This window comes from Undibacterium umbellatum (assembly GCF_014284125.1).
In the GTDB taxonomy this organism is placed as follows: domain Bacteria; phylum Pseudomonadota; class Gammaproteobacteria; order Burkholderiales; family Burkholderiaceae_D; genus Undibacterium; species Undibacterium umbellatum.
Genome location: NZ_JACOFX010000001.1, coordinates 57672 through 288357, shown reverse-complemented (window position 1 = coordinate 288357; position 230686 = coordinate 57672). Strand labels below are relative to the sequence as shown.

Here is a 230686-nt window from a genome sequence, read left to right as displayed (position 1 = left end):
TACCTCATTCAAGCTGAGCTGGTACGCGACAGCTTGCCAGAGCTGCATTTGCTGCATGAACGTCACTACCTCGAAACCGAGCTGCACCGCGCAAGCATTCCGCTGAACCCAGACTATGACGCCGTTCTTGACCGTGAACATCAGGGCGGCTTACTGCAATTTACTGCCAGGGTTGAAGCGACAGGGGAACTTGTCGGCAACATGCGGGTATATCTCTCACAAAGCATTCACACTCAGACACTTGTCTGCACCGAGGACACCTTTTACCTGGTTCCAGAGCATCGGGGCGGTTTCCTGGCCGTCCGCTTGTGGCAGTACGTTGAACGCTGGTGCATCGCCATAGGTGTGCGTGAAATTTATTTCGACTCAAAGACCATCAACAGCGCCGATTCGATGGCGCGGTATCTTGGCTATAAGCCAGTTGCCATTAAATTTGCAAAGGTATTTTAATTATGTGTTCATCTGACGCACCAGACATGAGCGGGGCCAATGCGGCCGCATTGCAGCAGGCGAATCTGAGTAAAGAGCAGCTTGACTGGATGAAGCAGATCTATGCCGAGACTGCTCCAGACCGTAAAGCGGCTACTGATCGGGCGAATTATGTCTCAGACAAGCAGCTTGAGGCCATGGATCTGCAGTCCAAGTTGACCAAGGACTACTCGGATTATCAGTCCAAGGTATTCCGCCCGTTAGAAACCGGCATTGTCAAAGAAGCAGAAAACTACGACACCAAGGAGAGGCGTGACGCTGAAGCTGCTAAGGCGGTATCGGACGTCAATCAGGCTTTTGGCGCTACGCGGGATTCGACTTCGCGCAATATGCAGCGCATGGGAGTCAATCCAGCATCAGGCGCATTTGCCGCAGGCCAGCAACAACTGGATGCGCAAAAAGCTCTGGCGACCGTCCAAGGCATCACTGGAGCTCGGGATAAGGTTCAAACACTCGGTTATGCTCGCAAGATGGATGCTGCCAATTTGGGCCGCAATCTTGCCAGCAACCAGGCTACCTCAGCTGGTGTGGCGCTGAACCAGGGTAACTCTGCAGTAGCGAATGGCCAGGTCGGGTTGTCAGTTGCCAACCAGGGCGCGCAAATGATGAACTCTGGCTATGCTGGTGCGCAGCAAGGTCTTGCCGGCGCTGCCAATACCTATAGCAATATTGCTGGCATACAGCAAAAGGCTGGCGATAATTCGGGAGTCATGGGGGCAGTTGGTAATTTTGCAGGGCAGGCATTTGCTGCGGGCAAGCTATTCGGCGTTTCTGACAAAAACCAGAAAGAAGATGTTGAACGAGTTAATCCAGAAAAAGCTTTGGAAGCGGTAGAGAAAACGCCAGTATCTGAGTGGCAGTACAAGGGCAGCAGTTTTGCAGCAGACCATGGCATTCGTCATATTGGGCCTATGGCGCAGGATGTCCAAAAGAATATGGGCGAAAAAGCGGCTCCTGGCGGTACTCAGATTGATTTGGTCAGTCTGAACGGCACGGCAATGGCTGCTATCCAAGCATTGAGCAAAAAGGTTGAGTCTTTAGCGACGTCGCAAGGTATAAGAAAAAGAAATTAAGATTCCGAAGTTTTCTTTGGAGGCGATGGATCTGGCCAACTTTCTGGAGCCTGTATTGTAAATTGATCAGAGCTTATGCCAAAAACGTGTGCTTCGGCATCGGCTGTCTGTGGATTTAAATGTTCAAGCTTTTCAGGATTGAGCAGCAAGTCAAGAATTTGTTCGACTTCGCCCGAGTCAGTCGGTAAGTCCAAATTTTTGGCAACCGAAAGTCGGATTTTTTCATTTTCCTGGTTGAGATCTATTTCGATTGCCAGATGCCTTATGATCTCAATTAGTCTTGTGTCCGCATCGTTCTGTCTCTTTGATAGTTGATCGAGATATTCAAGTAGTTTTTGAGAACTGTTGCTCATACGGACTCCTTCTGGACTAGGTTCTTTGCGACTAGTACTTCTTTTTGGCACTCAACTGCAATTTTTTGATCCTTGGGAATTTTTAGTTTTGGCTCTTTCATTTCAAGTTCCAAGAATATTTTCCTCAATTTTTCATACTCTGAATTTATTGACTTATTCCCAGGCGATGCTAAGTGAGTGTCCCACAAATCAGCATAACGAATCCGCAAATCCGCCCATAGGCCAGCATGATTTGCTGAGACTTCTACCTTTTTACCATAGGCCAAAAGTGGAGATGCAATAGATACGATTGCAGTGCATGATGAAAGAAATTTCCATATGACAGGGTATGCCTCCCATACCGACCAACCTGCCACAGTGCCAGATGCAAAAATGGCGAGAAAGAGTTTGACGTAGTAGTCTCTCGTTTCATATTTTTCAGTCACTTTCGTCCAGTAACGACTGTTCAAGTCTGAATCTAACATCGCACGCCATAGCTGTTTTTCCATGTGGTGCATGCCCCAGTCGTCAAAAGTGGATTGTCATGATGAAAACAAAATTCAGAATGTCAGTCTGCCATAAGTGAGTCAGTGGATTGTCGACTATCTAAAAATAAACACGCTTGCGTATTATTTTTGCAACTCGCTTTGTAAGGACGCTCAATTCTTTGTACTGATATCAGAAATTTGACCCTACTTCAAATGACTCGCAAAAACCAGCACCATAAACCCTATTTGTAGCGTTTGAACTAGCGCGTTTGCTGGTACGCTGCGCAAGGATTGCAAATGAGCAAAGGTGCATTGGCTTTTTTGGCTGGGCTGGGTTCAGGGTATTTGAGTGAAGGTAGGCGTCAGGAAGATAAAGCCCGGCAGGAAAAGTTTGATCAGATCCGTTTTGACGAGGCGGACAGAGCAAAGTCTGAATGGGATCTGAACGAGAAAAAACGCAAGGATATCGCGGAAGCTGCCAAAGATGGCGGCGAAGTGGTTGAGGATGCACAGGTTGTTTCCGGCTTGGCTGCTAAACCTGCGACCTATCAAGATAAAGACCTGGCGGCCTCTGATACACGAGAAGGTAACCGCATGTTGCGCCAGGCTCCGGGTGGATTTGCCGCAATTCAAGGTATTTCACAACCTGCCGCAGATCCTTCTACAGCCACCGGCTCGAATGTCGTTCCCATGGCCGTGTCAGAAGGAGTCGTTCCGCGCGAATCAGCCACCCCAACAGGTAGCCAAGCCCAGCCAATAGCCACGCAGCAAGGCGTGACCATGACACCTTTGGGCAGGCCTATGTTTCAAGGCAAAGAGTATGCCGATAGCGGAACGTCCAAGAATGCTGCTGAATCTTTTAACTCACCAGATGCACGGAATGCCCGCATTGCTCAGGCCATGCGCGCCAATGGCGATCATGAAGGTGCAATGCGTATTGAGGCGAACGCCAAGCAGGCCGCATTGCAAGACTTCCAGATGAAGGTCGCCAACCATAACTGGAGCCAACAAATTAGGAGTGAGGGTGTGAGCGACGCATTTAAAGCGCTCAAACTCGGGGATTCCGCTGGAATGGTTGAGTCGTTCAACAAGTCAGGTAAGTACAAAATCGTCGGTGATGCTCAGATAACACCATCTCAAATCAGACTGCCTGACGGTTCAACTAGATCCAATAATATTGCCGTTTTCAACATCGCAAAACAAGATGGTACTGTGGTGCCAATGAAAATAAGCACGGATGAGCTGGAAAAAACGCTGATAAAGGCTGAAGACTTCGCCAAGATCAACATTCAGGCTGAAGCTGATGCATTGAAGCGCAAATTTGATGCTGATCAAACAGATAAACAACTGAAACATTCAGAAAAGATGCAACAAGCTTCTTTGGGTGCCCAGTATGCCCGATTGGCACAGGATGAGCGGCACTATCAGGATGGACTTCCAGCAGGGAAGATCAAGAATATCGAAGCCGCGCTCAAAGACTACACAATGCCAACTGAAAAGCGTAAGGAATTGCTCGGGATTGACAATCTGGATCAGAAAACTCGCCTTTTAGTAAATAGTAATCTGAAAGAAAGTGATCAACTGCAGGCTGCGATGAATACTGCGATGGCTAAGGGTGAGTGGTTGCCAGATAGCACCGGAGCAAAAGCGCTGCAAACGCGCCAGGTAGTTTTGTCTGAATCATTGCGCAATCTGTTGGGCGGCACAACAACTAAGAAAAGTGCAGACCCTTTGGGACTTTATGGGGCCGATACAGGTAATGCTGAGAAACCGCCTAGCCAAGCGGCCAGCGCAGTGGCCCCCAATAAACCCCCTGTAAAACCAGTCCGTGTTCCCCGTGCATCCGAATACAAGGGAGAAGCTGACAGTCAACAATTGTGGAGCAACTTGAAATCCATCGCCGCAACAGTCGGTAGTGGCATTAAAACGGTTGGTGATAATTACGACAAAATTGAAAAAACTGACGAGTTGCGAAAAGTACGCAGCCGAATTGAAAGCAACCTCATGCTGACCGAAGCGCAAAAGAAATTCGCAATTGATAACGGTCTTTTGACGAAGGATTAAAACATGCCAAATATCGCTGAAATTAGAAAACAAATACCTTCCCTGAGCGGACTTGACGATCAATCAGCATTGGATGTGATACACCAAGTCTACTATCCAGACAGAGATAAAACAGAGTTGGGGAAACTGATTGGTGTGGAGTCCAAGAAGATTGAGACTGCTGGTGCGGGCATTGGCCGCACAATTGGCGACATGGGTATCAAGCTTGGCCAGGGTATTGTTGACGTAGGTGCGGGCGTCGTTGGCTTGGGCAGCCTGGCGACTGGCGGCGAATTTGGCAAGGCCATGCGTGCAACAGGCTTTGATCCCGTACGCACAAACCAAATGCTAGGCGAATACCTGAGTTATGATCAGAAAGCTGCCGAAGCTAACGTGGCTTCGGTTGATGGTTTCGTCGATTCAGCAGTCGAACTGATCAAGAACCCGCGCGCGCTGTCCGGCAGCATCACCCAATCTCTTCCGGCGATGGCTACCAGCATGGGCATTACCAGTGCCCTTGCCAGCAAAATGGCATTGCGTGCGGCCATGGGAACAGCGGAAGGGGCTGCCGCTCATGCCGCAGCAATCAACGCAGGCAGGACTGGGGCAGAGGCAGCGAAGGCTGCACTGAGCACACAGGCTGGCTCTACTGCTGCTCAGTCTGCTGTAGAGGCGGCCAGTGGACGCTTGATTGCAACTGGCGCAGCATCAGAAGGCGCGCAAGGTGGTGGGCACATTGCTGACAATGCCCAGGCAGCAGGGCGTAGTTACAGCGATTACGCGTTACCTGCCTTGGCTGCTGGTGCCGGAACAGGACTGCTGGCCTTTGGTGCTGGCAAACTGATGGGCGATGCCGCAACTCAACTGGCAACTGGTTCCAGGGCAGCTGGTATGACAGGTTCAATTCCCAGTCGTATTGGTAAAGCCGCTTTTTCCGAAGGCGTGCTCGAAGAAATGCCGCAATCTGCCCAGGAACAGTATTTCACGAATATTGCGATGGGTGAGCAGGATCGCATGAAGGGCGTCGCTGCTGCTGGCGGGTCTGGTCTGGTCACTGGTGCAGCGATGGGCGGCATCATGGGCGGGTTTCAGCGCCACGGCACGCCACGTCAAGCAGAGAATGGGCAACCTGGCAGTGCTGATGCCGCAACTGATGCGCCATTGCTGCCAGAATCAGGTGCGCTGACACGGGCGGCAAATGCAGGTTTGCGTAACCAACCATACACGGGCATGGATGCGGTGATTCAGGCTGCCAGGGGTGAAAACCCTTCATTGGTAAGGGAGTTGACACAACCCAGGGATGCGTTTCATGTAGAGCCTGCAGACGATGCGCCACAGAGCATTGCAGACTTGTTGGCAAGGCCAGCACCTGCGGCGCAGGCAAGTGCAATTCCTGAGTCAGTGTCGAATCAAACTGTGGCAGCGCCCGCAGAAGAACTCTTGGTAAATGGCAACGGCCTGCCATTCATGACAAGATTTGCTGCTGAACTGAAAAACAAGCAGCTTGGTGATATCTATGACGTGGTGCCCATGGATGACGGCTTTGCTCTGCAATTGCGTCAACAGCAGGAAGATCCATCCGAATTGCTGGCTGCGCGCCAAAGCATGTCAGCCCCGACAGGGTTTGGCGAACATGCTCAAATGGAGCAACTACTTGCCGAGGAGCGCGCAAAAAGCCAGGTCTCGGTGCCGGAAGCTCAAGAACCAAGCTTTGAAGAGCAGTTGCGCCAGGTGGACGAGCGCACGCAAGCAAGTGATGCGCAGCGTGCCGCTGAAGCCCGGCAAGCGATTATTGACAGTGTTGTCAATGACACTTCTGTCCCCATGGAAGGAAAAAAGGCCGCATTTGCAGAGGCATTGCAGAGGGAAGGGTATAGAGATACTACGGTTACAGAAGCGGATCACGCAGCAATTGACTCCGCAATCAATGCCGCTACACCCATAGGCACCCCCAACGAAATGGAAGTGGAAACCCTGGTGCCTGAGAAATCCGCACCAGTGACACCTGTTGGTAAGAACAATTTCACCAAGGTCAATCAGGCCATCAAAGACGGCTATAAGCTGGCTGGCAAGGCACTGGTTAGCCCAACTGGCAAGCGATTCAATCTCAATTCTGCCGAATTGAAGCATGCCACCAAGATGCTGGCAAAGAACGAAACGCCAGCTCCCAGTGCGACACCTGGTGTTTTGCCAGGCGATATTCAGCACCCGAAAGGTTTCCCGTTCAAAACCAAAATTGCCGCAAAAGATGAGCAAAAAAAACAGGGCGGTACCGTGGTATCTGTTCCCGGTGGCTATGTAGTTAGACCTGATGCAAGAACAGTTGAGCCGACCCCAGTAGTGCCAGAGGAAGCAAAAACCGCTACGCCAGTTCAGGCAGAAACAAAAAGCAAAGAATGGCATGCATTCGGCGAGGACTCCGGCACCCTGAATATTCCACGTTCAGAAATGCCGCAGATCAAGGCAGAGCATCGTGGCGCCATGGTGAATTTCTTCAAGGGCAGGGATATAGAGAGCAAGCAGGAAACTGTGAAGGCCGACAGCCTGAAGCCGACACAAATGGAGTATTCCCCGGCGAAAGTAGAGGCTGCCAAGAATTATGAAGGCGGGAACCGCTCCATTCTGGTGTCATCGGATGGGCATGTCTTGGATGGGCACCATCAATGGCTGGCCCAGAAAGAGCAGGGCGAAGATGTCAATGTTATCCGACTCGATGCACCTATCAAGGATTTGCTGGAAGCTGTCAAACAGTTTCCAAGCGCCCGGGCTGCGGAAGGATCAACTGAGGCCAAGGGCAGCCAGGAGGACAAGACCAGCACGGCGGAATCCGACGATGATGGAAAATCGAAATCACGAATAGAGGACTTCGGTGAAAAAATTGTCGGCGCAAAAAAAGAACTCTGGGCCAGCTATCAGCATCGAATTACAGATGAATTGCCAGGTGACTTGAGCGAAATCACCCTTTCCAAGCATTTTCCTGAACCGGATTATGAAAAGATGATTGCTGGCGGCTCTGATATCAGGGTGTTGGCAGCGATAAAGGCTATGCGGGACGAGCTCCCGACTAAGCCGAAAATGCCTTATAAGTTGAAGAATTGGGCTGAACAGGTCAAAGTTCTTCGGCAATTTGCGAGCGAGTTGGTGGACGGCAAGATCGAAATTGGCCAATTGCTTTCGAAGATGCAAACTTCAAAACTGACTAAATTTGCTGAAAAAATAAAGCTGTACGTTGATCTAGGTTATCCAAATTTCAAATTGGCCAAGGGATATTCTATTGAGGAAGGGCACTACACCGTGTTCAACGGTGTTTCTTACCCAGGCGGGATTGATCGTACCGAGATTCTGAAAGACAACCGACATGTTGCCTTTTTCTTAGATTATCAGCAGGCACTGGCGGCGTTGAGCGCTAACCTGGCTGTAGCGCCTGAGCGCACCGGTAAGACGGTAAAACTTGACCTGTACGCCAGGAATTCAAGCCGCGAGGTCATTATTGGCAAGAAGGTGGCCAGCAATAAGTACATTGATTTGAAATCTGGATTTACATCCGCTGCGGAGGCACGGAAGTATCTTGCCGAACACGAGAGCGAATTGCTCGAGCTCCTGGCCAAGAAAAAGCAGGTGCTACCCGAGCGACGTGATGCGAACGCCCCGCGAGTTGGCATGGACAGGCTAAGCGGCGAGAACGTATCACCAGAGAAGTTTGCCGGCGAGTTTGGCTTCCGTGGTGTGCAATTCGGCAATTATGTCGAGCAGTCAAAACGAGCCAACGACCTCAATAATGCCTACGATGCCTTGCTGGATCTGGCAGATCTGATCAATATCCCAAGCAGGGCGGTTTCACTTAATGGGACGTTAGGGCTGGCTTTTGGCGCGCGCGGTAGTGGTGGTAAGAATGCTGCGTCGGCGCACTATGAGTCAAATAATGTCGTCATTAATCTCACCAAGTCTAATGGTGCCGGTAGCCTTGCTCATGAATGGTGGCATGCACTGGATAACTACTTTGGCAGAATGCGCGGCAGTACCCAAGATAACCTGACCGATTCGCCGAAGGTTAAGAAAGTCTATGGCCCGAACAATAAAATAGTCGACGATACCAGTATCAGGCCTGAGACCATTGCTGCCTTTAATGGAGTGGTTAAAGCAATTGAGGCCTCGGGTATGCCTTTCCGCTCCATAGAGCTTGATAACAAACAATCAAAAAATTACTGGTCCACAATTGCCGAGATGTCCGCGCGGGCATTTGAGAGCTATATCATCGATAAGGCCTCAGCATTAGATAAGTCGAACGACTATCTGGCCAATATTCTTGGCGAAGATCTGCACCGGGTACGTAATGAAATGCTTGGTGAAAATGAGCCATATCCTTACCCTACAAAGGATGAAGCACAGAAAATCAATAGTGCGTTCGATGCTCTGTTTAACACCCTAAAGACCAAGGAAACTGAGAAAGGGATTGCACTTTTTAGGCGCGGGGGATTCTTTGGCATGTTCGATCAGGGAATCGATAAAGTTGATCTCAGTAATGATATTGCCAAAATTGTCAAAAATTGGGGTAATGCTCCAAAGATTAATTCGGTTCAATCTGTAGAAGACCTACCATTTGAAGCCCCCGACGATGCCCGTGGCGCTTTCCATAACGGCCAGGCCTGGCTGGTTGCCGATAACCTGCAAAACACACAAGAAGCGCAATTTGTACTGTTTCACGAAGTGCTGGGACATGCTGGCCTGCGTGGGGCATTTGGTGAGGATCTGGCACCGGCACTGCGTTCCATCGGGATGAAAAACCGCAAAATTGCCGAGGCAGCAGCCAAGTGGCGCAAGGAAAACGCGGATATCAAGGGTAACCGTAGTGACGACGCATTCTTGACCATATCGATCGAGGAAGTACTTGCCGACATGGCGGGCACTGGCCGTGAAATCAATGGTTTGGAGAAGTTGCTTGCCAAGCTTCAATCGGTCTTGCGCGCCATTGGCCTTGATAAAGTGGCAAACTGGCTGGAAAACGCCACCAATGCCGAGGCATTGCAGATGCTGGCATTAGCACGAGAGCATATTGAACTGGGCGCAAAATCCCATGTGTTTGGGGACGTAGAGGCCCGCGCCCTCTCACGCACAACACCGCCAACATTGGAGGAACTGCTTGCAAGTAATCCCGAAGAGATTACAATTGAAGCACCAATTGTCTCGAAAGCAGAAATTGAAAGAGCCGCGTCCGTATTCCTATCCACTTTCCCTGAGGGAACCGCCAAACACCTTTCCGACTCGGCCACCGTCCGCAAGGCAAAACGTTACTCGGACCGTGCAGCCCAAGACCTTGCAAGAGCAGGAGGAAATCCGGAAGAATCGCAAAGAAGCTCGTCGCAAGCTTTGGGACCTTTCACTGGATACACCACAGAAGGAAGAATAGAGCAAGATTTGTTCGGTCGTGATCACTTGGTCATTGATGTTTTTGGCAAAGAACAGACTGAGGCTGATCTTGATGATATTCCTGCCCTCACCATTGAGGTTGGAACTGATGGTGAGTTTTCAATTTATGCGCTGCCGTCTGATACCAGTACATACGAAGAGTTTGTAAAACGTGGCTGGGCAGAGCCGGCGACTGGCAAAAACAAAGAAATCCAATATTTTGCTGGCGCTGACGGTGCATTCTGGACGCGCCTTACCGGTTCCAAACCATCCGATATACTTCCACTGCTTGGCGATATCCATGCTCGTGTATTGGCGTGGACCGGTCAGCCTTATGTGGGGCTGTCCTGGATACGCTCCACTGGAGCGTCAGGCGGTTTGGATGGACACCGGGCCGCAATTTTGTTTTCTCGCTCTGGGAAAGGCACTTTTGCAGAAGCACATGACATTCTCAGATCAGCAAATACTTTGTCTGAAGCGGCCAGTACAGTTCGCTCCCTTTTTGACAAGAACAGCAAGTTCAATATTTGGGACCGTACGATCGGTACCCAGTTCAACAAAGCCAAGAAAGACGCCGATTTCAAAAAGGTCTTTGATGCCAGCCAGCAGCAAATTGACGACACCGCGCACTTTGCCATAGAGGCAGAGCGCTTGGCCCCAAGTATTTTGCGTCGTCTGGATTCTATTCGAGACAACGCCAAGGCTGTGTTTTCCAGCGACAAAGACCACCAAGCCAACCTCAAAGCTGTATCTGAAGTGCTTTTTGCGAACATTGAGGGCAAGAAGGGCGTGCAGCAAAAAGTCTTTACTGACGCCGAGCTACGGACCAATTTCGATCTGACAGATAGCCAGATTGAAATGTATCGCGAGGCACGACAGGCCGTCGACACTTCCCTGGATCGTCTCGCGCAATCCACCATTGCATCGATGGGCCAGGCAAATGGCATGGATATCTCTAATCTGAAGAATGCAACGGTCGCCGAAACCGTTCAGGCAGTCAAAGATTATTTTGATAACGGGACCATGAGCAAGGGCGTGCCTGGTACCACCATCACCAGAAGTGATGAGCTCTATCAGCGCATTGATGACTTGGTCGCTTTCTCCGAAGAATTGAAGTCAAAAGGGTATATGCCGGCTATGCGCTTTGGTGAACATACCGTGCTGGTGACTGACCCGAGTACAAAAGAAGTGGTGTACTTTGGTATGCACGAAACCCATTTAAAAGCGAACATGGATTACATCAAAGCCCAAAAAGACTTTGCTGGCATGGAGGTGGAAAAGGGCAGGCTCAATAAAGATGCATTTGCCATGTTTAAGGGCGTCTCGCCAGAGACAATTGAGCTGTTTTCCAAGTTCACGGGCACCGATAAAAACGAAGCATTCCAGGAATACATTGCCCTGGCCAAGGCCAGCAGATCCAGTATGAAGCGTATGCTGGAGCGCCAGGGGATTGCCGGGTTCTCAAAGGATCTTGACCGGGTGCTGGCATCCTTCATCACGTCTAATGCCCGTCAAACCTCGGTCAACGCCAATGCGCACCTGGTTACAGAGGCTTTATCAAGTGAGATGCTGACGAAGAAAGGCGACGTACAGCGCGAGGCTCAGAAACTGGTCGAGTACCTGTCTAATCCACAAGAGGAAGCGCAAAAGTTGCGCGGCTACATGTTCCTGCACTTTATTGGTGGATCAATTGCCTCTGCAGCGGTTAACTTGACCCAGCCGGTACTTCAGACCACTCCATTCCTGTCGCAGTATGCTGGCAAGAAAACAGCCAGCATCATGGCGTCGTCGGCAAAAATGGCGGTTACTGGGAAAGTCAGCAATCAAGAACTTGCAGCAGCCCTGGCGCGTGCAAAGGCTGACGGCATTACTGATCCGCATGAGATACACAACCTGATGGCTGATGCGTCGGGTTCTACGCTTGGGACCAGTGTCCGGGCCCGGGCCATCACAAAGCTGTGGGGATCGTTCTTTTCTGCGTCTGAAGCCTATAACCGTCGCTTAACGTTCTTGGCTGCCTACCAGACTGGCCAGGGGATGACCAGCGAGGCATTGAAGGAAACGGGTTTTGAAACAATCTATGATTTTGCGAAGAACGCCATCATTGAAACCCAAGGCCTGTATAGCAAGGCAAACCGCCCTAACTGGGCACGTGGAGCTGTTGGCGCCACCTTGTTCACATTCAAGCAGTTCTCGATCAGCTATGTTGAATTCCTGACCCGGCTGCCGGCTAAACAAAAAATGCTGGCACTTGGGCTGCTGGTGTTGGCCGCTGGCCTGCAGGGCTTGCCGTTCGCCGACGACATTGAGGATCTGATTGATACCGTTGGGGAAAGCTTGGGCTACAACACGAACAGCAAAAAAGCCCTGCGACTGGCCATGAAGAGCTATCTGGGCGAAACACTGGGCGGCATAGTTACAAATGGCCTGTCCACGCAAACCGGTGTGGATTTGCACGGCCGCCTTGGTATGGGCAATCTGATTCCTGGTTCAGCTATTTTCAAACAGTCGGAAACTGACAAGAGCAGGGATGTACTGGAAGCTGCTGGAGCATTTGGTGGCATCCTGCAGGCTTTCATGAAATCTGTGGGCAAGGTACAGGATGGCGATATCTTTGGTCCTCAAGGTGCACTGATGCAAGCAGCTCCTGGGGCAGTCAAGAATGTAGCCCAGAGCGTCAGTATGGCAACCAGCGGTTATTACAAAGATACAAAGGGGCGTAATGTCGAAAAAGTCGATTTGATGGACGCCGCTGCTAAGGCCGTAGGTCTTCAGCCTCAACACATTGCTGAAAGTTCTCGCGCACGACAGGATGAGGTCCAAGACATTGCCATGATCAAAAACATGCAGGCAAACATTGCGGACAAGTGGGCGCATGCCTTGGCAGAAGGCGATCAGGATGGCGTTGCAGATGCCCGTAAAGAAATGTTGAGCTGGAACGAGAAAAACCCAGAGAGCCGGATTAAAATTGACGTCACTGCGATTCGCCGCAGAGTCATTGAAATGCGAAAAACGGCAAATGCACGTTTGTTGAAAACTGCACCAAAATCCACTCGGGCGAGTGTGAGGGAGGCGTTAAATTGAATCTCAATCTTTATTGGATATTGGTCGGCCTGGCATTGCTTGGGGTGATGTTTTCGAGCATTGAGATGTTTTTCGGGATTCCAATTGGCATTGGAGGGCTGGTTGTACTGGCATATTTCTGGGAGAAGATTTTCGGAGGAAAGTGAATCGGAATCTAGTATTCTATGATGACAAATCCATCGACTGCCTGCCGAAACCTTTGGTTAAGCGGTTCCACCACCGCTTCCCTTTTGAAATCGCCCACGAATTGCCAATAAGAACAGTGTAAATAACGCAAGTGATCCAATGCTTTGAATAAATGATAGACAATAGATCCATAAAGATTGCGAAAAAATAAGCGATTTTTCTGATAGCAATCCCAATGGATTTAATGTGTTTTGCAAAGCTAACGTGAAAGCCGGCACTCGGGCTAGCGCTGAACCTGTTTGGGTAAGCGAAGCAGGGACTACGAAAATCTGATAGGCGACATCGATTCCTAAACAAGTTTTGAAGATGCAGTAATTTGCAATCCAAATCTTATGCGCCCACTTTTCAAGAGCCCAAAATAGAACTCCAAATCCAGCATTCCAAATCAGGAAGCTATTTATGGCGCGGGTCGGTGACTGACCATAGTTTGATGTAATGTAATACAACATCGACAGGACCCACAAAAAAGGCTGACCAATCCTGGCGTTCCGATTTAAAGATGTCGAGCGAAAACGCATCGCATACTCAGCTTGTCGTTGCGCTTTAAGCTCTAACGCAAAAAATTTAGCTTCTTGGTGTTGTTCTCGCTGCGCTGCCATCAGCAGCTTCAGCGTTCTAAAGGCCATTTGATCCTGATGATTCCAAGTGGGAGGACGGTAGCCAGCCCCTTGGGGGAATGTTGTCATAAAAAAAGTGCTCCCTTGATGCAGAGTGGATCCATGAAATCTAGGTGGGACGTGGAATACACATTTCTCAAATTTGGAAGGGGAAGCAAATTTAGTATTTTGGAACGTCGCATCTTCGAAAAATACACAATTCTCAAAGTTTGCCTCGCATTCGAATTCAACATTATCAAAATTCGCCCCTTTCATAAACATGGATTTTTGAAATGATGATTCTAGGTCCTTGATTTGAGCCTTGTTAAATTCAACATTAGTGAAAAATCTTACATATAGAAATAGAAAACCTCCGTTGAAAACAGAGCTAACGAAATCAACGGACTGGCAAATTGTAGGAGCTTCAATTAAGCTACCAATCTCTCCGTTGTAGAAAGTAAATCTAGACTCAAAAGTAGTATTGTTTGCTACTAATCTACTACCTATGAAGCAACCTGAGAATAGAACATTCTGTGAGAAACTACTGCTCACTAGAGAAATTTGTCCATTTACATGGACATTTGCGTTTAAATCTTGTAATCGACTTCTTTCAATTTTCAAATCGGATCGCGCACTACCGACAATGTCAAGGTTTTCAAGGAAATTGCAATCACTTATGTGAATGTTTTTAAATTCTGAATAAAAGAAATAGACTGGTTTCGCGAAAGTTGAGTTGACTATATGTACATCTTCTAAAAAGGTAAGTTCCCCAAATATTAAGCAACAATGGCAGTTAAAATCTTGTATTGAAAATTCCCCGGCCACCAAAAAATTTTCACAACGTGCTTGAAGAACACCGGTACATGCCAATAAATTCGGATCCACAGCACACTCGGTTTGTAAATCCGACATGGATGAAATATATTCAACGAGGTCGAATGCATCTATCTTTGAAATTTTGCTGGAGATCAAATCAGATTCGTCTTCCGACTCGGCAAAATTTTGGACTTCTTGCTTGGCTGAATTTAATCGTTCCTCAATTTCTAGCCATTTCGTCTTAATTCTATCGAAATCCGCTTGTCTCGACCTAATGCGCTTGAGATTTGTTCCCGTATTAACGGCAAAGTTGGCGGGTGGCAGGTACCGTTTATCGGGAAAAGTAGGCTCAAACATATCAACTCCCCATTTTCAATTCGATCAATATCTCAGAGTCATTCCGATAAATCTTTGAAAGAGCAAGAAATTAGCTATCAAAAGACATAGTGTCGGCAATCCTATTGAACGTTGGTTCCGAACCTGCTTGCCCAAGAAGAATTATCTGCATGAAACATTGCCGTAATAGTCTTTCGTGCAAATTTTATTCTGCTTATAAAGATTGCTTGGCTGATTGTAGAGGTTGTTGTTTTGATAGGTAGAGTTACCGTAAGAATCGGTGTGCGACCTGGTCGTGTTGCCATTGTTATCTCGATAGGTGCTATTGCCGTAGGCGTCTGTGTAGCCGCGTACAGTGTTGTCATTGTTGTCACGGTAGGTCGAGTTTCCGTAGGCATCTGTGTGCCCGCGAGTTGTATTGCCGTTGTTGTCCCTATAAGTGCTATTCCCGTAGGCATCGGTATAGCCTCGAACAGTATTGCCATTATTATCGCGGTACGTCGAATTTCCATATGCGTCAGTAGTTCCCCTTACTGTATTGCCATATGAATCTCTGCATGTCGTGTTACCGTAAGCGTCTCTTGAGCAGCGAGTGTCCGCCAGAGCATTGCCTGTAGCTGCGAACAGGATAGCGGCGCCAAGCAAAAGAGCGTGAGTGGTTTTAGTTTTCATTTTAGTGCTCCTTTAGTTGGGCCGCGTATCCGGCATCAATAAATTAACATATTGCTAAAAACACCTCAAGCGGATTATCTTTTTTTTAATCAGAAATGTCGTGTAGTGCCAGGCACTTACTCTGCGGTACCGATGTATTGAATGGTGAAGGTAGAGGGTGCTACCTCTTGCCTGGCCGCTTCAATTTCTTCCCATGGGATCGTTCGGCCATTGACTTCCAGGCCATCTTTTCTTGCTTTCGCCTCAACCCTGCCTAGTTTCCATTGTGTTGTAGTGTCTTCCATATTCACATTCCTTAAAAAATACTGCTTACACGTTGCAGTGTAAACATTATACTGATTATTTAATCAGTGATATTTAGTGATGAAAGTTCATATGATCAAAATGCGGAAACGGGGTATCGATCTTCCTAAGAAGATCGTGTTTGACAGATTCAATCGTCCCCAATTAGGCACGCTAACCATAGGCGAATCGAATGATCAAGGCCTGCACAGGATGGCTATGCGAGCCCATTTTCTGCCGGATAGTCTGCCGATTGGTGGCGATGTGTTACTGGATTGCCGAATCCTCTGGCTATTTGAGTCCCGGATGATGCTTACCGGGTTTGAAACTTGTAAGACACATGAAGGGGTTGCGAATTATGCGCAATCCTGGTTGTGTATGCTGGATGAGCCGCCAGCGCCTCCTAAAGGACGTTGATTAGCGCGGCAAAATAACGGAAATTTACATACCTGTTCTCAGATAAATCTTGACTGTGGTGGGCCACTAAGGTTTAGCAGATTTTTGAGCTGTTGCTGTTTGATTTTTGGGGGCTGATGGTTGGCTGATAGTTGAAGGATTCTGTGGATCATAGAATTTCACCCACTCAAATGAAAACATTGCAAAAAACAAAAATGCAACGAAGATAAAAAGGGCAGGTACGCCGTACAGAGCAATTTGAAAATTCTTTTCACCTTTCTTTACTCTGGCCCATTCGCTCTTTAGTATTTGGGTTGAGTATTTGGAACTTTCGTCAAGGGTATCTAATGCAATTTTGACTTTTGTCTTTATCTTTGCCCCTATAGAAATTTCAATAATAGAAAGGTTGGTTGCAGTGCCGTTTTTTGCTTCTTCTACGGATTGAATCTCTTCTAGTGATGGGGCAATTTCGTTGCATTTCCTCAGTGCGTCATCAATAAGCTTTAGCAGTTCCAAATGCTTGTTCTCAAGTACGTTGAGGCGTAGCAATACCTTATAATATGCTTCAGATGTTCCTCGACGTAACTCTAAGATTGACTCTTGGTCGAATCCGACTCCATTGGCCAATAAAAACATTCCGGGGCTCTTTTCCTCCATTGCGCGGCACATAGAGCGAATGGAAGAAAATAGAATGCTAAGATCAACTCGCAAACCATCAATCCACGCTTGTCGAAACTCAGATATCTTTTGTTCTTTTGCAAGGACAAGACCAGCAAATGTTAGTACGCTGGCCAGCAATGCCGCCACGACTGTTGCAAGACCTGGAGCTAATTGAATTGGTAGTTGAATAGCCATTATCAAAATCCTAATTAAAAAATCTACGATTGAATCGCGGCATGTTCCTTAGCCTATTGTTCTTTTGGAATAATAGATTTGTTTTATTTGTTGCACCCGGCCTTGTTGACTTCATTCTTAACCTCAACAACCCGGTATGTAAAGCCCCCGTTAATTGTTTGCGCGCTCTTTCCAAGGTCTTTAAGCTGCTCTTTATACTTGGAACATTCTTTAGTGTCTTTGATTTGCGCACTCACTCTGGCTGCATATTGCTCAGCATCTGTCGCATCCTTCCCAATCTTCGCAAGCACGTTCGGAAATATCGAGAAGCTTGCAATGCCGAAGCCGATAATAGCGACCAAAGAGATAACTAGCGTCACACCGAAGTTAGAATTATTTTTTGCCATATCAATCTTATTGAGTTGCATAAAGTGCATCGACTATATGATGGCATTAATTAAATGTCAATATGTGTTCCGGCAATGTAAATCACGGCAGATTGGTTCCGTGAGCAGCGAAGTCGTTAGGCGGAGTACGTCATTTAGGCAAGGGGCAACCTATCGAGTTCAGTTCACCGCATGCCTAATAATTGGCGCTTTATAGCATGGTGAGATCTCGCGATGCCATTCTTCAACGTGATGGTCAGTGGCATCAAGATATGCAAGTTTGTCGTTGCGAGTGGGTGTATAGTGGATACGTATATTGATGTAAGCAAGTCGTCAACATTCGACAATATAGCTCATATTGCAATTGAAAATAAGGATTTTGGGATGAAACGCGAAGGAGAAAGTTGATTGTATATTATAGAAACCTATAATTTTCCTATAATATACAGTACTGTGTTTACGTTTAGGAAAAAACGTAAGTTATTGATTTCATTGGTCGGGACGGCAAGATTCGAACTTGCGACCCCGTGCACCCCATGCACGTACGCTACCAGGCTGCGCTACGCCCCGACTCTGAGCGAAAGATTATAGTATATCGTGGCGAAATTTGCTATGTTTGGCCAGAAACTTCTTAAATGCTTGCCTCGGTGAAAATATTTGTCCGATTTTATTCATTAATTGACTGAAATATTTTCATAATTCAGAAAAAACTGTGAGAATACCAGTCTAGGTCGCCGTATTTTTACGGTGCTTAAAAAACATATCTGAATGCATACAACATGACAATTAAAATCAGTCAGAACTTCGACGCGGGGGCGATCGAAGTCGTCAAGGCGGAACTGGCGGGGGCCATCGATTTAAATTTGCGCAAGGATTCACATGCCGACATTTGGCAGTGGTTTCACTTTCGCTTACAAGGTGCGCGCGGTCAAGAGACCGTCATGCGTATACTCAATGCAGGTGAGGCTACCTATGCCAAGGGTTGGGAGGGCTATCGCGCAGTAGCAAGCTATGACCGGGCTAACTGGTTCCGTGTGGATACCGAGTTTGACGGAAAGGTCATGACCATACGCCATACACCTGAGCGTGACAGCGTTTATTACGCTTATTTTGAGCCTTACACATGGGAGCGTCACCTGGCCCTGTTGGGCGGAGTAGAGAATTCTTCTGTTGCCCGTGTTGAAGACCTGGGCAATACCGTCGATGGCCGTGATCTGAATCTGATCGTAGTCGGTGACCCAGCGGCTGAAAAGAAAGTCTGGATTATTGCGCGTCAGCATCCTGGTGAAACCATGGCTGAATGGTTGGTTGAAGGCACTCTGAATGCCTTGCTTGACCCATCGAATCCAATTGCACGCAGCATCATGGAAAAAGCGGTTGTGTATATCGTCCCGAACATGAACCCGGATGGTTCTGTACGCGGTAACCTGCGAACCAATGCCGCAGGTGCCAACCTGAACCGTGAATGGATGACGCCGTCGCTGGAAACCAGTCCTGAAGTGTATTACGTCAAGAATAAGATTCATGAAACTGGTTGCGACCTTTTCCTGGACATCCATGGTGATGAGGCCTTGCCCTATATCTTCGTGGCTGGCAGTGAAATGTTGGCTGGTTTCAGCGAAAAACAGATGCAAGAGCAGCAGCATTTTGTGGATAGTTTTTGCCTGGCAAGTCCTGATTTCCAGACCAAATACGGCTATGAAGCATCGAAATACAATGAAGATGTGCTGAAGCTGGCGTCCAAGTATATTGGACACACTTTCAAATGCGTATCACTGACTTTGGAACTGCCATTCAAGGACAATGCCAATTTGCCTGATGCTGAGGTGGGTTGGGACGGTTCACGCAGTATCAAGCTGGGTGAAGCGATGTTGCAACCGATTTTGGCTACATTGAGTGCATAATTCCGATATTTATTGATCGGAGTAATAATGGGCGTAGAAATTGAACGCAAATTTCTTGTTGTAAATCAGGATTTTAAACAGCAAGGGCAGGGCACATTTCTGCGCCAGGGCTATATTTGCTCTGACCCTGGTCGCATCGTACGGGTACGCATAGAAGCAGAGCGTGCAATGCTGACCATCAAGGGTATGTCAACCGGCATTAGCTGTGGCGAATGGGAATACCCCATCCCACTGGCTGATGCGCAAATCTTGCTGGATACAGTCTGCCAGCAACCTCTCATAGAAAAAACACGTTATCGCATTCCTCTTGCTGGCTTGGTCTGGGAAGTAGATGAATTTATCGGCGACAATCTTGGCCTCATCGTCGCCGAGGTCGAGCTTGAATCCGAACAGCAGCAATTTGACCGCCCAGCCTGGCTGGGTGTAGAGGTCAGTCACGACAGGCGTTACGCAAATGCGAATTTGCTTAAATATCCTTATAAGGACTGGGCATAATCATGGCCAGGCTGATTTTCACCCAGCAACTCAGTCGTTTTACTGAAGTTCCTGAAGTGGAAACCACGGCTGACAATTTGCGCGATGCGCTGGAAGCAGCATTCCAGGTCAATCCCACTTTACGTGGCTATATTCTCGACGAACAGAATGATCTGCGTTTTCATGTAGTAGTATTTATCGATGGCAAGCGTGTCATGCAGCGCAGTGGCTTGCGCAATTCTTTGGGTTCAAATAGCCAGGTATATGTCTTGCAGGCTCTTTCAGGAGGCTAATGATGAAAGCAATGGTAGCAACCCGCAAGGGTTTGTTTGAATTGATCCATATTGATGGCAGCTGGAAGTTGGATCAGATCAGTTTTCTGGGCGAACCCGTGAGTATGTGCCTGCATGACAAGCGCGATGGCGCTGTTTATGCAGCATTGAATCTGGGACACTTTGGTGTAAAACTGCATAGGCGCGATGAGGGTCGCGATGACTGGACTGAGATTGCTGTCCCAGCCTACCCTGAACATGCCAAGACAGATGACGATGTCGAATGGAAGCTCAAGGCTGTCTGGTCACTGGAGACCGGTGGCAGTGAAGAGCCAGGCGTGTTGTGGGCTGGGACCTTGCCAGGCGGTCTGTTCCGATCGTCAGACCGTGGCAACAGCTGGGAATTGGTGCGCAGTCTGTGGGACAGGGAGGAGCGCAAGGAATGGATGGGCGGTGGTTATGATACGCCAGGCATACATTCGATATGCGTCAACCCGCGCAATCCCCAGCATATTTTGCTGGGTGTCTCCTGTGGTGGTGCCTGGAAAACTGAAGATGGCGGTAAGAACTGGATATTATCCGCTTCCGGTATGCACGCCGCTTATATGCCTCCTGACCTGGCAGACAAGCAAAATATCCAGGATCCGCATCTTATCACCCGCAGCAAATTTGCCAGTCATGTTTTATGGTGCCAGCACCATAATGGCATATGGCGCAGTGAAGATGATGCAGCAAGCTGGCAGCAGTTGCATTTGCCTGAAGGAATTCCAGACTTTGGTTTTGCTGTAGCCGCCCACCCTCGCAACCCCAACGTTGCCTGGTTTGTGCCTGCCGTGGCTGATCAAAAACGGGTGCCCTTGCATGGTGCGATGACTGTCACGCGCACTAAGGATGGTGGTAACACTTTTGAGTCGTTGAGAAAAGGTTTGCCTCAGCAAGATTGTTATGATCTGGTTTATCGTCATGGTCTTGCTGTTTCAGAACATGGCACGAACCTACTGATGGCTTCGACTACTGGTAATCTGTGGGCCAGCGAAAACGAGGGCGATGATTGGTATCAAATATCAGGCAATTTGCCACCTGTTTACGCTGTCAGGTTTATGTAGTTGCGATTTGATCCGACATGTCAATATCTGAGCTTAGCATCAGATTTTATCGCCAAACCTGATGCCTGTTCGCGAGCCATCCAGAGAGTTCATCATTTTTTTCACTGCACTTAACACGGCAGAGTCGGCATCACCTCATCCAAAGGACGTCACACAGTAGCGCTACGATAGCCAAGAGCTTGCAAATTTTTTTTGTGCAAGGCCCTCCGCATTTTGGCGTGCTCTCACGAATGTGTGGACATGTTTTTAGTTAATTGAATGGATGAGAAACCTTGCATGGCTAGGTTCGCAGGGCATTGTATGGATAGTCAAGTGAGTGACGCTCAGGTTTTTGGCCCGTTCCCTCGGACTCCACCTGCGTGGGCACCACGATATCCGAGGCAGTATCTTGCAGCTCGCGTGTGCTCCTTTCTAAAGCATGACGCAGGTGGGTGGGCACATGTTGAGCAAATCTTCAGTATTTTCTCAGCCATTGCTTAATTTTTATTATTTTCTATAAAAAATGCTAATATGCTTACAGAATGACGTGGGCTTCGCAAATAATTGTAGTCTTTGAGCAATGTCTGAGCACGGTTTGCCGAATTGGTTGCTCATTTGCAGGTGCCAGGAGCGTTCAGCTAATGCCAGGAGTTTAAATGACATTATCCCAAATGCAATCACGCATTTTGATCGTTGATGATGAAACGGCACATTTGCATGCACTATGTGACCTGTTGCGTGATCATAACTATGTGACTATGGGTTTTGCAAATGGCATTGAAGCACTTTCGTGCCTGCGTGACAACAACTTTGACTTGATGCTGACAGATTTAATGATGCCTGGTCTTGATGGCATTGCCATGGTCGAGGCGGCCCGCAATATTGATCCAGACCTGGCATGCATAGTTATGACTGGTGAAGGCAGTATTGCATCCGCAGTCAAGGCGATGAAGGTAGGTGCGCTTGACTACATCATTAAACCTTTTAAGATTTCCTCAATTTTGCCTGTGTTGGCCCGTGCTATGGAGACGCGGCAATTGCGCATGGCAAATGCCAAACTAGAACTCCAGTTACGCGAGCATACGATAGAGCTGGTCGCTCTTAACAAAGACCTTGAGCACGCGAGAACGCAAGCAGACATAGCCAATCGAGCGAAGTCGACTTTCCTTTCCAATATGAGTCATGAATTGCGCACGCCGTTGAATGCCATACTTGGTTTTGCTCAAATCCTGGCATCACCAAGCTTGCAAACCAACCTGGATGAAAAAAAAGAGTTTGCTCAGCATATAGAAGAAGCGGGAAGTCATTTGCTGACGCTGATTAATGAAATTCTTGATCTGGCAAAAGTGGAGTCTGGTGCAATGAACTTGTCTATCGAGTCAATCGCACTTGACGAGATTTTTGTAGAGTGCCGCACAATGATAGAACCTGTGGCACAGAAATGTAGGGTCAGTGTTGCCTTTGAAGATATTACTTGCTTACAAGTGCATGCTGATCGTATTCGCCTTAAGCAGGTCCTGATCAATCTCTTGTCGAATGCAATCAAATACAACCGTGATAACGGTAAAGTCAATGTTGCGGCGCATATGGCTGCTGACAATATTGTTTGCATCCAGGTCATAGATACAGGAATAGGACTGAGTGCAATGCAATTGGAAACCATCTTTCAACCTTTTAATCGCCTTGGAAGGGAAGTTTTCAATGAAGAGGGCACTGGGATAGGCTTATCTCTGGTTAAGCATTTGGTGGAGGCGATGCAAGGCAGCATCGGCATACATAGTCAAGTAGGTGTAGGTAGCACATTTTGGGTTAAATTTCCTGGAGCTGCCACCACCAGCCCTTCAGGCTGGCAGCAGACTTCCAAGGCGCTGGTGTACGAGACGGCAGCTCCAGACAAGGCAAAAACACACAAATCTCTGTTGTATGTTGAAGACAATCCTACCAACTTGAGGTTGGTCGCAGAACTGATGCGTCTGCGTTCTGACGTGGCTTTGCTGACAGCAACAGATGGCTTGCTAGGTATAGAGCAAGCACGTCTGCACTTGCCTGACGTGATTTTAATGGATATTAACTTGCCAGGTATTGATGGCATAGAAACCCGTCGTTTTTTGCATGATGACCCCAGGACTGCACACATCCCTGTCATTGCTGTCACGGCAAATGCGATGCAAGCGGACCTTGAAAGGGGGAACGTCGCTGGTTTTTATTCATATATCACCAAACCGATCGATATCGAGCAGTTTAGTTTTGCGATCAATAGCGCACTGGAGTTCGCAGCGAGTAAAAAATGACTTAAGGTATGTGAATTTGCTAGTACAACCATGTTCGAGAAGGGTTTTATTTTAGGTATTTTTGTCGTCACTTTTTGAAGGGGATAGCCATGGAACAGACCTCTGCACCTAGCCTTGCACACATAGATCGCTGGCAAAAAAACAGGCAAAAGGCGTTTAAAGCAATCGCACCTACCGGTAAAACTGTTAGGTATTTGGGAAAAGAATTTCTGGTTTTTCCCGAAACATTTTGGCCTTTCACTGATAGCCAGCCCCTAGTGCGAAATTTTAAAATCAATAAGGGTGATAGTGTGCTTGACGTAGGTACTGGCTCAGGTGTCATCGCTATTTTTGCCTGCTACGCCGGGGCAAGCAAAGTCACTGCGATCGATATCAATCCAGCAGCAATTAAAAGCGCCAGATATAATGCCAAACTGCACGGTTTTGATAAGTTGATGACGGTTAAAAAATCTAACCTTTTTAAAGCCCTCAAAGACGAGCAGTTTGATGTGATTACTGCCAATCTGCCTTTTCGCAACAAACCAGCGCCAGATGTCGTCGCCAGCTCTCAATGGGATACTGATTTCAAAACGAATACCCAGTTTTTTGCTGAGGTGAATAAACATTTGAAACCTGGGGGGCGTATCTATTTTGCACAATCCAATTTCGGTGCTATTGCTGAGATCAAGGCATTGGCAAAGGCAGCTGGGTTTACTGTCAAAACAATGGCCAGCACTACTGCTGATAAGGCTGAAACCAGAAAGTTTTACGCCTTCTTGATGAGGCGAGTACAGCAATCGGTGTAAAGATGGATATCATCGATACCATCAACGAACTGCGCCAGGTAGCGCACTCCGATTTCGCTGCACAGGTCAAACATGTGGCGGTGATACTGACTGCGCCAAGATCAGGCTCCAGCCTATTGAAGAGTGTTTTATCTACTCATCCTGAAATTGCTTCTTTGGATGGGGAGATGGAACCATTTCTTGCCTTGACCAGAAATGGTTTTGGACGTAATTCGGATAGTGACGCTTTTAGCCATCTGGATAATCGGGATGCATTACTGGATAATATCTTCGATGATATGACCTTACCTGCTGTTGGCTATCCTGAGTACGACTTTCTCCGGAGTAGATGGGAAAAACGCTTGCTATTGCAATTTCCAAGCTTGTTTTCTAACGCAGACGCTTACAGCAAACTCTTGTTGGATCTGGATGCCGTTTTTGATCAAGCTCAGGAGCAACAAATTCAAGGAGAGGCAATGTTGCAGGACCTCATACTCTCCAGGATTTTTAAGAGTGAGACTTGGCGACTTGATTATTACGATGGGAAAAAAAGTCCGGCTGCAAACCATTGTTTCAATGAAGCGATGAAATTGGAAGAGCCACCATTTGTATTGCCGCGTCATTACCGACGGCGATTCAGGGCTGGCGATGCAAGAGAGAAAACCTTGCTCTTTAAGACGCCTCCAGATGTATATAGACTGGGTATTTATGAGCAATTGTTTCCGAATGCGCAAATCAAGTATCTGCATCTGACCAGGGGCTATGCGCAGTCAGTCAATGGCCTGATGGATGGTTGGTTGTCTCCAGTTGCTTTCTTTTCGCGCGATTTAGAACCTGCAGGCGTGAATTTAGCAATCAAGGGTTATTCTAATCACGTTGGCTTCGGCAAGCGTTGGTGGAAATTTGATTTGCCACCCAACTGGAGAGAATACATCAATGCTAGTTTGGAGGATGTTTGTCTTAATCAATGGCTATCTGCCCATCAAACCATACTTGCCAGTCGGGTCGAAACGCTGCCAGTTTCTTTTGAAGAGTTTTTATCGAAACCAGCAGTTGTCATAAAAAAAATAACTTCCTATCTTGGATTGCGCGAAATGCCTGGTTTGCCTGCTTTTCCGGTGACCATGGCAACTGAAGCGCCAAAAATAAGACGATGGCAAAAGCGTGAAGACAGTTTATTGAGATTGGGAGGCAGAAGTGAGGTCAAAAACATGATGGGTGATTTGGCTTATCAAATGAGCCCTGACACTTGGTTATGAACACGCATTTGCTCATTCCATTTTTGACTGGGCAAAGACGGGATGGTCTTGGTCGTGTCAATGATGTTAGTACGCATCCGTGGGAAATTGTTACCATTCCAGAATTTCAAGAGGCATCAATTACCGACGCTAACGAAAAACTGGACAGAATGGGCCATATCTATGCGTCCCTCTCGAACAGGGTGCAGCAAGCCATTAAGATGGGTGAAAAACCAGTCTGCATTGCTGGAGATTGTTTTGCCACTCTGGGAGTGTTGGCTGGTTTGCAGAAAGTAGGGAAGCAACCTGACAGAATCTTGTGGCTGGATGCTCATGGGGATTTTCATACCTGGGCTACGACCCAAACCAAATATCTGGGTGGTATGCCCTTAGCCATGCTAGTAGGGAAATTAGACAGGCGTAAAGACTGTCGCAATTCTGTTGGAGCTTTTATAGAAAAAATCGGTGTTGCACCTTATCCAGAAGAACGGATAATTCTATCTGACGCCCGTGATCTTGATCCTAGAGAAAAGGAAGCGCTGGAAAGTTCAAGAATCCTTACTTGCAAAATCGATGACATCCATAGATATCTGTCGCCAAATGAAAACATCTATCTGCATTTTGATACTGATGTAATCGATGACAGCACAGATCTGCCCGCATTAAAGTATCATGTCGGGCAAGGCCCGTCTGCAAAGGAGATATCTTCGCTTTTTAAGTATCTGCGCCAATTAGAGTTGCTTGCGGTATCCGTTTCAGCTTGGCACGAAGAAGAAGATGCTGACAATAAGACTGCTGTGGCTTGCTTAAATTTGCTAAAAGAACTAGAATAAAAGTCAATACTTCACGTCACTTCTTAGGTGAAAGTGCTATCAGTTACATAGCTCGTGGCAATATAAATCCAGTTTTTTTGTCAGTAGAAATTTATGGCATTGATTGCAGCTCTCGCACAGTTCTGGTATTGAAAGAACGGTACTTGAAAAACTGAAAAGGAGAGTCAGTATGGCCGGAGCGAAGTTCAGGCAATTCAATTTCAGGCACATCCTGGTCTGGTGTGCTTGTCTTTTTGTCGCGACGCTCATGCTTAGTCTGTCTTATTTTTGGACGAAGCGTTCGCCATCAATCCCAGCGTCGCCACTTGAACAAGTTATCATTGCCACCAATACAGAGTATGTAGGAACTTGCTCAATTACTGCCGCCAGGGAAAAAGGCTTCTTTGCCAAAGAGGGAATTGTCGTACTCATCCAATCACATTCCAGTGGCAAAGCGGCCATGGAGGCTGTGTTGCAAGGGCAGGCAAATCTGGGAACAGTAGCAGATATTCCTGTCATGTTTGCAGGCCTCGATCAAAGACCTGTCTCTGTAATCGCAACCATATTCAAGACTGAAAAAGACCACGGTATTATAGGGCGTAGGGACAGGGGGATACTTGAGCCGGCAAATCTCAAAGGTAAGCGTGTAGGCGTTACGCTTAGTACTTCAGGTCATTTCACTTTGAGCGCCTTCCTGAATCGGCAAAAATTGTCGGTAAAGGACGTCACCATGATCAACTATAAACCAGAGGAATTTGCCGATGCCATAGAACGTGGTGAGGTTGATGCTGTAGCATCGTGGGAGCCATTCTTGAATACTATGCTGACACGGCTGGGTAGCAATGGTGTTGCTTTTTACGGCAAGGATGTCTATGAGAGTTTATACAATGTCGTAGGCATGCGCAGTTACATCTCCAGTCAGCCAGAAACGATCAAAAAAGTATTGCGCGCCTTGGATCAAGGTAGCCAGTATTGCAATGACATGCCAGACTCCGCCCGCGCTCTGCACGAGTCCGGAAAGAAGACCGATACCAAGGATCAGAAAGCGGCTTGGGCTACATACCGCTTTGAAGTTGGTCTTGATCAGGGATTGTTGCTTGCTTTGGAAGATCAGGCAAGATGGGCAATCAAGAACAAACTGACTAACAAAACGGAAATTCCAAATTACCTTGATTATGTTTATCTGGATGGTATGGAAAAAATCAAGCCAGCTGCGGTGACTATCATACACTGAGATTCCAAAGTGAAAATTTCAACTCGCCTGAAATTTGCGGAATTAATTTCTTTGGCAATCGTTGCTGTCATCGTGGTGATTTTGCTTTCCACTACCTTGCAGATGAAGCGGGAAATTGCAAAAAATGAAGCTGCAGGCGAGTTGCTGCAGGCCGTTACCTCATTGCGCTACCTGACCCTTGAGTACGCATTACGTCATGATGAACGTACCAGGGCGCAATGGCAGTTGCGTAGTACTTCGTTATCCAAACGACTAGCTGGCACTGAAGAGTTTACTGATTTGGCGGATACGGAAACCATTTCAGAGTTAAGAAACGCGAATGAGAATATAGAGAAACTGTTTACCCTACTGGTCAACAATCACTATGAACTGCTGCGTGAACGTGACAAGGCCGAAATACTGGAAGAGTTGGAATCCCGTCTGTTGGGCCAAATCACCAACAAAACGCAGGCGATGATATCTGCTGCCCTGAATTTGTCCGGACAAAGCCGCATCGGCGCATTGAATGCGCAGCAGCGGGCATTCAATGCCGTAATCCTGTTTGGGGGCATTGTCGTACTGGTCGTCACTGTTACGATCTATATTACCTTGAGAAGTGTCAGTCGCCCACTGGAAAAGTTACGAGAAGGGACGGCCATCGTTGGTGCAGGGAATCTTGATTTTTCCTTGCGCTTTCAAAGTCAGGATGAGATAGGTGATTTGGCTCGGGCTTTCGATGGCATGACAGAGAAGCTTAAGCTGACTACCGTATCGCGCGATTCTCTTGCAGATATCAATGAAGCACTGCAGGCGGAAATTATAGAACGCCAGCAAATAGAGAAAAAAGCCCAGGCTCAGCTTGCGCGTCTGAACTTGCTGCATCAGATTACCCGCTCCATAGGCGAGCGTCAGGATTTACGCAGTATCTTCCAAGTAGTGATACGTAGCCTTGAAGATCATTTGCCAGTCGATTTTAGCTGCGTGTGCTTGTATAACCAAGAGCTAAATCTTCTGGTGGTCACTAGTGTAGGCTTGCATAGTGAATGTCTGGCTCAAGAATTATCGATGACACAAAATACCCAGGTTTCCATTGATGAAAATGGTTTGTCGCGTTGCGTGCGTGGTCAGCTTGTCTATGAAGCTGACATCAGCAAAGTTGATTTCCCATTCCCGCGTAGGTTGGCGGCCGGCGGTCTGAGTGCGTTGGTGATGGCGCCATTACGAGCAGAAAGCACCGTTTTTGGGGTGTTGGTTGTCGCCAAGCGAGAGTCGCACAGCTTTAATAGTGGTGAGTGCGAATTTTTACGACAATTGAGTGAGCATGTCGCGCTGGCTGCAAATCAGGCGCAACTGTACACAGCATTGCAACAAGCTTATGATGATTTGCGCCAGACCCAGCAATCCATCATGCAGCAAGAACGTTTGCGCGCACTTGGGCAGATGGCGAGTGGTATTGCACATGACATCAATAATGCGATTTCTCCCGTCGCTCTGTATGCGGAGTCCTTACTCGAGACAGAAAAAAATCTAAGTGTAAAAGGCAGAAATTATCTTGAAGTCATTTCTCGCGCCATAGATGATGTAGCGGCAACCGTTGCCAGAATGCGGGAATTTTACCGCCAACGAGCGCCTCAATTAACGTTACTGCCAGTCGATGTGAACAGTCTCGTGCAGCAAGTTATAGACCTGACTCGCGCCCGGTGGAGTGATATGCCACAACAACGTGGCATCGTGATTAATGTGCATGCAGAACTTGCCCCGGATTTGCCGGATATCATGGGAGTGCATGGCGAAATCAGAGAGGCTTTGACCAATTTGATTTTCAATGCAGTTGACGCCATGCCAGAAGGAGGCGGACTTACTGTGCGTACCAGTGTCGTGCAAGATTGGTCTGGATCATCAAAAGAAATTATTGTAAAGCAGGTCAATATTGATGTCTGCGATACAGGCGTGGGCATGTCTGATGATACCAAGCGCCGTTGCCTGGAACCTTTTTTCACGACCAAAGGTGAGCGAGGTACGGGTCTGGGCCTTGCTATGGTTTACGGCATGATTGAAAGACATAGTGCACATATAGAAATATTGACCGAGATCGGCAAAGGCACAACCATGCGCATGAGCTTCCTGGTGCCTGCCACAGTGAGCGAGGTGGCTCGGTTGCCCGCACCAGACGCCATTCCTACAAAAAGACGCGTTCTGGTCGTTGATGATGACCCCATGGTGCTAAAGTCGTTGCGGGATATATTGGAAATTGATGGTCACAGCGTTATCTCAGCTGATGGGGGGCAAGCCGGCATAGATTCCTTTAATGCCGCACATGAGCAAGGAGATTCATTCTCTGTTGTCATCACGGATTTAGGCATGCCATATATAGATGGCCGCAAACTTGCCAGTTCGATCAAGCAGTTGTCACCCGATACCCCAATTATTATGCTGACTGGCTGGGGCCAACGATTGGTTGAAGATGGTGACTCACCCTCACATGTCGATTGCGTGTTGAGTAAGCCGCCAAAACTGTCAGAGCTTAGGGACGCACTCAGGAAAATACTGTAGTTAGTAATGCTTTGCGATGACGAAGGTTTGAGGCTTGAATTGCACATGGTCCGTTTAATTCTCCTGGTGGAAGCAAGGCAGATATGCTGTCAGGATCTGTTTTTTACCAGTCAATCTTATGTCCGGCTTCTGTCTCACGATGGCGAGCGTCGTCTGTTGAGTGGAGGTAATTGTTGGTCGTGCTTAGTGATTCGTGACCAAGGTTGTCCCGCACATGCCGCAGATCAATATCATTATTCGCCATATGCGAACCAGCGGTATGACGCAGCCAATGAGCAGAGGCTTGCTCAACCCGGTCGGCAAATGTAGTAAATTGTTCACCGCGCTGCCTTAATCGTTCAGCAGTTTGTTGGAATACTTTTTTGACAATGGCATGCAGGGCGCCGCGCGTCATGGCGTCGGTCCTGCTGCCTATAGGTAATAGCAGAGGGATCGTCTCAGTCTGCAAGGGTAGGGGAGTTAATCCTTTGGATTGGCGGTAGCGACTCAGTTCCATCATCAATTCATTCGTAGCTGGCACAATTCTGAGCTTATCACCTTTGCCTAAAATTTCCAGCCACCAGCGCTCCAGACCATCTTTGTCGCGCCGACAAAAAAAACTGCCCATAGTATTGCTGATGACTTCAGAAATTCTGAGTCCGCACAAATATAGAAGCGAAAAAAGCCAACGCAGCCGGTAATACTGTTCGCGATTACGAGCAGTTTCTCTGGGCATGGACTCTATAGTCTGCTTAACCTCCAGCCACAAATCTTCTTCCAGGTAGCGGGTGATACGTGGCCTGGCTTTTCTGGCACGTTGACGTGACAAGGAGAGTGGATTGCCTGCCAGGTAACCCGCATTCACCAGCCAAGAAAACATCACATTCAAGATAACAGCTGCCTGGCGCTGGCTGCCAAGCGAGAGTGGCCCTGAAAATGGTCGCCATTCAGGATGATTGCGGGGGAATTTGCGCTTGTTTCGCATCACCCAGCGACTAGCTGGTTGTGGATTGGCCAAAAAAATTTGATAGCTGAGCCAGTCTTCATGTGTCAAAGAAGACAGCGGCTTGCCCAATTGCATGGTCGACCATAAAAGCAGGCGTTCAGCCTCCTTTCGATAATTATCAAAAGTCGTCTTTGTATCCCAGAAGCGCGCCAGCCAGGCCTTGATCGCATCAACGTCGTTCGCGGCCTTGATTTGTGGTCGGTTACCCATTGCACGATTGCTGCCATGACTTCCATCCATATCTGTGAGCAGTAATACATTTTCCAGGGTTGTCAAGGCGGGTGAATTGTCGATATCCATTTAATTTAGTGAAAGAGGATCGTGAGTGTTTGAAAATCTGCATTTCTGACTACCAATCAAATTATAGTGACATTATAAAAGTAATGTCACATGTATTTTAATTGACGTTGTATATTTTACGTAATACGTAGTATTATTAACTAAAATAATGAAAGGATGCTATGGATACGCCCGCACAAAATGAACGTATGCTTTTGGCTGATATTGAGACGCTGCGCGAGCAATTCCCGCAAACTCAAGATCTGTATAGGGAAGTATGCATAGCCATGTTCTTTCGCTATGGCGTCACGCCAACGGCTAACAAACTCTATCAATTGGTGCGAAAAGGCAGCATGTCGGCACCGGCGGAGGCTTTGAATCGCTTTTGGGAAGTCTTGCGTGAAAAAAGCCGGGTCAGGATAGAGCACCCGGATTTGCCTGAGGCTTTGAAGCAGGCAACTGCAGAAATGGCTGTTAGCCTTTGGATGACAGCAATGGGGCAGGCACAGGAATCGCTGACGACTTACCGCTCAGAAGTTGCTGAGCAACTTGTTGAAGCTAAGGCCGCAAAAGAAGCCGCAGAAATGTCGGAGCAGGCTGCAAATAAAGCAATGGAAGCTAATTTGCTTAAGTTGAAGTCGACTGAAGCGATCATTCAGGATCTGGAGCATCGCATCACTGCGCTGCAAACAAAGAATGAGGGACTTGCCTCACAGTTAGACGCAGGAAAAGCGGAAATAATCAATTGTCAATCTCAGCTAAAAGAACGCAGTCTCGAATTCACTTTGGAGTTGGAAAAACAGCGGCAGGTATCCCAGATGACGGAGGAAAGATTTAATGCCTCAGAAAAGCGCGCATTAATGGAGATTGACAGAGAGCGACAGCAGTCAGGTAAGCTGCAAAAAGAACTGGATCAGGCGCGAAGCTTGATGGCAGAACTGATTAAAAATCACCAAAAAGAATTGCTCATCAAGCATGATGATATTGGCAGTTTGCGGCAAGAAATAGGCAGCCTGCAAGGCAATTTGTCTGCACTTAACGAGAGCCGGGACTTCATGCTTAAGGAGTTGAGTTCAGAAAGAGGGCGTCTAGAAATATTGCAAAGTCATCTATCTTCTATCAAAACTGAGAGGGAAGAAGTCCAGAAGCAGCTGCATATCGCCGCAGACAAGATTATTTCACTACATGCGGAGCTGGTTGCGGAACGTGCCGCGAGGCAGGCAGAAAAACAATTGGAACTGCAAATCAAACCTACAACTGCAGCTGTGTCTGAGAATGAAAATGCTGACTAGTTTCAGTGTGAAAGTCAAAAATGTCTAGACGAGCTGGCCTCAAAATTCTGCAGATGGCAGAAAATTGCATAAAATACTGAACTTTCCTTTAGATTTTCAGACTAAACTAGCCGCGCTTCAGGCTTGCCTTATAAGCGTGCCGAGGGAAATCACCCATAATTTTCACATCTTTTTATAACAACATGATGAAAAAAACATTTACCACGCTGGCGGTCATGAGCCTTTGCCAGTTAGCTAGCGCAGATGAAGGCATGTGGATGCCACAGCAATTGCCACAAGTTGCCAAGCAACTTAAAGCTGCTGGCCTGAAACTGGACCCTGCAAATTTGACCAAGTTGACTGAATTCCCTATGGGAGCCATCGTTAGTCTGGGCGGTTGTTCAGCTTCTTTTGTCTCGCCACAAGGTTTGGTCGCTACCAATCACCACTGCGTCTACAATAGTGTTGCCCACAATTCAAAGCCAGAACGCAACTTGCTGGCCAATGGGTTTCTGGCGAATAGCCTGGGAGAGGAGTTACCTGCTTCTCCTGGTTCGCGCATTATGGTCACCAAAGACGTGCTTAATGTCAGCGACAAAATTATTGACAAGAATACGGCCAGACTAAATGGTAAGAGCCGCGTAGATGCGATAGAAAAGGCGTCCAAGGCCATCGTTGCCGAGTGCGAAAAAGATGTCGGCCATCGCTGCAATGTTTATCCTTATTATGGTGGCTTGGAGTTTTACCTGATCAAGCAATTGGAAATCAAGGACGTACGTCTGGTCCATGCGCCACCTGAAGGCGTGGGCAAGTTTGGTGGCGACACCGATAACTGGATGTGGCCACGTCACACAGGCGACTATGGCTTTTACCGCGCATATGTCAGCAAAGATGGCAAATCTGCCGAATTTAGCAAAGACAATGTGCCTTATGTGCCTAAGCATCATTTGAAAATGGCCAAGGATAATTTGAAGGATGGCGATTTCATCATGGTGCTGGGATACCCAGGCCGCACCAATCGCCATCGTTTGCCATCAGAAGTTGCATATACTTTTGATTGGAACTATCCGGCTTTTGTGAAAAACTCTGGCGATATGCTGGCTATTATCGCAAAAGAGACCAAGGATAATCCTGATGCTAAACTCAAATATGCGGGCATGGTTGCCGGCATCAACAATTACTATAAAAATCGGCAGGGTATGCTGGATAGTTATGCTGGAAGCGACTTCCTGGCACGCAAAACCAAAGAGCATGATGAACTGAAAGCCTGGATCAACAGCAATCCTGGGCGCAATAAAGAGTTTGCTTCTGATATTGAGCAAGTTGAGAAGTTGATCGCCGAACGCGACGCCCTTGGCAAACGCGACTTCTACCTGGCAAATTCTTCACCACGCTTCCTGGGGACAGCACGTAGCTTATATCGTCTGGCAAATGAATCTACAAAAGCTGATGCAGAGCGCAAGGCTGGTTTCCAGATACGTGACTTGCCACGCTTCAAGGCAGGCATCGACGCGGTAGAGCGCAGCTACGATGAACAAGTCGACAAAGCTCTGGTCTTGTACAGTCTTAGCAAATATGCTGCACAGCCGAAAGCTGAACGCAATGCCAATTTTGATGCTGCTATTGGCATCAAGGATGGCATGCTAGAAGCAGAATTGAAATCTCTGCTCGACACGTTGTATGCTGGCAGCAAACTCGGTGATAAAGCGGTGCGCACTACATGGCTGAATGCTAAGCCGGAAGACTTCAAAGCCAGTAATGACAGTTTTATCAAAGCAGCGGTCGCGATGTATGAGGGTAGCCTGAAGCGTGAAGCGGACGATGAGGAGCTGGCAGGTAAAATCCAGCAAGCTTATGGCAGCTACATGAAGGCAAAAATTGCCTTCATGAAAAGCAAAGGTCAGGCTGTCTATCCAGATGCCAACAGCACATTGCGCGTCACCTTCGGCAAGGTTACTGGTCGTGACCATGGTACGGCCGACGGCTTGGCCTGGAATGCCTTTACAACCATCAACGGCATTCCACCCAAGGCAACTGGCAAAGGCGATTTCAATGCCCCTGCAGCGCAATTGGCGGCAATCAAGGCGAAGGACTTTGGGAAATATGTAGATCCGCAACTCAAGACTGTACCTGTGAACTATCTGGCGACAATGGATATCACGGGCGGCAATTCTGGTTCGGCAGCATTGAATGCCAAGGGTGAATTCATAGGATTGGCTTTTGATGGCACGCTGGATTCCATTATCTCTGATTGGGATTACAACAAGGCCAATACACGCTCCATTCAGGTTGACCTGCGCTATATGCTGTGGCAAATGAAGCATGTTGACAAGGCAGATCGCCTGATCAAGGAAATGGGTGCTGAGTAAGTTTTAGTATTAGTCACTGTACATTGAAATGGGCCGAAATTTGCGGCCCATTTTTTATCGTGATTCTTTGCCGTTTGTTAACATTAGTCTTCGGGAACCGCTATCAAGCCGTTGATCGCTGCTTCAGCCAAGAAAGAGGGCTCTGCTTTTCCCTCGGATCTCAAGTCTGTCGTTCTTGCTGGCATTCCTGCACTTGAAAAGTAGTGAAAATACAAAATTAGAAATTTTGCTTGTCATGCAATTGCAGAAATTATAATGCGACTTGCATCCCATCGTCGCGAATCAGCATTATCTGCATCTGACCGCCGCCGGACGTATCGCAGATCGTATGCTGCGTTTCCACTGCTAGGGAGCACATCATTCCGGTTCGCCCCACACAGCGCCCGGTTCGCCACAATTGTCTTTAGGGGAAGGAGAAAATTTAGTATCTTTGCCAGCATTCGTTATTTGAATCTTTCCCATGAAAAGAAGAAATTTCCTATCTTCGTTAGCGATGGCTGCGGCAACCACTCTGCCGCCGTTGAAGCTGTCATTTGGTTCCAGCCTGTCGGCAAAGTTACCTTACCAGCGGGTGCGGCCCACTGATGTTGCGTGGCCAGACGCTGCAAAATGGGCAAAGTTGAACAACGATGTCGGCGGCAGTTTGATAAAAGTCCAGTCCTTGTTTCACGCATGTCAGACCGAACCAGATGGCGTAGCTTGTCTCGACGCGCTCAAGCATGTCGGGAATCCGTACTGGATAGGCGACCAGCCAGCAGGAACTGAAAATTCAGGATGGCTCGATGCGTGGACACCGAGACCGAGCGAGTATGCCATTCAGGCGCGAGATTCCAGTGACGTAGCCGCCGGCATCACCTTCGCACGGAAGAACAAGCTACGCCTTGCTGTCAAGGGTGGCGGGCACAGCTATTTGGGCACGTCAAACGCGCCCGACTCGTTGCTGATCTGGACGCGCGCGATGAACAAGGTCACGTTGCACGATGCATTCGTCGTCCAAGGGGGCTCCGGCCACGCCGCGCCCGTTCCGGCCGTCAGTGCAGGTGCTGGTGCCATGTGGATGGACCTGTACCAAGCCGTAACGACGGAAGGTGGGCGTTACGTTCAGGGCGGCAGCTGCACGACGGTCGGTGTCGCCGGACTGGTGCAAAGTGGTGGCTTTAACTCATTTTCAAAGGGTTTCGGCACAGCAGCTGCGGGATTGCTTGAAGCCGAAATCGTCACCGCAGATGGCCAGGTGCGCATAGTCAACGAATTCAACGATGCCGATCTGTTTTGGGCGCTCAAAGGTGGAGGCGGCGGCACGTTCGGAGTGATCACCAGAGTCACATTGCGAACCCACGATCTGCCCCTGTTTTTCGGTGGCGCGTGGGGAAAAATCAAAGCGCGATCAGGCGCAGCGTTCACGCGCCTTATCGCTCATTTCATTGCCTTCTATCATGAGACTTTGTTTAATCAGCACTGGGGCGAGCATGTTCACCTCGAATCAGACAACGTCTTGGAACTCGGCATGATTAGTCAGGGGCTGGACCCTAAGCATGTACTCGCGATATGGCAGCCATTCTTCGATTGGGTTACAGCATCGCCTGATGATTTTGCCGTTTTGTCGCCGCTTGGTGCATGGGCCTGGGACGCGCGGGCCTGGTGGGACCTCGACAAAAGTTCTTCAATGGAGCGGGATACCCGTGAAGGCGTCCCCAAACATCATGGTTGGGGGAAAAGTGATCAGGGCGAGGTCGGTATTTTCTTGCACGGTTACGACTCGCTTTGGCTACCCGCATCGTTACTGCAGGCGGACAGGCAGCAGTCTCTTGCAGACGCACTGTTTGCTGCAAGCCGCCACCAGATGGTCCGACTCCATATCGGAAAAGGTTTGGCAGGCGCACCATCTGACGTTCGTGCTGCCGTACTACAGACCACTACAAATCCAGCGGTCGTCGACGCCTTTACGCTCGTGATCATCGCCGAAGGAGAAAGGCCCCCAGCCTATCCGGGATTTCCGCGAACGGCCGTAGATCTGGCTGCCGCACGCAGAGTAGCCCGAGACATCGATTTGGCTGCTGCTGAATTGCGCAAGATTGCCCCAAATTCAGGTTCGTATGTTCCAGAGAGCAACTACTTTAACAGCGCCTGGCAAAAGGAATATTGGGGAGAGAACTATTCGACATTGCGGGCTATCAAATCAAAATACGATCCAGAAGGACTGTTTTGTGTCCACCATGGCGTTGGCAGCGAAGACTGGAGCGCCGATGGCTTTACGCGCTTTGCATAACGAAACATTGACGCACCGCTAGTTGCCTGCAATAGAAACAAGAAGCAATGCAGTACCGGTTCAGACGCGGTCCAAGAACGAGGGCTGCAAGTAACTTTTTTCGCAGAACTGTATGCGATAGATGTACTGGCAGGTGGCCGCTTTTAGTTCAGCCATGGCGCCACAGCGCCTGGAAATAACTGGAACAGGCGCATCTTTGGGCGGATGCGTCCCTCACGAGCGGCGCTTCCTCAGTTCTAGTTTTGTATCCAACCTATGTCACATTAAGAAATTTGTGAAAGATACGCAAATAGACGATTGAAAGATGTGCGAAAGATCTTGCTAACTGTCTTTTTCCGAAAGAGAGGCTGCTGAATTTTAACATCATTTTCAGAAGACATTTAACATAATATAAATTATGCGAAATGTAAGGGGCGTTCTTAAAATGATTGCAAAACGTGCTGAAGTCGGCTGTTCCAGTCGCATGCCTGCGCCATCTCTCGCATCTTCGTAGCGAGCAATTTCCTGGCAGTAGCTAACTTTTCGAATGCCACCTTCCTCATTGTCGACATTTCCTTATAGTAATTGCCCCGAAGAGTGCAAAAGCACAGGTGCGAAAGCAACAGGATAAGGTTAAAGCGGCGATTTATAACCCTAAGGAGTTATGAAAAGAGTGGCGAGCTTTCTTTCCTGATAAAGTTGCGTTGTCATGTGACCTTTTTTCTACAGATTTTTTATGCAATCGTTTAGCAGCACTGCGGTAACAAACCCAGAAATTTTGTATGGCGAGGATAGAATTGAATTTATGAGAGAGGAAGTCCTTGCCGATTTGTTTGAGGCTAGCGCGCTTTCGTTTCCCGATAAAATTGCATTGATTTCTGGCGGCGAGTCGGTCAGTTACTCTCAGTTAAACGTTGACGCGGATCGCGTTGCTTTTGCCTTGATTTCGGCCGGTGTCCTTCCTGGACATATTATTGGCCTGTGGTTACCGCGTGGCATACATTTATTGATCATGCAACTTGCTATCGCCAAAACTGGTGCGGCCTGGTTGCCATTCGATGCGGATACTCCCATAGACCGTATTGCGGTTTGCCTTGAGGATGCAGATGCTTTTGGTATGCTGAGTTGCAAGACTTTCGAGTCTCAGTTGACTGAGTTAAGTTGCACAAAATGGCTGGCAGAAGATGTATTGATTAACGCCGGGCAATTCATGCTAAGACGGGAGTCCGTCAAAGCGAGTGACCCGGCTTATGTGATCTATACCTCTGGCTCTACAGGAAAACCCAAGGGCATACTGGTGAGTCAAGCCAGTATCTGCCACTTTTTGCGGAGCGAAAACCATGTGTTGGGTATACGACATGATGATCGTGTGTATCAGGGATTTTCGTTGGCATTTGATATGTCGTTTGAAGAGATCTGGATTAGTTATCTGGTAGGTGCAACTTTGTGGCTGGCACCGAAAGAAATTACGGCTGATCCAGATGCCCTGCCGCTGGCTTTGAATGAAAACCGCATCAGCGTCTTGCATGCAGTCCCCACCTTGCTCGCTTTGTTCAGCCATGAAGTTGATAGCCTGCGCCTGATTAATCTGGGTGGTGAGATGTGCCCTGAAGTACTGGTCAAGCGTTGGTCGCGTCCCGGACGACTGATGTTCAATACTTATGGGCCGACAGAAGCCAGTGTATCAGCCAGCTTGGCGCAATTACAGGCAGGTCAGGCTGTCAATATAGGCAGGCCATTGCCGAATTATTCTTTGCTTGTTATCGCGTCCGATGTTGAAAACGGTTTGCACCTCTTGCCTGCAGGAGAAACTGGCGAACTTTGCATTTCCGGCCCCGGCGTTGCTTTTGGCTATCTTGGTCGACCTGATCTGACTGCTGAAAAATTCTTGCCTAATCCCTGGGCCAGGAATTCGCATGAGGCCAGGCTGTATCGCACTGGTGATCTGGCTTGTTTTAATCCCGACGGCAGTGTGCAATGCCTGGGACGAGCTGATGATCAGGTAAAAATCCGTGGTTTCCGAGTTGAGCTGGGTGAAATTGAATCTGTTCTAGCCAAACAAAATGGCGTGGGTGCGGTTGCTGTTGTTTTGCGTAAGGATGAGGAGATTGATCAGATTGTGGCTTTCATTGTCAAGGATCAATTGCCTGCAGATTCTGATGCCAGCACTTTTGCACAGCATGCCGCCGTCTTGCGTGTAGAGCTGGGCCGGGTCTTGCCGATTTATATGGTGCCAGCCAGGTTTGAATACTTAGCTGAAATGCCGAGGCTAACTTCAGGCAAAATTGACCGCAATGCGCTCAAAAAAATCGAGTTGGTCAAGCAGGTGGCAAATAATGATTCTGATGTTCCACAAACCGAAACAGAGGTTGTGCTGTTTGAAGCTTTGGCCAGCCTGTTTCCTGGACAGGCAATAAAGCGGACATCAGATTTTTTCACAGACCTGGGTGGCCATTCTTTAATGGCGGCAAAGTTGGTGTCGATTTTACGCAAACACCCTCGCTTTGCCTATTTCAGGATAAGTGACATTTATGCACATCGCATCATCACAAAGATGGTGGATGTTCTTGAATCCACCGGACAAACCCAGGATGCCGCTACGGCAATCAGTAAGTCACAATGGGTAGCTGCTCCAGGTTGGAAGCGCTGGCTGTGCGGTCTGGGGCAGGCAGTGGCCATACCTTGGTTGGTGGCCATGCGCATGGTGCAATGGTTGGCCCCTTTTTTTGCTTACCACTTCTTTACAGGTGACCCTGATGATTCTATTGCAAGAGCAGTGCTCTTGTCTGTTGGTGTTTTCCTATTGTTGACCCTGGCCGAATTTGCGGTCGCCATCATGGCGAAATGGCTGATTGCCGGACGTTTGAAAGCCGGGCGTTATCCCTTATGGGGATGGACATATTATCGATGGTGGCTGGTTGACAGGCTAGTGGAAGCGGCGCCTGCTTATATGCTGAGTGGCTCTTCTTTATACACCTGGTGGTTGCGCGCCCTGGGTGCAAAGATAGGCTCTGATGTGGTGATAGGTTCCATGACTTTGCGTGTGCCGGATTTGTTGTCCATAGGCGATCGTTGCAGTATAGGTAATGCGAGCAATTTTGAAAATGCCAGGGTACAGCATGGCGAGTTAATCTTGGGAGCAATCACGCTGGAAGATGATGCGTATGTTGGCTCGTATGCTGTACTGGAAGGCAATGTCTATTTAGAAGCCGGCGGCCATCTTGATGGGCAATCTGCACTGAGTGAGGGACAACGGATACCAAGATCCCGAATATGGAAAGGATCGCCTGCCAGAGATGTGGGCTTGTTTGATGCCGCGACCTTTCCACCAAGACCTCAGGCTACGCGCTTGCGCCTGCTTGGTGAAACTGTGTTTTTTGTGTTTGGTTCACTCTTGATCAGCGCGCTGTTCTTTATGCCGGTTTTTCCCAGTTTTATGACTATAGACTGGTTTGATAACTCCGAACTTTTCCCAGGACTGCAAAGCAACTCAGTGGCCTTTCAGCTCGTAAAATATTTCTTGCTGGCTTTTCCCGCCACTGCTGTGTTGATTGTGTGCACCGCCCTACTTTCTGCCGGTATACGCTGGAGTATTTTGCCAACCTTAAAGCAAGGGCAATATCCCGTACATGGCAATACTTATTGCGGTAAATGGTTAGTCAATCAAATTCAGGAATCCAGCCTGAACGTCTTGCACGGTGTATATGCAACGGTCTATGCGCCCTTCTGGTATCGTTTGCTGGGCGCAAAAGTTGGTCGTGGGGCTGAGATTTCCACAGCCTTGGGTGTAGTCCCAGATATGTTGACTTTAGGTGATGAAACCTTTATTGCCGATGCGGTATTGCTGGGTGATGAGCAAATTGATTGCGGCTGGATGAGCATGCACCCTACGGTGATTTCGCGTCGCAGCTTTGTTGGCAATGGCGCATATATTCCAGATGGCACGATCTTGCCTGAAAACGTCTTAATTGGTGTCCACTCCAGTGCACCAAGTAACGAGCAGATGCATGAAGGTGACACTTGGTTGGGTTCTCCAGCAATCCATTTGCCTGCCCGCGAAGAAACCAAGGGTTTCCCTGAGAATCTGACCTTCCGGCCTTCAGCAATTCGCCGTCTGGGTCGGGGTTTGATCGAGGCTTTCCGCATCATTGCGCCGCATGCGATGGTGATTGCCGTTGGCTATACCATAGTTCTTGATTTGATGCCTTTGGCAGGCGATGATCGCTGGAGTGAAGTCTTGTATTACCTGGTCGTTGCAGGTTTGTTGTATGGTGTGGGCAGTTTTGCCTTCATCCTGATGTTGAAATGGTTGCTGATTTTCCGCTACAAGAAAAGCAGCGTGCCCATGTGGACGCCCTTTGTTTGGATATCAGAAGGCATTACCAATCTGTATGAAGGAATTGCAGTGCCGAATTTCATGCGCTACCTGCGTGGTACGCCATGGCTGCCTTTGGCATTCAATCTGCTTGGTTGCAAAATCGGACGAGGGGTATATATGGATACTACAGATATTACCGAGTTTGACTGCGTCAGCATTGGTGAATATAGCGAAATCAACGCCCTTGCTTGCCCGCAAACACATTTGTTTGAAGACCGGGTCATGAAAATTGATTACGTCAGTATTGGTAAACGTGTGTACATGGGGCCGCGCAGCTCGGTTTTGTATAGCGCCGTGGTAGCAGATGGTGCCAGTCTTGGTGCATTGACGCTGGTGATGAAGGGGGAATATATTCCCACCAATTCCAGTTGGCATGGTTGCCCCGCTGCAATGACGGGTTCTTGATATACATATATAATTTTCAGTAAGGGGATAGGGATACACATGCGTCATCCCCTTGAATTTATTTAAACTCAGGGCAATTTATCGACTTATACAACCAGATGGTTTCTACAAGATCATTGTGATGCAGTTCATGCTCATTCGTTGGGGCAAAAGCACCTACGCTCATACCCTGAAAGATACCCAGTTTTGTTGACGCTATCTAGCTTGGAGCGCAATACAGGGATGTTAATAAGCATTGGTGACGTATAACAGATAATGCATGCCCTGCCCCTGGCCATTTCTTGTGTGCTTAGGATTTGCAATTGGACATTAAGTGTTCAATTGTATATTCACTAAAAATTGATATCTTACAGAACTGGACTTTCCTGAAGTAAATATATCTGAACAATGTGACGGATATATTTGCTACCAAGAGTTATTTGTTCAATTGTGGAATGTATTTAATAGCCAGCTTAAGCATGACTCATTGCTACCAATTAGCTTTGGATAAAATAATCAGCCATTTACGGAACATCAGTATTTCCAGGTGCCCAGCTTGTATGCCTGTACTGCAATCCAGTACAGGATTGACATAGTAAGAGCGCTGCCTAAAGTCGCGGCAGACAAAAATTTCACGACGCCCCAGACGCATCAGAAATGATGTCGGGGCGAATTGCAAGCTGAAGCGTGTATCAAAGGACTGTTCGAGGTTTGCCATATTCAATCTCCATATCGGTTGGTATGTGATAGAGGAACGGTCATCAAGACATCCATGCGTTCGTCCATGGAGCGAACTTTATCACAAACAACTGTATGTGCAATCAGTAATTTGTAAAGCTGTGGTTTTCTCATCTCTCTGTACTCTTTTGCTCCAGTCACGTAGTACCGACCATAAAATAAACTTTGAAGTCTCCCGATATATTACATATACTGTATATTTAATCAGTATGTGCGATATGACCTACGCTTCCTCACTTTATCCTGAACACATACACCCCGCATTGTGGCGTGCATCGCAACTGGCGCGTGGTCAGGGTGGCTATTTGCCCAGTGGTTATGCTGAACTCAATACTGAGCTGCCCGGAAATGGCTGGCCGCAGGGGCAATTAACCGAGATTTTGTTACCGCAGATTGGCACTGCCGAGCTCAGTCTACTCAAACCCGCCTTAAGTCAACTTGATGGCCGTCCCATTGCTTTGTTGACACCGCCTTATATACCGCAAGCATTGGCTTTTGCAAGCACAGGCTTGCAGCCATCGCAGTTGATATGGATACGCTGTAACAAGCATGTCGATGCCCTGTGGGCGGCAGAGCAGGTGCTGCGCAATAGCAGTTGTGGCGCGCTGTTATTCTGGACATCCAGCATCCGTAGTGAAGCTTTGCGTCGTTTGCATCTGGCAGCGCAAAGCTCAGAGACTTTATTTTTTTTAATGCGTGATATGCGGGCTGCGCAGCAAGCCTCTCCCGCGCCCTTGCGATTGAGTGTACAAGCCACTCAATATGGCCTGGAGCTGAGCATTCTCAAGCGCCGTGGCAGCCAGCGCGATGCGCCGCTGGCATTGCATGTGCCAGATCATCCTTATTTGTATGCCTATGCTCACCCAGGCAAAGAAAAACTTGCGACAAACTATGGTAACTTGCCCTCCACTGTGGATAGCCGTGCACCTGCCTTTACTCCAGCTTGAGGTCTTTGTCACTCCCTTGTTTGCTCAGCAAGAGACGCAAGTCAGTGTCATCCTCCATCACGGGCGGGTAACGTCCATGTCTGAGTCTGCGAATCATATGGGTATACGTTTGAACATGCGCACGGGCGGCGTGCAAATGCTGTGCGCTGGTGCAGAGTGCTATCAACGTGATCAAATTAAAGAAAAGCTGGCATTACAGGCGGTGGCAACTACGTTGCTGCAATACTCACCACAAGTCTGCCTCGCAGAAGATGATTGCATACTGGTTGATATCAGCGCAAGCCTGAGTTTATTTGGTGGCATACGTGCTTTGCGTAAACGTGTGCAAGAGAGCATGCGCATTTTGGGTTATACAGCAACCACAGGCATAGCCCCCGTTGCCAGGGCTGCCTGGCTGTTGGCCAAGGAAGCATCACGTAAACTACTCAGAGGACAGCACGTTTTTAAAATGCAGCGATTAACGCAACGCCTGGACAGGCTACCAGTCAAATTGCTCACTGCGGCGCAGCCTTTGACTGAGTTATTACAGGGCATAGCCTGTTATAGCTTGAGAGATTTACGGCACTTGCCTCGCCCCGGCCTGCAAAGACGCGGAGGCAAGGCTTTACTCATAGAACTGGATCAAGCCTATGGCGAGCAGGCCGAGGTGCATGAATGGTATCTCGCAGCGCCAGAATTCAAAGTCAAAATGGAATTACCAGACCGTATAGAGCAAGCAGAATCACTACTAATCTTTGCCCGCAGCTTGCTGGCGCAGTTGTTGGGCTGGCTGGCAGCGCAGCAACTGGCAGTGACGCATATACACATGGAGTTATTGCATGAGCGTGGTCGCCAGGCCATCCCGCCGACCATGTTTGACTTGCATCTGGCACAAGCATGCTGGCAAGAATCGCATCTACTCAGCTTGTTCAAAGAAAAGTTGAGCCAGCTAAAACTGCATAGTGCCGTCATCGGCATGCTGTTGGAAGTAAAGCAGACCATATTGCGCGAGGCGCAAAGCTATACCTTGTTTCCTGAACCCGGTGGGCAGGAAAATGAACATAAGCGCTTACTTGAACTCTTGATTGCACGTCTGGGCGAAGATAATGTCTTGCAGCCGGCACCGCATGCAGACCATAGGGCGGATATTGCCAATCACTGGATTTCTGTCATCAAGAAACCCCCACCGCCCTGCCCTGCTCACGCATTGGCAGGCTATGTCTTGCGCCCCAACTGGTTGTTACCGCAGCCGCTGGCGCTGGACATTCACGAGCATCGTCCCTATTACGGATCAGAATTGAAACTTGTTTCTCCGGCTGAGCGCATAGAATCCGGCTGGTGGAATGAGCAGATACAAACCCGGGATTACTACATCGCTGTCGATAAGCGCCATGTGCGCTACTGGATTTATCGCGAGCGAGCCAATGATCCTGAAAGTGAAGAGCCTGTCTGGTTCTTGCATGGTATTTTTGGATAGCATTTGGATATATCAACATGAGTGCCTTCCTGCCCGAATATGCCGAATTATTTTGCATGAGCAATTTCAGCTTCCTGCATGGAGCATCACATTCAGAAGAATTGGTGGCACGTGCCATTAAACTGGATTATCGTGCCCTCGCCATTACCGATGAGTGTTCCTTGGCTGGCGTGGCAAGAGCATATACAGCAGCAAAAAATACGGGCTTGCATCTCATCATCGGTGCCCACTTCAAACTGGAAGATATAGAAGCACCTGCAAGTAGTGTGCATCTGATTGCCCTTGCACAAAACCGCGAAGGCTATGGCAATCTCTCTGAAATGATCACCCTTGGGCGATGCCGGGCAACCAAAGGCAGTTACTTATTGACACCCAGGGACTTCGTCACGCCACCAACAGGTTTAGAGCATTTGTCTGGCTTGCCAGATTGCCTGTTGATACTGGTGCCAGCCTACCCGGCAGAAAGCGATGTACTGCTGAGACAAGCAAATTGGTTGAAGCAACACTTTCCTGGTCGTGCCTGGATAGGTTTGAATTTATTGATGCAAATTGCAGATGAATATCAAAAACAACAAGTTGATGCGGTAGCCGAGACCGTGCAATTGCCAGTTGTTGCAATTGGCCAGGTCACAATGCATGTCAGATCCCGCAAGCCCTTGCAAGATACGATGACTGCCATACGGCTGTGTCAGCCCATCACCGAATGTGGTTATGCGTTGGCGATGAATGCAGAGCAGCACCTGCGTTCCCGCTTGCGGCTGGCGACGATCTACCCGCTGCATTCCCTGGCTGAAACAGTGAAAATTGCCGAGCTGTGCAGCTTTTCATTGAATGAATTGCGCTATGAATACCCGCACGAGCTGGTACCTAAAGGATACACGCCTGCCAGTTATTTAAAGTTGCAGGTGTATAAAGGAGCGCACTCGCGCTATCCACAAGGCTTGCCATCATCAGTAACCCACAAAATAGAACATGAATTGCACCTGATTAATGATCTTGCTTATGAGCCTTATTTTTTGACGGTGTTTGACATCGTTAATTTCGCCAGGAAAAAAGAGATTCTATGTCAGGGACGCGGCTCGGCAGCCAATTCTGTCGTCTGCTATTGCCTGCACATCACCGAAGTTAACCCAGAAACACATACCCTGCTATTTGAACGCTTCCTGTCAAAGGAAAGAGGTGAGCCGCCCGACATCGATGTCGATTTTGAGCATCAGCGCCGTGAAGAAGTCATGCAGTACATCTACGACAAATATGGACGTGATCGCGCTGCCCTTGCGGCCGCAGTACACACCTATCACCCACGTGGCGCCTTGCGTGATGTGGGAAAGGCCTTGGGCGTAGATCTTGCGATTGTTGATGCCGTAGCAAAATCGCATCGCTGGTTTGATAGCAAGCAAGAGTTATTTCAACGATTTACTGAATGCGGCCTCGATACCAACTCGCCTATAGCCCAGCAATGGGCTCTGTTGACAGGGAAATTGCTGCGTTTTCCGCGTCATCTATCCCAGCACAGTGGTGGCTTTGTCATCGCACGCGGCAAATTATCCAGGTTGGTGCCTATAGAAAATGCGGCGATGGAAAAACGCAATGTGATCCAATGGGATAAAGATGATCTTGAATCTCTAGGTTTGCTCAAGGTTGATGTGCTGGCCCTTGGCATGCTGTCGGCATTGCGCCGTGCTTTTAACCTGATGGCTACATTGCCAGGTAAGCCTAAGTGCATGCAGGATGTCCCAAGGGAAGACTCGCTGACCTATGACATGATTTGCAAGGCAGATACCATAGGTGTGTTTCAGATTGAATCCCGTGCACAGATGAGTATGTTGCCGCGCCTAAGGCCCAGACAATTTTATGATTTGGTGATACAAGTTGCCATTGTGCGGCCGGGTCCTATACAAGGAGGCATGGTGCATCCGTATCTGCAAAGGCGTCAGGGCAAGCAACCTATAGAAATCCATGAAAACCCAGGCATGCGGGCAGCGCTGGAGCGTACGCTGGGGATACCTATTTTTCAGGAGCAAGTCATGCAGATCGCAATGCATGCGGCGGACTTTACGCCGGGGGAAGCAGATGGTTTGCGCCGCGCAATGGCAGCTTGGAAGCGTAAAGGCGGGCTGGAAGCGTATGAAGCCAGAATAGTGGAAACCATGGTCAAGAATGGCTATGAGCGTGATTTTGCTCAAGGGATCTACGAGCAAATGAAGGGGTTTGGTGATTATGGCTTTCCTGAAAGCCATTCTGCCAGCTTTGCCATCCTGGCGTATTTCAGTAGCTGGATCAAGCGCCATGAACCTGCCGTTTTTTTATGTTCACTGTTGAATTCGCAACCCCTGGGATTTTATTCACCCTCGCAATTGATACAGGATGCACGCCGTCACGATGTGCAAGTCAGCGCAATCGATGTGACTTGCAGTAATTGGGATTCTTCACTTGAGGCTGAGACGCAGCTCAATAAATTTACCGGGACCATGCAACCTGCTGTGCGCATGGGGTTTTCTCTGCTATATGGCATGTCCAAGGATGCAGCTTTGCGTATCACGCAGGCACGTCAGGAACAAGCCTTTGATGATGTGCATGATCTGGCAAAACGCGCGCAATTGAGTCAACATGATTTGCATATACTGGCAGCAGGTAATGCCTTGTCAGGCTTGGCCGGACATAGAAGGCAGGCACTGTGGCAGGCAGTAGGTGCAATACCGGACAAGGATTTGTTGCGGGCCACCAGCATACAGGAGCAAGTGCCACAACTGAAAGCACCTTCAGAAGCACAGGAAATTTATAGCGACTATCATGCGACCGGATTCAGCCTGCAGCGCCATCCCCTTGCCTTGTTGAGACCACAATTACTAGCCAAACGCTTCTTGCCAGCAGAAATGCTAAATACTTTTCAACAAGGGCAATTTGCCCGTGGCTGTGGCCTGGTTACGGTAAGGCAAAGACCACAGACTGCCAAAGGCGTCATCTTTATCACCATAGAAGATGAGACTGGCCCGGTGAATGTCATTATTTGGCCAAATGTACTGGAAAAGCAACGTAGTGAAGTCTTGAGTGCACCGCTGTTGGGCGTATATGGTATCTGGCAATGTGAGGCGGAAGTCAGGCATCTGGTTGCCAAACGTCTGGTAGATATGTCACACCTCCTGGGGCAACTGGAAGTGGGTAGCAGGAATTTTTGCTGAACTCACCTACCCTGCAAAGACGCGATAATTACTTTTGATTATCTTCAGGCAGAGTCAGGCGACCGGTATGATAATCATAGTTGTATGACTCTCCAAAGCGACCCCATTCGACCACAACTTCGAGTGCCCGTTTTACCTCGTCAGCTTTCAAGAAGTCCTCCTTCAAATATCAGGCGCGTGAACACCAACTATTTTTTGTTGGCCTGCATGCGTGCTTTCAAAATGGCTGCTATTTCTCTTTGCTCTACGTCGATAGCAAAGTCGAGTGCATTTAAACCCAGATCATTTTTTAAGTATGGGTCAGCACCCTCTTCCAGCAGTAAACCGACGATGATATGTTTGCCAGAGCGAGCTGCCATCATCAGAGGGGTAGTTTTATTTGGTGATTCAGCATCAATATAGGCGGAGCTTTCCAATAATAAAGCGACGATATTCTTATCGCCACTTACTGCCGCATAATGCAATGCTGTCCAGCCAACTTGATTGATCTCTGCGCCCCGCTCTACCAGTTTTTTCACGACGGGGAAGTCGCCTAAATAACTGGCCAGCATCAAGATGGTATCGCCATTACTGGCTCTGGCTTCAAGTTTGATGTCCTTGTGATCGAGTAAGACCTGAAAAACTTTCTTCGAGTTTTCACGCAATGCAATCATCAGTAAAGTTTCGCCACGTATAGATTCTGTGGCATTGACACTCAGACCGCGTTTGACCAACTCACTGACTTTGTTTACGTCGTCGAAGCGTACCGCAAAAAACAGGTCATCATGATCATCAGCAAAAGCACAGGCAGAAGAGAGCCACAATAGCAAACAAGCCACGCAACGCAGATTAAATTTCCCAGAAAAGGATGCGGATGACAAGGCTGTTTGCATATCAGGACTCAATGAGCAAATTGAAACAATTGAAAGAAATTTCTGGTCGTAGTTTCCTGCACTTCTTTGACGGAGATACCTTTCAAATCTGCCAGAAATTCACCCACATGACGGACAAAACCGGGTTCATTCATTTTGCCGCGATGCGGGGCTGGTGCTAGGTAAGGCGAATCAGTTTCTATCAAAATACGCTCAAGAGGCAAGGCTTTGGCTACTGCCTGCAAATCTTTGGCGCTCTTGAAGGTCAGGATGCCGGAAAAAGAAATATAAAACCCCAAATCTACTGCTGCTTGCGCAACTTCCAGTGACTCTGTAAAACAATGCATGACGCCAGCAACACCACCCTGAGCTGTGCCTGCGCCCTCTTCCTGCATAATGCGTATGGTATCTTCCGCCGCTGCACGGGTATGAATGATCAAGGGTTTGCGACAAATGCGGGAGGCGCGGATATGCTGCCTGAACCGTTCGCGTTGCCACTCCAGGTCACCCTTCAATCTGAAATAATCAAGACCGGTTTCACCGATGGCAATAATTTTGTCGTGATCGGATAGCCTGACCAATTGCTCTGCTGTTGGCTCTTCTGTTTCTTCGTAGTCAGGATGTACACCTACTGACGCATAAATGTGTGGATACTGTTCAGCCAATGCCAGAACTTGCGGAAAATCAGGCAGATCAACCGAGACGCATAGCGCGTGGGTCACCCCATTTTCCTGCATCTTGCCCAATATCTCTGGCAAACGTTCAGCCAGTTCGGGAAAATTGATATGACAATGGGAATCAACGTACATGCTTGCTACTCTTCAAGTGAATCTGGCGTGTAACCATATCGGCAAACCGGGACTAAAGCCTCATTTTGCTGAAATTAATTGTAATACGGCTTGCGCCGAGACGTTGGCGGTATCGCGCGAGAGGGAATGGTGCATATCGACGAAGCGCTGCTTCAGTCGCTCCTGCAAGGCTTCATCACTCAACTGCTGCCACAATGCATCAGCCATTGCATCTGGCCTGGCTGCTGATTGCAAAAATTCCGGTACCAAAAATTCACGCGCAAGAATATTCGGCAAGCCTATCCAGGGCTGGTAACCCATATGGCGCAATATCTGCCATGAGGCTTCCATCATTTTGTAGGCAATCACCATGGGCTTTTTGAATAAAGCCACTTCCAGCGAGGCTGTACCAGAAGCAACCAGTACCGCATCCGCTGCTGCAATGGCAGTATGCGAACGGCCATCTATCAGCAAAACTGGTACATCATCCAGCCTGGCGTCAACCACCAGTTTGATGTAATAGCTGCGCTGCTTGTCGCCTGCCATGGGCACGACTATCTGCAACTGCGGATCACGCTGGCAAAGGATTTTTGCTGTTTGTATGAATGCTTCAGTATTGTATTTGATCTCGGACATGCGGCTGCCTGGCAAGATCGTCACCACCCTGGCATTTTTATCCAGGCCCAGCTCGTCCCTGGCCGCTGCCATGTCCGTTTCCATGGGAATGACTTGTGCCAGCGGATGACCTACATAGGTCACTGGTATGCCAGCCTTGCGGTATATCTCTTCTTCAAAGGGAAATACTACCAGCATATGAGAAACTGCTTCGGCAATCTTTTTGATGCGACCACCACGCCATGCCCAGATCGATGGGCTGATGTAATGCATGGTAGGAATGCCAGCACGTTTCAACTGGATTTCCAGATCCAGGTTAAAGTCTGGCGCATCGACACCAATGAAAACATCGGGCTTTTCCAGTAGCAACTGTTCACGCAATTGCTTGCGTATACCAGTAATTTCCCGGTAATGCGCCAGCACTTCAAACAGGCCACGGACAGAAAGTTTTTCCATGGGCCAGTCATTGATGAAGCCATGTTCAGCCATGCGTGGGCCACCTATACCGTGCATACGAGCATCAGGCAAAGCCGGGCGCAAGCCGGACAGGAGGCGGTTGGCCAGCATATCGCCGGAGGTCTCTCCGGCTACCATCGCAATGATGGGGCGATTAGCTTGAGTTGTCACAGCAGCTTAACGGACGATGCCGCGTGTTGCAGCATCAAGAAAATGACGCATGGATCGCACGTGAAGAGCCGCATCTGCTTCCAGTTCAGCAATCTGTTGATCTATCACTGCTTTGGCTTCTTCCAGGGTCAAACCGGATTTATAGATCAGCTTATAAGTCTGACGTATGGCTGAAATTTGTTCGCGGCTAAAGCCACGACGCTTCAAACCTTCGACATTAATGCCATGGGCAGCTGCTGGGTTTCCATTCAACATGACGAAGGGTGGCACGTCCTGCAGCAAAGAAGTACCCATGCCGCACATGGCATGCGCACCTATCTTACAGAATTGATGCACATTGGTAAAACCACCCAAAATCACCCAGTCACCGACGTGCACATGACCAGCCAATGCGGCATTATTGGCGAATATGACGTTATTACCGACTTGGCAGTCATGCGCCAGATGCACATAAGCCATGATCCAGTTATCGTTACCCAGACGGGTCACGCCATTATCCTGAACTGTGCCCAGGTTGAAAGTGCAAAATTCACGGATAACGTTGTTGTCGCCAATTTCCAGACGCGTAGGCTCGCCCGCATATTTTTTGTCTTGCGGCGCTGCACCTATGGACGAGAACTGGTAAAAAGTATTGTTGCGGCCTATCGTCGTATATCCCTCAATCACGACATGCGGGCCTATTTTGGTCCCCGCTGCTATCGTTACATTGGGACCGATAATGGAATAGGCACCCACTTCAACTGAGCTATCCAGTTGAGCCTTGGGGTCAATCAGCGCGCTTGGGTGGATGTGCATTATTTAGCTCTCCTTGGCTTCTTCTTTCGTACGCATGGTGCACATCAGTTCACCTTCTACTGCCAATTGGCCATCAACAGTTGCCCTGGCCTTGTATTTCCAGATGCCGCGGGCAACCTTGATGATTTCTACTTCCATCTTCAACTGGTCACCAGGTTCAACTGGACGCTTGAAACGTGCGCCATCAATGCCAAGGAAATACACGATGGTATTTTCATCCGGTTTTTGGCCCATGGTCAGGAATGAGAGTATGGCAGCAGTTTGTGCCATCGCTTCTATCATCAATACGCCAGGCATGACGGGTTTATTCGGGAAATGTCCGTTAAAAAACTCTTCATTCGCCGTGACATTCTTGATGGCGGTAATGGTCTTTCCATTTTCCCAGCTCAGCACACGATCCACCAACAACATCGGGTAACGGTGTGGCAGATATTCTTTGATTTGATTAATGTCCAGGCTATTCATGATCTTTTTCAGTCAGTGTTTTCATTGTTTTTTCGAGGTAACGCATTTTTTCGCGCATACCCGATAAATTGCGTACGATGGCAGCAGTTTTTTCCCAATCAGCATTTTTTGCCAAAGGATAAAAGCCGGTATATTGCCCAGGCTCAAGAATAGAGCGTGACACCATGCTGGCAGAGGAAATATGCACATTGTCGACGATGGTTAAGTGTCCCAAAACCATGGCTGCACCACCAAATGTGCAATATTTGCCTATCTTGGCACTGCCTGCCACCCCTACGCAACCTGCCATGGCAGTATGCGCACCTATGTGGCAGTTATGGCCTATTTGTATCTGATTATCCAGCTTCACGCCTTCTTCTATGATGGTGTCAGCCAGAGCACCGCGGTCTATGCTGGTATTCGCACCAATTTCGACATCGTCACCGATCACCACTCTGCCCGTTTGCGGGATTTTTATCCATTGACCTGTTTCATTGGCAAAGCCAAAACCGTCAGCACCTATGACAGCGCCAGAATGAATGATGCAACGTTGTCCCAGGACGCAGTAGTCATAAATGCTGACATTCGCATGGATCAGGCTATTGTCACCGATCACCACACCACGACCTATCACAGCACCTGGTTTGATGACAACATGCTCACCAATCACCGCTTCAGCATCGATGCTGGCATTTGCGCCTACACTGGCAGTGGATGCAACGACGGCCATCGGATTGACCCAGGCAGCAGGATGCACGCCTGTCACTGCAGGTATGGCATTGAGTGAGGCAAAGTATTGCGCTGCTCGTGCAAAGTAGACATATGGCTGGGGAACTATCAGGCAAATGCCAGCATAGTTTTTTCCAATATGCTCGAAATCAGCCTGCGTCAATATCAAGGCTGCGGCCTGCGTAGCTGCGGCTTGAAGACGTAATTTGGGATTGGATAAAAAAGTAATATGCTGTTCACTGGCTTCACTCAGAGGGGCAATGCCAGTGACAGTAATTTCAGGTGAACCAGTCAATTGACCACCGAAGCGATCGACCAATTCACCTAGCCGAATGCTTGCGGTCATAGGAATTATTTAGAGAGTGCTTTGAGAACTTTGTCAGTAATGTCGATACGGGCACTATGATAGACAGAGTCTTGCAAGACCAGATCAATTTTTTCAACTTCTGCGATTTGCTTGATCACTTTTTGCGCACGCTCTACAAGTGACGCAATCTCTTCATTCTGACGCTGATTCACATCTTCGTTGTAAGATCGTTGCTTGCGTTTAAAGGTTTGGTCCAGCTCAGTGATCTCACGTTGGCGTATAACACGGTCCGCTTCTGACAATAAAGGCGCATCTTTCTCATACTTTTCAGCTGTTGCCTTTAATTTCTTTGCCAAATTTTCCAACTCTTCGCCACGCTTTTGAAATTCAACTTTCAGTTTGGCTTCTGCCGCTTTTGCTGGCACGGATTCTCGCATCACCCTTTGAGAATCAAAGATAGCTATTTTGGTGTCCTGCGCCTGAGCTTGAGCCACGCTGAAAACGCAAGCCGCACAAACCATCAAGCGTTGCAACAATTTGGTCGGGGTAGTATGTTGACTCAAAATAATCTCCGTAACACGTACTAAAACAAAATATAGCCAAGCAAAAACAATTAGAAGCCTGTTCCCATCTGGAACTGGAATGTTTGCTTCTTGTCTTCCGGTTTGGCGTTCAAAGCTTTACCGAAGCTCAATTTCAACGGGCCAACTGGCGATATCCAGCTTATACCTATACCAGCAGAAAAGCGTAAGTCTTTTGGCCTGATTTTTTGTCCTTCGTCAAATACATTGCCACCGTCCACAAAAGTGAACCAGCGCAAGGACTTGTCAGCACCTGGGAAAGGTATTTGCAATTCTACGTTGGCCAGCACTCTGGTCGAACCGCCAAGCGCATCGCCGGCTGGATCCCTGGTACCCAATGAGGAAGGTTCATAACCACGCACTGAGCCTATACCACCAGCATAGAAATTTTTAAACAATGGGAAAGGTTTGCCACCCAAACCATGTCCATAGTCAATTTCACCATTCAATGCCAAAACAACCGAGCGGTATATAGGTTGGAATAATTGTGCATTGTAAATTGCACGATAGTATTTAAAACTACCGAAAGCAGCCAGCTCCAGATTGGCACGCTGATAGCGACCTATCGTTGGTGTCAATACGCTGTCCCGGCTATCCCTCTGCCAGGCAGCAGTCAAAGGATAAGAATTGGTTACGGCTTCACCGATACCATAATTAATGTTATTGATATCTTTGCTGCCATTGCCATAGTCGGCGACATATTGCAAATAGCGCGAAGGACTCAAATAATAAGTTTCAACTTTGGTACGCTCAAAACCGAGACCAAAAAATACAGTATCAACTTCAGAGAATGGCACGCCAAAACGTAAGGCACCACCTGTAGTTTGAATTTTGTAGTCACCACTGCTGCCGATGATAGGGCGAGTCGTGCGCAAATACAATTCAACATTACGGCTCACGCCATCGTCGGTAAAGTAGGGATCGGTATGCGCCACGGCGATGGTACGGTTTTGGCGACTGGTATTAATGTCCAAGCCTATAGTATCACCACTACCAAAAGCATTGGCCTGCTGGATTGAGCCGGTCAGTGTCAATTTTTCTGCACTAGAATAGCCTGCACCAAACATCAGGTTACCAGTAGGTTTTTCTGTCACGGTCAAATTGACATCGACTTGATCAACACTGGTTGGCACTTCAGGCGTTTCTATTGTGACATCTTTAAAATAGCCAAGGCGCTCAACACGATCACGTGAAGTTTTGATTTTTTCACCGTCATACCATGAACTTTCAAACTGACGGAATTCGCGACGGATAACTTCGTCACGTGTACGCGTATTACCTGCCAGATTGATACGACGGACATAGACGCGCTTGCCTGGATCGACAAAAATGGTAAATGCGACTTCCTTCTTTTCTTTATTCAAGACCGGATTGGCATTCACGTTGGCAAAGGCATAACCAAAATTACCCATGCGTTCAGAAATGCGTTTTGTGCTCTCGGTCAGGCGTGCGGCATTGTAGACATTGCCGCTCTTGAGCAATAGCAGTGCTGCTAGTTCCTCTTCGCGCCCCAGAGTATCACCTTCGAGCTTGATATCAGAAACCGTATATTTATCACCTTCGTCCAGATTGATGGTGATGTAGATATCCTTTTTATCCGGGGTGATGGAAATCTGCGTGGACAAGATTTGCATTTCCAGATAACCACGGTTTTGGTAGAAAGAACGCAGAGTTTCTATATCACCAGACAGTTTTTGTTTGGAATACTGATCGGCTTTGGTGTACCAGGTAAACCAGCCTGGTGTCGTCAAAGTCAACAAATCACGAATTTCGCCATCGGAAAAAGCCTTGTTCCCGATAATATTGATTTGCGCGATTTTGGCAACTTCGCCTTCATCGACCGCAAAAGTAACATTCACACGATTACGTTCTATAGGTGTGATCGTGGTGGTAATTTGCATGCCATACAAGCCTTTGGACAAGTATTGGCGTTTTAATTCTTGCTCGGCACGGTCTACAGTCGCCTTATCAAAAATGCGCGACTCACCAACGCCAATATCTTTCAATGCCTTGACCAGGGCATCTTTTTCAAATTCCTTGGTGCCGGTAAATTCCACACCAGCGATGGTTGGGCGTTCTTCCAGCAACACAATCAGGATGCCATCCTGCGCTTCTATCTGAACATCCTTAAAAAAGCCTGTCGCATAGAGGGATTTGATTGCAGTTGTACTTTTTGCATCATCAAATACTTCACCGACTTTGACAGGCAAATAGCTAAATACAGTACCGGCCTCCGTCCGTTGCAAGCCTTCTACTCGTATATCTCTAACGGTGAAGGGCTCAATCGCGAGCGCATTCCCGGTGCAAAGTGCGAGTGCAGCCAGAGATAAAGCACGACGACGAAAATGGGCTAAAGTGAACTGCTCGATATGTAATTTCATTGGGTATAAATTTCTTTCAATACTCTCAATATTGCTATCTGAAATGAGTTTCTGTCATCAAGCCGACTATTATGACATTAGTCTGCCAAAGTATGGTATCAGTCGGACAATGTCATTAAAAAAAGCTATTGCCATCATCATCAATAGCAAAAAAAGTCCAGCTTGCTTCCCCACTTCGATATAACGATCATGCAAAGGTTTCCCTGTCAAAACTTCCAGCGAATAATACAACAAATACCCTCCATCCAAAACCGGTATGGGAAGCAAATTCATAACACCCAGACTGATACTGATGACGGCGATAAAGCTCAGGTAGGTAATCAAGCCGGTCCGTGAAGTCTGCCCAGCATAGTCCGCTATTGTCAAAGGCCCGGTTACATGCTTAAGAGAAGCATTGCCCGTCAGCATTTTGCCTATCATTTTCAGGCTAAAGATGCTGGTATCCCAGGTTTTCTCAACGGATTTCGCGAAGGCCTGCAGGGGATTTGCTTGCACAACCGTCATTTCGAGGGGCGCAACTTGCAACTCTACCCTAAGAGCCCCTACCGTCTTACCATTAGATTCTTGACTGACTGGCGTTACTTCCAATACAAACTTTTCTTGCCGTCTTTGAACCAGTAGCTTCAACGGTTTGCTAGGGTTCGCGTTGACAACTTGTACAAAATCTATCACATCAAGTAAAGGCTTTTGCTCCACTTCAACGATACGGTCACCAACCTGCAAACCAGCAAGAAACGCAGGACTTTCCGGCAAAAAGCCTTTCAAAATAATTTCCCGGCTGCGCGCAAGATTTAGGCCGAGGAAATTAAGAATGTCACTATCAGCGTCTTTACTGTTGAATTGTTTCAAGGGTATTTCAATAGAAACATTCTTCCCGCCCTCTTGCGCAGTGCCATCAATTCGCAGCACTTCGAGCAGGGTGTTACCTTCAGCCAAGCCGGCCTGCATCATTTTCCAGCGAAACTCAGTCCAGCCTTGCACTTGCTGTCCATTGACAGCGGTAATCAAATCCCCGTAACGCAAGCCAGCCTGATACGCAATAGAGGTATCAGGAATAACGCGCAACTTTGCTGCAGGCTCAGGTACACCATGCACAAACAAAATCGTGTAAAGGAATATAGCCAATAAAAAATTGGCGATGGGACCTGCAGACACGATGGCAATACGTTTCCAAACAGATTGCTGACAAAATTCGCGCGGTAGTTCACTGGCGGCAATATTTTCTGCCCCCATTTCCCTGGCATCCAGCATTTTGACGTAGCCACCCAAAGGCAATATGGAAATCGCCCATTCAGTCTGATCTTTACCTAGCCTTTTTGAATAAATGACTTTTCCCATGCCAAGGGAAAAGCGCAACACCTTGACGTTACACCAGCGCGCAACGATATAGTGCCCAAACTCATGGATTGAGACCAGGATGCCCAGGGTCACCAGAAAAGCAAGTGCGTTTTGTAGCCAGATCATAGGCTGAGCATTGCCTCAGCTACACGACGAGACTCAGCATCGCAAGCAAGTATACTTTTCAGATCCGGGGTATCTGATGCCACCACTTTGCACAGCGTGCGCTCAATGATCTGATTGATCATGCGGAACCCTATTCTCTTCTCCAAAAACGCTTGGACAGCAATTTCATTACTTGCGTTCAATATAATTGCTGCAGACTTACCCTCTTTTAAAGCGTCATAGGCCAATTGCAGGCAAGGAAAACGCAGAAAATCTGGTTTAATGAAATTCAGACTGGATACTTTCAATAAATCCAGAGGTGCAACACCAGAGTCTATACGCTCAGGATAAGCCATGCCATAAGCAATAGGTATGCGCATATCAGGGTTGCCCATCTGTGCCAGGACCGAGCCGTCAGTGTAGGACACCATGGAATGAATAACACTCTGTGGATGGATCACGACCTCGATCTGATCAGCCGGAGTAGCAAACAACCAGTGCGCCTCTATAACCTCCAGGCCTTTGTTCATCATTGTCGCTGAATCGACAGAGATTTTGCGTCCCATCACCCAGTTGGGGTGCGCCACTGCCTGGTCGGGCGTAACATCATCAAGGGTGCTTACTTCCCGATTCAAAAATGGGCCACCTGATGCCGTAAGCAATATCTTATGGATGCCATGCTGGCCAGGTTGGCGATTATAGTTACCGGGCAAACACTGAAAGATAGCATTATGCTCGCTATCAATAGGCAACAAAACAGCGCCGCTGTCTTTGACCGCATCAATAAACAATTGGCCTGACATGACCAGTGCTTCTTTATTTGCCAGCAAGACCTTTTTGCCCGCTCTTGCCGCTGCCAATGAAGCAGGCAAGCCAGCCGCACCGACTATGGCTGCCATTACGCTATCACACTCGCTAGCACTGGCGACAGCACACAAAGCTTCAGGACCAAATAATATCTGGATCTGCGACAAAAGCTTTTCTTTGAGCAGTATAGACAGCTCATCAGCGGCCTGCGCAGTGCCGACAACGGCGACCTGAGGCAAAAACTGCGCGCATTGCTCAGCAAGTTTTTTTACCTGAGTATGTGCAGTAAGGGCAAAAACACCATAACGATCAGGGTGACGAGCGACCACATCCAAAGTTGAAACACCGATGGACCCTGTCGCCCCTAATATGCAAAGCTGCTGTTTTTTTTGCATGGAATTTATCGCCACAAGTCTACTAATGCAGCAAGAGGAAGAACGGGAATCAATGCATCGATTCTGTCCAGCACGCCGCCATGTCCTGGCAAGAGATTGCTGCTATCTTTCATTCCAACACGACGCTTCAGGGACGATTCAAACAAGTCCCCTATTACACTGGCAGCCGTGATCAAAGTCATGATCACAACAAAGATCAGCCAGCCTTTTCTGGCGAGCAATTGTGCTGTAAAAGTGTTTTGCAAAGCAGGGACAAAACTGGTCGCTCCAGCCAGAATTAAGACACAAATCCAGCCACCAATTGCCCCCTCCCAGGATTTTCCCGGAGATATGCTAGGCGCAAGCTTGCGCTTGCCAAAGGCTTTGCCGGAGAAATAGGCCGCAATGTCAGCAATCCAGACAATAGCCATGACAGAAAACAGATACATGGGTGATTGCTGCTGAAAGAAAACAGCAATTGCTACAAAGCAGGCAAAAATGCTGATGCCATACAAGGCGCTCAATATGCCACTGGAAAAATTATGCGCTTCTGGCAATCCCCGGGCTAAAGTCGGGACCAGTCTGAGTGCCCAGAAGGCAGTGCTCAGCGCGAACAGCAGCAGATAGGAAAAATCCTTTAAATGAAACAAACAATATGCCAGCAAGCCCGTCCAAAGTACCGCCATGACAATGGGAGCAGGTTTTTTGAACAGGCGCTGGCACTCCCACATTGCGGCAGCAAAAAATGCCAGGGCCAGCGCAGAAAAGGCATAAAAATTTGCCGAATACAGGACTGGCAGCAAGATCGCCAATAGAACCAGGGCAGTCAGTACACGGGTTTTCAGCATTACTTGCTTTCTTGTGTGGAAGTTTGTTCGGTCACTTGCGCACTGGTCCTGCCAAAACGACGCTCGCGGTTTTGGTAAGATTGTATGGATATATCCAGTGCCTCAGCATCGAAATCTGGCCAAAAGGTATCAGTAAAATAGAATTCACTGTACGCAAGTTGCCATAGCAGGAAGTTGGAAATACGTGTTTCCCCACCAGTACGGATAAACAAATCAGGCTCCGGCGCATATGCCATGGACAGATAAGCAGCAAGCTGCTCTTCCGTCACTTCCTGCTCTGCTTGGCCCGCAATAAGACGATCTTTTTGCAAGCGGTTCATGGCTTGAATAATGTCCCAGCGTCCGCCATAATTGGCGCAAATAGTCACAGTAAGCCCTTGATTATTTGCTGTTTTTTCCTCAGCAGCAATAATCATTTTCTGCAAGTGCGCATCAAAGCGAGTGAGGTCGCCAACCACTTTCAAACGTATATTATTGGCGTGCATCTTGGCCACTTCTTTTTCAAGAGCGGTGACAAACAAGCGCATCAATAGTGACACTTCTTCAGCGGGCCGGCGCCAGTTTTCCGAGCTGAAGGCAAACAAGGTCAGGTATGAAACGCCGCGCTTGGCACAGGCTTCGACCATACCTCTGACAGCCTCCACGCCCTTGACATGACCAGCGACACGCGGCAAAAAGCGCTTGGTTGCCCAGCGCCCGTTGCCGTCCATAATAATTGCGATATGTTTAGGAATTGCGCCAACTGCCGGAATTTCCTTGGTAGAACTTGTATGGGTCATGTAAATCCAGAATGTGTTGATACGCGGGCGACGACTTAAACTGTCAACACTTCTTTTTCTTTGTCTGCCAGCAACTTGTCCACTTCTGCAACAAACTTGTCTGTCAGTTTCTGGATGTCATCTTGCGCACGACGCTCATCATCTTCCGAGCATTCTTTTTCTTTGAGCAACTTCTTCAAGGATTCATTGGAATCACGACGAATATTGCGTATTGCGATCTTGGCGCTCTCGCCTTCAGTCTTGACCAGCTTGACCATTTCCTTACGACGCTCTTCAGTCAATGGCGGAGTTGGCACACGGATCAGCTCACCCTGGGATGAAGGATTCAAACCCAGATCAGCATCGCGGATTGCTTTTTCAATCGCGCCCAGCATTTTCTTTTCCCAAGGCTGCACACCAATCGTGCGAGCATCGATCAAAGTAACGTTGGCAACTTGGGTAATGTGGGTAGGTGTTCCGTAGTAATCAACCTGGACATGATCCAGAATGCCGGTATGGGCACGACCGGTACGTACTTTAGACAAATCAGCCTTCAAAGTCTCAATAGACTTTTGCATACGCTGGTCAGAACTTTTCTTAATCTCTGCTACGCTCATAGCGCTCTCCTGTACATCTGGGCACGAGCGACGGATCTTGCCGCGCTCCTTGCCGAATTAATATGAAACAATCCGAAGTGCAGGATTATACGTGCACTAAGGTGCCTTCGTCTGCCCCCAGAATGACATTCTTCAATGCCCCCGGTTTGATGATGGAAAATACCTTGATAGGCAGCTTCTGATCACGACAAAGCGCAAAGGCAGTTGCATCCATGACTTGCAGGTGACGTGCAATGGCTTCATCAAATGAAATCGTCGTATAGCGAGTGGCCGTGGCATCCTTTTTAGGATCAGCGGTATAGACACCGTCGACCTTGGTCGCTTTCAGGACGATTTCAGCGCCGATTTCCGAACCGCGCAAAGCTGCTGCAGTGTCGGTAGTAAAGAAGGGATTGCCAGTTCCTGCAGCAAAAACAATGACCTTGCCCTCTTCAAGGTATTGCAAGGCTTTTGGGCGCACATAAGGCTCAACAACCTGATCAATCGCGATCGCTGACATGACGCGCGAAGTCAAGCCGACCTGACGCATTGCATCTGACAATGCCAGGGCATTCATGACGGTGGCCAGCATCCCCATGTAGTCAGCAGTAGCTCTGTCCATACCCTGCGCACCAGGTGCGACGCCACGGAAAATATTACCGCCGCCAATGACGATGGCTAACTCGACACCCATCCTCGATACTTCAGCCACATCGGCCACCATGCGCTCAATAGTCGCACGGTTAATGCCAAACGGATCATCGCCCATCAGGGCTTCGCCAGAGAGCTTCAAGAGCACACGCTTGTAAGCAGGTTTTGTCATGATAGGACTCCTTCTGGTAGTTTAAATAGTTTAAAAGAAATGCGTACTGGATGAAACAGCCTGGATAAGACTCTTCAATAACCATTTGATTTGTAAACTAGCCCAGTCAGCCAATACACAAAGCAAATGGAGCACCGTGCGTTCATATTTACACCTGAATACGCAAATTTGATGCTCAGACACAAATACTTACAATCGCTGGGTTTAAAAAAACGGGCCTTTCGGCCCGTTTTTTTATTTCGCCAATTACGCTTGTTTTGCTGCAGCCACTTGCGCTGCCACTTCCGCTGCGAAGTCATCTTGCTTCTTCTCAATGCCTTCACCAACAACGAACATGGTGAATGCTTTGACAGTTGTATTAACAGATTTCAACATCTGCTCAACTGTTTGCTTGTCATTCTTGACAAATGTTTGATTCAGCAAAGAAACTTCCTTCAGGAATTTCTGTACGGAACCTTCAACCATTTTTTCAACGATCTCTGCTGGCTTGCCAGATTCTGCTGCTTTCAGAGCTGCTACAGAGCGCTCTTTTTCGATCAGATCAGCAGGCACTTGGTCAGAAGACAAAGATACTGGCTTCATCGCAGCAATATGCATCGCTACGTCTTTACCAACTTGCTCATCCGCGCCATCGAATTCAACAACCACGCCTATCCGTGTGCCGTGCAGGTAAGAAACCAGTTTGGCAGTTGTATCAAAGCGGACAAAACGACGGAAAGACATGTTTTCGCCGATTTTACCAACCAGTGCTGCGCGCACTTCTTCAACTGTTTTGCCATCCAGAGGCAATGCACCCAAAGCTGCGATGTCAGCAGGGTTGTGCTCAGCGATCAGTTTTGCACAAGTATTTGCCAGCGCCAGGAAATCATCATTCTTGGTCACGAAGTCTGTTTCGCAGTTAACTTCGATCAGGGAGCCAACATTACCAGCTATGTGAGATGCGACAACGCCTTCTGCAGTAATACGGGAAGATGCTTTGGAAGCTTTGCTACCCAGTTTTACACGCAGAATTTCTTCCGCACGGTCCATATCGCCTTCTGCTTCTGTCAGCGCTTTTTTGCATTCCATCATTGGCGCATCTGTTTTTGCGCGCAGTGCACCTACCAAAGCTGCTGTAATCGCTGCCATGTCATTCTCCTAGTTCAAGGGTGTTTAAAAAAACACCGATATCAAATTTTGTTTAAAAAAAAGGGCGAACGACTGTTGCCCCATTTTTTTGTTTCAAGCTGCCACAGGCAGCTTGAAACCATGTGCCAGAACAGGCAATTAAGCTTGTTCTACTTCTACAAACTCATCAGAACCTGGCTTAACAGCTTCCAAAACTTCGTTCACTGCGTTTGCACGGCCTTCCAGGATGGAATCGGCAACACCGCGAGCGTACAAAGCGATTGCTTTGGAGGAGTCATCATTACCAGGGATGATGTATGCAACACCTTCTGGGGAGTGGTTAGTATCAACCACGCCGATAACCGGGATACCCAGTTTCGCTGCTTCAGTGATCGCACCTTTATGGTAGCCAACGTCGACTACGAAAATTGCGTCAGGAATGCCGCCCATATCCTTGATACCGCCGATGGACTTTTGCAGCTTGATCATTTCGCGCTGGAACATCAGGGCTTCTTTTTTGGACAGCTTTTCAACAGAACCGTCTTCGATGGACGCTTCCATGTCTTTCAGACGCTTGATGGATGTTTTAACTGTTTTAAAGTTAGTCAACATACCGCCCAACCAACGTTGATCAACGAAAGGCATGCCAGCACGCTGTGCTTCTGCTGCGATGATGTCACGGGATTGACGCTTAGTACCAACCAGCAACACTGTGCCGCGATTGGAAGACAATTGACGGATGTACTTCATCGCGTCCTGGTACATTGCCAGGGTTTTTTCCAGGTTGACGATATGAATCTTGTTGCGATGGCCGAAGATATACGGTGCCATTTTTGGATTCCAAAAACGAGTTTGGTGACCAAAGTGCACACCGGCTTCCAGCATTTCACGCATTGTTACAGACATAATAACTCCAGGGTTAGGTCTTGAATCCAGCCAGTGATCTGAACAGCCTAATGCTTAATGGATTAAGCGCTGCAAGACACCCTTTTCGACCGGATTCGATTGATAAAATATAAATTAGCAAGTACCGCATTTCTATACATCTACAAGCTAACCATCTATTCTACTATGAAAATAGTACTTTCCTCAAGTGATTCGTTGATGAGCATAATGCTGGGAGCAATACGGCGCTGCCTTTCATGGACTATAATTCCGGTTCTGCAACACTTTCGCAATTTTACACAGCCCAAGACCGTAATTGGCAAGCGAACCTGGCGACGCCTGGCAAAATGTCAGGTGAAAGTCATCTACTCGCTACGCAATACGCAAGTCTTGGCAAACGACAAGAAAACGTATGGAAGCTATCACTATAAAGACGCCGGAAGATATCGCCGGCATGCGCATCGCTGGCAAACTGGCTTCGGAAGTCCTTGATTACATCACGCCTTTTGTCAAGATTGGTGTAACGACTGGTGAGATTGACCGCTTGTGCCATGAATTTATGACAAATGTGCAAGGTACCATTCCTGCCCCCCTGAACTACTGCCCGCCAGGCTATACCCCTTACCCAAAAGCCATTTGCACATCGGTCAACGATGTTATTTGCCATGGAATACCTGGCGACAAGGTCTTAAAAGATGGCGACTCGGTTAATCTGGATATTACTGTCATCAAAAATGGTTACCACGGCGACACTAGCCGCATGTTTTTGCTGGGCGAGCCATCCATCTTGTCCAAGCGACTGAATGCCATCACTTATGAATGCATGTGGCTGGGCATAGATAAAATCAAACCAGGCGCCCATCTGGGTGATATCGGCCATGTCATACAACAACATGCTGAAAGAGCTGGCTACAGCATAGTCCGCGAATTTTGTGGTCATGGCATAGGCAAGATTTTCCACGAAGCGCCACAAGTCATGCATTACGGCAAGCCGGGCACTATGGAAAAACTGTTACCGGGCATGATTTTTACGGTAGAACCCATGGTCAACGCTGGTCGCCGTGATATCAAGGAAATGCCGGATGGCTGGACCATCAAGACCAAGGATCGCAGTCTGTCAGCCCAGTGGGAGCATACAGTTCTGGTTACTGAAACCGGTTATGAAGTGCTGACCTTGTCGGCAGGCTACCCACCCATCCCAGACTTCATCAAACTCGCTTAAATTCGATTAAGGCCTGGCCACATGCAGACATCGGCACTCTCTTTCAAGGAAGAGCTGAAATCAGCGCAACTGATCGTCATTAATGCGTTCAAGGAAAATCATAAGGCAGAACAACTGCTGCATGACTTGTGTCGCAATGTCGATCAGCAGCTTAGCAAGATCTGGCGTTATTTTGATTTTCCGAAAGAGGCAGCGCTGGTTGCCGTCGGCGGCTATGGCCGTGGCGAGTTGTTTCCCTATTCCGATGTCGATGTACTGATTTTGCTGCAGCAAAGGCCAGACGCCGCCTTTCGCGACAAACTGGAAAGGCTGGTACAACTCTTTTGGGACATAGGCCTGGATATAGGCCATAGCATACGCACCATTGATGAATGCATGCAGGAATCTGCGGCAGACATAACTGTACAAACCAGCCTGCTTGAAGCACGACTGGTCACTGGCAGCCGCAAATTATTCAAGGAAATGCAGCAGCAGTATGCGGAAGCCATGCAGCCGCAAAAATTTTTCCAGGAAAAACTCCTGGAACTGCAACAGCGCCACGTCAAATACGAAGACACGCCCTACAGTCTGGAGCCAAACTGCAAGGAAAGCCCAGGCGGACTGAGAGACTTGCAAGTCATACTCTGGGTCGCCAAGGCAGCAAATCTTGGTAATTCCTGGCGCGAACTGGCAGAGCGTGGCCTGATCACTGATGCTGAGGCACGTCAGTTGAAACGCAACGAACGCGCCTTCAAAGACATACGCATACGACTGCATATCCATGCAGGCCGCCGTGAAGATCGCCTGATTTTCGATATACAAACGCCGATAGCAGAAACCTTTGGTTTCAAGACCACAGAATCCAGACGCGCCAGCGAGTACCTGATGCAGCGCTATTACTGGGCTGCCAAGGCTGTTACGCAACTTAATACTGTGCTATTGCAAAATATCGAAGCAGTCTTGTTTCCTCAGCCTTCGGTACCAAGACCCATCGATGAGCATTTCAATGAGGTGAATGGCTTCATTGATATCGCCAGAGATGATACCTTTGACGCAAATCCATCGACCATACTGGAAATTTTTCTAGTCATGGCCAGGCACACCGAGCTTAAAGGCATGACGGCCAGGACCCTGCGTGCCCTGTGGCATGCGCGGTTATTGATTGATGCTGAATTCCGCCATGACATCTTCAATCGTTCACTATTTCTGCAGATCCTGCAATCACCACAAGGCATCACTCATGCCTTGAGACGCATGAATCAGATGAGCATACTGGGCCGCTATCTGCCGAATTTCCGTCGCATCATTGGCCAGATGCAACATGATCTGTTTCATGCATACACGGTAGACCAGCACATCCTCATGGTAGTGCGCAATTTGCGCCGTTTTACCATGCCTGAGCATGCGCATGAATATCCCTTCTGCAGCCAGTTGATGGCCAACTTCAATCAACCCTGGGTTTTGTATATCGCGGCTTTATTCCACGATATCGCCAAGGGGCGTGGTGGCGATCATTCGCTGCTAGGCATGACCGATGCAAAAAAATTCTGCTACGACCACGGTCTTAGCAAAGCCAATACCGAGCTGATCATCTTTCTGGTGGAGAAACACCTTACGATGTCGCATGTGGCACAAAAACAGGATTTGTCGGATCCTGACGTCGTGCAAAATTTTGCCAATGTGGTTAAGGATGAACGCCATCTGACCGCCCTGTATTTGCTGACTGTATCAGATATTCGTGGCACCAGCCCCAAGGTCTGGAATGCCTGGAAAGGCAAGTTACTGGAAGACTTGTACCGCATGACCCTGCGGGTACTGGGTGGCGAAACGCCCAGCAAGGACAGGGAGCTGAAGAATCGTCAGGAAGACGCGCTGAAAGCCTTGCGCCTGTATGGTCTGGCACCTGACGCGCATGAAAAATTCTGGCAGCAGCTTGATGTTGCCTATTTCCTGCGACACGATGCTTCCGATATCGCCTGGCAAACACGCGCTCTGCATGACCGCATAGACAGCCAGATACCCGTAGTGAAATGTCGTCTGTCACCTATAGGCGAAGGCCTGCAGATTACTGTCTATGTCAAAGATCAGCCAGACTTGTTTGCACGCATCTGCAATTATTTTGACAGCAAAAATTTCGGCATTCTCGATGCAAAAATTCATACCAGTAAAAATGGTTATGCTCTCGATACCTTCCTGGTGATAGAACCGGCTTTTGCCAAAAATTATCGTGACATCATTAATTTGATCGAGCACGAATTGATTGAAATTCTGACGCGTCAAACCCCTTTATCTCCACCAAATCCCGGGCGCTTGTCACGCATGTCACGCACCTTCCCTATCGTGCCGACAGTAGATTTACGGCCTGATGACCGGGGGCAGTATTATTTATTGTCCATCTCTGCGAATGATAGAAATGGCTTGCTATATGCTGTTGCAAATATTCTGACCAAGTATAAAATCAATTTGCATACCGCAAAGATCATGACCCTGGGCGAAAGGGTCGAAGACGTTTTCATTGTTGATGGCCAGGCTCTGCAAGGTGCCCGCAGCCAGATACAGTTTGAAACTGATTTGCTGGATGCGCTAAGAATTTAAACCCGGCATTTTTAATGTCTTAACCGATTAATCCCTACCCTTGCCTGCTTCTCACAATGCCACAGGCAAGACCACTCTAAAAGCATCATGACTGAACTTGTACGACTCTCCAAACGCATGTCCGAACTTGGCCTTTGCTCTCGCCGCGAGGCCGACGAATGGATAGCGCGCGGCTGGGTAAGAGTTGACGGCAATATCATCTCCGAACTAGGCAGCAAGGTATTGCCCCATCAAAAAGTGACCGTGGAAAGGCAGGCTGCTGCAGAGCAATCGAAGCGCGTCACAGTCCTCATCAACAAACCTGTCGGTTTCGTCAGTGGCCAGGCTGAAGATGGTTACACACCTGCAATCGCCCTGATCAAGCCAGAAAACCGCTGGCCGGAAGATGAAGTCGACACCCAGTTCCACCCTACTCAGTTACGCAGCCTTGTGCCTGCTGGTCGCCTCGATATTGATTCAGTCGGCTTGCTGGTGCTAACCCAGGATGGTCGTATTGCTAAACATCTGATAGGTGAAACCACGGTCGTGGAGAAGGAATATCTGGTGCGCGTGCAATACAGCAAACCAGGACGTTTGCCAGATGCTGAATTGCGCCGCTTGAATCATGGACTGTCACTGGATGGAAAAAAACTCTTGCCTGCCAAAGTCACCTGGCAAAATGAAGATCAGTTGAATTTTATTCTGCGGGAAGGTAAGAAGCGCCAGATCAGGCGTATGTGTGAAATGGTAGGCTTGCGAGTCATAGGCCTCAAGCGTGTACGCATAGGTAAGATCAAGCTGGGCAAATTGCCTGAGGGGCAATGGCGTTATCTGCGCGAAGACGAGCAGTTTTAATTTTCAACTTACAAAATAAAGGGGGCAAGAATCTAAATTCTTACCCCCTTTTTCCTGCAATAAATGACTCAATCATCGTCGTTAGGATCAAGTTCAGGAAACAAGACTTCAGTAAAACCAAATTGCGTCAGATCGCGTATGCGCATTGGATACAAGATGCCATTCAGATGATCGCATTCATGTTGCACAACACGGGCGTGGAAGCCATCTACATCGCGTGAGATTCGCGTACCGAACTGATCATAGCCTTCATAACGTAGAGCACTCCAGCGTGGCACCAGGCCGCGCATACCAGGAACAGACAAACACCCTTCCCATGCGTCATCAGTCTCTTCAGATAAAGGTGTCAATACCGGATTGATGAGCACAGTCTCTGGCACGACAGGGGCATCAGGATAGCGTGGGTTATTCTTGAAACCGAAAATCACCAGTTGCAGGTTCACACCGATCTGCGGTGCCGCCAGACCTGCGCCATTGGCTGCAATCATGGTCTCGAACATATCCTTGATGAGCTCATGCAATTCTAGCGTATCAAACGCAGTCACTTGCTCCGCAACTCTCAATAGCCGGGCATCGCCCATTTTCAAGATAGGATGAATCATGGTGCACCAGATGTTTAATGAATGTAATGAATGATTTATATATAAATACGGCCAGGTGCTGTCTGGCCGTATTTTGTATTACTTACTTCAAGGACTGCAGATATTCGGAGAATTCCGCGCTGGTTTCCTTGTGTTTCAAACCCAGAGCAACGCTGGCCTTCAGATAACCGAGTTTTGAGCCGCAATCATAGCGGGTCGCATTGGGACGGAAGGCATACACCGGGAAATCCTTGAGCATGGCAGCAATGCCGTCAGTCAATTGGATTTCACCGCCAGAACCTTTACCCAAGGTTTCCAGATAAGAGAAAATACGTCCAGACAAAATATAGCGACCAACTACCGCCAGAGTCGATGGGGCAACATCAGGCATAGGTTTTTCAACGATGCCCTGCACTCTCTCCAAAGTATCAGTGTATGGCGTACCGCTGACAATGCCGTATTGACGGGTAAATTCACGCGGTACATTTTGCACAGCAATGATACTGCCACCCTCAGCCTCATACTGACGCGCCATCTGTGCCATGACAGAAGGCTGACCAGCATCCGCGTCCATCAAATCATCCGCCAACAAAACAGCAAACGGATCATCACCAATGACAGGGCGGGCGCACAAAACCGCATGCCCCAAACCAAGAGCTGCAGTCTGGCGTATGTATATGCAATTAATGTTCTTAGGGATCACATTTCTAACCAGATCCAGCAAGGCTTCCTTCCCTGCCGCTTCGAGTTCGCTTTCCAGTTCATAGGCTTTATCAAAATGATCTTCAATCGCACGCTTATTTCTACCTGTGATGAATACCATTTCAGTAATTCCCGCCTCTACCGCTTCTTCCACCGCATATTGTATGAGCGGCTTATCAACGATAGGCAACATCTCTTTTGGTTGTGCCTTGGTTGCTGGCAAGAAGCGGCTACCCAAGCCTGCCACTGGAAATACGGCTTTTTTAATTTTTCTCATTTCAGCTCCCGGAACAAAGTTGAAGCAATTCTGCTTCTGTCAAAATATTGATACCCAATTCTTGCGCTTTTACCAGCTTACTGCCTGCATCATCACCAGCGACCAGATAACTGGTTTTCTTGGAGACAGATCCCGAGACTTTGCCACCAGCTTTTTCTATAATCTCTGTAGCCTGATCACGACTCAGTGTTGGCAGCGTACCTGTTAGTACCAGCGTCTTGCCTGCCAGGACTTGCTCACCTTTTTCTTGCACCTCAATCGCTGGCCAGTGTATGCCAGATGCCAGCAGTTGCTCTACCAGCTCCACATTGAGTGGATCTGAGAAGAAGCGCAAGATGGACTTTGCAACGACTGGCCCAACATCTGATACTTCCAGCAACTGCTCTTCAGTTGCCTTCATCAATGTATCTGTCTTACCGAAATGCGCGGCCAGATCTTTTGCCGTTGATTCACCCACATGGCGTATCCCCAGAGCATAGATAAAGCGAGGAAAACTGGTCAGCTTGGATGTTTCCAGCGCACTCAATACATTTTGCGCAGACTTCTCTGCCATACGGTCAAGCTCAACCAGTGCGCGCAGACCAAGCTTATACAAATCTGCTGCGGTTGTAACGACATTCTTGTCGACCAACTGATCAATGAGCTGCTCTCCTACACCATCAATATTCATTGCCTTACGTGAAGCAAAGTGGGATAAGCCACCTTTACGCTGTGCAGTACATTTTATCCAGCCACCGCTGCAACGAGCAATTGCTTCATCTTCCGGCTTTTGTATGGGTGAGCCACAAATCGGGCATTCCACAGGCATGACAAACTGGCGTGAGTCTTTCGGACGTTTTTCCAGTATGCTGGCGACAACCTCAGGTATCACATCACCTGCGCGACGCACAGAAACCGTGTCACCTATCCGTATATCCTTGCGCTGAATTTCTTCTTCATTGTGCAGAGTAGCGTTGGTCACGGTAACACCGCCAACAAAGACAGGCGCCAATCTGGCTACAGGCGTAATCGCACCTGTTCTGCCGACTTGCACTTCTATATCCAGCACGGTAGTCAGCGCTTCTTGCGCGGGGAATTTGTGAGCGATTGCAAAACGTGGCGCGCGTGATACAAAACCAAGCGACTGCTGACTGGCAAAATCATTGACTTTATAGACCACGCCATCAATTTCATAATCCAGATTGTCGCGTCTGGTTTGAATCGCCTTGTAAAATTCCAGCAAACCAGAAGCACCACTGACCAGAGCGTTTTCTTCGCAAACAGGAATGCCTGCCTGCTTATACCAATCCAGCAAGGCGCGATGAGAAGGTGGCATACTCATGCCTTCCAGCAAACCTATGCCATAGGCAAAAAAACGCAAAGTGCGTTTAGCAGTAATCTTTGAATCAAGCTGACGCAAGCTGCCAGCAGCAGCATTGCGTGGATTTGCGAATTCCTTGGCGCCAGCATCTCGCTGGCGTTGATTGAGTTTTTCAAAATCGCGCTTGAACATCAATACTTCGCCACGCACATCCAGTATCTTTGGCGGATTATCTACCCTCAAGCGCAAGGGGATGCTGCGTATGGTGCGAATATTTTCGGTGACATCTTCGCCGGTAAAGCCATCACCACGCGTTGCTGCCTGTGTAAAGACGCCATCGACGTAGCGCAGATTGATGGCCAGTCCATCAAACTTCAAATCTATCGCATAGACAATTTCATTTTGAATATCCAGCCCCTCACGGGCACGGCGGTCAAAATTGATGACATCATCGTCTTCAAAGCCGTTATTCAACGATAGCATAGGCACAGCATGTTGCACCTGGCCAAATTCTGGCAAAGGTGCCCCGCCCACCCTGTTAGTAGGTGAATCGACGGTTTTTAATTCAGGATGAGTCTCTTCCAGCCGCTGAAGCTCTGAAAACAATCTGTCATATTCAGCATCGGGTACGCTGGGGTTATCCAGTACATAATAGGCGTGTGCGTGCTTGTTCAACTCTGCGCGCAGGTTTTCTGCCTGCGTCATCAATGTTGAAGTGTCTGCCGCCTTGGCGGCAGCATCCAAAAGATCATTCTGCATGTCTACAATAATTAGCTAAATAGTCGTTGCGCACGCAGAGAGCCAGCAGGAATCTGCGCCTCTGCCATTGCTGCATAAAATTCATGAACCTGACCAGATATCTCATCCAGCGCCAGTTTGGAAATAGGCTGACTGCCATCATCGACGACTGTACCGCCCAGACGAGTCGCCAAAGAGCGTGCACAAGCTGCCATGGCACCAAAGCCATCACGTGCAGGGGCAACACAAGGTACGTCCAATAACAGAGTCAGACGCGAAGTCATAGTTTCACTGACGCTGACATTGGTCGACAAGGTGAACAGGCTGCCGCCGTCACCATCAGGCATCATCAAACGACCGTCGGGGCGCTGATCAAAACCCATTTTCTCCAATGCAGCAAGCAAAGTATTCAAGGCCCATGGCGCACCGTTGGCAGCGATATTTACGCTCAGTTGGGCGTCATGCTCGGCGACGAATTGATGCAATTCGCGGGCATTGACCATGACTTTATTCATATCCGGGATATCCGGGTGCGCACTCAGATTATCAGCAATCGCCCGCAATTTCATGATGAATTCAGAATATTCCAATTCATTCAAAGGGCCATTGCGGCTGACCATTTGCACGCCTGCAAACAGACAGGTATAAGCCCCGCCAACGGCAATCACATCGCGCTCGCCGCTATGGCTTTGGCCGATGAAATGCACAGGTTTTTTACCCACATATTTAAGGTCTGCGATTTCTGCCAGGATTTTTTCACCACGTACCGGTGTTTCAAACTCCAATGGGATCACACAATCGATTAATTCATCGACCGGCAATTCCTTATCCTGTATTGCTACCGGTGCTTCCATTTCAGTGGCTGCATCTGCATGCATGGGCTCATGATGTTGCGGCACATCCTCAACAGGCTGCACGTCGCCATCCAGGCTAGGTTCATGCCGGACTATGGATTCAACGGGCGCATCAGGATTCATGAGGACATCATCATGTCCATCGCCAAACGCATTTTCAACAGTTTTCTTGGCTTTGTATTCCTGCCATTTATTAAAAATCAGGACGCCGACCACCAGCGTTCCACCTATCGCTAACAAACTAATTTGTAGATCTGTCATGCTGCTTGAACCTCAGTAGCAAAATTGACGGCAGATTCCATATCTACCGCCACGATTCGTGAAACCCCCTGTTCTTGCATGGTGACACCAATCAATTGTTGTGCCATTTCCATCGCAATCTTGTTATGGGAGATAAATAAAAATTGTGTGTTTGACGACATGCGTTTCACCATATTACAGAAACGCTCAGTATTTGAGTCATCCAGCGGCGCATCAACCTCATCAAGCAAACAGAAAGGTGCAGGGTTCAACTGGAACATCGAGAAAACCAATGCCGTTGCCGTCAGGGCTTTTTCACCACCAGACAGCAAATGAATGGTTGCATTCTTTTTGCCAGGTGGCTGCGCCATGACTTGGACGCCAGAATCCAGAATTTCATCACCTGTCATGATCAGTTTCGCCTGGCCACCACCAAATAAAATTGGGAAAAGCTCAGCGAAATGATGATTGACCTTATCAAAGGTGTCTTGCAACAAGTCGCGTGTTTCAATATCAATCTTGTGGATGGCATCCTGCAAAGTGGTGATCGCCTCAGTCAGATCAGCATGCTGTGCATCCAGGAAAGTCTTGCGTTCAGTTGCCTGCGCCAACTCGTCAAGAGCAGCCATATTCACGGCACCCAATGCTGCAATCGCATTGGTCAGGCGGGTAACTTCGCCCTGCAAATAAGATGGCTTGAGATCATCGTGCAGTTTTTGCGCCAGGGCTTCTTCATCGACTTCAAAATTGCGCAATTGTTCCGAGAACTGCTCCTGGCTCAGGCGTGCAGCCTGCTCTTTCAATTGCAACTCAACTATACGGTCACGTTGCGGCTGCAGGCTACGCTCGACCTGCATTTTCGATTCTTCGTGATGGCGTAATTGCTGTGTTAGTTGATCCAGCTCATGACGGGCATTTGCCAGTGCCACTTCTTGAGAGCTGCGTCTATCCAGTAAATCTTGCAAGCCAGCTTGTGCAGTCTGGTCATCCATGGATTCCAACTCAAGCTGACCTTGCTGCATGCTGGCGAATAATTGTGCTGATTGTTCCAGCGCGGTCGCAATACTGCGGCGCAATTCTTCCATCTTGCTGCGGTGGGATTTTTCTGCAAAGGCAGCTTCTTGCGCGGCCAGCTCCAGGTCACGCAGACGCTGTCTGGCTTCATTCAATTGCTGCTCTTTTTCCAGATAAGCAGTCTGGCCTTCTTCATGGGTTTCCTGCAGTTCTGCCAGGTCCATGTCCAGTTGTTCAAATTTTTGCTCGGACTCGGCCCTGATTTGCTGTTGTTCACTCTCTTGCGCGGCGATTTCTGCCAGATCACTGCCTATCTGTGTGCTGCGCTGATTAAAGCGTTCCTGCACTTCAGACAATTTCATGAATTCGATTTGCAGACTATGGGTAGTCTGCGTCAGGCTGCCCACGCGCTGGCGCAAGTCTTGTAATTGCTGCGTAGCCTGAGTGTAAGCAGATTCAGAACGTACGGCACGGGTTTTGGACTCGTCCGCCAGCATATGCTTGGCACGGCATTGCTTGGTGATGTTTTCTATCTCTTGCTGACGTCCCAGCACGCCATCCTGCTCGGAATCAGATGCATAAAAACGCACACTGGAGCGAGCAATGACATGGCCCTGCTTTGTGATAAAACAGGCGCCGGCGGGCAATTTAACCCTGTCCATGAAGGCAGACGTAATGTCTTCAGCGATATACACCTGATGCAACCAATCCTGCATCAAACCACGCAAACCTGCATCATTCAGTTGAAGCAAGTCGATGAAGGGCTTGAAACCGGCCAGAGGTGTGACAGCCTCAGCGACTATGGTAGGCGCACAAACAGCCAATTTGGCAGGTGGAGCATCGCCGAAAAAGGCTTTGGCCCATTCCAGGTTTGACATTTCCAAGGCTGCAGTGCGTTCGCGTAAGATGGATTCCAGCGCAGTTTCCCAACCAGCTTCAATATGCAGCTTTTGCCAGATTTTTGGCAAGCCACTCAATTCGTGTTTTTCCAGCCAAGGCTGCACCTTGCCCTGGCTTTGTACTTTTTCCTGTAATTGTTTCAGGGCTAGCAGGCGCGCTTCCAGTTGCGCATATTCGGCGCTGTCCTGGTTCACTTGCTGCTGCGCCTGTTTGCGCTCATCTTCCAGCAGGGGTAAGCGTTCTTGCGCTTCTTCCAGCTGCATGGTGAGCTCTTCCAGCACCTGCTTTTTCTCCTCCAACTGCATGGAGAGATTGTCCAGATGCGTCGTATCCGGCAATACCAGGCCCTGTTTCTCCTGCATCAGGCGCTCGCGCCGGGTTGTCAGAGTGTTCAGGATATTCGAAGCATTGCGCTGATGCGCAGATTCCAGCTCTATCTGCTGCTGCATTTGCATGATCTTGGCGCGTGATTCTGTCGTCTTCAGTTGCGACTCACGCCATATTTGCTCCATCGCGGGCAGCTTGTCTTGCTGTTGCTGACTGACTTCCAGTGCCTGCTCAGCGCGCATGGCCAGCTCTTCGACATGTATTTCGCCTTCAGACAAATCATCCTGGAACTGGCGGCTCTGGTTTTGCCATTGATCGCGCTGTGCTGTAAGGGACTGCAATTGTGATTGCAAACGGCTACGCGATTCAATGACGAACTTGATTTGCGCTTCCAGACTGCCAATCTCGGCATTGGTCTGGTACAAATGACCTTGCGCCTGATGCATGCGGTCACCGACTGCATAGTGCGCCTGGCGCATTTGCTCCAGCTCCAGCTCGACATGGCGTAGCTTGGCTGTTTGTTCTTCGAGGTCGGTCTGTGTCTTTTCTATTTCGGCGAAATGCTTTTTTTGTTCGTTTTCTGCTTCTTTTTTACGCAGCAACCACAGCAGCTTTTGCTTTTCTTCCTGATCAGTCTGTAATTCGCGGAATTTATTGGCAACAACGGCCTGCGCACCCAACCTGTCCAGGTTGTTATTCAATTCGCGCAGGATGTCTTCCACACGCACCAGGTTTTCATGGGTGTCATGGATGCGGTTTTCTGTCTCGCGGCGGCGCTCCTTATAGCGGGATACACCGGCAGCTTCTTCGAGGAAAATTCTTAATTCTTCCGGTCGGGCTTCGATGATGCGCGAAATCATGCCCTGGCCGATAATCGCATAGGCACGCGGTCCGAGACCGGTACCGAGGAATATGTCCTGGATATCGCGGCGGCGCACTGGTTGCCCGTTGATGTAATAAGTAGATGTGCCATCACGCGTCAAGGTACGTTTGACGGCAATTTCACCGTATTGACTCCATTGACCGGCAGCTTTGCCCATGCTGTTATCAAAAACCAGCTCGACGGATGAACGGCCAGCGGGTTTGCGGTGGGTAGAACCGTTAAAGATAACGTCCTGCATGGATTCGCCGCGCAGCTCAGAGGCTTTGGATTCACCCAAAACCCAGCGCACAGCATCAATAATATTGGATTTACCGCAACCATTAGGGCCGACAACGCCAACCAGTTGGCCAGGAACCTGAAAATGGGTGGGATCTACAAAAGATTTAAATCCCGCTAATTTAATAGAAGTTAATCGCACTTTATATAATTTTATTATCTTTTGCAGTCAAATCTACCGCGTATCGTATATATGCCAAGGCTATCAATGCCAGCCGCGTTCCTGTATCGCTGCATCATACCATCGTAAGAGCAAAATTTTCAGTTTTCAAACTTATGACACAATTTACATATTAATCAGTATTTCACGCAAGTACAGGTGAAAGCCTTTCTCTATAGAATCCTCAGGACGCTATAATACGGATTGCAAATAAAAAGCAGCAAATTCAAGCAGACCAGAGAAATAAGCTAAAAAGCCTGTTTAGCGTCGACAACAATTCGAAAAATGACATTTAATCCCTATCTCAGTAAGTTGCAGCCGTATCCGTTCGAGAAACTGAAGCGCCTGTTTGCCGATGATGTGCCAAATCCCAAGTTTCCAGCGATCAGCCTGGGTATAGGCGAACCCAAGCACCCTACTCCCGCCTTGATCAAGGATGCCATTGTCGAAAATATGGCAGGCTTGGCGAGTTACCCATCGACTGCTGGCTCAGATGCGCTGCGCAACTCCATTTCTGCCTGGCTGGGACGCCGCTACAATATACCGCCGCTGGATGCGGCAACTCAGATTTTGCCTGTCATCGGTTCACGCGAAGCCCTGTTCGCTCTGGCGCAAACCGTCATAGACCCCAGTGCCTGCAAGTATGGGCCGCCATTAGTGGTGTGTCCCAATCCTTTTTATCAGATTTATGAAGGCGCAGCGTATCTGGCAGGGGCTGAGCCCTATTTTGCCAATGCTGACCCTGACCGAAATTTTGCGCCTGACTACAAGAGCATCCCAGAATCAATCTGGAAGCGCGTACAACTGCTGTATATCTGCTCCCCCGGCAATCCTACTGGCGCAGTGCTGAATCTGGACGACTGGAAAGAGCTGTTTGCCCTGTCAGATCGTTATGGTTTTATTATTGCTGCAGATGAATGCTATTCCGAAATTTACTTTAAAGAAGAAGCGCCACTGGGTAGCCTGCAAGCCGCGCGCGCACTGGGCAGGAATGATTATCAACGCCTGATTACCCTGTCCAGCCTGTCAAAACGCTCGAATGTACCTGGCATGCGCTCTGGCTTCGTGGCGGGAGATGCGGAAATCATCAAGAAATTCCTGCTGTACCGGACTTATCATGGCAGTGCCATGAGCCCCAACATACAGGCTGCCTCGGTCGTGGCATGGAATGACGAAGTGCATGTGCAAGAAAATCGCGACAAGTACATACGCAAATTTGCCCAGATCATGCCGATTTTGCAAGAAGTGCTGGACGTAAAGCTGCCTGACGCAGCCTTTTACCTATGGGCAAAAATTCCTGATGCCATGGGTTTATCAGATACAGAATTCGCCCGCCGTCTGTACGAGGAATATAATGTAACAGTTCTGCCCGGCAGTTATCTGGCGCGCGAGGCCCATGGCATCAACCCTGGACAAAACCGCATACGCATGGCTTTGGTGGCTGAGCCCGAAGAATGCCTGGAAGCGGCACAAAGGATAGTCAGCTTTTGCAAGAATTTTACTCCGGCAGCAGTCTGATATTGCAGCCAGACAACAAACACAAGATTATTTCGGTTTCTATTTTTTACATTTTCATTTGAAGACACTCAACATGACTCAACAATTACAGCAAATCATTGATCAAGCCTGGGACGACCGCACAAATTTCTCGCCAAAATCTGCGCCTGCAGAAATCCGCGAAGCAGTTGCTCATGTCTTGAGCGAACTTGATGCCGGCACTCTGCGCGTTGCGCAAAAAATTGAAGGTAGCTGGCAAGTCAATCAGTGGATCAAAAAAGCTGTATTGCTGTCTTTCCGTCTGGAAGACAATATCACCATGCCTTCTGGCGAACACATGCAGTTCTTCGACAAAGTGCCAACCAAGTTCGCCAATTACACGGCTGAAGATTTCGTCAAAGGTGGCTTCCGCGTGGTGCCACCAGCAGTTGCACGTCGTGGCAGCTTTATAGCAAAAAACGTGGTGTTGATGCCTTCTTATGTCAATATCGGCGCTTATGTCGATGAAGGCACAATGGTTGATACCTGGGCGACTGTCGGTTCTTGTGCGCAAATCGGTAAAAACGTGCATTTGTCTGGTGGCGTTGGTATCGGTGGGGTGTTGGAACCTATGCAAGCTAACCCCACCATCATTGAAGACAATTGCTTCATTGGTGCACGTTCAGAAATCGTGGAAGGCGTGATCGTTGAAGAAAATTCCGTGATTTCCATGGGCGTCTACATCGGCCAGTCCACCAAGATTTATGATCGCGCGACAGGTGAAGTCAGCTATGGCCGTGTACCTTCAGGCTCTGTGGTTGTTTCAGGCAACTTGCCATCTGCTGATGGCAAATACAGCCTGTATTGCGCAGTGATTGTGAAGCGTGTGGATGCGCAGACACGTTCGAAAACCAGCATCAATGAATTGTTGCGCGGCGCTTAATTCGTATTTTTTACGGTTTTTGCGTCTTATTATAATAATTAGCTCAGCTTAGGGAAACATCATGGCAGCGATGGAGAGGTTATTTCAACTGATGAAGGAAAAACAGGCTTCTGACATGTTTTTCGCGATGAATTCGCCCATACATTTGAAAATCAATGGCAATCTGCTCCCTATCAATCAGCAGAAAATGGATCAGGCAAATATCCTCTCGCTACTCAGCGAAGTGGTAGAGCCTGAACACATGGAGCAACTGGAAGCCGAGAACGAGCTTAATGTCGGTATCGGTGCTGCTGGCATAGGTCGCTTCCGTCTTTCGGCGTTCCGCCAGCGCGGCTCGATCTCTGCGGTCTTCCGTTATGTGCCCGGTGATATTCCCAAGTTGGATACCCTGCATCTGCCGCCAGTACTGGCTGAGCTGATTATGGAAAAACGTGGTTTGATCTTGCTGGTCGGTTCTACCGGCTCAGGTAAATCAACCACGATTGCATCCATGTTGGATCACAGGAATGAAGTCAAGACTGGCCATATCCTGACGCTGGAAGACCCGATAGAATTTTTGTTCCGCAGTAAAAAGTCCATCGTTAACCAGCGTGAAATTGGTAGTGATTCTGAAAGTCTGAAAACTGCGCTGAAGAACTCATTGCGTCAGGCACCTGACTGCATTCTGATTGGTGAGATTCGTGATCTCGAAACCATGATGGCGGCGATTGCCTATGCGCAGTCTGGCCATCTTGTATTAGCGACTCTGCATGCGAATAATAGTTATCAGGCTTTGAACCGTATCATCAGTTTCTTCCCTATGGAAACTCGTAGTGCCTTGCTGCTGGATTTGTCTTCGTCCATACGCGCCATTATCTCGCAGCGCCTGATACGTGCGAAGGATGGCGGTCGTGCGCCTGCAGTCGAGATTATGCTCAACACCCGTTATGTGGCTGAGTTGATAGAACAAGGTGATATCTTCCAGATCAAGGAAGCGATCGAGAAAAGTTTGTCACCTGGTTCGCAAACATTTGAGCGCGCCCTCATGCATTTGATACGCGAAGGTTTGATCACGCAAGAAGAAGGTCTGGCAAATTCCGATTCTGCCAATAACTTGTTATGGCTGCTGAACAATGAAGCATCCACCGCCGTAGCAGCAAAGCCAGAACCAGAACCAGAAACCAAAGAAGAAGCTTCTTTCACAGAATTTACCCTGAACGTATAAAAGTATGACGCGAAGCATTACCCTGTTTGGCATTCCAAACTGTGACACCGTTAAAAAAGCCCGTACCTGGTTGCAAGAACAGGAACTGGCTTTTGAATTCCATGATTTCAAAAAACAAGGCTTAAACCGTGCTGCCATAGAAACATGGCTGGAACATCAGGGCCTGGATGTACTGATCAACCGCAAAGGTACTACCTGGCGTGCGCTCAGTGATACTGAGAAAGCCTCTGCCGCAGATACTGAGCAGGCAATCGCCTTGATGCTGGATAAACCATCAGTCATCAAACGCCCGGTATTGCTGATCAATAACGATGGCAAATCGCAAGTGAATGTCGGCTTTTCCGTGCCGCAGTACCAGTCCATTTTCCATAAATAAACATGAGTAAAACACTTGCCCTGACCGAACAACTGATCGCGCTGGATTCGGTCACGCCTGAAGATAAAGGCTGTCAAAACACCCTGATCGCCCTGCTTGAGCCTCTGGGCTTCCAGTGTGAGACCATACAATCCGGTGATGTGACCAATCTGTGGGCCAGACGTGGTCAAACCCAGCCTTTGCTGGTGTTTGCCGGTCACACTGATGTTGTGCCTACTGGCCCCGTCACACAATGGCAGTCTGCACCATTTACACCGACTCACAGGGATGGCAAGTTGTATGGCCGCGGAGCAGCCGACATGAAAACCTCGATCGCTGCCTTTGTGGTGGCGACTGAAGAATTTGTCGCTGCCCATCCAGATCATAAAGGTTCCATCGGCTTCCTGATCACCAGCGATGAAGAAGGCCCGGCCACCGACGGCACAGTTGTCGTCTGTGAAAAGCTCAAGGCACGTGGAGAGCAGCTTGATTATTGCATCGTTGGCGAACCGACTTCCGTAGATAAATTGGGCGATACCATCAAGAATGGTCGTCGCGGCACCATGTCGGGCAAACTGATCGTCAAAGGCGTACAAGGCCATATAGCCTATCCACAACTGGCAAAAAACCCTATCCACCTGGCAGCCCCTGCCATGGCAGAACTGGTGGCCGAAGTCTGGGATGAAGGCAACGACTATTACCTGCCAACGTCCTGGCAAATGTCGAATATTCATGCCGGCACCGGTGCCTCAAACGTGATACCTGGCGAAGCTGTCATTGATTTCAATTTCCGTTTTTCCACCGCCAGTACTGCCGAAGGCTTGCAACAACGTGTGCATGTAATTCTCGACAAACATGGCCTGGAATATGAGTTGAAATGGACCGTAGGTGGCCATCCTTTCCTGACACCCAAAGGCAGCCTCAGCGATGCACTGGGTGATGCCATACGTGCAGAAACTGGCATAGAGACTGAGCTCTCCACTACTGGTGGCACATCTGATGGTCGCTTCATCGCCAAAATCTGCCCGCAAGTAGTGGAATTTGGCCCGCCAAATGCCAGCATCCATAAAATTGACGAACACATAGAGCTGCAATACATAGATCCGCTCAAGAACATTTATCGCCGCACTCTGGAAAACCTGCTGACCTAATCAGTTCACCACTGGCCGATACGGAAACAATATGACTACACCCGCTACCACCTTTCTGACCCTGCGCGATCTGCTGCGCTATGCCGTCACTCGCTTCAACAAAGAGAAACTTTTCTTTGGCCATGGCAGTGCCAATGCCCTGGATGAAGCAGCCTATTTGCTGCTGCATACTTTGCACCTGCCACTGGACAAGATAGAACCATTCCTGGATGCGCATTTATTGCCATCAGAAATAGATGCCGTTTTGCGCGTGATCGACAAGCGTGCAGTAGACCGCGTACCTGCTTCCTACATTACCAATGAAGCCTGGCTCGGCACATATAATTTCTATGTGGATGAACGGGTGATAGTGCCACGTTCATTCATCGCAGAACTGATACCCGAGCATTTTTCACCATGGGTGACAGACCCGGAAGCCATCAAAAACATCCTTGAACTGTGCACTGGTTCTGGCTGCCTGCCCATCATGCTGGCAGATATGTTCTCTGAGGCGCATGTGGATGCTGTCGATATTTCCAAAGATGCGCTGGAAGTGGCCAAGCGTAATGTGGCAACCTATGAATTGCAGGACCGCATTACTCTGATCGAGTCTGACCTGTACAGCAATGTGCCGGACAAGAAATATGACCTGATCATCACCAACCCACCGTATGTGAACTCCGGCTCCATGGCCAAACTGCCCAAGGAATACATGCATGAGCCACAAATCGCCTTGGCTGGTGGTGATGATGGCATGGACTTGGTGCGCAAGATCGTTGCCGGTGCTGCACAGCGCCTGACCGAAGATGGTTTGCTGATGGTCGAGATTGGCAATGAACGCGCCTTCGCCGAAGCTGCCTTCCCAGAACTGAACCTGACCTGGTTAAGTACCAGCGCAGGTGATGACATGGTATTTTTGGTGGAAGCCGGTCAACTGACAGATTTCACCACATAGTCCATAGAAGTAAACACAATGAAGACGGGCGAAACCAGTTTTGCCCGTTTTTCCATTTTCTTGCATCAACAATAGCATTACCCATTAATTAAGTTTATATGATACGTCTTCAACAAGTCGTCCTGGCGCGCGGCATCAAACCATTATTTGACAGCGTCGATGTGACGCTCAATCCCGGCGACAAGATAGGCTTGATCGGTTCCAACGGTGCGGGCAAATCCAGTTTGTTTGCCATGTTGCGTGGTGAATTGCATCCTGACCAGGGCAGCATCGATTTCCCGGCAAAATGGCAGCTTGCTCACGTGGCGCAAGAAACGCCACCGCTGGAACGCAGCGCCATAGATTACGCAATAGACGGAGACGTCGCCTTGCGCAAACTGGAGGCGCAACTGGCAGAGCTGGAAGCTCAGCCAGAGAGCTATGAAAACGGTATTGCCATCGGCAATATGTATGGTGCACTGGCTGATGCAGATGCCTACACCGTGCGCCCGCGTGCAGAACAATTACTGCTAGGCCTGGGTTTCAAGATCAATGAACTGGAACAATCAGTTGCCAGTTTTTCTGGTGGCTGGCGCATGCGCTTGAATCTGGCACAGGCACTGATGTGCAAATCCGATTTGCTGCTGCTCGATGAACCAACCAACCATCTGGACTTGGATGCCATTATCTGGCTGGAAGACTGGTTGAAACGCTATGAAGGCACGTTGATCATTATCTCCCATGACCGCGATTTTATTGACGGCGTGGTGAACGTCATCGTCCATATTGATGAACGCAAGCTCAAGCGCTATGGTGGCAATTATTCCGGTTTTGAACGCCAGCGTGCAGCGCAACTGGAACTGGCGCAAGGCATGCTAGAGAAACAGACCCGCAAGCGCGCCCATTTGCAATCTTTTATCGATCGCTTCAAGGCCAAGGCATCCAAAGCCAAACAGGCGCAGAGCCGTATCAAGGCGCTGGCACGTATGGAAGAAATGGCACCTTTGCGTGCTGCTGCTGAATTCTCTTTTGAATTCCGCGAGCCACTCAGTGCGCCAAACCCTATGCTGGTGATGGAAGATGTTGATTGCGGCTATCGTATAGAATCAGAAACTGATCACAGCTTCACAGAGAAAAAAATCGTTGGAGACGTCAAGTTCACACTGCAAATCGGCCAGCGTATTGGCCTCTTAGGTGTCAATGGTGCAGGTAAATCCACGCTGATCAAGACCATCGTTGGCGACATCGCACCATTAAATGGCGTCATGCAAACCGGCAAAGGCCTGTCCATCGGTTATTTTGCCCAGCACCAGGTAGAGATGCTGCGCCATGATGAATCACCGCTGTGGCATTTGGCTCATATCGCCCCTGATGTGCGTGAGCAGGAATTACGCAACTTCCTCGGTGGCTTCAACTTCCCTGGCACCATGGTGAGCAGCCCGATCAAACCGTTCTCAGGCGGTGAAAAAGCCCGCCTTGCGCTGGCAATGATCGTCTGGCAACGTCCTAACCTCTTGCTGCTGGATGAACCAACCAACCATCTGGATCTGGAAACCCGCGAAGCCCTGACCGATGCCCTAGCGCAGTTTGAAGGTACACTGGTAGTTGTCTCCCATGACAGGCATTTGCTGCGTGCAACTACGGATCAGTTCATCATCGTTGCCGACGGCAAGCTGCAACCATTTGATGGCGATCTGGACGATTACAAAGACTGGCTGTTCAAAAACAAACTGGAAAAAGCCAACCCTGCCCTGCCAGAAAAAACCAAGGCGCAGGAAGCTGCTTTGCCACAAGCCAAGCCCATTCCCGTTGCCAAGGTCGATGACAAGGAGCAACGCAAACGCGACGCCGATGATCGCCTGCGCCTCGCTAATCTGCGCAAACCTATAGAAACACGCATCAAACGTTTAGAAGAACAGATGGCCAAGTTGAACATCAAAAAGAAAGACATAGATGCACAACTTGAAGACGGTGATATTTATAACGATGCCAACAAGGAAAAACTGAAGGCCTTGTTACTTGATCAGGCTTACGTCGTCAAGGAACTGGGGCAGATAGAAGCTGACTGGCTGGAACAGCAGGAATTTCTGGAAGCGGTAGAATAAAGCAAAGGGGCGCATGTAGCGCCCCTTGTTTTCTTGATCCAAGGATTAAACCCAGTCACATGGATCAACTTGGTAATACGCCCGCAACTGCTCGTATAAGGCGGGGTGGTACTGAGCAAGATCACGGCTTTTCTTGAAGAAGGATTCAGTCACCACAGCAAAAAATTCTGCCGGATTGGTCGCACCATAAGGATCAATGATGGTAGGAATATCGTTGGCTATTGCCTGATGTAATTGGGCATACTCTCTTTCCATCAACGCAGACCATGCCTTATAAGCTGCTGCTGACTTCAAGGCTGGCGCGCCATTGGTAGTTCCAGTTTCACTATCAAGCTGGTGAGCAAATTCATGGATAACCACATCCTGCCCCCGTGCCTCATTGTCGGAATTATGCGCCACCTGATCCCAGGCCAAAATGACACGACCATCACTCCATGATTCGCCACTGAGCCCCTGATTGGTATGCGTAACGATGCCATCAGCATTCATCTGGGTTCTAGGGGCCACAAACGCTGATGGATATACCAGCACATGCGTAAGCTGCGGATATACATCCGATTCACGGTTCAACAGCAGCAAGCAAGCTTTGCCCGCTATCGTTACCCTGATTTCATCAGTGATGACCAAACCACCACAACCAACAAAAGTTTTTTGATAGAGAAACTGGCGTATACGTTTTTTCAACTGCATTTGCAGATCAGTCGGCATGCGTGTATAGCCCGGCAGGTTTTTGCGTAAAATTTTTGAGTAATTCAAAGGAAAAGCCTGGGATAACACATGACGCAAGCGCAGCCTGGGCAAGACAAGGATGCCAAGTACCAGTAAAACAATAATAAGAATTAACCATTCCATGTCGACAACCTAATCAGGATTGCGAATGTGATTTGCATCTGACATTCGTTGATCAGATGCAAATGGGCGCGACGAAGTCAAACTCAATAGCAATTAATATATAAGCTCATGGCCCTTGAAAATCAGCTTATCAGATCACATGGCATTAAATAATATGAATTAGATAATTTCATGAGAAGATATGATGGATTGATTTTTTCCTTCGCAAGTCTGGACCTTATTATGAAACCTTGGGAAAACTTAAGCTCAAAGATACTAATCAGCGATGACTGGTTAACATTGACCGCGGATACCTGCCAACTTCCCAATGGACAAACAATAGCACCCTATTATGTACTCCATGAAGCAGACTGGGTGCATGTGTTTGCCCAGGCAGATGATGGCCGTATATTGACGGTAAAGCAGTTTCGCTATGGCGTAAAAAAGATTTGCCTTGAATTACCTGGTGGTGTCATTGATGAAGGTGAGACACCTATCCTAGCTGCACAAAGAGAATTATTGGAAGAAACAGGCTACACCGCTACACACTGGCAAACTTTGGGAACCATGTATGCCAACCCCGCCCGTCAAACAAATACCATTCATTTGTTTTTTGCTACCGGGCTTGATTTAAAGGGTGAGCAGCAGCTGGATGTATCTGAAGATATAGAATTCGACTTTCTGGCAATTCCCGAAATACAGCAAAAAATAGAAACCTACGAGTTTTCACAAGCACTGCACATAGCCTCGTTTTACCGAGGCTTGCACGCATTAACCTGGAATACGAATAAATAATGAGAAGCACTCTGAGAAAAAAGATCATCGAAGTATGCAATAACAAAATAGAACAAAAAGGCAGCAATGTTGGTCTATCCTTTTACGCCTTCTTTGCCAACAAAAACGATGACCCGCAATTACTGATGGAAGCTGCCACGTGGTGGATCATGGATAACAAGTTTGATCACTTTGAAAAAGCAGTCAAAATCAAGGCAATAGTTGAAGCTCTGGAAGCAAGCTGAAGAATTGGTCGCTCCCTGCAGCAAAAGAAAAGCGCAGGCATAATGAAGAAATCAGAATACTTTCTTCATTCAGACATTTCTCCAAGATATGAGCGCGCTCTTCTCACCTATCAAGCTTGGTTCGCTAAGCTTAAAAAATCGCATCATCATTGCCCCCATGTGTCAGTACTCTGCCGACGATGGCAAGGCGACTGACTGGCATCTTATTCATCTGGGTGGGCTTGCCTTGTCAGGTGCCGGTTTATTGATACTTGAAGCTACCGCTGTAGAAGCGATAGGCCGCATTTCTCCCGGTGACCTGGGTTTGTGGTCAGATGAGACTGAAACTGCGCTGGCTAAAGTATTGGCATCGATACGTCGGCATTCTGCCATGCCTATTGCGATACAATTGGGTCATGCTGGACGTAAAGCGTCCAGCCAGGCTCCCTGGCTTGGTGGTCAATTGATTGCACTGGAAGACGGTGGCTGGCAAATGGTTGCGCCCTCTGCCGTGCCGCATGCGCAAGCTGAGCGCGCACCATTGGCATTGGATGAAGCCGGTCTGCAACGCGTGAAACAGGCCTTTGTTGATGCCGCTTTGCGAGCACACCGTTTGGGTATCAATGCAGTTGAGATACATGCAGCACATGGTTATTTGCTGCATCAATTTTTATCCCCCATTTCCAATCAGCGCACAGATCAATATGGTGGTTCAGTGGAAAACCGCTTACGGTTTCCCCTGGAAGTATTTGATGCTGTGCGGGCAGCGGTTCCGAAAGATAGCATGGCAGTTGGCCTGCGTTTGTCCGCAACAGACTGGGTGGAAGGTGGTCTGGATATCTCGCAAAGCAAACTCTTTGTCCAAGAATTGCAGAAGCGCGGATGTGACTTTATCCACGTTTCCAGCGGTGGAGTTTCACCTGATCAGAAAATCCCACTGGGACCAGGTTATCAGGTTCATCTGGCGGAAGAAATCAAACAGCATTGCAGCATACCTGTCATTGCCGTTGGCCTGATCACGGATGCCCATCAGGCAGAAGAAATTATTACAACTGGCAAAGCTGATGCCATCGCCATCGCTCGTGGCATTTTGTACGACCCGCATTGGCCCTGGCATGCAGCCGCGCAATTGGGTGCGACAGTAGATGCACCAAAGCAGTACTGGCGCTCTCAACCGCGTGATCAGAAAAACCTGTTTGGTGACACCCGCATAGGGCAAAGATAATACATAAGTAGCTTGGGAAAACTGCGTAATGCAGCTTTGCCAGAACTCATCAGGCCAGTGACTGTTCATCCGCCCACTGATTGCGCATGGAATCACTATCTGGACGTCGGCCCAGCCATTTTTCATAGGCTTCAGCCTCAAACTGTACAACGCTACAATTCTCTACCGAGATCAGATGGGCCACTACAGATTGCTGTGGCCTCCACATGATCGATTCACGGTAGGGCAAGGTGCACCAGTCTTCAAAACTGTCATACCAGACCAGTGCAACCGGTTTTTTGCTGGTGCCTGGCGGCATTTGCAAGTAATAGGTTTTTATCGCTGCCTGCGTATCTGTAATAGCCTTCTTGCGACACACCATGAGGTAATTAATCATGGATATCACATCTTGTGGTATCTTTTGCGTGCCTGCTTCCCAGCTACTCCAGGTTCGCACCGGAACGCCACCAATCAGTTCTGCCGCTTCATTATGGCTGAAACGCAGCAAGCTGCGCATAGCCTTCAAACTTACACCATTCATATTTATTCTTTGCCCAAAATTTAATTACTTCTATGAATAGACCTCAGTTCAATTTTTTAAGCGCTTCTTTGACATAACTGGCATTTGGACTATTCGGCGATAACTCCAGAAAGCTGGCATAAGCTTTTTTTGCTTTTTCATTGTCATTCAAAAGCGCCCTGGCATCACCCAGATTTAAATAGGCGATTGAACGAGAAGGATCAATCTGCAAAGTATTCTCAAACCAGCGTGCTGCTTCTGCATATTTTTGCTGTTTGAAGTAAACAAATCCCAGGTTGTTTGCCGCCAGACCAAAGTCAGGCCTGTACTTCAGAGCCTCTGTAAATGCGGCTTCTGCCTGTGCATATTGCTTCTCTTTATACAATTGCAGCCCATGGTCATTGGCTCTTTGTGCCAGCTGTCTTGATGAGCCATCCACCATTTTAGGTGCGGCGATTTTCTGTTCGCCACCAGTCAGGTTTTTGATGACTATCGGTGCATCTGCACCTGCTTTGGCTGCGCCATCCAATTTGTTGTTGAGAGCAATGGCATCAGCAGATAACTGATTGGTTTTTGCATTGAGGAACTCTCCCTCTCCTCTTGTTTCAAAAACAAATTCTCCACCTTCAGAACCTGGCAAGCTGCCAAATGCAGGCGTTTGCTGCGACACACTGGATACGGCGGGCGCAATATAGGCTGCCAACTCTGTCGCGGTAATCATACCATCGCCATTCATGTCGGCCTTGCCACTCAGGGCCTGCAGCAAAGTCCAGGTGAAGACAGAGTGGCCATTAGGTCCACCGTCAGCAACCAGTTGATCAGCACCACCTGCAGTCAGCATTTGGCGACCCAAACGCTTGCCATTTTCACGCAAGAATGCGCTGGTGCCACCACCGCGCGTCAGCCCCAGCCCGCTATAACAGGCATCCATAACAAACAGTATATGTTTGGCATTGAGGCTTTCGGCGATGTTCTGCAAATCTGTCATGGGGATGGCATCGACCGACAATTGCTCAGGGTCAGAATCAACGGGAATGATGTAACCCAGGTTGCGTCCAGAACTCAGCTTCCTGGTTGCTCCGTGACCAGCAAAAAAGACGAAGACCCTGTCATCTTTTTTCAATTGCCCATGTCCCAGTTTTTCATGGAACAAGGCAAGGATATTATTGCGGGTCGCGTCTGCATTGGTCAGCGTCAATACTTTGTCGCCGGCAAAGCCCATACGATTGATCAGGGTGTCGCGGATAGCATTGGCATCTTGCACTGCATATTGCAACTTGGGCCACTTTGCATAGTCGTTGATACCAATGACGATAGCCCAGCTATTTTGATAGTCGGTACTGATACTGACTTTTTCTGGCGTAGGCTTGCCACCCTTGGCAATTTTGAAGTCCGTCCCATCCCATGATGCAAAGCTATAGCCATCAGCAATCAGTTTATCGAGTACCAGCGGCAAGGCCTTAACCGTACGTTCATGGATATCGTGGAAAAGAATAATACCGCGCTGCTCTTTCTCCAAAGTGCCAAGTACACGTCCTGCAATCGAATTAGGTACAGGGTCAGCCCAATCGAGGGAATCAATATTCCACATCACTGAACGCAAGCCCAGCTTTTGCAGGATTTGCATGCCTTCTTTGTTTTTCGCGCCGTAAGGGAAGCGGAACAAAGATGATCGTGCCGGGTCTATGGCCTTCAGCAATTTATCTGTCTGTTCGATTTCGGCATTCAGATTATTGCCGCTTTGCTTGGACAGTAAAGCATGACTAAAGCTATGGTTGGCCAACACATGACCAGCGCTCAACAGCTTCTTGCTGGTTGCTGCATTTTTATTCAGCGATTCCTTGCCCTGCGCATCAATGCTGCCGACGTTCTTGCCAACCTGAAAGAACACGCCTGGCACATTGTATTGCTTGAGTATCGCCGCGATTTCATCGGTGTAAGTAGCATGTGGACCATCGTCAAAGGTCAGCACCACTGTCTTGGCAGGCAGGCCCTGGCCGAAAATTTCTCTATCCTTTTCATCGGCTGCTTCCGGTTTTTCCGGATAAGGCAGGATGAAACCGTAATCCTTGAGGATTTGTTCGCGGTTATGCAGCTTGCGCAGCTTGGCGATGTAGTCATCCCAGCGCTCGCGCTTCAGTTCTATGGAACGCGACTCAAAACGAGAGAAAATTTCTTTGAGTTCTTTGTCGTATTCTTTTTCGATTTCACTGAGTGCATTCAAGTCATCGGTAACGCGTTTGTGTAGCTTAATAGCTGGCAGGGTCTGTTCTGTCGCTATCAGTTTTTGCATCTTGAGCAAAACTTCGCGGAATGCGAGACGATCTGCATCATATAAATCTTCACCTGATTCAATATAGGTCAGGATAGTATCAAAGCTGGATTCTCGTTTTGCATTGCTGAATGATTTCAATTTACTGAAAAAAGTATCCAGGTCATTGAGTCTGACCAGATTTTCATGGAATAAAGCCTGACCTACCCGGTTAGCTTCATTGCGTTCTTTGGCATTGAGCTTTTTCTCATCGGCAAGCAAGATGATAATTTTGCGATAGGCTACCAGCAAGCCATTCAAGTCTTCTGGCAATTTGGCAGGATCAAATGTATCCTTTTGCTCAGACTGAGAAGCTACCGCTTTGCTCTCTGGAGTCTGGTTAGACTTTTGTACAAGGAAATAAGAAGTGACAGCCACGCTGACTACGGCGATGGCAGACAAGATAAGGTTTTTAGGTTTCATCAGAAATAATGCAAGCTGGCAGTTTAGCAATTTACAAACAACCAGATATCATATTGCAAATGCCACACCACATGGGTACTTAAATACGCGCCAACAACTTGGATTGCCGGATTTTTTGTAACTATTCTCCTAGCTTCTTTAAATTTTTTGCAGCTTCGCGCAGGGTCAATCCAGAAAATCTACTCTGGTTCGCTTGTAGAAAACCATGTATGGCCGCAGGTTCATGCCAGGCATAATCACGCAATGCCCAGCCTATGGCTTTACGGATAAAAAACTCTTTTTCATCTGCCAATGCCAGGGCGTAATGAAACAATCTGTCCACATCTGTGAGTTCGCGCCAACCCAATTGATGTAATAGCGCGATACGCCTTACCCAAAAATCAGGGTGTTCAAGCGCTGCGTCCATGCTGATTTGTATTTGCCTGCCTCCAGTCAAATTTTTCCGCAATAAATCACCAATTACGCCTGTCAGCCCATCAACAGTATCCCACCAGGATTTCTGCTGCGCCAACAACAATAGCAACGGTGAATCGTCTGGTCTCAGACTGCGCCAGTGCTTAGCCAGTATATCGATAGCCACATAGTGATACTCACGCTCTTTACATGCCCACAATGCCTGCGCAATAGCCAGCAATTGCGCAGGGTCTGCCGTTTTTAACTCTTGTATGTCTGCTGCGCATGCTTTGCGTCTTTCAGGTGCTGAAATACCCAGAAATTCAAATTGATTTTTCATATACGCACGCATGGCAATAGCACGTTGTGAATCAGCGACTCTTGATAAGGAGAGTTGAAAGTTATCGATTACATTATTCACTTCCATGCTTACGCTATCCTTGTTTCACTCTGCAAAAAAACAAATTTCTTCGAAAAAAATTTAAAAAACCGGCTGATGGAGATCAGCCGGTTTTTTTGATATCCTCTGGATGTCGAAGAGCATGTCAGGCTCCTCAATCCTTTAAACAGGTCGGCGTGGTGATTCAATCACAGCAGGTTTCTGAGATTTGGCAACTTGCATCGCTGTCGCAATCAAGCCACTCATATCGCCCAGATTAGCAGGAACAATAATCGAGTTATTGGTTTTGGCCAAATTGGCAAACGCTGCTACATATTGTTCAGCCACTTTCAAGTTGGCCGCATCAGAACCACCTGGCGATTGTATCGCTGCGGCAGTCTTGCGTATCGCTTCTGCGCTGGCCTCTGCGATCGACAGAATGGCAGCAGCCTGGCCTTGAGCGCGATTGATCGATGCCTGCTTTTCACCTTCAGATTTGGCAATCGACGCTTCACGCTCGCCAGTGGCGATATTAATCTGCTCTTGCTTGCGGCCTTCAGAAGCGGCAATCAGCGCACGTTTTTCACGTTCAGCAGTAATTTGGGCCTGCATCGCATGCAAAATTTCTTTTGGCGGCGTCAAATCCTTGATCTCATAGCGCAAGACCTTGACACCCCAGTTGGCAGCAGATTCATCAATAGCATTAACGATCGTAGTATTGATGTGATCGCGTTCTTCAAAGGTTTTATCCAATTCCATTTTGCCGATGACTGAACGCAAGGTGGTTTGCGCAAGTTGTGTAATCGCTGCTATATAGTTCGAGGAACCATATGAGGCGCGCATGGCATCGGTAATCTGGAAATACAGTATGCCATCCACTTGCAACTGCGTATTGTCCCTGGTGATACAAACTTGCGGCGGCACATCCAGCGGGATTTCTTTCAATATGTGCTTATAAGCGATGCGATCAACAAAAGGCACCACGATATTTAAACCTGGTCCCAGCGTGGCATGATATTTACCCAGACGTTCCACCACCCATGCATGCTGTTGTGGAACGACATTGATGGTTTTGAAGACAAATACCATGGCCAACACCAATAAAACCAGAGCGACGCTACCTATATTTTCCATATGCTTACCTTTATTGTTATTCAGACTGTTTTATATTTATATTAATTTTTTACTACTATGAAGGTTTGACTATCAACCGGCTACCTTGTATTTCTTCAATGACATAAGCACCGGGATAGCCTGCCGAGTGCTGTAATTCAACATCCCACATGGCACCGCGATACATGGTTCTTGCAGAAAACGTGCCATTGCCCAAATCCTTCCATTCATTGACTTGCAAGGTCTGGCCTATATCCATATTCACATTAGGATCGCGGGCAACATTTGCATTTTCTTTCCAGCCATATTTACTTTTGTGCAAAGCCAGGGTTGCGAGTGAGCCAACAACTGCAGCAACGATCATTTGACTCTCTGGACCCAATTGAAAAACAGCAGCCAAAGCACCTGCCACCAGGCCAATTGAAATCATCAGCAAGTAAAACGTACCCGTGAACAATTCAAATATGATGACCAGACCAGCTAGTATCATCCACATCATCCATCCGCTCATTTTTTTATTCTCCTTATTGAATTTTTGTACTGATCAACACTGCTACATTATCATTCTCTACGACAAACTTATATTTTTCATCGGTAATTATCATAGAATTTTACCCACAAAAAAGCCCCCGTTACCTGATGTGGTAATGAGGGCTTTTCCAAGAATTTTGTTGAAGTATTGATTTTCTTTTTCTTAAGTTTCGACATCGGTAGTCTAGTCCTAATTTTAAAAAATACAAGGGGTCACATTCGATTTATGTTGCAACGCACCAACAAGAAAAAACGGGAACCCTTATACAAGGAGTTCCCGCTTTTATATTTTAATTCAGACTACTTATTTTCCGACTGCCGCCAATTTCTGCCAGGTATCAATCACTGAATCAGGGTTCAGGGAAATCGATTCTATTCCCTCCTTCATCAACCATTCAGCAAAGTCAGGATGATCGGACGGTCCCTGACCACAAATGCCGACATACTTGTTGAGTTTGCGGCAAGCAGCGATGGCACGAGACAACAAGGCCCGTACTGCCGGGTCACGTTCATCAAAATCCACTGCCAGCAATTCCATACCAGAATCGCGATCCAGTCCCAGCGTCAACTGAGTCAAGTCATTGGAGCCTATAGAGAAACCGTCAAAGAATTGCAGGAACTCTTCCGCCAGAATTGCATTCGATGGGACTTCACACATCATGATCAGGCGCAAGCCGTTCTCACCACGTTTAAGCCCATTTTTTTCCAGCAGGTTGACGACTTTTTCAGCCTGACCCAAAGTACGTACGAAAGGCACCATGATTTCTACATTGGTCAGGCCCATCTCATTACGTACACGTTTCATGGCCTGGCATTCCATTTCGAATGACTCAGCAAAATCCGGTGCAAGATAACGCGCTGCACCTCGGAAACCCAGCATAGGATTTTCTTCATCCGGTTCGTAACGGGATCCGCCTATGAGCTTCTTGTATTCATTTGATTTGAAGTCAGACAAGCGGACGATGACTTTCTTTGGCCAGAATGCAGCAGCAATGGTCGCAATACCTTCTGCCAGTTTGTCGACATAAAATGCTCTTGGAGACGCGTGACCACGGGCGACAGATTCCACCGCTTTTTTCAAGTCAGCATCAATATTCGGGTATTCCAGAATCGCTTTTGGATGCACGCCAATATTATTGTTGATGATGAATTCCAGACGTGCCAAGCCAACACCTTCATTCGGCACCGACTGGAAGTCAAATGCCAGTTGAGGATTGCCGACATTGAGCATGATCTTTAAAGGCAACTTCGGCAATTCGCCGCGCAGCTCTTCAGTAACCTCAGTTTCCAGCAAACCGTCGTAAATCTTGCCTTCATCACCTTCAGCACAAGACACGGTAACCAGAGTGCCGTCCTTCAGCATGTCAGTAGCATCTTCACAGCCCACTACGGCTGGAACACCCAACTCACGCGCGATGATCGCTGCATGGCAGGTACGACCACCACGGTTGGTGACGATGGCGGCAGCGCGCTTCATGACGGGTTCCCAGTTGGGATCTGTCATGTCGGCAACCAGTACGTCGCCAGGTTGTACTCTTTCCATCTCGGATGGGTCATGAATAACGCGCACACGGCCCGCACCAATTTTTTGGCCGATCGCACGGCCAGAGGCTAATACCGTGCCACTGCCTTTGAGTTTGAAGCGCTGTTGTGCATCGGTCGCTTTTTGCTGGGATTTAACAGTCTCTGGGCGAGCTTGCAGGATATACAGCTTGCCATCACGGCCATCCTTGCCCCATTCAATATCCATTGGGCGACCATAATGCTTCTCGATGATGGTCGCGTACTTGGCCAGTTCCACCACTTCGGTATCATTCAGTGAATAGCGATTACGCAATTCCACGGGCACATCCACCGTTTTGACCGAGCGACCAGCTTTGGCCTCACCAGTAAATTCCATCTTGATGAGTTTGGAGCCAATATTACGACGTATTACTGGCAATTTTCCCAGTTCCAGCATAGGTTTGTGAACATAGAATTCGTCAGGGTTGACCGCACCCTGTACCACCGTCTCGCCCAGGCCATAGCTGGAAGTGATGAAGACTACGTCCTTGAAACCGGATTCTGTATCTATCGTGAACATGACGCCTGCAGCACCCAGGTCAGAACGCACCATACGCTGCACGCCAGCGGACAATGCCACTTCAGCATGGGTAAAGCCTTTATGGACTCGGTAAGAAATAGCTCTGTCGTTATACAGTGAAGCAAATACGTGCTTCATTGCTTCCAGAATATTGTCAATTCCGACAACATTCAAGAAAGTTTCTTGCTGACCGGCGAAAGAGGCATCTGGCAAATCTTCTGCCGTCGCCGAAGAACGCACGGCGAATGACATTTCAGCCGTAGAGTCAGACACCAGCTTGTTGTAGAAATCTTCTATCTCTATCAGCAAGCGTGGCTGGAACGGTGTATCTATGATCCATTGACGGATATCTGCACCGGCTCTTGCCAGTTCCTTGACATCGTCAATGTCAAGATTCTCAAGGCGGTCGGCAATGCGGGTTTCAAGTGGCAAGCCGCCATCGATGCTATGCGTCAGGAAATCACGGAAAGCCTGAGCAGTGGTGGCAAAACCACCAGGAACACGGACGCCAGCTGTGGCCAGTTGGCTGATCATTTCGCCTAAAGAAGCATTTTTTCCGCCGACGGATTCAACATCCGTCATGCGTAAATGCTCAAACGAGGCAACATAAGTTGCTTCGGTAATTGCTGCGTTGGACATAACAACCTCTTTTTGATGGTAAGAAATCTTTGCTGTTTAATGCCGTGCTGCTTCGTATCCCGCTGTTTTTTTGTTATTCTTGAGGCGAGCTACGCTTGACATGCTGTTGCAGCATTTTACATTGTGTCCTGCAAGATTTATCCAAACGGAATAAGAATTTGCAGTCTTTTTTGTTTCTAAGAGTACAAATATATTCCGTCCAGTCTATTGTCATTATTTATATAAAATTATCATGTCAGATACTCCCCAGCAAGCACGGCCTGCAGCGAATCGTACCGTCTTTTTCGTCTCGGATGGCACTGGCATCACTGCAGAAACTTTTGGACATTCGGTTTTGACGCAATTTGACCTCAAATTCAAGCAAATTCGCCTACCCTTTATTGATACGCTGGAAAAGGCCCACGAAGCCGTGCGCAAGATCAATGATGCCTATACAGCAGAAGGCAATCGTCCCATTGTATTTTCTACCCTGGTTAAAACTGATCTGGCTGGTGTTGTATTCAAGTCCAGGGGTTTGCACATGGATTTGATACAAACCTTTGTGTCGCCACTTGAGCAAGAGCTTGGTGTCAAATCCACCCATACCATAGGGCGTAGCCACAATATTACAGATTCTGAAGAGTATAAAAACAGGATAGAAGCCATCAATTTTTCTTTGGCGCATGACGATGGCCAATCCAACAAGAATTTATCGACAGCAGATGTGATATTGGTCGGTGTTTCACGCTCGGGCAAAACCCCAACCACACTGTATCTGGCCATGCAATATGGTATCAAGGCAGCAAACTATCCTTTGATCCCTGATGATTTTGAACGTGGCAAGTTGCCATCAGCTCTACCTGAATTTAAAAGCAAGATTTTTGGACTGAGCATCGCGCCAGAACGCCTGTCGGAAATTCGTAACGAGCGTCGCCCCGGCAGCAAATATGCCTCACTGGAAAACTGTCGCTACGAAGTCAACGAGGCAGAACTGATGATGAAGCGCGAAGGCATACGCTGGCTGTCATCAACCGCAAAATCGATAGAAGAGATTTCGACTACGATTTTGCAGGAAATTAAGTCTGACGTACGGATTTACTGAGCTCTCGTGTTTAACTGCTGCCGCACCTGCTCAAAAAAACAGATGGCAGCACTGGCAGCAACATTCAGTGACTCTATCGCCGCCTGTTGCGGTATGGTCACTGTACTGGTCGCCAAAGACATCAATTCAGGTGCAACACCCTGCCCTTCATGACCAAACAACCAGACTATTTCCTGGCTTAAATCACTTTGATAAATGGTCTGTTTGGTATGCGAACTGGTAGCCAGCACTGGAATCGTGGCTTTATTCAGCAATGCAGGTAGATCGACATTTTCAAAAATATTCAGCAAGAAATGTGCGCCCATTCCAGCTCGCATGACTTTGGGTGACCAGGCAAATGCGGTGCCGGGACTGCAAAACACATTTTGTATGCCCGCAGCCGCTGCGCTTCGCAAGATGGAGCCAAGATTGCCGGGGTCCTGTAAATTATCCAACACTACTGAAGATGCAGCCAGGGCTACAGGGAAATCAGGTGCAGGCGTGGCAATGATGAACATCACACCCACCCCATGCTCAACCTGGCTTAATGTCTTGTACAAAGCGTCCGGCAGGCAAATACATTGCGTCCGGTGTTCCTCACTTTGCGCCAGCACTACGGCCACCTCAGTATGATACAGGCTGCTTTCTGCAACGATGCAATATTCTGGCGCGCCCAGATGTTGAAAATAGGCTTCGCACAGATGCACACCATCGAGCAAGGTACGGCCGGCTTTGCGCCTTGCCTGCGAACTTGTGGCGAGATGCTTGAATTCCTTGTAAAGGGGATTGTCGCGGGAAGTAATCGATTTCATTTATTTGAGTAAGGCTTTCACAGGTGCATAAGATTTTCTGTGTATGGGTGATACACCATGTTCACGCAAGCGTTCCAGGTGCAAGGCTGTAGGGTAGCCCTTATGCTGATCCAGCGCGTATTGAGGATAAGTTTCATGTAACTGCATCAACACATGATCGCGTGCAGTTTTTGCGAGTATGGATGCTGCGGATATTGCCGCCACCTTATCATCACCCTTGACGATAGCTTCTGAAGCAATCGCCATGACCGGGCAACGATTTCCGTCTATTAATGCCAGTGTAGGCTGGACAGACAAGCCTTCGACGGCACGTCGCATAGCCAGCATGGTGGCTTGCAGGATATTGAGCTCATCAATCTCCTGCTCTGAACATTCGGCAATACACCAGGCCAGGGCATTTTCCTTGATCTCTATTGCCAGTTGCTCACGCTTTGCTTCACTTAGTTTTTTTGAATCGCGCAAACCTGCAATCGGGCGATTTGGGTCGAGGATCACAGCTGCAGCGATGACTGGGCCAGCCAATGGCCCCCTGCCCGCTTCATCGACGCCACAAATCACTTCGTTCTCATAGTCAAACAAAGATAAACCAGGTGTCAGATCATGCATGAAAAAAAGCTTTCAGCGCTGCGGGGTCAAGGTAGTAGTGGCAAATTCTTTGTTGGCTCTGCCCTTCTTTCTGGCCGACCAAAACTGGCACAAGCTCATCGTATAGAGCTAACAATTCGTCATCCTGATCGATATCGGTGACCTTGACGGTAAAGCCATATTCAGGACTATAGGCCTGCAGTTGTTCAAGCATATCGTCACAGAGGTGACAATAACTGCGTGAATAGAGTGTAAATTGAATCATCATTCCTGCCTAAAGTGGTTGAGGTCGCTAACATCATGCGTGCATTCTCTATGCCTGCATTATAAGTCGCTAATATCAGAGCAACAAAGTAAAAAAGGCCACCTGAAAAACAGGTGGCCTTCACATCACTTAAAAAACTTATTGATTTGTTGGACGAACTGCCACGAATTTGGAGACGTCACCACGCTTGACCAATAACAAAACAGGTTTCTTTTGATCAACTTTTGCCATGACAGCAGCAAACTCTTTGGCGTCTTTGATATCTGCGTTAAAGATACGTGTAATGATGTCGCCAGCTTGCAGTCCGGCACGTGCGGCGCCCCCTTCTGCGCTTTCCAGTATCACGCCACCGCTGACACGGGCATCACGTTTCTGCACTTCAGTCAGATCCGTAATAGAAAGTCCAAATACATTGGCAGATGGCTCAGGCTTTTGCTTTCCTGTTTTTACCGGGCTTTTTTCTGCATCAGCTTCAGCAACAGTAATGACGATATCCTTGGCGCCACCTTTACGCCAGATGGTCACTGTTGCTTTGCCGCCTGGTTTAATGTCACCAACAACACGGTTCAAATCAACCGCTTTATCAATCACAGTGCCGTTAACCTTTTGAATTACGTCACCCACTTCCACACCCGCTTTTTCAGCAGGAGAACCTGGCATCACGCGCTGTATCAGCGCCCCTTGCGCTTTTGCCAGTCCCAGGCCTTCTGCAACGTCTTTTGGGACATCGATGCGCTCTACACCCAGATAGCCTCGTACCACCTTGCCTGAAGACTTTAACTGATCAACAACACGCATGGCTTCGTCAATCGGAATCGCGAATGAAATACCCATATAGCCACCTGAGCGGCTATAAATTTGCGAGTTCACACCGATTACTTCGCCACGCATGTTGATCAACGGGCCGCCAGAGTTACCTGGGTTGACTGCCACATCCGTTTGTATCAATGGCAGGTAATCGCCAGTATCGCGCGCTTTGGCCGAGATAATACCTGCAGTGACAGTATTGTCGAGATCAAACGGTGAACCAATGGCAATCACCCATTCACCTGCCTTGATTTTGTCAGAATCGCCAACTGTCACACGCGGCAATTTGCTGCCATCAATTTTCAATACTGCAATGTCCGTGCGGCGGTCCGCACCAACAACTTTGGCTTTGAATTCACGCTTATCGGTCAGTTTGACATAGACCTCGGACGCGCCATCTACCACATGCGCATTCGTCAATACATAGCCATCCTGGGAAATAATGAAACCTGAACCCACACCCCGTGAAACTTCCTCTTCTTGCTGCTGAGGTGCCTTACGACCTTTCGGTGTCGGCTGCTGTTTTGGGATGGGCATAGGTGTGCCAAAGAAGCGGCGGAAAAATTCCTGCATCTGCTCATCCTCAGCACTGCCACCACCTTGATTTTGCTGAATTCTTTCCGTGGTTCTGATATTCACTACTGCCGGCCCGGATTTTTCAACCAGCTCAGTAAAATCAGGCAGACCAATTGTGGCTGCAGCTTCAGCCATAGGATTGGCATTGATTGCAGTCGGCGCAATAAAACCCACACAGGCACTCAGGACCAGGGTGGAAGCAATTTTTTCAAAAGGAAAAAGTCTATTCGCTTTCATGGTGTCATTCGCTTATTTAGGTTTAAATTCAATTGAGTTCATTACTTGACGGATAGCGCTGGCAGGTACTTCGCCCACAACGGTCAGCCAGTATTCAGCATGACGCTTGCCCATGATAGTCATGGCGCCCTGCTGCAAACTACCTTCAGTCCGGTTTTCGCTGTCCGGCTCTATAAAAACAGAAATTGCCGCCAAGCCATCGGAGAAAATCATTTGCACTACCTGATGTGATTTGATCGCTGTACCGTCGCTATTTTTTGCATTTCCTGCAGCAGGAATCAGTCGCTTCATTTCACGGGTTTTTTTGAACCCGGCTGGCAGAGACTTCACAACCCAACCGGAGTTAATATTGGATTGCACCGTCAAATTTTCAACCTGCCACTGTGCAGTATTTTGAAAAGTAGGTTTTACTCTCTGCTTGTCTATATCCCCAATAGTCAATTGAGTGAAGGCAATTTGTTCTATCACTTCATTTTTGGTATTAACGGTTTGCGCTCGCAAGAGCAAGCCAGAATTTTTTTCTACGCAAAGACGGTAGCCATAGCGGAAACCATCCCGTGGATCAAGTGAATATGTCTGACAATCGATACCAGCAACGCGACTCAGCTCAGCCTTTTTTATTGCGTAAAAATCTGGGAGGGATTGCGCATTTGAGGTTAGCAAGGCCGGGAATACTTCTTGTGTAGCATTTTTTTCTACCTGCAAGGTTTTGCTTTCAGGCAGGTAGCAGGTTACTTCTTCGTTTTTTCGCAAGTATTCTCTTGGTTGCCCATCAAGGATTTCCAGTTTTTCCAGCTCATTGTTACCATCGAGAACGTGAGTAATTCTGGAAGTCCTTATTTGACTCGCCTGTTGATAAACAAAAGTGCCTGAATAATTCAGTCTTTGTGCCGAAGTTTGCATTTTGCGCAATATATTATGCACTTCACGCTTGTCGTCTATCGCCTCTTGCGCCATTGCTGGTGACAACAAACCCAGCAGGCAGGTAATGCAAGCCAATACGATGTCAAAACGCCATACGCACATCATATTTATTTTTCCGAAGCAGATGAAACGGCGTTAGCGTGCGTAACGTACTGCGCTCCGTTATTGATGGCAGGGGAAAAACGTTGATGCGCCAACAGATAGCTGTCAATTCGCGGATCACGCAGCATATCAATTTCGACTGGCTTTTTATCGCTACCGTCAATACTTTGAGGGGATTGCGTGACAGCTTCCTTCACTGCCAGTGTATTGACCCCTGGCTTCTCAGCGTGCTTGGCCAACTGCACATTGCCTGCAACTGGAGCTTTACTAATAATTTGGCTCGCCGCATCAGGTGAAGCTTGGAAAGACTGAATTTGAGGGATCATGACAAAGGCGAATACTGCTGCTGCGGCCATGCTCGCTACGGCTGCATAAGTGCCCAGAAATTTCTGCTTTTTATGGCTACCTTGATCATTCTGGCCATTGTTTTTTTGCATGGCAGTGGGTGCCAAGATAACCGGCTCGGCATCGAGTCTTTCTGAAAACCGCTTGGAAAAATCAGCACTAAATGTAATAGCTAATTCTTCTGAACGGAGCACATCGCCAATCTGGTGATAAATTTCCCATGCATCCTTGCTGTCCGCTTCGTTTAAACTCGCAAGCAAAGAATCCAATTGAGCATCACTCATTTCACCATCTGCCATGGCTGAGATGCTCTCGTGTTGGTTTGTGCTTTTGTTCATAATTTTCACCTTTTTACTACTATTTTTTGAATTCGCTTGTGCTGCGTTTTTGTAAGGTATCGCCTGTTACCAACGTTGTTCCAGTGTTGTACCCAACAAGGGGCGCAATTTTTCAGCTATTGCTTCACGCGCCCTGAATATTCTGCTTCTCACAGTCCCTATGGGACATAGCATGACTTCTGCAATTTCATCGTAGCTCAAACCTTCAATCTCTCGAAGAGTGATTGCATTCCGCAACTCCTCCGGCAAAGTCGACATGGCTGAATTTACAGTTTCTGCTATTTGCTTACTTGCCAGCAAAGACTCTGGTGTGTTGATATCTCTTAATCCATCCGCGTCTACAAATGACTCCGCTTCGTCCACATCTGCTTCTGTCGATGTCGGTGCCCGGCGTCCTTGAGTAACCAGGTGGTTTTTCGCTGTATTTACGCCGATACGATATAACCAGGTATAAAAAGCAGATTCGCCACGAAAATTCGGTAATGCCCTATAAGCTTTGATAAATGCTTCCTGCACTACGTCTTCCGCTTCTGCGTGGTCATAGACGAGCCGGGACACGAGCCGCATCAGTTTCCTTTGATATTTGGAAACCAGAAGCTCGAATGCTTTTTTGTCACCACGCTGGACGCGTTCAACCAATAGCTGATCAATTTCGCGTTCTGTCGTCACTCATTCATTCCTAAATTTGCATGAGAACAGAGATGTCCGTTCCAAATGCATGTTATTACCATCAACATACGCGATTTATAGAGCGTCAGAGTCCGCCAGTGTATTAAAAGTTCCTTCGCAGAAGTAACATTTCATTTCAGGCTAACCAGGACGTACTGACACATCCTTTAGTTTTAAAAATTTATCACACGCTTGAATGCTTGCTTATCCAGATCAAGTTCACCCGTAATGCCCGGAATGCGGCAGGACTCAATGAATCTGGCAGTATAAGCAACTTATGTTCCTTACCGGCTTCATCCACTAAAAAAATTGATAAAAAGTATGGCCAGATGCGACTTTTGTGACTTATATGCACTACCAAGCCCGTCCGCTGCAACTCTTTCTGCTGCCCTATGTGCAGAATCATTTCACCAGTTGCAGAAATACTTAATTGCCGACTTTGCTGAATGCGCCGCCAATAAATGAAGGCAAAGTAGGCACTACTGCACAACGAACAGAAAAGAATCGCACAAAGCATAGTGACAGGCAGGTCTCTGCCCGCCAATAAAAGCAAAAAACTGAGATGCACCAGTATCAGCATGCAAAAGCACGCCAACAACAATTGGCGGGAAGCGCGGGTAACAATATGCAATGCTATGGTCATGGTAAAAAAAATGGCACTTCATTTCGCTTGAAATGAAGTGCCAAGGCTACTTTTAAAAAAATCAGACTTTTGCAAATATCAACGTGCCGTTCGTTCCGCCAAAGCCGAAAGAATTTTTCATCGCATAATCTATGCGCATATCACGTGCAACGTTTGCACAGTAATCGAGATCACATTCTGGATCCTGATTAACGATATTCATGGTTGGAGGTGAGACCTGGTTGTGCAGTGCAAGAACGGTAAACAATGATTCAAGACCGCCAGCTCCACCTAGCAAATGTCCAGTCATCGATTTGGTCGAATTCACAGTCATTTTATATGCATGGTCAGCAAAAGTTGCCTTGATCGCATCTGTCTCGTTCTTGTCACCTATCGATGTAGAGGTACCGTGCGCATTCAGATAGCTGATTTGCTCAAGATTGATCTCGGCATCCTTCATGGCGTTGATCATACTACGACGCGGGCCATCCATGGTAGGTGTGGTGATGTGATAAGCGTCACCACTCATGCCGAAACCGATGACTTCAGCATAAATTTTGGCTCCACGCGCTTTGGCATGTTCATATTCTTCCAGCACCATGACACCAGCGCCTTCACCTAACACAAAACCATCACGGTCTTTATCCCAAGGGCGAGAGGCCGTAGAGGGGTCATCGTTTCTGGTGGAGAGTGCTCTTGCCGAAGCAAAGCCACCCAAGCCCAGAGGAGAAATCGTTGACTCGGCACCACCAGCAATCATCACATCAGCATCGCCGTACTCAATCATTCGAGCAGCCGAACCTATGCAATGCAGGCCGGTAGTACAAGCAGTTACTATCGCAAGATTTGGCCCTTTCAAACCGTACTTGATCGACAGATTACCCGAGATCATATTGATGATAGAAGCAGGCACAAAGAAAGGACTGATGCGACGTGGGCCACGTGCCATCAGAGTCTCCTTGGTTTCCTCTATCAAAGGCAGACCACCAATGCCTGATCCGACGATGACGCCAATACGCTCGGCATTTTCTTCGGTGACAGTGATGCCGCAGTCTTGAAACGCCTGTATCCCTGCGGCTATGCCGAAGTGGATAAAGGTGTCCATATTGCGCGCTTCTTTTGCCGGGATATATTCCTCAACATTGAAGCCTTTCACCTCGCCTGCAAAATGCGTGGTAAATGGTGTTGCATCAAATTTGGTAATCGTTGCAATTCCGGATTTGCCTGAAGTAATGGCACCCCAAGCATCTGCAACTGTATTGCCCACTGGCGAAATACAACCGAGCCCGGTTACAACGACTCGACGTTTAAGCGAACGACTCAAGCGTTTCTCCTGAATTTGAAAAAATTCGACTGATTAAGCCTTCAGATGGGCTTTAGCGTAGTCAATCGCTTGTTGAACAGTAGTGATTTTCTCTGCTTGTTCGTCAGGAATTTCCATTTCGAATTCGTCTTCGAGTGCCATCACCAATTCAACTGTGTCCAAAGAATCTGCACCCAAATCATCTACGAAAGAAGATTCGATTTTGATGTCAGCTTCAGCGACGCCCAGTTGTTCAGCGACGATTTTCTTAACGCGTTGTTCGATATCGGACATGTGTGTCTCCAGTGAAAAAATCAAAAAAATAAGGGCCTACAGAAAGTGCGCGCATTTTAGCAGGTTTGTGAGCAAAAAAAGCAAGCCTCTGATTTTCAGCAATAACTCCTGTCATTTTCCTCGAAATTACTGATAAAAACCAAAAAAACGAATTAGCCCAGATACATGCCGCCATTCACATGAAGGGTAGTACCAGTAATATATCCTGCATCAGGCGATGCTAAAAACACGGTTGCAGCTGCAATATCTTCCGGCCTGCCAAGTTTGGCAAGTGGAATTTGCTGCAAAATTGCTGCTTTTTGTTCATCACTCAAGGCTCTGGTCATATCCGTATCGATAAAACCGGGGGCAATGCAGTTGACCGTAATATTGCGACTGCCTATTTCCCTAGCCAATGCACGACTCATGCCAGCCACACCAGCTTTTGCAGCAGCATAGTTCATTTGTCCGGGATTGCCAGAAGAACCCACTACCGAGGTAATACTAATGATACGACCATGCTTGGCCTTCATCATGCCACGCAGCACCGCGCGCGATAAACGCGCGACTGAAGTCAGGTTGGTAGAGATAACACTATCCCATTCCTCTTCCTTCATACGCATGGCCAGTTGATCCTGGGTAATACCGGCGTTATTGACCAGAATCGACAGGCCGCCAAATTCTTTCTGAATTTCATCGACCAGGCTAGAAGTACGCTCTACGTCATTGACATTGAAAGCCACACCCTTGCCAGAACCTGGCGCCAGCTCTTCCAGGTACGCAGTAATTGCCGCTGCACCAGATTCTGTCGTGGCCGTGCCGATGACTTTAGCACCAGCCTTAGCCAGGCCAATGGCAATAGCCTTACCAATACCGCGTGAAGCGCCGGTAACCAGTGCTACTTGATTTTCTAATTGTTGAGTCATTTCAATAGTTCCAATACTTTTTCCAAACTTGCCTGATCAAATACAGTGTCACCCACCAATTCGGCCTGAATACGCTTGGTCAGACCAGTCAAGACCTTGCCTGGGCCGCATTCAATCACATGCGTAATTCCATCAGCATGCATTTTATTGATAGTCTCAACCCAGCGCACCGGACTAGCCGCCTGTCGGACCAGTGCATCCTTGATGGACGCGACATCATTCGCAACAGCAACATCAACATTATTAATTAATGGAATCGTTGGTTCAGAAAATGGTATAGCAGCCAGATATTTACGCAACCTGTCCGAAGCAGGCTTGAGCAAGGATGAATGGAAAGGCGCAGAAACCGGCAAAGGCAAAGCGCGCTTGGCACCTTTAGCTTTGGCGATCTCGCAAGCGCGTTCTACTGCAGCTTTGCTGCCAGCAATGACGACTTGAGCCGGCGCATTAAAGTTAACCGCTTCCACAATTTCACCAGGCTCTGCAATCATTGCCTCAGCACATGCCGCCTGCACATCCTCATCAGACAAACCAAGAATGGCAGCCATACCACCCTGCCCGACAGGCACGGCTTCTTGCATAGCCTGCGCTCGAAAACGCACCATGGGTACCGCATCCCTGAAGGCAATAACGCCCGCTGCAACCAGGGCGGAATACTCACCCAGACTGTGTCCAGCCACCAACTTGGGTGCAGGGCCACCAGCAGCCATCCAGGCACGATAGCAAGCCACGGCTGCTGTCAACATGACAGGCTGGGTATTGGTGGTCAGATCCAATGCTTCTTTTGGACCTTCATTAATCATCTTGCCCAAATCCAGCTGCAATGCGTCGGATGCTTCAGCAATGGTTTGCTGCACGGCAGGATTATCGGCAAAGCCATTCAACATGCCTATCGCCTGCGAACCCTGCCCAGGGAATACAAATGCAAATTGCGTCATTTCTTATCTCAAATGTTTATTATTGATTGTCTATTTCTTTTTGCCAAACCACTTACATCTTGACGATGGCGGCACCCCAGGTAAAGCCGCCGCCCACACCTTCCAGCATCACTGTATGACCGGGCTTGACCCGGCCATCACGCACCGCCAGATCCAGTGCAAGTGGTATAGATGCAGCAGAGGTATTGCCATGTTGATCCACAGTAACCACTACCCTATCCATAGGCATGCGCATTTTTTTGGCGGTGCTTTGCATGATGCGTATGTTCGCCTGGTGCGGTATCAACCAGTCGATCTGATCTGTAGTCAGACCGGCGATTTCCAGCGCTTCATTTGCGACCTTTTCAAGTAAATTGACCGCCAGCTTGAACACAGCCTGGCCATCCATATACAAAAATGCACTGCCTTCAACCACACCACTCTGGACATTGCCGGGCACGCATAAAATATTGGCATAGCTGCCATCCGCATGCAATTTGGTCGCCAGAACACCGGGCTCTTCTGAATGGGACATGACGATCGCGCCAGCACCATCACCAAACAGTACGCAGGTAGTGCGGTCCTCAAAATTGAGAATTCGGGAAAATACCTCAGCACCAATCACCAGCACATTTTTATGATTACCCGCCTTGATCATGCTATCGGCAATAGACATGGCATACATGAAACCACTGCACACTGCCTGCACATCAACTGCTGCCCCACCATTTGTGATGCCTAGCTTGTTTTGTACTACGCATGCAGTACTGGGAAAGCCGCCGAGAAAATCAGGGGTTGAAGTTGCCAGTACGATTAAATCAATGTCGTTGGCCTGCATCTTTGCGGCGTCCAGCGCACGCTTTGCAGCCTCCACGGCCATGTCACTGGTTGCAACGTTAGGTTCGGCATAATGGCGGTAGGATATTCCACTGCGGGAAAATATCCATTCATCCGAGGTTTCGATTCCCTTCGCTGCCAGTTGATCCGTTAATTCCTGATTACTTACTTTTTTGGGAGGCAAGTAACTGCCTGTACCCATAATTTTGCTATAGAAAGTCATGCGGTTTTCTGTACCAAGAGTTCATTATTGTCTTTAGCAACCATCTCAACAGATGCTTCAACATCTGCCATCGGCATCAATTTTGCCATTGAAGTTGCAATGCGTGACAATACATCATTTTTAGCGGCATCAAATGCACGCTGTATTGCCCACTCATAACTATATTTATCCGCGCTGCCATGGCTTTTAAACACAAGACCACGCAAGCCGAGCAAACTGCCGCCATTGTAGTTGGATGGGTTCATGGTACGTGAGATGGATTTCAGGGCGCCGCGGGCAAAAATGGCACCCAACATATTCAGCGGATTACTCTTGAAAGCTGCTGTCAGTGTGATTTTTACAAAACGGCCCATGCCCTCAGCTGCCTTCAGGGTGACATTACCGACAAAGCCATCACAAACGACGATATCAGTCGTACCTTCGAAAATATCATTGCCTTCAACATTGCCATAGAAATTCAGCAAACCACGCTCATGATCTGCTCGTAGCAATTGAGCGGTCTTCTTGACGACGTCATTACCCTTGATATCTTCTTCCCCCACGTTCAACAAGCCTATACTCGGCCTGTCTTTGCCTTCCAGTGCAGAAACCAGGGCCGAGCCCATGATGGCGAATTGATGCAAATGCAAAGGTTCGCAATCCACATTCGCTCCCAAGTCCAGCATGTAAGTAGGGAGATTTTTTTGATTTGGCAAAATGCTGCAAATAGCTGGCCTATCAACGCCTTGCATGGTTTTTAGCACATAACGGGAGACTGCCATCAAAGCACCGGTATTGCCAGCAGAAACGCAGGCCTGGGCCGTACCTTCCTTAACCTGATTAATGGCAACGCGCATGGAGGAATCCTTCTTGCGACGCAAGGCGACTTCGATGGGGTCGTCCATCTCCACTACTTCTGTGGCATTGATAATTTTCAAGCGTGTATGGTTGCTGGCATTGTGCTTCTTCAGTTCAGCCTGAAGAATGGATTCAGATCCCACCAGGAGAAATTCGACATCAGGTTCGCGATTGGCAAAAGCAACTGCTGCTGCCACTGTAACTGCCGGGCCATGATCCCCGCCCATGCAGTCTATGGAAATTTTAATTGTCATGTAGTGATACGAAACTTCAATCCGAAACAGCTAGTGTATCAAACCGGAACAGCATTCATTCCGAATTAATTTTTCAAAAGCAGGATTATCTCAAAAATTCAAAGACTCACCGATACAATTCAATCAAAAAACTGGTTAAGTGCTCTATCAAACTCTCGCGCTCAAATAAGTTAGCCAAATTTGAGTAGGTAAACGCAAAAAAACGGCGACAAGTCCGGGACTCGTTACGCCGTTTTCTTTACCATGAACAGGGATTACTCGTCGTTCTTGGTTTTCAATACTTTACGACCACGGTAAAAGCCGTTTGGGCTAATGTGGTGACGCAGATGTGTTTCACCAGTTGTTGGCTCGATACCCAGTTGTGGTGCAACCAGGAAATCGTGGGAACGGTGCATGCCACGCTTGGATGGGGATTTTTTATTTTGCTGAACTGCCATGATAACTCCTAATACTTCAAAAAATGTTTCTAAAATTTAACACGCCTGGTTGAAGAATGCGAACATCGCCAACCAAGAATCCCTAACAATACTTCGACCTGAGTGTTTTTTCAGAATAATGCCACTAGGTACGCCCATTAGTTTTCTTCAGCACGGCAAAAGGTGATTCTTTTTTACCGACTTCCGCGTCAATCGCTGCAGTAGTATCTGCTGAAGCCAACGGTAGATCCGGGCATACTGCATGTTTGGGCGATTGGGGTATTGCCAGTAGCGCCTCATCCTCTATCAAATCCATGACATTGAATGTCTTGCTACCCACTACAACATCGACCTCGTCATCCTCGAGCAATGCGTCAATTTCATCTGCATTTTCTTCGTTTTTGGCGAGTATCAATATGGATTCAGAGTCAATATCAAATGCAAACGGTGTCAAACAGCGCTGACACATCAACTGCACCGCGCCATTCACAGACAACTTCAACTGCGGATGACCCAGTTCGTCTTTTCCACCCTGTAGAGACCAGTCCAAAGCACCATCGGTGTTTGCACTTTCTTCTGCCAGACGTGGCAAATCTGCGACTAAAATGCTTCCCGAACGCTGCTCTTCGAGCCGGGAGAACGTGAAAGCGTCAATCACAAATGCTTGCATAGGATTATTTGAACCCAGAAAACCTGCGATAATAACAGGATTACACCTAAGTAGTCAAAGAAATGACGTGATTTTTTCACGTAATGGCTATGAAAATCAAAGAAAATGTTTTCACAATGCAAACAAATAAGCAGCTGACCAGGTTGATACTGGCATCCAGCTCAGTTTACCGCCGTGAATTGCTCGCCAGACTGCAATTCGCTTTTGAAAGTATAGCACCCGAACTTGATGAAAGCCCCAGGTCAGGCGAAAGCCCGGAACAAACTGCCCTGCGCCTGGCACAAGAAAAGGCTGTGGTGATAGCGAAAAATCAGCCCGGATCGATTATCATCGGGTCAGACCAGGTCGCAACACTGGACGGGCTTCAAATTGGTAAACCCGGCAATCATGAAGCGGCTTTACGGCAATTACAGCTCATGCGCGGTCGTGAAGTGGCGTTCCATACGGCCCTGTGTGTCCTGGATCATCGCCAACATGCCCCTTTTCCTGTACAAGTTCAGGATGTCTGCACAATGGTTAAATTCAGGAGTTTAAGCGATGCAGAGCTGGATGCCTATTTGCGAATAGAACAGCCATATGACTGTGCAGGCAGCGCCAAGAATGAAGGATTGGGAATCACCATCATAGAAAGCATCAAAAGTGATGACCCCACTGCTTTAACTGGCCTGCCGCTTATTGCCCTGACCAGCATGTTGCGCAATGCAGGTCTGAGTTTCTTCAAGCTCTGAAATTAAACCTTTGTACATTCCATAAATAAAAAATCAAAAACCCATGACAGGCACGCTTTACTTAATCCCCAATACCCTGGGTCTGAACGAAGATCAGCAAGTTAATTTACTTGCCAGCATCATTCCCGATACCGTACAAAAAATGACGGCAGAGCTCAGTCATTTCGTCGCTGAAAACGCTAAAACTACGCGCGCTTATCTGAAATACCTGTCGCAGGCACATCCACTGCAAAAAGCCATGCAGGAAATCCAGATCAGTGAATTGAATATCAATACACCGGCACAGGCATTGGAAGGCTTGTTGCAACCTTTGTTGCTAGGTCATGACGTAGGTCTGATATCTGAAGCTGGCGTGCCCGCCGTTGCCGATCCCGGCGCAAATCTGGTCAGGCTCGCTCATCAACGCAATATCAAGGTGCGCCCTCTGGTCGGCCCCTCATCGCTGTTGCTGGCTTTGATGGGCAGCGGGCTGAACGGACAAAGCTTTGCCTTTCACGGTTACTTGCCGACGGATGCAGCACTCCGAGCCAAGCGGATCAAGGAACTCGAAGAAAGATCAAAAAAGGAGAAGCAGACGCAACTACTCATAGAAACCCCCTACCGCAATGCTGCCATGCTGGAAGCACTGAGCAATCACTGCAGCCCAGGCACCCTGATATGCGTGGCAACAGATTTGAGCCTGGACACAGAATCACTGCAAACAAAAACTGCAGCCGAATGGAAAAGCAGTTTAAGCAAACAGCAAGGCCCTGATTTTCATAAAAAACCGACAGTTTTTCTGTTCTTAAGCAATTAAAAAGTGCACGACCGGTCGATTTTTTCTATTTGCGCTAAGATGTCTTCTTTCTGGAGGAATGCATATGCTGAATTTTGATTTTTATAACCCAACACAAATCCTGTTTGGTAAAGGGCGCATAGCCGACCTGAACAAAGCCATTCCGGCCGAAGCCCATGTGCTGATGCTGTATGGTGGTGGCAGCATCAAACAAAATGGTGTTTATGATGAAGTCATCGCAGCACTTGGCACACGCAAAGTCACCGAATTTACTGGTATAGAGCCAAACCCCAGCTATGAAACCCTGATGAAGGCCGTCGATCTCATCAAACAAAACAAGATCGATTTTTTGCTTGCAGTTGGCGGCGGCTCTGTCATTGACGGCACCAAATTCATCGCCGCTGCAGCACTGTTTGAAGGCGGCGATCCCTGGGCCATCATGGAAAAACGCGGCAGCAATGTAACCAAGGCCATGCCTTTTGGCAGCGTACTGACCTTGCCGGCTACCGGCTCTGAAATGAACAATGGTGGCGTCGTCACCCGCAAATCCATCAAGGCAAAAATGGCTTTCTCCAGCCGCCATTGCTTCCCGCAATTCTCGGTACTGGACCCGACCAAAACCTTTACCCTGCCAGTACGCCAGATAGGTAACGGCGCCGTTGATGCCTTTGTTCACGTCATGGAACAATACCTGACTTACCCGGTGAATTCACCAGTGCAAGACAGATTTGCCGAAGGCCTGCTGCTGACACTGATAGAAGAAGGCCCGAAAGCCCTGGCGAACCCAGAAGATTATGACGTGCGCGCCAATCTCATGTGGTGCGCCACCATGGCCCTGAATGGCATGATCTCGACTGGTGTACCACAAGACTGGGCAACGCATATGATAGGCCATGAACTGACAGCCTTGCATAACATCGACCACGCCCAAACCCTGGCTATAGTGCTGCCCAGCATGCTACGGGTACGCAAGGAAGGCAAGCGGGCAAAGTTGCTACAGTTTGCAGAACGCGTCTGGGGCTTACATGATGGTGACGAAGACAGCCGTATAGAAACAGCCATCAGCCGCATGCAGGATTACTTTGAGCAGATGGGCGTCAAAACCCGCCTCAGCGACTATCAGCTTGGCAGCGATGATATTGCTCCTATTCTATCAGCACTGGAAACCCACCGTATGGTCGGCCTGGGTGAAAAACGAGATGTGACGCTGGATGTCAGTCGTCAGGTATTGGAATTAAGTTTGTAGTGTGCATACATGGGACTTGTCATTTTCTGAAATAAAAAGATGGCAAGTCCCTGCAGATCCTGCCGTTACTTATTAACAACATCATTATCCGCGATTTTTGAAATTTTCATCCCCTTATACCCCACCCAACACAATCCTTCGCGTAAGCCCCTACCGAACTGCAATTCATTGACAATTCAGCCATCCCCCTTATCCAGCCTGACGCCGCCTCACACTGCATGCATTCCAAAGTTTGCATCAGCATCCAGAAAAGATAGTTTTTTCTTATATCTACGCACAAAAAATGACATATTGATTACGGAAAACTAGAGGTCGCATTCTAGAAAAAACAGTAATGCCGCCGTTTCCGCCCATGTTAAAAAGCTAATTCGCTGAAATTATTTAACTTCCACTGTCTTTGCATACTTGCTGCGGCTCCCGGCTCATGTCCCAAGGTATGAGTTGGTCGCAGTACCCATTTCAGCGGTCCAAGTTTCGCTCCTTTTATAACCAAACCTGAAGGACGTTCCATGAAATACCTTTTCAAACTGGCGGCCGTAGCTGCCTTGCTTTGCAGCCTCACTCCAGTACATGCCTTCCAGCAAGAGACCCATCGTCGCATCGCCATAGACGCGGTGAACTTCATGAAAAACAACCCAGACAAAACCAACTATAAGGCGCTGGCAAGTGGCCTGGCTCGCGCAGGGTATACCGTAGAGCAGTTTGCCACTGCCATGGGCCAGGGGGCATACGATGTCGATGATTTCGCCGACACCTACATCTGCGGCGCCACCACCGGCAATTGCCAGTTAGCACCTGTCTGGGGCGCTGCACAAAGCATCGTCAAATACACGTCTTACTGGCATTTCCAAAACCACACCTCAGGCCCTGATGTACATGGCAATCCTTTTGGCGGCTATAACTATGCCAAGCTTACTGTGGCCGGCGATGTAGATAATCTGGCGGCGTCCTGGCTGGTTGGTGATTATCTGGATGATGGCCCCGGCGGCATGAAGGGCTGGTTTGGCGACAGTAGCAAGTACAACAGTTATGGCATAACCGAAGCGCATTACCGCCATGGTGGTTATTCTACGCCCAGCCAATATGCCGATTTTGAAAAAATTCCTTTCCAGCCTATCGATAATCTGGCGCAATACTGGTTCCAGCAATTCCTCAGCAGCCCCAGTCTGCAAAGTCTGGGTTTTGTCATGCATTCGACCGACTTGCTGCAGCCACATCATACCTGGACCACCTCGGCCCGTAATCACTCTGGATGGGAGCAATGGGTCAACAGCTATTACTACAGCCAGAACTTGAATGACCCTGCCCTGGTCAACGCAGCTATGGCCGACTTCACGCCATTGGCACCCAATGCCACTGACATACGCCAATTGTTGACACAGGGCGGCACTTATTCTTATCAAAATGGCGGGATCGTGCTTTCCTCAACTGATCAGAACGACCGTATCCGGGTTGGGCGTATGGTAGTACCGCACGCGATTGCCATGATGGTTCACGTACTGAACCGTGCCGCCAACCGCCTGAATAGCTGAGGTTGACTATGTACAGACTAGGCATCAGCTTGCGATTAAAAATGAGCCTCACCATTATCAAGAATTGCCTGTCTGTACTGTGCCTGGCAATGTCCGCTACTGCCATTGCAGTGGACATTGCTCCTGCAGTGGCAGCGAACCAGATTGCACATCATCCAGAAGTGGTTGCACATCTGAATGGTACTCCTGTCCACAAACTGACACTGGAAGTACTTACCCAGATGGCACAACTGGAGAATCCAAAAACCGTGCGCGCCGACATCCTCGATAACATCCTCAGTAATCGTTTGCTCGCAGAAGATGCGCGTGAGAAATTTGCCGAAGAAGAACTGCAAGCATCCAGGCGAGTTGCGTTTGAACCTGATGTGATGCTGGACAACCAGCTCAGTGGTTATTTGCGCACCGTTTATCGCAAAGACCTGGAAACTGCCATCAGCAAACTTCCTGGCGGAAGATTGGATGCGCTAATCCAGGAACACGGTAAGCTGGATGAAGACCAGTTGAACGCCGTGTTTGGCGCCAGAAACAGGATTATGCTCGACTATAGTCTGAACCCAACTCAACAAACGGCAGCGACTCATGTACTTGTCTTGCGCAGCAACTTTGCAGCAGCCAGCAGCATCAGCTTGTATGCCGTATTCCGCCGCCAGAATGTGCAAGGGCGAGTGGAATTTTTCAACCGCAACCGTGATTTCATTCGCCAGCAAGCCCAGCTTTATCTCGCCAATTTGTATGTGCTTGACTGGGCGCGTCAGCGCTTTGGAGAGTCTGCGCTTAGTGATCTGAGAAGAGCATTGCAAGAGAAAAATTCGGTCCAGGCCGTCATGAGCCTGCATGGCATAGGTGCGGATACCGATTCTGAAAGCAGGCTGTTGAATCAGCTCGCAGCAGAAGTGAAGCCCAAAGAGGTGCAGGCTTATTTTCATAGCCATAAAGAAGAGTTCAAGCGAATTGTCTCGGTCAAAGCGCGCCATATACGCCTGGATAATGAGGAGCAAGCTCGCCAGGTCAGCGAACTGGCGCACCAGGGAGCTAATTTCGCCAGCCTCGCAAAACAATACTCAACAGCGCCTGATGCACAGCAAGGCGGCGACATGGGGCTCATCGCCCATCGGGGACAATTGTCCTGGCTGGAGCAATTGGCCTACATGCAAGAGCCTGGCAAAGTATCACCACCGATTCGCACTGCTGTCGCACCCAACGAGACGGCTCATTGGGAAATCGTTCTAGTAGAAAAACGCAATGACGGCTATCAGGACCCAGCTTCAGAGACTGTACGTTATCTGGCTAGCCGGGCTATAGCACAAGAGAAAGCTATTCGCCAGCTATCTTCTTTGCAGGCGCAATTACGCAAGAGCGCGAAAATTGAGATTAACCAGGCGGCATTACTTAATTAATCAACCAGCGAGGTGGGGCAACGATGAAAAGCATATTCATCGCAATTGCAATTACAGTAACGACAGGGCTGATGATCTGGCAATTGTGGCCGCAAGCTGACGATACTCAAACCCGGCAGCAAACGGCAGCACCATCCTCCAGCACCAGTAAGTTGGGTCCGCCGGAAAACATGCGCACGGATACATGGCCGCCACCATTTCCGGAACGAACCGACGAAAGAAAATTCGTACCCTTGCTACCCACAGGGCCAGAAATTTCTGCCGTTCAGAGCCTTGCTGCTACACGTGAGGGCGATCCTCGCACACCACCAATAGCCCGCAGCCAGGTCACTCAGGAAATGCCTACGGCCGCTGAACTGGCTGACCCCAAAGCCTACCAGCAATATGAAGCGAGGCAAAACGCACGACTGTATGCAGCTTATGTACTAGCTGCAGATGAGGAAATACCACGTCTGCGCGAAGCAATTGCCCGTGCACGCGACATGGGTATCGCGCCAGCAGAGCTTGCCAAAGGAGAAGAAAAATTACGCCGCATCACTGCGATGCAGGGACAGTTGATCAACGAGCATCCAGAATTACAAAATGGGACAACTGCCAGGAGCGGCCTGAAATAGTGCCTGCAGATTCAGTCACAGGATACCCACTTGATACGGTCATCTGCAAGTGAGTCGACCATGTAAAAGTTCGCTGGATCAAATTACACCTGGAATTTGATCCAGCACGACAATTATTTTTTGGCCGATTTTTGAATATGACAATTTGCATCCAGAAAGCGCATGGCGCCAGTGTACTTGGTATCCCAATCATCCATTAAATAATTACCGGCCTCTTCCACGAAATTATTCCAGTCTTCCAGCAAGCCTTCCTGCTTTTCGTGAGGTGCTGCTATTTTAATCCAGTCTGTTGCCAGTTCAGGATTAAATCCTTCATCACGAAATTTTTTCACCAGGCTTTTTGCCGTTTTTTCTGGCAATATCGTTTTAGGTGTAATGCCACCTACGATACAGACAAACAAAGTCAGCAAAGAATCGATATCGGTTTTCCCCTTGGTCAATTTCGTCCATTCCTTGGACACCAGGGCATCGTATTCAGAAGTGTCTTCGACTTCATGGTCGCGCAAATAATAGCGATCCTTGAGTTCATACACCAGCTTGTCGAGAGAGGCTGATTTATCTTGCAGGCGCGGCAGATCATGGGATTTGATCTCGCCCAGTATGCGCTCAACAATGGAATGAAATTTCTCAGGGATATCAGCCAGATCAATGGCAGACAATGCTTTTTTCAACTTTGCCGCGGAATATGCGCGGATAGCGTCGATCAGGCTGGCAAACTCCACCTGGTTTTGCAATGTCGCCTCAGCCTTGCCAAACATTTGCAACAATAAAGCGGTGCGGACTACTGATACGGCCTCTACATCCTCTTCTTTGAGGTAACTGGCAGACAAGCCCAGCTCTTCACCAAACCAGTAGCCCGCCTCGATTTCCAGCGCATTCATCTGCCGGTGCTCGAGCGTGTTCCTGTACTCAATTGGCTTTTCTTTGAGTGACCAGGCTTCCAGAAAATCCTCTACCTTACCTTTGGCTTCATGCCCCAGCAAGGCGTATTCTGGCATGGCAAACAATGCTTTCAGCAAACCTGAGCCACCGCGCGACAAAGTCAAAAAGGTATTGTCGCGTATCATTTTGGCAGCCAGTTCGAGATCTCCCTTGGTTGTTTCGATCAGATACAAGCTGGCCAGGTTGACTATACGTTTGCGTGCCGCTTCAATTTCAGGGCGCAGGTATTTACTACCGAAAGCATCCGCTATCTGCACCATGCCTTTTGGGGCTTCCGCCTCAATTGCAGCAATCTTGCTAGTAGAGATTATCGCCTTTTGCACGCCATAACGCAGCGCCGATTCAAAATAAGGGCGATTATCAAGCAGGGCAATTTCAAAAGTATTTTCAGGCATAAACACCAGAACAGAAGCAGGCTATGGAATTGAAAGGCAGGCAGAAAAACTCCTGCCTGCCACGTGCATCAAAATAACATCAATAATTACAAGGCAGACTCTTCGTCATCATCCTTATCGTCGCCATCATCATTATTTTTAGGACGTTCTTCCTGCTCTTCTTCAGCACTGCCCTCGCCGCCTTCCAATAATTCATCTTGTGCCAGACTTGCCTGGTAAGCCTTGTAACGTGCACGCAATTTCATCAACACTTCGCGGAAAATTTCTGGCAACTCATAACGCAGCAGGTAAGTCACCTGCATCCAGTCATGGTCTTCCAGATTCGCCATGTCCAAAGGCGATGCCAAACTCTCAGTGTCGCGCGTCAGATTGAGTAAATCATCATCACGCGCTTGCGTTTTATTGTCATCACCGTACTCATACAAATCGAAAGTCGCATAACGGTAGAAATGCTCCACCATTTGCGCCCTGTCCAGCAGATAATCGACGAGTGCATCATAGCCACCCTCCACTTCCGCGATTTCATACAAGAATTCTGCCGGATCAGCGCCCTCTCGGAAAATGACGGAATTGACCATGCCACGCAATTGCTCATGGGTCTGGTCGCCATAGCGACGTTCCAGCACCACAGCCTGGGCAAATTGTTCAGGCGTGACCAGCAGATTCACCAAAGACTCTTTGGAAGCATCGTATTCACGGATAATCGCCAGCAGATCCTTGGCCGGGAATTCATCCAGAGCGGCTACCAGTGCTTTGTCGCCTTCGGTTTCTGCCAGGTTGGCCAGTGCATGTTCAGCACCGGCAATATCACCCGCCTTGACCAGGCTTTGGGCTTCGATTAATGCAGGATAATTCATCTGTACTCCTATTCTTTGCGGTCAAAACCTTGCTCGGCCAACCAGTCCGCACCGGCTTCGCCCAGATCATAATCATCGCCATCATCACCGTCATCGCGACCATGTCTGCCGTACTGGCCGTCAAGATCGCCATGCTCTTTCAGCTCTTCATTTTCCTCATTGGCTTCCTTATCTTCGTCCTCGTCAGCACCAACTGCTGCGCTGGCTCCAGCCTTGCGCGTGGTGTTGCTACGATTCAGATATTCCAGCGCTGCAGCCGTTACCAGAAAGGTTTCACCATCTGCATCTTTCAAGACGATGCGGCTCAAGGGTTCCGCCCATGGTTCCAGCTTGACTGCAGCCGATACAGTTTTCCATGAAGGGAAGTTGCCTGCTTCTTTAGTAATCAAAGATTCCATCGTCAGTGGATTCATGAAGATGAAGCCCTCATGGAAAGCCACAGCCAACATTTCAGGATTGCTTGCCATCATCGGCAACAACATAGGCAATTGTTCTGCCTTTTCGCGCAATCTGGCTTTGAGGACGTTTTTGCCCTCGGAATCGGATTTCAAATCATCCAATTCAGCCTTATAGAGCGGAATAATATCTTCAAAAAAACGCGACAATTTCACTGCAATACTCCTGATAAATAATTTTTCCAGATTTCGGTCGCTGTCTCGATAGGAGAATCCAGCAAATTGCGCCTACGATTTTCATCATAGGCCGTACGGGCAGCTTCGTCCGACAAAATATCGTAAGCTTCTTTGACCGCATGGAATTTTTCCGGCGCCAGTTCAGAATCATTCCTGTCTGGATGAAACTCTGCAGCCTTTTGACGAAACGCCTTCTTGACGTCTGCCAGACTCGCATTGGTGGCAATACCGAGAATAAAATAATAGTCTTTCATACACACCCTTGGCTTGCACTCGGACTTGAATTGATACTGCAGATCAGCAGCGAAGAACAAGGAAATCCATTTACATGGATTCCCCTATGCAGGAGCAAGCCAGAATCAACTAGTCCTGTGGATGCATCTTAATGGTGATGACCGTGTTCACCATGCACATGACCGTGCACAACTTCTTCATCAGTAGCTGCACGAACTTCCAGCACTTCAGCATCAAAACGTATGGTCATGCCAGCCAGAGGATGGTTACCATCTACAGTGACCACGCCTGCATCGATCGCAGTAACGCGGAACTGCATGGTTTCGCCAGTTTCTGGCTCACGTGTTTCAAACATCATGCCCACTTCAATATCAGGAGGGAAAGCGCTGATATCTTCTTCACGCACAAATTCTGGATCAAATTCGCCAAAACCTTCTTCTGGTGCCAAAGTCACGGAAACTTTGTCACCTACGACTTTACCATCCAGCGCGGCCTCAACTGCTGGCAAAATATTATCATATCCACCATGCAAATAAACGATGGGCTGCTGATTCTGGTCGATGACCTCGCCCTCAGCACTGAACATAGTGTAATTCAAAGTGACAGCGGTATTTTGTGTGATTTGCATGACAAATAAATAGAGTAATTGCGCATTACTGCGACAAGATTGAACTGAGTGACTAGATATAAAGCCATATATAGCCTATGAGCACCCATTTCAATAGGCTAACCGCGCATTGTAGCAGAGCCGCCTTCTATTTTTGGCGTTTGCTGCCATTGCTCGCCTTTCTCGGCTACTTGAAACCTTCTTTGAGCAATACGAACCGGGAACTTAGCTTAGTTATCGCAAGGCATTATTATCTAGTGAGAAATAAAAACCGCCAACGGCGGTTTTTAAAGTGTGCTTGATTGCTGAAATCCTTATCAAACACCAATTTTTTCAAGCATCGTACCCAATTCACGTAAGGCTGGCTCCAGCTTTGGATGCTGCGCAGCAAATTTTGCCGACAGGGCTTGCGACCTTTCGCTCAGGGCGGCGAAGACAGGGTCATCATGATCTTGTGTCGTTGCCAGGACATGCCGGATATCCTCGTTCAATTTCTCCAGCAAGGATTTTAGCTCGTCGTCAACTTCTTCAGTGTTTGCCAGTTCTTGATGCAGCAGACCCAGCAGATGTTTCAATTGCTCTTGTTTCATATTTTTTCTCCTTGATGGAACATTCTTAGTTTAGTTGGAGTTTAGTTGCTAATTCGCGGAAAAACCAGTACCACAGCTTCAGCAGCTATGCCTTCTTCCCTGCCCAGGTAACCCAGGCGTTCATTCGTTTTTGCCTTGATATTGACCTGGTTGATATTTACCTGCATGTCCTCTGCGATATTTGCCACCATGCCTGTAATATGCGGTGCCATCTTGGGTGCCTGGGCAATGATGGTGGCATCCAGATTACCCACCTCATACCCGGCAGCATGAATACGCTTGACGGCTTCGCGCAATAAAACGCGCGAATCGGCACCGGCAAAGCGTGTATCGGTATCCGGGAAATGCTTGCCTATATCACCCAGGGCTACAGATCCAAACAGTGCATCGGTAATCGCATGCAATAACACGTCAGCATCTGAATGCCCCAGCAAACCAGTGGTGTGCGGGATGCTCACCCCGCCAATAATCAATTTGCGACCAGGCACCAGTGCATGACAGTCATAACCTTGACCTATTCTGAACGGTAACATCTTATTTTGCATCAAGCTTCCTTTATTCTGGCTGGCTATTCAAATACTGGGCGATCAATGCCATATCGCTGGGCAGAGTCAGCTTCATGTTGCGCACATGGCCTTCCACCATTATGGGGGCGTGCCCAGCAGCTTCAATAGCACTGGCTTCATCGGTGACCTGATCTGCTGCATCCAGAGCGTCGCACAATAGCTGATAACGGAACATTTGCGGGGTTTGTGCCAGCCATAAGCCATCACGAGGAATTGTTTGAACTTTGCCGTTTTCTACCCGTTTGACGGTATCAACTACTGGTAAAGCCAGCAAGCCGCCGACAGCACTGTCAGCAACCTGATCAATTAAATGCTGCAGCAGGCCGGATGTCAAACCCGGCCTGGCGGCATCGTGGACGAGCACCCAATCCTTATTACCCAAAGTAGCAGCTAATTTGCTCAAGCCATTTCTGACTGTATCCCTGCGGCTGGCACCGCCGCAACGCAAGACGGTCAGGTTTTCTGCTTTTGCCAGATATTCATCGACATATGCATCATCAGGGCTGACAAGGACATAGGTATGCTGTATTTTAGAAAACGTCAGGAAGGCATCGACAGTGTATTGCAATACTGATTTGCCACTTATTGACATATATTGCTTCGGCGTCGTCGCCCCCATGCGAGAACCCACTCCGGCAGCAGGAATCAGCGCAACATAGCGAGGCGTATCTACCACCTTTTCGGCGTCAAAATGAAGTTCTTGCAATTGTTTTTCCATGAATGTCACATGCTCTTGAAGCTGCTCCAATATGAAAGAGCCCCTTCGTTTATAATTAGGCGCTCATTTTAACCGCGTATCTTGTTCCGTAAGTAGCTTTTACGGCATCCCACATGTATAGCCGCAATGTCATTTGATTTCAGCAAATCCTTAGCAAAACCTGGCCATAAACTGGCACTTCCCAATTTGCATGGTTCTTCCGATGCTTATGCCCTGGCGCAAGCTGCGACGGCTCTCAAGGCTGAAAAACGCATGCTGACCATTTTTGTAGCCAACCCTGGAGATGCCCAGCGCCTGCTGGATGAAATCCCCTGGTTTAATACAGAACTGCGCTGCCATTTGCTGCCAGACTGGGAAACCCTGCCTTACGACGCCTTTTCGCCGCATCAGGACCTGGTATCTGAGCGTCTGGCCAGCCTGTATGAAATCCAGAATGGCAATTGCGATGTCTTGCTGGCCCCGGCAACGACGGCATTGTTGCGCATGGCACCGCCCTCTTTCCTGGCCGCCTACACCTTCTTTTTCAAAAAAGGTGATCGACTTGATGAGGCAAAGCTAAAAACCCAACTGACCCTGGCAGGTTATAGCCATGTCAACCAGGTGATGTCGCCGGGTGAATATTCTGTGCGCGGCGGTTTGATAGACTTGTTCCCCATGGGTTCGGCCCTGCCTTACCGCCTGGATCTGTTTGGCGACACCATAGAAACCATACGCACTTTTGATGCTGATACCCAGCGTTCGCTCTACCCTGTGCCGGAGGTGCGCCTGTTGCCTGGTCGCGAATTCCCTATGGATGAACCGGCACGTGCTGCCTTTCGCAGCCGCTGGCGCGAAACCTTTGAGGGTGATCCGTCGCGCTCCAGCATCTATAAGGATATAGGCAATGGCATACCTTCAGCCGGTATAGAATATTATCTGCCGCTGTTCTTTGAGCAAACTGCCACCCTGTTTGATTACTTGCCGGAAGCGCCGCATTTTGCGCTGATCGGCGATATTGACGATGCCATCCGACGTTTCTGGAACGATACTCGCTCACGCTACCAGTTTTTAAAATCCGACCGTGAACGCCCGGTGCTGGCACCAGAGACCGTGTTTTTACGCGATGAAGACTTCTTTGCCGCCATGAAACCGCTGGCGCGCTGGACCATCGCAGAAGCAGACAAGGCTGCTGCCGCGTCCGAAGTGTCCAGCTTTTTACCAGATATCGCCGTCAATCGCCGTGCTGACGATCCGTTGACAAACTTGCGCTCCTTCCTGCTGCAAACAGATAAGCGAGTAATGATTTGCGCCGAGACTTTGGGGCGGCGTGAAACCTTGCAGCAGTATTTCACTGAATACGATATTCGTCTGAGTCTGTGCGAAGGATATACCGATTTTGCGACAGCAGATGCCAAGCTGATGCTGGGCGTTGCGCCCCTGCACGCGGGTTTTGTGCTGGCCGATGGCCTGGCCTTTGTTACCGAAGCCGAACTGTATGCCGGTAGTGGCAAGCGCATAGGCCGCAAAAAGCAGGAAGCTGTCACCCAGGTTGAACACATGGTGCGCGACCTGTCAGAATTGAAAATCGGTGACCCCGTCGTCCATAGCAACCATGGCATAGGCCGCTACATGGGCCTGATCAACATGGATCTGGGCGAAGGCGAAACCGAATTTCTGCATCTGGAATATGCGAAAGACACCAAGCTGTATGTACCAGTATCGCAATTGCATGTAATTTCACGCTATTCTGGTGCCTCGCCTGATGATGCGCCTTTGCACAGTCTGGGTTCAGGTCAGTGGGAAAAAGCCAAGAAAAAAGCTGCGCAACAAATTCGCGATACTGCAGCCGAACTGCTAAACCTGTATGCCCGCCGCGCGGCACGTAAAGGTCATGCCTTTGAATATTCTGCACGCGATTATGAAGCCTTTGCCGACAGCTTTGGCTTTGATGAAACCCCGGACCAGGCAGCCGCCATTACCGCCGTGATTGGCGACATGACCTCAGGCAAGCCCATGGACAGGCTGATCTGCGGCGACGTTGGCTTTGGCAAGACAGAGGTCGCCCTGCGTGCTGCCTTTGTAGCCGTCATGGGTGGCAAGCAAGTCGCCATCCTGGCACCTACCACGCTGCTGGCCGAACAACACGCCCAGACTTTTGCTGACCGCTTTGCCGCCTGGCCGGTGAAGATTGCCGAATTATCGCGCTTCCGTTCTGGCAAGGAAATCAGTATCGCCATGAAAGGCATGGGTGACGGCACTGTTGATATCGTCATTGGCACGCATAAACTGCTGTCTGCTGATGTCAAATTCTCTCGCCTTGGCCTGGTCATCATTGATGAAGAGCATCGCTTTGGTGTACGCCAGAAAGAAGCCTTGAAGGCCTTACGTGCAGAAGTCGATGTACTGACGCTGACAGCGACACCGATACCACGCACTCTGGGCATGGCACTGGAAGGCTTGCGTGACTTTTCTGTTATCGCCACTGCACCGCAAAAGCGTTTAGCAATCAAGACCTTTGTACGCGGCGAAGATGATTCTGTCATCCGCGAAGCCTGCTTGCGTGAACTGAAACGTGGTGGGCAAGTGTATTTTCTGCACAATGAAGTTGAAACCATAGAAAATCGCAAGGCCATGCTGGAAGCCTTGCTCCCAGAAGCACGCGTCGTCGTCGCGCATGGCCAGATGCATGAGCGTGACCTGGAAAAAGTCATGCGTGACTTTGTGGCCCAGCGTCATAATATTTTGCTGTGTACCACGATTATCGAAACCGGTATCGACGTACCGACTGCCAATACCATCATCATGCACCGGGCCGACAAATTCGGCCTGGCGCAGTTGCACCAATTGCGTGGCCGCGTCGGTCGCTCGCATCACCAGGCTTATGCCTACTTGCTGGTACATGATGTGCAGAGCCTGACCAAGCAGGCGAATCGGCGCCTCGAAGCCATCCAGCAGATGGAAGAACTGGGCAGCGGCTTTTACCTGGCCATGCATGACCTGGAAATTCGTGGTGCTGGCGAAGTGCTGGGTGATAACCAGTCAGGCGAAATGCATGAGATAGGCTTCCAGATGTATTCCGACATGCTTAGTGAAGCAGTACGCTCGCTGAAGAATGGCAAGGAACCCGATCTGGCCGCACCACTGTCAACTACGACAGAAATCAATCTGCACATACCCGCCCTGCTGCCGAATGAATTCTGTGGTGATGTGCATGAACGTCTGTCCATCTACAAGCGATTGGCCAACTGCAGCAGCGCCAACGGTATTGATGACATGCAGGAAGAAATGATAGACCGCTTTGGCAAACTGCCAGAACCCGTCAAATCACTGCTGGAAACCCATAGACTGCGCGTTGCAGCCAAGCCGCTGGGCATCATCAAGATTGACGCCCACAGCGAAGCCGCAACTCTGCAATTTGAACCCAAGCCTCCAATAGACGGCATGCGCATCATAGAACTCGTGCAAAAGAACAAGCACATCAAACTCAACGGTCAGGACAAACTACGCATCACAGCCGCCATGCCCGACCTCGCCAGCCGCGTAGCCCAGATCAAGGCCACCATCAAGGCACTGCATTAATTAATTGAATAAAATATTTGAAGAAAAAGAGACAACCATGCATTTGACCATACAAGGTTTGAACAACACGCTCAGCAGTAACACTGCACTTATCCAGGATATCGCCAGCCAGACCAAGGCAAAACTGGTACAACTGAATGCCAAGGCAGTGCGCCTCGACAATGCAGAATGCGATGAGCAGGCCTTGAGCGGGATACGCGAACGCTGCTTCGCTGCCCAACTGGATGTCACCGCTCTGGACAAGCAACTTGCTATGACAGATTTCAAACTGGTCGCCATGGACATGGATTCGACCCTGATCACCATAGAATGCATCGATGAAATCGCTGACATGCAGGGCTTGAAACCGCAAGTGGCAGAAATTACCGAAGCCGCAATGCGCGGCGAGCTGGAATTCCAGGAAAGCCTGATCCGCCGCGTCGCCCTGCTCAAAGGCCTGGATGCCAGCGCCCTTCAACGCGTATATGACGAACGCCTGCAATTATCGCTGGGAGCAGACCAGATGCTGAAGACCATACAGCAAGCCGGTGTCAAGACCTTGCTGGTATCCGGTGGTTTTACTTTCTTCACCGACCGCATGAAATCCCGTCTGAACCTTGACTATACCCACTCCAATGTACTTGAGATTGAGAATGGCAAACTGACCGGCAAAGTCATAGGCACTATCGTTGATGCCGACGAAAAACAAAGAACCGTGGAACGCGTCTGTGCCGAGATGGGCATCCCCACCAGCCAGGCCATCGTCATGGGTGACGGTGCAAATGATTTGAAGATGATGAAAATCTCCGGTTTGTCTGTCGCATTCAGGGCCAAGCCTGTGGTGCGCGCGCAGGCAGATGTGGCCTTGAATTTTGTGGGATTGGATGGCGTATTGAATTTGCTTTGAACAAAATAGTTTTTTTATGGCCTACACCGCAAGGAATTAAACTGGCGTAGGCAACTGATCTATTTGAGCTTGCTTGATACCTGCACCTCCAAGTGATTACCAGGATGTACGGGATCACGGTTTCTGTCGCTTATTCTGGCCACAGAATCCGGCTTTTCCAAATATGCCTGGTAAGTTCTTTTCGCATGTATGTAATCATTGTACGTAAAAGCTATCCCGCCATTCCATGTCAGGCCCAATGGAATGCCCTCAAATTTTTCAATAAAGGCCAACAGCCCTTCTTTGAGGATCAGTTCGGGATATTCATTCTTCTTTATTTTGGCTTCTACGTGCAAATTTACATTGTTTTTGAAAGCCTCCCATGCTTCGATGCTGACCCCAGCCTGCGCACTGACTTCCGCCCTTATTTTGTCGAGATCAGCGCTTGTCAAGGACTTCGGCACTGACGTATATACTGTCACGTTGGGTTTGCTGGCATCAATAATCACATAGCCGGGGGCTGCTATCACTGGCATAGCTGTCATCAGCAAAATGGTGAAAACGACGATGATGTTTCTGAGCATGTGCATTTCCTTGCAGGGCAAAGTTGTAGAGGAAATACAAGTCTGCAGCATTGAACCAAGCACAGCAACAAACTGCTAAAAAGTCGCGTTTTTTTATACAGTGCGTATTATCAGAAACCATCATGGGCGAGTCATTGAGTGTCGCTATTGAAGCGCTGAAACTACTTTGATACATGTATATACAAGTAATGCTGCGATTAAGCTATTGTTACCAAAAGGCTGCCACCACTTTGCTCTGCTTCTGTTAAAGCACGCTGTAGTAAATTAACTGCAATGACAGCGTCTTCATCGCCATTCAAAATTCCTTCAAAAGAATCAAGCTCGGTTTTTAACTCGATAATTTCGTGAGGGCATAGCCAGGACAATCTAAACACTCCGTCAGGTGACTTGAATGAATAATCTGGGCACTCAGCTACAGTTCGCCCTTTAAACAAAAGCATCTGATAGTAATCAGACGCGCAATTGGAACAATCAGGCAATACGTCTGAAAGCGCATCTGGATAATGATAGTATTTCATAGGCGAGCTGATATATTCATTTCGGTCGTTATGGAGTAAGTCCCAATACTCAAAAACAATCTCATCGATGAGCTCTGCTTCTTCAATATTCGAAGCAATGAGCGCAGCAGCTCCTCTTTCGATATTGTCCAATACTTTCTCTTTAAACATTTTGGGGAAATCATCTGGCCATTCTTCCATAATTGGAAAAAATTCTTCTGAAAATCTGTTGATGTCTGCAAGAAAGCACTCCCTAAACCCACCGGCTCCTACTAACTGGTATTGAACGCGTGTTCCCATTACTCGTTTCCACTTATGTAAATTTCATCTCCAGATAATATAACGGTATTAATGGAATGAACAAATGTGCCCCAATTAATAGTACGAACGTTCTATTATTTGAGTTAGAATAGTTTTCGCTCATCCAGCACATCCACCTGTGCCAGGAGTAAGATCATACAAAAACTGAAACAATTTGGAGGCACCGATGTTCGAAGAATTCATGGGCACCATGCCGGTAGCAGAGCGTCAGAAATTTGATGTGGCGGCACTGGCAGACTATATGCGTCAGCATGTGGAAGGTTTCAACGCTTCGCTGGCAGACAAGCTGGTGGTGGAGCAATTCAAGGGTGGGCAGTCCAACCCCACTTTCAAACTCAGTGCGGGCGAGCAGCGTTATGTTATGCGTGCCAAGCCTGGCCCGGTAGCAAAGCTACTACCTTCTGCACATGCCATAGAACGTGAATTCAAGGTCATGAATGCCTTGAACAAAGCAGGCTTTCCGGCAGCACGGCAATATGCGTTGTGCACCGATGAGGATGCATTGGGGCGCGCATTTTACATCATGGAATTTGTTGATGGTCGGGTGCTTTGGGATCAATCTCTGCCCGGCATGACGCCAGCTCAACGCGGTGAAATCTACGACGAAATGAATCGCGTCATCGCGCAATTGCACACCATCGACTACGCCGCCATCGGTCTGGCCGACTACGGCAAGCCTGGCAACTACTTTGCCCGTCAGATAGACCGCTGGACCAAGCAATATCGCGCTTCCGAGACTGAAAAGATAGAAGCGATGGACAATCTTATTGAGTGGCTGCCACACAATATCCCGCCTGGTGATGATACCAGCATCGTGCATGGCGATTACCGCCTCGACAATATGATGTTCCACCCGACCGAACCACGCATCATGGCAATATTGGATTGGGAGCTCTCTACGCTCGGCCATCCCCTGGCTGATTTTTCATATCACTGCATGAGCTGGCATGTCACGCCTGGCCAGTTCCGTGGCATTGCCGGTCTTGATCACAAGGCATTGGGCATCCCGAATGAGCAGGAATACATTGCCAAGTATTGCGAACGCACAGGTAAAACCATACGCCAGGAAGATTTCAATTTTTATCTGGCCTACAACCTGTTCCGCATGGCCGGGATTTTGCAAGGCATCATGAAACGCTATGTTGATGGCACGGCATCCAGCGCACAGGCCAAGAAATCTGGAGAAGCAGCTCGCCCCATGGCTGAGCTGGGCTGGAGCTACGCTAAAAAGTAATCATCTATTCAGACGGCACATTTTCTCAGTTCCAAAACAACGCAAAACGACAATACCATTGGAGACAATATGGAATTCGAATACTCAGATCGCTGTAAAGATTTACAAGGCAGGCTATTGCGTTTCATGGATGAACATATTTATCCTAATGAAAAGGCGTATAAGGAAGAAATTGACCGCAATGGTCTGGAAAAAGGCAATCGCTGGATCGCCACCCAGATCATCGAAGATTTAAAGCCAAAAGCACGTGCACAAGGTTTGTGGAATTTATTCCTACCAAAATCGGTACGTGCGCCAGAAGGCCTGTCGAACCTGGATTACGCGCCACTTTGCGAAATCATGGGTCGCGTAAGTTGGGCGCCAGAAGTATTCAATTGCTCCGCGCCAGATACTGGCAATATGGAAACCATAGAACGCTATGGCAGCGAGGAACACAAGAAGCAATGGCTGGAACCACTCTTGCGCGGCGAAATCCGTTCTGCCTTTGCCATGACCGAACCTGGCGTTGCCTCATCTGACGCCACCAATATCGAAACCCGCATAGACCGCGATGGCGATGACTATGTCATCAATGGTCACAAGTGGTGGATATCTGGCGCAGGTGACCCTCGTTGTGCGGTGTATATATTGATGGGCAAGACCGATTTCAATGCCGCGCGCCACTCACAACAATCCATGATACTGGTAGATGCCAAAACTACGGGCATAACAGTTGTCCGCCCTCTTCCCGTATTTGGTTACGACGATGCACCACATGGTCATTGCGAAATCCTGTTTGAAAACGTGCGTGTACCTGCATCGAATATTCTTTTAGGTGAAGGCCGGGGTTTTGAGATTGCCCAGGGGCGCCTTGGCCCTGGGCGCATCCATCACTGCATGCGTGCCATCGGTGTCGCAGAAAGAGCGCTGGAATTAATGTGCAAACGTCTGAACAGCCGCACCGCCTTTGGCAAGAAAATCTCAGAACAAAGTATCTGGCGTGAGCGCATTGCCGAATCGCGCATACAAATCGACACGGCACGTCTGCTGACACTAAAGGCGGCTTACATGATGGATACTGTAGGCAACAAGCATGCACAGGCAGAGATTGCCATGATCAAGGTATTGGCACCCAATGTCACACAGCAAGTGCTGGACTGGGCCATACAAGCGCATGGTGCTGGCGGTGTTTCTGGCGACTTCCCGCTGGCGGCACAATGGGCTGGCAATCGTACCCTACGCCTGGCAGATGGCCCGGATGAAGTGCACAGAAATGCGATCGCCAAACTGGAACTGGCCAAGCACATCAGCCTGACGGAAGACCTGGGTTTGCCAATTACCCGTTCCTAAGCAAATAAGTCTGAATTGAGTCCGTGCGCATTTCGATAACAACATGAGTTGCGCACGACTATACTCTTGATATTATTTGGTACGAAAAATCACATTAACGGATTTTTGTATATTAATGCCCCTGTCAAAGACAAATCACTCATGGCAGGTTTTTCGCCTGCATTACCTCCTGATCCGGCGCTAATAAGTGCCAAAAAGAGGCGTAGGACAGGAAAAACTGAGGCAGAGTTAAGCTACTAACAAATTAGTGCGCCTGACGTTGATAACTGGCGTAAGCCGTGGCAGCCAAGATGATGGAAGCACCAGCTAATTCAAACATTCCCGGTGTTTCTCGCAAAAACAGGTATGCCAGCAACATGCCATACACCGGCTCTAGCGAAGTCATGATGCTGGCAAAACTGGTGGATAAATGACGCAAACTGAACATGAACAAACCATGGGATAAAGCTGTAAACACCGCACCCAGCAGGATCAATCCCGACCAGATTTGTGCGCTGTTGCCTGCCAGATCGCCTGTCAGTAACACCAAAGGCAGAAGTAAAACCGCGGCCACTCCATTTTGCAGAAATGCCAGTTTAAATGCAGGAATATGACTGCCCTGCCAGCGATTCACCATCGCCAGCAAAGCGAAACTGAAACCGGATAATATCCCCAGTCCCAAAGCATGGAGCGCACCATCCTCCCATGAAGTGGCGCTGACCATCACCACCATACCAACAACTACAAATATAGCAGCCCAGGCCTCGCGTGCCCGCCTCTGCTCTTTAAAAAACCAGGGTTCAAGCAATGCCACAAATAAAGGAAAGCTGGCAAAACCCATCAAACCAAAAGCAACTGGAGCAAAATTGAGTGAGGCAAAAAAAGTCAGCCAGTGTATAGCCAGCAAAAAACCACAAAGGACAACGCCCTTTGAAATATCGCGAAAATGCAATTGTCGCTGATAAGTTAGCACAGGTACAAGGCACAAGGCAGCAAACAATGTCCGCCCAAATACCAGCATTAAGGAGCTGACAGCCAGCGACTTGCCTAGCACGCCAGCAGCGCCGAATAAAAATACCGCAATATGCAGGGCGAATAAAGCAGGCAGCGCGGTCTTTTTCATATGAGTTTTATGCTTGCCGAGTATTGAGTATAAAGCCGAAGTATAAAGCGTTGATGCAACATGTCAGATGAGTGTGTGATGGTTTTATTGCGGATTAAAGCGCAAACGCATGAATCTATGCATAATGGATACTTGCTGTTTTCATCAACCCACTAAAGAGGGAAGCAATGATAGACGTTTATTCCTGGCCGACACCAAACGGACACAAAGTACACATCATGCTGGAAGAATGCGGCTTGCCTTACCGCGTCATTCCAGTTGATATTGGCGCTGGCGACCAATTCAAAGCTGATTTTCTGGCGATATCACCAAATAACAAGATACCTGCCATCGTCGATGCCGACGGCCCCGATGGCAAACCTATCGCCCTGTTTGAATCTGGTGCGATCCTGATTTATCTTGCAGGCAAAACTGGCTTATTTCTTGGAAAAACCGACAGGGAAAAATATGAAGCACTGCAATGGCTGATGTTCCAGATGGGCAGTGTTGGCCCTATGCTGGGTCAGGCCCATCATTTCCGCATGTATGCTCCCGAAAAGATTGAATATGCCGTTGACCGCTATACCAACGAAACGAAACGCATCTACGGTGTTATTGATAAACAGTTGGAAAAAACCACTTATCTGGCAGGTGAGGAATATGGTATCGCTGACATCGCCACTTTCCCGTGGACACGCTCATTTACAAATCAAGGTGTAGACTGGGCAGAATTCCCTAACGCCAAGCGCTGGTTTGATGCCATCAGCCAACGTCCTGCTGTACAACGTGGCGTGCAAGTATTGGCAGACTTGCGCAAACCTCTCGACAATGACAAGGCAAGAGAAGTTTTGTTTGGAAAAGCACAGTACGCAAAGAAATAAACTCATTCACCGGGGGTAAAGCCAATTACCGTTACAATGGGCTTCACCCCCTCAACACTATTTCAGTATGCGTCGCCCTATAAAAAGAAATCGCCTCAAACTCGCCGCTGAAAGCCAGCGCGTCGCTAATCTTGCGCTTGCAGTTGCACAATCGGCCAGCCGTGTGGAAGACCTGGACTGGCAAGCCAAACTGGACGCACTGGTAACGAAGAGCCTCAGACAGCATCATCAGGACATGCTGGAGTCAGCAACTGAGCATTTGTTCCAGACGCATCCAAATGGCTATGAAGTACTGACCGAAACACTGGAATCTGTCAGTACCTGCGCCCAGTTTGAACATGATGGACAGTCTTATACCAGCTTGCTGATTGCTGCCCCCATACTGGCCTGGACACGTTTTGAAATTGCCTCGGGTAGCATCCCCACAGAAGCACTGAGCACACTGCACACACAATTGAATGCCCATTTGCTGGCGGATGAAGCAAGGCTGCGCTTACTGCCGGGTTTGTACTCGATAGATCAATTACCGCGCAGCCATGTAGAAACCTATGCCTTGCTTGAACGTCATAGTCTGGCTTTGTTAAAAAATGCGCCCGCACCAACAGAAGCCGAGCGCGCACCTACTATTCCTTTTTTGGCTGATATACGTTATGTACTCGGAGTTCTGGTAGTCAAAAAAGATGCCCCACTCTTCCAGTGGCAAACCATAGATGCGCCCTACGATTGCGCACAAGCCAAAAGTGATGCCTTGTTGCAATGGCAGTTACAGACAGACGCGACCATTAAACGTTTGTTACCTGGATGTGGCATAGAAATTTTATTACCAGAAGCCTATTACACGGCCTGCCGTGAAGCAGATATCAAGATACGCCCTGCAACCATACGCTCTGCCATGTTCTATCTGGCCCAGACATTGGGCAAAGAAGCCGACCAGTTCACTGTCATCATTGCGTCTTTTGGCGAGCAGGAAAATCCAGGGCAAATCGACGAATACCGCATCAGCTTTTGCCTGCGCGACGCGCCTGAAGTTATCTATGGTGTAGTCTGGCCGCTGTACCAGGCAGAGGACCAGATCATAGCGGTCAATCTGGATGAAAACGAGCAGCTTGCAGGCGAAATCCCAGGCATTTTGCAAGAATGCGGTGTCACGGACATTATTCAACTGGAAGAAATTTTTGCCATGGAATTTTGCGATGACTGCGGCACGCCACTATTTGCAGACAGGGATAGCGACCTGGTTCATACCGAAATGCCAGATGATGCGCCGACACCGGGTGCAACTCACTTTCACTAAGCGTCGAAATTTGTTTGGTTTGGTGGTGATAGATGACGACAACAGGCAGCCGAGCACATAACAGCGAACAAACCATCTCTGAAACAGACTCTGATTTTCACTTCAGAGATGGTTTGGCTACTGACGCACTAGCCATTAGCCAATTGATCTCCCAGTTTGCTCCGGATTTTTGGGCCAATCCAGATGGGAGCGGTGCAGATTTATTTCTGCAATCAGTATCAGAATCTGCAGAATTTTCTTATCTCACTGATTCACGCTATCATTTCATTCTTGCATGGCACGGTGAAACGCTGGCTGGGTTCATCGCTATGCGCGACCTTAGTCATCTGTTTCACCTGTTCGTCAATCCATCATTTCAGAGGCAAAAACTGGCAAGCACCCTATGGCAGCACGCCCGTCAATATGCTGCCGCACAAGGGCATGCAGGCAGTTTCACTGTCAATTCTTCCTTGAATGCTATCCCTGTATATGAGCGCTTTAGTTTTCAGGCTAAAGGCGAAGTAGTAGAAATGCATGGCATTGCCTTCTTGCCCATGCAAACGCCCGTAGTCCATCATCTGTAACAAGTTTTTACTACTCAAACGCCACCTGCCAATTTTGCTTGGCACAATTGCGAAAATCCGTTGTACAATTGGTTTTGAACGGTCGTGCTTTTTTCTTTATTTGCCTGCTGCGACCATTATAAACAGGAGACAACATGGATTTGAACTATACGGCAGAAGACCTTGCCTTCCGGGACGAGGTACGCACCTACCTGGAAGCCAATCTTCCACAAGACCTGCAGCAAAAAGTATTGAATCATAAACGCCTGTCCAGAGAAGACTTTGTTCGCTGGCACAAGATATTGGCCAAACAGGGTTGGGTAGCCACAGGCTGGCCAGCAGAATATGGTGGCACAGGCTGGACAGCAACCCAGCGCCATATCTTTGAAGAAGAATGTGCCCGGGCTGGCACACCCGCAATCCTGCCCTTTGGCGTGAATATGGTGGCCCCCGTCATCATGGCCTTTGGCAACCAGACACAAAAAGACTATTACCTGCCGCGCATATTGAGCTGCGAAGACTGGTGGTGCCAGGGTTACTCAGAACCAGGTTCAGGCTCTGACCTTGCATCCCTGAAGACACGCGCCGAGCGCGAAGGCGACCACTACATCGTCAACGGTCAGAAAACCTGGACCACCCTCGCCCAGCATGCAGACATGATTTTCTGTCTGGTGCGTACCGACACTGGTGTGCGCAAGCAAGAAGGCATTTCCTTCCTGCTGATAGACATGAAAACGCCGGGCATTACCGTACGCCCCATCATCATGCTGGATGAAGATCATGAAGTGAATGAAGTATTCTTCGACAATGTCAAAGTCCCAGTAGAGAATTTGATAGGTGAAGAAAACAAGGGCTGGACTTATGCCAAATACTTGCTTGGCCATGAGCGTACGAATATCGCTGCCGTTGGACGTGCCAAACGCGAATTGCAATTCCTTAAACGCATAGCTGCCAAACATCAAAAGAATGGCCTGCCACTGATTGACGATGCCGTTTATGCCAGCAAGGTTGCCAGTCTGGAAGTGGAATTGATGGCACTGGAAATCACTGTACTGCGCGTCATTTCGCAAGACAGTGGCCGTCCTGGCCCAGAAGCATCCCTGCTCAAGATCAAGGGGACAGAAATCCAGCAAAGGCTTACGGAGTTGATGGTGGAAGCAGTCGGCCCCTATGGACTGCCGTTTGATCCTGCCTTCCTCGAAGGTGAGACTGAACATAGCATAGTCGGCGACGATGATGCTGCACCGCTGGCACCGTATTACTTCAATTTCCGCAAGACTTCCATTTATGGTGGCTCTAACGAAATTCAGAAAAATATCATCACCCAGATGATCCTGGGTCTGTGAGGAGAGCAAAATGGATTTTAACTTAACACAAGAACAAACACAGTTTGCTGATGCCTTGCGTCGCTGGGTAGAAAAAGACTACGGCTTTGAACAGCGTAAGCAGATCATAGAATCGGCCGAAGGTGTATCTGCAAAAGCGTGGGCTGGCCTGACAGATCTGGGGGCACTAGCCCTACCCATTCCTGAAGAACAGGGTGGCTTTAATGGTTCGGCCATCGACATGCTGGTCATCATGCAGGAACTGGGCCGCGGTATTGTTATCGAACCCTACTTTGCCACTGTCATGGGTGCAGAGTTTTTGAAAAAATCCGGCACGCATGCGGATGTACTGGAACAAATCGCTGGTGGCGAAATCAAACTGGCGAACGCACTGGGCGAGAGACAATCTCGCTATGACCTGTTTGACATTGTCACCTCTGCCAGCAAGACTGCAGACGGTTTTGTTATCAATGGCCGCAAGACCGTGGTGCTGCACGGTGCTCAGGCAAATAAACTGATCGTCTCAGCACGAAGCAGTGGTGCGCAGCGCGACACAAATGGCATCAGCCTGTTTATCGTTGATGCCAACGCAGAGGGCATCAGCCTACGCGATTACCGCACCATTGATGGTTATCGTGCGGCTGATATTAGTTTCAGCAATGTACAAGTCGGAGCGGATGCACTGTTAAGTACCGTGGACAGTGGCTGGGAATTGCTGGATGCTGTTGCTGATTACGGCGTTACCCTGCTTTGTGCAGAATCCATAGGCATCATGGAGGCGATTACATCAACTACCCTCGAATACCTGAAAACCCGTCAGCAATTTGGCGTGCCTATCGGGAAATTCCAGGTTTTGCAACATCGTATGGCAGAAATGTTCATGGAAATGGAACAAGCCCGCTCCATGGCAACACTGGCTGCCGTCAAGATAGCCTCTGATGATGTCGAAGAACGCCGCCGCACGGTATCTGCCGCCAAAGCAAGGATAGGCCAGGCTGCCAAATACATAGGCCAGCAAGCCGTGCAATTGCATGGTGGTATGGGCGTCACCAATGAACTGCCAGTTGCCCACATGTTCAAACGCTTGACCACGATAGAGCTGACACTGGGTGACACCGATCATCACCTGGCCAGATTTGTGGCACAACCCGGCTTTAAAAACGCAGCCTGATTGCCTTAGAAAAATCCCGACTGTGTTCGGGATTTTTTTTGCGCTTTAAAACAATAAGGAAACAACGAGGACACACTATGAGTATCAAAACAGATCGCTGGTATTTTGAAGACTTTGTTCCCGGCACGATCATAGAACTGGGACAGCGTATAGTAACGGAAGAAGAAATCATCAGCTTTGCAAAGCAGTTCGACCCGCAATCTTTTCATGTCGATAAAGAAGTAGCAAGTCACTCCATCTTTGGCGGCGTGATCGCCAGCGGCTGGCATACCTGCGGCATGATCATGCGCATGGTGGTTGATGGCTTCTTGGCCAATTCAAGCAGCATGGGCTCACCTGGCGTTGATGAGATTCGTTGGATACTGCCAGTGCGGCCTGGTGATATTCTGAGTGTTACAGCCGAGACCACGGGTAGTAAACTCTCGGCCTCAAAACCAGACCGGGGTGTCATCAATACCCTGTGGAAAGCTTATAACCAGGAAGGCAAGCTGGTTTGCACGATTGCTGGCATGGGAATGTTTGGCCGCCGTCCAGGTTAAAAAACGAGGAGACAAAATGAGAGAATTCAATAGCCTTGCAGAATTAAAAGACTTGATAGGTCAGGAAGTTGCCCACTCTGAATGGGTAGAAATCAGTCAAGAAAGGGTGAACACTTTTGCTGATGCAACTGGCGACCATCAGTGGATACACATTGATGTAGAAAGAGCCAAACGTGAATCCCCGTTTGGTGGGCCGATTGCACATGGCTTTTTGACTTTGTCCTTGCTGCCCATGCTGGTTGCTAATGCCATCAAACTCACTTACGTCAAAATGGGCGTGAACTATGGTCTCAACAAGGTTCGCTTCCCCTCCCCTGTTCCTGTTGGTAGCAAACTGCGCGCACGTTTGAAATTACTGGAAATCGAAGATATCAATGATGGCGCCCAATTCACCTGGGAGGTTACGATAGAACGTGAGGGCCAAGATAAGCCAGTCTGTGTGGCAGAATCCATTTCACGTTGCTACTAAGCTTGGTCAAGCAAAGACTTGGGCAGGCAGTTACCACGAAATACATAAGTTGAAAGAATGCAGTCAAACTGCATTCTTCAAATTTAAACATGGAAGACATGAATCCATCAATACGGCAAGATCCATGCTTGGCTCACTACAGCAAGCGACTATGTCTGGGTAATTTTGCAGACAGATACTCTAACTGGTCAGCAATCACATTCCTGCCACTTAAAATGAAGTGCTCGAAACGGCAAGGTGCATAAGGTACATAGATCAAAGGCTTGAAGTCATGCACGAATTTGTCGCCTTTTGCATGATTACAATCTTTGCAGGCAGTCACACAATTTTCCCAGACATCTTTTCCACCGCGTGAGGTTGGCAAAATATGATCACGTGAGAGCTCCTGATAAGGGAAGGTCTCACCGCAATATGCACAGATATGCCTGTCCCTGGCATACAGCAGCCTGTTACCATCGCCCAAAGGGATGTGGTGACGGCTGTTTTTTGACATGCGTTCACTATTACGTATAGAGATAATAGGTTTGATGAAAATCCTGGATTGTTCACCATCCTTGTTATAGCCACCGCGCAGCATGAAGACCTGATCACCAATATCCCATGCCACTTTTTTAGCAGCGTAATGAGTCGCAGCGTCGTTCTGACTTATCCAGTCATACGGCACTCCAGCTATATCCAAAACCAATATTTGTTGCATACATCACCTGTTTGTATGGGATGTTTTTCCAATTTGGGAAGACGGACTGATAAAACTCGCTGCACATGACATCGACATGCGACTAAAAACTACGGCAATCTACTCTTCATTGTAGACAGGAATTGCTGATGCTGTAAGGCATGATTGTTTTAATTTTCACGACTAAACGTCTATCGCCGTTTAACGACGTTTTTTCCATGAATATTCAGGCCCAGCATCAGCAACACCTGCATGGCCGACTGAATCCGGGTTTTCACAAGACATGGTGATATGGCGAATAGCTGCGCCCTGACGCTGCTCTGTACGCAAAGATTCGGTGAACTGCAATGCATCCACCATGCGGTCATTGGCAAACTCTCTGGCGCATGCCTGCTCTTGTCCATCATTTGAGATGGACCAATAAATCATAAACATAATTTTCTATTTTTCTTGTTTTTATAGGATGACAAATTACATACTTCGACCTGGCATGGATATTTTTCTCGATTAATGAGTTATCCATGTTCGAAAGTATAGGCCTCATCGCAAAATGAAGCGCACCAGCATGTTAAAAATGACCTGATCTCAAGTCATTTTTAACATGTTGTAAATATCACAAAATATTCACAGCATATCCCTTGCCGCGACATGCTACGAACATGCCTTGGCAAGGCCTATCAATACATCTTCCCGAATTGTTAAAGAATCCCGTGTTATCCGGCGTTTTCCGGCACGACCGCCAATCGGCGGGTTTTACTACTGGGTTTTTAAAAAGCACCTGTCAAAGCAGGAATTTTAAAAACCATAAAAGGCAAAAAGCCCGGAGCTTTAATGGCATCCGGGCTTTTCAGCTCTCGATTCAGTAAGCAGCTTCTTGTCTGCTTTTCTGATTTCAAGGGTTAGCACCCCGAATGTCCATCATGATCTTCATGTGAAATGCCAGATCCCAGCCGCCATTCTGGTCGCAAAGGTCTGGAGCTGCCTTACTGTTCAGCAAGGGCGCAGAAATAGTCTTGGCAAAAAAACTATCCGCGGCGGCATCAGTCAGATCATCTACTTCATTTGTCTCCATCCCCTTGCCCAGCAAACGCCCTGCCTGCGCCGCGAGGCTAAAGCTTGTTTGATTCAGCGGTTGATAAGTGATCCGAGTATTCATATATTTGTTACTTTGAAATTTTTTTATTTTTCACCATGCCATGGTGGCATAGCTTTCTGCAAATAACAAGTCTTTATAAGAATAATTTCTTCATTTAAAGAGGAAATTATATTGTGCGTAGCGTTCATACTAGATTTTTTGACTAACAGCAAGTTAATAAATGATTCGCCAATTTCCTGATCTCTTCCTGCAATTGTGCAGGCTTTCGAATTTCGAAATCAAAAGGCAAGGAAGCCAGCTGCCTTGCAAACCAGCTTAAATCATCTGACTGGTTGTATAGCAACACTCCTTCAGCAGCATACTCCAGCACTGCAATGGCATCAGACAGATGCTTGCGCGCGCTATTCATATCTGTTTTCAACAAAACTTCCACACTATAGGTGCGTGGAATCGTCGCGACAGCACTACGCAAATAACTGAGCACGCTGAAATTGGCAGGAGTATCAAAATGGCGGTTCAGCAATTCGATATGCAGTAGTCTGTCCAGCCTGAAGCTACGTATATCTCGTCGTAAATGGCAAAAGCCGACGAAATACCAGAATGCGGCATGAAAGGCCAGACCGTAAACATCGACCGATCTTTCGCTTTCCACTTCATTTGCACCGCGATATCGAACATGGATGGATTGCTTATGTACGACAGCATGACTCAGCCTCGCTAATACCTCTCTGTTCGCTGGGGTTGTTGCTGACTGAAGATTGAGCTCTACCGCTGCATCTGAAGTCGCCAGTCTTTGCCTGATTTGCTCAGGCAAGATTCTTTGCAGTTTTGCCCTTGCACTCTCTATTGATGAAGCGACATCCAACAGCTTCATCTGGCGAGCGGCCGATAGTGCAATGGAGATAGCAAATCCCTCTTCTTCATTAAACATCATGGGAGGTAATTTAAAACCCGGCATGATGGAATAACCGCCGTGACGCCCTCTCAGAGTCATGATGGGTATGCCCATTTCTTCTAGTGTGACGATGTAGCGACGCAGACTGCGCCGGTCGATATCCAGCATCTGCGCTAGGTCGCCGCCACTAACTTGCCCATGGTTTTGCAAGAGCTCCAGCAAAGCCAGTACACGTGTGGTTGGATGATAGCTTTGAGGCATAGGCCAAGTTTACTCATTTAATAGGATATATTATGCCCTATATATTCATTATCCTTAGAGTCATTGCTTCAACCGGAGCATATCTACCAAGGAGAAAACATGAATTCAACAAACAAGTCCACCCAGGTTTCTGGCATCGGCGATTTTGATTTTTTTATCGGTAACTGGCAGGTGAAGCATCGTCGCTTAAAGGAGCGACTCGCCAATTGCCATGAATGGCTGGAGTTTAGAGGCAATACCTCGGTCGTCAAAATCCTGGGCGGCGCGGGCAATATGGATGACAACCTCCTTGACATGCCAGATGGAGCCTACCGTGCTGCCACTGTGCGTGCATTTGACGCTGATAAAGGTATATGGTCTATATGGTGGCTAGATGGCCGCTATCCTACGCATCTGGATGTGCCTATGCAGGGTCGGTTTACGAATTGTATTGGTGAGTTTTATGCTGACGATACATTTGCTGGTCACACAATACGAGTGCGTTTTTTATGGAGTATTCCAAGCGCAGATCAACCGCGCTGGGAGCAGGCTTTCTCAGTTGATGGTGGCGTCACATGGGAAACCAATTGGGTCATGGATTTTACAAGGGAATCATAGGCAGGCAAACACAACATCACCGCCTTATTCAATACGAATGCTCGGCGATAGCGGTAGTGGATGTGGGCGGGAGATTCCTTACTCTAGCCCCCATTACCTGCAAGTCAGTTCTTCAGTCAAAGCAAACATGCGTTCTCATACAAACGTCGTGCAACGTCCTCTCCTGCAAACATCCACAATTGAATTCTACTGAATTGCTGCTCATCTCAAAGGGTAATTGGCTCGTTAAGCAAGCGCCTCCCTATACTAGCACCATGCAATTTGTCGTCAAAAATGTAATAGAAGAATAAATTTTCACCTAAAGTAATTCAATTTAAATATGAACAAGCGCAAGGCAGACCGTCCCAGCAGCTTATTGCGATTGAAACATAATCGGTATTGATATATATTCTCATTATCATTTAGAGTTACATGTTTTTCTTGCCACGGGAATTTAACAATGAGCAGTTTGCCATTACAGCAAGCAACTTCTACCACATTGAATCTGATGAAAGTCGGTGACTCTGGTGTCATTGAAGATGTGCAAGAACAAGGTGATACGAAGGACGACAGCCTATTCAATATTACCCGTCGTTTGAAAGAACTAGGCTTTGTCAAAGGCGAATCGGTGAAGATATTGCATAAAGGTTATTTTGGTGGTGAACCACTGGCAGTCCGGATTGGACAGTCGACCTTTGCATTGCGAAATTTTGAGGCAGCCCTGATAGGGGTTGCTGCCGGCGTTGCACCCTTTAGTATTACTCACTCAGAAAAAGTAGGAACATAGTGAAAGAATTGTTTTCTCCGCTCATTGCTCTTGTCGGTAACCCTAACTGCGGAAAAACTGCACTCTTCAATCGATTGACAGGTGCGCGGCAAAAAGTAGCAAATTATGCAGGTGTCACGATAGAACGAAAAGAAGGCAAGTTTCGTTCAGATACAGGGCGTCAATGGCAAGTGCTGGATTTGCCAGGTACCTACAGCCTGCATGCCATCACTCCCGATGAAAAAATTACCCAAGAAGTCGTCACTGGTCAGCGCACAAATGAAAGCATGCCTGATGCCGTGGTTTGCGTGGTCGATGCCACCAATTTGAAACGCGGTCTGCGGGTAGTATTTGAATTATTGGCGCTGGGCCAGCCGTTGATTCTGGCAGTGAACATGATGGATATTGCTAAAAAGCGCAATATCCATATCGACATTGCTGCACTGAGCGGTGCCCTGAGTATCCCAGTCGTCGAGACAATAGCTGTTGATCCCAAAGGGGTCGATGCGCTCTTGACTGAACTGGAAGTATTGGCACAGAGGCTGCAACCAAATGGCAATCTCACAGTTCACGCGCTTTCCCAACAGAGTCCCGAGAGTTTACAACAACAAGCCAACGCCGTACTCGAAGCCTGTGTTACCCAGCATCCTGATGCAGCAAGCAACCACGCTGCCAGTTTGAGCTATCGCTTGGATAGCTGGATTTTACATCCAGCTATCGGCCCGATTATCTTCACTTCCCTGATGTTCCTGGTGTTCCAGGCGGTGTTTGCCTGGGCACAAGCCCCGATGGACTTGATCAAGTCTACGATTGAAGCTACCGGTGCCTTGGTGGAATCATCAATGTCGCCAGGAATTTTACAAGGACTGCTGGTGAGTGGCGTGATTGGTGGCGCGGGTAGTGTGCTGGTGTTTTTGCCGCAAATCGTGATCTTGTTCTTCTTCATCCTTGTCATGGAGGATTCGGGTTATTTGCCTCGCGCCGCTTTTTTGCTGGACAGAGTCATGGGTAAAGTCGGGCTTTCTGGCCGCGCATTTATCCCATTGCTGTCGAGTTTTGCCTGCGCCATTCCAGGAATCATGGCAACCAGAACCATACAAAACCCGCGCGACCGCCTGGTGACGATCATGATTGCACCCTTGATGACCTGCTCCGCGCGCTTGCCAGTGTACGCGCTCATCATTGCTGCATTTATACCCGATCAAACCGTATTTGGCATACTGAATTTGCAGGGACTGGTCTTGTTCCTGCTGTATCTGGGCGGCATAGTATCAGCCATGCTGGTAGCTTATTTCTTCAAAAAGAAATGGGGTAGCGAAGTACATCAACAGGCTTTAATGCTGGAGCTGCCCGACTACCGCTGGCCAAATATACGTAACCTGCTTTTGGGCTTGTGGGAAAGAATCAAGATTTTCATCAGTCGAGTGGGCACCATTATTCTGGCTCTGATGATACTACTGTGGTTCCTGAGCAGTTTTCCTGGTGCGCCTGAAAATGCAACTCAACCGCCGATTTATTACAGCCTCGCTGGTTACATGGGCCGCATGCTGGAAGTGGTATTTGCCCCCATAGGTTTTAACTGGCAGATCTGCATTGCCCTGGTACCTGGGTTAGCCGCACGCGAAGTTGCAGTCGCAGCTCTTGGAACAGTATACGCGCTATCACAAACAGGTGATGAACTGAATACCGCATTGGAGCCGCTGATTGCTCATTCCTGGAGCATACCAACCGCCCTGTCATTATTGGCATGGTATGTTTTTGCACCACAATGTGTAGCGACCTTAAGCGTCGTCAAACGCGAGACCAATACGTGGCGCTATCCAGTCATTATGGCTGTCTATTTATTTGCTCTGGCCTATTGCGCTTCTTTCCTGACATACCATATTTCCAGCTATTTTCTGGGGAGATAAGACATGCAAAACCTGATCGCAGTTCTGCTGCTGACCCTGGCATCAGCTTATCTATTATTGAAATGGATGCCTGCTGCAACCAAGGAAAAAATCAGGAAATTCAGCGCCGGCCGCGTCCCTGCACTTGCCCCCTTGCTTACCAAAGCAAGCGGGCAGACGGCAGGATGTGGCGGTGGCTGCAGCGACTGCTCATCGTCGTCAAATGACACCTGCTCTACATCTTCCGAATTAAAGCCTGTAAAACTCATCCGCAACGCGTCCAGGCAAGGATAAAAACAGGCTTGCGCCCGCATTTCGTTGGCAGTCAGGCTGAATTGATGTATCCTCAAAAGAATGCAGAAACAATTTCTGACATATTGAGACAAGCAAAGGCCGTAGCTGGATATGAATGCAAGCGTCTACGACAAAACCGAAAAAGGTCGAGAAGAAATTACTACCAGAAAGTATCAACTGGCATCCAGATTGCGTACTTTACTGGTCATGATAGACGGTAAACAAGCTGCCGCTGAGATCATGAAAAAAGTGACAGCCCTGGGTTTGACAGAGCAAAATCTGCAAGAACTTCTGGAGCAGGAATTCATCATTGAGATCAGGATCCAAACTGATGCAACTCCCGACACACCAGGGGCGAAAACGCCTGTGAGCATTGCTGAAAACACCGCAATTGCTGCAGTAACACCAGAACCTGCAACACCGACAATGACAGATGCAGAACGCTTTCAGGCGCTGTACAACTTCTACAATGAAACTATCAAGAGTGCTATAGGCTTGCGTGGTTATGGACTACAACTCAAAGTGGAACGTGCAGGAAATATTGATGATTTTCGAGCACTGAGGCAGGCCTATGTTGAAGCAGTGCAAAAAGCCAAGGGACCAGAAATGGCACGCAGTCTGAGTGACAGACTTGATTTATTACTTGGCAAAACTTAGTCAAGTAAAGCCTGACTGGGCAACGGTATACCCCTATCAAACAACCACCAAATTTGCACATGCAAAAAAAGCCAGGTCACCCTGGCTTTTTCTTTAACCGACAGTCTTTTATTCAATACCCTGGCTGCTCAGGTATTCTTCATAGGTACCCTGGAAATCAATGATTTTATTTTCCTTGATTTCCAATATACGTGTCGCCAGAGATGAAACAAATTCACGGTCATGTGACACGAAAATCAGAGTGCCAGCATATTTTTCCAGCGCGATATTCAGCGACTCGATAGATTCCATGTCCATGTGATTGGTTGGCTCATCCATCAGCAAGACATTATGGCGACCCAGCATCAGCTTGCCATACATCATGCGACCTTTTTCACCGCCAGACAAAACCTTGACTGATTTTTTGACGTCATCACCACCAAACAGCAAGCGACCGAGAATGGAGCGCACAGCCTGGTCATCATCACCCTCTTGCGTCCACTGACCTATCCAGTCAGTCAAGTTTTTATCAGATGCAAACTCCTCAGTAGGATCTTGCGGCATGTAGCCGACATTGGCATTTTCTGCCCATTTGACCGTACCATAATCTGCATGCATCCCGGTGATGTCATCACCGCCTATGCAGCGCAACAAAGTGGTTTTACCGATACCATTGGCGCCAATAATCGCGATTCTTTCACCGGCTTCGACCATCAGATCGACATTCTTGAACAATGGCTTGTCGTAAGCTTTGCTCAGGGATTGCATTTCTACTGCCAAACGATGCAATTTCTTTTCACCATCAAAACGCACGAAAGGATTTTGACGGCTGGATGGTTTGAAGTCTTCAATCTTGATTTTATCAATCTGTTTGGCACGTGAAGTTGCCTGGCGCGCCTTGGATTTATTGGCAGAGAAACGGCGAACGAAGTCTTGCAACTCAGCGACCTTTTCCTTGGCCTTGGCATTGTTCGCCATTTGCTGCGCACGTGCCTGTGACGATGCCAGCATGTAGTCATCGTAATTACCTGGATACACTTTCAAGGTACCGTAATCCATATCCGCCATGTGCGTACATACCTGATTCAGGAAATGGCGATCATGGGAAATGATGATCATGGTGGAATTACGTTCGTTCAGAATATCTTCCAGCCAGCGGATGGTATTGATGTCCAGGTTATTGGTCGGTTCATCGAGCAACAGAATATCTGGGTTGGAGAACAGCGCCTGTGCCAGCAAGACGCGCAATTTCCAGCCTGGCGCAACTGCACTCATGACGCCTTGATGCTGATCCGTTGGTATGCCTACACCCAGCAACAATTCACCAGCACGCGCTTCTGCAGTGTAACCATCATATTCAGCAAACTTGGCTTCCAGGTCTGCAGCCTTCATGTAGTCGTCGTCAGTCGCCTCAGGGTTGGCGTAAATCGCATCCCGTTCCGACATTGCCGCCCACATTTCCAGGTGGCCCATCATGACCACATCCAGCACACGCATGTCTTCAAACGCAAACTGATCCTGGCGCAACTTACCCAGGCGCTCATTCTGATCCAGCATGACCGTGCCTGAAGATTGCTCAAGGTCACCGCCGAGAATCTTCATAAAAGTGGATTTGCCGCAGCCATTGGCACCGATCAGGCCATAACGGTTACCTTCGCCAAATTTGACAGAGATATTTTCAAACAGCGGCTTGGGGCCGAACTGCATGGTGATATTAGCGGTAGAAAGCACAGAAAACCTTTTGCAATAAAGATGGGGATTAACCGCACATTATAGCATTGTGGTGCATTGTGTTTTTGGCGAGTCGCAGACAAGCCCATGATTTATAGAGAAATTATGAGATTTGGAAGGTGGATATCTGCAGACTGACAGTTTGCTGCCGGGAGAGATTACTTCTTTGTCAATAGCAAATGGCTTGCCTGAAGAATAATTCCTTCAGACAAGCCACTTGTTTCATTTCAATTAAGTTTATTTAATTGAAAGTTTTTCCTTCTGCAGCCAGCTTTGCCAACAAAGGTGCTGGCTTCCAGGCATCGCCATGACGGCCTTTGGCATATTTCTCCATGGCCATGACCACATTTGGCAATCCCACGGTATCTGCATAGAACATAGGGCCACCAGTGTGCAATGGGAAGCCATAACCTGTCAGATATACCATATCGATATCAGACGCACGTGTTGCTATACCCTCTTCAAGAATATAGGCTGCCTCATTGACCAATGAAAAAATCAGGCGCTCGACGATTTCCTGATCAGAAATCTTGCGACGCTCCACACCGAGGTCAGCTGAGTGTTTGATGATCATGTCATTCACGATAGATGAAGGATAAGCTTTGCGGTCGCCAGGCTTATAGTCGTACCAACCCGCACCGGTTTTTTGACCGAAGCGACCAAGTTCACACAGCAAATCTGCTGTTTTGGAATAGGTAATTTGTGGCTTTTCTACGTAACGGCGCTTGCGGATATACCAGCCGATATCATTGCCAGCTAAGTCGCCCATACGGAAAGGTCCCATGGCAAAACCCATCTTCTCTACCGCTTTATCAACCTGTTCAGGTGTACAGCCCTCTTCCAGCAAGAAACCTGCCTGACGGCTGTATTGTTCTATCATGCGATTACCAATGAAACCATCGCAAACTCCGGACACCACTCCAGTTTTCTTGATTTTTTTGGACAAGCCCAACACAGTCGCCAGCACATCTTTGGTGGTTTTCTTGCCACGCACGATTTCCAGCAATTTCATGACATTTGCTGGGCTGAAGAAGTGAGTACCAATAACATCTTCAGGACGTTTAGTGAAGTCAGCAATCTTGTCGACATCCAGTGTTGAAGTGTTCGACGCCAGAATTGCGCCCTTCTTCATGACTTCATCGAGTTTCTTGAAGACTTGCTCCTTGACACCCATATCTTCAAACACTGCTTCAATGACGATATCTGCCTGGGCAATCTCTTCATACGACAAAGTACCTGTGATCAGGCCTACACGCTGATCAAATTTCTCTTGAGTCAGCTTGCCTTTTTTAAGCGTGTTTTCATAATTCTTGCGTATCGTTGCCAAGCCTTTATCCAGTGCTTCCTGCTTCATTTCCAGAATTTGCACAGGAATACCTGCATTGGCAAAATTCATGGCTATTCCGCCGCCCATGGTGCCTGCACCGATAACGGCGACGGATTTGATAGGGCGAGTTGGTGTGTCATCCGGTACGTCTGGCAATTTACTGGCAGCACGCTCTCCAAAGAAGGCATGACGTAGGGCTTTGGATTCTGTGGTTTGCACCAGATCAACAAACAGTTCACGCTCAAACTTGATGCCATCATCAAATTTCTTGGTAACTGCGGCCGCCACTGCTTCCACACATTTCAAAGGTGCAGGGAAAGGGCCAGCCATGGCACGCACTGTATTGCGTGAGAATTGCAAATACGCTTCATAGTTCGGATAATCGATCTTGATATCGCGCACTCTAGGCAAAGGACGGACATCAGCAACTTTAGCCGCAAATGCGAGTGCAGCTTCCAGTACATCGCCTTCTACCACTTCATTGAAAATCGCTGTCTTGGCCAGTTTTTCTGACGGCACCGCTGTACCGGAAACAACCATGTTCAAAGCCATTTCCAAACCCAACACGCGCGGCAAACGTTGCGTACCGCCAGCACCCGGTAAGATGCCTAATTTAACTTCTGGCAGGGCAATTTGTGCGCCTTTGGATGCGACGCGATAATTACAGCCCAGAGCCAGTTCCAAGCCACCGCCCATACATACCGTATGAATAGCGGCAATGACAGGTTTATCAGAACTCTCAACCACATTAATGACAGTATGCAGACTAGGTTCTGCAGATGCCTTGGGAGAGTTGAATTCCTTAATGTCAGCACCGCCGGAGAATGCTTTACCGGCACCAGTGATGACGATAGCTTTCACTGCATCATCATTCAGTGCCTGTTTCATGCCATTTACCACCGCAGTACGGGTAGCATGACCCAGACCATTAACAGGCGGATTGTTCAGGGTAATAACGGCGACATTGCCGTTAACTTGGTATTCTGCGCTCATGTCTCTTCCTATAATAGAAATGCTGTATGAATTCCCAGTTTAGTATTTGTAAAGCAGGGTGTAAAAGCGAAGCTCCACTTACTATACCTCAAAATAGAACGGTCGTATTATTTTAATTTAAAATTTTTTCTTTTCTTTATTCAATTCAAAATACCAGTCGATAGCACCAGAGATGCGTAGTCATAAAAATGGCCAGCCCCAAAATTTCTGGAGCTGTCTCAATGCTTCAATTACATGCTTTTACACTTCCAGCCATTCCTTGCGGATGTTTTCATTTACCCGCAATTCTGCGGGCGTACCTTCAAACACGATGCTGCCATGACCCATAACATACACTCTTTGCGAAATTTCAAGCGCAATTGCCAATTTTTGCTCTACCAGCAAAACCGATATGCCGCGATTTTTTAGCTCTTTGAGATACTCGGCCACCAGCTCGACGATCTTTGGCGCCAGGCCTTCCGTCGGCTCGTCAATCATGATCAGGTCAGGATCGCCCATCAAGGTACGGCACAGTGTCAGCATTTGCTGCTCACCACCTGACATCACCCCCGCCTGGGTATTTCTGCGTTCACGCAGGCGCGGGAACATCTGGTACATATCCTCCATGCTCCAGCGTGGCTTATCGCCCGTCGTGCGACCAGACTTCTGACCAAGCATCAAGTTCTGTTCAACAGTCAAAGTTGGAAAAATATCGCGGTTTTCAGGTACATAACCCAAACCTTTATGCGCAATCTGAAAGGCCTTAAGTCCAATGATTTCCTCGCCTTTGAAGAGGATAGAACCTGTTGCATCCACTTGCCCCATAGTCGCCTTGACCGTCGTAGAACGACCAACACCATTGCGTCCCAGCAGGCTGACAATTTCGCCAGCATTGACCTGCATGTCCACTCCATGCAAGACATGGCTCTTGCCATAGTAGGCATTGAGATTCTTAATCGTAAGCAAACTCATTCAACCTCCACCGGTGCATGACCGCCAAGATAAGCGTCTTTGACTTTTTGATTGTTGCGGATATTGGCTGGAGTATCACAAGCAATCACTTCGCCATACACGACAACTGCAATTTTATCGGCCAAACCGAAGACCACACTCATATCATGCTCAACCATCAACAATGATTTACCGACTGTGACTTTACGTATTAATTCTACTGCTGCATCAGACTCAGAGCGACTCATGCCAGCAGTCGGTTCATCCAACAGGATCACATCGGCACCACCCGCGATAGTGATACCAATTTCCAATGCCCTTTGCTCGGCATAGGTCAACAAGCCAGCCGTAATGTTGCGCCTGCGCTTGAGTCCAATTTGCTCCAGAACAGCTTCTGCCCTCTCATGCGCGTCTTTCAAGCCATTCAACCTGTCCCAAAATGAATATTTGTATCCTAGCGACCAAAGCACTGCACAGCGCAAGTTTTCATACACAGACAGGCGATGAAAAATATTCGTAATCTGAAAGCTGCGCGACAAGCCGCGCCGATTGATTTCATAGGGCTTCAGCGTAGTGATGCTCTCACCATTCAGCAAGATATCTCCGGATGTAATCGGGAAACGGCCAGAAATCAAATTGAATAATGTAGATTTCCCGGCTCCATTGGGGCCAATGATGGCGAAGCGCTCGCCTTTTGGCACCTGCAAACTTGCTCCCCGGATGATTTCTGCACTACCAAATGATTTACGTACATCTATTAATTCAAGCGAAAAGCCTGTCATGCTTGCGCCCTCCGCATTTGTTCTTCGATTTCAGTATTGACGTCACCCCAGTGTTGCGCAAAACCTCCTTTGAGTTTGGCGCAGGCAAAAATACCCAGGGCAATAACGATGATCGTCATTAGCCACCAGCTACTACTGGCCGTATCTATGGAAACACCAAACATCTCTATGACTGCGCTTTGAGTCGCTTCCAAAGTGCGTTGATACAGCATTTCCACTGCCAATATGACACCAGCTGTCGTCACTGTTGCTGCAAGTACCAATTTCCACATACTGGGCCAGACACGTTTAAACATGCCAAACTTGGCAACGCGCAAATTCATCATGATGATGCTTGCTATGCCACCGGGTGCATACATGACGATGAGGATGAAGAAAACACCTAAATATAATTGCCAGGCCTTGGTCAGGTCAGACAACATCACGGTCAAAAACACGCCCAGGATTGCCCCTATCATGGGGCCAAAGAAAAAGCCTACACCACCAATAAAGGTGAATAGCAAGACTGCACCTGAACGTATAGCACTGACATTTTCTGCGGTCACAATTTCAAAATTTATGGCCGATAAACCACCGGCAATACCTGCAAAAAAAGCGGACAAAATCAACGTCAGGTAACGCACCCATTGCGTATCGTAGCCAATGAACTCAACCCGCTCAGGATTATCACGTACAGCATTGACGATGCGCCCCAATGGAGTTTGCGTAAATGCATACATACCGATGGTGCTGATGAATAGCCAGAAAGCGATCAGGTAGTACACCTGGATTTGTGGTCCATATGTGATGCCGAGAAAGGATGACCCTATCACGCGATTGGTAGAAATACCGCCTTCCCCGCCGAAAAAACTCGGGAACATTAGCGAACAGGCAAACACCAGCTCCACCATACCAAGGGTGATCATGGAGAAAGTCGTACCTGATTTTTTAGTCGTGACATACCCAAACAAGACGCCAAAAAACATACCAGCAATACCGCCGATCAAAGGGATCATGCTGACTGGGAAAGTCATGCTGCCAGCAGTCATCAGATTCATTGCATGAATGGAGAAAAAAGCTCCCAGGCCGGAATAAACCGCATGTCCAAAGGACAGCATCCCTCCTTGCCCCAATAACATATTGTAGGAAAGACCGAAGATCATCAGCGTCCCCATTTGGGAGAGCAGGGACAATGATCCACCGGTGTTAAACATCATAGGTGCCAGGATCAGCAGGATGGCAAAACTGCTCCAGATGATCCAGCGCGCCAAGTTGATGGGTTTGAATACTAAAGGTTTGCTCATCTTTTTATCCTTCGCGTGTACCGAGTAAACCTCTGGGCCTGAAAATCAGGATGAGGACTAATAAAAGATAGGGCAAGATAGGTGCAACCTGAGCAATTGTCAGACTTAACAAAGAATAGCCCGGCGCATTCGCGGTAATGGCCATGCCCAATTTGGCAAACATTGTGACGAAGGAATAATCCAGTGCCACGGCAAATGTTTGCAAAACGCCAATCAACAGCGATGCCACAAATGCCCCCGCCAAGGAGCCCATGCCACCCACCACCACCACCACGAAAATAATACTACCCAAGGTGGAAGCCATACCAGGCTCAGTCACAAAGGCATTACCACCGACGACACCAGCAAGCCCAGCTAGTGCGCAGCCGCCGCCAAACACCAGCATGAAAACTCTGGGAACATTGTGCCCTAATGCTTCTACGGTATCGGGGTGTGTGAGGGCCGCTTGTATCACCAGGCCTATGCGGGTACGAGTCAGCAATAGATAAATCGATACCAACATCACTAATGCAACCAGCATCATGAAGCCGCGATAGATAGGAAAGGTTGTTGTGTACAAGGTAAACAAAGGGCCATCCAGAGATGCGGGGATGGGATATGGCACTGTAGAGCGTCCCCAGATCAATTGCACCAATTCCACAATCACGTAGGAAAGTCCAAAGGTGAACAATAATTCAGGTATATGTCCATATTTATGCACCGAACGCAGACCATAACGCTCGACCATAGCACCCAGCAAACCAACCAACAGAGGTGCGAAAACCAAAGCTGGCCAAAAGCCTATTTTGATACTGATGGCATAAGCAAAATAAGCCCCCAACATATAGAAACTGGCGTGAGCGAAATTGAGTACGCCCATCATGCTGAAAATCAATGTCAGTCCGGACGAAAGCATGAACAACAGCAATCCGTAACTGACACCATTCAGCAAAGTGATCAGTGTGAATTCCACAGCAAAGATCCTTTTCAGAAAATTCTTGAACGATCGTACTATTTATAGGAAAAAAAAGAGAGTGCGCATGGAGCGACTCTCTTTTTTAGAGATTAGCCTGGTCGTTTCATCTGACAAGAAGATGGTTGAGATGCAACAAATGCATCGATTTTTTGATTGGTTTTCCAGCCCATACCAGTATTTTCCTGATCAAATTTAACATCCTTGCCGTTAGTTTTTACCCAGGTAGCGATATACAGGGGTTGCTGAATTTGATGGTCAACTTTACGCATACTGGCTTCACCATTCAGACTTTTGAAATTCAATCCTTCAAGGGCTATAGCCACTTTGGCAGGTTCAATAGACTTGGCCTGTTTGACAGCTTGTCCCATAGCTGCCAAAACAGAGTACGTCGCCATGGAATAATAGTCATCCTTGTATTTGGCCTTAAATCCTTCAATGATGTCTTTGCCGGCAAAAGTTTCGTTGTTCGCATTCCAGTAGCCCACATACTTGACACGATCTATACCTGAGGCGCCCATTGCCGTTGGCACACCAGTTGTAGAACCATAGTAAGTATAGAAATTGGCTTTCAAATCTGCATCTTTGGCAGATTTAATCAGCAAAGCCAAGTCAGCCCCCCAGTTACCGGTTATCACAGTATCCGCGCCAGAAGCCTTGATTTTCGCAACATAAGGCGAGAAATCTTTAACTTGACCAATTGGATGGAGATCGTCACCGACAATTTGTATATCCGGACGTTTGCGTGCCAGATACTCTTTGGCGGCACGGGTTACCTGATGACCGAATGAGTAATTCTGGCCTATGATGTAAACCTTCTGGATATTTTTATCAGCCGCCATGAAGGTCGTCAGCGCTTCCATTTTCATGTCAGAATTTGAATCAAAACGGAAATGCCAGAAGCTGCATTTGCTGTTGGTCATATCAGGATCAACAGCAGCGTGGTTCAGATAAACAATTTCCTTGCCAGGATTGCGCTCATTGTGCTTGTTGACAGCATCCAGCAAAGCCAGGCCTACGCCAGAGCCATTGCCTTGTGTTATGTAGCGAAAGCCTTTGTCGATGACGGTCTTCAGGACATTCAAGGACTCTTGTGGACTACCTTTATTATCAAAACCGACAACTTCGAATTTATGTTCACCACCCCATTTCTCAGCGTTGGCTTTATCAGCAATGTACTGATAGGAATTCAGAATGTTTTGCCCTACTGGTGCAAAAGGACCCGACAGTGGATCAATATAGGCGATCTTGATGGTATCAGCCATCACTGTGGGTACGGCGAAAGTTAAAGCGACTGCAGCAAGGCTGGCACGTAAAGTAAATTTCATTTGTCTCTCTCCGGTATTCTCATTGTTAGGAATCTAGATTTTTTCGTTTTATCGCTACTTCCAGAACCTGGACTACCAGCACTGCTTAGCCCAAGTCCTGCATTACTTATGCAGTTGGTAGTTTATGTTCCTTGAATTGCTCCCTCAGTTTATTCTTCAAAATTTTCCCTGTCGCCCCTAAAGGCAGACTTTCTACGAAAACAACGTCGTCAGGCAACCACCATTTTGCAACCTTGCCATCAAAAAATTGCAACAACTCCTCCCTGGTGACTTCTGCACCCGGCTTTTTCACCGCCAACAACAATGGGCGCTCATCCCACTTTGGATGGAATACACCAATGCAGGCGGCTTGCAAAATTGCGGGATGAGAGACGGCTACATTTTCCAGATCTATCGTGCCTATCCACTCTCCACCGGACTTGACCACATCTTTACTTCGGTCAGTGATCTGCATATAGCCATCAGTATCTATGGTGGCTACGTCACCGGTAGGAAACCAGCCGTCTTCAAGAACATCGCCACCTTCATTCTTGTAATAACTATGGATAATCCAGGGCCCCTTGACCAGCAGATTGCCATAGGTCTTACCATCCCAGGGTAACTCCTGGCCTGCGTCGTCAACGATTTTCATCTCGACGCCATACAAAACATGCCCTTGTTTCTGGAGTATGGCTTGCTTCTCATCTTCAGTCAGATCAGCGTGCTTGGCCATCAAAGTACCTGCCGTACCCAAAGGCGACATCTCCGTCATACCCCAGGCATGTACTACTTCAACACCATAGGTGTGACGTAGGGTTTTCATCATGGCAGGTGGGCAGGCAGAACCACCAATCACCGTACGTTTGAAAGTCGAGAATTTCAAATTATTCTGCGCTACATAGGTCAGCAGCCCAAGCCAGACAGTTGGCACACCAGCCGAGAAAGTAACTTTCTCTTGCTCAAATATTTCATAAAGTGATTTCCCATCCAGGTGCGGACCAGGAAAAACCAGTTTGGCACCATTCAATGGAGCAGAGTAAGGCAGGCCCCAGGCATTTACATGGAACATGGGCACTACGGGCAATACTGAATCACGTGCTGACACATTCAAGCCATCTGGCAAAGACGAAGCATATGAATGTAAGATGGTGGAGCGGTGGGAATACAAGGCACCTTTAGGATTGCCTGTCGTGCCGGAAGTGTAGCAAAGGCTGGAGGCTGAGTTTTCATCAAAGACCGGCCAGACAAAATCATCGCTATTGGCTTCAATTAAATCTTCGTAAGCCATCAAATTGGGGATTTTGCCATCGGCTGGCAATTTATCCCTGTCGCACATCATGATATAACCTTTGATTCCTGGGCAATGAGCAGCTATTGCCTGCACTATGGGCAGGAAAGTCATATCAAACAGCAGGTACTGGTCTTCAGCGTGATTGGCGATGTAGGCAATCTGTTCTGGATGCAATCTAGGATTAATGGTGTGCAGGACAGCGCCAGAACCTGATACCGCATAATATGCTTCCAGATGTCGATAACCATTCCAGGCCAGCGTGGCGATACGGTCACCAATTTTTACGCCCAGTTCGGCGAAAGCATTCGCGAGTTTTTTGGAGCGCCTATGGCATTCGCTATAATTATAGCGATGTATATCCCCTTCAACTCTCCGAGAAACAATTTCATTCTTCCCAAAATAACGGTCTGCATGTTCGATGAGGCTGGAAATAAGCATAGGCTTATTCATCATTTGCCCCATCAAAGGGCTCATAGCATAAGACGACATTTGTTCTCCTGAAATGTGCTGCATTATCGATTGCTTTGGTATTTTGCTAGTTTGCTGAATATTATTCTTTGTCGATTTTTGTACGACCGTACTAATCCGTCAATCAGTATTTTTTTTGCAATGCACAAAGGATATCTTGATCACCCTAACTATTTTTGGTTTTCCACAAACAAAAATGCGGAAGAAAAGCTCTTCCGCATTGCAACATTCAACAAATTTACTTTGTGTCGAAAAAAGAGCGTTGCTACTTCTGACGACCAACTTCTTAACGTTTAGCGCTAGCTCCCGCTTCACCCGACTCAAGTACAAAACCGGCAGCTGAATCTTTACCCAATACTTTGACCAGGTAAGGCATCACTTCTTTTAAGGTGTCCAGCAAAGTCCAGGGCGGATTAAGGATGAACATGCCACTGCTATGCAAGCCAAACCCATCTGGTGAAGGGCCACTAATGGATAGGGTGACATTCAGCCAGCTATTTGCCTGCAATCGCTTGAGTTTTTCTGGCAGGGAACGGGATTCCTGACGTTGCAATACCGGATACCAGACAGCAAAGGTGCCGGTAGGGAAACGCTTCAGTCCGTCCTCCAAACATACCTTGACGCGCCTGTAGTCATCCTTGACTTCATACGGTGGGTCTATCAGTACCATGCCACGACGGGATGGTGGCGGTAACAAAGCCTTCAGGCTTTCAAAACCATCGCCAGCAGAGATGATGACGCGCTTTCCCCTGACGGTCTGGCGCTTGCCCTGCTCAGCCGCATGGTTATCAAGCTTGCGGAAGTTTTCACTCAGTATCTTGATTTCGCTAGGGTGCAATTCAAACAGGCGCAGGCGGTCTTGCTCGCGCATGACGATATTGGCGCAGTATGGGGAACCTGGGTAATAACGCATTTTACCACTGGGATTGAGGCCCTTGATCAAATCCATGTAGGCTGCGAAAGCTGGAGGTATATCTTTCCTGTCCCACAAAGGTGCTATACCGGTCTCAAATTCGGCATTTTTGCTTGCGTAACCACTGTCAAGTGCATACAAACCCGCACCTGCATGTGTATCGATATAGGTATAAGCAGTGTCTTTTTGACCCAGATATTCCAATAGTTGAATCAGGACAAAATGTTTCAAAACGTCGGCGTGATTACCGGCATGAAAGCCGTGGCGGTAGCTCAGCATAATAAAATCTTTCAAAAATGAATAGGCGACCTGCCATCGGCAAGTCGCCCGGAAATGGTAGCAAACGGGAATTGGAGCTAGCTTACCTAGCCTACCCTTTTGCCAAGTATGATCAAATCGCGCTCTATGCCGTCCAGCGTTGCCACCCGTGGCATATTTGCCCAGTTCGCAAAGTCAAATGCAGCAAATAACTTCAAACTTGGTACATTATGACCAAAAATGAAGCCTAGCAAAGTGTGAACCCTGATTTCAGGGGCATGTGCAATGGCCTGCGTCAGGAAATAACGCCCCAACCCTTGGCCACGTGCTGCTTCATGCAAGTAAATGGATAATTCAGCTGTCCCAGCATAAGCTGGCCTGCCGTAAAAATTCGAAAATGATAACCAGCCTATGATTTGCCCATTCTGCTCACAGACCCAAAGTGGACGCGATTCAGGCCGATGCTCATCAAACCATGCATGGCGTGATTCTACCGTAATTGGTTCAGTATCTGCAGTCACTACGCGTGAGGCAACAGTGGAGTTATAAATTGCGACAATTTGCGGCAAATCCTCAAACTGCGCCAGTCTATGCGTAAATTCTGCAGCCATCATCATTAAATTGTATGGGTAGCCCTGGAAGAACGTACGGCTGCACCAAGCAATTCCTCTACGCGCAAGCGGATGCGGGTACCACTTTCATCTTCCGGAAAATGCACGCCTATACCTTGCGACTTGTTATTCCCTGCACCAGCAGGTGTAATCCAGGCAACCTTGCCAGCGATAGGATACTTATTCGGGTCATCCAGCAAAGTCAGGATCAGATAAATCTCTTCACCCAGACGGTAAGTCTTATTGGTAGGCACGAAAATACCGCCATTTTTTAAAAATGGCATATAAGCTGCAAACAAGGCAGCTTTCTCTTTAATTGCCAGCGATAGTACCGAAGGACGATTCGGTGAAGGCATATTAAGCGGAGCACTAAGGTCTGCTGGTAAATCTGACATGTTCTGGCTTTCGCAATTCTTTAATCAAATAGTGCGGAATATTCAAGCAGCATATCTTCCAAAAATAATTTGGCCGATAAAGGGTGACTGGCAATCGCCTGTCTTTCATTGCAATTCTTGATGAATTGCTGCAAAGCTGACTCATCAACCTGCATGGACAATGCCTTCAACTCCCTCCCATAGCGAGGATGATACCGGATTCTGCCACTTTGTTTGTAGGAAAATATATCGTAGAGCCAACGTTGTAGCCAGCCGACGACGACCGGCATTTCCATTTTCTGCATTTTATCGGCAGTTTTGAGGCTGAGTTCGGTGCCTGGTTTACTTAAAAACCGTATAAATTCATCCAAATCCGCACGCAAGTCCGAATGCGCCATTTCGAATGCAGCCAAAGGCGCGCCACCCTGTTGAGCCAGCCAGACATCCGCATCCTTGATGCCTTGCGCGTGCAACCATTCCAGCGCGACGCCTGCATCAGGCAGGCCCAAGCCAAATTTATGGCAACGCGACAAGATAGTTGGCAACAATCTGTCTATGCTATTCGACACCAGAATGAATACCGTATTCGCATTTGGTTCTTCCAGAGATTTCAACAAGGCATTTGCTGCTGGCACATTTAGCGCCTCCGCGGGGTACAAGACAATGATGCGTCTGCCACTACGATGGGTAGAAATATTCATGAAATCCGACAGTGCCCGGATTTGGTTGATGACGATTTCCTTGGAAGGTGCTTTACTGGCCTTGCTGGTTTTGCTGCTGGTTTCGGCTTCATCACCAACGGGCGCATCTTCTTCGTCCAGCAATTCAGGCCTGACGCGACGATAATCAGGGTGACTATACTGTGAAAACCAGCCACAGGAACCACATTGCCGACAGGCATGCCCACCCTGCCCCGGGCTTTCACAAAGCAGGGATTGCGCCAGATGTTCGGCAAACACAGTTTTACCTATGCCTTGCGGCCCATGCAATAAAAAGGCATGAGGTAAACGCTGCCCTATAGCCTGTATCTGTTGCCAGGCTTCTTCTTGCCAGCTATATAACGGATGCTGCGTCATCTTGCTTGTTGAGCAGAGCTCAATAAATCATCAATCAATACATCAAGCTGCAAACGAATTGCGTCTATGCTTAGTGTCGAATCAATAATCCTGAACCGTTGAGGAAATTCCCCGGCACGGCGCAGGTATTCATTGCGCGTGGCAGCAAAAAAATCTGCCTTTTCCTGTTCAAACTTATCCAGGTCACGCGTAGCATCCAGGCGCGCGCGCGCCACTTCCAGCGGTAAATCGAACAACAGAGTCAGGTCTGGCTGCAAATTTGGATGCACCCATTGTTCCAGTGCATTGAGTTTATCCAATGATAAATGCCGGCCACCACCCTGATAAGCAAAGCTGGCATCAGTAAACCGGTCAGAGATGACCCAGTCGCCGCGTGCCAATGCTGGCTCTATAACCTGAGCAATGTGCTCGCGCCTGACGGCAAACATCAGCAAGGCTTCTGTCTCCAAATGCATTTTTTGCTTTAATAGCACTTCACGCAAGGTTTCACCCAGGGGCGTGCCACCAGGCTCACGGCTACAAATGACCTTTACATTCTGGGCCTGCAGTGTGTTTTGCAAACGCTCTGCGACGTAGGCGATATGCGTGGACTTACCGGCACCGTCTATGCCTTCAAAGCTGATAAATTTTCCTGTGTGCTTCATTATTCAATTCTATATTCTATTAATGCACCGTGACGCTATCAACGCTGGTACTTGTTCACAGCGCGATTATGGTCATTCAAACTATCAGAAAACTGACTGGTCCCATTTCCACGCGCGACGAAGTATAAAGCATCACTATGCGCCGGATCCAAGGCAGCGGAAATCGATTCCATGCCAGGCAAGGCAATCGGTGTCGGAGGCAAGCCTGCCCGCGTATAGGTGTTATAAGGCGTATCTGTCAACAAGTCACGCTTGTAGATCTTGCCCTGGTAGCGGTCACCCATACCATAAATGACGGTAGGATCAGTTTGCAGCAACATGCCCAAGCGCAGGCGGTTGACAAAAACGGAGGCGATCATCGGACGCTCTGATTTTTGCCCGGTCTCTTTTTCTATGATGGAAGCCATGGTCAGGGCTTCATAGCGATTCTTGTATGGTAGGCCATCTACCCGTTTTTTCCAGGCTTCGTCGAGTTTTTTCAACAATTGGTTATGGGCTTGTTCATAAAGCTGTAGATCAGAACTGCCTTTGGCGAAGCGATAGGTATCAGGAAAGAACAAACCTTCCGCTTGCGGAAAGTCTGGCGTAATCTTGCGCATCAGCTCTGCTTCGCTCATGCCCTGGGTTTCATGCTTGACGGCAGGATGTGAATCTACCACTTTGCGCATTTGCTGAAAGGTCCAACCCTCGATCACCACAAGACTGGCCATGGAAAAATCACCATTGACGATCTTGTTCAGCAATTCGACTGGTGTCTTACCAGCCTCTATCTCGAAAGAGCCGGCTTTCAAGCGATTTTCTTTCCCCATCAAACGTGCCAGTGCCTCAAACATCAGCGGTTGAACTGGTACTCCTGCTTCAAAAACCTGACGGGCAGATGCGCGCACGCCGCTACCTGGTTTAATAGTGAATTCTTTGACTGCACCTTCCACAAAAATGGCTTGTTGCATCCAATAATAGAAACCGCCACCTGTGGCCAGCGCAAGTAAAATTAGTAATACAAATAATTTTTTTATGAAACCCATGTAGGCAGCTTAATCAAAATTGAGGGAGTTCTGACGAGATTTTGCATACGCTACTATAATTCGCCTGAACAGGTGCAGGTGGTATTGTAAAGCCAGCGCGCACATTAAGCGAATCAGTAAAGAAGAGTGAGTATAACAATATGACGTGGGAAGACTTTTTATCCAGCCAGGGCGCAACGGTGGAAAACCTGAATACCAACGGTTTTACTCCTCATTGGCAGTCAGATGCCCTGCAAACAGGGTTTGTTGCCCCTTTGACTGATCTGGGCCTAATAAGAGTTGCAGGCGAAGATGCCCCGTCTTTTTTGCATAATCAATTGAGCAATGATGTGGAGCATTTGGGTGCAACAGAGCTGCGCCGTGCGGCTTATTGCACCCCTAAAGGACGCATGTTGGCCAGCTTTGTGTATTGGAAAGATGGCCAGGATATTATCTTGCAGCTATCAAAAACAATACAAGCCTCTGTGCAAAAACGTTTGCAAATGTTTGTTTTAAGGGCGAAAGCCAAATTACACGATATCAATGCAGAATACGTTGTTCTGGGGTTAGGTGGCAGTGCTGCACCTGCAGCACTGCAAGAATGGTTTCCAGAGCTGCCAGCTAAAGTCGACCAACAACTGAGCAACGAATATGGCAGCCTGCTGCGCGTCGCAGACGCCAACAGTTTTCCACGCTATCAATGGATAGCACCTGTGGAAATTGCACAGCTAGCCTGGCCAAAATTAAACACCCAACTGCGCGCAGTAAACACCAGCGCCTGGCGTGTGACTGAAATTCAGGCTGGCATTGCCATCGTCATCGCCAGCACTCAAGAGAAGTTTGTCCCGCAAATGATCAATTTCGAACTTATCGGTGGTGTGAACTTTAAAAAGGGCTGCTACCCAGGCCAGGAAATAGTCGCGCGCAGTCAATACTTGGGCAAACTCAAGCGCCGCATGGCAATAGCACTGGTCCATGCGAAAGATGTAGCTGCAGGAACGGAAGTATTTCATAGTGATGATGTCAGCCAGCCTTGCGGCATGATCGTTAACGCTGAACAACATCAGGAAGACAGCTCTCTGGTGTTGATAGAAATGAAGCTGACTGATCAGGAAAGCGGTCAACTCACACTGGGTTCAGCCAGTGGCGCAGCGATAGAACTGCAACCGCTACCGTATGCAATAACAGATATTACGCAATAAAGAATCAAAAGCAGGCATATGAATTGCTATATCTATTTCAAAGCCAGCGCCAATAAAGAAGCTGAAGTGCTGCAGCAAGAGCGGTTGTTGCAAAAACTTATGCTTCAGGCTGATCAGCAAAGTCCAGGTCTGCAGAGACGTCCGGCAGAACAGGATGGCATGCATACCTGGATGGAGATTTATTATCAGGTTTCGTCAGATTTTGAACAGAGGCTAGAGCTGGCTTACGCGCAAACTGGATTAAAACAATTACAGTCTGGTGAGCGACATATGGAATATTTTGTGGATGTAGACTTATGTGCCTGATCGTCTTTGCCTGGAAACTTATACCCTGCACACCTATCGTGTTTGCAGGTAACCGTGATGAGTTTTATGACCGGCCTGCGGCTGCCGCTGATTGGTGGCAAGACAACCCCAACATATACGCCGGACGCGACCTGCAATCGGGCGGTACCTGGCTGGGCATGACTACGCTGAACGGTGCAGATAGTCTGACAAGCAAATTTGCCGCCATTACGAATATCCGCGCGCCTTCCGAGAAGCGTGAAGACGCGCCTACGCGTGGAGAACTGGTTGCCAATTACCTCAATAGCAACTTGAGCGCACAAGAGTACATCGCCAGCATTCGAGATACTGTTGCCGACTATAACGGTTTCAATTTGCTGATAGGTGATCAGGAAGACCTGATCTGGTTTTCCAATCGCAACCAGGATGATGTACGCAACGGCCAGCCACTACCTCCAGGTATCTATGGCATTTCCAACGCATCACTGGATACGCCCTGGCCCAAAGTCGTCAGAACCAAAGCTGAATTTGCCAGCATGATATGTCAGCGCGCCCCAGTGGATGCCTATTTTGAAGTGCTGGCCAATACCACCCCTGCTCCAGATTGCCGCTTACCCGATACCGGCATTTCATTTGAGATGGAGAGGCTACTTTCGTCGCCTTGCATCGTTTCACCGAGTTATGGTACCCGGGTTTCTACGGTAGTTAAAATCCATAAAGACTATCCGGCGGAATTTCATGAAAAGCTGTTGCGCTAAATAAATTTGGCTATTCGGCCAGCACTTTATACTGCTATACTTTTTCCAATCTGGATTTCCAAAGCAATGCGGCAGCCAGCAACTTTAATATGCAAGGTAAAGCTGCGTAAGCCAGTGTTAACGCTTGCAGACCATTATCGCTCGTCGCACCTGGCACATAACCCAGGTATTCCAGGGCTGGCAAGGCCAATCCGGCAGCGACGGCCAGATTCATCTTGCTGGCCCAGTTCCAGACGCCAAAATAACTGGCTTCGTTTTTTTCGCTATGCCCTGCTGCATGAATAACTCCTGCCAGCAAAGCTGGCGGTAAAGCGAGGTCGGCTCCAAGGCTCATGCCAGAAAAAATGCAAATCAGCGAAAAAGCCCAGGCATCGCCAACACCCAATGCAAGTACGCCGACAAAACTAAACACGGACAAGAGCATGGCAAACAGCCATGCATTGACCTCACCTTTTCTCTGCGCAAGACGCGTCCATAAAGGCATGGATAAAGCAGCCGCGAGAAAATATAGCAACAACAAAACGCCGGACAAATGCGCAAGATGTAAACGGTCTTTGGTAAAAAAAAGGAACAAGGTCGCCGGTATTGCAGCGGCGATACCATTGACAACAAATACCAGGAACAAAGCTCTGAAACTGCGGTTAGCGAATAAATCACGCAAGGACAGCGGCACGTGAGCGCCCATAGTCGCGCCTGATCTGCGTGGCGTATGGCGTATCAAAAACCAAGCTGTAATAAGTAGACTGAGACTCAGCATGCCAGATAAGATCGTGACATTGCCAAACTGAATGATGATGGCGGTGGCGATCACACCAACGAGACCACATGCCTCACGCACACTGGTCAATCTTACCCTTTGCCCTGGCTCCTGTGTCAATGCAGCACCCCAACTCTGAAAAGAGATACTGGCCAGGCTGAATCCGGCATATACAACTACTAGTGCAGACAAGAACCAGAGAAAGGCCAGATTGCCGGATAAGTGTGGCGGATGAAACAGGCCCGTGAAACCGGCAATCAATAATGGCAACGCAAGAACTATATAAGGTGCATAACTACGGCTTTGTGGTCTACGATCTATCAATGCCCCTATAAAGGGATCAAGGAAGGCATCCATGATACGAGTCAGCAATAATGCCGTACCTATGGCCGATAAAGACATACCCAGGCGATCAGCATAGAACTGTGGCACATAGACATAAATCGGTAAGGCTACCATCGCCAAAGGAAAACCAAACATAGCATAGGCAAGTAACTGCTTTAGAGAGAGGCGCGGCATATCTTCGTATTTATCCTGTCTTCAGAAAATAAAAAAGCGTGGTCATTATTCCATGACCACGCTTTTTCGTTTGAAGCCCGATGAATTAGCTCAATTCTTCCAGGCGCAACTTCGTCACCGCACCAAATACTGAATCGAGTTTCTCGATTTTCTCTATCGCAGCAACGATATTTTTTTCTTTGGTCTGATGCGTCAGAATGATGATGTCCGTTTGTGTTTCACCTTCCGCAGGTTCTTTTTGCAGCATGGCATCAATGGAGATCGTCAAATCTGCCAGGATGCGTGTGACATCAGCCAGGACACCAGGCTTGTCTGCCACGTGCATGCGCAGATAGTAACTGGTGACGATTTCTGACATAGGCAACACTGGTAAATCACTCAGTGAATTAGACTGGAAGGCCAGGTAAGGCACACGATGCTCAGGGTCAGCAGTCGCTAAACGAGTGATATCGACCAGATCCGCAATCACTGCAGAAGCCGTAGGCTCTGAACCAGCACCCTTGCCATAGTACAGGGTCGCACCGACTGCATCGCCATGTACCAGCACGGCATTCATGGCGCCTTCTACATTGGCAATCAGGCGCTTTTCCGGGATCAGGGTCGGATGCACGCGTAATTCTATGCCGGCTTCAGTACGCTTACTGATACCCAGCAGTTTGATACGGTAACCCAGTTCTTCTGCATAACGAATATCGCTGGCTTGCAGCTTGGTGATACCTTCCACATGGGCTTTATCAAACTGCATGGGGATACCATAAGCGATTGCGGCCATGATGGTGGCTTTATGCGCAGCATCCACACCCTCAATATCGAAGGTAGGATCAGCTTCTGCATAGCCCAGCTCTTGCGCCTGCTTCAGCACGGTGGCAAAGTCCAGGCCCTTATCACGCATTTCAGACAAGATAAAATTGGTCGTGCCATTGATGATGCCTGCGATCCACTGAATACGATTGGCAGTCAGGCCTTCACGCAAGGCTTTGATGATGGGGATGCCACCAGCAACTGCTGCCTCAAATGCGACCATCACACCTTTTTCTTCTGCTGCCTTGAAGATATCATTACCGTGCGTTGCCAACAAAGCCTTATTGGCCGTGACAACATGCTTGCCATTGGCGATGGCTTTCATGACCAGGTCTTTGGCGATACCATAGCCACCGATCAATTCGATGACGATATCGATATCAGGATTGCTGACCACCAGATTTGCATCATTGACGACTTCACATTCCCCGTTGGTCAACTCTCGTGCCCGCTCAACATTAAGGTCTGCCACCATGGCAATCTCAATCGAGCGACCTGCGCGACGCGTAATCTCTAACTGATTGCGCTTCAAAACGTTGAAAGTGCCGGAGCCGACGGTGCCTATGCCTAACAGGCCTACTTTGATGGGTTTCATAAGTTTTCTAAACAGTAAATTAAATTAATTAATTGGTGCCGTGACGCTTTCGGTATGACTCTAAAAAACTGGCAATACGTCCGAAAGCATCTGTCAAATCATCCGTATTGGGCAAGAACACCACACGGAAATGGTCGGGATTGATCCAGTTAAATCCCGTTCCCTGTACCAGCAACACGCGCTGCTCGGTCAGCAGTTCGTGGATAAACTCCTGGTCATCCTTGATGGGATACATCACGGGGTCCAGTTTGGGAAACATATACAGCGCCGCCTTGGGTTTGACACAAGTCACGCCAGGAATTGCCGTCAACAGCTTGTGCGCCAAATCGCGTTGCTTGAGCAAGCGTCCACCTGGCCCGACCAAGTCATTGATACTTTGGTAGCCACCAAGTGCGGTCTGAATAGCAAACTGCCCCGGCGCATTTGCACACAAACGCATGGAGGCTAACATATTCAAGCCCTCAATATAGTCCTTGGCATGTCGTTTTTCACCTGATACCACCATCCAACCCGCACGATAACCGCAAGAACGATAGTTTTTAGAAAGTCCATTCAAGGTCAGGAACAACACATCATCGGCCAGCGAAGCAATGGAGGTATGCTCTTCACCATCATACAAAGTCTTGTCGTAAATTTCATCCGCAAAAACGATGAGCTGATGCTGGCGCGCGACTTCGACTATTTGCTGCAAAACCTCAACCGGATACAAGGCACCGGTAGGATTATTGGGATTGATGACGACAATGGCCTTGGTATTGGGCGTGATCTTGCTCTTGATATCGTCGATATCCGGCATCCAGTCTGCACTTTCGTCGCAGACATAATGTACAGGCTTGCCACCAGACAAACTGACTGCAGCTGTCCAAAGCGGATAATCAGGTGCAGGCACCAGAACTTCATCGCCGCTATTGAGCAGTGCATTCATGCCCATGACGATCAATTCTGAAGCGCCATTGCCAATATAAATATCTTCTATGGTCACACCTCGGATATGCTTTTCCTGGGTGTAATGCATAATCGCTTTACGAGGTGCAAACATGCCTTTGGAGTCGGTATAGCCGGCTGCATTTTGCATATTGCGTATCATATCCTGCACGATTTCATCCGGCGGATCAAAATTGAAGACCGCCAGATTGCCGATATTCAGCTTGATGATTTTGTGCCCTTCATCCTCCATCTGCTTGGCTTTTTCCATGACTGGGCCACGGATGTCATAACAAACGTCTGCTAGTTTTAATGATTTTTGTATGGGTCGCACCGCTGCAATCCTTGATAATATTCATGAGTTGGCCAAATCCACATATTCGAACCAGGCTGAAATGAGATGAAAGCGCATGTTAAGCTGCAATGCAGAAATGCTGCACTGCCGAACGTTCCATTCTGCACAAAGCGCCGATTTTTATCAATCAGAACTTGGCAAAAGCTGAACTCGCGAGCAAATTTGCGCGAATAGAGTCGCAACAGGTATCCTAAATGAAGGTTTCGCAACCTAATAGCTTAGGCAGGTGCAATCAATGAGAAAATTATTTCTGTTCCTGGCGCTATCCCTGGCCAGTCTGAGCGCCGCATATTCACAGAATGTGCTGGAATCCATTGCTATAGACAGTGGCGGCAGACTAAGTGCCAGCCTGCTAGTCCTGGAAACCGGACAAAGCCTATGGATACTGCCGGACGCTCCATGTCCCATGCGGGGGGTTTACAGGCTGCCCATAGTAATGGCGGCACTGGCCAAAGTCGATCAAAACAAACTCAAGCTGGAACAAAAAATTGTCATCAACAAAGAGGATTTCATCAGCGAGATACAATCCAGTCTGCTAAGAAATGAACATCCAGATGGTAATTTAAAAATCAGCGTTAAAGAATTGTTGCATCACGCCATTACCAATGACGATGGCACTGCAAGTGACGTACTGTTACGCTTGCTCGGTGGCCCGCCTGTCGTCATGCAATATCTGGCGCAATTAGGGATACAGGATATCAAGGTGCTCGATACTGAAAAGGAAATGGGTAAGTCACGGGATAGGCAGTACCGCAATACGGCTACGCCAAAGGCCATGATCAAGCTACTACAAGCCCTGCAGGAAACCAGAGCGCTCAGTCCCCAAAGTCGTGATTTGCTTCTGAAATGGATGAGTGACGCTGAAACCACCCCAAACTCTGCTTCCAGCCCCAATCCTGCCCGTATCAAAGCTTTGCTACCAGCCAGCACACCCGTCGCTCACAAAATCGGCAGTTCAACCAACCGAAATAGCATGACTGCAGCACACAATGATGTGGGTATTATTACTTTACCCAATGGCCACCATATGGCTGTTGCTGTCTTTTTGACTGACAGTAAGGCACCGCATACCTCCCGCGATTTGACAATAGCCAAAATTACCAAGGTCGGTTGGGATGCATGGGCAAAAAAGTAAGCTTGAGACAAGCGGGAACCAATGAATACTGATAAAAAACGTTACAATGCGCCTCTCTCCAGTCCTAACCCTTGAGTTACATCGATGAAGTTGCACTCTACCCCTACGCAGCAATACCAGACCATCACTGCTTATGAAAAAGACAGTGTAGAAATTAATGCAATTACTTATGCTTACAGCTTGATTGTATTGCCAGAAACCAAGCCGCAGCAATGGTCGGCCACCAGTTTTGAACAATTAAGTGATGCCGATTTTGCACAAATCGAGGCCACAGCGCCCGATGTCGTTATTTTGGGTACGGGCAATAAGCAGCGCTTCGTTCACCCCAGGCTAACCGCCACACTGGCAAGCAAACGCATAGGCGTGGAATGCATGGACAACCAGGCCGCCTGTCGCACCTATAATATTCTTATGGCTGAAGGCCGTAAGGTTGCACTTGCACTGATAATGGAAACTGCATGAACAAGACATCTCCTTACGATTCACCACGTACATTATGGGCGTTGACTATCGCCTTTTTGCTGATCTGGTTTTATATGCTGGGCGCAAGAACTCTGGTGCCGACTGATGAAGGCCGTTATGCACAAATGGGGCGCGAAATGCTGGCCTCAGGTGACTGGATTACCTTGCGTTTGAATGGCATCAAGTATTTTGAAAAGCCCCCCCTACAAAACTGGATGAATGCCCTGACCTTTGCCGTCTTCGGCCTGGGTGACTGGCAAGCACGTTTATGGACGGGCTTGAATGGATTACTTGGCGTTGCTGCTGTTGCCTATACAGGCAACAAGATATTTAACCGTCGGACCGGGATCATCGCTGCACTAGTGTTGGGTTCAAGTTTCTGGTGGGCGGGCATGGGTCATGTCAATTCTTTGGACATGGGTTTGTCTGGCATGATGACTCTGGTCTTGTGCGGCTTGCTGGTCGCCCAAATGGCAGGTGTCAACAGCAAGACTGAACGCAATGCCATGCTGGTGTGTTGGGCAGGCATGGCATTAGCAACGATGTCAAAAGGCTTAATAGGTTTTGTACTGCCTGGTGCTGTATTGGTCATTTATACCATAGTGACACGCGACTGGGGTTTGTGGAAACGTCTGCATATGGGCAAGGGTTTGATCCTGTTTTTTGCCATTACTGCTCCATGGTTTATCTTGATAGCAATAAAAAACCCTGAGCATCCGCATTTTTTCTTTATTCATGAGCATTTCGATCGTTTCACCAGTACCGTACACAAACGCGGCGGCCCCTGGCATTATTTCATCCCCTTGCTCATCGTCGGCATCGTTCCCTGGATAGGTGTCTTGCTGCAAGGGCTCTGGTCTGGTGTCAAAGATAACACCCCAGGCTTTCAACCCAGGAAGATGCTGTTCATCTGGGCTGCTTTCCTGTTTTTCTTTTTCAGTATTTCAGGTTCGAAATTGCCGGGCTATATCCTGCCTATATTCCCTGCACTGGCACTCTTGATTGCCTGCCATCTGGAACAAAATGATAGCCGTCCGGTAAAAGTGGCCGGCATTCTGTTCATCTTAGTCGGCGCAGCCGGTGCAATTGGCCTGGCCGTATATCTGAGCAAACTGGATAGCGCCGACACATTTGACCGCACACTGGCTATAGGTTACACACCATGGATAGTTGGCATTATTGCCTTGGCGATGGTTGGCGGCTTACTCACCTGGTTGCTGGCACGCAAAGGCACAATTGGTAAAGATTGGGCCATCATTTGTCTGGCTGCCAGTGGCTACCTAGTTGGGCAAGTTGCCTTTCTGGGACATAATCCCTGGGGCAAATATATTGCAGGTAGCGAATATCTACCAGCAATCAAGGCTGAACTAACTTCACCAACTACGCCTTTTTACGCTGTAGGCCGCTATGAACAAGCGTTGCCGTTCTATCTGGAAAGGACTGTAACCCTGGTTGAGTTTCCTGATGAAATGCAGTTTGGCCTGCATCAGCAGCCAGAATTATGGATACCCAAGCGCGAGGATTTCATTGCAAAATGGCAGGCACATCAGGACAAGGGCGAAACTGCAGTCGCCATCTTACGTAATGATATTTATGAAGACCTGAAAAAAACCGACTTCCCTATGCGACTCATTGCCAAGGACCCTCGCCGTGTCATCGTTGCCAACCTGGTCAATAAGAACAAATAGAACCGTATGAACATCAATACCTTTGGCTTCATCTTCACCGGCATCATGCTTAATGCTGTCGCCCAGCTTTTGCTCAAAACTGGAACCAATGCAGTGGGGGCAATTCATCTGACCGCAGAGAATTGGTTTTCAGTCGGACTCAAGCTGGCAACCCAACTCCCCATCATCGGTGGCCTGACCTGCTACGTCATTTCTGTCGTCGTCTGGATCATAGGTTTGTCGCGTGTCGATGTCAGTATTGCCTATCCGTTGCTATCCTTAGGCTATATCGTCAACGCCATAGGTGCCTGGTATTTTCTGGGTGAAGTCATGTCCCTGCAAAGAATGCTGGCAATCGGTGTGATCATCATTGGTGTTGCCTTGCTGGTAAAAAGCTGAATTGCTCCTTTTTGCACACATCTCATACTCCACAAGAGTAGCTCTGTTTTATTGAAAGGTTCACCATGAGTGACGCATCCAAATTTTTGCCATTTACCAAGCCGACTATCGATGAAGAAACTATTGCCTCCGTCACGGAAGTCTTGCGTTCTGGCTGGCTGACCAGCGGCCCTAAAGTGCAAGCACTGGAAGCACAACTGTCTGAATATTTTGGTGGCCGGCCTGTACGCACTTTCAATTCAGGCACCTGCACAATGGAAATTGCCTTGCGTATTGCTGGCATAGGCACAGGGGATGAAGTCATCACCACGCCAAATTCATGGGTAGCAACCGCCAATGTCATCATAGAGACAGGCGCAACCCCTGTGTTTGCCGACATTGATCCCAAAACACATAATATTGATCTGGACAAAGTCGAAGCAGCGATCACGCCACGTACCAAGGCAATTATTCCCGTGCACATGTGCGGCCTGCCTTGCGATATGGACAAGCTGTATGCGATAGCTGACAAGTACAAGTTGCGTGTCATTGAAGATGCCGCGCAAGCCATAGGTTCTAGCTGGAAAGGCAAGCGTATAGGCTCTTTCGGTGATTTCGCTTCATTCAGTTTCCAGGTCAACAAAAACATCATGACAGGCGAAGGTGGTTGTCTGGTGTTGAACAATGCAGAAGAAGTACGCCTGGCTGAAAAATACAGGTTGCAAGGCGTGACGCGTAGCGGCCTCGATGGCATAGACGTTGATGTGCTGGGTGGCAAATACAATATGACGGACATTGCCGCAGCCATAGGTCTGGGGCAAATGAAGCACCTGACTGAATTCAATACCAAGCGTGCGACTTTGGCAAAGCATTACTTCGACAGCTTTGGCACTGACTTTGAACAAAAGACAGGGGCAGAATTGCCTGTCGCCGACTTTGAAAACAGTAACTGGCACATGTTCCACCTGGTCTTGCCAGAAAGCGCCAACCGCGCCGCATTCATGCAGCAAATGCTGGATCAGCAAATTGGCCTAGGTTATCACTACCGCGCCATCCATCTGTTCAGTATGTACCGTGATCGCGGCTTTACCGACGGCATGTTCCCGATTGCAGAACGCATAGGCAAGCAGATTGTTACTTTGCCATTATTTCCAGCAATGAATACAGAAGATGTCGAAAGAGTCGTGTCTGCGGTAAAATCCTGCCTTCTCTGAAATCGGCAGAACAATATTAATGAAACCCGAACTCTCTGTTGTCATACCTGTATATAACGAAGAAGCTGGCCTGGCCAAGCTGTTTGAGCGTCTGTACCCAGCGCTTGATACGCTGGCCGCACGCGGAGTCAGCTACGAAGTTGTTTTTGTTAACGATGGTAGCCGCGATAACACGCCTGCCTTGCTGGCAGACCAGTATCGCTTGCGTCCAGACGTCACGCGAGTTGTTCTGTTCAACGGCAATTACGGCCAGCATATGGCTATTCTGGCTGGCTTTGAAGCCACGCGAGGAGAGATCATCGTCACTTTGGATGCGGATTTGCAAAATCCGCCTGAAGAAATCGGTGCCCTCGTCGACAAAATGCGCGAAGGCTATGATTATGTAGGCTCCATACGCCGCAAACGTCAGGATTCTGCCTGGCGCACTTATGCGTCCAAGGCCATGAACCGCTTCCGCGAGAAAATTACTCGCATCAAGATCACGGATCAGGGCAATATGTTGCGTGCTTATGGTCGCAATGTGATTAATCTTATTAATCAATGCAGTGAAGTAAATACCTTCGTCCCTGCACTGGCTTATACCTTTGCGCGCAAGCCCACAGAAATCACCGTCGAGCATGAAGAGCGTTCTGCTGGTGAATCAAAATATTCGCTTTATAGCTTGATACGCCTGAATTTTGACTTGATGACGGGCTTCTCCATCATGCCTTTGCAATGGTTTTCCATGCTGGGTATGGTGCTCTCTGTCTTGTCTGGTGGCCTGGTGTTGCTCTTGCTAATACGTCGCTTTGCGCTGGGGGCAGAGGCTGAAGGTTTATTCACCCTGTTTGCCATCGCATTCTTCCTCATGGGTGTCATCTTGTTCGGCATAGGTTTGCTGGGTGAGTATGTCGGTCGCATTTATCAGCAAGTGCGTGGCCGTCCGCGTTATGTGGTGCAAACCATACTGGAACAATCCAATCCGGATTTGCCTGAAGTTAATTGAGAAAGCAGAGATGACTACATTAGCATCCCCTGCAACAGCAGTGGTTTTTGCCTATCACAGCGTAGGTGTACGTTGCCTCAAGACTTTGCTGGCGCGCGGCGTGGACGTCAAACTGGTCGTCAGCCATACTGACAACCCGGCAGAAACCATCTGGTTTGAATCCGTTGCCGAACTTTGCCGTGAGCAGGGCATACCCTGTATAACGCCGGATGATCCAAAATCAGCCGAACTGAAAGAGCAGGTGGCGACAATTGCACCAGATTTCATTTTCAGCTTTTATTACCGTCATATGCTGCCGCTGGATGTATTGGCACTGGCAAAGCGCGGAGCTTACAACCTACATGGTTCTTTACTGCCCAAATACCGCGGTCGTGTACCGGTCAACTGGGCAGTTTTGCACGGCGAAACCGAAACTGGTGCCACCTTGCATGAAATGGCTTTGAAGCCTGATGCAGGTGACATCCTTGCTCAAGTATCAGCGCCCATTTTGCCGGATGACACGGCTTATGAAGTGTTTGGCAAATTAACCGTTGCGGCAGAGCAATGCCTGTGGAATTCCTTGCCAGATTTGATTGCAGGTATAGCCAGGCGTTTTCCTAACGATTTATCTGCCGGCAGCTACTACGGGGGCCGCAAACCAGAAGATGGCCGCATCAACTGGCAACAGACTGCGCAACAGGTATATAACCTGCACAGAGCTGTGGCACCACCCTACCCAGGTGCATTTACCGACCAGGCTGGCCAGCGTTTTGTTATTGGAAAAGCACGTTTATTCAAAGCTGATGCTGCAAATTTGCCGACAGGCTTACATGTAGTGGATAATATCGTCCTTGGCGTGTGCGGTGATGGCCGTGCACTGCATATTATTGAATTGTTAATGAATGACAAAATCGTTGGCCCGCAAGAGTTGGCGGCCATATTGAAGCAGGCGGCATAATCGCTTGTTTATTTGTGCATTCTGAACTGGCAATCAACATTTATTTTAAAAAGAATTCATTATGAAAAAAGTCCTTATACTCGGCGTGAACGGTTTTATCGGTCACCATTTGTCCAAGCGCATTCTGGAAACCACAGACTGGGAAGTGTATGGCATGGACATGCAAACCGAGCGTCTGGGCGACATGATCAATCACCCGCGCATGCATTTCTTTGAAGGTGACATCACCATCAATAAAGAATGGGTTGAATACCATGTCAAGAAGTGTGATGTCATCCTGCCTCTGGTTGCGATCGCCACACCATCGACTTACGTAAAACAACCTTTGCGTGTGTTTGAGCTGGACTTTGAAGCCAACCTGCCTATCGTCCGCTCTGCAGCAAAGTACGGCAAGCACTTGGTATTTCCTTCCACGTCTGAAGTTTATGGCATGTGTCATGACGAAGAATTCGATCCGGAAGAATCTGAACTGATTTGTGGCCCTATCAATAAACCACGCTGGATTTATTCTTGCGCCAAGCAATTGATGGACCGCGTTATCTGGGGTTATGGTATGGAAGGCTTGAACTTCACCCTGTTCCGCCCATTCAACTGGATCGGTGCTGGCCTCGACAATATCCATACGCCCAAAGAAGGTAGCTCACGTGTAGTGACCCAGTTCTTTGGTCATATCGTCCGTGGCGAAAACATTTCTCTTGTTGATGGTGGCGCGCAAAAACGTGCTTTCACTTATATCGACGACGGTATTGATGCACTGATGCGCATTATCGATAACAAAAACGGCGTAGCCAGCGGCAAGATCTACAACATCGGCAACCCAACCAATAATTTCTCCATCCGCGAACTGGCACACATGATGCTGGATCTGGCGGCTGAATATCCTGAGTACGCAGAAACAGCGAAAAAAGTAGAGCTGACAGAAACCACTTCTGCCGCCTACTATGGCAAAGGTTACCAGGACGTACAAAATCGCGTGCCAAAAATCACCAACACCTGTGAAGAACTGGGCTGGAAGCCAGTAACGACCATGCCAGACACCATGCGCAATATTTTCGATGCATACCGCAGCCAGGTAGCCGAAGCACGCTCCTTGATGGACTAATACTGGACTACATGCCTACCATCGTTCTCAAGATCGACGTCGATACCTATCGCGGCACTAAAGAAGGCGTACCAAACCTGGTGCGCATTCTTCAAAAGCACAATGCGGGCGCAACTTTCCTGTTTTCTTTGGGTAAGGACCACACAGGCTGGGCCTTACGCAGGGCTTTCCGCCCTGGCTTTTTCCAAAAAGTGTCTCGCACATCGGTCCTGGAACATTACGGATTCAAGACCCTGATGTATGGTGTGCTACTTCCCGCGCCAGATATAGGCAGTTGCACGACCGAAATGCAGGCTGTGCGTGATGCCGGTTTTGAGTGCGGCATACATACCTGGGACCACGTGGTCTGGCAAGACAATGTGCGGGTGCGTGACTTGGACTGGACCCGCAAGCAAATGCAGCAAGCTCACCAGCGCTTCCAGCAGATTTTTGGCGTAACACCAAAAACCCATGGCGCAGCTGGCTGGCAAATGAATGAGCATGCTTTCTCCCAGCTTGATCAGTTTGGCATGCAATACGCTTCAGATGGCCGCGCCATGCTGAATGAAGATGGCAGCCTGGCAAATGCTGATGCAGGCCCCTATCGCCTTCAAGTGGGCAATACGGCCATGTCATGCATACAAATGCCAACTACCCTGCCGACCCTGGATGAGTTGCTGGGGCGCGACATAGGCGGGAATGTCATTAGCGAGTCAAATATAGCTGCCAATATACTGAAACTGACAGCAAGCCCAAAAGATCATGTATTTACCTTACATGCAGAGCTTGAAGGACAAAAACTCGCCCCCATATTCGAGGAATTGCTGACAGGCTGGCACAAGCAAGGTTATCGTTGTATTTCCATGGCGGACTACTATGCGTCCATCAAGAATAGTGACTTACCGACGCGTCCATTATCATGGGCAAGCTTGCCAGGCCGTTCCGGAGAGCTGGTCGCCCTGATCTAGTCAGTCAGCAACATTTCTCCACCCCTAACCAAGGAGATGAAAGTGGCTGAAACCCCTTCTGCATTACAATGCCAGGTACCTGAATTTTCTGCCGCCATGACTGGTGACAAAGCGTTTCAATTAAGTGATTACACTGGTAAAAATATCATCATTTATTTTTACCCAAAAGACAACACCCCCGGCTGCACTACGGAAAGTATTGCATTCCGTGACCTGCACCCACAATTCCAGCAAGCCAATGCTGTCGTGTTTGGCATCAGCCGTGACAGCGTGCGCTCTCACGAAGGCTTTAAAAGTAAATTGGACCTCCCTTTCGAGCTGATTTCTGACCCTGATGAAACTTTGTGCCTGTTGTTCAATGTCATGAAAATGAAGAACATGTATGGCAAACAAGTGCGCGGCATAGAGCGCAGCACATTTGTGATTGACGGCAATGGTAAATTAGTGAAAGAATGGCGTGGAGTTAAAGTAGCAGGACACGTAGATGAAGTACTCGAATTTGTGAGCGCCCAAACTTAATTGAACTCTCCAGAATTACTCTTGATAAAAGCCGCGAAAGACAGTGCCAGCAGTGATGCAGGTATGTCCTTAGCGGCTTTTAACTTTTCAGCTCTCACTTTTTGATTGAGGTTTTCATGCCATTGCCAAAAATGCCGACCAAGCCAGCAGCGCTGCTTTCGCCCAAGGATTATCCGAAGGCAGAAAAAGGCAAACCAGCCAAAACAATAAAATCAGCAACGCCAGAGAAAATCAAAGCCATTGATGTCGCCCCGGCACCACAAAGAAAGAAACTCGCAACTGTTCCGGCAGTTGTCAGCAAACCTGTTGCAGAAAAAGCGACACCAGCGGTTATCGCCAAAACTTTGCCTGTCGTTGCCGCAAGCAAGGCCAAAACCCATGACAGCCGCGTCAAATCCGGCACCAGTCGTGCCGCTGACAAATCTGGCACCACCAAGCTGTTTGTGCTTGATACAAATGTCTTGATGCATGATCCTTCATCACTGTTCCGTTTTGAGGAGCATGATGTCTACCTGCCGATGATCACCCTGGAAGAACTGGATGATCACAAGAAAGGCATGTCCGAAGTTGCCCGTAACGCACGCCAGGTATCGCGCTCACTCGATGCGCTGGTAGGTGATATCGATCATCACGATATAGAAAAAGGTATCTTGCTGTCCAAACTGGGCAACAAGGATGCCAAGGGCCACCTGTACTTCCAGACCAAGCTGCAAAGCGCCGACTTGCCAGTCGGCCTGCCTAAAGGCAAGGCAGATAACCAGATACTTGGCGTCGTTCGTGCGCTGGAAACTGAAATGCCTGGCCGTCCTGTGGTACTGGTGTCGAAAGACATCAATATGCGCATCAAGGCGCGTGCCATGGGCTTGCCAGCAGAAGACTATTTCAATGATCACGTGCTGGAAGATTCTGATCTGCTGTATTCAGGCATCGTGCAATTGCCCGATGATTTCTGGAACAAACATGGCAAGGGCATAGAAACCTGGCAAGAAAACCGCAATGGTTTGAGCACGACTTTTTATCGCATTACCGGACCTGTCATCCCTTCCCTGCTGGTGAATCAGTTCGTGTATCTAGAACCCAAGAATGGTGAGGCCTCTTTCTATGGCCAGGTAAGGCAGATCAACGGCAAGACTGCAGTACTGCAAACCTTGCGTGACTATGGTCATATCAAGCATAGCGTCTGGGGTATCACTTCCCGCAACCGCGAACAGAACTTTGCATTAAACCTGCTAATGGATCCGGAATGCGATTTCGTTACACTGCTAGGTCAAGCCGGTACTGGCAAGACCTTGCTTGCTTTAGCGGCAGGTCTGGCGCAAGTGCTGGAAACCAAAACCTACAATGAAATCATCGTCACGCGCGTTACTGTGCCTGTCGGTGAAGACATCGGCTTCCTGCCAGGTACAGAAGAGGAGAAAATGTCGCCATGGATGGGTGCATTTGACGACAATCTGGAAGTGCTCAACAAATCAGACAATGATGCCGGTGACTGGGGACGCGCCGCCACTCAGGATTTGATACGCTCCAAGATCAAGATCAAATCGCTGAACTTCATGCGTGGCCGTACTTTCGTCAATAAATTCCTCATCATTGACGAAGCCCAGAATCTGACACCGAAACAAGTCAAAACTCTGGTGACACGTGCGGGTCCAGGTACCAAAATTATCTGCCTGGGTAATATCGCCCAGATCGATACGCCTTACCTGACTGAGGGTTCCAGCGGTCTGACTTATGTTGTAGACAGGTTCAAAGGTTGGGCGCACAGCGGACATGTCACACTGGCACGCGGTGAACGTTCACGCCTGGCAGATCATGCGAGCGAGATTTTATAATCCAGCTTGCAGTAAAAAATAGTAGCAAGTAAAAATGGCGCATTCAATATTGAATGCGCCATTTTCTTATCTAAAGAAAGCTTGAATCCACCTTAAAGTTAAGCTGAGAGTTGGATTTTATTTCCACTCGCCACGCAACTCACTGACTTTTTCCTGTAGAACCTGAGGTGACACATCTTGCGGCTGCATGACATCCCCCACCACCATTTCGAGTTTGGAAAATGGTCCGCGACGGAAAGCGCGTTCAAATGGATTGCTCTTGTCACGCGACAGTACGCTCCCCCACAATCCACGCAAAGCCAGTGGGTAAACAGGAACAGGACTGCGCTCCAGTATCTTCATGATACCGCCTTTGAATTCATTCAACTCGCCTGTCGTCGTCAATCTGCCTTCTGGAAAAATACAAACCAGCTCACCTTCATGCAAAGCCTGGGCAACATCGATAAAAGACTTTTCCATCAACCATGGATCTTCTTTGGCCGGTGCGATAGGAATAGCTTTTGCCGTGCGGAATACCCAAGACAAAAACGGTATTTTAAAGATCCTGTGATCCATGACAAAACGCACCGGCCTCGGGCTCGATGCCATGATGACGATGGCATCCATGTAGCTGACATGATTACAGACCAGTATGCCCGCGCCTTCATCTGGTATGCGGTCAGTGTTGATGGTTTTGACCTTATAGATGGTGTGTATCAGCAGCCAGGCAATAAACCGCATCAGGAATTCTGGCACCAGGCTGAATATGTAGATAGCCACGATGGCATTGAGTATGGCTGTCGCCATGAATATCTGCGGTATCGTGAAGCCTTGTTTCAGCATTGCTACAGCCGAGAGTGAGGCAACGACCATGAACAAAGCGTTCAGGATGTTCATGCCCGCTATCGTGCGTGACAAATGTTTCGGGTCACAACGTGTTTGTATCAAGGCAAACAAAGGCACAATATACAGTCCGCCAAAAACCCCGATCATTGTGATATCGAACAGAATATGCAAACTGCCTGCCTGTTTAACAAACTCCATTGCACCAACAGTCGCCACATTGGTATAGCTGAGGCTGGATAAATATAGATCAAACCCAAATACTGACAAGCCTATCGCACCAAATGGTACCAGTCCGATCTCTACTTTATGGCCAGACAGTTTTTCACAAAGCAAAGAACCAGCACCGATACCAAACGAGAAAATCGTCAGCAAGAGTACGAAGACACTGTGATCGCCATGTAGGTAATCCTTGGCATACAAAGGGAATTGCGCAAGAACGATGGCACCATAGAACCAGAACCAAGAGTTACCCAGCAGAGATAAAAATACCGGACGGTTTTGTTTGCTGAAGCTGATATTCCTGATGGTTTCTGTAGCCGGGTTCCAGTTGATTTTCAATTCTGGCACGGGAGCTGGTGAATCAGGGATACGCAGAGCAGTCACGTAGCCAATGACTGCGACAATTATTGCGCCACCAGCCACAAGTTCCGTTCCCCAAGGCTTGTGCACCACCAACATGGCGCCCAGTATTTCCCCGAGCAAAATACCGACAAATGTCCCCATTTCTATCAAGCCATTGCCACCAACCAGCTCATCTGTCTTGAGGTGCTGAGGCAAATACGCATACTTGACAGGGCCAAACAAAGTGGAATGTATGCCCATGCCAAAAACGGCGGCAATCAAAAGCCAGAGATTATGCGTTTGCCAGCCTACGGCAGCAATCAGCATGATGCCAATTTCGAGCAACTTGACCTTTCGGGCCATTCTGCCTTTTTCATATTTGTCAGCCAACTGCCCAGAAGTCGCAGAAAACAAGACGAAGGGCAAAATGAATAAGCCTGGTATCAGGTTATTGAGCAAACCGACATCCATATTTGTCCATGACAAAGCGTCATACGTCAGTATGGTCAACAAGGCTGTCTTGAACACATTATCATTGAATGCCCCGAGGAATTGCGTCCAGAAAAAGGGGGCAAATCGGCGCTGTGTCAGCAGGATAAACTGGCTATGTTGGCTCATGGGTGTTGTCTGCTACCTGAAAATTAAGATTAAAACCGCAAGAATTGTAACTTACCCAAGTCTGAATTGAGTAAAAACCGTGTACACGATCAGGAAAGAAAAAAATCAATTGCTTTGTGAACTGGCAATATCTGACAACTTTCCTGTGTAGCCGTCCGCAAGGCGCTTTCCAGCAAAGCTGGTGTTGCACCCCATGGGCCAGGAGTTTCACTGACTTCGTGAGTATACAAAATCAACCAGCCGCCTACTGTGGCGGTATGCTTGATCAAGGCAGCAATCTCATCCACATTGTTGTTGGCCGAATATAGGGCTTGCGCGCGCAATGCAGACAGGTCGGCACGTCCAGTCTGGGTGCCCCCTCCAGTAATGCGGTTATATGAAAATCGTTTGGCAGCCGCCAGCTTGCTACTCAGGTTGTAGGCACCAAAGGGAAAGGCAAAGCCATGATGAATGATGCCATGCTGCTTGAAAAAAGCCTGATTACGCTCCCAGTCCTCCCACAAAAAACTGGAAGTGGCATTGGCGCAGTTGGTATGCGAATAGGTGTGACAGCCAATCTCATGCTCGTTTTCTAGCAGTCGCTGTAAATCTTGTACACTATGACAAGGCTGATTTTGCTCTATGCCATCGGTCAGGCTACCGCAAACATAAAAAGTACCGCGTGCCTGGTACAACTCCATAAGCATGGCACCCTGATGACAGGCGCTGGCTGGAACATCATCAAAACTGAAGCTGACCACACCCCTGCCCTTGCGCAATGGCAACCAGCGATTTGCGACATGCCGGGCAGTGAAACGGCTTAATTTTTGTGTTAGTCCCATCGGCATCCAATAAACTAGCGCAAACTATCCGAGGCACTCAAGGAATGTTGATAGCGCTTCATACCCATACGTGAGTTACTCCCAGGTAAATTTTCATAGGTATATTCCAAACCCAGTTTAATCACTGCCTGTTTCAAATTCACGCCATCAGACTCACGTTGCACTTTTTCATAAAAGCTATCCAGCACCAGACGAAAGCCGCGTTCAAATTCATATCCTCCACCCAAGCCTATACGCAGCAGTTTTTCCTTACGCGACGTGCCGTCAGCCAAGCTTGCCAGGCGAGGTACGAGTACATTATCGCTATTTTGCAAAAGCGTGGAGAAATTCATTTGCGATTTATCTGAATACTTCCATTGCGCGTCAAAGCGCATGGCCTTGCTGAGTACGTAGACCACAGTGCGGTCAACAATCGTAAAAGGCCTATCCCACAATTGCAAATCAAGGCGCAGCTTAGGGGAATAATGATAAGTGCCGCGCCACAGGATATTCGATAGATTGGTATTTCGCTCAGTTAGCACGTCGTACTGACGCTTGATGACACCAAGATGCGCGCTGGTCACTGATTTGCTGCTGTAGCGCCATTCAGTATCGATAAAAACCTCTGACTCTTTATAGGCTTTATCCAGATCCGCAATATCCTGCTCGTTCCGGTCCGGGAAACTGGTTTCCGACATGCGCGTACCGATTTCCACACTGGAACCAGTCGGTGAGTAATAGCGCCCACTCAGCTGCCTGCCACGTTCATCAAAGTTGTATAGCTGGTTCAGTGGCAGATCATAATTCAAACCCGCCCGGTCGACTCTGGCATTCAAAGACCATTCATCTGTGAGTTTAAAATTGACATTGGCGGCAGCACGCTTTTGGTGCGAGATATCTTTCTCTGTCAGACTGCCATTAATGTATTGAAACAATCTGTCTTCTTTGCCAGCAGTCACCTGTCCATTGACAATTTTGCCCGCGGCCCAGTCGAGAGTCGCATCGGCAGCTATCAGCTTGTGGTCAAGATCCTTATAATTTTTATAGTGCCGTTTGCCTAGTGAGCCCGTCAGTATCAAACGCGTACGATCAGACAAGATGGGGATAATGGCACCCGCCCTTATGTCAGTGCCAGTAATGCTGTCTCGATTGCGGAATTGCTTGTCTGGCGCAGGCTCAGGCCGATCCGGCTGGGCAGTTTGTTCGTAAAATCGAAAAGGATTACTATCACTGGTCAGCGAAGTTTCCAGTTGCAAAACCAGTTCCACTGTATCAGCCGCATGCACAGATGGAGTAATGACTGTCAACAAGCCAAGCACTAGCCAGCTACCTGATCTGGTAGAAAAACGAGATATGCCGGATGCTTTATTACGCATCCCGCAATTCATTTTGCTGGTTTTGTGCATGCCATTTCTATTGTAATTGCAGGCCACTATCAGTTAAACGGAAAACACGGTCGCAGCGCCCCGCCAATTCTGCGTCATGAGTAACAATAACAAAAGCAGTACCCAGCGTACGCGACAATTCCAGCATCAGGGCAAACACTTGCTGGGCCGTGCTGCCGTCCAGATTACCCGTAGGCTCATCTGCCAGCACACAGGCCGGCTGGGTTACCAGAGCGCGAGCCAAAGCCACGCGCTGCCTTTCGCCACCGGACAACTCGCCAGGTACATGCTTGAGTCTATGCCCGAGCCCGACTTTTTCCAAAATGGCTTGCGCAATCTTTTGCGCCTCGGTCCGTGCCATACGACGGATGATGAGTGGCATGGCGACATTATCCAGTGCTGAAAACTCAGGTAGCAGGTGGTGAAACTGGTAAACAAAACCCAACGCACGATTACGCAAAGTACCACGGGCAGTCTCACTCAAACTGGCAAAATCCTTGCCTTGCAAGGTCACGGTACCTTTGCTAGGCGTATCCAGGCCACCCAGCAAATGTAGTAGAGTAGACTTGCCGCAACCAGACGCACCAATGATGGCGACCCGCTCTCCCCGGAATATACTCAGGTTGATTTCCTTCAGAACATTGACAGATTCCAGCCCTTGCGAAAATGTCTTGCCAAGGTCACTGCAAGATAAAACTGCGGCTTCTTTATTATCGTTTTTACTCAAAACTTGATCACTCATAACGCAATGCCTCCGCAGGTTTCACGCGTGAAGCACGCCAGCTAGGATAAATGGTGGCCAGCATGGCCAGGATTAAGGCAACACTGCCGATAGTCAGTACATCGGATAATTGCACATCCGATGGCAACTTGCTGATGACATAGACTTCTTTGGAAAGCAACTGTATGCCCAGCAAGCTTTCTACGAAAGGCACGATGACATCAATATTAAGGGAAATTAACAAGCCCAGGCCCACACCTGACAATGTTCCCAGGCAACCAACTATCGTCCCCTGTATCACGAATATCTTCATGATGGATGAAGGTGCTGCACCCAGGGTACGCAAGATGGCAATGTCAGCCTGTTTGTCAGTCACCGTCATGACCAGAGTGGAAACCAGATTAAATGCGGCCACGGCGATGATCAACGTGAGGATGATAAACATCATGGTTTTTTCTGCTTTTACTGCAGCAAAATAAACTTTGTTTTGCTGTGACCAGTCCCGTATCAACAAATCACCAGACAGGTTGCGCGACAGCTCAAACGCCACCTGAGGAGCTTTAAGCATTTCCTTGATACGCAAACGCAAGCCAGAAGGTGAATTCAGGCGAAAGAATTTTTGCGCATCTTCTATATGCATGAAAGCCATGCCCGAATCATACTCATAATGACCGGCTTCAAATATCCCGACCACATTGAATGCTTTCAGACGGGGCACCACTCCTGCAGGCGTCATTTGCCCTTCAGGCGAAGCCAGCGTAATTTTCTCACCTATATGCACCCTCAAACTGCTTGCCAGTGCAGAACCCAGCACGATATTGAATTCACCCGGCTTGAGGTCAGCCCATTTACCATACTTGATTTTGCTGGCGACATCCGAGACCTTGGGTTCTTCTTCCGGCAAAATGCCGCGCAAGATGACACCACGCATAACATCTTCACGGATGATCATGGCCTGGCCATCAACATAGGGAGCGGTACCAGTGACTGCAGGATTTTTTTGCACTTCCAGAGCAGTCGAACGCCAATCAGGCAGAGCACCGCTGGCATCAAATACTTCAACGTGGGCCAGCACGGACAACATACGGTCCCGTACTTCTTTCTGGAAACCATTCATAACAGAAATAACAACAATCATGGCTGCCACACCCAGCCCTATGCCCGCCATGGAGATCAGCGAGATAAAAGAAATAAAGCCATTACGACCACTACGCCGCCCGGCACGCGTATAACGCAAGCCGACCAGCCATTCAAAAGAGAGATTTTTCACTGCATTTACACTTGTTATGAAGTCAGCCAGCAGTTTGCCATACGTTTGCCCTACAATACAGCACTATGAGCCATTTAGAATTGATAATCCCCTTCGGGATTCCGCCAGCAAACATCGCCAAAGACCTGTTAAAAGAAATGCGTACACCTGGATTAGCCAGGTTAATCGCTTGCGCAGGCAGTACCCAGGCACGGGCAACAGACGATTTCTCACGCGCACTTGGTTATGAATACTGGCTTGCCGACCAGTTTCCTCCAAAGGAAAAAGCCAACAGCCCGGCCATAGCATGGAACCGGATGAACGCTTGTGGTCTGACACCTGAAGCTGGTCATTGGTTCATTCTGCAGCCCGTTCACATCCATATTGCCCGTGATCACCTGGTACTGACAGATCAGCGACGCCTGAATATCAGCGAAACCGAATCCCGCCCTTTGTTTGAACAAGCCAAGGCAAGCTGTGAAGAAATGGGCTTGCAACTCTTGTTTGGTGACGCGCAGACCTGGTTCTTGCGCGCTGACGACTGGGGAGACCTGCAAACAGCTACGGTAGATGCCGCTTGCGGCCACAATATTGATATCTGGATGCCGAAAGGCGAATTTGAGCGCCCCTGGCGCAAACTGCAAAATGAAATACAGATGCAGTGGTTCACCCATGACATCAATGCTCAGCGTGAAATGCGCGGTGCCAAAGTCATTAATTCCGTCTGGATATCAGGTGGCGCACAGAGTCTGAATCCGGCGCTAAAGCAAGTTTGTATTACGACAGACTACACCCAATATCCGCATCAACCTGCCGTCGAGAACGGACGAGCACCTGTCTTGCTGGACAATCTGTGCGAAGCGGCGATCAATAACGATTGGGCGCAATGGCTGGACAACATGCAGGAACTGGAAAAAAACTGGTTTTTTCCTCTGCTAGCAGGTCTACAGAATAAGCAAATCCACAGTCTGAAGCTGGTTTTCAGCGACGCCCACAAAATAGCCAGCTTTGACTTGACGCCCTGGTCCTTACGCAAATTCTGGGTCAAACCCTCATTACATCACTTATTTTCGATTTCATGACACGCATTACAGTACGCCCCTGCCCTTTCCGTGAATCAGAAATGCTGCGCCAGAGTGGCCTGCATCCTGTATTGGCACGCCTTTATGCTTCACGCGGCGCAACAGGAGAGAAAGAACTCAGCACCGAGTTGAATGCCATGTTGCCACCGTCCGGGCTTTTGCACATAGACCAGGCCGCAAAGTTTTTGGCGGATGCCATCGCACAAAACAAAAAACTGGTCATCGTGGCTGATTACGACTGTGATGGTGCCACTGCCTGCGCAGTCGGCTTACGCGGCTTGCGCATGCTGGGGGGGAATGTCGATTACATCGTCCCGAATCGCTTTGAATATGGCTATGGCCTGACGCCAGAAATCGTCGCATTGACGCAAAAAGAAAAGTCGCCCGATGTCATAGTCACCGTCGACAATGGCATTGCCAGCGTGGATGGCGTAGCAGCGGCGAACGCCCAGGGTATTGCCGTCGTTGTGACAGATCACCATTTGCCTGGCGATCATTTGCCGGATGCAGCCGTCATTGTCAACCCAAACCAGCCCGAATGCGGCTTCCGCAGCAAAAACCTGGCTGGAGTCGGCGTCATGTTTTATGTACTGCTGGCTTTGCGGGCAGAGCTGCGTCAACGTGGCGTGTTCGATCAGCAAAATCAACCCAAGCTGGATACTTTACTGGACCTGGTTGCACTAGGCACGGTGGCTGACGTAGTCAAACTGGATGCCAACAACCGCATCCTGGTGGCGCAAGGCCTGAAACGCATGCGCGCTGGCCGCATGTGCGCCGGGATCGCGGCCTTGTTCCGCGTAGCTGGTCGGGAACCACGCAATGCCAGTCCCTTTGATCTTGGTTTTGCGTTAGGACCCAGATTGAATGCCGCTGGCCGTCTGGCTGATATGGCGCTGGGCATAGAATGCCTGACCACAGATGATGATGGCCGCGCCTGGCAAATTGCCCAGGAACTGAACGGCATCAATGCAGACCGTAAAGACATAGAACGTGAGATGCAGGATGTGGCCCTGCTGCACCTTGATGATTTCCAGCCTCAAGACAGCAATACCATTACCGTGTTTGATGAAGGCTGGCATCAGGGTGTCATTGGTATCGTCGCCTCTCGCCTGAAAGACAAGTTTTATCGCCCAACAATCACTTTTGCACCCGGTGGCGAGGGATTGATCAAGGGCTCGGGCCGTTCCATACCTGGCTTTCACTTGCGCGACGCACTCGACCTGGTATCCAAACACGCACCCAGCCTGATACAAAAATTTGGCGGCCATGCGATGGCAGCTGGCTTGACTATACGCACCGAAGATTTCCCTGCATTCCAGCAGGCTTTTGAATCTGTAGGAAAAAGCTGGCTGCAGGCACACCAGCTTGAGCGCATCGTGGAGACAGATGGTGCGCTGGAAGATGCCTATTACACGACAGATTTTATCCGCCTGCTGGATACCCAGGTATGGGGCCAAGGTTTCCCGCCCCCTATATTTTGCGATGACTTTAAACTGATTTCACAAAGGGTCTTAAAAGAGCGTCATTTAAAACTGGTGCTGGAAAAAAACAAGCTCAGATATGATGCAATCTGGTTTGGTCATACTGACACTCTGCCTGAGAATGTACATGTCGCCTTCAGGCTGGATGCCAATGAATACAATGGTGTCACCAGGGTCCAATTAATGGTTGAGCATATAGATTAGCTGCACTTTGAATCTTCCTGCTCAAACAAAAATTCCTCAATATGCTTGGCCAGCAATTGCATATTACGATCAAACTTGCTGGCCGCTGTCACCGTATCAGCACTTGGCATTTCCAGACTGTGATTACCGTCCAGTGCGACAATTTTGAATTTCGTCAGTGTGCTTGCGGCAAATTGATGCAGAATGGCTAGCTCACAATAGGGATCTGCATTTCCAGCAAGCATGAGGATGGGCCTGTTCTCTTGCGCAGCATCTGGATAATTTTGTTCCACCATACTCGACTCATCCCCTCCGGACTTATCGGCCACACATAGCGGCGTCAGCAAGACGCAGTTTTTCAACAATGCCTCCTCCCGAAAAACACGCCAGGCTACGATGGAACCCAAAGACTTGCCGGCAACAGAGATTCGCTGTTGCTGTATGAGCTTATCATTTTTTGCCAGGCTTAACACCAAGCTAAAGTCTTGTAACTCAGCAGCCAAATCCTCACTCGGTTGACCACGCGCAGCATCAGCAGTATAAAAAGCCCAGTTAAACCGGAATACAGCGAAGCCCAGCGACAGTAAATGACTGGCGACTTGCGCAATGACTGGTCTACACATGTCATAGCGCAAACCTGGTGCCAGTATCAGTAACGGGAAAGGCCCAGTTCCGGCAGGAAATTCTGCAAGAACCTCTAATACTTTGCCATCAGGTCTGATAATTTTTTCGATATGTGAGTGCATGAAATTATGAAAATAATGATTTTTGTTACTGCTTATGTGTTGAACTCATATAGCAATATGACGGCATAACATATCTTTTGGTTCCATGGCCATGAGCGCATAGCTACTTCGCGGCAATGCATCATATTTGCAACAATGGGCAAATCTTGTTTGCAAGAGAATCCACTGAATAGTGCCATTCAGGTTTGTCAGTTTTATTTTCAAAATTTTCTTCGGGCGTGTAACAAAATAATACAAATCTTATCGAATTGCTGCACAATACAAAAATCTGTGCGGTCGGCTATGGCACAATTGTTTTGTCATTTTTACTGGTTCTTATTCACTGTGGAGAGTCTGGATGAAAAAAGGTAATTGGCTGTTGAAGACTGGCGCTGTGGTTGTCATTGGCGCATTTGCAGGCTTGCACGCTGGTGCAGCGATGGCAGCAAAGACTTTGGTATATTGTTCTGAAGGCAGCCCAGAAGGTTTTAATCCGCAATTCTTTACTACCGGAACAACGGCAGATGCAGGCTCAGTGCCCATGTATAACCGCCTGGTAGAAATGGAAACGGGTACAACTAATATCACTCCTGCCCTGGCCGAGTCATGGGAAATTTCTGCGGATGGTCTGACTTACACCTTCAAACTGCGCAAGGGTGTCAAATTCCATACCAATGCCAAGTTCAAACCCAGTCGCAACTTGACCGCTGACGATATACTTTTCAGCTTTTACCGCATGGCGGATGAAAATCACCCCTTCCACAAAAATACACCTGGGCAAACTTATGCCTACTTTCAGGATCTGGGCATAACCAAGATCGTCGACAAGCTTGAAAAGGTCGATGACCTGACCGTGCGCTTTAAACTTAAGCGTCCGGAAGCACCTTTCCTTGCCACGCTAACGATGGACTTCATGTCAGTTCATTCCGCTGAATATGCGCAAAAAATGAAAGCTGCAGGAACACCAGAACTAATCGACAAAGAAATCATTGGTACAGGTGCTTTCCAGTTCGTGTCCTACCAAAAAGATGCAATCATCCGTTACAAGGCACATGATGGCTATTGGGATGGTCGCCCTAAGATCGATAATCTGATTTATGCAGTGACGCCGGACGCTTCTGTACGCTATGCAAAACTCAAGGCGGGTGAGTGTCATGTCATGGCCTTGCCAAAACCTGCAGATGTGGAATTGATGAAGAATGACCCAAATATCAAACTGCTTTCACAACAAGGTTTGAATATTGGCTACGTCGGCTTCAATGTAGAGAAAAAACCTTTCGATAACAAACTGGTTCGTCAGGCTTTGAATCTGGCCGTTGATCGTGCTTCGATCTTGAAGTCAGTTTATGCCGGCACTGGCCAAGTCGCCAAAAATGTCATTCCGCCAACCATGTGGTCGTATAACGACAAGATCAAGGAATATCCTTATGATGTTGCCCAGGCCAAAGAATTGCTGGCCAAGGCCGGTTATGCGAACGGCCTGGAAATTGAAATGTGGTACCTGCCAGTTTCGCGTCCGTACAATCCAGACGGCAAACGCATGGCCGAATTGATACAGGCAGACTGGGCCAAGATCGGTGTCAAAACCAAACTCACAACCTATGAATGGACTGAGTATAAAAAACGTAGCAAGACCGGTGAGCATCATTCCATGATGTTTGGCTGGTCAGGTGACAATGGCGACCCGGATAACTTCTTTGAACCAATTTTGGGCTGCGAAGCGGTCAAAGGCGGGGGCAATATCCCAAGGTGGTGCAATAAGGATTATGAAGACCTCATCCAAAAAGCCAAATTGACACCAAAGCAAGCTGAAAGAGCCAAGCTTTACGAAAAAGCACAAGAAATAGTACGTGAAGAAGCGCCTTTGCTCTTGTTGGCACACTCTTTGCGTTACACACCAGTGCGCAAGAACGTGATTGGTTTCAAAATGGACTCAACCGCGCATCATTATTTTAAAAAAGTAGATTTGGATAAATAAGTAATACCGAAATGTGGCGCCAATTTTGCAAAATTTTTGCAAATTGGTGCCACCTTTGTATCTGGAGCGTTGTTTTCAGATCTGCTGAAATTGTTTGTTATCCTGTTTAAATTTTGCTTGCAAAAGGTTTTTCGATGCTGGGTTTTATTTTTCGACGCCTGGGTGTAGTCATCCCCACTTTCCTTGGCATCACGCTGCTGGTTTTTTCATTGATACACCTGATACCAGGTAATGTAGTAGAAGCCATGACGGGTGAACGCGGCATGGATCCGGAGCGGTATGCCAGTCTCATGCATCTTTATGGACTGGATCAACCACTCTATCAACAATATTTTTCTTATCTGGGTAAAGTCATACAAGGTGACCTGGGCCGCTCCATCATCACTCAGGAGCTAGTCAGCAAAGAGTTCTTTACACTGTTCCCGGCAACGCTGGAATTGTCGCTATGTGCGATTATTTTTGCGGTTGTCCTGGGCTTGCCAGCGGGCATATTGGCGGCATTAAAGCGTAATACTTTCCTTGATTATTCCGTCATGGGTGCCTCGCTGACTGGCTATTCCATGCCTATCTTTTGGTGGGCACTCTTGCTCATACTGATGTTTTCTGTGACACTGGGCTGGACGCCAGTATCTGGCCGCATTGATATCCTGTTTGATCTACCGCCAGTCACAGGATTGATGCTGGTTGACAGCTTGCTGTCAGGTGAAGAAGGTGCGTTCAAATCAGCGGTCATGCATCTGATTTTGCCTGCGATTGCCCTTGGTACTATCCCACTGGCAGTGATTGCCCGCATGACCCGCTCTGCTATGCTGGAAGTGCTTAAAGAAGACTATGTGCGCACGGCACGTGCCAAAGGTATGTCATGGATGCGGGTAGTCTGGGTACATGCCTTACGCAACGCCTTGATACCGGTCGTCACTGTTATTGGCATGCAAGTAGGTACCTTGCTGGCAGGTGCCATCCTGACTGAAACCATTTTTTCCTGGCCAGGCATAGGCAAGTGGCTGATTGAAGCGATACAAAGGCGTGATTACCCAACTGTGCAAGGCGGGATATTATTGATCGCCACCATCGTCATCACCGTCAATCTGGTTGTTGACGTGCTGTACGGCGTGATCAATCCACGCATACGCCACTAATATCATGCGTCGCTCCCATCATCATTTATTAGATTTGATTGCAGAAATATGAGCAATACTAATTTGCCAGCTAATGCAGTGAGCACGGCCAACTTGTCGCCGCCTCATCCACTGGTAGAGTTCTGGCACTATTTCAAACAAAACCGTGGTGCCGTCATTGGCCTGGTACTGGTGGGCATACTCAGTCTCTGTGCGCTGTTTGCAGAATGGATAGCACCACACTCCCCGATAGAACAATTCAGGGAATCCACGCTTACGCCGCCAGCCTGGGCCGCCACTGGCAGTGGCAAATTTTTGCTTGGCACTGATCCGGTTGGCCGCGACATCCTGTCTCGCTTAATTCACGGCTCACGCCTGTCGCTGTTCATAGGCCTGGTATCAGTTACCCTTTCCATGAGTGTCGGCGTCACCCTGGGCTTGATCGCCGGTTTTTCCCGTAGCTGGACCGGGCGCTTTGCACGCATGCTGGAAACCATCATCGTGCGCTTCATGGATATCCTGCAGGCTTTGCCCAGTCTGTTGCTGGCGATCGCTGTAGTAGCGATACTAGGCCCAGGCCTGATGAATGCGATGTATGCCATTGCCATCGTCCTCATGCCGTCGTATGCCAGACTGACACGTGCAGCAGTCAGTGGTGAGCTGAACAAAGATTACGTCAATGCTTCCCGCATAGCTGGCGCCAGCAATTTGCGCCTGATGTTCAATTGCGTACTACCTAACTGTGCTGCCCCCATCATTGTGCAGGCTACGCTGGGATTTTCCACGGCGATACTGGATGCTGCAGCTCTGGGCTTTCTGGGTCTTGGTGCGCAACCCCCAACACCTGAATGGGGCTCTATGCTGGCCAGTGCGATGGAATTCATACAAAGCGCCTGGTGGGTTGTCACCTTCCCTGGTCTGGCGATCCTGATTTCTGTATTGGCCTTTAATCTCATGGGTGATGGCTTGCGCGATGCACTCGACCCCAAGCTAAAACGCTGAACAAAGATTCAACATGAAACCATTATTGGATATTAAAAATTTGCGCGTTGAATTTGGCTCGGAAACTCAGCCATTCAAGGCTGTTGATGGTCTTGATCTTTTCATAGAACAAGGTGAAGTAGTTGGCATCGTCGGTGAATCAGGATCGGGTAAAAGCGTGACTTCCCTGGCTCTGATGGGCCTGATCGACTTCCCTGGACGTGTGCGTGCCGATCAAATGGAATTCGATGGCCGCGACCTGCTGAAAATGAAGGACAAAGAAAGACGGCAACTATTGGGCAAGGATATCGCCATGATCTTCCAGGATCCCATGACCAGTCTTAACCCTTGCTACACCGTGGCTTTTCAGTTGATGGAAACCCTGCGCCTGCATCAGGGTGGCAAGGAAAAAGACTTGCGCGCCAAAGCATTGGCATTATTGAAGCAAGTTGACATCCCAGACCCGGAAAGGCGCATGAATGCCTATCCGCACCAACTCTCTGGAGGCATGAGTCAGCGTGTCATGGTCGCCATCGCTATCGCCTGCAACCCGCGCCTGCTGATCGCGGATGAACCAACGACAGCACTGGATGTTACAGTACAGGCGCAAATGCTGGAATTACTACTGCAATTACAGAGTGAGCGTGGCATGGCATTGATGTTGATCACCCATGACCTGGCCGTTGTCGCACAGACTGCCAAGCGCGTTGTGGTGATGTATGCCGGGCAAGTGCTGGAAACTGGCACTGTGCCAGAAATATTCAATACCCCAAGACATCCTTACACCCAAGCTTTGCTGGCGGCCCTTCCTGAACATAACCTGGGCAAGGCGCGCCTGCAAACCATACCTGGCGTAGTCCCTGGCCTTTATGACAGGCCAACAGGTTGCTTGCTGGCACCGCGCTGCAGTTATGCGACTGAGCACTGCCAAACTGACCGGCCGCAATTGCAAGGACAGCCTAATGCCCAGGTACGTTGTCACTTCCCTCTGGATGCGCAAGGCGTGCCAGGGAATGGATGGCAAGCACCACAAATTGATCAGGCAGCATGATGCAAAATACCACTACGACTCCCGTATTACTGGAAGCAAAGAATCTGGCCAAGCATTACGCAGTGTCGCAAGGCTTTCTCAAACCCAAGGCAATGGCAAAGGCGCTGGACGGCGTATCTTTCCATCTGACTGCAGGCAAAACCCTGGCCGTGGTTGGTGAGTCTGGCTGCGGCAAATCTACCCTAGCCCGCCAGATCACCATGATAGAGACACCCAGCAGTGGCGAGTTGTGGATGGGTGGCAAAAATATTGCGCATGCAGATAAGCTCACACTCAAACAAGTGCGGCCTCTGGTGCAAATGGTGTTCCAAAACCCTTATGCCAGCTTGAATCCCCGGAAAAAAGTCGGTGCAATGCTGGAAGAGCCATTGATCATCAACACCCATCTGTCAGCTAAAGAGCGGGAAGAAAAAGCCAGGGCGATGATGACGCAAGTGGGGCTACGTCCGGAACATTACGGGCGCTATCCTCATATGTTTTCAGGTGGGCAAAGGCAGCGCATAGCGATCGCCCGGGCACTCATGCTTGATCCTGAAGTCATCGTCGCCGATGAACCAGTCTCTGCACTGGATGTATCTATTCAGGCACAAGTCTTGAACTTATTAATGGATTTACAGCAACAAAACGGTGTTGCCTACCTGTTCATCTCACATAACCTGTCGGTAGTTGAACATATAGCCAACGATGTTCTGGTCATGTACCTGGGGAAAACCGTAGAACATGGCGACAAGCAAAGTATTTTCCAGCGCCCGCTACACCCTTACACCAAGGCATTGCTGGCATCAACGCCGAGGATAGACCCGGCACAGCGCCAACAGAAGATGATGCTGGACGGCGAATTGCCTTCACCGCTGGCCCCACCACCAGGATGTGCCTTCAATAATCGCTGTCCCCATGCGAATGAAAGATGCCGTCAAGAAATACCTGTATTGCGTCCCTTTGACAACCGGCTCGTGGCATGTCATCGAGTGGAAGAAATTATCTAAAACTTTTACTAAATCCGGCGAACTTCGTTAAACTCTCGCAGTCTTATTCAGGCTCGGGAACTGTTGCAACAGCTTTAATGCAGCAATTTCCAGGGCAGCCTTGACGGTTGCCTTATTTTTAACCTCACCTTCACTCCCAGGAGACCCCAAGTGAAAGCACAAGTACTTAGCGCTATCGCGCTGATGATCGCCGGTACTGTTGGCAGTCAACTCGCGACAGCCGCAGAACCAGTGAAAACAGCATCTGCAGCATCGGTCTTATTGTCCGGCATAGATTCCAAGCATAATGATGCCGCGGTCCGCGCCCAAGATGACTTTTTTCGCCATGTGAATGGTAGCTGGTTAAAAAACACGGAAATCGCCTCTGATAAATCTTCTGCTGGTGCTTTCATCGACTTGCGCGAAGCGACTATCCCGCGCTTGCATGCTCTAATCGAAGGTTTGGCAAAAGCAAAAAATAAACCTGGTACAGATGCGCAAAAAATAGGGGATATGTACGCAAGTTATATGGATACTGCCCAAATCGACTCACTGGGTTTGAAACCTTTGCAAGCTGAATTTGCCAAAGTAGATGGCATGACAGACAAAAAACAAATTCCTGGCTTGATGGCTTGGCTGAATCGTGCCAGCATAGGTGCACCATATGACCTGCAAATTCATCAGGATAATAAAGACTCGACCAAATATGTCCTTGACATTGTCCAATCCGGTCTGGGCCTGCCTGATCGTGATTACTACCTCAACAATGACGATGCGAAATTGAAAGAGTATCGCGCCAAGTATCTGACCCATATAGAAAAAATGTTGTCCATGTCCGGTGATAAGGATGCCGCAAAACATGCGGCAGACATTATGGCACTGGAAACTGACATGGCCAAAGTGCAATGGACCAAGGTTGAATTACGCGACCCAGTCAAGGCTTACAATAAAATCGAGATCAACAAACTCGATACGCTTACCCCAGGTTACGACTGGAATGCTTATTTGAGTGATCTCGGCGTCAAAGGCAAGATCGATTATATTATCGTCAGTCAACCCAGCTATCTTTCCGGTTTGAGCAAAATTCTGCAAGAGACTTCGCTCGATAAACTGAAAACCTATTTCAAATGGCACATCTTGCGCTCTGCAGCGGGTCAACTCCCGGCACAGTTTAGCGATGAAAACTTTGCATTTAACTCCACCACCTTGCGCGGAGTTCCAGCACAAGAGCCGCGCTGGAAACGTGGCGTGCGCTTGGCTGATTCAGCACTAGGTGAAAGTTTAGGCAAGATGTATGTGGCCAAGCATTTCCCGGCTGAAAGCAAAGCCAAAATGGAAAAACTGGTTGGCAATCTGCTGCTGGCCTACAAGCAAAGCATAGATACTCTGGACTGGATGAGCCCGGAAACCAAGAAAGAAGCCCAGGCAAAACTGGCGACTTTCATGCCCAAGATTGGCTATCCAAACAAATGGCGCGACTATTCTGGCCTGAATATCACCAAAGGAGATGCTTTAGGCAATTTGCGTAATGCGCGCATGTATGCTGCCCAATTTGAATTGAATAAATTGGGCAAACCGGTAGATCGCGATGAATGGGGCATGACGCCACAAACTGTCAACGCTTATTACAATCCAGAGCTTAACGAGATCGTCTTCCCTGCGGCGATCCTGCAACCGCCATTCTTCAATGCAAAGGCTGACGATGCAGTCAACTACGGCGGCATCGGTGCAGTCATCGGCCATGAAATTAGCCATGGTTTTGATGACCAGGGCGCGCAATATGACGGCAAGGGCAATTTGCGCGACTGGTGGACCAAGGAAGATCACGCAAAGTTTGCTGCTAAAACTGCAGTGCTGGTTAAGCAATATAGCGCCTTCAGCCCTATTCCTGGTTACAACGTCAATGGCGAACTGACTTTGGGCGAAAACATTGCAGATAACTCAGGTCTGGCGATTGCTTACAAAGCTTATAAATTATCTTTGGGTGGCAAGCCTGCACCAGTGATCGGTGGTTTGACTGGTGATCAGCGTTTCTTCATGGGTTTTGCCCAGGTATGGCGCGGCAAGATGCGAGAAGCGTCGATGATAGTGCAATTGAAAACGGACCCGCACTCCCCGGGAGAAATCCGTGCTAACGGTACTTTGCGCAATATGCCTGGCTTCTATGATGCCTACAAACTCAAGGAAGGTGACAAGATGTTCTTGGCACCAACCGAGCGCGTAAGTATCTGGTAATCCAAGTGCAGTTGACTTAGAACCTGTTTGCGATCTGTAGCGAGCGTGCTCCGTCGGAGTGAAGATCAGCGCAAAAAGCGGAATGCACTCTAGTACATGAGCATTTTGAGCTGCACATGAGCCCCGATCACGCTCGCGCAGTAAGATCGTAAACAGGTACTTAGCAAAAAGCAGCACTGTTTTCAGTGCTGCTTTTTTACCTAGGTACAGCAAGTGTCTCAAATGTGCTGCGCAATTCTTGCTTAACCGGGATTTCTGATTTTTTTGAAAAAAGCCTGCACTTCTGCCAATTCCCTGGTACGTGCAAAGCTTGGCAGGCTTTGCCAGATGCGCTTGCCATAAGGTTTTGAGATCAGTCTTGGATCGCAAATCATCAATACTCCTTTATCACCCTCGTCACGAATCAAGCGACCTGCACCTTGCTTAAGGTTGATAATCGCTTCCGGCAATTGATGATGAACGAAGCCATTCAGGCCTTTTTTCTCCATTGCCGCAATTCGGGCAGACAAGACAGGGTCATCAGGTGGTGCGAAAGGCAGTTTATCGATAATCACCAGAGACAAGGCATCGCCACGCACATCCACCCCCTCCCAAAAACTTTGACTGCCGATAAGGACACCATTGCCCGCCGCACGGAATCGATCAAGCAATTCAGTTCGCCCTGCATCACCATGAATGAATAAAGGGAAATCCAGGCCACGTTTTTGAAACTCATCCCGCAAACGCTCGGCGCTGTGTTTCACTGCTTTCAAGGTGGTACACAACAAGAAAGTCTTGCCACCGGCAGCCTCTATGACGGGCAATGCTGCATCGATTACCGCATCCATGTATTCGTAGGAGTTAGGCTGTGGCATGCCATTTGGTACATACAAGAAGCCCTGCTCCTGATAATTAAAGGGACTAGGCCAGGTGCGGGCTGGCTGATCCCACAAACCCATTTGCGAGACATAGTGGCTGAAGTCATTCTTGACCGCCATGGTGGCTGAAGTGAAAATCCAGGTACGCGGCACGCCTTCACGCTGCTTGTTAAATATGGGAGCTATTGATAAAGGTGTGCGGTGCAATTGCAGAGAAGTGGAAAAAGCCTCTACCCACAAAACATAATCGCCAGATTTTCCATCATCTGCGGCATTCCATTTTTCATATTGCTCCGCCAGCAAAATGGAACGTGCCCGGCATTGTTCCAATGTTTCAGCGCGCTCTGCCTGCTTTTCCAGCACCGCAATCATCTCATCCATCGTGGATTTCAAGGTTTCCAGTGCTTCAAAGAAGGGGCTGGAAAGCGCGATCTGGTCTATGGAATAGCGTACGATGTCTTGCGGAAAAGCCAGGCGCAAATCGCGCGCTGCACGCTCTACAGGAGCTACCAGCTTGGCCCACTCTGCCCCGTCACGTGCATGTGACAAACCTTCTGCCAACACATCACGGCAAAGCTCCAGCACTTGCGAAGTCGAGACCGTTTCGCCAAAAAACAGGGTGGCCGTTTCCGGCAATTGATGCGCTTCATCAAAGATGACTGTATTTGCAGACGGCAACAGCTCTGCAATGCCCGTATCTTTCAGGGCCACATCAGCAAAAAACAAGTGGTGATTGACCACGACCACATCTGCCTGTTGCGCTTCCTTTCGTGCTTTCATGACAAAGCAGTCTTGATAATACTGGCACTCTGACCCCATGCAGGTGTCCTTGGTCGAAGTCACCAGGCTCCAGACTGAGGCGTTTTCCGGCACGCGCGCCAACTCTGCCTTGTCGCCAGTCATTGTTGTTTTAATGAAACGACCTATATCACGCAAATAGCCAACATCTTCACGCGAACTGAGCCTGCCGTTTTGTATGGTTCTTTCCAGATGGTAGTGGCAAAGATAATTTGCCCTGCCCTTCAGCAAGGCTATGGATACTGGTGCCTTCAATACTTTACGTATGGTTGGTATATCGCGCAGAAACAACTGATCTTGCAGATTTTTGGTTCCTGTAGAAACGATGACCTTGCCACCCCACAGCAATGCCGGGGTCAGATAAGCATAGGTTTTTCCCGTGCCTGTGCCTGCCTCTGCCAGCAGGGTTGTTTGCCCGGCGATGGCATCGGCAATGGCTTTTGCCATCTCTGTCTGTGCCTGACGCGGGCGATAGCCTTTCACCGAGGCACTCAATGGTCCGGTCAAGCCAAAAATATGTTCTACTTCAGCATCATGAATGCCAATTGCATTCGGTGTGGCGAGTGATTCAGTCAAAATGAGGCAATCAGAAACTAACTACAAAGACGTGGAAAAGTGGATAATCATGCAGGGACATCTGGCGTCAGCTGCATTCTTAACAAAGTAATATGATCTTTTAACTGCAGTTTTCTTTTTTTCAGGCGACGCAGTTGCAGTTCATCGTGGCAGGGATCTTTAATCAGGGTCTCAATTACCACATCCAGGTCTCTATGTTCTACCTCGAGCTCGATAATGCGTTGTAGTATTTGTTCTGGGTGGCTCATAGTCTTCTGGTTGCAGTAAAATAAAGTTTAATTAAGGAAAGACCATTTTTGGGTTAATCCCGTTAGTTTAATCTACCAAGACGTATGAGCCAATATAAGATCGAAGCAGGAACCGGACAACATATCGGTGACCGGCAGGAACAACAAGACCGCACAGCACTTTTTGCGGCACCACATGCGCCAGGTTATGTCATGGCAGTCATTGCTGATGGCATGGGCGGAAAAAGCGGTGGCGCACTTGCCGCCGAGCAAGTCGTTCGCACGGCAAAACAATTATTTGATGAATTTTACCCAGGAAATAATGTTCGCAGCCTATTGGAAAATATCGTCAATGAAGCACACACCGTCATTAAATTGTCTGGTGTTTCATCTGAGAAAGAACCACATAGTACCGTAGTCGCATTAGTTATTACACCGCAACAGGAGGCCATTTGGGCTTATGTTGGAGACTCGCGCCTTTATCGCTTTGATGGCCCTAATTATGCCGAAAAAACCAAAGATCATTCTTATGTAGAAAAATTGGTGGATGAAGGCAAAATTACGGCAGAAGAAGCTAAAACCCACAGATTATCGAATATTCTGGTCAATGTACTTGGCTCTAGCACTGCTGCACCTTACATTACCTTTGGTGAACATGCCCCATTGAAGGCGCATGACAGCTTTTTATTATGTTCAGATGGCCTCTGGCATTACTTTGAAGATCATGAGTTATCAGCAGCCGTTGCTGCCAACAGCCCACGCCAGGCTTCAGAATTTTTGATAAGAAAAGCCAGAGACCGCGCAAGCGGTCGCGGTGATAATTGCACCTTTGCCATTGTCAAGCTGGTTGATCCGCCTACGCAAGCCAAAACTTATACGGTACAAAAAATGCGCAGGGCTGTATAAACACAAGCGGCTGGTGCAATGCTTTTGTTTGTTGCGCCAGCAGCTTTGACTATTTTGCGCGGTTTGCCATCAATTCCTGATTTGCCTTACGGTCTGCATTGACTTTTTGCATGCTTGGGCGTTCAGAAATCTGTTTGACATATTCGCGGGTAGGCAATTCTGCCAGAAAATCCCTGCCATAAATAATCTTGGTCGCCATCGACACCAAAGGAAAATGCACAACTGCAGCGCAATCAGCCAAAGTGAATTCTTTACCGCCAACAAATGGATCAAATTTTGCCAGGCTCGCAAACGCGGGAATACTACGGCCTAGCTGTTTTTCCACTTTGGCCTTGACTTCATCTGTAACTTTGCCGCCAAAGAAGGCCTCTGCATACAATTCACGGGCGGGTAATTCCAGGTGCAACTCCATGAAAGCGATTAATTCGCGTAATTTGGCAGCGGCAAATGGGTCAGCCGGCATCAAAGGATGTGCAGGAAAACGGCTTTCAAGATATTCGACGATAACCTGAGATTCACATAAGGAGCCATGCTCAGTCACAATAAAAGGTATTTTACCCATTGGCGAATGCAATAATTGATCTGGGGACTTAGCTGTCCAGATTAACTCTTCCTCAAAAGGAATGGCCTTTTCCAATAGAGCCAATTTCACTTTATTGTAGTAATTACTGATAGCAAAACCGCAAAGTTTGATCATATGTCCCTAACCTATTTTAAATAATTTGCTGCAATCCTACTTTTTTGAACCTGCTGACTGACACTCTTCAAACGCAACTGTTCGGACTATTTTTCCCTGTGAAACTCGATAGTCTCAAAATTAATCAAATTCGACTCACTACTGTTTTCCTTGGTCGCAAGAACCTCTTCTTCTACCGGCAAGTCTGAAACGTTGTTCCATCCCCGATTTCTTTCCATGCCTGGTAATGCAGGTGATTTCTCTAGCTCATTGGCGACAGAAATGAGCAGCAGAATGTCACGATATACTGGCAACTCGAAACCCATGCGTTTGCCATCCCGGTCGTCCACCAATAGGCTTTCAAGGAAGGGCAGGATGTCGTTACTACTCCACATCTGGCAAATACGGTTCATCAAATGTTCAAAATCTTCCAGTTGCCTGCTCGGCAGTGTTGCAGGATCTGTTTCATACTCTGGGATATTTGCATTGAAAAAAACGATGAAGCGATCGCGCAAGGCATCATATTTTTCCTTACTAGAAGTTACCCGATATAAGTCGAGCAAATACAGCCATGGGACTGGCGACTCTGGATGGTCTATTTCGGCCTGCGGCTCAAGGATTTCTATTGCTCTCTGTGGATCATTGACAGAAATCCAGAATTCTGCCTCTTGGGTCACATCAGATATCTCTTCTACCTTAACCGACGACTGGCCCTTACTGGAAAAGAAGTTAAAAGTACTGCTATTGCTGTCTTCCAGAGTCGGGACATAGGCCTTGCTAAATATTGATGGTGTCTCAAGTTTACCAAGATTGGCAGCCGATCCAGCTTTTCTTACCGGGGCAGTTACCGGCCTGCTGGTTCCAGCCTTATCTTCCTCATCATCACCCACATGATACAAGGCACTTGTCGTTGTCGGGCCATAAGATGCTTGTATGCTGTCAACGATTTCTTCTATATTCTTTTTAGGCTCGGGCTCTGATACTTGCTCTTTCTGTTGCCACCAGCTTGCCGCCAATTCTTTGCGCATGCGGCCGACGTAAAGCAAAAGAAAGGCGATGATAGCCAATCCAGCAAAGATGAATGCACTTAAACCTATCACCCAATTGCGCGAAAAACTGTTTTCCCTGGCCTCTTCCAAAGCGACCTTATCCAACTGACTCTGGCGTTTAAGCTGTTGCGCTTCTTGCTGCAAACCGAGAATTTTCTGCTGCTCACCTTGCAATTTTTCCACAGGCATCTGATTGGGTTTTTCATCCCGCAACATGGCCGCAAGCTGTGCTTGCGCTGCCCGCAAATCTTCAATATTGGATTGTGCCCCACCGAGAGAAAGCTGATCACTAAGACGCAAGCCTTGCGACAAAATAGGCAGATCATCCGATAGCTTTAGCGTATCCCTTTGTTCAACAATTTGCTGTGGGGGAGTGATTTTATTTTCGGTTTGTCTGGATAGCTTTTTTTTCGTGATTGGCACTTCAGCAGCAACAACTTCACCCGCGTCAGGATTACGCCGGGTCTTCCTGCGGCCATTTTTTTCTAAGGCTTGTGAAATTTGTACGCCCTGCTGCCCTGTCGACATAGCCTCTTTATTGCCTGAAGCCACTTTTGGTGCACTGGAAACGCTAGCGGGCAAGGTTGGCGCGAATTGAGGCGGATCAAGCAAAATCAGGAACTCGCGATGCAATTGAATTTCACACCCCATGTCCACCAGGATCTTGACGGCGGGTTCCAAGAGGTCTTTCCTCGTCACCAAAGTCAGGAAGCGGGCGCTCCCCTTTTGAATCAGAGTGACATTTACGGGAGCCAACAAATTGCCATCTGGGCTTTCTACCTTGGCCTTGAAGCAGGATTGTTCAATCTCTGCCGCATCATTGCCAGTCAATTCCAGCTGAGCACGCAATTGCTGCCCCAAAGCAGATTGTACGGTTAAATTGCTGAACCCTAATGCAAAAGCATCCCCTGCTGCTCCAGATGCTAGTGCACCAAGGCAAAGCAGATATATCGTCGATCGGCGGAATGGGACAAAAATAATAATGACCTCAGAAAGAAAATGCGTTACTCCAGAAAATCAATTGCTATTCCTGAATGTATATTAACTGCAATCTTACTGGCTTTATAACAATCCTTGAAGGCGTAACTAATTGTAAAACGCAAACAATGGTAAGAATGTTTGTTGATTTCAACATTTTTATCATTTACAACAACATAATCAAGCGCCCAACTCCCTAGGAATAAGGCGAACTCTTAATGTATTTTCGATCAATTTGAAGGAAAACTACAAAAAGATCAATACTAAAGCCCGGACTATCCTGTTTATTGAATTGGTCAAAAAGACACAAACTGAGCCGCTGATGCTTTGTTTCAGCAGAAATTTGACTGCTTTATTCCTGCGTTATTTATTTCTTGGCAGTGTCTAGTATTTTTCTTGCAATGCCACGCAAAATATTTACCTCCTCAACTTCCAATTGCGTCCGTGACAACATGCGCTTCAGACGTGGCATCAGTTTTTTGGGATTGTCAGGATGCAAAAACTCGATTGCAACTAGCGCCTGCTCCAGATGCTTATACATGCCGTCTATTTCATCCACTGCCGCCAATTGCCCTTGAAAACCAATATTACCTGAGAATAATTCGCCTGTATCGGTTGCCATACGACATTCATAGGACAAGAGTTGTATAGCTTGCGCCAGATTCAATGAAGAATAAGCGGGATTGGCCGGGATATTGATTAAGGCATGGCAATTCATGACAATGTCATTTGGCAACCCAAACCGTTCATTACCAAAAATCAGTCCTATTTTTGCATGCTGACTTTGCACCATGGTTTCAGCAAATACTCTGGGGCTAAGAATTGGGGGTGAAAACTCCCGCAATCTGGCGCTGACTGCTGCCACATATTCACACCCTTGCAATGCATCATCAATGTGATCAACGATGCGGGCATTGTCGAGTATATCTTGCGCGCCACTGGCAAGTGCAATTGCTTCTGGATTTTTCAATGCATCTGCAAAACGCGGCTTTACGAGGATCAATTCACTAAAACCCATGGTTTTAATGGCCCGGGCAGCAGAGCCTATGTTGCCTGGATGACTAGTTTCAACGAGAATGAAGCGCATGCGCTGAAAAAGAGATGTGTCGGTTTTAGGCAAGTTCATTTAAAATAGAGGTATCACGCGTTAATTTCTTATTCGGTTGTCGTTTTGGTTATACGTATTGGTTGTGCATATTATCAACCAGACGGATCGCTGCCGGACGTAAATTGCGCACGCTCTTTATCATTTTTGTCTAGCATCGTGACAGCATCCTTTTCTATGGATAGTTGTTTGCATGCTGTCATTTTATCGGAAACCTTATGCACCCAATGCTGAATACGGCAGTAAAAGCTGCTCGTCGTGGCGCGACCATTATCAATCGCGCATCTTTTGACCTTGACCGTGTCCAAGTCACAGAAAAACAATTCAATGATTTCGTGACCGAAGTCGATCACGCTGCCGAAGCTGCTATCATTGAAGTGTTGACTTCTGCCTATCCTGATCATGCCATTCTTGCTGAAGAATCAGGCGCTTCCGCTAACTTGCACGACGAAAATGATAATGTATGGATCATTGATCCACTCGATGGCACGACCAACTTCATCCACGGCTTCCCACAATATTGTGTGTCCATCGCACTGCAACAGCGAGGCGTGATTACACAAGCTGTCATTTACGATCCTACACGCAATGAAATGTTCACGGCCAGCAAAGGCGCTGGTGCATTTCTGAATGACAAGCGTATCCGCGTTACCCGTTGCGACAAACTGGCTGATGCTTTGATCGGTACAGGCTTCCCATCCCGTGATCTGTCTGGTCTGGATGAATACCTGGCGATGTTCAAAGTCATGACGACTAAATGCCAGGGCTTGAGAAGGCCAGGCTCTGCTGCACTGGATCTGGCTTATGTAGCAAGTGGTCGCCTTGATGGCTTCTTTGAAAAAGGCCTGGCTCCCTGGGACATCGCTGCAGGCTCACTCGTTATCACTGAAGCTGGCGGCATCGTCGGTAACTTCTCCGGTGATTCTGACTACCTGCATAAAGGTGATGTGTTGGCTGGCACACCAAAAGTATTTGCCCAGATGGTCAATGCATTACAACCGTTTTCCGCAAAAAAGTAAATTCTCACGCTCCGGTTATTTGACCGGGGCGCCTCTCTCTTCGGGCCGATGCAAATCAGCCCGATCATAAAGAAATACAGTACAACCACATGGCATCATTCAACGAACTCGGCTTATCCGAGAACATTGTTCGCGCAGTAACGGAACAAGGCTACACCTCTCCAACCCCGATACAGCTGCAAGCTATTCCTGCTGTCATCAAAGGCGGCGACCTGCTAGCTGGCGCGCAAACCGGCACTGGCAAAACCGCCGGCTTTACCCTGCCTATCTTGCAACGACTATCAACGTCAGCCAATGCACCAAAAGATAAAACCAGCAGACGCCCTATCCGCGCCCTGGTATTGACACCTACACGCGAACTTGCAGCCCAGGTAGAAGAAAGTGTCAATACTTACGGCAAATATGTGCCACTGAATTCTGGCGTGATTTTTGGTGGCGTGGGCATCAATCCACAAATCAAGTTACTGAAGCAAGGTGTCGATATTTTGGTAGCAACACCTGGCCGTTTGCTAGACCATCATCAGCAAGGCACGATAGACCTGCGCAACATTGAAATCCTGGTTTTGGATGAAGCCGACCGCATGCTGGACATGGGTTTTATCCATGACATCAAAAAAGTGCTGGCGATCTTGCCTGCCAAACGCCAAAATTTGTTGTTCTCGGCCACCTTCTCCGACGAAATCAAAACCCTAGCTGACCGCCTGCTTGATAATCCGGCGATGATAGAAGTGGCACGGCGCAATTCTACCGTCGAAATCATTGCGCAAAAAGTGCATCCGGTTGACCGTGACAAGAAACATCCTTTACTGGCGCATCTAATCAAGACCCATCAATGGTCACAAGTGCTGGTATTTACCCGCACTAAGCATGGCGCCAACAAACTGGTAGAACAATTGGGCAAAGATGGCATTGCTGCCATGGCCATTCACGGCAACAAGAGCCAATCCGCACGAACAAAGGCTTTGGCTGAATTCAAGGATGCCAGCCTGACTGTACTGGTTGCGACCGACATCGCTGCCCGCGGTATTGACATTGACCAATTGCCTCACGTCGTCAACTATGATTTACCGAACGTGCCGGAAGATTATGTGCATCGCATTGGACGCACGGGCCGCGCTGGCGCCACTGGCGAAGCGGTCTCCCTGGTGTGCGTTGATGAATTCAAGTTGCTGGCCGACATAGAAAAGCTCATCAAACGTCAAATTCCGCAAGAGATCATTGATGGCTTCATCCCCGACCCACATGCCAAGGCAGAGCCTATTCAGTTGCGCAGCTTTGATCACCGTGGTGGCGGAGGCGGCAGAAGTCAGCCATCAGGCCGTGGTCAACGCCCCGCCGGTGATGGCCGGGGACAGCAAGCCCGTGCACCAGGCAAAGCTGCTGCACCGCAGGGTGCCAAACCTCGTCCGGCGGGCCCAAGGCCAGCAGTAAAACAATCTGCTCCGCGCAGGTCTGGTAGTCGTGGCAACGGTTAACATCCGCGTTTAAGCAGGTTAAAAACACTAAGGGCCATTCTGGCCCTTAGTGTTTTATAAATATTCATTTATTCGTTGCATGAATCGCCTGCTGCAAACTCAGCATACTCGTCTGGCTAACTTGTATAAAACCTCGTCGAGGGCGATCAAGGTCTATTGTCAAGAATACAGCCATGCTAATCAGTATTTGTAATGCCAAGGTCGCAAAGGCAGCCCTTTGCCCAGTCAGACCAGAGGCATAGCCTATCGTCGCAGCTGTAATGATAATTGTGATCAGCAAGAGCAACACAACTGTCTCAGGCACATGTCTTTGCAAGCCCGCATCCCTTTTACCAAATGCATCGATAGTGTCATTCAACGACTGTACAAACATGCCAGTGGTCACAGCACTCTTATCAAGCTCGACTGACTTCATGGCGAGCGCCCACAACTGATCCGAGATTTGGCTAGATTTTTTTATTAAGGCATCACGTTTTTCTACATCTGCCAGACTGACCTGCCCTTCCTCTACTCGTAGGTCTATGTAGAGCTTCAACATGATCTGCGCCTGCTCGCGTATGCTGACGGGTAACAATTGAGTGCGCAAATAAGTGGTCCCAATCGCATTTGCTTCACTCACTACCGATTGATTACGCTCATCAAACCTTTGCAGCGCCAGAGAAAAGGCAAAACTCAACAACAAGGCAAGCAAGCCCAGCATGGAAGCCTGCAAAGTATTGATCTGCGACTTGGCAGCATCATTCGCCAGCGCTTGTTTGCGCAAGCCATTTCTATACGCAAGCTCGTTGGCAATCAGCATACTCGCCAGAAGCAGAAAAACAATCAGAGCAGTGCTTTGCCCGTACATAAACTCATTCGCCATCAGTCTTTGCCCTTTCGATATTAAGGAAGATATTGCTACAATCAGATTTTTTCATTTTAACAATATCTAAGACAGATTTTGCTTTTTACCTGCCAATTGTGCGGCCTGTAAGTTATTGATATCAACAATAAAGCCCGACAACCGTAGACCAAGGCAATCGTCTATGATATGGTGCGCACCAAATTTGAGCTGACTGGATATAATTTCCAGCGCTTCAGCAAGCAAAAACAAGAAAACAAAACCAATAAAATCAAAGTCTTATGACCGCAAAAGAAACACAACACACTCCGATGATGACCCAATATCTGCGAATAAAAGCAGACTATCCGGAAACCCTGGTGTTTTATCGCATGGGCGATTTTTATGAACTGTTTTTTGGCGATGCCGAGAAAGTATCGCGCTTGTTAGGTATTACCCTGACCCAGCGCGGCAGTTCTGGCGGCGAACCAATCAAGATGGCGGGTGTGCCCTTTCACTCACTGGAACCATATCTGGCCAAGCTGGTCAAGATAGGTGAATCAGCCGCTATCTGCGAACAGATAGGCGACCCTGCAACCAGCAAGGGGCCTGTAGAACGCAAAGTCATGCGCGTGATCACGCCAGGTACACTGACTGATACTGATTTGCTGCCAGAGAAATCTGACCGTCCATTGCTGTCACTGTGCATGCTGCAACAAAGAAAAACGGTCAGCATAGGTCTGGCCTGGCTATCACTGGCCAGTGGCGCCTTGAAGTTGATGGAAATATCGACCGACGAAAAATCCCTGCCACAACGACTGCAGCAAGAGCTGGAGCGTATCAGTCCTGCTGAGGTATTGCTGTCCGCTGGGACACTTTTACTGGACGAGCACTACAAGGAACTGCCAGGTAAATTTTCAGAATTGCCCGACTGGCATTTTGATGTCAAGCAAGGGCAAAAAGCCCTGCAAGATCAACTAGGCACCGCCTCATTGACAGGCTTTGGCGTAGAAAACCTGAATGCCGCCCTGGGTGCAGCTGGTGCCTTGTTGCGCTATGCAGAAAGCACGCAAGGCCGTGGTCTCAAGCATGTCAATACGCTTAATGTCGAAAGCGAGCATGAATTCATAGGCCTGGACACCGCGACGCGACGCAACCTGGAATTGACTGAGACTTTGCGCGGACAAGAATCACCTACCCTGTTTTCTTTGCTTGACCACTGTCGCACTGCTATGGGCTCACGCCTGTTACGTCACTGGCTGCATCATGCACGCCGCGATCAGGCGGTTGCCAGAGCCCGCCATGATGCAATCAAGGCACTGATACAGGCAGATTCTACCGATGGCCTGGCGACTACTTTAAAGGCCATCCCTGACATAGAACGCATTACAACGCGTATCGCCCTGCAATCTGCACGACCGCGTGATTTGTCTGCGCTGCGCGATGGCCTGCAAAACCTCCCTGGCCTGCGCAATTATGTGAGCCTATGCATTGCAGATAATCAAACCAGTCTGCTAACCAAGGTCCTATCTGATCTGGATACACCGACAGAATGCCTGGATCTGCTGGAGCGTGGCTTGATGCTGCAACCAGCGACCATGGTGCGCGACGGTGGCGTGATCGCAAGTGGCTTTGATGCCGAACTGGACGAATTGCGCGCGCTATCAGAAAATGCCGGGCAATTCCTGATCGAGTTGGAGGCGTCTGAACGTGAACGCACTGGTATTGCCAATCTGCGCGTTGAATACAATCGTGTCCATGGCTTTTACATAGAGGTCACGAACGGTCAAAGCGATAAGGTGCCGGATAATTATCGCCGTCGCCAGACATTGAAAAATGCTGAGCGCTACATTACACCAGAATTGAAAGCCTTTGAAGATAAAGCATTGTCAGCTCAGGAGCGTGCCCTGGTGCGCGAAAAAATGCTGTATGAGCGCCTGTTGCAGGATCTGTTGCCGCAAGTCCCGCTATTGCAAAGGGTAGCGAATGCAATAGCACAACTTGACACCCTTGTAAGCCTGGCTGAGCATGCAACCAGGAATAGCTGGTGCGCGCCGCAATTGGTGGGTGAGCCAACTCTACATATTGTCCAGGGCCGCCATCCTGTTGTCGAAAACCAGATAGAACGCTTCATCGCCAATGATTGCGATTTTTCTGCCGAGCGTAAATTATTGCTGATCACCGGCCCTAACATGGGTGGTAAATCAACCTTCATGCGTCAGGTTGCCCTGATCACCCTGCTCGCCTACGTTGGCAGTTATGTACCTGCCGCCGAAGTGACGATAGGCCCGATAGACCGCATCTTCACGCGTATAGGTGCGGCTGATGACCTGGCAGGTGGCCGCTCTACCTTCATGGTGGAAATGACAGAATCAGCAGCCATCTTAAATGGTGCGACTAACCATTCTCTGGTATTGATGGACGAAGTGGGTCGCGGCACATCGACATTTGACGGCTTGGCTTTGGCCTGGGCAATTGCCAAGCACCTGATACAGGTTTCCAAGAGCTATACCCTGTTTGCCACGCATTATTTTGAACTGACGCAACTGCCTGAAGTGCACCCGTCAGCAGAAAACGTGCATTTGTCGGCGGTAGAACACAAGGAAAACATCGTCTTCCTGCACGCAGTTCAGGCAGGCCCGGCTTCACAAAGCTATGGTTTGCAGGTGGCACAACTTGCGGGAATACCTCAGGTAGTTATCCGTGCTGCCCGCAAGCACCTGACAGACCTGGAAGCACAATCACTACAATCGACGCCACAGTTTGATTTATTCTCTTCCGCAGCTGGCGCACCTGAAGTAGAAGTTATTGAACCAGATCCCGTCAATACCGAACTACTGGACACTCTTGAAACCATGGATCCTGATAGCATGACGCCCAGAGAAGCGCTGGCTGCCTTATATGAATTGAAGAACCTGGCAAACAAGGGCTGATTAAGACAAGTTCCAGAAAGAAAAAATGCCGCGGAGATCATTCAGCGGCATTTTTAAATCAGACCTAGTGTAAAGGATGGCTGCGATATTCATCGCCCATACCTTCATCATCTTCATCGTCATCATGATGATGTCCGTGTGCACCATGGACGTGACCATGAGCGACTTCCTCTTCCGAAGCCGCACGCACGTCCTCAACTGTCAGGCTAAAACGCAAGGCGATACCAGCCAGGGGGTGATTGCCGTCAAGCACAACTTTATCATCGGCAATATCTGTGACTGTAAAAATATGCGCGTTATCTTCGTCAGCCTCATCATCCGATTCTTCTGGCATGCCTTCGAATTGCATGCCAACTTCCAGCGGTGACGGAAAGCGTTCGCGTGGCTCCACTTTCACCAAAGCTGCATCGTAATCACCAAAGGCGTCTTCGGGATTGAGTTGGATAATGGTGCTAAAGCCCTTTTCCTTGCCTTCTAGGACTTCTTCTATTTTGGGAAACACGTTATCGTACCCGCCATGCAGGTACACCATAGGCTCCTGACCTTCTTCTATCAGGTTATCTTGCGCGTCTTTCAAGGTATAGACTGCAGTAACAACTGAATTTTTGCCTATCTTCATAGCAATTCCTTAAAAATTTATTTTGCACTGAGATTATACCTGTCTAGTCGAGTCGTTTGCCGCAGCCTATAATGCGGGCATGAAAAAAAATACCACTCTCCTGCCCCTGCTGGGCGACATTACAGCAGAAGAATTTCTCAGCGAATACTGGCACAAGAAGCCTTTGCTGATACGCCAGGCTATCCCTGGCTTCCAACCCCTGATCCCAAAAGCTGAGCTATTTGACATGGCTGGCCGTGACGATGTTGAATCCAGGCTCATCAGCTTCTTCAACAAGCACTGGGAAATGAAGTCTGGCCCACAAGCTAGCATACCCATCAAGGAAAAGAAAGACTGGACGCTACTGGTACAGGGTGTGAATTTACACGATGACAAGGCAGATGCTTTGCTGAGGCAATTTCGCTTCATACCTGACAGCCGGCTTGACGATCTGATGATCAGCTTTGCGGCCGATGGCGGCGGCGTTGGCCCCCATTTTGATTCTTATGATGTGTTCCTTCTGCAGGCACATGGACAGCGCAAATGGCGCATTGGCGCGCAGAAAGACCTTACGCTGATTGATGGCATGCCCCTCAAGATTTTGCGCAACTTCAAGGCAGAGCAAGAATTCGTGTTGGAACCGGGCGACATGCTTTACCTGCCGCCCAAATATGCCCACGATGGCATTGCCATAGGCGAATGCATGACTTACTCCATAGGTTTTCGTGCCCCCTCGTACCAGGAACTGGGTGAATCCTTCCTGCACTTCATGTCGGACTCGATAGACTTGCCAGGAAGATACGCAGATCCAGACCTGAAAGTCAGCGCCAAACCGGCAGAAATTAGCAATGAAATGCTGGAACAAGTTGCTGAAGAGATTGCCAAGATTCAATTTACAGATGATGACATACTCATTTTCCTGGGTGAACACCTGACAGAACCAAAACCTAGTGTGTTCTTCAGTGGACCCGAAAAACCGCTGGCACCTAAACGCTTCCATCAGTCGGCCTTGAAAAATGGCGTAAGGCTATCGCGCAAATCCCTGATGTTATACAAAGGAAAACATATTTTCATCAATGGTGAATCATTCGCTGTTGGTAAAGAGGACAAAATCTGTCTGAGCAAATTAGCAAATCAAAGAGAACTCGACGGCGCTGATTTGGCGAGTATTTCCGCAGATGCGTTAGAAACATTTTGCCTCTGGTATGAAGACGGCTGGCTGGAAATACGTTAAGGGATGCTGCAATGCGCCATATTTCTAAAATATGAAAGAAAATTTTCTTTCTGTAAATGGCGCATTTTCAAGAAAAAGCTGAAAATCCCCACTAAAATTAGCTACTTAGCTAGAAATAATGACTGATTTGAGTGCAAAAATGCATCTATGCCTATTCCATTAATGGAAAAATCATTATAATTCCGGGTTAGGAAACTTTCGTAGGGGCCGAATGTCGTTTTGGCGAGAAGCTCGCGAATTAACCTATAGAGCGATAATTACCGGTAATTATTCATCGCAACGTTTTGATCTTCTTTTTTGATCTATTTATTGAAAGTACAAACATGAAAAAATCACTCTTGCTCGTTTCCCTGTTGGCATTGACTCTGGCTGCTTGCGGCGAGAAAAAAGCTCCTGAAGCATCCGCTCCAGCAGCATCTGCAACGGCTCCAGCTCCAGCATCTGCACCTGCAGAAGCTCCAGCAGCAGCTCCAGCCCCAGCAGCAGCATCTGACGCAGCAGCAGCATCTGGCGCAGCTCCTGCAGCATCTGCAGCAGCTTCCGCTCCAGCAGCAGCTTCCGCATCTGCTTCCAAGTAATTTTTAATTACTTAAGAAAAACCGACCTTCAGGTCGGTTTTTTTTCGACTAGAGAAATGCGGATAGCTATTCCTTACCCATTAAACGAAACAGAAGATATAAAAAAAGCCACGATAATTCGTGGCTTTTTCATACAAGCAAAAGTTTATTTCTTCAACACAAGCTCACTTGGCAAACTTTGCAAGTAGGCTGCAATATTTTGTATGTCTTTGCTTGATAAAGCTTTGGCTTGCGTGACCATGGTTGGATTAGAGCGGCCATAAGCGCCATCGGCTCCACGCTGATAAGCGTACAAAGCCTGGGCAAGATAGTCCGCATGCTGACCAGCCAGCTTTGGATAAGAAGGGTCCAAAGGTTTGGAGTAGTTTTCGCCATGACAAGATGCGCAATTGAATTTCTTTGCAGCCTCTTTACCCGCATCAATATTACCTCCAGCATAAGCTGCGAAAGACAGGCTAGACAACAAAGTTGCCATCAACAGATTTTTCTTCATGATGCTATCCTATTCTTATTTTTGTTGTGAGTAGTATGCTGCCAGATCTGCAATATCCTGATCTGTCAGGCTACCAGCAATGCCGCGCATGGAAGGATGTTTACGATCACCTTTTTGATAGGCTTTCAAGGCACTCTCAATGTATTTGGCAGATTGACCACCTATCACGGGTACTTGGTATACCTCAGGGAAAGTCGCTTTATACCCTGGAATAGCGTGACAACCGATACACATCGCGATTTTCTTTTCAGCAGCATCTTTAGGATTGCCAACTGGATCTGCTGCCGTAGCAGCTTGAGCGAGACTCGCCAAAGCGAGGAGTGCAAACAATTTTTTCATATGAGCGATTATTAATTAGCAGGCAGATCAATAAATATAGCGTTTTGATATAACTCAGTATTTTAGCTGATTACAATCAAATTTGCGCAAAAAACCTGGCATCAGCCCCCTGTCAAGGGGTGAAAAAGCTGCATTTATGCAATTGCGAATGCAAAATTTAACGTCCTCCGAATTCGATTGCAAGTGAAAAAGAACAGTCGTTCACAAGAGTATCAGTTCTCGCTTATACTCTTTACACCTTTATGTAACCAAACACGCTGAGCCGATACCCATGACCCAAGCTCCAAATACCTTGCGCTTTGACGGCGCTGACAATTATGTCGCCACAGACGATTTGAAACTGGCAGTCAATGCTGCCCTGAGCCTGCAACGCCCGCTCTTGATCAAGGGTGAGCCGGGCACCGGCAAAACCATGCTGGCCGAAGAAGTTGCTGCCGCCCTGAATATGCCTTTAATGCAATGGCATATCAAATCTACCACCAAGGCACAGCAAGGCCTGTATGAATATGATGCAGTCTCTCGCCTGCGCGATTCCCAACTGGGTGATGAACGTGTCAAAGACATTCATAACTACATTATCAGAGGTGTGTTGTGGCAAGCCTTTACTGCTGATGAGCCAGTCGTTTTACTCATCGATGAAATCGATAAAGCAGACATAGAATTCCCCAATGACTTGCTGCGTGAACTTGACCGCATGGAGTTTTATGTCTATGAAACCCGCGAAATGGTACGCGCCAGGCACCGCCCGCTAGTGATCATCACTTCAAACAATGAAAAAGAATTGCCTGACGCCTTCTTGCGTCGCTGCTTTTTCCACTACATCAAATTCCCTGACAAGGAAACGATGCAAAAGATTGTTGACGTCCACTTCCCAAAATTGAAGTCCGACTTGCTGGCACAGGCGCTGCAAACCTTTTATGAAATCCGCGACGTTGCAGGCCTCAAGAAAAAACCTTCCACCTCTGAATTCATAGACTGGCTGAAACTCTTGCTGGCAGAAGATATTCCGGTAGACGCCATGCGCAGCAAGGACAATAAAGCCACCGTCCCTCCCCTGCATGGTGCCTTGCTGAAAAATGAACAAGACGTGCATTTGTTTGAACGCCTCGTACATATGTCCCGCACCAATCGCTAACCAGGCGCGATGACAAAAATGGCGCTGCACTGCAGCGCCATTTTTTTAACTTATAGATTTAAACCCAATTTATTGCGCTTGTTTCAACTGCTCCAGAATAGCTGGGTTTTCGAGTGTTGAAATATCCTGAGTAATTTCCTCACCCTTGGCCAATACCCGCAACAAGCGGCGCATGATCTTGCCAGAACGTGTCTTGGGCAAATTATCACCGAAGCGGATTTCTTTTGGTTTGGCGATAGGGCCAATTTCTTTTGCTACCCAGTTGCGCAATTCCGTCGCAATTTGTTTTGCTTCATCACCAGTTGGACGTGTGCGTTTCAATACAACAAAAGCACAAATCGCTTCTCCGGTAGTATCATCAGGCTTGCCAACCACAGCAGCTTCTGCCACCAGAGGATTGGCCACCAGGGCAGATTCAATCTCCATCGTGCCCATGCGATGACCGGATACGTTCAGCACATCGTCAATGCGGCCAGTGATAGTGAAATAACCAGTATCTTTATTGCGTATTGCGCCATCGCCAGCCAGATAGACATTGCCACCGAACTCTTCAGGGAAGTAGCTCTTCTTGAAACGATCAGGATCACCCCAGATAGTACGTATCATGGAAGGCCATGGACGCTTCACCACCAGAATACCGCCCTGCCCGTTAGGCAAATCATAGCCAGTTTCATCGACAATAGCTGACATGATGCCTGGCAATGGCAAGGTGCAAGAACCTGGCACCATAGGCGTTGCACCAGGCAATGGTGTCATCATGTGCCCACCTGTTTCAGTCTGCCAGAAAGTATCTACTACAGGGCAATTGCCGCGACCAATATTATTGTAGTACCACATCCAGGCTTCAGGATTGATAGGCTCGCCTACGGAACCGAGCAAGCGCAAGGATGACAAATCAAATTTATCTGGATGAATACTCGCATCACCATCTGCAGCCTTGATCAGTGAGCGTATCGCTGTCGGCGCAGTATAGAAAATGGTGGCCTTGTGTTTTTCTATCATGCTCCAGAAACGTCCCGCATTTGGGAAGGTTGGCACACCTTCAAACACGATTTCAGTCGCACCGGCAGCCAGAGGGCCATAGGTAATATAGGTATGACCAGTCACCCAGCCTATGTCAGCAGTACACCAAAACACGTCTGAAGGCTTGATGTCAAAGGTCCATTTCATCGTCAGGATGGCCCACAACAAGTAACCGCCCGATGAATGTTGCACGCCTTTTGGTTTGCCTGTGGAGCCAGATGTGTACAGTATAAACAATGGATGCTCGGCGCTCACCCATTCAGGTTCACATACTGCTGATTGCGTTGCTACCAGATCGTGCATCCAAACATCGCGTCCGTCTGCAAGATTGATATTGCCGCCTGTACGTTTGTAGATAACGACACTTTTTACTTTCTCGCAATCACCCAAGTTTAACGCTTCATCAACAATGGATTTCAAGGGCAAATGCTTGCCACCACGCACTTGTTCATCAGCCGTGATGACGGCGACTGCCCCCACATCAACAATACGCTCTTGCAGGGATTTGGCAGAAAAACCGCCAAATACTACTGAATGCGTCGCACCTATGCGGGCGCAAGCCTGCATTGCCACGATGCCCTCAACCGACATGGGCATGTAAATCACGACACGGTCACCTTTGCTGATCCCAAGTGACTTCAGACCATTGGCAAACTGGCAGACTTTTGCATGCAAATCCTTGTAAGTCACCTTGCTAACTTCACCACTGTCTGCTTCAAAAATCACCGCCACTTTGTCGGCATTGCCGTTCTGCAGATTTACATCCAGACAGTTGTAGGACACATTCAGCAACCCATCTTCAAACCATTTATACATGGGTGCGGTTGATTCATCCAGCGTTGTGCTGAAATCCTTATGCCAGTGCAGGTTTTCACGAGCAAGACGCGCCCAAAAGCCCTCATAATCTTGCTCGGCTTCCTTGCATAGTGCGTTATAGGCATCCATGCTAGGGATAGCGGCATTAGCAACAAATGCTGCCGGTGGGTAAAAAACGCGAGATTCTGCTTTAGCTTCTGCTTGCGCAGTGTTGAGGTCAGACATTTGTATCTCCAGCTTGTTATCGTTTGATTGAAATCTTCTCTTCTGTTGAACCTGAGCAGGTGATTAACACCCTTGCCACTATCTCATACAGCCCTATAAAAACCTGACATCGCGCCAGACTTTAACAGTCAAACTCAAGGCAAACCTTAAACTTGCAGACTTACTCAAGCCTTACGCTTGCTCTTTTAGAAAATGATACCACAAAGATACCATTGCATCACCACTACATACCTGTCTTTATCACCTGAGCTACACGACTGGGCTTTGCCCATGTAAAATACCGGCTACCATTAAAAATTGCCTTTTTCACCAACGATTGCCGACATGAACAAACCAGCAACTTCAGCAAAACTTTCTCCCCTTGCCAGCTTGATTTTCTCTAGCCGTTGGCTGCAATTACCACTTTATCTGGGATTAATACTTGCGCAATGCGTATATGTATTTCATTTCTGGGTAGAACTGGTAGATTTGATCGGCGCTGCTATGGGCAATGAAGCAGCCCTGAAGCATATTATTGATGCGGTAGCCAGTGGCGGTGTCCGGCCAACAAAACTGACGGAAACCACCATCATGCTGGTTGTACTGGGTCTGATAGACGTAGTCATGATTTCCAACTTACTCATCATGGTTATTGTCGGTGGCTATGAAACTTTCGTTTCACGCCTGGGGCTTGATGGACATCCTGATCAACCAGAATGGCTGTCCCACGTCAACGCATCAGTACTCAAGGTAAAACTGGCGATGGCGATCATTGGCATTTCATCGATACATCTGCTGAAAACATTTATCAATGCAGCAAATTACAAGCCGGAAACGATCATTGCACAGACTTGCATTCACATCGTCTTTTTACTGTCTGCCTTGGCTATTGCCCATTGCGACCAAATCATGACAAGAACTGCACAAGCGGGCAGTAAGCATTAATCCCTAGAATATTGCGCAAGCATACAAAGTAATCAGCTATAAAGTTTTTCTTCACCTAGCCAAGAGCCATATCATGACAGTCATCAAGCAAGACGATCTGATCGAATCAGTAGCCGCAGCGCTGCAATACATCAGTTACTATCATCCAGCCGACTATATCGCCCATCTGGCGCGCGCCTACGAGGCAGAGCAAAGCCCGGCAGCAAAAGATGCCATTGCACAAATCCTGACCAACTCGCGCATGTGCGCAGAAGGCCGTCGTCCGATTTGTCAGGATACCGGTATCGTCAATGTATTCCTGAAAATAGGCATGGGTGTGCGCTTTGAAGGTTTCAGTGGTTCGATCATCGACGCTGTCAATGAAGGTGTGCGTCGTGGGTATAACGACCCTGATAACAAACTGCGCGCCTCTATCGTCGCAGACCCGCACTTCGAACGCAAAAATACCAAGGACAACACGCCTGCCGTGGTACATATGGAGCTGGTTCCTGGCAACACGGTAGATGTCAAAGTCGCAGCCAAAGGCGGTGGCTCCGAGAATAAAACCAAGTTCGTCATGTTGAATCCTTCTGATTCCCTGATAGACTGGGTCATGAAAACTGTACCTACCATGGGTGCAGGCTGGTGCCCTCCCGGCATGCTGGGTATAGGCATAGGCGGTACCGCAGAAAAAGCAATGCTGATGGCCAAAGAATCCTTGATGGATGACATCGACATGTATGAGCTCAAACAACGTGGCCCACAAAACAAGACGGAAGAATTGCGTATAGAACTGTGCGACAAGATCAATGCACTGGGCATAGGCGCACAAGGTCTGGGCGGCTTGACGACAGTGCTCGACGTCAAGATCAATATGTACCCTACCCATGCAGCGTCCAAGCCTGTTGCCATGATCCCTAACTGCGCGGCTACCCGTCATGCGCATTTTGTTCTTGATGGTTCTGGCCCCAGCTACATAGAACCACCAAAACTGTCTGACTGGCCCGATGTAAGCTGGGCACCTGATACAGAAAAATCCAAGCGCGTCGATCTGAACACCCTGACCAAGGAAGAAGTCGCCTCCTGGAAACCAGGCCAGACCTTGCTCTTGAACGGCAAAATGCTGACTGGCCGCGATGCTGCCCACAAGCGTATTCAGGACATGCTGGCCAAGGGCGAGCAATTGCCTGTCGATTTCACCAACCGCGTGATTTACTACGTAGGCCCGGTTGATCCTGTGCGTGATGAAGCAGTTGGCCCAGCTGGCCCGACTACTGCCACCCGCATGGATAAATTTACCGACATGATGCTGGAAAAAACCGGCCTGATCTCGATGATAGGCAAGGCAGAACGCGGCCCGGTCGCCATTGAATCCATACGCAAACACCAGTCGGCATATTTGATGGCAGTTGGCGGTGCAGCTTACCTGGTTTCCAAGGCCATCAAATCAGCCTCGGTAGTTGGTTTTGCTGATCTGGGCATGGAAGCGATTTACGAATTTGATGTCGTCGATATGCCAGTCACAGTTGCGGTTGATTCCAGCGGCACATCCGTACACAATACTGGCCCAAAAGAATGGCAAGCGAAGATAGGCATCATCCCTGTCAGCGCATCCTGATTGCATCTTGATTATTGCTGACTATTGCTGACTGAAGCAGGAATAAATACCCCAATGGCATTGCCGAAATTTACACGCTCTGCTCCAATTGGGGTATTTGATTCTGGCCTGGGTGGCCTGTCAGTATTGCAGCACATACGCCAAACCCTGCCAAATGAAGCATTGATATATGTGGCCGATTCAGGTTTTGCGCCTTATGGCGACAAAACCAGCGCTGAGATTCTGGAGCGCAGCATCGCCGCAACAGATTTTTTGCTGAACAAAAAAATCAAGGCTCTGGTAGTTGCCTGCAATACGGCTACCGCTGCAGCCATCACCCATTTGCGGCTGCATTATCCAGACCTTATCATTGTTGGCATTGAACCTGGCTTGAAACCGGCAAGTCGGCTCAGCAAGACAAAGAAAATCGGCGTCCTGGCGACTCTGTCCACTATACAAAGCGAGAAGTATCAACGCTTGAGTGCACAGTTAAGTGCTGAAACCAGTGTGGAATTTATTCCCCAAGCCTGTGTAGGCCTGGTCGATCAAATAGAAAAAGCCGAAGCAAATGCAGATCAAACCAGGCTTTTGCTGAAAAAATATCTGAACCCCTTGCTGGATGCAAATGTCGATATCTTGGTACTGGGTTGCACTCACTACCCTTTTGTAGCCGACCTCATACCAGAACTCACATCCGCGCATACTCCAGACAGCGAGCCCATCAAACTCATTGACACCGGAAAAGCCGTTGCATCCCAAATACAACGTATGCTAGTTGAGCGCGACCTGACAACCAGCACCAGCAACGGTGATATTCCTCGCATTGATGCTTACACTAACGGCAACCCAGAAAAGCTGAAACACGCCTGCACCCATTGGATTAACATACCAGAAGAAAAATTAAGTGTTTTCAGCTTCAGTACATGATTTAAGCCTCTGATTCACCCGGTTACGACCGCACTAATAAAACCCACTTGAGAGAAACAGGCAAATCCACAATAAGCAACAGTCCAAAATTTTTAATTAGGACTCCTTTACACTTTCATTTTATTGGTCCATAATGCCAACATGAAAAATCCAGCCAAGCACCCTTGGGACGAAACGCCAGCAACCAGTGAACGCATACTGGATGCCATTGCCAGAATCGCCGGCGTATTACGCTCCGGTACCTGGCAGTTTGCCACATCTGAAGGTTTGAATCCTACGCAAGTCGATATCATAGACATGCTGGCTGCACGTAAGGATGCGGTCAGGCTGTCATGGATAGCCGAGCAATTAGGCGTCAGCACGGCCAGTGCCAGCGACTCTGTAAGTTCATTGACGGCCAAAGGTCTGGTAGAAAAGGCCCGTGCTCCAGACGATGGCCGTGCCATCGCCCTGAAACTAACTGGTGAAGGTCATGCATTGGTCAAAAAGATCGCTGGTGCAACTGAATTCGCCAGCGAAGCCATCGAACAATTGTCACCTGCAGCACAAGAACAAACTTTTACCAGTCTGTTGAATCTGATAGGCAAATTACAACAAGCCGAGCACTTCCCCGATATACGCGCCTGTGTTACGTGTGCGCATTTCATGCCTGACAGGCATGAGAATGCACTTGCGCCGCACCACTGCGCCCTGGTTGATGCTCCTTTACGCAAAGAGCAATTGCGACTGGACTGCCCAGAACATCAACAAACAGCGAGCAACATCATTCGTAGTAACTGGAAAAAGATAGAGGTGAAGCAGAGAGAGATGGAGTGAAAAAAGTGAGGTAGCCAAGGCATATCGCCTATTTTTTTAGTTCCATTTGTTAGGACTCCTACTTTAAATATTTGATGCTGTGGTTCTTGCATCGGATGCGGATAGTACAGGCAACAGAAATCAGCCTGACAATGCGTGCCAATAAACAGAACCGTAACATGACATTTGAAAGATAAACATGAAACACCGATACAAGAAACTCTGCCTGTGCTTGGCGATGGTTTGCGCAAACCAATGGGCTACGGCTCATGATCATGCGCATCAGGGCGGCATACAAACTGAAGCCAGCAACAAGATCAAACCTGCCTTTGATATTTTTCATACCAAGATTACGACTGAAGGTAATGTGGCAATTTTTCATATTGTCGTCTCAGGCAAGGCTGGCAAAACCAGGCCTACCAAATCTGGCAAACTCGCGGGCAGTTCTGTTTTCTCTTATGTGTGGCCAACCACTCTGGACCCATCTGTAGTCGGTTTCGAGCCTAAAAGTGGCATCCTGGCTTTTGCTGTCACTTCCCACCCTGACTTTGATGACACCCCACTGTTTGATGAAAACGGTGATAGTAACCCCAGCAATGATGGCAATGTCTGGCATTCGCACTGGGTAGTCTTGCAGCCTGACCAGGCTTGTGGCAAAGATGCGCTAAAGGTGGTTGATATTCCCGAAGGTAGCAAACCCCGCCTACCCAAAACCTGGCCTGGTTTACCAATACTCATAGACAGCCCCGGCTGGAGCCCTACATTCACAGGCAAGACGCTGGAAGTGCGGGTGCCTTTTGATGATATCGAAATCATTAAAACCGCCGGTTTCGATGGTGTCACGGCTGCCCTGCGCGTAAATGCAAGTGTCCATGCCCCACTGCTTTGCGTCACCAATGTTTTCAAAGTCGCCTCAGGCAATTTAAGCCTGCCTGGCAAAATCAATCAGTAAGTCAAAACCGCAAACCCGAAAGGAATCACCATGCTCCACGTTCAACTCGTCAATCTCAAAGAAACCTCCGGTACACGTCATGCCATTTTGAGTGACATCAATACCGCTTTTGGCAACACGCCAAATATGTTCCGTGCTGTCGCCAACTCCAGTGCAGCACTCAAAAGCATGTGGTCTGCATTTGCAGCACTGGGCAATGGTGTTATCCCGGCAAAGTTGGGGGAGCAGATTGCAGTTGCCATAGCTAACCAGAATCAGTGCGAATACTGTCTGGCGGCGCATACCGTTCTGGGACAAAAAGCAGGGGCCAGTAGCGCAGAAATGGCAGCAGCCCAGTCAGGCAATTCATATGATGCGAAAACTGACGCCGTATTGAAATTTGTCTTGAAGGTCGTCAACCAGCGGGCACAAATCAACAAGGAAGATGTGGAATTCTTGCGGTTACATGGTTATGGCGATGAACATATCGTTGAAATCATGGCGCATGTCGCTCTCAATCTGTACACCAACTATATCAATGTGGCACTGGCCGTACCGGTTGATTTCCCAAAAATAAAACTGAACACAGCCAACTAAAATTAATCAGTTTTTCAGGGTGCGGATATGTCCGCACTCTACACAAAATAAAAGGGAAAATGGGGATGTCCTTGATCAATAACATCGCACCTGAACTAATCACATCGGATTGGCTCAATACTGACTCTGTCATCAGCTTGCAATCTTTACGCGGAAAAGTCGTATTTCTGCATGGCTTTCAAATGCTATGCCCTGCTTGTGTCACGCATGGGTTACCACAGGCAAGTGCAGTAAGAAATGCATTTTCGCAGCAAGAACTTGCTGTTATAGGCTTACATACCGTGTTTGAGCACCACCATGCAATGGGTAAAGAAGCCTTAAAAGCTTTTATCCATGAATATCGTTTGCGCTTCCCGATTGCCATCGACATGCCAGATCCAGTCAGTGGAATACCTTTGAGCATGCAGCAATTTGGCTTGCGCGGCACACCAAGCATCTTGCTCATAGATCGGCAGGGGCACATCAGATTTCGTCAATTTGGTCACATTGATGATCTTAAACTGGGCAGCATGCTAGGTCAGTTGGTGGCAGAAACTGATATCACAGAAAAGCCTGCCGTCGATAACAAGTCCAGCGCCAACGAGACCAAGGGATGCAATGAGCATTCATGCATCTCACCTTAAATATATAGTGGTAACGATGTGCTTTAAGAATTCATGACCGGCACTGGCAATACCAGGCTGGTCGCTTTTGAAATCGCACTCCACAATACGCCAACAATCGCATTCCAGACTTTTTCTATCGTTACCATCAGCAAACCGCGCAAGGTCTTGGCAAAACTCAGCGCCATATCCTCAAGGCCATCAAGAAAAAATTCCTGTGTCGCAGGTGTTATCTGCTTGGTCAATATGCCAGTACTGACCAGTTCTGCCTGCTGGGCGATGGCCTGTAGTTGCTGTTGCGTGAAACCGCGCAAAGTCGTCACGTCAGTTTGCAAAACGCCTGTGGCGGCTGTTTGCATATCAGTCACGAGTTGATCAAGATCCAGTGCCATATCTTCTCTCCAGAGTTCAACGCTGCAAGAAATTTTCGTAAGTAATTGCCTGGTCCAGATAAATCACAGCCTGCCCCTTGAAGGCCTGTGCCTCATAAGCGGTCACGCCTTGCAAGCGATCTACATCACGCATTTTGCCCAAGGTTTCCGAAACTTTTTTGATGGCATAAGCACTTGGCGGCGTGCTGTCATCACCAGACATTGCAGGGCTGCCGCGTTTATCAAGCAATTGATTAATGGTATCAGTCACTTTATTTTTGGGCATAGGCCTGGCACCAGCCTGCAAACTCAAGGCATCCAGTCGGCCAATCAGGGAATTGTAATTATCAAGGCGAGAGGGGAAGCTGCTTTTATCGGTGCCGTTAGAAATGCTGGCGAGCAAAATCATGGTGTCAGTATTGACAGCTGCCAAGCCATCGACCACTGTTTTGTCATAAGCAGGCGCCAGTTGGGTTGCACAGCCTGAGAGCGAAATACAAAGCCCCAACAGGTATAGACGCATCCACCACAATAATTGCACCGCTGGTTTCATGACTACTCCGCATGGAATGATAATGACAGAACTGCCATATTAGCATTTGGAGTTCAATTTATCATCGCCAGACTTGTCTTTTTTGATATTTTTTTTAATCTTTTTTATGTTGAAGTACAAGAATCAAGGCTTGAAAGAGTTTGCGATGAGCCTGGTCGCTTCATCATATTTTTCTTTGTTGCTGGCGGCGTAATTCCATTGAAAGAAAGTGCACCAGTTGCCAGTCGTCATTAATTTATCGTAGTAAATCTGTTTGCCTTTGGTGCCGGAGACCACAGCGAAGCCTTTTCCTTTGGCACGGTAAGAAATGACTCTGCCTTCTTTTACTTTTTCTGCTTCTGCCTTTTTAAGGAATTCTGCGGGAGTCGTATCCCGGTCATCGATGCAGGCTCTGGCATAAACACGCAATTCAGCTTCGCCATCCTTGGACAGAAAGACCTGTCCATCACCACTTGCAGCTTCGCCTTGCGGAATCAGATAATCTGGATAATCTATCGAAAAGCCATATCGACTATTCACATAGGTTTTATACACCAGTTCAGCAGCAGAAGCATTTACGCCGAAAACCATCAACAAAAACAACAGGCAAGCTTTTTTCATATAAATCACAACGTTAAAAGCCCTGTCCGCAAGGGCATGCGGACAGGGCTTTTATAATCAGCTCAGGACAGCTGCAATTGCATTTGCAGTCGCTTCTACATTGCCAGTATTCAAACCGGCAATGCACATACGGCCAGAACGCACCAGATAAACGCCGAACTCTTCTTTCAGGCGATCACATTGCTCAGCAGTCAAACCTGTGTAGCTGAACATGCCGCGCTGCGTCAGGAAGTAACTAAAGTCGCGACCCGGCAATTTTGCACTCAGCACATCATGCAATTTACGGCGCATGAACTGGATACGGTCACGCATGGCAACGACTTCTGCTTCCCACATAGGGCGCAATTCAGGGTCGCTCAATACACGGGCAACCAGCTGCCCCCCATGCAGAGGTGGATTGGAGTAATTGCGGCGGATAGTTGCCTTCATCTGGCCCAGTACATTGACTGCCTGTGCTGCATCAGGGCAAACCACGCTCAGGGCTCCGCAACGCTCGCCATACAAGCTCATGCTCTTGGAGAAGGAGTTCGCTACGAAGAAACTCAAACCCTGATCAGCCAGCAAGCGCACAGCATAAGCATCCTCCACGATGCCGTCACCATAGCCTTGATAAGCCAGATCGAGGAAGGCGATCAATTCACGCTCTTTCAATACCGGCACCAGTTGTTGCCACTGCTCTTGTGTCAGATCTACGCCCGTAGGGTTATGGCAGCAAGCGTGCAGCAGGACGATGCTTTTCTTTTCTGCTGCTTTCAACGCTTCTATCATGGCGTCAAATCGCAGGCCACCAGTTGCTGCATCGTAGTAAGGATAGGTTTTGACCGTCAGTCCACAACCTTCAAATACTGCTTTGTGATTATCCCATGTAGGATCACTGACCAGCATGGTCGATGTCGGGAAATAACGCTTGATGAAATCACCGCCCACCTTGAGGCCACCGCTGGAACCAACAGCCTGTATCGTCACAACACGGCCAGCCTTGACTACTGCACTGTCCGCACCAAACAAAAGTTCCTGTACAGCCGTGCGGAAATTTGCTGCGCCTTCCATAGGCAAGTATGGACGGGCGCCAGCATCTGCCACGACCTTGTGTTCTGCGGCCCGTACCGAAGGCAGCATAGGAATCTTGCCAGCATCGTCAAAATAAATACCGATAGACAAATTGATCTTGTTGGTGCGCGGGTCTTTACCAAACGCCTCATTCAAAGACAAGATAGGGTCGCCAGGATAGGCTTCAACGTGCTGAAACATGATAGAACTCCAGATGGTTGGACATAGAATCAAGGCTGCAAAGTCGGCAACTCAATATCATTAATGCAATACAAAATACACCAGACTAATGCGTCAAGCCTCCATTGTGACACATGCCATCAGCAACTTAGGATACAGGCTGTTTGAATAGCTGAATCAAACTGTATGTTTGGCTGGCGAAAGATGCAAAAAATGCAGCTATTTTTCAATAGCTGCATTCTTCATCATCACTCAGAGCTCACCTGCCATCAGTGGCCGTGCGCATGCTCCTCAGCTTCCACAGGCATTTCACCACCACTCTTACCTTCAAAAAAGAAAGCTTTGCGGACTTTTTTGGTTTTACCCACTTCATTCAAAGTACCGGATTCATACAAACGTCCGTTCAGCATGACATGGCTAAGCTTGTCAGACTGTTGTATATCCTTAAGAACATCGCCATCAATAATCATCAGATCAGCCAGTTTGCCCACTTCCAGAGAACCTATGTCTTTATCCAGGCCAAGGTAGCGTGCGCCGTTGATGGTGCCGCTGCGTATTGCTTCCAACGGAGTCATGCCGCCTTTGACCAGCGTCCATAATTCCCAATGCGCTGCCAGACCTTCACGCTGACCATGCGCACCCAGATTTACTGGAACACCGGCACGCTGCAAGGCGGTCGCTGTCTGCGCTACCTTAATGACATTGAAGTCCTCTTCCGGCGCCGTTTCACGCCTGATGCTGCGCGGCTCCAATATGGAACGTGGCACATATTTACTCAGCAGAGGATGTTTCCAGACATCGGTACGGGCATACCAGTAATGTTCACCATCCAGGCCACCATAAGCTACTCCGAGCGTCGGAGTGTAGCCAACCTGCGTCTGCGACCACAATTGCTTGACATCGTCATAGACTTTTTCAACAGGCAAGGCATGCTCAACACCGGTATGACCATCTACCACCATGCTCATATTGGTCTGGAACAGAGAACCACCTTCTGGCACCACCATCATTTTCGTCTGGCGCGCTGCTTCCAGAACTTGTTGTCGTTGCTCACGCCTTGGTTGGTTGTAGCTCTTGACTGAAATGGCACCTGCTGCCTTGAGACGCTTCAGATGCGTCAATGCATCATCCAGGTTATTCACGATGGCGGCAAAATTACCCTTGGCACCGTAGAGTATGGTGCCAGTAGAATAAATGCGTGGACCCAACACCTGCCCCGCTCTTTGCAACTCGCTTTGCGTGAAGATCTCGCCCGTGTCGTTCGACGGATCATGAATAGTAGTCACACCAAAAGCCAACGAAGCATAATTCACCCAGCTTTGTTGCGGGATAATGCCGCTCTCACCCATGCTGCCATGCCAGTGCACGTCGACCAAACCTGGCAAGATGGTTTTGCCTTTAGCATCAATCTGGGTTGCGCCTGCAGGTATGGCCACATCCGCAGATTTGCCTACACTGACGATACGGTTATCCTTGACGACGATACGGCCATCTTCTATGACTTCTTCGCCTTTCATGGTGACGATTCTGGCACCTGATATAACGGTATAGCCATTCGGTTTGTCAGCCAACTGGCGGAAGCCTATTTTTTTTCCCTGCTCTACCGGCTTGGGCAACTCGGCAGGTGCACCCGGCACAAAGGCAAAAGCATCTTTTAATTCACGGCTGAACAATTCATCGCCGAGAGAAAAATTGATGCGCTTGCTGTCGCCAGACCAGTGCAGGTATTGACCGGCATTCACATCCAGTTGCTTCACTGGCAGCGCATCCATTTTCTGGCCTATGGTGACTGCCTTGCCAGCCAGTGGCAATGGTGTTACATAGGCGTGATAACGCTCACCGAAAGCCAGCCACTCTCCATCTGGCGAAATTGCAAATTCACCGGCAAATTCACTTTTTGCGACTGGCTGTTCAGGTTTACCATCCAATGACAGACGCACCAGCGAAGTAGTCCAGTCGACTTCTCCAGTGTATTGGGTACGGGTGACATACACAGCTTGCCCATCTTTGCCGAATTGCGGCGAACCGCCCTCTTCCGTCAACAAGCGTGGCTCTGATTTACCGTCCGCATTCGTCAGGAATACCCCGGTTTCCATGCCGTGCCACGGGGTAGTCAGGTAGCCACCTTTGGCCTTGACGTATGCGACTTGCTTTCCATCTGGTGAAAATCTCGCCTGCAGATATTTGCCCGGTGCTTTGGTCACGATAGCTTCCTTGTCGCTGGCAAGCTCTATAGTCCGCACAGCACCAAGTTTTTCATCATTCCAGCTACTGAATACGACGTATTTGCCATCACGTGAAAAGCTGGGGAAGAATTCAAAATGTGTGCTTTGCGTGGTCAGGCGGCGTGGCGTGCCATTAGGCAGGTCTTTGACATAGATATGTCCCAAGGCCGAGTACACAACTTTATCCCCTTGCGGCGCGACATTAACCCAGCGCAACTGGTGCACATCGAATTGATCAGGTGCTACTTCATGTGGGAAGCGCAAGGCGCTGCGTATTTCCCTTGTATCTTGTACATGGAAAGGAATATCCACTGCCTTGCGACTAAAGGGGTCCAGACGCCACAACTTGCCTTTTGCCCAGACCACGATCTCTTTACTGCCTGGCATCCAGGCAAAGGCTGGATACACTCCCTGTATGGCCCATGCTTCTTGCATGTCACGTTCCAGCTCAGGCCAGGCTGCGCTTTCTTCACCAGTCTGTAAATTTTTCAGGAACAAGGCCGACTGGTTACGGATGCGGCGCACGAATGCCAGGTACTTGCCATCCGGTGAAGGTACAGGGCGCACTGCACCGCCGGGGCCACTGACGAAAGCTTTGACCTTGCCGTCTTGCAGGTCTCGGCGGAAAATCTGATAAATCTGCCCGTTGGAATTTTTGTTGTATTCAAAAGATGAGCCTGGCGTCGTATCTTGCGAATAGTAGACATAGCGGCCATCAGGTGAAAATGCCGGTTCGCCCAGGTCTTTTTGCCAGTTTGGTTTTTCATTCAATTGCACACCTGTACCGCCGCTTTGATGATAGAGCCAGATTTCACCAGAACCCAGTGAACGGGTGCCGCTATAGTGCTTGCGCGCGGCGATGTACTGTCCTTTCGGGTGCCAGACGGGATTATTCAAGAGGCGGAAATCCTCTTTGCTGACTGCATGCGCATTGCTGCCATCGGCATTCATGACCCAGACATTGTCACCACCACCTGCATCGGACATATAGGCAATCTGTTTGCCATCAGGTGAGAAGCGCGCCTGCATTTCCCAGGCTATGGAGTGTGTCAAAGCCTTGGCTTCACCACCGCCAATGGGTAGCGTATATAAGTCGCCCAGCAAATCAAATATCAATTGCTTGCCATCAGGGCTGACATCCACACTCATCCATGTGCCGGTACGGGTGTCAATATTGACTGTCTTGCTTTCACCAGGGGGATGATTGACATCCCATTTCTTTTTTTCTGCATCCGGTTTGGTGACTGGCTCAGCAGCCAGTGCAGGTAAACACAGCATAACCGCCCAGGCCAATGGCAACAGTTTTGACACACGCATAGATTCTCCCTCTTGGATCATTATTTAATTTGCCAGATTTCAGACTTGGCTGCATTAATCAGCACGCGATAATATATCAATAGAATATCAGCCAAGTCGAATCAGATGCATTAACTGCTAAAAAGTTCCTGTTTTGCTACTGACTAAACTTACACGCCTGCCGAGTTTGCAACAAAACCCATCTCATAATCCTTCAATCAGCGTGGCATAAGGTATGATTTGATCAATTCTATTTCGCCTGCGATCATGAATCTATTTGCCACTGAAGAAGAAGTAAACCAGCTTGCCAGCAGGCTGACTTCAGCACAGGGGCTGGATAAATTCATCAGTCAACTGACCATGGCCTGGTATTTGCGGCAAAGAGATAGTCAACGGGCCTCAACACTGGCGATGGAAGTATTGGCTGAACTGGCTGATCTGGATGCACCGGAAACCCTGAGAAGACAGTTTCATGCCCGCCTTTGCCTGATCCGGGCAGAAATTGCCGCCCTTTTTTGCGATTTGAACGGTGGCGAACTTTTGCTTGCTGAAGCCGTCACCGTATTCAGCGACCTTAACGACAATATAGGCCTTGGTGACGCCAGCCTTACTGACGCAGTAATGGCTCAAGAACAAGGCAATGCCGCCAGAGAAGCACTAGCTTGTGTAACGGCAATCAGTTGGTATTCAAGGGCCCATGATAGCCTCAGAATTGCGATTGCCGAATCCTGGGCCATCTACGAACTGGCATTTTACGATCCACTGGCAGCATCGGTGCGCCACGCTGCTTTTGACAAACAATATCTGCGTGGTGACCACCCTGCCGTTGCCGCACATCTTGCAGCAGCGTCAGGCGTAATACATGGCAGAAGAGAACCGGCCAGAGCATCCGTTTATTATCTGCAAGCCAGCGAACTGGCACGCCAGACTGGCATGATCAGGCTGGCTATAATTTCAGCTGGCAATTCTGGCGAATCCATGCAAACAGTGGATGATCTGGAAGGTGCGGCAGGCGTGTTTGAATGGGCAGCAGAACGTGCCCATGAAACCGAATGGCCAGCCTTGATAGGTTATGCCATGTCCCATCTGGGTAGCTTGTTAAGGCAATTGGGCCAATATGATCGCAGCCAGAAAACACTTGAAGAAGCACTCAATGGTTTCTCCAGGACGCCGGGTGGTATCAATAAAGCCATAGTGCATGCAGAACTGGCAGAATGTCTGCTCATGCAAGGTCAAATCGATCAAGCAGTAAGCGCATTCAATGAAGCGATTACCCTGTTTCGCGCTGCTCACTCCATGGATGACTTGCCTCAAACCCTGGTACGCTATGCTCGAGCATTATCAATCTCAGGCCAGGCTGATGCGGCGCTGGCCGCTATCGCCGAAGCAAAAACACTGATACACCAGCATCAATTCACGGCACTTGGCGTCACCCTGAACCAGACCCTGGCCGAAATACATGCGCGTCATGTGATCACTCTTCCCGAAAAAATGGATGCGCCGAATGCCATCATCCATTATCTGGAAGAGTCCCTGCAGACAGGTGAGCTGACTGAAGGCTGGCAAGCCAGTACAGAATTGCTGATGGCGCTGAGCGATGCCTGGGCTGATGTCGGTGACAGTAATAAGGCATTGCTATATGCACGCCAAGCCATTACCGCAGAACAACGCGAAAGCAAAAAACAGGCAAATAACCGCACCGCCATGGCACAAGTCAGGCATGAAACCGAATTGATACGTGCCGAGGCTGAGCAACACAGGCTGGTAGCTGTATCAGAAGCACGCCGGGCAGCGACTTTGCAGGAGGCAGGTGCCACCCTCGAACGTCTGGGTCGTAT

At 48.4% G+C, this 230686-nt stretch carries 203 protein-coding genes and 1 tRNA gene (2 of these 204 only partly in view); 93 read left to right on the top strand and 111 right to left on the bottom strand.

Translation table 11 applies throughout. The features are described 5' to 3' along the window. On the top strand, window positions 1-450 hold the 3' portion of the coding sequence (locus H8L47_RS01300; protein ID WP_186951432.1) for a GNAT family N-acetyltransferase. Its footprint begins 147 nt before the window's first position; the window shows 450 of its 597 coding nt (coding positions 148-597); its start codon lies beyond the left edge, outside the window; the stop codon is at window positions 448-450. Between the two features lie 2 nt (window positions 451-452). Beyond that, window positions 453-1562 carry a tail fiber domain-containing protein gene (locus H8L47_RS01295; RefSeq protein WP_222616361.1) on the top strand — a complete coding sequence of 370 codons (1110 nt, stop codon included), beginning with the start codon at window positions 453-455 and terminating at the stop codon, window positions 1560-1562. Here H8L47_RS01295 and H8L47_RS01290 read toward each other — a convergent pair. Together H8L47_RS01290 and H8L47_RS01285 are read right to left on the bottom strand one after the other, a co-directional pair. Then, window positions 1559-1915 carry a hypothetical protein gene (locus H8L47_RS01290; RefSeq protein WP_186951430.1) on the bottom strand — a complete coding sequence of 119 codons (357 nt, stop codon included), beginning with the start codon at window positions 1913-1915 and terminating at the stop codon, window positions 1559-1561. The genes H8L47_RS01295 and H8L47_RS01290 overlap by 4 nt on opposite strands. Next, window positions 1912-2403: a hypothetical protein gene (locus tag H8L47_RS01285; RefSeq protein WP_186951429.1), complete on the bottom strand. Its 492-nt coding sequence runs from the start codon at window positions 2401-2403 to the stop codon at window positions 1912-1914. The genes H8L47_RS01290 and H8L47_RS01285 overlap by 4 nt, the downstream gene beginning before the upstream one ends. 276 nt (window positions 2404-2679) lie before the next feature. Here H8L47_RS01285 and H8L47_RS01280 point away from each other — a divergent pair, with 276 nt between their 5' ends. After that, the gene (locus H8L47_RS01280; protein ID WP_186951428.1) at window positions 2680-4446 is read left to right on the top strand and encodes a hypothetical protein; all 1767 of its coding nucleotides are present in this window, start codon (window positions 2680-2682) and stop codon (window positions 4444-4446) included. A 63-nt stretch (window positions 4447-4509) separates the two neighbouring features. Here the strand turns inward: H8L47_RS01280 and H8L47_RS01275 are convergent, their stop codons facing one another. Together H8L47_RS01275 and H8L47_RS01270 are read right to left on the bottom strand one after the other, a co-directional pair. Beyond that, window positions 4510-4770 (bottom strand): hypothetical protein, encoded by a 261-nt coding sequence (locus tag H8L47_RS01275; protein WP_186951427.1) that lies wholly within the window; start codon window positions 4768-4770, stop codon window positions 4510-4512. Window positions 4771-4845: 75 nt separating this feature from the next. Continuing rightward, a complete protein-coding gene (locus H8L47_RS01270) occupies window positions 4846-5001 on the bottom strand; it encodes a hypothetical protein (RefSeq protein WP_222616360.1) in 156 nt (51 codons plus the stop codon). Window positions 5002-5112: 111 nt separating this feature from the next. Here H8L47_RS01270 and H8L47_RS01265 point away from each other — a divergent pair, with 111 nt between their 5' ends. Next, the gene (locus H8L47_RS01265; RefSeq protein ID WP_186951425.1) at window positions 5113-12915 is read left to right on the top strand and encodes a PLxRFG domain-containing protein; all 7803 of its coding nucleotides are present in this window, start codon (window positions 5113-5115) and stop codon (window positions 12913-12915) included. 203 nt (window positions 12916-13118) lie between these two features. Here H8L47_RS01265 and H8L47_RS01260 read toward each other — a convergent pair whose 3' ends face one another. From H8L47_RS01260 to H8L47_RS01235, 6 genes are all read right to left on the bottom strand, one after another. Then, entirely contained in the window at window positions 13119-14870 is a 1752-nt protein-coding gene (locus H8L47_RS01260) for a pentapeptide repeat-containing protein (RefSeq protein WP_186951424.1), read from the bottom strand. 141 nt (window positions 14871-15011) lie between these two features. Beyond that, the gene (locus tag H8L47_RS01255; RefSeq protein ID WP_186951423.1) at window positions 15012-15521 is read right to left on the bottom strand and encodes a hypothetical protein; all 510 of its coding nucleotides are present in this window, start codon (window positions 15519-15521) and stop codon (window positions 15012-15014) included. A gap of 116 nt (window positions 15522-15637) precedes the next feature. Next, a complete protein-coding gene (locus H8L47_RS01250; protein ID WP_186951422.1) occupies window positions 15638-15805 on the bottom strand; it encodes a hypothetical protein in 168 nt (55 codons plus the stop codon). Window positions 15806-16286: 481 nt separating this feature from the next. Beyond that, window positions 16287-17054 (bottom strand): hypothetical protein, encoded by a 768-nt coding sequence (locus H8L47_RS01245; protein WP_186951421.1) that lies wholly within the window; start codon window positions 17052-17054, stop codon window positions 16287-16289. Between the two features lie 83 nt (window positions 17055-17137). Beyond that, window positions 17138-17461 (bottom strand): hypothetical protein, encoded by a 324-nt coding sequence (locus H8L47_RS01240; protein WP_222616359.1) that lies wholly within the window; start codon window positions 17459-17461, stop codon window positions 17138-17140. Between the two features lie 451 nt (window positions 17462-17912). Continuing rightward, window positions 17913-17989 (bottom strand) — tRNA-Pro (locus H8L47_RS01235). A gap of 209 nt (window positions 17990-18198) precedes the next feature. Between H8L47_RS01235 and H8L47_RS01230 the strand changes: the two genes are divergently transcribed. The 10 genes from H8L47_RS01230 (at window position 18199) to H8L47_RS01185 (ending at window position 30025) form a co-directional block, all read left to right on the top strand. Next, window positions 18199-19323, top strand: a complete 1125-nt coding sequence (locus H8L47_RS01230) for a M14 family metallopeptidase (protein WP_186951419.1) — start codon at window positions 18199-18201, stop codon at window positions 19321-19323. Between the two features lie 27 nt (window positions 19324-19350). Next, window positions 19351-19818, top strand: a complete 468-nt coding sequence (locus H8L47_RS01225; RefSeq protein WP_186951418.1) for a CYTH domain-containing protein — start codon at window positions 19351-19353, stop codon at window positions 19816-19818. A gap of 2 nt (window positions 19819-19820) precedes the next feature. Then, window positions 19821-20090: a MoaD/ThiS family protein gene (locus tag H8L47_RS01220; protein WP_186951417.1), complete on the top strand. Its 270-nt coding sequence runs from the start codon at window positions 19821-19823 to the stop codon at window positions 20088-20090. A gap of 2 nt (window positions 20091-20092) precedes the next feature. After that, a complete protein-coding gene (locus H8L47_RS01215) occupies window positions 20093-21175 on the top strand; it encodes a WD40/YVTN/BNR-like repeat-containing protein (RefSeq protein WP_230413539.1) in 1083 nt (360 codons plus the stop codon). 635 nt (window positions 21176-21810) lie between these two features. Then, window positions 21811-23445: an ATP-binding response regulator gene (locus tag H8L47_RS01210; protein WP_230413538.1), complete on the top strand. Its 1635-nt coding sequence runs from the start codon at window positions 21811-21813 to the stop codon at window positions 23443-23445. A gap of 89 nt (window positions 23446-23534) precedes the next feature. Beyond that, window positions 23535-24230 carry a methyltransferase gene (locus tag H8L47_RS01205; RefSeq protein WP_186951415.1) on the top strand — a complete coding sequence of 232 codons (696 nt, stop codon included), beginning with the start codon at window positions 23535-23537 and terminating at the stop codon, window positions 24228-24230. A 2-nt stretch (window positions 24231-24232) separates the two neighbouring features. Next, window positions 24233-25468: a sulfotransferase gene (locus tag H8L47_RS01200; protein WP_186951414.1), complete on the top strand. Its 1236-nt coding sequence runs from the start codon at window positions 24233-24235 to the stop codon at window positions 25466-25468. Beyond that, a complete protein-coding gene (locus H8L47_RS01195) occupies window positions 25465-26280 on the top strand; it encodes an arginase family protein (RefSeq protein ID WP_186951413.1) in 816 nt (271 codons plus the stop codon). The genes H8L47_RS01200 and H8L47_RS01195 overlap by 4 nt, the downstream gene beginning before the upstream one ends. 169 nt (window positions 26281-26449) lie before the next feature. Next, a complete protein-coding gene (locus tag H8L47_RS01190) occupies window positions 26450-27493 on the top strand; it encodes an ABC transporter substrate-binding protein (protein WP_186951412.1) in 1044 nt (347 codons plus the stop codon). A 9-nt stretch (window positions 27494-27502) separates the two neighbouring features. Next, a complete protein-coding gene (locus H8L47_RS01185) occupies window positions 27503-30025 on the top strand; it encodes a response regulator (protein ID WP_186951411.1) in 2523 nt (840 codons plus the stop codon). A gap of 103 nt (window positions 30026-30128) precedes the next feature. Here H8L47_RS01185 and H8L47_RS01180 read toward each other — a convergent pair whose 3' ends face one another. Next, the gene (locus H8L47_RS01180; protein ID WP_186951410.1) at window positions 30129-31310 is read right to left on the bottom strand and encodes a tyrosine-type recombinase/integrase; all 1182 of its coding nucleotides are present in this window, start codon (window positions 31308-31310) and stop codon (window positions 30129-30131) included. Between the two features lie 161 nt (window positions 31311-31471). Between H8L47_RS01180 and H8L47_RS01175 the strand changes: the two genes are divergently transcribed. The 4 genes from H8L47_RS01175 to H8L47_RS01160 all read left to right on the top strand — a co-directional run bounded on the left by H8L47_RS01175 (window position 31472) and on the right by H8L47_RS01160 (window position 41960). Then, window positions 31472-32581, top strand: coding sequence for a DNA-binding protein (locus H8L47_RS01175; protein WP_186951409.1), 1110 nt, complete (start codon window positions 31472-31474; stop codon window positions 32579-32581). Window positions 32582-32766: 185 nt separating this feature from the next. Further along, window positions 32767-34929 (top strand): S46 family peptidase, encoded by a 2163-nt coding sequence (locus H8L47_RS01170; protein WP_186951408.1) that lies wholly within the window; start codon window positions 32767-32769, stop codon window positions 34927-34929. A gap of 460 nt (window positions 34930-35389) precedes the next feature. Continuing rightward, the gene (locus H8L47_RS01165) at window positions 35390-37198 is read left to right on the top strand and encodes an FAD-dependent oxidoreductase (protein WP_186951407.1); all 1809 of its coding nucleotides are present in this window, start codon (window positions 35390-35392) and stop codon (window positions 37196-37198) included. 784 nt (window positions 37199-37982) lie between these two features. Continuing rightward, entirely contained in the window at window positions 37983-41960 is a 3978-nt protein-coding gene (locus tag H8L47_RS01160) for a Pls/PosA family non-ribosomal peptide synthetase (protein WP_230413537.1), read from the top strand. 469 nt (window positions 41961-42429) lie between these two features. On the opposite strand, the gene H8L47_RS01155 is transcribed toward H8L47_RS01160, so the two are convergent. Further along, window positions 42430-42657, bottom strand: a complete 228-nt coding sequence (locus H8L47_RS01155) for a hypothetical protein (protein WP_186951405.1) — start codon at window positions 42655-42657, stop codon at window positions 42430-42432. 238 nt (window positions 42658-42895) lie between these two features. On the opposite strand from H8L47_RS01155, the gene imuA reads away from it, so the two are divergent. Genes imuA through H8L47_RS01140 form a run of 3 tightly spaced genes read left to right on the top strand, consistent with a single transcriptional unit; the run spans window position 42896 to window position 48262 of the window. Then, the gene (imuA, locus tag H8L47_RS01150) at window positions 42896-43624 is read left to right on the top strand and encodes a translesion DNA synthesis-associated protein ImuA (protein ID WP_186951404.1); all 729 of its coding nucleotides are present in this window, start codon (window positions 42896-42898) and stop codon (window positions 43622-43624) included. Beyond that, window positions 43599-45080, top strand: coding sequence for a Y-family DNA polymerase (locus H8L47_RS01145; RefSeq protein WP_329605349.1), 1482 nt, complete (start codon window positions 43599-43601; stop codon window positions 45078-45080). Before imuA ends, H8L47_RS01145 begins: the two co-directional genes overlap by 26 nt. Window positions 45081-45097: 17 nt before the next feature. Further along, window positions 45098-48262 (top strand): error-prone DNA polymerase, encoded by a 3165-nt coding sequence (locus H8L47_RS01140; RefSeq protein ID WP_186951402.1) that lies wholly within the window; start codon window positions 45098-45100, stop codon window positions 48260-48262. A gap of 28 nt (window positions 48263-48290) precedes the next feature. Here H8L47_RS01140 and H8L47_RS30015 read toward each other — a convergent pair whose 3' ends face one another. The 17 genes from H8L47_RS30015 to rpsB all read right to left on the bottom strand — a co-directional run bounded on the left by H8L47_RS30015 (window position 48291) and on the right by rpsB (window position 64042). After that, window positions 48291-48413, bottom strand: a complete 123-nt coding sequence (locus H8L47_RS30015; protein ID WP_268978035.1) for a hypothetical protein — start codon at window positions 48411-48413, stop codon at window positions 48291-48293. Window positions 48414-48450: 37 nt separating this feature from the next. Next, window positions 48451-49134: an ankyrin repeat domain-containing protein gene (locus H8L47_RS01135; RefSeq protein WP_186951401.1), complete on the bottom strand. Its 684-nt coding sequence runs from the start codon at window positions 49132-49134 to the stop codon at window positions 48451-48453. Window positions 49135-49142: 8 nt separating this feature from the next. Further along, a complete protein-coding gene (locus H8L47_RS01130) occupies window positions 49143-49922 on the bottom strand; it encodes a TatD family hydrolase (protein WP_186951400.1) in 780 nt (259 codons plus the stop codon). Between the two features lie 60 nt (window positions 49923-49982). Further along, entirely contained in the window at window positions 49983-51143 is a 1161-nt protein-coding gene (gene lpxB, locus H8L47_RS01125) for a lipid-A-disaccharide synthase (RefSeq protein WP_329605348.1), read from the bottom strand. 6 nt (window positions 51144-51149) lie between these two features. Next, window positions 51150-51938: an acyl-ACP--UDP-N-acetylglucosamine O-acyltransferase gene (gene lpxA / locus H8L47_RS01120; protein WP_222616358.1), complete on the bottom strand. Its 789-nt coding sequence runs from the start codon at window positions 51936-51938 to the stop codon at window positions 51150-51152. 3 nt (window positions 51939-51941) lie between these two features. Beyond that, window positions 51942-52403, bottom strand: a complete 462-nt coding sequence (gene fabZ / locus H8L47_RS01115) for a 3-hydroxyacyl-ACP dehydratase FabZ (protein ID WP_186951399.1) — start codon at window positions 52401-52403, stop codon at window positions 51942-51944. After that, window positions 52396-53457, bottom strand: a complete 1062-nt coding sequence (lpxD, locus tag H8L47_RS01110) for a UDP-3-O-(3-hydroxymyristoyl)glucosamine N-acyltransferase (protein ID WP_186951398.1) — start codon at window positions 53455-53457, stop codon at window positions 52396-52398. Before lpxD ends, fabZ begins: the two co-directional genes overlap by 8 nt. A gap of 5 nt (window positions 53458-53462) precedes the next feature. Then, the gene (locus H8L47_RS01105; RefSeq protein ID WP_408057678.1) at window positions 53463-53981 is read right to left on the bottom strand and encodes an OmpH family outer membrane protein; all 519 of its coding nucleotides are present in this window, start codon (window positions 53979-53981) and stop codon (window positions 53463-53465) included. Window positions 53982-54031: 50 nt separating this feature from the next. Next, window positions 54032-56380: an outer membrane protein assembly factor BamA gene (gene bamA, locus H8L47_RS01100; RefSeq protein ID WP_186951397.1), complete on the bottom strand. Its 2349-nt coding sequence runs from the start codon at window positions 56378-56380 to the stop codon at window positions 54032-54034. Window positions 56381-56449: 69 nt separating this feature from the next. Beyond that, window positions 56450-57844, bottom strand: a complete 1395-nt coding sequence (gene rseP, locus H8L47_RS01095; protein ID WP_186951396.1) for an RIP metalloprotease RseP — start codon at window positions 57842-57844, stop codon at window positions 56450-56452. Beyond that, entirely contained in the window at window positions 57841-59025 is a 1185-nt protein-coding gene (ispC, locus tag H8L47_RS01090) for a 1-deoxy-D-xylulose-5-phosphate reductoisomerase (RefSeq protein ID WP_186951395.1), read from the bottom strand. The genes rseP and ispC overlap by 4 nt, the downstream gene beginning before the upstream one ends. A gap of 5 nt (window positions 59026-59030) precedes the next feature. Further along, window positions 59031-59852, bottom strand: coding sequence for a phosphatidate cytidylyltransferase (locus tag H8L47_RS01085; protein ID WP_186951394.1), 822 nt, complete (start codon window positions 59850-59852; stop codon window positions 59031-59033). Then, window positions 59852-60631, bottom strand: coding sequence for an isoprenyl transferase (locus H8L47_RS01080; RefSeq protein WP_186951393.1), 780 nt, complete (start codon window positions 60629-60631; stop codon window positions 59852-59854). Before H8L47_RS01080 ends, H8L47_RS01085 begins: the two co-directional genes overlap by 1 nt. A 35-nt stretch (window positions 60632-60666) precedes the next feature. Beyond that, the gene (frr, locus tag H8L47_RS01075) at window positions 60667-61227 is read right to left on the bottom strand and encodes a ribosome recycling factor (RefSeq protein ID WP_186951392.1); all 561 of its coding nucleotides are present in this window, start codon (window positions 61225-61227) and stop codon (window positions 60667-60669) included. 85 nt (window positions 61228-61312) lie between these two features. Continuing rightward, window positions 61313-62029, bottom strand: a complete 717-nt coding sequence (gene pyrH, locus H8L47_RS01070; protein WP_162041352.1) for a UMP kinase — start codon at window positions 62027-62029, stop codon at window positions 61313-61315. 246 nt (window positions 62030-62275) lie between these two features. Then, window positions 62276-63157, bottom strand: coding sequence for a translation elongation factor Ts (tsf, locus tag H8L47_RS01065; protein ID WP_186951391.1), 882 nt, complete (start codon window positions 63155-63157; stop codon window positions 62276-62278). A 138-nt stretch (window positions 63158-63295) separates the two neighbouring features. After that, window positions 63296-64042: a 30S ribosomal protein S2 gene (gene rpsB, locus H8L47_RS01060; protein ID WP_186951390.1), complete on the bottom strand. Its 747-nt coding sequence runs from the start codon at window positions 64040-64042 to the stop codon at window positions 63296-63298. Between the two features lie 391 nt (window positions 64043-64433). Between rpsB and map the strand changes: the two genes are divergently transcribed. The 3 genes from map (at window position 64434) to H8L47_RS01045 (ending at window position 68651) form a co-directional block, all read left to right on the top strand. Continuing rightward, complete coding sequence (gene map / locus H8L47_RS01055; protein WP_186951389.1) at window positions 64434-65243, top strand: type I methionyl aminopeptidase; 810 nt, start codon at window positions 64434-64436, stop codon at window positions 65241-65243. Window positions 65244-65264: 21 nt separating this feature from the next. After that, a complete protein-coding gene (locus tag H8L47_RS01050; protein WP_186951388.1) occupies window positions 65265-67817 on the top strand; it encodes a [protein-PII] uridylyltransferase in 2553 nt (850 codons plus the stop codon). An 87-nt stretch (window positions 67818-67904) separates the two neighbouring features. After that, the gene (locus H8L47_RS01045) at window positions 67905-68651 is read left to right on the top strand and encodes a pseudouridine synthase (protein ID WP_186951387.1); all 747 of its coding nucleotides are present in this window, start codon (window positions 67905-67907) and stop codon (window positions 68649-68651) included. 68 nt (window positions 68652-68719) lie between these two features. On the opposite strand, the gene def is transcribed toward H8L47_RS01045, so the two are convergent. The 5 genes from def to smc form a co-directional block, all read right to left on the bottom strand. Continuing rightward, window positions 68720-69253 (bottom strand): peptide deformylase, encoded by a 534-nt coding sequence (def, locus tag H8L47_RS01040; RefSeq protein ID WP_186951386.1) that lies wholly within the window; start codon window positions 69251-69253, stop codon window positions 68720-68722. An 82-nt stretch (window positions 69254-69335) separates the two neighbouring features. Next, the gene (gene galU / locus H8L47_RS01035) at window positions 69336-70211 is read right to left on the bottom strand and encodes a UTP--glucose-1-phosphate uridylyltransferase GalU (RefSeq protein ID WP_186951385.1); all 876 of its coding nucleotides are present in this window, start codon (window positions 70209-70211) and stop codon (window positions 69336-69338) included. Between the two features lies 1 nt (window position 70212). Continuing rightward, on the bottom strand, window positions 70213-72270 hold the full coding sequence (ligA, locus tag H8L47_RS01030) for an NAD-dependent DNA ligase LigA (RefSeq protein ID WP_186951384.1): 2058 nt from the start codon (window positions 72268-72270) through the stop codon (window positions 70213-70215). 11 nt (window positions 72271-72281) lie between these two features. Next, window positions 72282-73364, bottom strand: coding sequence for a cell division protein ZipA C-terminal FtsZ-binding domain-containing protein (locus tag H8L47_RS01025; protein ID WP_186951383.1), 1083 nt, complete (start codon window positions 73362-73364; stop codon window positions 72282-72284). Further along, window positions 73361-76885 carry a chromosome segregation protein SMC gene (smc, locus tag H8L47_RS01020; protein WP_186951382.1) on the bottom strand — a complete coding sequence of 1175 codons (3525 nt, stop codon included), beginning with the start codon at window positions 76883-76885 and terminating at the stop codon, window positions 73361-73363. The genes H8L47_RS01025 and smc overlap by 4 nt, the downstream gene beginning before the upstream one ends. A gap of 303 nt (window positions 76886-77188) precedes the next feature. On the opposite strand from smc, the gene dapC reads away from it, so the two are divergent. From dapC to H8L47_RS00985, 7 genes are all read left to right on the top strand, one after another. After that, window positions 77189-78421, top strand: coding sequence for a succinyldiaminopimelate transaminase (gene dapC, locus H8L47_RS01015; RefSeq protein WP_186951381.1), 1233 nt, complete (start codon window positions 77189-77191; stop codon window positions 78419-78421). Between the two features lie 73 nt (window positions 78422-78494). Further along, window positions 78495-79322: a 2,3,4,5-tetrahydropyridine-2,6-dicarboxylate N-succinyltransferase gene (gene dapD, locus H8L47_RS01010; RefSeq protein ID WP_186951380.1), complete on the top strand. Its 828-nt coding sequence runs from the start codon at window positions 78495-78497 to the stop codon at window positions 79320-79322. A 61-nt stretch (window positions 79323-79383) separates the two neighbouring features. After that, the gene (locus H8L47_RS01005) at window positions 79384-80526 is read left to right on the top strand and encodes a PilT/PilU family type 4a pilus ATPase (RefSeq protein WP_230413536.1); all 1143 of its coding nucleotides are present in this window, start codon (window positions 79384-79386) and stop codon (window positions 80524-80526) included. A 4-nt stretch (window positions 80527-80530) separates the two neighbouring features. Beyond that, window positions 80531-80902: an ArsC family reductase gene (locus H8L47_RS01000; protein WP_186951379.1), complete on the top strand. Its 372-nt coding sequence runs from the start codon at window positions 80531-80533 to the stop codon at window positions 80900-80902. Between the two features lie 2 nt (window positions 80903-80904). Continuing rightward, entirely contained in the window at window positions 80905-82032 is a 1128-nt protein-coding gene (dapE, locus tag H8L47_RS00995) for a succinyl-diaminopimelate desuccinylase (RefSeq protein WP_186951378.1), read from the top strand. Between the two features lie 31 nt (window positions 82033-82063). After that, on the top strand, window positions 82064-82966 hold the full coding sequence (prmB, locus tag H8L47_RS00990) for a 50S ribosomal protein L3 N(5)-glutamine methyltransferase (protein ID WP_186951377.1): 903 nt from the start codon (window positions 82064-82066) through the stop codon (window positions 82964-82966). Between the two features lie 98 nt (window positions 82967-83064). Then, entirely contained in the window at window positions 83065-85050 is a 1986-nt protein-coding gene (locus H8L47_RS00985) for an ATP-binding cassette domain-containing protein (protein ID WP_186951376.1), read from the top strand. 45 nt (window positions 85051-85095) lie between these two features. Here the strand turns inward: H8L47_RS00985 and H8L47_RS00980 are convergent, their stop codons facing one another. Beyond that, on the bottom strand, window positions 85096-85902 hold the full coding sequence (locus H8L47_RS00980; RefSeq protein WP_186951375.1) for a M90 family metallopeptidase: 807 nt from the start codon (window positions 85900-85902) through the stop codon (window positions 85096-85098). A gap of 222 nt (window positions 85903-86124) precedes the next feature. Here H8L47_RS00980 and H8L47_RS00975 point away from each other — a divergent pair, with 222 nt between their 5' ends. The 3 genes from H8L47_RS00975 (at window position 86125) to H8L47_RS00965 (ending at window position 88104) form a co-directional block, all read left to right on the top strand. Continuing rightward, on the top strand, window positions 86125-86676 hold the full coding sequence (locus H8L47_RS00975; RefSeq protein ID WP_186951374.1) for an NUDIX hydrolase: 552 nt from the start codon (window positions 86125-86127) through the stop codon (window positions 86674-86676). Further along, the gene (locus H8L47_RS00970; RefSeq protein WP_186951373.1) at window positions 86676-86900 is read left to right on the top strand and encodes a DUF6500 family protein; all 225 of its coding nucleotides are present in this window, start codon (window positions 86676-86678) and stop codon (window positions 86898-86900) included. Before H8L47_RS00975 ends, H8L47_RS00970 begins: the two co-directional genes overlap by 1 nt. A gap of 88 nt (window positions 86901-86988) precedes the next feature. Continuing rightward, entirely contained in the window at window positions 86989-88104 is a 1116-nt protein-coding gene (locus H8L47_RS00965; RefSeq protein WP_186951372.1) for an NADH:flavin oxidoreductase/NADH oxidase, read from the top strand. 49 nt (window positions 88105-88153) lie between these two features. Here the strand turns inward: H8L47_RS00965 and H8L47_RS00960 are convergent, their stop codons facing one another. From H8L47_RS00960 to ppsA, 6 genes are all read right to left on the bottom strand, one after another. Next, window positions 88154-88624 (bottom strand): Aca2/YdiL-like domain-containing protein, encoded by a 471-nt coding sequence (locus H8L47_RS00960; protein WP_186951371.1) that lies wholly within the window; start codon window positions 88622-88624, stop codon window positions 88154-88156. Window positions 88625-88667: 43 nt separating this feature from the next. Then, window positions 88668-91337 carry a polysaccharide deacetylase family protein gene (locus H8L47_RS00955; protein WP_186951370.1) on the bottom strand — a complete coding sequence of 890 codons (2670 nt, stop codon included), beginning with the start codon at window positions 91335-91337 and terminating at the stop codon, window positions 88668-88670. 121 nt (window positions 91338-91458) lie between these two features. Further along, entirely contained in the window at window positions 91459-92157 is a 699-nt protein-coding gene (locus H8L47_RS00950; protein WP_186951369.1) for a DNA alkylation repair protein, read from the bottom strand. Between the two features lie 135 nt (window positions 92158-92292). After that, window positions 92293-93243, bottom strand: a complete 951-nt coding sequence (locus tag H8L47_RS00945) for an SPFH domain-containing protein (protein WP_186951368.1) — start codon at window positions 93241-93243, stop codon at window positions 92293-92295. Window positions 93244-93298: 55 nt separating this feature from the next. Further along, window positions 93299-93733, bottom strand: a complete 435-nt coding sequence (locus H8L47_RS00940; RefSeq protein ID WP_186951367.1) for an NfeD family protein — start codon at window positions 93731-93733, stop codon at window positions 93299-93301. Between the two features lie 324 nt (window positions 93734-94057). Then, window positions 94058-96475 (bottom strand): phosphoenolpyruvate synthase, encoded by a 2418-nt coding sequence (gene ppsA / locus H8L47_RS00935; RefSeq protein ID WP_186951366.1) that lies wholly within the window; start codon window positions 96473-96475, stop codon window positions 94058-94060. Between the two features lie 232 nt (window positions 96476-96707). Between ppsA and ppsR the strand changes: the two genes are divergently transcribed. Continuing rightward, window positions 96708-97556, top strand: a complete 849-nt coding sequence (gene ppsR, locus H8L47_RS00930; protein WP_186951365.1) for a posphoenolpyruvate synthetase regulatory kinase/phosphorylase PpsR — start codon at window positions 96708-96710, stop codon at window positions 97554-97556. Here ppsR and H8L47_RS00925 read toward each other — a convergent pair. The 16 genes from H8L47_RS00925 to H8L47_RS00850 all read right to left on the bottom strand — a co-directional run bounded on the left by H8L47_RS00925 (window position 97550) and on the right by H8L47_RS00850 (window position 110473). Continuing rightward, on the bottom strand, window positions 97550-98347 hold the full coding sequence (locus H8L47_RS00925) for a TrmH family RNA methyltransferase (RefSeq protein ID WP_186951364.1): 798 nt from the start codon (window positions 98345-98347) through the stop codon (window positions 97550-97552). The two genes, ppsR and H8L47_RS00925, sit on opposite strands and share 7 nt — an antisense overlap. After that, window positions 98348-98953 (bottom strand): ribonuclease HII, encoded by a 606-nt coding sequence (rnhB, locus tag H8L47_RS00920; protein ID WP_186951363.1) that lies wholly within the window; start codon window positions 98951-98953, stop codon window positions 98348-98350. It lies immediately after the preceding gene. Then, entirely contained in the window at window positions 98946-99197 is a 252-nt protein-coding gene (locus H8L47_RS00915) for a glutaredoxin family protein (RefSeq protein WP_186951362.1), read from the bottom strand. Before H8L47_RS00915 ends, rnhB begins: the two co-directional genes overlap by 8 nt. 138 nt (window positions 99198-99335) lie before the next feature. After that, a complete protein-coding gene (locus H8L47_RS00910) occupies window positions 99336-100817 on the bottom strand; it encodes a DegQ family serine endoprotease (RefSeq protein ID WP_186951361.1) in 1482 nt (493 codons plus the stop codon). Between the two features lie 12 nt (window positions 100818-100829). Beyond that, a complete protein-coding gene (locus H8L47_RS00905) occupies window positions 100830-101774 on the bottom strand; it encodes a MucB/RseB C-terminal domain-containing protein (protein WP_230413534.1) in 945 nt (314 codons plus the stop codon). Between the two features lie 74 nt (window positions 101775-101848). Beyond that, window positions 101849-102526: a sigma-E factor negative regulatory protein gene (locus tag H8L47_RS00900; protein ID WP_186951359.1), complete on the bottom strand. Its 678-nt coding sequence runs from the start codon at window positions 102524-102526 to the stop codon at window positions 101849-101851. A gap of 66 nt (window positions 102527-102592) precedes the next feature. Continuing rightward, complete coding sequence (gene rpoE, locus H8L47_RS00895) at window positions 102593-103195, bottom strand: RNA polymerase sigma factor RpoE (RefSeq protein WP_110253553.1); 603 nt, start codon at window positions 103193-103195, stop codon at window positions 102593-102595. A gap of 184 nt (window positions 103196-103379) precedes the next feature. Then, complete coding sequence (locus H8L47_RS00890) at window positions 103380-103838, bottom strand: protein YgfX (protein WP_186951358.1); 459 nt, start codon at window positions 103836-103838, stop codon at window positions 103380-103382. 61 nt (window positions 103839-103899) lie between these two features. Continuing rightward, window positions 103900-105141, bottom strand: coding sequence for a beta-ketoacyl-ACP synthase II (gene fabF / locus H8L47_RS00885; protein ID WP_186951357.1), 1242 nt, complete (start codon window positions 105139-105141; stop codon window positions 103900-103902). Window positions 105142-105174: 33 nt separating this feature from the next. Next, window positions 105175-105414: an acyl carrier protein gene (acpP, locus tag H8L47_RS00880; protein WP_110253556.1), complete on the bottom strand. Its 240-nt coding sequence runs from the start codon at window positions 105412-105414 to the stop codon at window positions 105175-105177. Between the two features lie 152 nt (window positions 105415-105566). Next, window positions 105567-106319, bottom strand: a complete 753-nt coding sequence (gene fabG, locus H8L47_RS00875) for a 3-oxoacyl-ACP reductase FabG (RefSeq protein ID WP_186951356.1) — start codon at window positions 106317-106319, stop codon at window positions 105567-105569. Then, the gene (gene fabD / locus H8L47_RS00870) at window positions 106316-107257 is read right to left on the bottom strand and encodes an ACP S-malonyltransferase (protein ID WP_186951355.1); all 942 of its coding nucleotides are present in this window, start codon (window positions 107255-107257) and stop codon (window positions 106316-106318) included. Before fabD ends, fabG begins: the two co-directional genes overlap by 4 nt. Before the next feature lie 52 nt (window positions 107258-107309). After that, the gene (locus H8L47_RS00865; RefSeq protein ID WP_186951354.1) at window positions 107310-108296 is read right to left on the bottom strand and encodes a beta-ketoacyl-ACP synthase III; all 987 of its coding nucleotides are present in this window, start codon (window positions 108294-108296) and stop codon (window positions 107310-107312) included. Then, complete coding sequence (plsX, locus tag H8L47_RS00860) at window positions 108293-109387, bottom strand: phosphate acyltransferase PlsX (RefSeq protein WP_186951353.1); 1095 nt, start codon at window positions 109385-109387, stop codon at window positions 108293-108295. The genes H8L47_RS00865 and plsX overlap by 4 nt, the downstream gene beginning before the upstream one ends. A 254-nt stretch (window positions 109388-109641) precedes the next feature. Then, entirely contained in the window at window positions 109642-109824 is a 183-nt protein-coding gene (rpmF, locus tag H8L47_RS00855; RefSeq protein ID WP_008449924.1) for a 50S ribosomal protein L32, read from the bottom strand. Between the two features lie 124 nt (window positions 109825-109948). Then, window positions 109949-110473, bottom strand: a complete 525-nt coding sequence (locus H8L47_RS00850; protein ID WP_186951352.1) for a YceD family protein — start codon at window positions 110471-110473, stop codon at window positions 109949-109951. Window positions 110474-110589: 116 nt separating this feature from the next. Here H8L47_RS00850 and H8L47_RS00845 point away from each other — a divergent pair, with 116 nt between their 5' ends. From H8L47_RS00845 to H8L47_RS00820, 6 genes are all read left to right on the top strand, one after another. Continuing rightward, window positions 110590-111201: a Maf-like protein gene (locus H8L47_RS00845; RefSeq protein WP_329605347.1), complete on the top strand. Its 612-nt coding sequence runs from the start codon at window positions 110590-110592 to the stop codon at window positions 111199-111201. A 43-nt stretch (window positions 111202-111244) separates the two neighbouring features. Continuing rightward, on the top strand, window positions 111245-111997 hold the full coding sequence (locus H8L47_RS00840; RefSeq protein ID WP_186951351.1) for an SAM-dependent methyltransferase: 753 nt from the start codon (window positions 111245-111247) through the stop codon (window positions 111995-111997). A 64-nt stretch (window positions 111998-112061) separates the two neighbouring features. After that, window positions 112062-113222 carry an iron-containing alcohol dehydrogenase gene (locus tag H8L47_RS00835; protein ID WP_186951350.1) on the top strand — a complete coding sequence of 387 codons (1161 nt, stop codon included), beginning with the start codon at window positions 112062-112064 and terminating at the stop codon, window positions 113220-113222. Window positions 113223-113731: 509 nt separating this feature from the next. Further along, on the top strand, window positions 113732-114754 hold the full coding sequence (locus H8L47_RS00830) for a phospholipase C/P1 nuclease family protein (protein ID WP_186951349.1): 1023 nt from the start codon (window positions 113732-113734) through the stop codon (window positions 114752-114754). 41 nt (window positions 114755-114795) lie between these two features. After that, the gene (locus H8L47_RS00825) at window positions 114796-116151 is read left to right on the top strand and encodes a peptidylprolyl isomerase (RefSeq protein WP_186951348.1); all 1356 of its coding nucleotides are present in this window, start codon (window positions 114796-114798) and stop codon (window positions 116149-116151) included. 23 nt (window positions 116152-116174) lie between these two features. Then, window positions 116175-116765 (top strand): hypothetical protein, encoded by a 591-nt coding sequence (locus H8L47_RS00820; protein WP_186951347.1) that lies wholly within the window; start codon window positions 116175-116177, stop codon window positions 116763-116765. Between the two features lie 113 nt (window positions 116766-116878). Here the strand turns inward: H8L47_RS00820 and H8L47_RS00815 are convergent, their stop codons facing one another. From H8L47_RS00815 to ispD, 8 genes are all read right to left on the bottom strand, one after another. Further along, on the bottom strand, window positions 116879-118102 hold the full coding sequence (locus tag H8L47_RS00815) for a hypothetical protein (protein ID WP_186951346.1): 1224 nt from the start codon (window positions 118100-118102) through the stop codon (window positions 116879-116881). Window positions 118103-118188: 86 nt separating this feature from the next. Then, window positions 118189-118959 carry a hypothetical protein gene (locus H8L47_RS00810; RefSeq protein WP_186951345.1) on the bottom strand — a complete coding sequence of 257 codons (771 nt, stop codon included), beginning with the start codon at window positions 118957-118959 and terminating at the stop codon, window positions 118189-118191. Window positions 118960-118967: 8 nt separating this feature from the next. Then, complete coding sequence (locus H8L47_RS00805) at window positions 118968-119570, bottom strand: hypothetical protein (RefSeq protein ID WP_186951344.1); 603 nt, start codon at window positions 119568-119570, stop codon at window positions 118968-118970. Then, entirely contained in the window at window positions 119567-119845 is a 279-nt protein-coding gene (locus tag H8L47_RS00800; protein ID WP_110253570.1) for a DnaJ domain-containing protein, read from the bottom strand. The genes H8L47_RS00805 and H8L47_RS00800 overlap by 4 nt, the downstream gene beginning before the upstream one ends. 128 nt (window positions 119846-119973) lie before the next feature. Further along, window positions 119974-120453 carry an FKBP-type peptidyl-prolyl cis-trans isomerase gene (locus H8L47_RS00795; protein WP_186951343.1) on the bottom strand — a complete coding sequence of 160 codons (480 nt, stop codon included), beginning with the start codon at window positions 120451-120453 and terminating at the stop codon, window positions 119974-119976. Window positions 120454-120749: 296 nt separating this feature from the next. Continuing rightward, window positions 120750-121022: a DUF4404 family protein gene (locus H8L47_RS00790; protein WP_186951342.1), complete on the bottom strand. Its 273-nt coding sequence runs from the start codon at window positions 121020-121022 to the stop codon at window positions 120750-120752. 41 nt (window positions 121023-121063) lie between these two features. Continuing rightward, on the bottom strand, window positions 121064-121567 hold the full coding sequence (gene ispF, locus H8L47_RS00785; RefSeq protein WP_230413533.1) for a 2-C-methyl-D-erythritol 2,4-cyclodiphosphate synthase: 504 nt from the start codon (window positions 121565-121567) through the stop codon (window positions 121064-121066). 10 nt (window positions 121568-121577) lie between these two features. Next, window positions 121578-122306, bottom strand: coding sequence for a 2-C-methyl-D-erythritol 4-phosphate cytidylyltransferase (gene ispD / locus H8L47_RS00780; RefSeq protein ID WP_186951341.1), 729 nt, complete (start codon window positions 122304-122306; stop codon window positions 121578-121580). A gap of 126 nt (window positions 122307-122432) precedes the next feature. On the opposite strand from ispD, the gene mfd reads away from it, so the two are divergent. Beyond that, window positions 122433-125864, top strand: coding sequence for a transcription-repair coupling factor (gene mfd / locus H8L47_RS00775; protein WP_186951340.1), 3432 nt, complete (start codon window positions 122433-122435; stop codon window positions 125862-125864). A 37-nt stretch (window positions 125865-125901) separates the two neighbouring features. Continuing rightward, window positions 125902-126750 carry a phosphoserine phosphatase SerB gene (gene serB / locus H8L47_RS00770; RefSeq protein WP_186951339.1) on the top strand — a complete coding sequence of 283 codons (849 nt, stop codon included), beginning with the start codon at window positions 125902-125904 and terminating at the stop codon, window positions 126748-126750. Window positions 126751-126809: 59 nt separating this feature from the next. Here the strand turns inward: serB and H8L47_RS00765 are convergent, their stop codons facing one another. Next, the gene (locus H8L47_RS00765; RefSeq protein ID WP_186951338.1) at window positions 126810-127274 is read right to left on the bottom strand and encodes a hypothetical protein; all 465 of its coding nucleotides are present in this window, start codon (window positions 127272-127274) and stop codon (window positions 126810-126812) included. 236 nt (window positions 127275-127510) lie between these two features. Continuing rightward, on the bottom strand, window positions 127511-128110 hold the full coding sequence (locus tag H8L47_RS00760; RefSeq protein ID WP_186951337.1) for a hypothetical protein: 600 nt from the start codon (window positions 128108-128110) through the stop codon (window positions 127511-127513). Between the two features lie 187 nt (window positions 128111-128297). Between H8L47_RS00760 and H8L47_RS00755 the strand changes: the two genes are divergently transcribed. Both H8L47_RS00755 and H8L47_RS00750 read left to right on the top strand, forming a co-directional pair. After that, entirely contained in the window at window positions 128298-129365 is a 1068-nt protein-coding gene (locus tag H8L47_RS00755; RefSeq protein ID WP_186951336.1) for a phosphotransferase family protein, read from the top strand. Between the two features lie 69 nt (window positions 129366-129434). Then, entirely contained in the window at window positions 129435-130694 is a 1260-nt protein-coding gene (locus H8L47_RS00750; protein WP_186951335.1) for an acyl-CoA dehydrogenase family protein, read from the top strand. Between the two features lie 244 nt (window positions 130695-130938). On the opposite strand, the gene H8L47_RS00745 is transcribed toward H8L47_RS00750, so the two are convergent. Further along, window positions 130939-131796 (bottom strand): DMT family transporter, encoded by an 858-nt coding sequence (locus tag H8L47_RS00745; RefSeq protein ID WP_186951334.1) that lies wholly within the window; start codon window positions 131794-131796, stop codon window positions 130939-130941. Window positions 131797-131963: 167 nt separating this feature from the next. Here H8L47_RS00745 and H8L47_RS00740 point away from each other — a divergent pair, with 167 nt between their 5' ends. The 7 genes from H8L47_RS00740 (at window position 131964) to H8L47_RS00710 (ending at window position 137996) form a co-directional block, all read left to right on the top strand. After that, entirely contained in the window at window positions 131964-132656 is a 693-nt protein-coding gene (locus H8L47_RS00740; RefSeq protein ID WP_186951333.1) for a glutathione binding-like protein, read from the top strand. Between the two features lie 67 nt (window positions 132657-132723). Further along, window positions 132724-133950 carry a DUF2863 family protein gene (locus H8L47_RS00735; protein ID WP_186951332.1) on the top strand — a complete coding sequence of 409 codons (1227 nt, stop codon included), beginning with the start codon at window positions 132724-132726 and terminating at the stop codon, window positions 133948-133950. 32 nt (window positions 133951-133982) lie between these two features. Beyond that, a complete protein-coding gene (locus tag H8L47_RS00730; RefSeq protein ID WP_186951331.1) occupies window positions 133983-134513 on the top strand; it encodes a GNAT family N-acetyltransferase in 531 nt (176 codons plus the stop codon). A 134-nt stretch (window positions 134514-134647) separates the two neighbouring features. Beyond that, window positions 134648-135838, top strand: coding sequence for an acyl-CoA dehydrogenase family protein (locus H8L47_RS00725; protein ID WP_186951330.1), 1191 nt, complete (start codon window positions 134648-134650; stop codon window positions 135836-135838). A gap of 10 nt (window positions 135839-135848) precedes the next feature. After that, window positions 135849-136988: an acyl-CoA dehydrogenase family protein gene (locus H8L47_RS00720; protein ID WP_186951329.1), complete on the top strand. Its 1140-nt coding sequence runs from the start codon at window positions 135849-135851 to the stop codon at window positions 136986-136988. 77 nt (window positions 136989-137065) lie between these two features. Next, the gene (locus H8L47_RS00715) at window positions 137066-137527 is read left to right on the top strand and encodes a MaoC family dehydratase (RefSeq protein ID WP_186951328.1); all 462 of its coding nucleotides are present in this window, start codon (window positions 137066-137068) and stop codon (window positions 137525-137527) included. Between the two features lie 16 nt (window positions 137528-137543). Beyond that, window positions 137544-137996 (top strand): MaoC family dehydratase, encoded by a 453-nt coding sequence (locus H8L47_RS00710; RefSeq protein ID WP_186951327.1) that lies wholly within the window; start codon window positions 137544-137546, stop codon window positions 137994-137996. Window positions 137997-138132: 136 nt separating this feature from the next. On the opposite strand, the gene H8L47_RS00705 is transcribed toward H8L47_RS00710, so the two are convergent. The 4 genes from H8L47_RS00705 to H8L47_RS00690 form a co-directional block, all read right to left on the bottom strand. Beyond that, the gene (locus tag H8L47_RS00705) at window positions 138133-138693 is read right to left on the bottom strand and encodes an HNH endonuclease (protein ID WP_186951326.1); all 561 of its coding nucleotides are present in this window, start codon (window positions 138691-138693) and stop codon (window positions 138133-138135) included. Window positions 138694-138873: 180 nt separating this feature from the next. Next, the gene (locus H8L47_RS00700; protein WP_186951325.1) at window positions 138874-139107 is read right to left on the bottom strand and encodes a hypothetical protein; all 234 of its coding nucleotides are present in this window, start codon (window positions 139105-139107) and stop codon (window positions 138874-138876) included. 457 nt (window positions 139108-139564) lie between these two features. Beyond that, the gene (locus H8L47_RS00695) at window positions 139565-139828 is read right to left on the bottom strand and encodes a hypothetical protein (protein WP_186951324.1); all 264 of its coding nucleotides are present in this window, start codon (window positions 139826-139828) and stop codon (window positions 139565-139567) included. A gap of 142 nt (window positions 139829-139970) precedes the next feature. Beyond that, window positions 139971-140924: a helix-turn-helix transcriptional regulator gene (locus H8L47_RS00690; RefSeq protein ID WP_186951323.1), complete on the bottom strand. Its 954-nt coding sequence runs from the start codon at window positions 140922-140924 to the stop codon at window positions 139971-139973. Between the two features lie 99 nt (window positions 140925-141023). On the opposite strand from H8L47_RS00690, the gene H8L47_RS00685 reads away from it, so the two are divergent. From H8L47_RS00685 to H8L47_RS00665, 5 genes are all read left to right on the top strand, one after another. Then, on the top strand, window positions 141024-141521 hold the full coding sequence (locus H8L47_RS00685; protein WP_186951322.1) for a DUF1579 domain-containing protein: 498 nt from the start codon (window positions 141024-141026) through the stop codon (window positions 141519-141521). 439 nt (window positions 141522-141960) lie between these two features. Next, window positions 141961-142287 carry a FeoA family protein gene (locus tag H8L47_RS00680; protein WP_186951321.1) on the top strand — a complete coding sequence of 109 codons (327 nt, stop codon included), beginning with the start codon at window positions 141961-141963 and terminating at the stop codon, window positions 142285-142287. Then, window positions 142287-144176, top strand: coding sequence for a ferrous iron transporter B (feoB, locus tag H8L47_RS00675; protein WP_305260093.1), 1890 nt, complete (start codon window positions 142287-142289; stop codon window positions 144174-144176). Before H8L47_RS00680 ends, feoB begins: the two co-directional genes overlap by 1 nt. Before the next feature lie 3 nt (window positions 144177-144179). Further along, window positions 144180-144449 carry a hypothetical protein gene (locus H8L47_RS00670; protein ID WP_186951320.1) on the top strand — a complete coding sequence of 90 codons (270 nt, stop codon included), beginning with the start codon at window positions 144180-144182 and terminating at the stop codon, window positions 144447-144449. A gap of 111 nt (window positions 144450-144560) precedes the next feature. After that, window positions 144561-145106 carry a hypothetical protein gene (locus tag H8L47_RS00665; protein WP_186951319.1) on the top strand — a complete coding sequence of 182 codons (546 nt, stop codon included), beginning with the start codon at window positions 144561-144563 and terminating at the stop codon, window positions 145104-145106. A 108-nt stretch (window positions 145107-145214) separates the two neighbouring features. Here H8L47_RS00665 and H8L47_RS00660 read toward each other — a convergent pair whose 3' ends face one another. The 14 genes from H8L47_RS00660 to mltG all read right to left on the bottom strand — a co-directional run bounded on the left by H8L47_RS00660 (window position 145215) and on the right by mltG (window position 161050). Next, on the bottom strand, window positions 145215-146816 hold the full coding sequence (locus H8L47_RS00660) for an ABC-F family ATPase (protein WP_186951318.1): 1602 nt from the start codon (window positions 146814-146816) through the stop codon (window positions 145215-145217). Window positions 146817-147057: 241 nt separating this feature from the next. After that, complete coding sequence (locus H8L47_RS00655; RefSeq protein ID WP_186951317.1) at window positions 147058-149136, bottom strand: 3-hydroxyacyl-CoA dehydrogenase NAD-binding domain-containing protein; 2079 nt, start codon at window positions 149134-149136, stop codon at window positions 147058-147060. Between the two features lie 240 nt (window positions 149137-149376). After that, window positions 149377-150087: an ABC transporter ATP-binding protein gene (locus tag H8L47_RS00650; protein WP_186951316.1), complete on the bottom strand. Its 711-nt coding sequence runs from the start codon at window positions 150085-150087 to the stop codon at window positions 149377-149379. Further along, window positions 150084-150848: an ABC transporter ATP-binding protein gene (locus tag H8L47_RS00645; RefSeq protein WP_186951315.1), complete on the bottom strand. Its 765-nt coding sequence runs from the start codon at window positions 150846-150848 to the stop codon at window positions 150084-150086. Before H8L47_RS00645 ends, H8L47_RS00650 begins: the two co-directional genes overlap by 4 nt. Then, window positions 150845-152131: a branched-chain amino acid ABC transporter permease gene (locus H8L47_RS00640; RefSeq protein ID WP_186951314.1), complete on the bottom strand. Its 1287-nt coding sequence runs from the start codon at window positions 152129-152131 to the stop codon at window positions 150845-150847. Before H8L47_RS00640 ends, H8L47_RS00645 begins: the two co-directional genes overlap by 4 nt. A 4-nt stretch (window positions 152132-152135) precedes the next feature. Then, window positions 152136-153083 carry a branched-chain amino acid ABC transporter permease gene (locus H8L47_RS00635; RefSeq protein ID WP_186951313.1) on the bottom strand — a complete coding sequence of 316 codons (948 nt, stop codon included), beginning with the start codon at window positions 153081-153083 and terminating at the stop codon, window positions 152136-152138. 92 nt (window positions 153084-153175) lie between these two features. Then, entirely contained in the window at window positions 153176-154348 is a 1173-nt protein-coding gene (locus H8L47_RS00630; protein ID WP_370868591.1) for a branched-chain amino acid ABC transporter substrate-binding protein, read from the bottom strand. 169 nt (window positions 154349-154517) lie between these two features. Then, window positions 154518-156170: a 3-(methylthio)propionyl-CoA ligase gene (locus H8L47_RS00625; RefSeq protein ID WP_230413532.1), complete on the bottom strand. Its 1653-nt coding sequence runs from the start codon at window positions 156168-156170 to the stop codon at window positions 154518-154520. Between the two features lie 265 nt (window positions 156171-156435). Beyond that, a complete protein-coding gene (locus tag H8L47_RS00620) occupies window positions 156436-157341 on the bottom strand; it encodes a 23S rRNA (adenine(2030)-N(6))-methyltransferase RlmJ (RefSeq protein ID WP_186951311.1) in 906 nt (301 codons plus the stop codon). 86 nt (window positions 157342-157427) lie between these two features. Next, the gene (locus tag H8L47_RS00615) at window positions 157428-157931 is read right to left on the bottom strand and encodes a GNAT family N-acetyltransferase (protein WP_186951310.1); all 504 of its coding nucleotides are present in this window, start codon (window positions 157929-157931) and stop codon (window positions 157428-157430) included. Window positions 157932-157936: 5 nt separating this feature from the next. Next, window positions 157937-158287 carry a PilZ domain-containing protein gene (locus H8L47_RS00610; RefSeq protein ID WP_370868592.1) on the bottom strand — a complete coding sequence of 117 codons (351 nt, stop codon included), beginning with the start codon at window positions 158285-158287 and terminating at the stop codon, window positions 157937-157939. 59 nt (window positions 158288-158346) lie between these two features. Beyond that, a complete protein-coding gene (holB, locus tag H8L47_RS00605) occupies window positions 158347-159381 on the bottom strand; it encodes a DNA polymerase III subunit delta' (RefSeq protein WP_186951308.1) in 1035 nt (344 codons plus the stop codon). Then, complete coding sequence (gene tmk, locus H8L47_RS00600) at window positions 159378-160025, bottom strand: dTMP kinase (RefSeq protein WP_186951307.1); 648 nt, start codon at window positions 160023-160025, stop codon at window positions 159378-159380. Before tmk ends, holB begins: the two co-directional genes overlap by 4 nt. Window positions 160026-160063: 38 nt before the next feature. Further along, window positions 160064-161050 (bottom strand): endolytic transglycosylase MltG, encoded by a 987-nt coding sequence (gene mltG / locus H8L47_RS00595; RefSeq protein WP_186951306.1) that lies wholly within the window; start codon window positions 161048-161050, stop codon window positions 160064-160066. Window positions 161051-161190: 140 nt separating this feature from the next. Here mltG and ygfZ point away from each other — a divergent pair, with 140 nt between their 5' ends. Genes ygfZ through H8L47_RS00580 form a run of 3 tightly spaced genes read left to right on the top strand, consistent with a single transcriptional unit; the run spans window position 161191 to window position 163274 of the window. Further along, complete coding sequence (gene ygfZ, locus H8L47_RS00590) at window positions 161191-162231, top strand: CAF17-like 4Fe-4S cluster assembly/insertion protein YgfZ (protein ID WP_186951305.1); 1041 nt, start codon at window positions 161191-161193, stop codon at window positions 162229-162231. Between the two features lie 18 nt (window positions 162232-162249). Further along, window positions 162250-162537: a DUF4936 family protein gene (locus H8L47_RS00585; protein WP_186951304.1), complete on the top strand. Its 288-nt coding sequence runs from the start codon at window positions 162250-162252 to the stop codon at window positions 162535-162537. Then, window positions 162528-163274, top strand: a complete 747-nt coding sequence (locus H8L47_RS00580) for an NRDE family protein (protein WP_186951303.1) — start codon at window positions 162528-162530, stop codon at window positions 163272-163274. Before H8L47_RS00585 ends, H8L47_RS00580 begins: the two co-directional genes overlap by 10 nt. Window positions 163275-163308: 34 nt before the next feature. Here H8L47_RS00580 and H8L47_RS00575 read toward each other — a convergent pair whose 3' ends face one another. The 3 genes from H8L47_RS00575 to H8L47_RS00565 form a co-directional block, all read right to left on the bottom strand. After that, window positions 163309-164550 (bottom strand): MFS transporter, encoded by a 1242-nt coding sequence (locus H8L47_RS00575; RefSeq protein WP_186951302.1) that lies wholly within the window; start codon window positions 164548-164550, stop codon window positions 163309-163311. An 85-nt stretch (window positions 164551-164635) separates the two neighbouring features. Next, window positions 164636-165946 (bottom strand): homoserine dehydrogenase, encoded by a 1311-nt coding sequence (locus tag H8L47_RS00570; RefSeq protein WP_186951301.1) that lies wholly within the window; start codon window positions 165944-165946, stop codon window positions 164636-164638. A gap of 28 nt (window positions 165947-165974) precedes the next feature. Next, complete coding sequence (locus tag H8L47_RS00565; RefSeq protein ID WP_186951300.1) at window positions 165975-167204, bottom strand: pyridoxal phosphate-dependent aminotransferase; 1230 nt, start codon at window positions 167202-167204, stop codon at window positions 165975-165977. A 256-nt stretch (window positions 167205-167460) separates the two neighbouring features. Between H8L47_RS00565 and bla the strand changes: the two genes are divergently transcribed. The 11 genes from bla (at window position 167461) to H8L47_RS00510 (ending at window position 178403) form a co-directional block, all read left to right on the top strand. Then, window positions 167461-168360, top strand: a complete 900-nt coding sequence (gene bla / locus H8L47_RS00560; protein WP_186951299.1) for a class A beta-lactamase — start codon at window positions 167461-167463, stop codon at window positions 168358-168360. A gap of 84 nt (window positions 168361-168444) precedes the next feature. Next, entirely contained in the window at window positions 168445-168822 is a 378-nt protein-coding gene (locus tag H8L47_RS00555; protein WP_186951298.1) for an Mth938-like domain-containing protein, read from the top strand. Further along, the gene (locus H8L47_RS00550; RefSeq protein WP_186951297.1) at window positions 168819-170510 is read left to right on the top strand and encodes a glycosyltransferase family 39 protein; all 1692 of its coding nucleotides are present in this window, start codon (window positions 168819-168821) and stop codon (window positions 170508-170510) included. The genes H8L47_RS00555 and H8L47_RS00550 overlap by 4 nt, the downstream gene beginning before the upstream one ends. A gap of 6 nt (window positions 170511-170516) precedes the next feature. Next, window positions 170517-170888 (top strand): EamA family transporter, encoded by a 372-nt coding sequence (locus tag H8L47_RS00545; protein ID WP_186951296.1) that lies wholly within the window; start codon window positions 170517-170519, stop codon window positions 170886-170888. A gap of 65 nt (window positions 170889-170953) precedes the next feature. Further along, a complete protein-coding gene (locus H8L47_RS00540; RefSeq protein ID WP_186951295.1) occupies window positions 170954-172081 on the top strand; it encodes a DegT/DnrJ/EryC1/StrS family aminotransferase in 1128 nt (375 codons plus the stop codon). A 19-nt stretch (window positions 172082-172100) separates the two neighbouring features. Next, the gene (locus tag H8L47_RS00535) at window positions 172101-173066 is read left to right on the top strand and encodes a glycosyltransferase (RefSeq protein ID WP_186951294.1); all 966 of its coding nucleotides are present in this window, start codon (window positions 172101-172103) and stop codon (window positions 173064-173066) included. Window positions 173067-173076: 10 nt separating this feature from the next. Next, the gene (locus H8L47_RS00530; protein ID WP_186951293.1) at window positions 173077-174003 is read left to right on the top strand and encodes a formyltransferase; all 927 of its coding nucleotides are present in this window, start codon (window positions 173077-173079) and stop codon (window positions 174001-174003) included. 61 nt (window positions 174004-174064) lie between these two features. Continuing rightward, entirely contained in the window at window positions 174065-175105 is a 1041-nt protein-coding gene (locus H8L47_RS00525; protein WP_186951292.1) for a bifunctional UDP-4-keto-pentose/UDP-xylose synthase, read from the top strand. A gap of 11 nt (window positions 175106-175116) precedes the next feature. Then, on the top strand, window positions 175117-176052 hold the full coding sequence (locus H8L47_RS00520) for a polysaccharide deacetylase family protein (protein WP_186951291.1): 936 nt from the start codon (window positions 175117-175119) through the stop codon (window positions 176050-176052). A gap of 36 nt (window positions 176053-176088) precedes the next feature. After that, window positions 176089-176571 (top strand): peroxiredoxin, encoded by a 483-nt coding sequence (locus H8L47_RS00515; protein WP_186951290.1) that lies wholly within the window; start codon window positions 176089-176091, stop codon window positions 176569-176571. 116 nt (window positions 176572-176687) lie between these two features. Beyond that, on the top strand, window positions 176688-178403 hold the full coding sequence (locus H8L47_RS00510; protein ID WP_186951289.1) for a PhoH family protein: 1716 nt from the start codon (window positions 176688-176690) through the stop codon (window positions 178401-178403). Window positions 178404-178520: 117 nt separating this feature from the next. Here H8L47_RS00510 and H8L47_RS00505 read toward each other — a convergent pair whose 3' ends face one another. From H8L47_RS00505 to H8L47_RS00485, 5 genes are all read right to left on the bottom strand, one after another. Then, window positions 178521-180407 (bottom strand): MFS transporter, encoded by a 1887-nt coding sequence (locus H8L47_RS00505; protein ID WP_186951288.1) that lies wholly within the window; start codon window positions 180405-180407, stop codon window positions 178521-178523. Between the two features lie 89 nt (window positions 180408-180496). Then, window positions 180497-181228, bottom strand: a complete 732-nt coding sequence (locus H8L47_RS00500; RefSeq protein ID WP_186951287.1) for a polysaccharide deacetylase family protein — start codon at window positions 181226-181228, stop codon at window positions 180497-180499. Between the two features lie 14 nt (window positions 181229-181242). Next, window positions 181243-182583, bottom strand: a complete 1341-nt coding sequence (locus H8L47_RS00495) for a hypothetical protein (RefSeq protein WP_186951286.1) — start codon at window positions 182581-182583, stop codon at window positions 181243-181245. Window positions 182584-182620: 37 nt separating this feature from the next. Continuing rightward, window positions 182621-183334, bottom strand: a complete 714-nt coding sequence (gene lolD, locus H8L47_RS00490; RefSeq protein ID WP_186951285.1) for a lipoprotein-releasing ABC transporter ATP-binding protein LolD — start codon at window positions 183332-183334, stop codon at window positions 182621-182623. Next, on the bottom strand, window positions 183327-184583 hold the full coding sequence (locus H8L47_RS00485) for a lipoprotein-releasing ABC transporter permease subunit (protein ID WP_329605346.1): 1257 nt from the start codon (window positions 184581-184583) through the stop codon (window positions 183327-183329). Before H8L47_RS00485 ends, lolD begins: the two co-directional genes overlap by 8 nt. A 65-nt stretch (window positions 184584-184648) precedes the next feature. On the opposite strand from H8L47_RS00485, the gene H8L47_RS00480 reads away from it, so the two are divergent. Further along, on the top strand, window positions 184649-185644 hold the full coding sequence (locus tag H8L47_RS00480) for a hypothetical protein (RefSeq protein ID WP_186951284.1): 996 nt from the start codon (window positions 184649-184651) through the stop codon (window positions 185642-185644). Continuing rightward, window positions 185641-187329 (top strand): single-stranded-DNA-specific exonuclease RecJ, encoded by a 1689-nt coding sequence (recJ, locus tag H8L47_RS00475; RefSeq protein WP_186951283.1) that lies wholly within the window; start codon window positions 185641-185643, stop codon window positions 187327-187329. Before H8L47_RS00480 ends, recJ begins: the two co-directional genes overlap by 4 nt. On the opposite strand, the gene H8L47_RS00470 is transcribed toward recJ, so the two are convergent. Beyond that, on the bottom strand, window positions 187326-188054 hold the full coding sequence (locus tag H8L47_RS00470; protein ID WP_186951282.1) for a dienelactone hydrolase family protein: 729 nt from the start codon (window positions 188052-188054) through the stop codon (window positions 187326-187328). The genes recJ and H8L47_RS00470 overlap by 4 nt on opposite strands. 337 nt (window positions 188055-188391) lie before the next feature. On the opposite strand from H8L47_RS00470, the gene H8L47_RS00465 reads away from it, so the two are divergent. The 6 genes from H8L47_RS00465 to H8L47_RS00440 all read left to right on the top strand — a co-directional run bounded on the left by H8L47_RS00465 (window position 188392) and on the right by H8L47_RS00440 (window position 196361). After that, window positions 188392-190011 carry an ABC transporter substrate-binding protein gene (locus tag H8L47_RS00465; RefSeq protein ID WP_186951281.1) on the top strand — a complete coding sequence of 540 codons (1620 nt, stop codon included), beginning with the start codon at window positions 188392-188394 and terminating at the stop codon, window positions 190009-190011. A gap of 134 nt (window positions 190012-190145) precedes the next feature. Continuing rightward, window positions 190146-191150, top strand: coding sequence for an ABC transporter permease subunit (locus H8L47_RS00460; protein ID WP_186951280.1), 1005 nt, complete (start codon window positions 190146-190148; stop codon window positions 191148-191150). Between the two features lie 48 nt (window positions 191151-191198). Continuing rightward, window positions 191199-192131 carry an ABC transporter permease subunit gene (locus H8L47_RS00455; protein ID WP_186951279.1) on the top strand — a complete coding sequence of 311 codons (933 nt, stop codon included), beginning with the start codon at window positions 191199-191201 and terminating at the stop codon, window positions 192129-192131. Between the two features lie 13 nt (window positions 192132-192144). Then, window positions 192145-193161, top strand: a complete 1017-nt coding sequence (locus H8L47_RS00450; protein ID WP_186951278.1) for an oligopeptide/dipeptide ABC transporter ATP-binding protein — start codon at window positions 192145-192147, stop codon at window positions 193159-193161. Further along, window positions 193161-194147, top strand: coding sequence for a peptide ABC transporter ATP-binding protein (locus H8L47_RS00445; protein WP_222616357.1), 987 nt, complete (start codon window positions 193161-193163; stop codon window positions 194145-194147). Before H8L47_RS00450 ends, H8L47_RS00445 begins: the two co-directional genes overlap by 1 nt. A 150-nt stretch (window positions 194148-194297) precedes the next feature. Next, window positions 194298-196361, top strand: a complete 2064-nt coding sequence (locus H8L47_RS00440; RefSeq protein ID WP_408057677.1) for a M13 family metallopeptidase — start codon at window positions 194298-194300, stop codon at window positions 196359-196361. Window positions 196362-196603: 242 nt separating this feature from the next. Here H8L47_RS00440 and H8L47_RS00435 read toward each other — a convergent pair whose 3' ends face one another. After that, window positions 196604-198595: an ATP-dependent DNA helicase gene (locus H8L47_RS00435; protein ID WP_408057684.1), complete on the bottom strand. Its 1992-nt coding sequence runs from the start codon at window positions 198593-198595 to the stop codon at window positions 196604-196606. A 44-nt stretch (window positions 198596-198639) separates the two neighbouring features. Then, a complete protein-coding gene (locus tag H8L47_RS00430) occupies window positions 198640-198840 on the bottom strand; it encodes a YdcH family protein (RefSeq protein WP_110253319.1) in 201 nt (66 codons plus the stop codon). An 84-nt stretch (window positions 198841-198924) separates the two neighbouring features. Here H8L47_RS00430 and H8L47_RS00425 point away from each other — a divergent pair, with 84 nt between their 5' ends. Then, the gene (locus tag H8L47_RS00425) at window positions 198925-199725 is read left to right on the top strand and encodes a PP2C family protein-serine/threonine phosphatase (protein WP_186951275.1); all 801 of its coding nucleotides are present in this window, start codon (window positions 198925-198927) and stop codon (window positions 199723-199725) included. A 49-nt stretch (window positions 199726-199774) separates the two neighbouring features. On the opposite strand, the gene H8L47_RS00420 is transcribed toward H8L47_RS00425, so the two are convergent. The 3 genes from H8L47_RS00420 to H8L47_RS00410 all read right to left on the bottom strand — a co-directional run bounded on the left by H8L47_RS00420 (window position 199775) and on the right by H8L47_RS00410 (window position 203554). After that, a complete protein-coding gene (locus tag H8L47_RS00420) occupies window positions 199775-200422 on the bottom strand; it encodes a glutathione S-transferase family protein (protein ID WP_186951274.1) in 648 nt (215 codons plus the stop codon). Window positions 200423-200508: 86 nt separating this feature from the next. Beyond that, window positions 200509-202395 (bottom strand): type IV pilus assembly protein FimV, encoded by a 1887-nt coding sequence (locus tag H8L47_RS00415; protein ID WP_456243380.1) that lies wholly within the window; start codon window positions 202393-202395, stop codon window positions 200509-200511. Window positions 202396-202795: 400 nt separating this feature from the next. After that, complete coding sequence (locus H8L47_RS00410) at window positions 202796-203554, bottom strand: RNA methyltransferase (RefSeq protein WP_186951272.1); 759 nt, start codon at window positions 203552-203554, stop codon at window positions 202796-202798. A 206-nt stretch (window positions 203555-203760) separates the two neighbouring features. On the opposite strand from H8L47_RS00410, the gene H8L47_RS00405 reads away from it, so the two are divergent. Both H8L47_RS00405 and H8L47_RS00400 read left to right on the top strand, forming a co-directional pair. Beyond that, window positions 203761-204552: an inositol monophosphatase family protein gene (locus tag H8L47_RS00405; protein ID WP_186951982.1), complete on the top strand. Its 792-nt coding sequence runs from the start codon at window positions 203761-203763 to the stop codon at window positions 204550-204552. Window positions 204553-204641: 89 nt separating this feature from the next. Then, window positions 204642-206027: a DEAD/DEAH box helicase gene (locus H8L47_RS00400; protein ID WP_186951271.1), complete on the top strand. Its 1386-nt coding sequence runs from the start codon at window positions 204642-204644 to the stop codon at window positions 206025-206027. A 64-nt stretch (window positions 206028-206091) separates the two neighbouring features. Here H8L47_RS00400 and H8L47_RS00395 read toward each other — a convergent pair whose 3' ends face one another. Further along, window positions 206092-206889 (bottom strand): bestrophin-like domain, encoded by a 798-nt coding sequence (locus H8L47_RS00395; protein ID WP_186951270.1) that lies wholly within the window; start codon window positions 206887-206889, stop codon window positions 206092-206094. A 260-nt stretch (window positions 206890-207149) separates the two neighbouring features. On the opposite strand from H8L47_RS00395, the gene mutS reads away from it, so the two are divergent. Beyond that, window positions 207150-209780 (top strand): DNA mismatch repair protein MutS, encoded by a 2631-nt coding sequence (mutS, locus tag H8L47_RS00390; protein ID WP_186951269.1) that lies wholly within the window; start codon window positions 207150-207152, stop codon window positions 209778-209780. Between the two features lie 64 nt (window positions 209781-209844). Here mutS and H8L47_RS00385 read toward each other — a convergent pair whose 3' ends face one another. Beyond that, the gene (locus H8L47_RS00385) at window positions 209845-210399 is read right to left on the bottom strand and encodes an FKBP-type peptidyl-prolyl cis-trans isomerase (protein WP_186951268.1); all 555 of its coding nucleotides are present in this window, start codon (window positions 210397-210399) and stop codon (window positions 209845-209847) included. 79 nt (window positions 210400-210478) lie between these two features. On the opposite strand from H8L47_RS00385, the gene H8L47_RS00380 reads away from it, so the two are divergent. Then, on the top strand, window positions 210479-211612 hold the full coding sequence (locus tag H8L47_RS00380) for a cupin domain-containing protein (RefSeq protein WP_186951267.1): 1134 nt from the start codon (window positions 210479-210481) through the stop codon (window positions 211610-211612). 306 nt (window positions 211613-211918) lie between these two features. On the opposite strand, the gene H8L47_RS00375 is transcribed toward H8L47_RS00380, so the two are convergent. From H8L47_RS00375 to H8L47_RS00365, 3 genes are all read right to left on the bottom strand, one after another. Beyond that, complete coding sequence (locus H8L47_RS00375; RefSeq protein WP_186951266.1) at window positions 211919-212176, bottom strand: hypothetical protein; 258 nt, start codon at window positions 212174-212176, stop codon at window positions 211919-211921. A 159-nt stretch (window positions 212177-212335) separates the two neighbouring features. Continuing rightward, complete coding sequence (locus H8L47_RS00370) at window positions 212336-212683, bottom strand: c-type cytochrome (protein ID WP_186951265.1); 348 nt, start codon at window positions 212681-212683, stop codon at window positions 212336-212338. A gap of 15 nt (window positions 212684-212698) precedes the next feature. Continuing rightward, complete coding sequence (locus tag H8L47_RS00365; RefSeq protein ID WP_186951264.1) at window positions 212699-213022, bottom strand: c-type cytochrome; 324 nt, start codon at window positions 213020-213022, stop codon at window positions 212699-212701. A gap of 271 nt (window positions 213023-213293) precedes the next feature. Here H8L47_RS00365 and H8L47_RS00360 point away from each other — a divergent pair, with 271 nt between their 5' ends. Then, entirely contained in the window at window positions 213294-214157 is an 864-nt protein-coding gene (locus H8L47_RS00360; protein ID WP_186951263.1) for an AAA family ATPase, read from the top strand. Window positions 214158-214226: 69 nt separating this feature from the next. Here the strand turns inward: H8L47_RS00360 and acs are convergent, their stop codons facing one another. Then, window positions 214227-216221, bottom strand: a complete 1995-nt coding sequence (acs, locus tag H8L47_RS00355; protein ID WP_186951262.1) for an acetate--CoA ligase — start codon at window positions 216219-216221, stop codon at window positions 214227-214229. A gap of 324 nt (window positions 216222-216545) precedes the next feature. Here acs and H8L47_RS00350 point away from each other — a divergent pair, with 324 nt between their 5' ends. The 7 genes from H8L47_RS00350 to H8L47_RS00320 all read left to right on the top strand — a co-directional run bounded on the left by H8L47_RS00350 (window position 216546) and on the right by H8L47_RS00320 (window position 222594). Further along, window positions 216546-217145, top strand: a complete 600-nt coding sequence (locus tag H8L47_RS00350; RefSeq protein ID WP_186951261.1) for a TIGR00645 family protein — start codon at window positions 216546-216548, stop codon at window positions 217143-217145. A gap of 73 nt (window positions 217146-217218) precedes the next feature. Further along, window positions 217219-218742, top strand: coding sequence for a fumarate hydratase (locus H8L47_RS00345; RefSeq protein ID WP_186951260.1), 1524 nt, complete (start codon window positions 217219-217221; stop codon window positions 218740-218742). Between the two features lie 54 nt (window positions 218743-218796). Next, entirely contained in the window at window positions 218797-219648 is an 852-nt protein-coding gene (murI, locus tag H8L47_RS00340) for a glutamate racemase (protein WP_186951259.1), read from the top strand. 141 nt (window positions 219649-219789) lie between these two features. Beyond that, window positions 219790-220464: a MarR family winged helix-turn-helix transcriptional regulator gene (locus tag H8L47_RS00335; RefSeq protein ID WP_186951258.1), complete on the top strand. Its 675-nt coding sequence runs from the start codon at window positions 219790-219792 to the stop codon at window positions 220462-220464. A gap of 178 nt (window positions 220465-220642) precedes the next feature. Next, the gene (locus H8L47_RS00330; protein ID WP_230413531.1) at window positions 220643-221395 is read left to right on the top strand and encodes a hypothetical protein; all 753 of its coding nucleotides are present in this window, start codon (window positions 220643-220645) and stop codon (window positions 221393-221395) included. A 30-nt stretch (window positions 221396-221425) separates the two neighbouring features. Then, window positions 221426-221971, top strand: a complete 546-nt coding sequence (locus H8L47_RS00325) for a carboxymuconolactone decarboxylase family protein (RefSeq protein ID WP_186951257.1) — start codon at window positions 221426-221428, stop codon at window positions 221969-221971. A 65-nt stretch (window positions 221972-222036) separates the two neighbouring features. Next, the gene (locus H8L47_RS00320) at window positions 222037-222594 is read left to right on the top strand and encodes a redoxin domain-containing protein (protein WP_186951256.1); all 558 of its coding nucleotides are present in this window, start codon (window positions 222037-222039) and stop codon (window positions 222592-222594) included. A gap of 23 nt (window positions 222595-222617) precedes the next feature. On the opposite strand, the gene H8L47_RS00315 is transcribed toward H8L47_RS00320, so the two are convergent. The 5 genes from H8L47_RS00315 to H8L47_RS00295 form a co-directional block, all read right to left on the bottom strand. After that, entirely contained in the window at window positions 222618-222965 is a 348-nt protein-coding gene (locus H8L47_RS00315; RefSeq protein ID WP_186951255.1) for a hypothetical protein, read from the bottom strand. A 16-nt stretch (window positions 222966-222981) separates the two neighbouring features. Next, the gene (locus H8L47_RS00310; protein WP_186951254.1) at window positions 222982-223497 is read right to left on the bottom strand and encodes a hypothetical protein; all 516 of its coding nucleotides are present in this window, start codon (window positions 223495-223497) and stop codon (window positions 222982-222984) included. A gap of 123 nt (window positions 223498-223620) precedes the next feature. Next, window positions 223621-224097: a hypothetical protein gene (locus tag H8L47_RS00305; protein ID WP_186951253.1), complete on the bottom strand. Its 477-nt coding sequence runs from the start codon at window positions 224095-224097 to the stop codon at window positions 223621-223623. Between the two features lie 57 nt (window positions 224098-224154). After that, the gene (locus H8L47_RS00300; protein ID WP_186951252.1) at window positions 224155-225348 is read right to left on the bottom strand and encodes an amino acid aminotransferase; all 1194 of its coding nucleotides are present in this window, start codon (window positions 225346-225348) and stop codon (window positions 224155-224157) included. Window positions 225349-225596: 248 nt separating this feature from the next. After that, on the bottom strand, window positions 225597-228869 hold the full coding sequence (locus H8L47_RS00295) for an amidohydrolase family protein (protein WP_222616355.1): 3273 nt from the start codon (window positions 228867-228869) through the stop codon (window positions 225597-225599). A 246-nt stretch (window positions 228870-229115) separates the two neighbouring features. Between H8L47_RS00295 and H8L47_RS00290 the strand changes: the two genes are divergently transcribed. Further along, on the top strand, window positions 229116-230686 hold the start of the coding sequence (locus H8L47_RS00290; protein WP_186951251.1) for an ATP-binding protein. The gene runs 2332 nt beyond the window's last position; only the first 1571 of its 3903 coding nucleotides appear in the window; it begins with the start codon at window positions 229116-229118; the stop codon falls past the right edge of the window.

Coding starts and splice junctions, on each gene's coding strand:
- H8L47_RS01295 (WP_222616361.1), top strand. CDS start 453: ATGTGTTCATCTGACGCACCAGACATGAGCGGGGCCAATGCGGCCGCA.
- H8L47_RS01290 (WP_186951430.1), bottom strand. CDS start 1,915: ATGAGCAACAGTTCTCAAAAACTACTTGAATATCTCGATCAACTATCA.
- H8L47_RS01285 (WP_186951429.1), bottom strand. CDS start 2,403: ATGGAAAAACAGCTATGGCGTGCGATGTTAGATTCAGACTTGAACAGT.
- H8L47_RS01280 (WP_186951428.1), top strand. CDS start 2,680: ATGAGCAAAGGTGCATTGGCTTTTTTGGCTGGGCTGGGTTCAGGGTAT.
- H8L47_RS01270 (WP_222616360.1), bottom strand. CDS start 5,001: ATGAGCGGCAGCCCCTTCCGCTGTTCCCATGGCCGCACGCAATGCCAT.
- H8L47_RS01260 (WP_186951424.1), bottom strand. CDS start 14,870: ATGTTTGAGCCTACTTTTCCCGATAAACGGTACCTGCCACCCGCCAAC.
- H8L47_RS01255 (WP_186951423.1), bottom strand. CDS start 15,521: ATGAAAACTAAAACCACTCACGCTCTTTTGCTTGGCGCCGCTATCCTG.
- H8L47_RS01250 (WP_186951422.1), bottom strand. CDS start 15,805: ATGGAAGACACTACAACACAATGGAAACTAGGCAGGGTTGAGGCGAAA.
- H8L47_RS01245 (WP_186951421.1), bottom strand. CDS start 17,054: ATGGCTATTCAACTACCAATTCAATTAGCTCCAGGTCTTGCAACAGTC.
- H8L47_RS01240 (WP_222616359.1), bottom strand. CDS start 17,461: ATGCAACTCAATAAGATTGATATGGCAAAAAATAATTCTAACTTCGGT.
- H8L47_RS01230 (WP_186951419.1), top strand. CDS start 18,199: ATGACAATTAAAATCAGTCAGAACTTCGACGCGGGGGCGATCGAAGTC.
- H8L47_RS01225 (WP_186951418.1), top strand. CDS start 19,351: ATGGGCGTAGAAATTGAACGCAAATTTCTTGTTGTAAATCAGGATTTT.
- H8L47_RS01220 (WP_186951417.1), top strand. CDS start 19,821: ATGGCCAGGCTGATTTTCACCCAGCAACTCAGTCGTTTTACTGAAGTT.
- H8L47_RS01215 (WP_230413539.1), top strand. CDS start 20,093: ATGAAAGCAATGGTAGCAACCCGCAAGGGTTTGTTTGAATTGATCCAT.
- H8L47_RS01210 (WP_230413538.1), top strand. CDS start 21,811: ATGACATTATCCCAAATGCAATCACGCATTTTGATCGTTGATGATGAA.
- H8L47_RS01205 (WP_186951415.1), top strand. CDS start 23,535: ATGGAACAGACCTCTGCACCTAGCCTTGCACACATAGATCGCTGGCAA.
- H8L47_RS01200 (WP_186951414.1), top strand. CDS start 24,233: ATGGATATCATCGATACCATCAACGAACTGCGCCAGGTAGCGCACTCC.
- H8L47_RS01195 (WP_186951413.1), top strand. CDS start 25,465: ATGAACACGCATTTGCTCATTCCATTTTTGACTGGGCAAAGACGGGAT.
- H8L47_RS01190 (WP_186951412.1), top strand. CDS start 26,450: ATGGCCGGAGCGAAGTTCAGGCAATTCAATTTCAGGCACATCCTGGTC.
- H8L47_RS01180 (WP_186951410.1), bottom strand. CDS start 31,310: ATGGATATCGACAATTCACCCGCCTTGACAACCCTGGAAAATGTATTA.
- H8L47_RS01175 (WP_186951409.1), top strand. CDS start 31,472: ATGGATACGCCCGCACAAAATGAACGTATGCTTTTGGCTGATATTGAG.
- H8L47_RS01170 (WP_186951408.1), top strand. CDS start 32,767: ATGAAAAAAACATTTACCACGCTGGCGGTCATGAGCCTTTGCCAGTTA.
- H8L47_RS01165 (WP_186951407.1), top strand. CDS start 35,390: ATGAAAAGAAGAAATTTCCTATCTTCGTTAGCGATGGCTGCGGCAACC.
- H8L47_RS01160 (WP_230413537.1), top strand. CDS start 37,983: ATGAGAGAGGAAGTCCTTGCCGATTTGTTTGAGGCTAGCGCGCTTTCG.
- H8L47_RS01155 (WP_186951405.1), bottom strand. CDS start 42,657: ATGGCAAACCTCGAACAGTCCTTTGATACACGCTTCAGCTTGCAATTC.
- imuA (WP_186951404.1), top strand. CDS start 42,896: ATGACCTACGCTTCCTCACTTTATCCTGAACACATACACCCCGCATTG.
- H8L47_RS01140 (WP_186951402.1), top strand. CDS start 45,098: ATGAGTGCCTTCCTGCCCGAATATGCCGAATTATTTTGCATGAGCAAT.
- H8L47_RS01135 (WP_186951401.1), bottom strand. CDS start 49,134: ATGCAAACAGCCTTGTCATCCGCATCCTTTTCTGGGAAATTTAATCTG.
- H8L47_RS01130 (WP_186951400.1), bottom strand. CDS start 49,922: ATGTACGTTGATTCCCATTGTCATATCAATTTTCCCGAACTGGCTGAA.
- lpxA (WP_222616358.1), bottom strand. CDS start 51,938: ATGCACATCCACCCAAGCGCGCTGATTGACCCCAAGGCTCAACTGGAT.
- fabZ (WP_186951399.1), bottom strand. CDS start 52,403: ATGAATAGCCTGGACATTAATCAAATCAAAGAATATCTGCCACACCGT.
- lpxD (WP_186951398.1), bottom strand. CDS start 53,457: ATGACCGCAAGCATTCGGCTAGGTGAATTGGTCGATCGCTTCGGTGGT.
- bamA (WP_186951397.1), bottom strand. CDS start 56,380: ATGAAATTACATATCGAGCAGTTCACTTTAGCCCATTTTCGTCGTCGT.
- rseP (WP_186951396.1), bottom strand. CDS start 57,844: ATGATCTGGCTACAAAACGCACTTGCTTTTCTGGTGACCCTGGGCATC.
- ispC (WP_186951395.1), bottom strand. CDS start 59,025: ATGCAAAAAAAACAGCAGCTTTGCATATTAGGGGCGACAGGGTCCATC.
- H8L47_RS01085 (WP_186951394.1), bottom strand. CDS start 59,852: ATGCTGAAAACCCGTGTACTGACTGCCCTGGTTCTATTGGCGATCTTG.
- H8L47_RS01080 (WP_186951393.1), bottom strand. CDS start 60,631: ATGACCCATACAAGTTCTACCAAGGAAATTCCGGCAGTTGGCGCAATT.
- frr (WP_186951392.1), bottom strand. CDS start 61,227: ATGAGCGTAGCAGAGATTAAGAAAAGTTCTGACCAGCGTATGCAAAAG.
- pyrH (WP_162041352.1), bottom strand. CDS start 62,029: ATGACAAAACCTGCTTACAAGCGTGTGCTCTTGAAGCTCTCTGGCGAA.
- tsf (WP_186951391.1), bottom strand. CDS start 63,157: ATGGCAGCGATTACAGCAGCTTTGGTAGGTGCACTGCGCGCAAAAACA.
- rpsB (WP_186951390.1), bottom strand. CDS start 64,042: ATGTCTGTAACAATGCGTGAAATGCTGGAAGCCGGTGTGCACTTTGGT.
- map (WP_186951389.1), top strand. CDS start 64,434: ATGGAAGCTATCACTATAAAGACGCCGGAAGATATCGCCGGCATGCGC.
- H8L47_RS01050 (WP_186951388.1), top strand. CDS start 65,265: ATGCAGACATCGGCACTCTCTTTCAAGGAAGAGCTGAAATCAGCGCAA.
- H8L47_RS01045 (WP_186951387.1), top strand. CDS start 67,905: ATGACTGAACTTGTACGACTCTCCAAACGCATGTCCGAACTTGGCCTT.
- def (WP_186951386.1), bottom strand. CDS start 69,253: ATGATTCATCCTATCTTGAAAATGGGCGATGCCCGGCTATTGAGAGTT.
- galU (WP_186951385.1), bottom strand. CDS start 70,211: ATGAGAAAAATTAAAAAAGCCGTATTTCCAGTGGCAGGCTTGGGTAGC.
- ligA (WP_186951384.1), bottom strand. CDS start 72,270: ATGCAGAATGATCTTTTGGATGCTGCCGCCAAGGCGGCAGACACTTCA.
- H8L47_RS01025 (WP_186951383.1), bottom strand. CDS start 73,364: ATGACAGATCTACAAATTAGTTTGTTAGCGATAGGTGGAACGCTGGTG.
- dapC (WP_186951381.1), top strand. CDS start 77,189: ATGACATTTAATCCCTATCTCAGTAAGTTGCAGCCGTATCCGTTCGAG.
- dapD (WP_186951380.1), top strand. CDS start 78,495: ATGACTCAACAATTACAGCAAATCATTGATCAAGCCTGGGACGACCGC.
- H8L47_RS01005 (WP_230413536.1), top strand. CDS start 79,384: ATGGCAGCGATGGAGAGGTTATTTCAACTGATGAAGGAAAAACAGGCT.
- H8L47_RS01000 (WP_186951379.1), top strand. CDS start 80,531: ATGACGCGAAGCATTACCCTGTTTGGCATTCCAAACTGTGACACCGTT.
- dapE (WP_186951378.1), top strand. CDS start 80,905: ATGAGTAAAACACTTGCCCTGACCGAACAACTGATCGCGCTGGATTCG.
- prmB (WP_186951377.1), top strand. CDS start 82,064: ATGACTACACCCGCTACCACCTTTCTGACCCTGCGCGATCTGCTGCGC.
- H8L47_RS00985 (WP_186951376.1), top strand. CDS start 83,065: ATGATACGTCTTCAACAAGTCGTCCTGGCGCGCGGCATCAAACCATTA.
- H8L47_RS00980 (WP_186951375.1), bottom strand. CDS start 85,902: ATGGAATGGTTAATTCTTATTATTGTTTTACTGGTACTTGGCATCCTT.
- H8L47_RS00975 (WP_186951374.1), top strand. CDS start 86,125: ATGAAACCTTGGGAAAACTTAAGCTCAAAGATACTAATCAGCGATGAC.
- H8L47_RS00970 (WP_186951373.1), top strand. CDS start 86,676: ATGAGAAGCACTCTGAGAAAAAAGATCATCGAAGTATGCAATAACAAA.
- H8L47_RS00965 (WP_186951372.1), top strand. CDS start 86,989: ATGAGCGCGCTCTTCTCACCTATCAAGCTTGGTTCGCTAAGCTTAAAA.
- H8L47_RS00960 (WP_186951371.1), bottom strand. CDS start 88,624: ATGAATGGTGTAAGTTTGAAGGCTATGCGCAGCTTGCTGCGTTTCAGC.
- H8L47_RS00955 (WP_186951370.1), bottom strand. CDS start 91,337: ATGAAACCTAAAAACCTTATCTTGTCTGCCATCGCCGTAGTCAGCGTG.
- H8L47_RS00950 (WP_186951369.1), bottom strand. CDS start 92,157: ATGGAAGTGAATAATGTAATCGATAACTTTCAACTCTCCTTATCAAGA.
- H8L47_RS00945 (WP_186951368.1), bottom strand. CDS start 93,243: ATGGAAAATATAGGTAGCGTCGCTCTGGTTTTATTGGTGTTGGCCATG.
- H8L47_RS00940 (WP_186951367.1), bottom strand. CDS start 93,733: ATGAGCGGATGGATGATGTGGATGATACTAGCTGGTCTGGTCATCATA.
- ppsA (WP_186951366.1), bottom strand. CDS start 96,475: ATGTCCAACGCAGCAATTACCGAAGCAACTTATGTTGCCTCGTTTGAG.
- ppsR (WP_186951365.1), top strand. CDS start 96,708: ATGTCAGATACTCCCCAGCAAGCACGGCCTGCAGCGAATCGTACCGTC.
- H8L47_RS00925 (WP_186951364.1), bottom strand. CDS start 98,347: ATGAAATCGATTACTTCCCGCGACAATCCCCTTTACAAGGAATTCAAG.
- rnhB (WP_186951363.1), bottom strand. CDS start 98,953: ATGCATGATCTGACACCTGGTTTATCTTTGTTTGACTATGAGAACGAA.
- H8L47_RS00915 (WP_186951362.1), bottom strand. CDS start 99,197: ATGATTCAATTTACACTCTATTCACGCAGTTATTGTCACCTCTGTGAC.
- H8L47_RS00910 (WP_186951361.1), bottom strand. CDS start 100,817: ATGAAAGCGAATAGACTTTTTCCTTTTGAAAAAATTGCTTCCACCCTG.
- H8L47_RS00905 (WP_230413534.1), bottom strand. CDS start 101,774: ATGGCGCAAGAGGCGATAGACGACAAGCGTGAAGTGCATAATATATTG.
- H8L47_RS00900 (WP_186951359.1), bottom strand. CDS start 102,526: ATGAACAAAAGCACAAACCAACACGAGAGCATCTCAGCCATGGCAGAT.
- H8L47_RS00890 (WP_186951358.1), bottom strand. CDS start 103,838: ATGACCATAGCATTGCATATTGTTACCCGCGCTTCCCGCCAATTGTTG.
- acpP (WP_110253556.1), bottom strand. CDS start 105,414: ATGTCCGATATCGAACAACGCGTTAAGAAAATCGTCGCTGAACAACTG.
- fabG (WP_186951356.1), bottom strand. CDS start 106,319: ATGACTCAACAATTAGAAAATCAAGTAGCACTGGTTACCGGCGCTTCA.
- fabD (WP_186951355.1), bottom strand. CDS start 107,257: ATGACGCAATTTGCATTTGTATTCCCTGGGCAGGGTTCGCAGGCGATA.
- H8L47_RS00865 (WP_186951354.1), bottom strand. CDS start 108,296: ATGACTTTCTATAGCAAAATTATGGGTACAGGCAGTTACTTGCCTCCC.
- plsX (WP_186951353.1), bottom strand. CDS start 109,387: ATGACAATTAAAATTTCCATAGACTGCATGGGCGGGGATCATGGCCCG.
- rpmF (WP_008449924.1), bottom strand. CDS start 109,824: ATGGCAGTTCAGCAAAATAAAAAATCCCCATCCAAGCGTGGCATGCAC.
- H8L47_RS00850 (WP_186951352.1), bottom strand. CDS start 110,473: ATGCAAGCATTTGTGATTGACGCTTTCACGTTCTCCCGGCTCGAAGAG.
- H8L47_RS00845 (WP_329605347.1), top strand. CDS start 110,590: ATGCAAACAAATAAGCAGCTGACCAGGTTGATACTGGCATCCAGCTCA.
- H8L47_RS00840 (WP_186951351.1), top strand. CDS start 111,245: ATGACAGGCACGCTTTACTTAATCCCCAATACCCTGGGTCTGAACGAA.
- H8L47_RS00835 (WP_186951350.1), top strand. CDS start 112,062: ATGCTGAATTTTGATTTTTATAACCCAACACAAATCCTGTTTGGTAAA.
- H8L47_RS00830 (WP_186951349.1), top strand. CDS start 113,732: ATGAAATACCTTTTCAAACTGGCGGCCGTAGCTGCCTTGCTTTGCAGC.
- H8L47_RS00825 (WP_186951348.1), top strand. CDS start 114,796: ATGAGCCTCACCATTATCAAGAATTGCCTGTCTGTACTGTGCCTGGCA.
- H8L47_RS00820 (WP_186951347.1), top strand. CDS start 116,175: ATGAAAAGCATATTCATCGCAATTGCAATTACAGTAACGACAGGGCTG.
- H8L47_RS00815 (WP_186951346.1), bottom strand. CDS start 118,102: ATGCCTGAAAATACTTTTGAAATTGCCCTGCTTGATAATCGCCCTTAT.
- H8L47_RS00810 (WP_186951345.1), bottom strand. CDS start 118,959: ATGAATTATCCTGCATTAATCGAAGCCCAAAGCCTGGTCAAGGCGGGT.
- H8L47_RS00800 (WP_110253570.1), bottom strand. CDS start 119,845: ATGAAAGACTATTATTTTATTCTCGGTATTGCCACCAATGCGAGTCTG.
- H8L47_RS00795 (WP_186951343.1), bottom strand. CDS start 120,453: ATGCAAATCACACAAAATACCGCTGTCACTTTGAATTACACTATGTTC.
- H8L47_RS00790 (WP_186951342.1), bottom strand. CDS start 121,022: ATGAAACAAGAGCAATTGAAACATCTGCTGGGTCTGCTGCATCAAGAA.
- ispF (WP_230413533.1), bottom strand. CDS start 121,567: ATGCAAAATAAGATGTTACCGTTCAGAATAGGTCAAGGTTATGACTGT.
- ispD (WP_186951341.1), bottom strand. CDS start 122,306: ATGGAAAAACAATTGCAAGAACTTCATTTTGACGCCGAAAAGGTGGTA.
- mfd (WP_186951340.1), top strand. CDS start 122,433: ATGTCATTTGATTTCAGCAAATCCTTAGCAAAACCTGGCCATAAACTG.
- serB (WP_186951339.1), top strand. CDS start 125,902: ATGCATTTGACCATACAAGGTTTGAACAACACGCTCAGCAGTAACACT.
- H8L47_RS00765 (WP_186951338.1), bottom strand. CDS start 127,274: ATGACAGCTATGCCAGTGATAGCAGCCCCCGGCTATGTGATTATTGAT.
- H8L47_RS00760 (WP_186951337.1), bottom strand. CDS start 128,110: ATGGGAACACGCGTTCAATACCAGTTAGTAGGAGCCGGTGGGTTTAGG.
- H8L47_RS00755 (WP_186951336.1), top strand. CDS start 128,298: ATGTTCGAAGAATTCATGGGCACCATGCCGGTAGCAGAGCGTCAGAAA.
- H8L47_RS00750 (WP_186951335.1), top strand. CDS start 129,435: ATGGAATTCGAATACTCAGATCGCTGTAAAGATTTACAAGGCAGGCTA.
- H8L47_RS00745 (WP_186951334.1), bottom strand. CDS start 131,796: ATGAAAAAGACCGCGCTGCCTGCTTTATTCGCCCTGCATATTGCGGTA.
- H8L47_RS00740 (WP_186951333.1), top strand. CDS start 131,964: ATGATAGACGTTTATTCCTGGCCGACACCAAACGGACACAAAGTACAC.
- H8L47_RS00735 (WP_186951332.1), top strand. CDS start 132,724: ATGCGTCGCCCTATAAAAAGAAATCGCCTCAAACTCGCCGCTGAAAGC.
- H8L47_RS00730 (WP_186951331.1), top strand. CDS start 133,983: ATGACGACAACAGGCAGCCGAGCACATAACAGCGAACAAACCATCTCT.
- H8L47_RS00725 (WP_186951330.1), top strand. CDS start 134,648: ATGGATTTGAACTATACGGCAGAAGACCTTGCCTTCCGGGACGAGGTA.
- H8L47_RS00720 (WP_186951329.1), top strand. CDS start 135,849: ATGGATTTTAACTTAACACAAGAACAAACACAGTTTGCTGATGCCTTG.
- H8L47_RS00715 (WP_186951328.1), top strand. CDS start 137,066: ATGAGTATCAAAACAGATCGCTGGTATTTTGAAGACTTTGTTCCCGGC.
- H8L47_RS00710 (WP_186951327.1), top strand. CDS start 137,544: ATGAGAGAATTCAATAGCCTTGCAGAATTAAAAGACTTGATAGGTCAG.
- H8L47_RS00705 (WP_186951326.1), bottom strand. CDS start 138,693: ATGCAACAAATATTGGTTTTGGATATAGCTGGAGTGCCGTATGACTGG.
- H8L47_RS00700 (WP_186951325.1), bottom strand. CDS start 139,107: ATGTTTATGATTTATTGGTCCATCTCAAATGATGGACAAGAGCAGGCA.
- H8L47_RS00695 (WP_186951324.1), bottom strand. CDS start 139,828: ATGAATACTCGGATCACTTATCAACCGCTGAATCAAACAAGCTTTAGC.
- H8L47_RS00690 (WP_186951323.1), bottom strand. CDS start 140,924: ATGCCTCAAAGCTATCATCCAACCACACGTGTACTGGCTTTGCTGGAG.
- H8L47_RS00685 (WP_186951322.1), top strand. CDS start 141,024: ATGAATTCAACAAACAAGTCCACCCAGGTTTCTGGCATCGGCGATTTT.
- H8L47_RS00680 (WP_186951321.1), top strand. CDS start 141,961: ATGAGCAGTTTGCCATTACAGCAAGCAACTTCTACCACATTGAATCTG.
- H8L47_RS00670 (WP_186951320.1), top strand. CDS start 144,180: ATGCAAAACCTGATCGCAGTTCTGCTGCTGACCCTGGCATCAGCTTAT.
- H8L47_RS00665 (WP_186951319.1), top strand. CDS start 144,561: ATGAATGCAAGCGTCTACGACAAAACCGAAAAAGGTCGAGAAGAAATT.
- H8L47_RS00655 (WP_186951317.1), bottom strand. CDS start 149,136: ATGAGCGCAGAATACCAAGTTAACGGCAATGTCGCCGTTATTACCCTG.
- H8L47_RS00650 (WP_186951316.1), bottom strand. CDS start 150,087: ATGAGTTTGCTTACGATTAAGAATCTCAATGCCTACTATGGCAAGAGC.
- H8L47_RS00645 (WP_186951315.1), bottom strand. CDS start 150,848: ATGACAGGCTTTTCGCTTGAATTAATAGATGTACGTAAATCATTTGGT.
- H8L47_RS00640 (WP_186951314.1), bottom strand. CDS start 152,131: ATGAGCAAACCTTTAGTATTCAAACCCATCAACTTGGCGCGCTGGATC.
- H8L47_RS00630 (WP_370868591.1), bottom strand. CDS start 154,348: ATGGCTGATACCATCAAGATCGCCTATATTGATCCACTGTCGGGTCCT.
- H8L47_RS00625 (WP_230413532.1), bottom strand. CDS start 156,170: ATGTCGTCTTATGCTATGAGCCCTTTGATGGGGCAAATGATGAATAAG.
- H8L47_RS00620 (WP_186951311.1), bottom strand. CDS start 157,341: ATGCTGAGCTACCGCCACGGCTTTCATGCCGGTAATCACGCCGACGTT.
- H8L47_RS00615 (WP_186951310.1), bottom strand. CDS start 157,931: ATGGCTGCAGAATTTACGCATAGACTGGCGCAGTTTGAGGATTTGCCG.
- H8L47_RS00610 (WP_370868592.1), bottom strand. CDS start 158,287: ATGCCTTCACCGAATCGTCCTTCGGTACTATCGCTGGCAATTAAAGAG.
- holB (WP_186951308.1), bottom strand. CDS start 159,381: ATGACGCAGCATCCGTTATATAGCTGGCAAGAAGAAGCCTGGCAACAG.
- tmk (WP_186951307.1), bottom strand. CDS start 160,025: ATGAAGCACACAGGAAAATTTATCAGCTTTGAAGGCATAGACGGTGCC.
- mltG (WP_186951306.1), bottom strand. CDS start 161,050: ATGGGTTTCATAAAAAAATTATTTGTATTACTAATTTTACTTGCGCTG.
- ygfZ (WP_186951305.1), top strand. CDS start 161,191: ATGACGTGGGAAGACTTTTTATCCAGCCAGGGCGCAACGGTGGAAAAC.
- H8L47_RS00585 (WP_186951304.1), top strand. CDS start 162,250: ATGAATTGCTATATCTATTTCAAAGCCAGCGCCAATAAAGAAGCTGAA.
- H8L47_RS00580 (WP_186951303.1), top strand. CDS start 162,528: ATGTGCCTGATCGTCTTTGCCTGGAAACTTATACCCTGCACACCTATC.
- H8L47_RS00575 (WP_186951302.1), bottom strand. CDS start 164,550: ATGCCGCGCCTCTCTCTAAAGCAGTTACTTGCCTATGCTATGTTTGGT.
- H8L47_RS00570 (WP_186951301.1), bottom strand. CDS start 165,946: ATGAAACCCATCAAAGTAGGCCTGTTAGGCATAGGCACCGTCGGCTCC.
- bla (WP_186951299.1), top strand. CDS start 167,461: ATGAGAAAATTATTTCTGTTCCTGGCGCTATCCCTGGCCAGTCTGAGC.
- H8L47_RS00555 (WP_186951298.1), top strand. CDS start 168,445: ATGAAGTTGCACTCTACCCCTACGCAGCAATACCAGACCATCACTGCT.
- H8L47_RS00550 (WP_186951297.1), top strand. CDS start 168,819: ATGAACAAGACATCTCCTTACGATTCACCACGTACATTATGGGCGTTG.
- H8L47_RS00545 (WP_186951296.1), top strand. CDS start 170,517: ATGAACATCAATACCTTTGGCTTCATCTTCACCGGCATCATGCTTAAT.
- H8L47_RS00540 (WP_186951295.1), top strand. CDS start 170,954: ATGAGTGACGCATCCAAATTTTTGCCATTTACCAAGCCGACTATCGAT.
- H8L47_RS00535 (WP_186951294.1), top strand. CDS start 172,101: ATGAAACCCGAACTCTCTGTTGTCATACCTGTATATAACGAAGAAGCT.
- H8L47_RS00530 (WP_186951293.1), top strand. CDS start 173,077: ATGACTACATTAGCATCCCCTGCAACAGCAGTGGTTTTTGCCTATCAC.
- H8L47_RS00525 (WP_186951292.1), top strand. CDS start 174,065: ATGAAAAAAGTCCTTATACTCGGCGTGAACGGTTTTATCGGTCACCAT.
- H8L47_RS00520 (WP_186951291.1), top strand. CDS start 175,117: ATGCCTACCATCGTTCTCAAGATCGACGTCGATACCTATCGCGGCACT.
- H8L47_RS00515 (WP_186951290.1), top strand. CDS start 176,089: ATGAAAGTGGCTGAAACCCCTTCTGCATTACAATGCCAGGTACCTGAA.
- H8L47_RS00510 (WP_186951289.1), top strand. CDS start 176,688: ATGCCATTGCCAAAAATGCCGACCAAGCCAGCAGCGCTGCTTTCGCCC.
- H8L47_RS00505 (WP_186951288.1), bottom strand. CDS start 180,407: ATGAGCCAACATAGCCAGTTTATCCTGCTGACACAGCGCCGATTTGCC.
- H8L47_RS00500 (WP_186951287.1), bottom strand. CDS start 181,228: ATGGGACTAACACAAAAATTAAGCCGTTTCACTGCCCGGCATGTCGCA.
- H8L47_RS00495 (WP_186951286.1), bottom strand. CDS start 182,583: ATGCGTAATAAAGCATCCGGCATATCTCGTTTTTCTACCAGATCAGGT.
- lolD (WP_186951285.1), bottom strand. CDS start 183,334: ATGAGTGATCAAGTTTTGAGTAAAAACGATAATAAAGAAGCCGCAGTT.
- H8L47_RS00480 (WP_186951284.1), top strand. CDS start 184,649: ATGAGCCATTTAGAATTGATAATCCCCTTCGGGATTCCGCCAGCAAAC.
- recJ (WP_186951283.1), top strand. CDS start 185,641: ATGACACGCATTACAGTACGCCCCTGCCCTTTCCGTGAATCAGAAATG.
- H8L47_RS00470 (WP_186951282.1), bottom strand. CDS start 188,054: ATGCACTCACATATCGAAAAAATTATCAGACCTGATGGCAAAGTATTA.
- H8L47_RS00465 (WP_186951281.1), top strand. CDS start 188,392: ATGAAAAAAGGTAATTGGCTGTTGAAGACTGGCGCTGTGGTTGTCATT.
- H8L47_RS00460 (WP_186951280.1), top strand. CDS start 190,146: ATGCTGGGTTTTATTTTTCGACGCCTGGGTGTAGTCATCCCCACTTTC.
- H8L47_RS00455 (WP_186951279.1), top strand. CDS start 191,199: ATGAGCAATACTAATTTGCCAGCTAATGCAGTGAGCACGGCCAACTTG.
- H8L47_RS00450 (WP_186951278.1), top strand. CDS start 192,145: ATGAAACCATTATTGGATATTAAAAATTTGCGCGTTGAATTTGGCTCG.
- H8L47_RS00445 (WP_222616357.1), top strand. CDS start 193,161: ATGCAAAATACCACTACGACTCCCGTATTACTGGAAGCAAAGAATCTG.
- H8L47_RS00430 (WP_110253319.1), bottom strand. CDS start 198,840: ATGAGCCACCCAGAACAAATACTACAACGCATTATCGAGCTCGAGGTA.
- H8L47_RS00425 (WP_186951275.1), top strand. CDS start 198,925: ATGAGCCAATATAAGATCGAAGCAGGAACCGGACAACATATCGGTGAC.
- H8L47_RS00420 (WP_186951274.1), bottom strand. CDS start 200,422: ATGATCAAACTTTGCGGTTTTGCTATCAGTAATTACTACAATAAAGTG.
- H8L47_RS00410 (WP_186951272.1), bottom strand. CDS start 203,554: ATGAACTTGCCTAAAACCGACACATCTCTTTTTCAGCGCATGCGCTTC.
- H8L47_RS00405 (WP_186951982.1), top strand. CDS start 203,761: ATGCTGAATACGGCAGTAAAAGCTGCTCGTCGTGGCGCGACCATTATC.
- H8L47_RS00400 (WP_186951271.1), top strand. CDS start 204,642: ATGGCATCATTCAACGAACTCGGCTTATCCGAGAACATTGTTCGCGCA.
- H8L47_RS00395 (WP_186951270.1), bottom strand. CDS start 206,889: ATGGCGAATGAGTTTATGTACGGGCAAAGCACTGCTCTGATTGTTTTT.
- mutS (WP_186951269.1), top strand. CDS start 207,150: ATGACCGCAAAAGAAACACAACACACTCCGATGATGACCCAATATCTG.
- H8L47_RS00385 (WP_186951268.1), bottom strand. CDS start 210,399: ATGAAGATAGGCAAAAATTCAGTTGTTACTGCAGTCTATACCTTGAAA.
- H8L47_RS00380 (WP_186951267.1), top strand. CDS start 210,479: ATGAAAAAAAATACCACTCTCCTGCCCCTGCTGGGCGACATTACAGCA.
- H8L47_RS00375 (WP_186951266.1), bottom strand. CDS start 212,176: ATGCGGAAGCTGCTGCTGGAGCGGAAGCTGCTGCAGATGCTGCAGGAG.
- H8L47_RS00370 (WP_186951265.1), bottom strand. CDS start 212,683: ATGAAGAAAAATCTGTTGATGGCAACTTTGTTGTCTAGCCTGTCTTTC.
- H8L47_RS00365 (WP_186951264.1), bottom strand. CDS start 213,022: ATGAAAAAATTGTTTGCACTCCTCGCTTTGGCGAGTCTCGCTCAAGCT.
- H8L47_RS00360 (WP_186951263.1), top strand. CDS start 213,294: ATGACCCAAGCTCCAAATACCTTGCGCTTTGACGGCGCTGACAATTAT.
- acs (WP_186951262.1), bottom strand. CDS start 216,221: ATGTCTGACCTCAACACTGCGCAAGCAGAAGCTAAAGCAGAATCTCGC.
- H8L47_RS00350 (WP_186951261.1), top strand. CDS start 216,546: ATGAACAAACCAGCAACTTCAGCAAAACTTTCTCCCCTTGCCAGCTTG.
- H8L47_RS00345 (WP_186951260.1), top strand. CDS start 217,219: ATGACAGTCATCAAGCAAGACGATCTGATCGAATCAGTAGCCGCAGCG.
- murI (WP_186951259.1), top strand. CDS start 218,797: ATGGCATTGCCGAAATTTACACGCTCTGCTCCAATTGGGGTATTTGAT.
- H8L47_RS00335 (WP_186951258.1), top strand. CDS start 219,790: ATGAAAAATCCAGCCAAGCACCCTTGGGACGAAACGCCAGCAACCAGT.
- H8L47_RS00330 (WP_230413531.1), top strand. CDS start 220,643: ATGAAACACCGATACAAGAAACTCTGCCTGTGCTTGGCGATGGTTTGC.
- H8L47_RS00325 (WP_186951257.1), top strand. CDS start 221,426: ATGCTCCACGTTCAACTCGTCAATCTCAAAGAAACCTCCGGTACACGT.
- H8L47_RS00320 (WP_186951256.1), top strand. CDS start 222,037: ATGTCCTTGATCAATAACATCGCACCTGAACTAATCACATCGGATTGG.
- H8L47_RS00315 (WP_186951255.1), bottom strand. CDS start 222,965: ATGGCACTGGATCTTGATCAACTCGTGACTGATATGCAAACAGCCGCC.
- H8L47_RS00310 (WP_186951254.1), bottom strand. CDS start 223,497: ATGAAACCAGCGGTGCAATTATTGTGGTGGATGCGTCTATACCTGTTG.
- H8L47_RS00305 (WP_186951253.1), bottom strand. CDS start 224,097: ATGAAAAAAGCTTGCCTGTTGTTTTTGTTGATGGTTTTCGGCGTAAAT.
- H8L47_RS00300 (WP_186951252.1), bottom strand. CDS start 225,348: ATGTTTCAGCACGTTGAAGCCTATCCTGGCGACCCTATCTTGTCTTTG.
- H8L47_RS00295 (WP_222616355.1), bottom strand. CDS start 228,869: ATGCGTGTGTCAAAACTGTTGCCATTGGCCTGGGCGGTTATGCTGTGT.